General features: G+C 70.5%; 207 protein-coding genes and 7 pseudogenes (2 of these 214 running past the window's edge). 111 read left to right on the top strand and 103 right to left on the bottom strand.

Annotated features, from left to right (window positions below; translation table 11 throughout):
• A pseudogene (locus AB0E90_RS01645) lies at nt 1–892 on the bottom strand (IS701 family transposase) (its annotated part extends 14 nt beyond the left edge of the window); the annotation flags it as partial.
• Between the two features lie 19 nt (nt 893–911).
• On the opposite strand from AB0E90_RS01645, the pseudogene AB0E90_RS01640 reads away from it, so the two are divergent.
• From AB0E90_RS01640 to AB0E90_RS01630, 3 genes and pseudogenes are all read left to right on the top strand, one after another.
• A pseudogene (locus AB0E90_RS01640) lies at nt 912–1,193 on the top strand (MCP four helix bundle domain-containing protein); the annotation flags it as partial.
• Nucleotides 1,194–1,269: 76 nt separating this feature from the next.
• On the top strand, nt 1,270–1,743 hold the full coding sequence (locus AB0E90_RS01635; protein ID WP_360397832.1) for a methyl-accepting chemotaxis protein: 474 nt from the start codon (nt 1,270–1,272) through the stop codon (nt 1,741–1,743).
• A 237-nt stretch (nt 1,744–1,980) separates the two neighbouring features.
• Nucleotides 1,981–2,262 (top strand): SDR family oxidoreductase, encoded by a 282-nt coding sequence (locus AB0E90_RS01630; RefSeq protein ID WP_360397830.1) that lies wholly within the window; start codon nt 1,981–1,983, stop codon nt 2,260–2,262.
• A 51-nt stretch (nt 2,263–2,313) separates the two neighbouring features.
• Here AB0E90_RS01630 and AB0E90_RS01625 read toward each other — a convergent pair whose 3' ends face one another.
• Nucleotides 2,314–3,753 carry an MDR family MFS transporter gene (locus tag AB0E90_RS01625; RefSeq protein WP_360397828.1) on the bottom strand — a complete coding sequence of 480 codons (1,440 nt, stop codon included), beginning with the start codon at nt 3,751–3,753 and terminating at the stop codon, nt 2,314–2,316.
• A gap of 89 nt (nt 3,754–3,842) precedes the next feature.
• Between AB0E90_RS01625 and AB0E90_RS01620 the strand changes: the two genes are divergently transcribed.
• Entirely contained in the window at nt 3,843–4,451 is a 609-nt protein-coding gene (locus tag AB0E90_RS01620) for a TetR/AcrR family transcriptional regulator (RefSeq protein ID WP_360397826.1), read from the top strand.
• On the opposite strand, the gene AB0E90_RS01615 is transcribed toward AB0E90_RS01620, so the two are convergent.
• Entirely contained in the window at nt 4,448–5,227 is a 780-nt protein-coding gene (locus AB0E90_RS01615; RefSeq protein ID WP_360397824.1) for a hypothetical protein, read from the bottom strand. The genes AB0E90_RS01620 and AB0E90_RS01615 overlap by 4 nt on opposite strands.
• Nucleotides 5,228–5,539: 312 nt before the next feature.
• Between AB0E90_RS01615 and AB0E90_RS01610 the strand changes: the two genes are divergently transcribed.
• Entirely contained in the window at nt 5,540–6,787 is a 1,248-nt protein-coding gene (locus tag AB0E90_RS01610) for an MFS transporter (RefSeq protein WP_360399411.1), read from the top strand.
• Nucleotides 6,788–6,794: 7 nt separating this feature from the next.
• Nucleotides 6,795–7,565 carry an enoyl-CoA hydratase-related protein gene (locus tag AB0E90_RS01605; RefSeq protein WP_360397822.1) on the top strand — a complete coding sequence of 257 codons (771 nt, stop codon included), beginning with the start codon at nt 6,795–6,797 and terminating at the stop codon, nt 7,563–7,565.
• A 3-nt stretch (nt 7,566–7,568) separates the two neighbouring features.
• Here the strand turns inward: AB0E90_RS01605 and AB0E90_RS01600 are convergent, their stop codons facing one another.
• The gene (locus AB0E90_RS01600) at nt 7,569–7,955 is read right to left on the bottom strand and encodes an MmpS family transport accessory protein (protein ID WP_360397820.1); all 387 of its coding nucleotides are present in this window, start codon (nt 7,953–7,955) and stop codon (nt 7,569–7,571) included.
• Nucleotides 7,956–7,995: 40 nt separating this feature from the next.
• Here AB0E90_RS01600 and AB0E90_RS01595 point away from each other — a divergent pair, with 40 nt between their 5' ends.
• Nucleotides 7,996–8,439, top strand: coding sequence for a TIGR03618 family F420-dependent PPOX class oxidoreductase (locus AB0E90_RS01595; RefSeq protein WP_360397818.1), 444 nt, complete (start codon nt 7,996–7,998; stop codon nt 8,437–8,439).
• On the opposite strand, the gene AB0E90_RS01590 is transcribed toward AB0E90_RS01595, so the two are convergent.
• Nucleotides 8,436–8,834 carry a VOC family protein gene (locus AB0E90_RS01590; protein WP_360397816.1) on the bottom strand — a complete coding sequence of 133 codons (399 nt, stop codon included), beginning with the start codon at nt 8,832–8,834 and terminating at the stop codon, nt 8,436–8,438. The genes AB0E90_RS01595 and AB0E90_RS01590 overlap by 4 nt on opposite strands.
• 90 nt (nt 8,835–8,924) lie before the next feature.
• On the opposite strand from AB0E90_RS01590, the gene AB0E90_RS01585 reads away from it, so the two are divergent.
• Together AB0E90_RS01585 and AB0E90_RS01580 are read left to right on the top strand one after the other, a co-directional pair.
• Nucleotides 8,925–9,929, top strand: coding sequence for a WYL domain-containing protein (locus tag AB0E90_RS01585; RefSeq protein WP_360397814.1), 1,005 nt, complete (start codon nt 8,925–8,927; stop codon nt 9,927–9,929).
• Between the two features lie 133 nt (nt 9,930–10,062).
• Nucleotides 10,063–11,142 carry a LacI family DNA-binding transcriptional regulator gene (locus AB0E90_RS01580; protein ID WP_360397812.1) on the top strand — a complete coding sequence of 360 codons (1,080 nt, stop codon included), beginning with the start codon at nt 10,063–10,065 and terminating at the stop codon, nt 11,140–11,142.
• Here the strand turns inward: AB0E90_RS01580 and AB0E90_RS01575 are convergent.
• The 8 genes from AB0E90_RS01575 to AB0E90_RS01540 form a co-directional block, all read right to left on the bottom strand.
• On the bottom strand, nt 11,034–12,275 hold the full coding sequence (locus AB0E90_RS01575; protein WP_360397810.1) for a lactate racemase domain-containing protein: 1,242 nt from the start codon (nt 12,273–12,275) through the stop codon (nt 11,034–11,036). The genes AB0E90_RS01580 and AB0E90_RS01575 overlap by 109 nt on opposite strands.
• Entirely contained in the window at nt 12,272–13,132 is an 861-nt protein-coding gene (locus AB0E90_RS01570; RefSeq protein ID WP_360397808.1) for a sugar phosphate isomerase/epimerase, read from the bottom strand. Before AB0E90_RS01570 ends, AB0E90_RS01575 begins: the two co-directional genes overlap by 4 nt.
• Nucleotides 13,129–14,136 carry a Gfo/Idh/MocA family oxidoreductase gene (locus AB0E90_RS01565; protein ID WP_360397806.1) on the bottom strand — a complete coding sequence of 336 codons (1,008 nt, stop codon included), beginning with the start codon at nt 14,134–14,136 and terminating at the stop codon, nt 13,129–13,131. Before AB0E90_RS01565 ends, AB0E90_RS01570 begins: the two co-directional genes overlap by 4 nt.
• Nucleotides 14,133–14,960 carry a sugar phosphate isomerase/epimerase family protein gene (locus tag AB0E90_RS01560; protein ID WP_360397804.1) on the bottom strand — a complete coding sequence of 276 codons (828 nt, stop codon included), beginning with the start codon at nt 14,958–14,960 and terminating at the stop codon, nt 14,133–14,135. The genes AB0E90_RS01565 and AB0E90_RS01560 overlap by 4 nt, the downstream gene beginning before the upstream one ends.
• A gap of 5 nt (nt 14,961–14,965) precedes the next feature.
• A complete protein-coding gene (locus AB0E90_RS01555; protein WP_360397802.1) occupies nt 14,966–15,868 on the bottom strand; it encodes a Gfo/Idh/MocA family oxidoreductase in 903 nt (300 codons plus the stop codon).
• 31 nt (nt 15,869–15,899) lie between these two features.
• Complete coding sequence (locus AB0E90_RS01550) at nt 15,900–16,820, bottom strand: carbohydrate ABC transporter permease (RefSeq protein ID WP_360397800.1); 921 nt, start codon at nt 16,818–16,820, stop codon at nt 15,900–15,902.
• Between the two features lie 114 nt (nt 16,821–16,934).
• Nucleotides 16,935–17,789: a sugar ABC transporter permease gene (locus tag AB0E90_RS01545; protein ID WP_360397798.1), complete on the bottom strand. Its 855-nt coding sequence runs from the start codon at nt 17,787–17,789 to the stop codon at nt 16,935–16,937.
• The gene (locus AB0E90_RS01540; protein WP_360397796.1) at nt 17,786–19,087 is read right to left on the bottom strand and encodes an extracellular solute-binding protein; all 1,302 of its coding nucleotides are present in this window, start codon (nt 19,085–19,087) and stop codon (nt 17,786–17,788) included. The genes AB0E90_RS01545 and AB0E90_RS01540 overlap by 4 nt, the downstream gene beginning before the upstream one ends.
• A 181-nt stretch (nt 19,088–19,268) precedes the next feature.
• Here AB0E90_RS01540 and AB0E90_RS01535 point away from each other — a divergent pair, with 181 nt between their 5' ends.
• The 6 genes and pseudogenes from AB0E90_RS01535 to AB0E90_RS01510 form a co-directional block, all read left to right on the top strand.
• Entirely contained in the window at nt 19,269–22,373 is a 3,105-nt protein-coding gene (locus AB0E90_RS01535; protein ID WP_360397794.1) for a GH92 family glycosyl hydrolase, read from the top strand.
• A gap of 324 nt (nt 22,374–22,697) precedes the next feature.
• Complete coding sequence (locus AB0E90_RS01530) at nt 22,698–23,135, top strand: PqqD family protein (protein ID WP_360397792.1); 438 nt, start codon at nt 22,698–22,700, stop codon at nt 23,133–23,135.
• Nucleotides 23,128–23,907, top strand: coding sequence for a hypothetical protein (locus AB0E90_RS01525; RefSeq protein ID WP_360397790.1), 780 nt, complete (start codon nt 23,128–23,130; stop codon nt 23,905–23,907). Before AB0E90_RS01530 ends, AB0E90_RS01525 begins: the two co-directional genes overlap by 8 nt.
• A gap of 14 nt (nt 23,908–23,921) precedes the next feature.
• On the top strand, nt 23,922–24,842 hold the full coding sequence (locus tag AB0E90_RS01520) for a radical SAM protein (RefSeq protein ID WP_360397788.1): 921 nt from the start codon (nt 23,922–23,924) through the stop codon (nt 24,840–24,842).
• 6 nt (nt 24,843–24,848) lie between these two features.
• On the top strand, nt 24,849–26,576 hold the full coding sequence (locus AB0E90_RS01515) for an ABC transporter ATP-binding protein (protein WP_360397786.1): 1,728 nt from the start codon (nt 24,849–24,851) through the stop codon (nt 26,574–26,576).
• Nucleotides 26,577–26,626: 50 nt separating this feature from the next.
• Nucleotides 26,627–27,835 (top strand): annotated as a pseudogene (locus tag AB0E90_RS01510) (erythromycin esterase family protein); the annotation flags it as partial.
• Nucleotides 27,836–28,303: 468 nt separating this feature from the next.
• Here the strand turns inward: AB0E90_RS01510 and AB0E90_RS01505 are convergent.
• The 3 genes and pseudogenes from AB0E90_RS01505 to AB0E90_RS01495 form a co-directional block, all read right to left on the bottom strand.
• Nucleotides 28,304–28,681, bottom strand: a pseudogene (locus AB0E90_RS01505) (transglutaminase domain-containing protein); the annotation flags it as partial.
• Between the two features lie 48 nt (nt 28,682–28,729).
• Nucleotides 28,730–28,930, bottom strand: a pseudogene (locus tag AB0E90_RS01500) (hypothetical protein); the annotation flags it as partial.
• 924 nt (nt 28,931–29,854) lie between these two features.
• On the bottom strand, nt 29,855–31,129 hold the full coding sequence (locus AB0E90_RS01495) for a glycosyltransferase 87 family protein (protein WP_360397784.1): 1,275 nt from the start codon (nt 31,127–31,129) through the stop codon (nt 29,855–29,857).
• A gap of 335 nt (nt 31,130–31,464) precedes the next feature.
• Between AB0E90_RS01495 and AB0E90_RS01490 the strand changes: the two genes are divergently transcribed.
• Nucleotides 31,465–32,412 (top strand): helix-turn-helix domain-containing protein, encoded by a 948-nt coding sequence (locus AB0E90_RS01490; RefSeq protein ID WP_360397782.1) that lies wholly within the window; start codon nt 31,465–31,467, stop codon nt 32,410–32,412.
• Nucleotides 32,413–32,487: 75 nt separating this feature from the next.
• Nucleotides 32,488–33,480, top strand: a complete 993-nt coding sequence (gene gap, locus AB0E90_RS01485) for a type I glyceraldehyde-3-phosphate dehydrogenase (RefSeq protein ID WP_360397780.1) — start codon at nt 32,488–32,490, stop codon at nt 33,478–33,480.
• Here gap and AB0E90_RS01480 read toward each other — a convergent pair.
• The 4 genes from AB0E90_RS01480 to AB0E90_RS01465 all read right to left on the bottom strand — a co-directional run bounded on the left by AB0E90_RS01480 (nt 33,477) and on the right by AB0E90_RS01465 (nt 38,370).
• On the bottom strand, nt 33,477–35,102 hold the full coding sequence (locus AB0E90_RS01480) for a sensor domain-containing diguanylate cyclase (protein WP_360397778.1): 1,626 nt from the start codon (nt 35,100–35,102) through the stop codon (nt 33,477–33,479). The genes gap and AB0E90_RS01480 overlap by 4 nt on opposite strands.
• 39 nt (nt 35,103–35,141) lie before the next feature.
• Nucleotides 35,142–36,452, bottom strand: a complete 1,311-nt coding sequence (locus AB0E90_RS01475; protein ID WP_360397776.1) for an AI-2E family transporter — start codon at nt 36,450–36,452, stop codon at nt 35,142–35,144.
• Nucleotides 36,453–36,486: 34 nt separating this feature from the next.
• On the bottom strand, nt 36,487–37,830 hold the full coding sequence (locus AB0E90_RS01470; protein ID WP_360397774.1) for an FAD-dependent monooxygenase: 1,344 nt from the start codon (nt 37,828–37,830) through the stop codon (nt 36,487–36,489).
• Between the two features lie 129 nt (nt 37,831–37,959).
• On the bottom strand, nt 37,960–38,370 hold the full coding sequence (locus tag AB0E90_RS01465) for a hypothetical protein (protein ID WP_360397772.1): 411 nt from the start codon (nt 38,368–38,370) through the stop codon (nt 37,960–37,962).
• A gap of 134 nt (nt 38,371–38,504) precedes the next feature.
• On the opposite strand from AB0E90_RS01465, the gene AB0E90_RS01460 reads away from it, so the two are divergent.
• The gene (locus AB0E90_RS01460; RefSeq protein WP_360397770.1) at nt 38,505–38,828 is read left to right on the top strand and encodes a metalloregulator ArsR/SmtB family transcription factor; all 324 of its coding nucleotides are present in this window, start codon (nt 38,505–38,507) and stop codon (nt 38,826–38,828) included.
• Nucleotides 38,825–39,298, top strand: coding sequence for an SRPBCC family protein (locus AB0E90_RS01455; protein ID WP_360397768.1), 474 nt, complete (start codon nt 38,825–38,827; stop codon nt 39,296–39,298). The genes AB0E90_RS01460 and AB0E90_RS01455 overlap by 4 nt, the downstream gene beginning before the upstream one ends.
• On the opposite strand, the gene AB0E90_RS01450 is transcribed toward AB0E90_RS01455, so the two are convergent.
• From AB0E90_RS01450 to glgX, 4 genes are all read right to left on the bottom strand, one after another.
• Complete coding sequence (locus tag AB0E90_RS01450) at nt 39,295–40,353, bottom strand: YbhN family protein (RefSeq protein WP_360397766.1); 1,059 nt, start codon at nt 40,351–40,353, stop codon at nt 39,295–39,297. The two genes, AB0E90_RS01455 and AB0E90_RS01450, sit on opposite strands and share 4 nt — an antisense overlap.
• Nucleotides 40,354–40,395: 42 nt before the next feature.
• Nucleotides 40,396–40,695, bottom strand: coding sequence for an STAS domain-containing protein (locus AB0E90_RS01445; protein ID WP_360397764.1), 300 nt, complete (start codon nt 40,693–40,695; stop codon nt 40,396–40,398).
• Nucleotides 40,692–44,765 carry a SpoIIE family protein phosphatase gene (locus tag AB0E90_RS01440; protein ID WP_360397762.1) on the bottom strand — a complete coding sequence of 1,358 codons (4,074 nt, stop codon included), beginning with the start codon at nt 44,763–44,765 and terminating at the stop codon, nt 40,692–40,694. The genes AB0E90_RS01445 and AB0E90_RS01440 overlap by 4 nt, the downstream gene beginning before the upstream one ends.
• Nucleotides 44,766–44,876: 111 nt before the next feature.
• Nucleotides 44,877–46,988, bottom strand: coding sequence for a glycogen debranching protein GlgX (gene glgX / locus AB0E90_RS01435; protein WP_360397760.1), 2,112 nt, complete (start codon nt 46,986–46,988; stop codon nt 44,877–44,879).
• Nucleotides 46,989–47,192: 204 nt separating this feature from the next.
• Here glgX and AB0E90_RS01430 point away from each other — a divergent pair, with 204 nt between their 5' ends.
• Nucleotides 47,193–50,213, top strand: coding sequence for a TIM-barrel domain-containing protein (locus tag AB0E90_RS01430; protein WP_360397758.1), 3,021 nt, complete (start codon nt 47,193–47,195; stop codon nt 50,211–50,213).
• Here the strand turns inward: AB0E90_RS01430 and AB0E90_RS01425 are convergent.
• The gene (locus AB0E90_RS01425) at nt 50,194–51,120 is read right to left on the bottom strand and encodes an NAD(+)/NADH kinase (protein ID WP_360397756.1); all 927 of its coding nucleotides are present in this window, start codon (nt 51,118–51,120) and stop codon (nt 50,194–50,196) included. The two genes, AB0E90_RS01430 and AB0E90_RS01425, sit on opposite strands and share 20 nt — an antisense overlap.
• 324 nt (nt 51,121–51,444) lie before the next feature.
• On the opposite strand from AB0E90_RS01425, the gene AB0E90_RS01420 reads away from it, so the two are divergent.
• The 6 genes from AB0E90_RS01420 to AB0E90_RS01395 all read left to right on the top strand — a co-directional run bounded on the left by AB0E90_RS01420 (nt 51,445) and on the right by AB0E90_RS01395 (nt 60,769).
• Nucleotides 51,445–53,955 carry a tetratricopeptide repeat protein gene (locus tag AB0E90_RS01420; RefSeq protein ID WP_360397754.1) on the top strand — a complete coding sequence of 837 codons (2,511 nt, stop codon included), beginning with the start codon at nt 51,445–51,447 and terminating at the stop codon, nt 53,953–53,955.
• 27 nt (nt 53,956–53,982) lie between these two features.
• The gene (locus AB0E90_RS01415) at nt 53,983–54,279 is read left to right on the top strand and encodes a hypothetical protein (protein WP_360397752.1); all 297 of its coding nucleotides are present in this window, start codon (nt 53,983–53,985) and stop codon (nt 54,277–54,279) included.
• A 147-nt stretch (nt 54,280–54,426) separates the two neighbouring features.
• Nucleotides 54,427–55,686, top strand: a complete 1,260-nt coding sequence (locus tag AB0E90_RS01410; RefSeq protein ID WP_360397750.1) for a hypothetical protein — start codon at nt 54,427–54,429, stop codon at nt 55,684–55,686.
• Between the two features lie 120 nt (nt 55,687–55,806).
• The gene (locus tag AB0E90_RS01405; protein ID WP_360397748.1) at nt 55,807–58,650 is read left to right on the top strand and encodes a GH92 family glycosyl hydrolase; all 2,844 of its coding nucleotides are present in this window, start codon (nt 55,807–55,809) and stop codon (nt 58,648–58,650) included.
• Nucleotides 58,651–58,667: 17 nt separating this feature from the next.
• Nucleotides 58,668–59,054, top strand: coding sequence for a DUF6394 family protein (locus AB0E90_RS01400; RefSeq protein ID WP_360397746.1), 387 nt, complete (start codon nt 58,668–58,670; stop codon nt 59,052–59,054).
• Nucleotides 59,051–60,769, top strand: coding sequence for an NAD-binding protein (locus tag AB0E90_RS01395; RefSeq protein WP_360397744.1), 1,719 nt, complete (start codon nt 59,051–59,053; stop codon nt 60,767–60,769). Before AB0E90_RS01400 ends, AB0E90_RS01395 begins: the two co-directional genes overlap by 4 nt.
• Before the next feature lie 16 nt (nt 60,770–60,785).
• Here the strand turns inward: AB0E90_RS01395 and nadE are convergent, their stop codons facing one another.
• On the bottom strand, nt 60,786–61,628 hold the full coding sequence (gene nadE / locus AB0E90_RS01390; RefSeq protein ID WP_360397742.1) for an ammonia-dependent NAD(+) synthetase: 843 nt from the start codon (nt 61,626–61,628) through the stop codon (nt 60,786–60,788).
• A gap of 148 nt (nt 61,629–61,776) precedes the next feature.
• Here nadE and AB0E90_RS01385 point away from each other — a divergent pair, with 148 nt between their 5' ends.
• Complete coding sequence (locus tag AB0E90_RS01385; RefSeq protein WP_360397740.1) at nt 61,777–67,062, top strand: diguanylate cyclase; 5,286 nt, start codon at nt 61,777–61,779, stop codon at nt 67,060–67,062.
• Here AB0E90_RS01385 and AB0E90_RS01380 read toward each other — a convergent pair.
• The 6 genes from AB0E90_RS01380 to AB0E90_RS01355 form a co-directional block, all read right to left on the bottom strand.
• Entirely contained in the window at nt 67,059–67,628 is a 570-nt protein-coding gene (locus tag AB0E90_RS01380; RefSeq protein ID WP_360397738.1) for a hypothetical protein, read from the bottom strand. The two genes, AB0E90_RS01385 and AB0E90_RS01380, sit on opposite strands and share 4 nt — an antisense overlap.
• Before the next feature lie 70 nt (nt 67,629–67,698).
• Entirely contained in the window at nt 67,699–68,052 is a 354-nt protein-coding gene (locus tag AB0E90_RS01375) for a hypothetical protein (protein ID WP_360397736.1), read from the bottom strand.
• Between the two features lie 70 nt (nt 68,053–68,122).
• Entirely contained in the window at nt 68,123–69,202 is a 1,080-nt protein-coding gene (locus AB0E90_RS01370) for a hypothetical protein (protein WP_360397734.1), read from the bottom strand.
• Nucleotides 69,199–70,293, bottom strand: a complete 1,095-nt coding sequence (locus AB0E90_RS01365; RefSeq protein ID WP_360397732.1) for an SPFH domain-containing protein — start codon at nt 70,291–70,293, stop codon at nt 69,199–69,201. The genes AB0E90_RS01370 and AB0E90_RS01365 overlap by 4 nt, the downstream gene beginning before the upstream one ends.
• A 102-nt stretch (nt 70,294–70,395) precedes the next feature.
• Complete coding sequence (locus AB0E90_RS01360) at nt 70,396–70,587, bottom strand: hypothetical protein (RefSeq protein WP_360397730.1); 192 nt, start codon at nt 70,585–70,587, stop codon at nt 70,396–70,398.
• On the bottom strand, nt 70,572–70,736 hold the full coding sequence (locus AB0E90_RS01355) for a hypothetical protein (protein ID WP_360397728.1): 165 nt from the start codon (nt 70,734–70,736) through the stop codon (nt 70,572–70,574). Before AB0E90_RS01355 ends, AB0E90_RS01360 begins: the two co-directional genes overlap by 16 nt.
• Here AB0E90_RS01355 and AB0E90_RS01350 point away from each other — a divergent pair.
• A complete protein-coding gene (locus AB0E90_RS01350) occupies nt 70,735–71,109 on the top strand; it encodes a hypothetical protein (RefSeq protein ID WP_360397726.1) in 375 nt (124 codons plus the stop codon). The two genes, AB0E90_RS01355 and AB0E90_RS01350, sit on opposite strands and share 2 nt — an antisense overlap.
• Here the strand turns inward: AB0E90_RS01350 and AB0E90_RS01345 are convergent.
• A complete protein-coding gene (locus tag AB0E90_RS01345) occupies nt 71,060–71,881 on the bottom strand; it encodes an aldolase/citrate lyase family protein (RefSeq protein ID WP_360397724.1) in 822 nt (273 codons plus the stop codon). The genes AB0E90_RS01350 and AB0E90_RS01345 overlap by 50 nt on opposite strands.
• The gene (locus AB0E90_RS01340) at nt 71,878–72,759 is read right to left on the bottom strand and encodes a 2-hydroxy-3-oxopropionate reductase (RefSeq protein WP_360397722.1); all 882 of its coding nucleotides are present in this window, start codon (nt 72,757–72,759) and stop codon (nt 71,878–71,880) included. The genes AB0E90_RS01345 and AB0E90_RS01340 overlap by 4 nt, the downstream gene beginning before the upstream one ends.
• Nucleotides 72,760–72,899: 140 nt before the next feature.
• Here AB0E90_RS01340 and AB0E90_RS01335 point away from each other — a divergent pair, with 140 nt between their 5' ends.
• The gene (locus AB0E90_RS01335; protein WP_360397720.1) at nt 72,900–73,721 is read left to right on the top strand and encodes an NAD(P)-dependent oxidoreductase; all 822 of its coding nucleotides are present in this window, start codon (nt 72,900–72,902) and stop codon (nt 73,719–73,721) included.
• Here the strand turns inward: AB0E90_RS01335 and AB0E90_RS01330 are convergent.
• Nucleotides 73,718–74,515, bottom strand: a complete 798-nt coding sequence (locus tag AB0E90_RS01330; RefSeq protein WP_360397718.1) for an IclR family transcriptional regulator — start codon at nt 74,513–74,515, stop codon at nt 73,718–73,720. The genes AB0E90_RS01335 and AB0E90_RS01330 overlap by 4 nt on opposite strands.
• 126 nt (nt 74,516–74,641) lie before the next feature.
• Between AB0E90_RS01330 and AB0E90_RS01325 the strand changes: the two genes are divergently transcribed.
• The 7 genes from AB0E90_RS01325 to AB0E90_RS01295 all read left to right on the top strand — a co-directional run bounded on the left by AB0E90_RS01325 (nt 74,642) and on the right by AB0E90_RS01295 (nt 82,635).
• A complete protein-coding gene (locus AB0E90_RS01325; RefSeq protein WP_360397716.1) occupies nt 74,642–75,964 on the top strand; it encodes a sugar ABC transporter substrate-binding protein in 1,323 nt (440 codons plus the stop codon).
• Nucleotides 75,965–76,138: 174 nt separating this feature from the next.
• Nucleotides 76,139–77,062, top strand: coding sequence for a sugar ABC transporter permease (locus tag AB0E90_RS01320; protein ID WP_360397714.1), 924 nt, complete (start codon nt 76,139–76,141; stop codon nt 77,060–77,062).
• Nucleotides 77,059–77,922, top strand: a complete 864-nt coding sequence (locus tag AB0E90_RS01315; protein ID WP_360397712.1) for a carbohydrate ABC transporter permease — start codon at nt 77,059–77,061, stop codon at nt 77,920–77,922. The genes AB0E90_RS01320 and AB0E90_RS01315 overlap by 4 nt, the downstream gene beginning before the upstream one ends.
• Nucleotides 77,919–79,184, top strand: coding sequence for a glucarate dehydratase family protein (locus AB0E90_RS01310; protein ID WP_360397710.1), 1,266 nt, complete (start codon nt 77,919–77,921; stop codon nt 79,182–79,184). The genes AB0E90_RS01315 and AB0E90_RS01310 overlap by 4 nt, the downstream gene beginning before the upstream one ends.
• A gap of 29 nt (nt 79,185–79,213) precedes the next feature.
• Entirely contained in the window at nt 79,214–80,641 is a 1,428-nt protein-coding gene (locus AB0E90_RS01305; RefSeq protein WP_360397708.1) for a hypothetical protein, read from the top strand.
• A 62-nt stretch (nt 80,642–80,703) separates the two neighbouring features.
• Entirely contained in the window at nt 80,704–81,897 is a 1,194-nt protein-coding gene (locus AB0E90_RS01300; RefSeq protein WP_360397706.1) for a BNR-4 repeat-containing protein, read from the top strand.
• 93 nt (nt 81,898–81,990) lie between these two features.
• A complete protein-coding gene (locus AB0E90_RS01295; RefSeq protein ID WP_360397704.1) occupies nt 81,991–82,635 on the top strand; it encodes a response regulator transcription factor in 645 nt (214 codons plus the stop codon).
• 5 nt (nt 82,636–82,640) lie between these two features.
• Here the strand turns inward: AB0E90_RS01295 and AB0E90_RS01290 are convergent, their stop codons facing one another.
• Complete coding sequence (locus AB0E90_RS01290) at nt 82,641–83,600, bottom strand: methyl-accepting chemotaxis protein (protein ID WP_360397702.1); 960 nt, start codon at nt 83,598–83,600, stop codon at nt 82,641–82,643.
• Nucleotides 83,570–84,274 (bottom strand): MCP four helix bundle domain-containing protein, encoded by a 705-nt coding sequence (locus tag AB0E90_RS01285; RefSeq protein ID WP_360397700.1) that lies wholly within the window; start codon nt 84,272–84,274, stop codon nt 83,570–83,572. Before AB0E90_RS01285 ends, AB0E90_RS01290 begins: the two co-directional genes overlap by 31 nt.
• Before the next feature lie 89 nt (nt 84,275–84,363).
• Between AB0E90_RS01285 and AB0E90_RS01280 the strand changes: the two genes are divergently transcribed.
• From AB0E90_RS01280 to AB0E90_RS01270, 3 genes are all read left to right on the top strand, one after another.
• Nucleotides 84,364–84,897 (top strand): hypothetical protein, encoded by a 534-nt coding sequence (locus tag AB0E90_RS01280; RefSeq protein ID WP_360397698.1) that lies wholly within the window; start codon nt 84,364–84,366, stop codon nt 84,895–84,897.
• A gap of 195 nt (nt 84,898–85,092) precedes the next feature.
• Nucleotides 85,093–88,104: a S8 family serine peptidase gene (locus AB0E90_RS01275; protein WP_360397696.1), complete on the top strand. Its 3,012-nt coding sequence runs from the start codon at nt 85,093–85,095 to the stop codon at nt 88,102–88,104.
• Between the two features lie 75 nt (nt 88,105–88,179).
• On the top strand, nt 88,180–89,598 hold the full coding sequence (locus tag AB0E90_RS01270; RefSeq protein WP_360397694.1) for a pectinesterase family protein: 1,419 nt from the start codon (nt 88,180–88,182) through the stop codon (nt 89,596–89,598).
• Here the strand turns inward: AB0E90_RS01270 and AB0E90_RS01265 are convergent.
• Nucleotides 89,522–91,096 carry an MFS transporter gene (locus AB0E90_RS01265; RefSeq protein ID WP_360397692.1) on the bottom strand — a complete coding sequence of 525 codons (1,575 nt, stop codon included), beginning with the start codon at nt 91,094–91,096 and terminating at the stop codon, nt 89,522–89,524. The two genes, AB0E90_RS01270 and AB0E90_RS01265, sit on opposite strands and share 77 nt — an antisense overlap.
• A gap of 86 nt (nt 91,097–91,182) precedes the next feature.
• On the opposite strand from AB0E90_RS01265, the gene AB0E90_RS01260 reads away from it, so the two are divergent.
• Complete coding sequence (locus AB0E90_RS01260) at nt 91,183–91,779, top strand: TetR family transcriptional regulator (protein WP_360397690.1); 597 nt, start codon at nt 91,183–91,185, stop codon at nt 91,777–91,779.
• Here AB0E90_RS01260 and AB0E90_RS01255 read toward each other — a convergent pair.
• Nucleotides 91,774–92,451, bottom strand: a complete 678-nt coding sequence (locus AB0E90_RS01255) for an SDR family NAD(P)-dependent oxidoreductase (RefSeq protein ID WP_360397688.1) — start codon at nt 92,449–92,451, stop codon at nt 91,774–91,776. The two genes, AB0E90_RS01260 and AB0E90_RS01255, sit on opposite strands and share 6 nt — an antisense overlap.
• Nucleotides 92,452–92,477: 26 nt before the next feature.
• On the bottom strand, nt 92,478–92,609 hold the full coding sequence (locus AB0E90_RS01250) for a hypothetical protein (protein WP_360397686.1): 132 nt from the start codon (nt 92,607–92,609) through the stop codon (nt 92,478–92,480).
• Nucleotides 92,610–92,774: 165 nt separating this feature from the next.
• On the opposite strand from AB0E90_RS01250, the gene AB0E90_RS01245 reads away from it, so the two are divergent.
• Nucleotides 92,775–93,443: a helix-turn-helix domain-containing protein gene (locus AB0E90_RS01245; protein ID WP_360397684.1), complete on the top strand. Its 669-nt coding sequence runs from the start codon at nt 92,775–92,777 to the stop codon at nt 93,441–93,443.
• A gap of 12 nt (nt 93,444–93,455) precedes the next feature.
• Here the strand turns inward: AB0E90_RS01245 and AB0E90_RS01240 are convergent, their stop codons facing one another.
• Nucleotides 93,456–93,734: a hypothetical protein gene (locus tag AB0E90_RS01240; protein WP_360397682.1), complete on the bottom strand. Its 279-nt coding sequence runs from the start codon at nt 93,732–93,734 to the stop codon at nt 93,456–93,458.
• Nucleotides 93,735–94,056: 322 nt separating this feature from the next.
• On the opposite strand from AB0E90_RS01240, the gene AB0E90_RS01235 reads away from it, so the two are divergent.
• Nucleotides 94,057–94,815 carry a hypothetical protein gene (locus AB0E90_RS01235; RefSeq protein ID WP_360397680.1) on the top strand — a complete coding sequence of 253 codons (759 nt, stop codon included), beginning with the start codon at nt 94,057–94,059 and terminating at the stop codon, nt 94,813–94,815.
• Nucleotides 94,816–94,834: 19 nt separating this feature from the next.
• Here AB0E90_RS01235 and AB0E90_RS01230 read toward each other — a convergent pair whose 3' ends face one another.
• Nucleotides 94,835–95,896: a DUF2293 domain-containing protein gene (locus tag AB0E90_RS01230; RefSeq protein WP_360397678.1), complete on the bottom strand. Its 1,062-nt coding sequence runs from the start codon at nt 95,894–95,896 to the stop codon at nt 94,835–94,837.
• Nucleotides 95,897–95,999: 103 nt separating this feature from the next.
• Here AB0E90_RS01230 and AB0E90_RS01225 point away from each other — a divergent pair, with 103 nt between their 5' ends.
• Nucleotides 96,000–96,416, top strand: a complete 417-nt coding sequence (locus AB0E90_RS01225; RefSeq protein WP_360397676.1) for a hypothetical protein — start codon at nt 96,000–96,002, stop codon at nt 96,414–96,416.
• 154 nt (nt 96,417–96,570) lie between these two features.
• Entirely contained in the window at nt 96,571–96,951 is a 381-nt protein-coding gene (locus tag AB0E90_RS01220) for a hypothetical protein (RefSeq protein ID WP_360397674.1), read from the top strand.
• Between the two features lie 168 nt (nt 96,952–97,119).
• On the opposite strand, the gene ctaD is transcribed toward AB0E90_RS01220, so the two are convergent.
• Complete coding sequence (gene ctaD / locus AB0E90_RS01215) at nt 97,120–98,877, bottom strand: cytochrome c oxidase subunit I (RefSeq protein ID WP_360397672.1); 1,758 nt, start codon at nt 98,875–98,877, stop codon at nt 97,120–97,122.
• A 131-nt stretch (nt 98,878–99,008) separates the two neighbouring features.
• Here ctaD and AB0E90_RS01210 point away from each other — a divergent pair, with 131 nt between their 5' ends.
• Complete coding sequence (locus AB0E90_RS01210; protein ID WP_360397670.1) at nt 99,009–99,251, top strand: DUF3040 domain-containing protein; 243 nt, start codon at nt 99,009–99,011, stop codon at nt 99,249–99,251.
• Between the two features lie 28 nt (nt 99,252–99,279).
• Here AB0E90_RS01210 and AB0E90_RS01205 read toward each other — a convergent pair whose 3' ends face one another.
• Complete coding sequence (locus AB0E90_RS01205; RefSeq protein WP_360397668.1) at nt 99,280–101,235, bottom strand: LysM peptidoglycan-binding domain-containing protein; 1,956 nt, start codon at nt 101,233–101,235, stop codon at nt 99,280–99,282.
• Nucleotides 101,236–101,412: 177 nt separating this feature from the next.
• On the opposite strand from AB0E90_RS01205, the gene AB0E90_RS01200 reads away from it, so the two are divergent.
• The 3 genes from AB0E90_RS01200 to AB0E90_RS01190 are packed head-to-tail and all read left to right on the top strand — an operon-like array spanning nt 101,413 to nt 103,879.
• Entirely contained in the window at nt 101,413–102,009 is a 597-nt protein-coding gene (locus tag AB0E90_RS01200; protein WP_360397666.1) for a TetR/AcrR family transcriptional regulator, read from the top strand.
• Nucleotides 102,006–102,650: a VC0807 family protein gene (locus AB0E90_RS01195; RefSeq protein WP_360397664.1), complete on the top strand. Its 645-nt coding sequence runs from the start codon at nt 102,006–102,008 to the stop codon at nt 102,648–102,650. The genes AB0E90_RS01200 and AB0E90_RS01195 overlap by 4 nt, the downstream gene beginning before the upstream one ends.
• Nucleotides 102,647–103,879 carry an FAD-dependent monooxygenase gene (locus AB0E90_RS01190; RefSeq protein ID WP_360397662.1) on the top strand — a complete coding sequence of 411 codons (1,233 nt, stop codon included), beginning with the start codon at nt 102,647–102,649 and terminating at the stop codon, nt 103,877–103,879. The genes AB0E90_RS01195 and AB0E90_RS01190 overlap by 4 nt, the downstream gene beginning before the upstream one ends.
• On the opposite strand, the gene AB0E90_RS01185 is transcribed toward AB0E90_RS01190, so the two are convergent.
• On the bottom strand, nt 103,855–104,562 hold the full coding sequence (locus AB0E90_RS01185) for a response regulator transcription factor (RefSeq protein WP_360397660.1): 708 nt from the start codon (nt 104,560–104,562) through the stop codon (nt 103,855–103,857). The two genes, AB0E90_RS01190 and AB0E90_RS01185, sit on opposite strands and share 25 nt — an antisense overlap.
• 101 nt (nt 104,563–104,663) lie before the next feature.
• On the opposite strand from AB0E90_RS01185, the gene AB0E90_RS01180 reads away from it, so the two are divergent.
• From AB0E90_RS01180 to AB0E90_RS01170, 3 genes are read left to right on the top strand one after another with little or no spacing between them, the layout of a single operon-like run.
• Nucleotides 104,664–105,191: a hypothetical protein gene (locus tag AB0E90_RS01180; RefSeq protein ID WP_360397658.1), complete on the top strand. Its 528-nt coding sequence runs from the start codon at nt 104,664–104,666 to the stop codon at nt 105,189–105,191.
• Between the two features lie 20 nt (nt 105,192–105,211).
• The gene (locus tag AB0E90_RS01175; RefSeq protein ID WP_360397656.1) at nt 105,212–106,360 is read left to right on the top strand and encodes a hypothetical protein; all 1,149 of its coding nucleotides are present in this window, start codon (nt 105,212–105,214) and stop codon (nt 106,358–106,360) included.
• Nucleotides 106,361–106,363: 3 nt separating this feature from the next.
• Nucleotides 106,364–107,488: a histidine kinase gene (locus AB0E90_RS01170; protein WP_360397654.1), complete on the top strand. Its 1,125-nt coding sequence runs from the start codon at nt 106,364–106,366 to the stop codon at nt 107,486–107,488.
• Here the strand turns inward: AB0E90_RS01170 and AB0E90_RS01165 are convergent.
• The 4 genes from AB0E90_RS01165 to AB0E90_RS01150 all read right to left on the bottom strand — a co-directional run bounded on the left by AB0E90_RS01165 (nt 107,473) and on the right by AB0E90_RS01150 (nt 113,445).
• Nucleotides 107,473–109,731 (bottom strand): EAL domain-containing protein, encoded by a 2,259-nt coding sequence (locus tag AB0E90_RS01165; protein ID WP_360397652.1) that lies wholly within the window; start codon nt 109,729–109,731, stop codon nt 107,473–107,475. The genes AB0E90_RS01170 and AB0E90_RS01165 overlap by 16 nt on opposite strands.
• A 64-nt stretch (nt 109,732–109,795) precedes the next feature.
• The gene (locus AB0E90_RS01160; protein ID WP_360397650.1) at nt 109,796–111,385 is read right to left on the bottom strand and encodes a GGDEF domain-containing protein; all 1,590 of its coding nucleotides are present in this window, start codon (nt 111,383–111,385) and stop codon (nt 109,796–109,798) included.
• A gap of 9 nt (nt 111,386–111,394) precedes the next feature.
• On the bottom strand, nt 111,395–112,816 hold the full coding sequence (locus AB0E90_RS01155) for a glycoside hydrolase family 76 protein (RefSeq protein ID WP_360397648.1): 1,422 nt from the start codon (nt 112,814–112,816) through the stop codon (nt 111,395–111,397).
• A gap of 47 nt (nt 112,817–112,863) precedes the next feature.
• Nucleotides 112,864–113,445, bottom strand: a complete 582-nt coding sequence (locus AB0E90_RS01150; RefSeq protein WP_360397646.1) for a hypothetical protein — start codon at nt 113,443–113,445, stop codon at nt 112,864–112,866.
• 154 nt (nt 113,446–113,599) lie between these two features.
• Between AB0E90_RS01150 and AB0E90_RS01145 the strand changes: the two genes are divergently transcribed.
• Entirely contained in the window at nt 113,600–113,989 is a 390-nt protein-coding gene (locus tag AB0E90_RS01145; RefSeq protein WP_360397644.1) for a DUF6188 family protein, read from the top strand.
• A 141-nt stretch (nt 113,990–114,130) separates the two neighbouring features.
• Here the strand turns inward: AB0E90_RS01145 and AB0E90_RS01140 are convergent, their stop codons facing one another.
• Nucleotides 114,131–114,481 (bottom strand): hypothetical protein, encoded by a 351-nt coding sequence (locus tag AB0E90_RS01140; RefSeq protein ID WP_360397642.1) that lies wholly within the window; start codon nt 114,479–114,481, stop codon nt 114,131–114,133.
• A 59-nt stretch (nt 114,482–114,540) separates the two neighbouring features.
• Here AB0E90_RS01140 and AB0E90_RS01135 point away from each other — a divergent pair, with 59 nt between their 5' ends.
• Nucleotides 114,541–115,311, top strand: a complete 771-nt coding sequence (locus AB0E90_RS01135) for a hypothetical protein (protein WP_360397640.1) — start codon at nt 114,541–114,543, stop codon at nt 115,309–115,311.
• Here AB0E90_RS01135 and AB0E90_RS01130 read toward each other — a convergent pair.
• The 9 genes and pseudogenes from AB0E90_RS01130 to AB0E90_RS01090 all read right to left on the bottom strand — a co-directional run bounded on the left by AB0E90_RS01130 (nt 115,241) and on the right by AB0E90_RS01090 (nt 126,932).
• Nucleotides 115,241–116,734, bottom strand: coding sequence for an MFS transporter (locus AB0E90_RS01130; RefSeq protein ID WP_360397638.1), 1,494 nt, complete (start codon nt 116,732–116,734; stop codon nt 115,241–115,243). The two genes, AB0E90_RS01135 and AB0E90_RS01130, sit on opposite strands and share 71 nt — an antisense overlap.
• Before the next feature lie 514 nt (nt 116,735–117,248).
• Nucleotides 117,249–117,929, bottom strand: a pseudogene (locus tag AB0E90_RS01125) (AMP-binding protein); the annotation flags it as partial.
• 204 nt (nt 117,930–118,133) lie between these two features.
• On the bottom strand, nt 118,134–118,349 hold the full coding sequence (locus AB0E90_RS01120; RefSeq protein ID WP_360397636.1) for an AMP-binding protein: 216 nt from the start codon (nt 118,347–118,349) through the stop codon (nt 118,134–118,136).
• A gap of 73 nt (nt 118,350–118,422) precedes the next feature.
• A complete protein-coding gene (locus AB0E90_RS01115; protein WP_360397634.1) occupies nt 118,423–121,206 on the bottom strand; it encodes a BTAD domain-containing putative transcriptional regulator in 2,784 nt (927 codons plus the stop codon).
• Between the two features lie 86 nt (nt 121,207–121,292).
• A complete protein-coding gene (gene katG, locus AB0E90_RS01110) occupies nt 121,293–123,533 on the bottom strand; it encodes a catalase/peroxidase HPI (RefSeq protein WP_360397632.1) in 2,241 nt (746 codons plus the stop codon).
• Nucleotides 123,533–123,952 carry a Fur family transcriptional regulator gene (locus tag AB0E90_RS01105; RefSeq protein WP_360397630.1) on the bottom strand — a complete coding sequence of 140 codons (420 nt, stop codon included), beginning with the start codon at nt 123,950–123,952 and terminating at the stop codon, nt 123,533–123,535. The genes katG and AB0E90_RS01105 overlap by 1 nt, the downstream gene beginning before the upstream one ends.
• A gap of 39 nt (nt 123,953–123,991) precedes the next feature.
• The gene (locus AB0E90_RS01100; RefSeq protein ID WP_360397628.1) at nt 123,992–124,834 is read right to left on the bottom strand and encodes an FAD binding domain-containing protein; all 843 of its coding nucleotides are present in this window, start codon (nt 124,832–124,834) and stop codon (nt 123,992–123,994) included.
• A gap of 130 nt (nt 124,835–124,964) precedes the next feature.
• The gene (locus AB0E90_RS01095; protein ID WP_360397626.1) at nt 124,965–125,912 is read right to left on the bottom strand and encodes a pectate lyase; all 948 of its coding nucleotides are present in this window, start codon (nt 125,910–125,912) and stop codon (nt 124,965–124,967) included.
• Between the two features lie 198 nt (nt 125,913–126,110).
• On the bottom strand, nt 126,111–126,932 hold the full coding sequence (locus AB0E90_RS01090) for an SDR family oxidoreductase (RefSeq protein WP_360397624.1): 822 nt from the start codon (nt 126,930–126,932) through the stop codon (nt 126,111–126,113).
• Between the two features lie 105 nt (nt 126,933–127,037).
• Between AB0E90_RS01090 and AB0E90_RS01085 the strand changes: the two genes are divergently transcribed.
• Nucleotides 127,038–127,982, top strand: a complete 945-nt coding sequence (locus AB0E90_RS01085; RefSeq protein WP_360397622.1) for a DMT family transporter — start codon at nt 127,038–127,040, stop codon at nt 127,980–127,982.
• On the opposite strand, the gene AB0E90_RS01080 is transcribed toward AB0E90_RS01085, so the two are convergent.
• Nucleotides 127,972–128,136, bottom strand: coding sequence for a hypothetical protein (locus tag AB0E90_RS01080; protein WP_360397620.1), 165 nt, complete (start codon nt 128,134–128,136; stop codon nt 127,972–127,974). The genes AB0E90_RS01085 and AB0E90_RS01080 overlap by 11 nt on opposite strands.
• Nucleotides 128,137–128,386: 250 nt before the next feature.
• Here AB0E90_RS01080 and AB0E90_RS01075 point away from each other — a divergent pair, with 250 nt between their 5' ends.
• Nucleotides 128,387–131,002: an EAL domain-containing protein gene (locus tag AB0E90_RS01075; RefSeq protein ID WP_360399408.1), complete on the top strand. Its 2,616-nt coding sequence runs from the start codon at nt 128,387–128,389 to the stop codon at nt 131,000–131,002.
• Between the two features lie 45 nt (nt 131,003–131,047).
• Nucleotides 131,048–132,037 (top strand): hypothetical protein, encoded by a 990-nt coding sequence (locus tag AB0E90_RS01070; protein WP_360397618.1) that lies wholly within the window; start codon nt 131,048–131,050, stop codon nt 132,035–132,037.
• A gap of 21 nt (nt 132,038–132,058) precedes the next feature.
• Here AB0E90_RS01070 and AB0E90_RS01065 read toward each other — a convergent pair whose 3' ends face one another.
• The 4 genes from AB0E90_RS01065 to AB0E90_RS01050 all read right to left on the bottom strand — a co-directional run bounded on the left by AB0E90_RS01065 (nt 132,059) and on the right by AB0E90_RS01050 (nt 134,530).
• A complete protein-coding gene (locus AB0E90_RS01065; protein WP_360397616.1) occupies nt 132,059–132,508 on the bottom strand; it encodes a hypothetical protein in 450 nt (149 codons plus the stop codon).
• Between the two features lie 19 nt (nt 132,509–132,527).
• Complete coding sequence (locus AB0E90_RS01060; protein ID WP_360397614.1) at nt 132,528–133,364, bottom strand: aldo/keto reductase; 837 nt, start codon at nt 133,362–133,364, stop codon at nt 132,528–132,530.
• A 45-nt stretch (nt 133,365–133,409) separates the two neighbouring features.
• Complete coding sequence (locus AB0E90_RS01055; RefSeq protein ID WP_360397612.1) at nt 133,410–133,562, bottom strand: hypothetical protein; 153 nt, start codon at nt 133,560–133,562, stop codon at nt 133,410–133,412.
• 83 nt (nt 133,563–133,645) lie between these two features.
• Complete coding sequence (locus tag AB0E90_RS01050; protein WP_360399405.1) at nt 133,646–134,530, bottom strand: LysR family transcriptional regulator; 885 nt, start codon at nt 134,528–134,530, stop codon at nt 133,646–133,648.
• Between the two features lie 73 nt (nt 134,531–134,603).
• Between AB0E90_RS01050 and AB0E90_RS01045 the strand changes: the two genes are divergently transcribed.
• A complete protein-coding gene (locus tag AB0E90_RS01045) occupies nt 134,604–135,854 on the top strand; it encodes an MFS transporter (RefSeq protein WP_360397610.1) in 1,251 nt (416 codons plus the stop codon).
• Between the two features lie 72 nt (nt 135,855–135,926).
• Here AB0E90_RS01045 and AB0E90_RS01040 read toward each other — a convergent pair whose 3' ends face one another.
• Nucleotides 135,927–138,146 carry a bifunctional diguanylate cyclase/phosphodiesterase gene (locus AB0E90_RS01040; protein WP_360397608.1) on the bottom strand — a complete coding sequence of 740 codons (2,220 nt, stop codon included), beginning with the start codon at nt 138,144–138,146 and terminating at the stop codon, nt 135,927–135,929.
• Nucleotides 138,147–138,235: 89 nt separating this feature from the next.
• Between AB0E90_RS01040 and AB0E90_RS01035 the strand changes: the two genes are divergently transcribed.
• On the top strand, nt 138,236–139,153 hold the full coding sequence (locus tag AB0E90_RS01035; protein WP_360397606.1) for an aldo/keto reductase: 918 nt from the start codon (nt 138,236–138,238) through the stop codon (nt 139,151–139,153).
• A gap of 51 nt (nt 139,154–139,204) precedes the next feature.
• On the opposite strand, the gene AB0E90_RS01030 is transcribed toward AB0E90_RS01035, so the two are convergent.
• Nucleotides 139,205–140,038 (bottom strand): DeoR/GlpR family DNA-binding transcription regulator, encoded by an 834-nt coding sequence (locus AB0E90_RS01030; RefSeq protein WP_360397604.1) that lies wholly within the window; start codon nt 140,036–140,038, stop codon nt 139,205–139,207.
• A gap of 286 nt (nt 140,039–140,324) precedes the next feature.
• On the opposite strand from AB0E90_RS01030, the gene AB0E90_RS01025 reads away from it, so the two are divergent.
• The 9 genes from AB0E90_RS01025 to AB0E90_RS00985 all read left to right on the top strand — a co-directional run bounded on the left by AB0E90_RS01025 (nt 140,325) and on the right by AB0E90_RS00985 (nt 148,676).
• Nucleotides 140,325–141,614: a sugar ABC transporter substrate-binding protein gene (locus AB0E90_RS01025; RefSeq protein WP_360397602.1), complete on the top strand. Its 1,290-nt coding sequence runs from the start codon at nt 140,325–140,327 to the stop codon at nt 141,612–141,614.
• Nucleotides 141,615–141,673: 59 nt separating this feature from the next.
• Nucleotides 141,674–142,603, top strand: coding sequence for a sugar ABC transporter permease (locus AB0E90_RS01020; protein WP_360397600.1), 930 nt, complete (start codon nt 141,674–141,676; stop codon nt 142,601–142,603).
• A gap of 5 nt (nt 142,604–142,608) precedes the next feature.
• Nucleotides 142,609–143,454 (top strand): carbohydrate ABC transporter permease, encoded by an 846-nt coding sequence (locus AB0E90_RS01015; protein WP_360397598.1) that lies wholly within the window; start codon nt 142,609–142,611, stop codon nt 143,452–143,454.
• A 34-nt stretch (nt 143,455–143,488) separates the two neighbouring features.
• Nucleotides 143,489–144,355: a ketose-bisphosphate aldolase gene (locus AB0E90_RS01010; RefSeq protein ID WP_360397596.1), complete on the top strand. Its 867-nt coding sequence runs from the start codon at nt 143,489–143,491 to the stop codon at nt 144,353–144,355.
• 1 nt (nt 144,356) lies between these two features.
• On the top strand, nt 144,357–145,562 hold the full coding sequence (locus AB0E90_RS01005) for an ADP-dependent glucokinase/phosphofructokinase (protein WP_360397594.1): 1,206 nt from the start codon (nt 144,357–144,359) through the stop codon (nt 145,560–145,562).
• Nucleotides 145,559–146,509, top strand: coding sequence for a class I mannose-6-phosphate isomerase (locus tag AB0E90_RS01000; RefSeq protein WP_360397592.1), 951 nt, complete (start codon nt 145,559–145,561; stop codon nt 146,507–146,509). Before AB0E90_RS01005 ends, AB0E90_RS01000 begins: the two co-directional genes overlap by 4 nt.
• Nucleotides 146,510–146,602: 93 nt before the next feature.
• Nucleotides 146,603–147,112: an FxsA family protein gene (locus AB0E90_RS00995; protein ID WP_360397590.1), complete on the top strand. Its 510-nt coding sequence runs from the start codon at nt 146,603–146,605 to the stop codon at nt 147,110–147,112.
• A gap of 232 nt (nt 147,113–147,344) precedes the next feature.
• Nucleotides 147,345–147,908: a dihydrofolate reductase family protein gene (locus AB0E90_RS00990; protein ID WP_360397588.1), complete on the top strand. Its 564-nt coding sequence runs from the start codon at nt 147,345–147,347 to the stop codon at nt 147,906–147,908.
• A gap of 9 nt (nt 147,909–147,917) precedes the next feature.
• Nucleotides 147,918–148,676: a hypothetical protein gene (locus tag AB0E90_RS00985; RefSeq protein ID WP_360397586.1), complete on the top strand. Its 759-nt coding sequence runs from the start codon at nt 147,918–147,920 to the stop codon at nt 148,674–148,676.
• On the opposite strand, the gene AB0E90_RS00980 is transcribed toward AB0E90_RS00985, so the two are convergent.
• The 4 genes from AB0E90_RS00980 to AB0E90_RS00965 form a co-directional block, all read right to left on the bottom strand.
• The gene (locus AB0E90_RS00980; RefSeq protein WP_360397584.1) at nt 148,658–148,798 is read right to left on the bottom strand and encodes a hypothetical protein; all 141 of its coding nucleotides are present in this window, start codon (nt 148,796–148,798) and stop codon (nt 148,658–148,660) included. The genes AB0E90_RS00985 and AB0E90_RS00980 overlap by 19 nt on opposite strands.
• 267 nt (nt 148,799–149,065) lie before the next feature.
• Nucleotides 149,066–149,845, bottom strand: a complete 780-nt coding sequence (locus AB0E90_RS00975; RefSeq protein ID WP_360397582.1) for an alpha/beta hydrolase — start codon at nt 149,843–149,845, stop codon at nt 149,066–149,068.
• 4 nt (nt 149,846–149,849) lie between these two features.
• On the bottom strand, nt 149,850–150,188 hold the full coding sequence (locus AB0E90_RS00970) for a hypothetical protein (protein ID WP_360397580.1): 339 nt from the start codon (nt 150,186–150,188) through the stop codon (nt 149,850–149,852).
• A gap of 106 nt (nt 150,189–150,294) precedes the next feature.
• On the bottom strand, nt 150,295–151,014 hold the full coding sequence (locus tag AB0E90_RS00965; protein ID WP_360397578.1) for a pectate lyase: 720 nt from the start codon (nt 151,012–151,014) through the stop codon (nt 150,295–150,297).
• Between the two features lie 218 nt (nt 151,015–151,232).
• Between AB0E90_RS00965 and AB0E90_RS00960 the strand changes: the two genes are divergently transcribed.
• Nucleotides 151,233–152,306 (top strand): PIN domain-containing protein, encoded by a 1,074-nt coding sequence (locus AB0E90_RS00960; RefSeq protein ID WP_360397576.1) that lies wholly within the window; start codon nt 151,233–151,235, stop codon nt 152,304–152,306.
• On the opposite strand, the gene AB0E90_RS00955 is transcribed toward AB0E90_RS00960, so the two are convergent.
• Complete coding sequence (locus AB0E90_RS00955; RefSeq protein WP_360397574.1) at nt 152,303–152,563, bottom strand: hypothetical protein; 261 nt, start codon at nt 152,561–152,563, stop codon at nt 152,303–152,305. The genes AB0E90_RS00960 and AB0E90_RS00955 overlap by 4 nt on opposite strands.
• A 104-nt stretch (nt 152,564–152,667) precedes the next feature.
• Here AB0E90_RS00955 and AB0E90_RS00950 point away from each other — a divergent pair, with 104 nt between their 5' ends.
• On the top strand, nt 152,668–153,108 hold the full coding sequence (locus tag AB0E90_RS00950; RefSeq protein WP_360397572.1) for a hypothetical protein: 441 nt from the start codon (nt 152,668–152,670) through the stop codon (nt 153,106–153,108).
• Nucleotides 153,109–153,304: 196 nt separating this feature from the next.
• On the opposite strand, the gene AB0E90_RS00945 is transcribed toward AB0E90_RS00950, so the two are convergent.
• Nucleotides 153,305–153,541 (bottom strand): cell division protein CrgA, encoded by a 237-nt coding sequence (locus tag AB0E90_RS00945; RefSeq protein WP_360397570.1) that lies wholly within the window; start codon nt 153,539–153,541, stop codon nt 153,305–153,307.
• A 102-nt stretch (nt 153,542–153,643) separates the two neighbouring features.
• Here AB0E90_RS00945 and AB0E90_RS00940 point away from each other — a divergent pair, with 102 nt between their 5' ends.
• Together AB0E90_RS00940 and AB0E90_RS00935 are read left to right on the top strand one after the other, a co-directional pair.
• Nucleotides 153,644–154,801: an alkane 1-monooxygenase gene (locus tag AB0E90_RS00940; protein WP_360397568.1), complete on the top strand. Its 1,158-nt coding sequence runs from the start codon at nt 153,644–153,646 to the stop codon at nt 154,799–154,801.
• Nucleotides 154,798–155,394 (top strand): TetR family transcriptional regulator, encoded by a 597-nt coding sequence (locus AB0E90_RS00935; RefSeq protein ID WP_360397566.1) that lies wholly within the window; start codon nt 154,798–154,800, stop codon nt 155,392–155,394. Before AB0E90_RS00940 ends, AB0E90_RS00935 begins: the two co-directional genes overlap by 4 nt.
• A 260-nt stretch (nt 155,395–155,654) precedes the next feature.
• On the opposite strand, the gene AB0E90_RS00930 is transcribed toward AB0E90_RS00935, so the two are convergent.
• Nucleotides 155,655–156,548 carry a GyrI-like domain-containing protein gene (locus AB0E90_RS00930; RefSeq protein WP_360397564.1) on the bottom strand — a complete coding sequence of 298 codons (894 nt, stop codon included), beginning with the start codon at nt 156,546–156,548 and terminating at the stop codon, nt 155,655–155,657.
• 393 nt (nt 156,549–156,941) lie between these two features.
• On the opposite strand from AB0E90_RS00930, the gene AB0E90_RS00925 reads away from it, so the two are divergent.
• From AB0E90_RS00925 to AB0E90_RS00895, 7 genes are all read left to right on the top strand, one after another.
• Nucleotides 156,942–158,201 (top strand): CHAP domain-containing protein, encoded by a 1,260-nt coding sequence (locus AB0E90_RS00925; protein ID WP_360397562.1) that lies wholly within the window; start codon nt 156,942–156,944, stop codon nt 158,199–158,201.
• Nucleotides 158,202–158,337: 136 nt separating this feature from the next.
• Nucleotides 158,338–159,615: a PKD domain containing protein gene (locus AB0E90_RS00920; protein ID WP_360397560.1), complete on the top strand. Its 1,278-nt coding sequence runs from the start codon at nt 158,338–158,340 to the stop codon at nt 159,613–159,615.
• 52 nt (nt 159,616–159,667) lie between these two features.
• Nucleotides 159,668–161,338, top strand: coding sequence for a long-chain-fatty-acid--CoA ligase (locus AB0E90_RS00915; RefSeq protein ID WP_360397558.1), 1,671 nt, complete (start codon nt 159,668–159,670; stop codon nt 161,336–161,338).
• Nucleotides 161,339–161,862: 524 nt separating this feature from the next.
• A complete protein-coding gene (locus AB0E90_RS00910; RefSeq protein ID WP_360397556.1) occupies nt 161,863–162,129 on the top strand; it encodes a hypothetical protein in 267 nt (88 codons plus the stop codon).
• Nucleotides 162,126–162,482: a nuclear transport factor 2 family protein gene (locus AB0E90_RS00905; RefSeq protein WP_360397554.1), complete on the top strand. Its 357-nt coding sequence runs from the start codon at nt 162,126–162,128 to the stop codon at nt 162,480–162,482. Before AB0E90_RS00910 ends, AB0E90_RS00905 begins: the two co-directional genes overlap by 4 nt.
• Nucleotides 162,482–163,213 (top strand): phosphotransferase, encoded by a 732-nt coding sequence (locus tag AB0E90_RS00900; RefSeq protein WP_360397552.1) that lies wholly within the window; start codon nt 162,482–162,484, stop codon nt 163,211–163,213. Before AB0E90_RS00905 ends, AB0E90_RS00900 begins: the two co-directional genes overlap by 1 nt.
• A 23-nt stretch (nt 163,214–163,236) precedes the next feature.
• Nucleotides 163,237–163,638 carry a nuclear transport factor 2 family protein gene (locus AB0E90_RS00895; RefSeq protein ID WP_360397550.1) on the top strand — a complete coding sequence of 134 codons (402 nt, stop codon included), beginning with the start codon at nt 163,237–163,239 and terminating at the stop codon, nt 163,636–163,638.
• 537 nt (nt 163,639–164,175) lie between these two features.
• On the opposite strand, the gene AB0E90_RS00890 is transcribed toward AB0E90_RS00895, so the two are convergent.
• On the bottom strand, nt 164,176–164,748 hold the full coding sequence (locus AB0E90_RS00890) for a TetR/AcrR family transcriptional regulator (RefSeq protein WP_360397548.1): 573 nt from the start codon (nt 164,746–164,748) through the stop codon (nt 164,176–164,178).
• Nucleotides 164,749–164,834: 86 nt separating this feature from the next.
• Between AB0E90_RS00890 and AB0E90_RS00885 the strand changes: the two genes are divergently transcribed.
• Both AB0E90_RS00885 and pdxY read left to right on the top strand, forming a co-directional pair.
• Nucleotides 164,835–165,206, top strand: a complete 372-nt coding sequence (locus tag AB0E90_RS00885; protein ID WP_360397546.1) for a DUF4267 domain-containing protein — start codon at nt 164,835–164,837, stop codon at nt 165,204–165,206.
• A gap of 28 nt (nt 165,207–165,234) precedes the next feature.
• The gene (gene pdxY / locus AB0E90_RS00880; protein WP_360397544.1) at nt 165,235–166,086 is read left to right on the top strand and encodes a pyridoxal kinase PdxY; all 852 of its coding nucleotides are present in this window, start codon (nt 165,235–165,237) and stop codon (nt 166,084–166,086) included.
• 12 nt (nt 166,087–166,098) lie between these two features.
• On the opposite strand, the gene AB0E90_RS00875 is transcribed toward pdxY, so the two are convergent.
• Together AB0E90_RS00875 and AB0E90_RS00870 are read right to left on the bottom strand one after the other, a co-directional pair.
• Nucleotides 166,099–167,004 carry a hypothetical protein gene (locus AB0E90_RS00875; protein WP_360397542.1) on the bottom strand — a complete coding sequence of 302 codons (906 nt, stop codon included), beginning with the start codon at nt 167,002–167,004 and terminating at the stop codon, nt 166,099–166,101.
• Nucleotides 167,005–167,176: 172 nt separating this feature from the next.
• Nucleotides 167,177–167,686 carry a winged helix-turn-helix domain-containing protein gene (locus AB0E90_RS00870; RefSeq protein WP_360397540.1) on the bottom strand — a complete coding sequence of 170 codons (510 nt, stop codon included), beginning with the start codon at nt 167,684–167,686 and terminating at the stop codon, nt 167,177–167,179.
• 55 nt (nt 167,687–167,741) lie between these two features.
• Here AB0E90_RS00870 and AB0E90_RS00865 point away from each other — a divergent pair, with 55 nt between their 5' ends.
• On the top strand, nt 167,742–168,380 hold the full coding sequence (locus tag AB0E90_RS00865) for a class I SAM-dependent methyltransferase (protein ID WP_360397538.1): 639 nt from the start codon (nt 167,742–167,744) through the stop codon (nt 168,378–168,380).
• On the opposite strand, the gene AB0E90_RS00860 is transcribed toward AB0E90_RS00865, so the two are convergent.
• Nucleotides 168,361–169,302, bottom strand: a complete 942-nt coding sequence (locus AB0E90_RS00860; protein ID WP_360397536.1) for an aminoglycoside phosphotransferase family protein — start codon at nt 169,300–169,302, stop codon at nt 168,361–168,363. The genes AB0E90_RS00865 and AB0E90_RS00860 overlap by 20 nt on opposite strands.
• A complete protein-coding gene (locus AB0E90_RS00855; RefSeq protein WP_360397534.1) occupies nt 169,299–170,096 on the bottom strand; it encodes an AraC family transcriptional regulator in 798 nt (265 codons plus the stop codon). The genes AB0E90_RS00860 and AB0E90_RS00855 overlap by 4 nt, the downstream gene beginning before the upstream one ends.
• A gap of 150 nt (nt 170,097–170,246) precedes the next feature.
• Between AB0E90_RS00855 and AB0E90_RS00850 the strand changes: the two genes are divergently transcribed.
• Complete coding sequence (locus tag AB0E90_RS00850) at nt 170,247–171,239, top strand: aldo/keto reductase (RefSeq protein WP_360397532.1); 993 nt, start codon at nt 170,247–170,249, stop codon at nt 171,237–171,239.
• Here AB0E90_RS00850 and AB0E90_RS00845 read toward each other — a convergent pair.
• Genes AB0E90_RS00845 through AB0E90_RS00825 form a run of 5 tightly spaced genes read right to left on the bottom strand, consistent with a single transcriptional unit; the run spans nt 171,206 to nt 176,682 of the window.
• On the bottom strand, nt 171,206–172,633 hold the full coding sequence (locus tag AB0E90_RS00845) for a glycoside hydrolase family 43 protein (protein ID WP_360397530.1): 1,428 nt from the start codon (nt 172,631–172,633) through the stop codon (nt 171,206–171,208). The two genes, AB0E90_RS00850 and AB0E90_RS00845, sit on opposite strands and share 34 nt — an antisense overlap.
• Entirely contained in the window at nt 172,633–173,607 is a 975-nt protein-coding gene (locus tag AB0E90_RS00840) for an acetylxylan esterase (RefSeq protein WP_360397528.1), read from the bottom strand. Before AB0E90_RS00840 ends, AB0E90_RS00845 begins: the two co-directional genes overlap by 1 nt.
• Nucleotides 173,608–173,623: 16 nt before the next feature.
• Nucleotides 173,624–174,457, bottom strand: a complete 834-nt coding sequence (locus AB0E90_RS00835; RefSeq protein WP_360397526.1) for a carbohydrate ABC transporter permease — start codon at nt 174,455–174,457, stop codon at nt 173,624–173,626.
• Nucleotides 174,458–175,402, bottom strand: a complete 945-nt coding sequence (locus tag AB0E90_RS00830; RefSeq protein WP_360399402.1) for a sugar ABC transporter permease — start codon at nt 175,400–175,402, stop codon at nt 174,458–174,460.
• The gene (locus tag AB0E90_RS00825; RefSeq protein WP_360397524.1) at nt 175,399–176,682 is read right to left on the bottom strand and encodes an extracellular solute-binding protein; all 1,284 of its coding nucleotides are present in this window, start codon (nt 176,680–176,682) and stop codon (nt 175,399–175,401) included. The genes AB0E90_RS00830 and AB0E90_RS00825 overlap by 4 nt, the downstream gene beginning before the upstream one ends.
• Before the next feature lie 130 nt (nt 176,683–176,812).
• Here AB0E90_RS00825 and AB0E90_RS00820 point away from each other — a divergent pair, with 130 nt between their 5' ends.
• Nucleotides 176,813–177,844, top strand: coding sequence for a LacI family DNA-binding transcriptional regulator (locus AB0E90_RS00820; protein WP_360397522.1), 1,032 nt, complete (start codon nt 176,813–176,815; stop codon nt 177,842–177,844).
• Nucleotides 177,845–177,907: 63 nt separating this feature from the next.
• Entirely contained in the window at nt 177,908–179,134 is a 1,227-nt protein-coding gene (locus AB0E90_RS00815) for a GDSL-type esterase/lipase family protein (RefSeq protein WP_360397520.1), read from the top strand.
• Here AB0E90_RS00815 and AB0E90_RS00810 read toward each other — a convergent pair.
• Genes AB0E90_RS00810 through AB0E90_RS00795 form a run of 4 tightly spaced genes read right to left on the bottom strand, consistent with a single transcriptional unit; the run spans nt 179,118 to nt 183,208 of the window.
• Nucleotides 179,118–180,308 carry a Gfo/Idh/MocA family oxidoreductase gene (locus AB0E90_RS00810; RefSeq protein WP_360397518.1) on the bottom strand — a complete coding sequence of 397 codons (1,191 nt, stop codon included), beginning with the start codon at nt 180,306–180,308 and terminating at the stop codon, nt 179,118–179,120. The genes AB0E90_RS00815 and AB0E90_RS00810 overlap by 17 nt on opposite strands.
• A complete protein-coding gene (locus tag AB0E90_RS00805) occupies nt 180,305–181,066 on the bottom strand; it encodes a ThuA domain-containing protein (protein WP_360397516.1) in 762 nt (253 codons plus the stop codon). Before AB0E90_RS00805 ends, AB0E90_RS00810 begins: the two co-directional genes overlap by 4 nt.
• 45 nt (nt 181,067–181,111) lie before the next feature.
• Entirely contained in the window at nt 181,112–182,260 is a 1,149-nt protein-coding gene (locus tag AB0E90_RS00800) for a LacI family DNA-binding transcriptional regulator (RefSeq protein ID WP_360397514.1), read from the bottom strand.
• Nucleotides 182,261–182,296: 36 nt separating this feature from the next.
• Complete coding sequence (locus tag AB0E90_RS00795) at nt 182,297–183,208, bottom strand: DUF5996 family protein (protein ID WP_360397512.1); 912 nt, start codon at nt 183,206–183,208, stop codon at nt 182,297–182,299.
• Nucleotides 183,209–183,275: 67 nt separating this feature from the next.
• Between AB0E90_RS00795 and AB0E90_RS00790 the strand changes: the two genes are divergently transcribed.
• Together AB0E90_RS00790 and AB0E90_RS00785 are read left to right on the top strand one after the other, a co-directional pair.
• Nucleotides 183,276–183,605, top strand: a complete 330-nt coding sequence (locus AB0E90_RS00790) for a PadR family transcriptional regulator (RefSeq protein ID WP_360397510.1) — start codon at nt 183,276–183,278, stop codon at nt 183,603–183,605.
• On the top strand, nt 183,602–185,536 hold the full coding sequence (locus AB0E90_RS00785; protein ID WP_360397508.1) for a hypothetical protein: 1,935 nt from the start codon (nt 183,602–183,604) through the stop codon (nt 185,534–185,536). Before AB0E90_RS00790 ends, AB0E90_RS00785 begins: the two co-directional genes overlap by 4 nt.
• Before the next feature lie 139 nt (nt 185,537–185,675).
• Here the strand turns inward: AB0E90_RS00785 and AB0E90_RS00780 are convergent, their stop codons facing one another.
• The gene (locus AB0E90_RS00780; RefSeq protein ID WP_360397506.1) at nt 185,676–186,404 is read right to left on the bottom strand and encodes an SIMPL domain-containing protein; all 729 of its coding nucleotides are present in this window, start codon (nt 186,402–186,404) and stop codon (nt 185,676–185,678) included.
• Entirely contained in the window at nt 186,401–188,836 is a 2,436-nt protein-coding gene (locus AB0E90_RS00775) for a bifunctional diguanylate cyclase/phosphodiesterase (protein ID WP_360397504.1), read from the bottom strand. Before AB0E90_RS00775 ends, AB0E90_RS00780 begins: the two co-directional genes overlap by 4 nt.
• A gap of 116 nt (nt 188,837–188,952) precedes the next feature.
• On the opposite strand from AB0E90_RS00775, the gene AB0E90_RS00770 reads away from it, so the two are divergent.
• Both AB0E90_RS00770 and AB0E90_RS00765 read left to right on the top strand, forming a co-directional pair.
• The gene (locus tag AB0E90_RS00770; protein WP_360397502.1) at nt 188,953–189,168 is read left to right on the top strand and encodes a DUF2007 domain-containing protein; all 216 of its coding nucleotides are present in this window, start codon (nt 188,953–188,955) and stop codon (nt 189,166–189,168) included.
• 5 nt (nt 189,169–189,173) lie between these two features.
• Complete coding sequence (locus tag AB0E90_RS00765) at nt 189,174–189,860, top strand: uridylate kinase (protein ID WP_360397500.1); 687 nt, start codon at nt 189,174–189,176, stop codon at nt 189,858–189,860.
• Between the two features lie 16 nt (nt 189,861–189,876).
• Here AB0E90_RS00765 and AB0E90_RS00760 read toward each other — a convergent pair whose 3' ends face one another.
• Nucleotides 189,877–190,137, bottom strand: a complete 261-nt coding sequence (locus AB0E90_RS00760) for a hypothetical protein (RefSeq protein WP_360397498.1) — start codon at nt 190,135–190,137, stop codon at nt 189,877–189,879.
• An 18-nt stretch (nt 190,138–190,155) separates the two neighbouring features.
• On the opposite strand from AB0E90_RS00760, the gene AB0E90_RS00755 reads away from it, so the two are divergent.
• Nucleotides 190,156–190,701 carry a hypothetical protein gene (locus AB0E90_RS00755; RefSeq protein WP_360397496.1) on the top strand — a complete coding sequence of 182 codons (546 nt, stop codon included), beginning with the start codon at nt 190,156–190,158 and terminating at the stop codon, nt 190,699–190,701.
• Here AB0E90_RS00755 and AB0E90_RS00750 read toward each other — a convergent pair.
• Complete coding sequence (locus AB0E90_RS00750) at nt 190,686–193,358, bottom strand: TIM barrel protein (RefSeq protein ID WP_360397494.1); 2,673 nt, start codon at nt 193,356–193,358, stop codon at nt 190,686–190,688. The genes AB0E90_RS00755 and AB0E90_RS00750 overlap by 16 nt on opposite strands.
• 3 nt (nt 193,359–193,361) lie before the next feature.
• Entirely contained in the window at nt 193,362–194,111 is a 750-nt protein-coding gene (locus tag AB0E90_RS00745) for a citryl-CoA lyase (RefSeq protein WP_360397492.1), read from the bottom strand.
• 144 nt (nt 194,112–194,255) lie between these two features.
• Here AB0E90_RS00745 and AB0E90_RS00740 point away from each other — a divergent pair, with 144 nt between their 5' ends.
• The 6 genes from AB0E90_RS00740 to AB0E90_RS00715 all read left to right on the top strand — a co-directional run bounded on the left by AB0E90_RS00740 (nt 194,256) and on the right by AB0E90_RS00715 (nt 201,356).
• The gene (locus tag AB0E90_RS00740) at nt 194,256–195,305 is read left to right on the top strand and encodes a ThuA domain-containing protein (protein ID WP_360397490.1); all 1,050 of its coding nucleotides are present in this window, start codon (nt 194,256–194,258) and stop codon (nt 195,303–195,305) included.
• Between the two features lie 9 nt (nt 195,306–195,314).
• On the top strand, nt 195,315–197,420 hold the full coding sequence (locus AB0E90_RS00735; RefSeq protein ID WP_360397488.1) for a PQQ-binding-like beta-propeller repeat protein: 2,106 nt from the start codon (nt 195,315–195,317) through the stop codon (nt 197,418–197,420).
• Between the two features lie 94 nt (nt 197,421–197,514).
• Nucleotides 197,515–198,210 carry a pyrroloquinoline-quinone synthase PqqC gene (gene pqqC, locus AB0E90_RS00730; protein ID WP_360397486.1) on the top strand — a complete coding sequence of 232 codons (696 nt, stop codon included), beginning with the start codon at nt 197,515–197,517 and terminating at the stop codon, nt 198,208–198,210.
• The gene (gene pqqE / locus AB0E90_RS00725) at nt 198,207–199,589 is read left to right on the top strand and encodes a pyrroloquinoline quinone biosynthesis protein PqqE (protein ID WP_360397484.1); all 1,383 of its coding nucleotides are present in this window, start codon (nt 198,207–198,209) and stop codon (nt 199,587–199,589) included. Before pqqC ends, pqqE begins: the two co-directional genes overlap by 4 nt.
• On the top strand, nt 199,586–200,407 hold the full coding sequence (locus AB0E90_RS00720; RefSeq protein ID WP_360397482.1) for an MBL fold metallo-hydrolase: 822 nt from the start codon (nt 199,586–199,588) through the stop codon (nt 200,405–200,407). Before pqqE ends, AB0E90_RS00720 begins: the two co-directional genes overlap by 4 nt.
• Nucleotides 200,408–200,486: 79 nt before the next feature.
• Nucleotides 200,487–201,356 (top strand): shikimate dehydrogenase, encoded by an 870-nt coding sequence (locus tag AB0E90_RS00715; RefSeq protein ID WP_360397480.1) that lies wholly within the window; start codon nt 200,487–200,489, stop codon nt 201,354–201,356.
• Here the strand turns inward: AB0E90_RS00715 and AB0E90_RS00710 are convergent.
• Together AB0E90_RS00710 and AB0E90_RS00705 are read right to left on the bottom strand one after the other, a co-directional pair.
• Nucleotides 201,313–202,515 (bottom strand): CoA transferase, encoded by a 1,203-nt coding sequence (locus AB0E90_RS00710; protein WP_360397478.1) that lies wholly within the window; start codon nt 202,513–202,515, stop codon nt 201,313–201,315. The two genes, AB0E90_RS00715 and AB0E90_RS00710, sit on opposite strands and share 44 nt — an antisense overlap.
• 15 nt (nt 202,516–202,530) lie before the next feature.
• Nucleotides 202,531–203,298, bottom strand: a complete 768-nt coding sequence (locus AB0E90_RS00705; protein WP_360397476.1) for an IclR family transcriptional regulator — start codon at nt 203,296–203,298, stop codon at nt 202,531–202,533.
• Nucleotides 203,299–203,485: 187 nt separating this feature from the next.
• Between AB0E90_RS00705 and AB0E90_RS00700 the strand changes: the two genes are divergently transcribed.
• The 9 genes from AB0E90_RS00700 to AB0E90_RS00660 all read left to right on the top strand — a co-directional run bounded on the left by AB0E90_RS00700 (nt 203,486) and on the right by AB0E90_RS00660 (nt 214,736).
• A complete protein-coding gene (locus tag AB0E90_RS00700) occupies nt 203,486–204,928 on the top strand; it encodes an aldehyde dehydrogenase family protein (RefSeq protein WP_360397474.1) in 1,443 nt (480 codons plus the stop codon).
• Entirely contained in the window at nt 204,928–206,652 is a 1,725-nt protein-coding gene (locus AB0E90_RS00695) for a thiamine pyrophosphate-binding protein (protein WP_360397472.1), read from the top strand. Before AB0E90_RS00700 ends, AB0E90_RS00695 begins: the two co-directional genes overlap by 1 nt.
• A 13-nt stretch (nt 206,653–206,665) precedes the next feature.
• Nucleotides 206,666–207,805, top strand: coding sequence for an ABC transporter substrate-binding protein (locus AB0E90_RS00690; protein WP_360397470.1), 1,140 nt, complete (start codon nt 206,666–206,668; stop codon nt 207,803–207,805).
• Nucleotides 207,805–208,674, top strand: a complete 870-nt coding sequence (locus AB0E90_RS00685) for a branched-chain amino acid ABC transporter permease (protein ID WP_360397468.1) — start codon at nt 207,805–207,807, stop codon at nt 208,672–208,674. The genes AB0E90_RS00690 and AB0E90_RS00685 overlap by 1 nt, the downstream gene beginning before the upstream one ends.
• The gene (locus AB0E90_RS00680) at nt 208,671–210,464 is read left to right on the top strand and encodes a branched-chain amino acid ABC transporter ATP-binding protein/permease (RefSeq protein ID WP_360397466.1); all 1,794 of its coding nucleotides are present in this window, start codon (nt 208,671–208,673) and stop codon (nt 210,462–210,464) included. Before AB0E90_RS00685 ends, AB0E90_RS00680 begins: the two co-directional genes overlap by 4 nt.
• A 20-nt stretch (nt 210,465–210,484) precedes the next feature.
• The gene (locus tag AB0E90_RS00675; RefSeq protein WP_360397464.1) at nt 210,485–211,231 is read left to right on the top strand and encodes an ABC transporter ATP-binding protein; all 747 of its coding nucleotides are present in this window, start codon (nt 210,485–210,487) and stop codon (nt 211,229–211,231) included.
• Nucleotides 211,231–213,120, top strand: a complete 1,890-nt coding sequence (locus AB0E90_RS00670; RefSeq protein WP_360397462.1) for an FAD-dependent oxidoreductase — start codon at nt 211,231–211,233, stop codon at nt 213,118–213,120. Before AB0E90_RS00675 ends, AB0E90_RS00670 begins: the two co-directional genes overlap by 1 nt.
• A 163-nt stretch (nt 213,121–213,283) precedes the next feature.
• Nucleotides 213,284–213,913, top strand: a complete 630-nt coding sequence (locus AB0E90_RS00665; RefSeq protein ID WP_360397461.1) for a TetR/AcrR family transcriptional regulator — start codon at nt 213,284–213,286, stop codon at nt 213,911–213,913.
• Between the two features lie 10 nt (nt 213,914–213,923).
• Nucleotides 213,924–214,736 (top strand): SDR family NAD(P)-dependent oxidoreductase, encoded by an 813-nt coding sequence (locus AB0E90_RS00660; protein WP_360397459.1) that lies wholly within the window; start codon nt 213,924–213,926, stop codon nt 214,734–214,736.
• Here the strand turns inward: AB0E90_RS00660 and AB0E90_RS00655 are convergent.
• From AB0E90_RS00655 to AB0E90_RS00645, 3 genes are all read right to left on the bottom strand, one after another.
• A complete protein-coding gene (locus tag AB0E90_RS00655) occupies nt 214,720–215,694 on the bottom strand; it encodes a serine/threonine protein phosphatase (protein WP_360397457.1) in 975 nt (324 codons plus the stop codon). The genes AB0E90_RS00660 and AB0E90_RS00655 overlap by 17 nt on opposite strands.
• A 66-nt stretch (nt 215,695–215,760) precedes the next feature.
• The gene (locus AB0E90_RS00650) at nt 215,761–216,420 is read right to left on the bottom strand and encodes a hypothetical protein (RefSeq protein WP_360397455.1); all 660 of its coding nucleotides are present in this window, start codon (nt 216,418–216,420) and stop codon (nt 215,761–215,763) included.
• A 53-nt stretch (nt 216,421–216,473) separates the two neighbouring features.
• The gene (locus AB0E90_RS00645) at nt 216,474–217,058 is read right to left on the bottom strand and encodes a TetR/AcrR family transcriptional regulator (protein WP_360397453.1); all 585 of its coding nucleotides are present in this window, start codon (nt 217,056–217,058) and stop codon (nt 216,474–216,476) included.
• A 103-nt stretch (nt 217,059–217,161) separates the two neighbouring features.
• On the opposite strand from AB0E90_RS00645, the gene AB0E90_RS00640 reads away from it, so the two are divergent.
• The 4 genes from AB0E90_RS00640 (at nt 217,162) to AB0E90_RS00625 (ending at nt 219,542) form a co-directional block, all read left to right on the top strand.
• Nucleotides 217,162–217,734, top strand: a complete 573-nt coding sequence (locus tag AB0E90_RS00640; protein WP_360397451.1) for a hypothetical protein — start codon at nt 217,162–217,164, stop codon at nt 217,732–217,734.
• Nucleotide 217,735: 1 nt separating this feature from the next.
• A complete protein-coding gene (locus AB0E90_RS00635; protein WP_360397449.1) occupies nt 217,736–218,083 on the top strand; it encodes a hypothetical protein in 348 nt (115 codons plus the stop codon).
• A 463-nt stretch (nt 218,084–218,546) separates the two neighbouring features.
• Complete coding sequence (locus AB0E90_RS00630; protein WP_360397447.1) at nt 218,547–219,137, top strand: polysaccharide deacetylase family protein; 591 nt, start codon at nt 218,547–218,549, stop codon at nt 219,135–219,137.
• Between the two features lie 18 nt (nt 219,138–219,155).
• On the top strand, nt 219,156–219,542 hold the full coding sequence (locus AB0E90_RS00625) for a hypothetical protein (RefSeq protein WP_360397445.1): 387 nt from the start codon (nt 219,156–219,158) through the stop codon (nt 219,540–219,542).
• Between the two features lie 272 nt (nt 219,543–219,814).
• Here AB0E90_RS00625 and AB0E90_RS00620 read toward each other — a convergent pair whose 3' ends face one another.
• The gene (locus tag AB0E90_RS00620) at nt 219,815–220,357 is read right to left on the bottom strand and encodes a DUF4352 domain-containing protein (RefSeq protein ID WP_360397443.1); all 543 of its coding nucleotides are present in this window, start codon (nt 220,355–220,357) and stop codon (nt 219,815–219,817) included.
• Between the two features lie 142 nt (nt 220,358–220,499).
• Between AB0E90_RS00620 and AB0E90_RS00615 the strand changes: the two genes are divergently transcribed.
• Nucleotides 220,500–221,417 (top strand): glycoside hydrolase family 3 N-terminal domain-containing protein, encoded by a 918-nt coding sequence (locus AB0E90_RS00615; RefSeq protein WP_360397441.1) that lies wholly within the window; start codon nt 220,500–220,502, stop codon nt 221,415–221,417.
• Nucleotides 221,381–222,466 carry a glycoside hydrolase family 3 C-terminal domain-containing protein gene (locus AB0E90_RS00610; protein ID WP_360397439.1) on the top strand — a complete coding sequence of 362 codons (1,086 nt, stop codon included), beginning with the start codon at nt 221,381–221,383 and terminating at the stop codon, nt 222,464–222,466. The genes AB0E90_RS00615 and AB0E90_RS00610 overlap by 37 nt, the downstream gene beginning before the upstream one ends.
• 4 nt (nt 222,467–222,470) lie before the next feature.
• Here AB0E90_RS00610 and AB0E90_RS00605 read toward each other — a convergent pair whose 3' ends face one another.
• The 4 genes and pseudogenes from AB0E90_RS00605 to AB0E90_RS00590 all read right to left on the bottom strand — a co-directional run bounded on the left by AB0E90_RS00605 (nt 222,471) and on the right by AB0E90_RS00590 (nt 225,059).
• Nucleotides 222,471–223,211: an alpha/beta hydrolase-fold protein gene (locus AB0E90_RS00605; RefSeq protein ID WP_360397436.1), complete on the bottom strand. Its 741-nt coding sequence runs from the start codon at nt 223,209–223,211 to the stop codon at nt 222,471–222,473.
• An 87-nt stretch (nt 223,212–223,298) separates the two neighbouring features.
• Nucleotides 223,299–223,478 (bottom strand): annotated as a pseudogene (locus AB0E90_RS00600) (hypothetical protein); the annotation flags it as partial.
• Between the two features lie 19 nt (nt 223,479–223,497).
• Entirely contained in the window at nt 223,498–224,268 is a 771-nt protein-coding gene (locus AB0E90_RS00595) for an SDR family oxidoreductase (protein WP_360397434.1), read from the bottom strand.
• Complete coding sequence (locus tag AB0E90_RS00590) at nt 224,265–225,059, bottom strand: alpha/beta hydrolase (RefSeq protein WP_360397432.1); 795 nt, start codon at nt 225,057–225,059, stop codon at nt 224,265–224,267. Before AB0E90_RS00590 ends, AB0E90_RS00595 begins: the two co-directional genes overlap by 4 nt.
• 162 nt (nt 225,060–225,221) lie before the next feature.
• On the opposite strand from AB0E90_RS00590, the gene AB0E90_RS00585 reads away from it, so the two are divergent.
• Entirely contained in the window at nt 225,222–226,010 is a 789-nt protein-coding gene (locus AB0E90_RS00585) for an alpha/beta fold hydrolase (protein WP_360397430.1), read from the top strand.
• A gap of 34 nt (nt 226,011–226,044) precedes the next feature.
• Here AB0E90_RS00585 and AB0E90_RS00580 read toward each other — a convergent pair whose 3' ends face one another.
• On the bottom strand, nt 226,045–226,053 hold the end of the coding sequence (locus AB0E90_RS00580; RefSeq protein WP_360397428.1) for a pectate lyase. It continues 948 nt past the right edge of the window; the window shows 9 of its 957 coding nt (coding positions 949–957); its start codon lies off the right edge, out of view; its stop codon occupies nt 226,045–226,047.

Raw genomic sequence — 226,053 nt, 5'->3', positions numbered from 1 at the left:
GGCCCTGCCGGGCGTAATGGCTGGCCTTGGCCTGATCTTGGTGGTGTCGCCGGTAAATAGACCAGGCGATGACGTCGGCGACGCGCCGGACCGGGTCGTTAGACAGGCGGCGTAGTTCGTTGACGCTGATCGCGATCAGCCCGTCTGGGCGCCCGGTGCTGACTGTGGTCGCAGCGGCGAGGAACGCGTGGGCGGCGATGACCAAGGTGGTCCAGCGGTGCCATGCCCGCCACCGGCGGTGCTGGTGCTGGTCCAGGCCGAGGCCGGTCTTGGTGGCCTGAAACGATTCCTCGATGCTCCAACGGCGACCGGCAACAGCGACCAGGTGGTGCAACGCAACAAGTTCGGGGCTCCAACAGCGGTAGAACGCCAGCTCACCGGTGATGCGATGGCGGCGGATCAGCAGCCAGTGATGCCCGCCGTGCAGGTCTGCGGCCAGAGGCAAGCTGATGAATGCCCAGTCGTAGTAACGGAAACCCTTCGCGCCGGTGCCGGCCGACAGTCGTTGCCAGGCCACGCGAGGCAAACCGGCGGCGATCTGATCGGCCCGTGCGATGCCGAGCCCGGTCGGGACCCGATGTGAACAGGCGACCGCGAGGACATAGCCGAGCCCGTTCCCGCGTAGTGCGGCCGCCAGTTGCGGGTCACCGCCGTAAGCCTCATCTGCGGCGACCCATCGACATGGCAGCCCACCGGCCACCGCGGTTTCGATCAGTCGGCGTGCCAGCTGCGGTTTCGTGGCGAAGGCGATGGTGTCGGGCACGCCCGCTTCAGCACGTCGTGCCGGGTCCTCGGACCAGGATTTCGGCAGGTAGAGCGCAACGTCGAGCAGGGTATGCCCGAGCGGCGTCGCATACGAGAGATGGACCGCGAGTTGGCAGTTCTCGATCTTCAGTGTCAGCGTCAAGGTCGTGGCTGCCGTGAGCGTTGCGGCCCTCGTCGCCTCGGTGGTCGGTGCCACCGGCCTGGTTTCCTTGAGTCACGCCAGTAACTCCGCTCAGCTGATCTACCGCACGAATGTGGCCAGTATCAAGGCGGTCGGTCAGGTCAAGGCGGCCGTGGCGCAGGCCCAGGTGGATCTCGCAAATCAGGCGCTTTCCCCGGACTCCGCCTCGGTAACGAAGTTCACCAATGGAATCACCGCGGATCTGCAGGCCTTCGACGTCGCTCTGGCCGCATACCGCAGCAGCTTGCCGAGTGGAGATCCGGCGACGATCGACGGTTTGCAGGCGACCTGGCAGACCTACATCAAGATCCACGTCGGCGACTATGGCCAAGCTCGGCGAGTCTTCCGCGGAGATCGGCAACGTGATCAAGGTGATCACCCAGATCGCCGAACAGACCAACCTGCTCGCCCTCAACGCCACCATCGAGGCGGCCCGCGCCGGCGAGATGAGCAAAGGATTCGCCGTGGTCGCCTCCGAGGTCAAGGACCTGGCCCAGGAGACTGCCCGGGCGACCGAGGACATCTCCCGCCGCGTCGAGGCGATTCAGGCCGACACGTCCGGTGCGGTCACCGCGATCGAAGGAATCTCCACGGTCATCGCCCGGATCAGCGACTTCCAGACGACGATCGCGTCGGCGGTGGAGGAGCAGACCGCCACGACTGCGGAGATGAACCGCAGCGTCACCGAGGCGGCCAGACTGACCAGCCAAGGCGTCGGTGAGACTCAGCAGGCAACCGCGGAGATGGCTCGGATGTCCACCGAGCTCAGCGGGTTGGTAGCGTCCTTCCGCGTCTGACCGCATATCTCGATGAGGTGGATGCGACTGGCGGCCGATCGCCACGGTGAGCCACGGTGTGCCGTGAAGCCTGGTCGGCGGTTGGTATGACGCTGTCCGCAGGGAGCGCGCCATGGTCGCCGAGGTTGCCGGCGCGATCGCCGGCCTGGTCCTGGTGGCTGTCGCCGCCGGCCAGTTGGTGCTGGGTGCTTCCCGTCTGGCGCGGGGTTGCGGATCTCTCCGGTCGTAGTCGGTGTCGTGGTGATCGCGGTCAACAGCCTCACCGAGTCGGCCGCGATCACGTACGGGCCGCGCGGCCTCCGGGTCAACGCGATCGCGCCGGGCAATACGCGTACGGAAATGATCGATGCCTGGGAATCTGATTCGCCCGGCCTGGTGGAACGCCTGGTGGCGCAGACGCCGCTCGGCCGGCAGGCCGGGCCGGAGGAGATCGCACAGGCCGCCGCGTGGTTGCTGAGCGACCGCGCGTCGTTCGTGACCGGCGTCGTGCTGCGCGTCGACGGCGGCGCCCGGGCCTGATCTGTTCCGGACATCAGCGGCGGTACGCAGCGCTTCTACCGGAATCTCCAGTTATCCGGCGATGGCATCTGCCTTTTCCGCCCCGGCGGCGTCGGCTTCGGCTTCGGCGGAGGCCGGGCGGCGGCCGGGGACGAAGAACGCGGCGACCAGGGCCGGCATGGTGAGGATCACGGCCCAGAGGAACGCGTGGTCGAAGGCGGTGGCCGGCTCGGCGGCGTGGCTGGTCAGGCCACGCTGGAGGACCACCGCGAGGATGGCGGTGCCGAACGAGCCGCCCACCTGCTGCATGATCCGGGTGGTGGTGCTGGCGTGCGGGATCTCGGCCGGCGTCAGGCCCTCGTAGGCGCCGAGCATCACCGCCATCAGGATCATGCCGAGGCCGGCGCCCCGGATGACCAGCGCGATCGCCAGCACGGTCACGCTGGTGTGCAGACCGGCGAAGGCGAACGGCAGGGTGCCGACGATCAACAGAATGACCGAGACGAGTACGACCACGCGCCCGCCCCAGCGATCGAGGACGCCGCCGACCAGCCGGGAGAGCGCGATACCGAGGCCCTGCGGCACCATCAGCAGACCGGCCGTGACCACGCTCTCGCCGCGCAACTGCTGGTAGTAGAGCGGCAGCAGCAGCAACGCGCCGAACGACGCCAGCCCGGAGAGGAACATCAGCACGCTCGCGGCGGTGAACGACCGGCTGCGGAACAGCCGCAGGTCGACCAGCGGCTCGGCGGCACGCAGCGCCTGGAAGACGAACACGACGATCAGCGCGGCACCGCCGAGCATCGGGATCAGCACGGCCGGGTGGCCGAATCCGCCGCGGTCGCCGATCTCGCTGAGGCCGTACACCAGGGCGGCGAGTCCGGGGGAGAGCAGGAGCAGCCCGGTCCAGTCGAGCGGGTGGGTGCGGTCGCCGGTGTCGCGCGGCAGGTAGCGGATGGCCAGCAGGATGGCGGCGAGGCAGATCACCGGGTTGACGTAGAAGATCCAGCGCCAGTCCAGGTGGTTGATGATCAGGCCGCCGATGACCGGGCCGAGCACCGGGCCGAGCAGGGCGGGCAGGCTGACCAGGGCCACCGTGTTGCCGCTGGCCGCCTTGCCGCCGGCCGCGCCGAACAGCAGGGTTTGCATGATCGGGATGAGCAGGCCGGCCGCGACGCCCTGCAGCGCCCGGAAGCCGATCAGCGACCCGATGTTCCAGGCCAGGCCGGCCAGCATCGAGCCGGCCAGGAAGAGCCAAAGGGCGAAGATCCATACGGTACGGGCGCCGAAACGCTTGGTCGCCCACCCGGTCACCGGGATGGACATCGCCATGGCCAGCAAGTACGCCGTACTGACCCACTGGATCGTGGAAACCGTGGTGTGCAGGTCCTGCCGCAGCGAGGGGATCGCCACGTTGACGATCGTGGTGTCCAGCAGCGGGGCGATCAGGCCGATGACGATCACGAGCGCGAGCACCAGGAGGCTCGGCTCGCGGGTCTTGGTGGTGGTCATTGCATCCTCCCGTAAGAGACGGTGCGTCTCTAAATGAGGATGTTAGGCTCTCCGCTTAAGAGACGCAACGTCTCTCCCGGAGGTGTGATGTGCCAACCAGGCGGCGCGGCGAGGAGCTGGAGGCCACGATCCTGGAGGCGGCCTGGGCCGAGATCCTGGAGAACGGCTACAACCGGCTGACCGTCGAGGGCGTGGCGGCCCGCGCGAAGACCGGCAAGCAGGTGCTCTACCGCCGCTGGCCCAACCGGTCGGAACTGGCCGTCGCCGCGATCCGGCACGCTCTCGGCCCGCTGGTCGGGGTCGCCCCGGACACCGGCTCGCTGCGCGAGGACTACCTGGCGGTGATGCGCCAGATGACCGCCCGGGCCCAGCACTACACGCCGGAGCTGCTGCACGGGCTGCTGGCCGAGATGCCGGCCTGGGGCGGCGAGTTCTTCTCGACGACGCCCGGCTTCGTCACCGAGATCCTGCGTAACGCGGCCGCCCGCGGCGAGATCAGCCACGCCGGCCTGCCCGAGCGGGTGGCCAACCTGCCGCTCGTCCTGCTCCGTTACGAGGGCCTGCGCGGCGTCGGGCAGTGGTCGACGCTCGGCGAGGTCGACCTCGAGAAGTTCTTCGCCGAGATTCTCGACGAGGTGTTCCTGCCGCTGGTGATGGCCCTCGCCGGGCCATCACCTCGTCCGCGTCCCGGCCCCTAGACCGGGATGAGCCGGGCGGCGAACGCGACGGTGGCCACGTCGCCGCGCCGCAGCAGCGCGGCCGCCGGGTGCTCGCCCAGCGACTCGAGGCGGGTCGCAGTCGTCTCCACCAGGTGCGGCTCGGCGTTGAGCAGCCGCTTCGCCATGCGCGCCTGGGTCGGGGTGAGACCGGCGAACGCGCACTGCTTGAGCGCGGCGATGATCTCGGTGTCCAGGGTGCCGGCCAGCACCCGCTCGGTGACGATGTCGCGCAGCCAGGACGGCCACCAGCTGTACCGGCCGAGCGCGGCGCTCGACCGCACCGCCGGGCCGGGGGAGCTGCCGGCGGCGAGCAGCCGCAGGGTCAGCTCGCTGCCGTAGTTCTCCAGGTGCAGCGCCGACACGAATGCCTTGAGCAGCGGCGTCGTGCCGATCGTCGGCTCGACCGCAGCCGCGGCGACCGCCCACCTGCCCTGCAGCACGTGGCACAGCGCGTGTGCCGCGGCGGTCTCCGCGTTGTCGTCCAGCGATCGCTCGTCGAGGCGCGCGACGGTGGCGGCGAGCCGGACGGTCGCCATCGTGGCCCGCTCGGCGAGCTCCGCGCTGTCCGGCCGGTTCAGGTGGCGCAGCACGGTGTCGGCGGCGTTCTGGGCCTCGCGGCGCAGGAGCAGCGAAGGGATGCCCGGGATGATGGCGTCGCTGAGAGCCTCGGCCACCGAAGCGGCGTCGAACCGCTCGCAGTTCTGCTCGAACTCTGCCCACCACGACACCGCATGCCGCGAATCGATCGTGCTCACAGTCGCCTCCTCGTTCCGTCGGCCGCTCGTCTCGGCCACGATGAACGCATCGGCCGGGGGGACCCATCGACTGAGGTGCAACTTTTGGCGACGATCCGGCACCGGATCGGCAACCGGCCCAAGATCGCAAAATATGACGGAAAGTAGTCAGTTGAGTCCGGGCCGTAGTGATCGGGTGGGTCAAATGGCGGCTGGGTACCACCCGTTCGAGTGAAATGGGTCAACCTGTCTAACCACGGTTGAGTGACGCGGCGTTACGGCGAATCCTCGAACAACGCCCCCGTGCACGCTCGAGGAGGTTCGGTGACCGCGATGTCCCCTGCCCGGATGTTCGGGCCGCTGACCGGTCTGCTTCTCGCCCAGGGAAGCGCCCTCACCGCCAACCGCATCCTGTTGGTCACCCTGCCCTGGCTCGTCCTCACCTCGACCGGCAGCCCGACCCAGACCGGCCTGATCGCGTCCTGCCAGGTCGTGCCGTTCGTGATCGTGCAGGCGCTGAGCGGTCCGCTGCTCGATCGGGTCAGCGCCCGGCACGTCAGCGCCATCGGCGACTTCGCGTCGGCGACCGCGATCGCGGTTCTCGCCCTGTCCGGCACCCCGCCGTTATGGCTGATCGCGGTGATCGCCGTGATCGTCGGCGCCGCCGACGGGCCGGCCACCGCGGCCAAGTCCGTGCTGGTGCCGGCCGCGACCCGGGCGGCCGGCCAGCCGCTCGAACGCGGCACCGGCATCAGCACCGCCGTCGAACGCGCCTCCACCGCCGCCGGTCCGGCCCTGGCCGGCCTGATCATCGCCACCCAGGGCGTCAGCGTCGCGCTGCGGCTGGCGGCGACGCTGTTCGCCCTGGCCAGCCTCACCGGCCTGGCCATCACCGCGCACCGCCGCCGGCAGTCCGCCTCCGGCGGCTACCTCCAGCAGCTGCGCGAGGGCGCCGACTTCCTGCACGGCGACCTGTCGCTGCGCGCCATCGTCGCGATGATCGTCGCCAGCAACTTCCTCGACCAGGCGTTCCTCACCGTGCTGCTGCCGGTGTGGGCCCGCGACCACGGCCAGGGCGCCGAACTGGTCGGGCTGGCCATCAGCGCGTTCGCGACCGCGTCGGTCGGCACCGCCCTGATCGCCGCGTGGATCGGCAACCGGCTCCCGCGCCGCTACACCTACCTGCTCGGCTTCACCATCAGCGGAGTCTCCCGCCTGGTCGTCCTGGCCTGCGGCGCACCGGCGCCGGTGGTGCTGGCCGTTTTCGCCGTCGCCGGCCTCGGCTCCGGGCTGGTCAACCCGATCATCACCGCGCTGACGTACGAACGTGTCCCGGTCATGCTGCACGGCCGGGTGAACACCCTGATCACGGCGTGGGCCTGGTCCGGCATCCCGTTCGGCGGACTGGCCGGCGCCGCCCTGCTGTCGGCCGCCGGGCTCACCGCGTCCCTGTGGTGCTGCAGCGCGGCCTACCTGGTCACCGTGCTGCGCCCGGGCTGGCGCGTCCAGTGGCACCGCCAGCCCACCGAGCGCACCCGTGCCGCCCCGGCCGTGCCGTCACCCCAGACGGCTTCGGTGTAATAGGCACATGCCTGACGTCGTACTCCTCGATCATGGTTTGGTCGCCGAGATCCGGCTGAACCGGGTCGCCGCCCGCAACGCCCTCTCCAGCGCGCTCGCCGAGGAGCTGACCGCGGCGGCCGAGGCGGTGCGCGGCACCGCCGCCCGGGCGGTCGTGCTCAGCTCGGCCGACCCCGCCGCCTTCTGCGTCGGCGCCGACCTCAAGGAACGCGGCGGCCTCACCGACGCCGGCTTCATGGCTCAGCGCCTGGTCTTCCGCCGGGCCTTCGCCGCGGTCCGCGAGCTGGCCGTGCCGGCGGTCGCGGCGGTGCACGGCCACGCGCTCGGTGGCGGCTATGAGCTGGCGCTGTGCTGCGACCTCATCGTCGCCGACGAGACCGCCGTCGTCGGCCTGCCCGAGGTGCGGTTCGGCATCGTGCCGGGCGGCGGCGGAACGCAGTTGCTGCCGCGCCGGGCCGGCTACGGCGTCGCCGCCGACCTGATCCTCACCGGCCGGCATGTCCGGGCGGCCGAGGCGGCGCGACTCGGCCTGATCGACCGGCTGGTGCCGGCCCGTACCGACCACGAGGCGGCCACCGAGCTGGCCGACCAGATCGCCGCCAACTCCCCGGTGGCGGTCGCGAACGCGCGCAACGCGATCCGCCGCGGCCTTGACACCGACCTGGCGGCCGGTCTGGACATCGAGGACTCCGCGTGGCGGGCGGCGATCTTCGCCGACGACCGCCGCGAGGGCGTACGCGCGTTCATCGAGCGCCGCCGCCCGGACTGGCCGGGCTGAGGTCTACGGGATGGTCGTCTCGCACAGGGCGCCGCCGCGGCCGGCGGACTCGGCGAGCTTCTTGCCGTTGAGGAAGATGCGGCAGGTCGCGGTGCCGTTCGGGAAGTCGGCGCCGACGGCCGCCCACTGGTTGGCGCCGGTGAACTCGACCGTCTCTGACCAGGACGAGTCGGCCTGCGGGACCAGCTGCGACTGGTTGCCGTCGGCGACGTACGTGATCCGGAGGGCGGAGCTGCCGCTCGTCTCGACCTCGTAGCGCACCGACTTGCCGCCGCCGGCGACGAGGATCCCGGCCACCGTCGCCAGGAGCACGGCCGCGACCACCGCCAGGATCGCGACCAGGGTCGTCCGGCTGGGGGTCTGGATCGTCGGGAGCGCGGGTTCCGTCACGGCAGGCACGATAACAATCGTCGATGGGTAGGCTGCAGACGTGGGTGAAGCGACGCTGGACAAGTTCGCCGCGCTGGCGGCCAAGGAACAGGGCCTGATCATCGTGTCGACGCTGCGGGCGGACGGCACGATCCAGGCGTCGCTGGTGAACGCGGGCGTCCTGCCCGACCCGTTCACCGGCGTGCGTGTGCCCGCGTTCGTGACCTACGGCCCGGTCAAGCTGGCCAACCTGCGGGCCCGGCCACAGTTGACGATCGCGGCCCGCTCGGGCTGGGACTGGGCCGCCGTCGAGGGCGCCGCCCGCCTGATCGGCCCGGCCGACCCCGCCGAGGGCGTCGACGCCGAGCGCCTGCGCCTGCTGCTGCGCGAGGTGTTCACCGCGGCCGGTGGCACCCACGACGACTGGGCCGAGTACGACCGGGTGATGGCCGAGCAGCACCGCACGGTCGTCCTGCTCGACCCGGCCCGGATCTACAGCAACTAACGCTGCTGGCGGGCCGCCGCGTCGGCGGTGACCGGGGTGAAGAGGTTGACCAGTGTCCCGTCCGGGTCCCGGAACAGCAGGGACCGGTTCCCCCAGGGCATCGTGGTGGGCGCCTGGACCAGCTCGCCGATCCGGTCGCGGAGCCGGTCGAACTCGGCGTCCACGTCATCGACCCGGAACTCGATGATCGCGGTGCGGTTCGCCGCCGGCTCGGCCGATCCTTCGCCGAACAGCTTGACCGTGGCGGTGCTGCCGATAGCGAGCGTGGCCCCGGGCAGGACCAGCTCGCTGAAGTCCGGCGTGTGCCGGCGGGCCGTCTCCCCGGTCACCTGCTCGTAGAAGTCGGTGACGCGGCTGACCTGGTCGGTGATGAGACGAATCGATGCCAGATTCATGGCGTTTCCTCCGTGACGTGGTGGGCTCACGGAAAACGCTAGGCTCGATACCGGGCAGAATCCGCCCGGTATCCGAGGACAATCTGACGTATGACCGGACCGACCTCACGGGTGCTCGCCCTCCTGGAGATCCTCCAGGGCGGTGGCACCCACGCCGTTCCCGGCCTCGCCGAGCGGCTCGGCGTCGACGAGCGCACGGTGCGGCGCTATGCCGGTCATCTGCTCGATCTCGAGGTGCCGGTCGAGTCGGTGCGCGGCCGCTACGGCGGCTACCGGTTGGCCCCGGGGTTCCGGATGCCGCCGCTCATGCTGACCGGGGAGGAGGCGCTCGCCCTCGTGCTCGGCCTGGTCGCCGGCCGCCGGGCCGGTCTGGTGACCGCCTCGCCCGAGGCCGCCGAATCGGCCGCGGCGAAGGTGCGCCGGGTGCTTCCGGCGACGCTGGCCGCCCGCCTCGACGCGTTGCTCGCGACGATCGCGTTCACCGCCCCCGCGCGCGAGGCCCCGGCCGCCGACACCACCGTGCTGCTCCAACTGGCCGAGGCGGCGCGGCAGCGCCGGCCCGTGATGATCAGCTACACCGACCGCACCGGCCGCAACAGCGAACGGACCATGCATCCGTACGGGATCGTCGCGCACTCCGGGCGCTGGTACCTGGCCGGGCCGGGCGCCGCCTCCGGCGAGATGCGCACGCTGCGGCTCGACCGGATCGCCTGGGTCCGGGTCGAGCCGGGCGCCTTCGTGGTGCCGGACGGCTTCCAGCCCGCCGACGTCGTGCTGACCAGCCTGGCCGGCACGCCGTGGCAGCACGAGGTCGTCGTCGCGGTGCGCGGCCCGGCCGAGGAGGTGCGGGCGCGGCTGCCGCGGGGTGTCGCCACCGTCGAGCCGGGCGACGGCGACGGCGCGGACTGGGTCGTCGTCCGGCTGCGGGCGGAGCGGCTCGACTGGCTGCCGGGCGTCCTGGCCGGGCTCGGGCGCCCCTTCGTCATCCGCCAGCCGGCCGAGCTTCGCGACGTCGTGCGCGCCTGGACCGACCGGGTCGCGGCCAGCGCAGCCGCGACGTCACCGCAGGAGGCAGCAGCCGCCTACGGCAACTGAGCCGGCGGGGCCGGCGGCGCCGCGGCCACCGCGGTTCTGGCCGCCCGTAAGGCCGCCCCGGAGGACGTGCCGTTCATCCCCGGTTCCTGACAAGAGACTGCGGATCGACGATGGCGGATTTAACATCCTCGTCATGGGCCGCCCGACCATCTACGACGTGGCGCGCGAGGCGCGGGTGTCCGCCTCCACGGTGTCGCGGGCCTATGCGCGGCCCGGACGGGTCAACTCGGACACCGCTCAGCTGATCTTCCGGGCGGCGGAGCGGATCGGGTACCGGGTCGCGGTCAGCCGGCAGCCCGTGCCGGGGGCGGTGCGCAACGCGATCGCGCTGGTGGTGGCCGACGTGACCAACCCGTTCTACGGCGACATCATCAAGGGCGCCTACGAGGCCGCGCGGGAAGCGGGCTACCAGCTGATCCTGTCGCACACCAACGAGTCGCCGGCGGTGGAACGGGAGACCATCGAGCGGGAGCTGGGGCAGGTCGACGGGGTGGTGATCGCCAGCTCCCGGATGACCGACTCGGCACTGCGGATGGTGGCCAAGCAGAAGGCGGTCGTGCTGCTCAACCGGAGCCTGCCCGAGGTCAGCTGCGTGCTCAACGACGCCGAGCGGGGGATCCGGCGGGCGGCGGAACACCTGGCCATGCTCGGGCACGACCGGATCACGTACGTCGCCGGGCCGGAGACCAGCTGGTCGGACGGCGTGCGGTGGCGGGCGTTGCGGCACGTCGCCGCCGAGCTGCGGCTGGAGACGCGGCGGGTCGGGCCGTACGAGCCGACCGTGCTGGCCGGGCGGCACGCCGCGATCCGGGTCGCCGAGCTCGCCGCGACCGCGGTGCAGGCCTACAACGATCAGCTCGCGATCGGCATCGTGCAGGGGCTGCGGCAGCTCGGCGTGCGGGTGCCGGAGCAGGTCAGCGTGGTCGGCTTCGACAACATCCCGATCGACGAGCTGGTCGAGCCGACGCTGACCACGATCGCCTCGCCGCTGTTCCGGATGGGCTTCACCGGGGTGCGCAACTGCATCGCGGTCGCCCAGGGCGCACACCCGAGCGGACGCCCGCTGGTGCTTCCGGTCCGCCTGGTGGTGCGGCGGTCGACCGGTCAGCGCCCGGACCGCAGCCGGAAGAGCACCTCGCCGGCCCGGGGGACGACCAGCGTTTCCGGGTCGGCCTCGAAGGCGGCCACGTCGATCGTCGCCGGGTCGCGGTAACCGAGGTTGACCGCCCGGCAGACCTCCTCGGGGATGCCGGTCGCGAGGGTGACGGCGACTCGCAGCCGTTCGACCCCGGTCTCCGCGTCGTAGGTGCCGGCCCCGCGCAGGTGGGTGGAGTGGGCGAGCACACCCCAGTGCACGTGCGAGAACGTGTCCCACTGCTTCACGAAGTAGTCGCGGCAGTGGTAACCGATCTCGTGGATCTGCGGGTGGCTGGTGGCGATCTCGGTGATGTGCGGGGCGTAGAGGATCACCTCACCGCCGTCCGCGACGATCGGCTCGACCTTGTAGAAGCCTTTCGCGCCGGTCCAGATCTCGTCGTACATCGACGGGATCAGCGACAGCACCCGGCGCACCGGCGCATCGCGGTAGGTGATGTGGGTGGCGGCGCTGATCTCGGCCGCGCTCGCCCACGAGGAGATGCAGTCACCGAAGGAGATCGAGTGCAGGCCGCCCTGCTCGGCGGTGACCACGCACAGGGCGTATTTGGTCGCCGGGATCAGCGCGGCGCCGTCGTTGATCAGGGCGCGCACCGGCGTGAGCGACGTGGTGCCGATGATCTCGGCCGAGGTGATCAGGGCGCCGAGCCAGTGCGACACGTCGATGATCTTCTGGCCGGCCACGCCGGGGAAGAAGTACTTGTTGCCGCCGGACATGCCGACCACCTCGTGCGGCAGCACCGGCCCGACCACCAGGGCGATGTCGTGGTCGACCACCGCCCGGTTGAGCAGCACCTCGACGTCGCCGCTCATCCGTCCGTCGGACAACTCCTCGATCCGGGAACTGGGGATCGTGCCGAGGTCGGCGAACGTCGACGGGTCCCACCACTCGTGGTTGCGCACCTCGACGCCGGGATAGGTGCCGACGTGCGCGGCGAGGGCCTCGTCGCTCATCGCCCCGTGCGTGCCGAGCGCGATCAGCACGGTCAGCTTCGACACCCGGCCGTGCAGGGCCCGGTGCACCGCCCCGACGAGCAGCGGCAGCGGACAGGTGCGGGTCGCGTCCGGCACGAGCACGCAGACGCTGCGGCCGTCGAAGTCGATCGCCGCGAGTTGCGTCACGACGAACTCGGTGATCTCCTCCTCGGACAGGATCTGGTCGGGGCCGCCGAGGCGGACAGCGTCGCTCATGGGTCGATCCTGCCAGCGAGCGCCGCCTGCGCCCACGCGAACGACATGCGGTGCGACTCCTTCTTCGACGCCACGCTCGGCTCGTCCACCTCGATCATGAAATCGCCGTCGTAGTCCGCCGGGATCGCGGCCAGCACCGCGTCGAAGTCGACGACGCCGAGACCGGGCTCGGCCCAGAGCCGTTTGGACGCGGTGGCTTCGGCGTAGGAGAGGGACGAGCCGAGATGATCGGGGAAGACATCCTTGATGTGGATGCCGCCGAGCCGGTCGGCGTAACGCCGGATGAAGGCGGCCGGCTCGATGCCGGCCCACCGCAGATGCCCGGTGTCGGGGCCGAGGCCGATCACGTCCGGGCCGAGATCGTCGAGCAGTCTTGTTAATTCGGATTCGGTTTCGAAGATGCCGCCCACGTGCGAGTGATGCAGCGGCCGCAGGCCCTCGGCCTGCAGCGCGCGGCAGACCTCGCCGCACAGGTCGATCGCCCGGGTGAGCCGGTCTTCGGAGAAACCGGCGCCGACGGCTGGTCGGGCCAGTCGTTCCGGTCGCGCCACCGAGGAGATCATCGTCCGGTCGAGGCCGAGCTCGACCTGGGTGGCCGCGAACCGTCGGGCCTTCTCGATCTCGGCGGCCGGCTCCACGGTCTCGTCGAACGGCGAGTTGAACAGGCTCAGCGCCGGCCGCAGCTGGTAGCCGTCGAGCCAATCGCGGTACGCCGGCGCGGTCATGCCGTCGGGCACGTCCGCCTTGACCGCGGTGAAGCCGATCTCCTGGAAATCCGCGAACGCTTCGGCGAACACCGCGCGGGTCTTGCCGGCCGTGGCCCAGTAAGGGATCGGGTTGGCAGCGAGCCGGCTCACGACAGCACCACCGGGCGGCCGGTGCGCGCCGACTCGTACGCGCCGGTGATGACCGAGATCGCCAGCCGGTTCGTCGCCAGGTCGACCCGCAATTCCTCGGTGCCGGCGAGAGCGCCGAGGAAATTCAGGTATTGCCGCCGGTGCGCGTCGGACAGTTGCCCCGGGTTGCGGCCCGCGGTGTCCACGCCGCCGGCAACCACCGGCGCGTCCAGGAAGTAGGCCAGCTCGTCGTTGTCGATCACCGCCGAGCCACGGTCGCCGTGCACCTGCAGCCGGGCGCTCAGGCCCGGATAGGCCGCGGTGGTGGCGTGCAGGACGCCGAGCGCGCCGGACGCGAACCGGACCAGCCCGGTCGCGACGTCCTCCACCTCGATGCGCTCGTGGGCGAGGGTGCCGGTGTAGGCGAACACCTCGACCGGCCGGCCGAGGGCGGCGATCAGCAGGTCGACGGTGTGCACACCCTGGTTCATCAGGGCTCCGCCGCCGTCGAGCTCCCACGTGCCGCGCCAGTCGCCGGAGTCGTAGTAGCCCTGCGAGCGGTACCAGTCGATGGACGCGATGCCGGAGGTGAGCCGGCCGAAGTCGCCGCGCTCGATCGCGGCGAGGGTCTTCTCGGTGGCCGGGTCGAAGCGGTGCTGCGAGATCACCGTGACGAGCGTGCCGGCTTCCCGCTGCGCCCGGATGATCTCGTCGGTGCGCTCGACCGTGATCTCGGCCGGTTTCTCGACGATCACGTGCTTGCCGGCCCGCAGCGCCTCGATCGCCGGCGAGCCGTGCCGGCCGGTCGGGGTGCAGATCACGACCACGTCGATCTCCTCCGCGGCGAGGGCGGCGGCCATCGAGGGGTACGGTCGTCCACCGCGCTCGCCGGCCAGCCGCTCGGCCTTCTCGATCTCGACGTCGGCGACCGCGACCAGCTGCGCCCGATCGGACAGCTGCCCGAGGACCATGCCGTGGTGGGTGCCGATCACCCCCGCGCCGACGATGGCGAAGTTGATGCTCACGCGTACTCGATCCCCTCGGTTTTGAGCAGGTCGGTGAAGGCCTGCCAGGCGGTTCGCCACAACGCCGGGCCGGAGAAGCCGCCGGTGGCGTGGCCGGTCGCGAGGTGCGGTTCGAGGGAGAAGAAGCCGTCGAAGCCGTCGTGGCGCAGCGCCCGGATGGTCTCGGCCAGCTCGCCGTCGCCCTGGCCGGCCGGCACCACCGTCCCGTCGGCCAGCCGGGCGTCCTTGATCTGGACGTATTCCACGTGCGGCCGCAGCGAGGCGTAGCCATCGGTGAACGGGCGCACCCCGACCTGCACGAAGTTGGCCGGGTCCCAGGCCAGCCGGAGATAGGGCGAGCCGACCGAGCGGACCAGGTCGAGGCAGCGGGCCGGCACGTCGCCGTAGATCTCCTTCTCGTTCTCGTGCAGCAGGATCAGATCGGCCTCCTCGGCCACCCGCACCAGGGCCCGCATCCGGTCGATCACCTCGGCGCGGTGCACGGCCGGATCATCGCCGCCGGGAAGGAAGAACGAGAAGATCCGGATGTACGGGGCGTCGAGCAGGTGGGCGACCTCGGCGGCGTGGCGCATGCGCTCCAGATGCGGCGGGAACGGATCACCTATCCCGATCTTCCCGATCGGCGACCCGATCGACGACACTTTCAGCCCGTACACCGCAAGCGTGTCTTTGATCCTGGTCAGTTGATCGGATGTCAGGTCGAGGATGTTGACGTCCCAGGCGCTGCGCACCTCGACGTATTTCAGGCCGAGAGCCGTAACGGCCTCGCACTGCTCGGTGAAGTCGGGGGAGATCTCGTCGGAGAATCCGGAGAGGGTCCACATCGTCGCTACTTTCGGTAGATCTGGTCGATCAGTTGCTGTGCCTTCAGCGCTTCCCGCGGGCCGATCCAGAACGGCTCGGGATCGGCCAGCGAACGATAGAAATCGGCGATCAACAGCTCGTGCGACGCGCCCCAGTAGGACCGGCCGCCGCCGTCCGGTCGCAGCTCGGGGACGGTTTCGGTGCGGCCGTCGCGGTAGGTGATGGTCAGGTCGCCGCGGATGAGCAGGGTGCCGCGCCCGGCGGTGATCTCGATCGTGACCGGCGCGTCGGTGGCGTTGGTGACGGTCGCGAAGAACACGCTGCGTGCACCGCCGGCATGGTCGAGCACCATCGTCGCGGTGTCCTCGACGTCGCCCGGGAGCCCGCCCAACCGTCCGATTTGTCCATCGCGGAACGAGGCCTCGCCGAGCAGCCACTGCAACAGGTCGAGTGTGTGGATCGCCTGGTTGATCAGGACGCCACCACCGCTTCGCGCCTTTTGCCCGCGCCAAGGTTTGGCCTGGTAATAGGCCGCGTCGCGATGCCACATGACGGTGGCCGAAGCGCCGGTTACCGCGCCCAGGTCCCGCAGGACATTTCGGGCGGCCTGCGAGGTGGCGTTGTAGCGGTTCTGCAGGCAGACGCCGATCTTGAGATTTTGGGAAGCCGCGACCAGCTGCGAAGCCTCCTCGACCGTGTGCGCGACCGGCTTCTCGAGCAGCACGTGAATGCCCCGCGCCAGGGCGTCGAGGGCGATCGGCACGTGCTGGTCGTGCGGCGTGCAGATGTGCACGACGTCGGGTTTCGTCTCGTCGAGCAGCTCGCGGTAGTCGTGCGTGGCCACCCCGGCGAGCGTGACGCCGAGCTTCTTGATCGCCGCCAGGTGCACCACCGACACGTCGCCCCGGCCGATCACCGCGACCCTCACTTGATGCCTCCCGCGGTCAGCCCGCCGACCCTCATTTGATGCCTCCCGCGGTCAGCCCGCCGACCAGATAGCGCTGGAAGATCAGGTAGAGCAGCACGACCGGGGCCGCGCAGATCAGCGCCGCCGCCATCATCTGCGAATAGACCGGCAACGCCCCACCCTCCTGCGACGACCCGAACACCTGCAGCGCCACCGCGGCCGTGTGCGTCTCGGGCCGGGTCAGCACCGAGGCGAACAGCACGTCGTTCCAGCCGAGCAGGAACGCGAAGATCCCGGACACGACGATCGCCGGCAGGCTCAGCGGGATGACGATCCGCCACAGCACGACCAGCGTGGACGCGCCCTCGGTGCGGGCCGCCTCCTCCAGCTCGCGCGGCAGCCCACGCAGATAGGTGACCATCACCCAGGTGGAGAATGGCAGGGCGAAGGTCAGGTAGGCCAGGAACAGCCCCCAGCGGGTGCCGATCACGGTCAGCCCGAGGTAGTTGCCGGCCGAGGAAAACAACACGAAAACCGGAAGCAGCATTAACGTCCCGGGGACACTTTGCAGGCCAACCAGCCCGCGCAGGATGGTGAGCCGCCCGAAGAACGAATAACGCACGAGGACGTAGGCGGTGATCGTGCCGAGCAGGGCCGACGCCACCGCGGTGCAGGCGCAGACGATCAGGCTGTTGACGATGCCGGTGGACAGATCGGCCGTGGTCCAGATCTTGGTGTAGCTGTCCAGGCTGACGCTGCTCGGCCAGAACTCGCCGGCGGCCACGCCCACGTCGCTGTTGAGCGACGCGAGCACGATGTAGCCGACCGGCACCAGCACCACCGCCACCAGCAGGGTGGTGATCGTGATCAGCAGCGGGCGGGGGAGCAGGCGGGTGACTTCCGACGACGCGCTCAGCGCCGCCTTTCGTTCGCGCTGCGGGGCTCGCAAAACCGGCTCACTCCTCGCGCTCACAGCGCCGCCTTTCGTTCGCGCTGCGGGGCTCGCAAAACCGGCTCTCTCCTCGCGCTCACAGCGCCGCCTTTCGTTCGCGCTGCGGGGCTCGCAAAACCGGCTCTCTCCTCGCGCTCACTCGTGCACGTCCAGACGCACCGCGCGCAGGTAGACGAAGAGCGGGATCGCGATCAGCACCAGCGACAGCACCGCCATCGCCGCGCTGAGCCCGAACCGCAGGCTCTGGAAGCTGGTGACGTAGACGATCATCGGCAGCACGTTGACGTTGTCCGGCGCGGGCGCCCCGAACAGCACGAACGGCAGGGTGAAGTTGTTGATGTGGCTGAGCGTGGTGAGCAGGCAGGCCAGCAGCACCGGCCCGCGCAGGTAGGGCAGGATCACCCGGGTCAGCTTCGGCCACCAGGTCGCGCCGTCCACCGCGGACGCCTCGTGCACCTCGTGATCGACCGACTGCAGCGCGGCCAGCGCCATCAGGTAGATGAACGGCCAGGCCGCCCAGATCTCCACCCCGATCAGTGTCCAGTACGAGTTCGGGCCGCTCAGCCACAGCGTGCCGGTCCGGTGCAGCCACGCGTTGACCACGCCGTCCGGCTGCAGCATGGTGCGCCAGACGGTGGCGACCACGAACGACGGCAGCACGTACGGGATCAGGAACACCGCCCGGACCAGGCCGCGCCCGCGGTACGCGTTCTGGGTGACCAGCGCGGCAGCGATGCCGATCGGCACAGTCGCGATCGTGGCCAGCACGGCGAACGAGACGCTGATCCCGATCGCGTGCGGCAGCCCCGAGCCGAACGACTCGACGTAGTTGCCCAGGCCGACGAACGGCGCCCGCACCCACCGGCGCAGGGTGTACTGGTCGAGGTCGATCGCCGAGATCCACAGGGCGAGGATCAGCGGGATCACGACGATCAGCGCCATCAGCAGGCCATCCGGCGCCAGGAGCCAGAGCGGGCGGTTCCGTCTCACTTGGCCCGGTCCAGTGCGGACTGCGCGGACTTCTGCGCGGTGGCCAGCCGGGCGTCGATCTGGGCCGGGCTGATCGAGCCCTTGGCCAGGTCGGGCAGCGACTGCACGGCCACGTTGGTGAGGGCGAGCTGGATGTCGCCCCACGCGCCGGTGAACGGGGTCGCCACCGACTTCTTCGCCGCCTCGGTCACCGGGGCCAGCCGCTGGTCGGACGACAGGGTCTGCAGCGCCGCCGCGTTCGCCGGCAGGTTCCCGAACTTCTGGTAGTAGTCCAGCTGCACGTCGGGGTCGGTGACGAGTTTGACGTACTGGAAAGCGAGATCTTTGTTCTTGGAGTAGTCGGCGACGAGCAGGTTGTCGCCGGACAGGATGCTGGCCGCCTCGACGCCGTTCGCCGGCCGGCTGGTCGCGCCGGGCGGGACGGTCGGCAGCAGGGCGAACTTCCATTTGCCCTTGACCGCACCCTGTTCGAGCGAGTTGGTCGCGGTGCTGGTGGTCAGCAGGAAGTAGCCGGTCTTGCCCTTGGCGAAGGCGGCCAGCGCCTGCGGATTGGTCCAGCCGACGGCGGCCGGGTCGACCACCTTGTCGGTGGCCAGCCAGCCGAAGTACGTCTGGTAGGCCTTCCGCACGGCCGGATCGGTCAGCTTCGCCGTCTTACCGTCCACCAGCGGGTTGCCGGCCTGCACCGACATGCCCCAGGCGAACTTCCACGGATCGAAGTTGTCCTTGTACCCGACCGCGAGACCGTACTGATCGGCCTTGGTGAGCTGCTTGGCCTGCGCGGTGAGCTCGTCCCAGGTGGTGGCGGGCGTGGTGACCAGGTCGGTGTTGTAGGCCATCACGAACGGCCGGCTGACCCACGGGATGCCGACCTGGTTGTTGTCGTCCGGCCCGGAGATGCCCAGAGTGGCCGGGTTGAACTTGTCCTTGCCGCCGATCTTCTGCCACTCGTCGCCGCCCATTTTCACAAAAGCGCCGGTGGAGTACGCCGTGGGCGTGAACGTGGTGCCGACCGCGTAGACGTCCGGCCCGGTGCCGGAGACCACCGACGTCTGAATCTTGGTGAGCTCGTCGTTGGCGCTGGCGAACGTCTCGAACTTCACCGTCGAGCCGGTCTGCGCCTTGAACTTGTCGCTGATCGTCTTCTGCCAGGCCGCGAACTCCTCCGGATATTGAGTGTTCGCTCCGATGAGGACGTTGAGGGTCTTGCCATCGCTGCCGCCGTCGTCCCCGCCGCCGCAGCCCGCGAGCGTGACGACCAGCGTCGTTGCACCGATCAGCGCCGTTGCCCACCGCATGAGGCCTCCTCTTCAGTGATCTGAGTCACTGTCTGCTCGCCTCGCGCGGCGGTGCAACGAGTTGCCATTTGTTGCCCCAACGGGCCGACTCGCCGGTTCCGGAACCTCAATGCATTGACATGCATGGATCAGCGCCGACAACGTTGTCATCACCCCTGTGTCGGGATGAAGGGACGCTCCCATGATTCGTGCCCTGACCGCGGCGGTCCTCCTCACCACCGCTGTCCTCGCCGCTCCACAACCGGCGCTCGCTGCCGACCTCAACCTCACCCAGTACGTCAATCCGCTGGTCGGCACCGACGACTCCAACTCACCGAACCCGGTCGGCGGCGGCGCCGGCGGCAGCACCTTCCCGGGCGCGACCGTGCCGTTCGGGATGACGCAGTTCAGCCCGGACACCCCGAGCGGCTCACCGTCCGGTTACCGCGACTCGGACCGCACGATCGAGTCGTTCAGCCTCACCCACTTCAACGGCGCGGGCTGCCCGAACAACGAGGATCTGCCGATCCTGCCGATCACCGGAAACCTCGGCTCCTCGCCCGGCTCGGCCTGGACGTCGTACGCCAGCGCCTACACCAAGAGCAGCGAGAGCGCCGCGCCCGGCTATTACAAGAACACGCTCGACAAGTACGGCGTGACCGCCGAACTGGGCGCCACCAAGCGAACCGGCGCGATCCGGCTGACCTATCCCGCCTCCACCACCGCCCGGGTGCTGATCAACGACAGCCGCTCGGCCACCGGCGACCGGGCCGGCAACGTGACGGTCAGCGGCAACCGGGTCTACGGCGAGCACACCGCGGGCGGCTTCTGCGGCGGCCGCACCTACAAGGTCTATTACTCGATCCTGTTCGACCGCACGCCGACCGGGTTCGGCACGTTCAGCGGCTCGACGATCAGCGCCGGGTCGGCGACCGCGAGCGGCACGCAGACCGGCGCGTACGTCACCTTCGACACCACCTCGAACGCGGTGGTCAACGCGACCGTCGGCGTCTCGTTCGTCAGCGTCGCCAACGCGCAGAACAACGCCACCGCCGAGGCTGCGGCGTTCGACACCGTGCGCGCCAACGCGACCGCCGCCTGGAACACCGCGCTCAACCGGGTCCAGGTCACCGGCGGGGCCACCGCCGACCTGCAGAAGTTCTACACCGCGCTCTACCACGTGCTGATGAACCCGAATCTGGCCAGCGACACCAACGGCCAGTACATGGGCTTCGACCAGGCGGCGCACACCTCGACGACGCCGATCTACCAGAACTACTCGGGCTGGGACATCTACCGCTCGTGGGCGGCGCTGGTCTCGCTGATCGCGCCGGACGTGATGACCGACATCGTCAAGTCGATGGTGCTCGACGGCCAGCAGGGCGGCCTGCTGCCCAAGTGGTCGCAGCAGAGCATCGAGGACTTCGTGATGCCCGGCGACCCCGGCCCGATCATCGTCGGCAGCGCATACGCGTTCGGCGTCCGCGGCTTCGACACCGCGGCGGCCCTGGCCCTGATGAAGAAGAGCGCCACCGCCGGGGCCACCCAGGGCTACGTGCTACGCGGCAACGAGGCCACCTACGAGAGCCAGCACTACATCGGCGGCAACCCCTCGGAGACCCTGGAGTACGCGTCGAGCGACTTCGCGATCAGCCGGTTCGCGTCGGCCCTCGGCGACACCGCGGCCGCCTCCACCTACGCCACGCATTCGCAGTACTGGCGAAGCCTGTTCAACGGCGAATCGTCCTACATCCACACCCGCAACGGCGACGGCAGCTTCCCGTGGCCGCTCAACCCGGCCACCGAAAGCCCCTACACCGAGGGCAACGCGGCTCAATACACCTGGATGGTGCCGCACAACCTGGGCGCGCTGATCACCCTGATGGGCGGGAAATCCACCGCGATTCAGCGACTCGATCATCACTTCACGCAGCTGAACGGCGGGCTGTCACTGCCCTATTTCTACGTCGGAAACGAGCCTGAGCACGGGGTTCCGTGGACGTACAACTACGCCGGGAAGCCGGCCGGCACTTCCGACGCGGTGCGAAGGGTGATGAACGAATCGTTCACCACCGGCGCCGGCGGCCTGCCCGGCAACGACGACCTGGGCGCGACCTCGGCCTGGTACGTCTGGGCCGCGCTCGGCCTCTACCCGGTCACGCCCGGCGCCGACACCCTGGCGGTGCACGGCGGGATCTTCCCGAGCGTGCTGATCCAGCGCTCCACCGGCAACATCACGATCTCCGGCGGCAGCGCCACCAGCCCATACGTCCAGTCGCTGTCGGTCGGCGGCACCTCGACGAGCCACAACTACCTGCGGTACACCGACATCGCGGGCGGCGGGACCATCGCGTACACCATGGGATCGTCGCCTTCGTCGTCGTGGGGGACCGGATCCGGTGACGTTCCGCCGAGCTTCGGCGACGGCGCCACCCAGCCGCCCGCCGAGCCCGACCTCGGCGCCAACCTCGCCCTGAACAAGCCGGTGACCAGCGGCTCCGGCGAATGCTCCAGCAGTGAGAGCGCCGCCAAGGCGGTCGACGGCCAACTCAAGGGCAACAGCAAATGGTGTACGGGCGGCACGCCGCACACCCTCACGGTCGACCTGGGCTCGGCGCAGACCGTCTCGTCGTTCGTGCTCAAGCACGCCGGCCTGGGCGGCGAGCAGACCAACTGGAACACCGGCGCCTTTACGATCGCGACCAGCACCGACAACGCGAACTGGTCGACCGCGGTCACGGTGAGCGGCGCACGCAACAGCCGCACCTACGCGCCGATCCCCGCCCGCACGGCCCGTTACGTCCGGCTCGACGTCACCACCCCGGCCAACGACGCCAACAGCGCCGCCAGAATCTACGAGCTCGAGGTGTACGGATCATCCAGCGCACCCGTGGATCTCGCGCTCCGCACGGCCGTGACCGCCGACTCGGCCTGCGGCACCGGTGAATCCGCCGACAAGGCCGTCAACGGCAGCTGGCTCGGCGGCTGGTGGGACAAGTGGTGCTCGCAGGGCTCGTCGAAGTGGTTGCAGACCGACCTCGGCGCCTCGAAGCACGTCGGCTCGGTGGTGCTGCGGCACGCCGGCGCGGGCGGCGAGTACCCGGAGTGGAACACCCGCGACTTCGACATCCAGACGTCCCCCGACGGCACCACCTGGACGACGCGGGCCTCGGTGCGCGGCAACACCGCCGACAGCACCACGACCACGGTGAACGCGGATGCCCGCTACGTGCGCCTGAACGTCATCACCCCGACCTCGAGCGGCGACACCGCCGCCCGAATCTACGAAATGGACGTCCGGGGCTAGCTCCTCGCCGCCGCGTTGCCCGGCCGTTCTGATCGCGGCGCTCCCCGTCCGGGGAGCGCCGCTTTGCCATTGGCGAGAATGGCCGGCGCCGGCGAACTCGCCGGACCGCGCTCGCAAAGATATCTCGATGAATTTGGAAATAAGCTCGGCAGGGCGGAAACCGTTGGTTCGGGATGGTGAAAATATCTTGATGAATGTGTAAACAGGCTGTTCGGCGTGGCTTTCATGCGGCCCGGGCTAGAAACGGGGGCACCGGTCCAGAGTGGCGTGTGTATAGTCGGCGACGCGTCTGAAGGCGTGATTAAATGCCACTGTCCAAGGAGGATGAAGTATGCGCGCTACGTACTCCAAGCCCTGCATCAAGTGCGGTCAGGTCACGCGCCGGAGCAACACGACGGCGATGAACTGCACCCACTTCGCCTGATCGAAGTCTCCGAGGCGCGCTTTGCATCATTGGTGTCGAGCGCGCCTCGGGCCCTCACCTTGGAGCACATGATGTATACGGCGACGGCAGACTTCAAAATTCGCAAGATGGATGGTGTCGAATACCTGGTTCCCATCGGGGGAAAGTGGTCGGAGTCGGCTGACCTGATGGAACTGAATCCCGTGTCAGCTGTCATTTGGCGAAGCCTTCCCGGTGACCTGAGTGGCGTCACAAAGGCAGTGGTCGCGGCGTTCGAGGTTGACGAGGAGACCGCGCGACAGGACGTCGAAGAGTTTCTTCAAGAACTTGTCGAGCTGGGCCTGGTGGTCGATGAATAGCCTCGATCGGCGGCTTTTGCTGAAAGACCGTGAAGTGGAAGTCGGGCCGGGTTCGCCGACTCCTGGCATTTTCCACATCGCATGCAATATTCCGGTGGTCTTCCGGGCGCCGTGGGAGAAGATCCAGTTCAAGCGGTACGACACGGTGCGTCGCGGTCGCTCCGTGACAACCGTTGCGGAGGAGTTCGACTTCGCACGTCAAAAGGATTTCACGGTCACCCACACGTGGGGTGCCGACGAGGCGACCGTGCGCGTTACCGGAGTCGAATACGACGGTGTTCCGGCCCGTTTGCTCGCGGACGGGTTCACTCCGTGGGCTCTGCTCACCCAGGGCTGCCTGAGCCTGCACGCGGCAGCCGTGCTGGTCGGCGATCACTTGATCATCCTGAGTGGCTATCACGACGCCGGTAAGTCCACGGCGGCTCAGTCACTTGCCGATCGTCATGGCGGCACGCTCATCAGCGACGACTCTCTCATCGTCCAGTTCGAGAACGACGGGGTCTTCGCCTGCGCGGCTTTCTGGGAAGAGGGTTGCCCGCAGGCGCCGGTGCGGACGCCGCGAGTGACATTCGCGCTGATCGACGACGGCAGCGGCGAATTCCAGCGCTTCGGCCCGACTATGGCGTCTGCCCAGTTCGTTGGCGGCCTGTACTGCGCCGAGGAGTGCTTCGACGTGGGGACCGCGCTCATCTCGGAACTTATCTCGCGAGCCGGCTACCTGCTGCTTCCTCCTCGGCCATCGGCTCAAGTCCTCGACCGAATTCTTAGTTAGCTAGGGGAGCCAACATGCCCGGCATGCTCGAACGTATGACGATCGAGTTGACCACTCTCTGCAATTTGCGTTGTGTGCACTGTTATCAGGAGCACAACCCCGGTGACACGATGGCCGCGGACATGGCGCTGAAGCTCATCGAGATCGCGGATGATCTGGGGATTGGCGAGATTGTTCTGACCGGCGGCGAGCCGATGCTTCATCCGCAGTTCCCGGCCATCTACGAAGAGGCGCGGAAACGTGGGTTCATCGTGCGGATCTTCACGAACGGGCTGGCAATTCCGCCGCGGAACTGGCCGATTCTCGAACAGATGCCGCCGCACGAGGTCGAGATCACGATCTACGGCACGACGGCGCAGGTGCTGAAGACGGTGACTCAGCGCAACGTCGACCTCTCGGTCGTCCGGGACAATATCGGCCGGTTTCAAGGCCTCGGCACACCGGTTCACCTCAAGTACCACGCAATGACCGTCTCGAAGGACGACACGGGCCCATTCATCGAGATGGCGAAGGAACTGGGCTGTACCTGGGCGATCAACGTCTCCATCATCCCGATGCGGAACGGCGACCGGGCACCGTTGCAATACCGGCTCGACGGTGACAGCGTCAAAGAGGTCGAGCGCGCCAACAACCTTGATTTCCTCGGAAAGTCCATGGGCGAGGAAGACTTGCGGAAGTGTCATCTCGGCGAAGAGATCTACATCACTGCGCAGGGCACCCTCCAAGGCTGCGTGATCTTTATGGGCGTCACCGAGCGACTTGAGATCGGCGACGTCAAGAGGCAGATGCTGCAGATTTCCGCCGCCGGCGATCAGATCAAGCAGGTCCGTAACTTCAACAAGGGTGTTTGTCCGGCGTGGCTGCACCTCGAAGGCACCAAGAGGGTGGGCGACTACCTTCGCAGCATGGGTGCCGACGATCTCCAGAATGCGTAGCCCGCGATGACGGCAGGATCGGCGGCGACCGGGCCGGAAGCGGAATCGAGGCACGTTCCGTTCCTGGAGACCTTCTTCGCGACGCCACGGGCGGCGGGACACTCCACGAGGTCCATCAAACTCCTCCTCGCGTTCGGCGTGATGTCGTCGGTGATCTCAGTGCTCCCGCCGCTGATATTCGGCGAAGTGATCGACGCCGTGGTGCGCGGCCTCAACACCGGCGGGTGGACCGGCATCGCGCGGTCCGCGGGCGTCCCGCTTGCCCTGTTCGCGGGCGTCTCCCTGGTGGGTGACCTGCTCCGGATCGGCTACGGATTCTCCGTGACGCAGTACACGAACCGCCTGGTGGGCGACATCAAGCTGGCAGTCGGCTCGGCGGCGCTCGATGCAGATCCGCGCGTGCGGAACAGTGAGAGATCACAGCTGTCCTATCTGGTGAGCGTCGACAGCGCGCAGCTTCCGTCGCTCTATTCCGTGCCGATGACGACGGTGCTGTCGGACCTGTTCGACAGTGCGTTGATCATTCTCATCGTCCTGGCGGTCGACTGGCGGCTCGCGATCATTTTGATACTCCCGATCCCGCCGATGTACCTGATCGCCAAGCGGGCGGGAATGCGTCAGAATCTGCTGGCGCGGAACACCCGGGCGGCGGAGTCGGAGATCAATGACCATGTCGACCACATCGGCTCGGCGTGGCTCACCATCCTGGTCTTCGGTGGCCGGGATCGCGAGGTCAACACACTGAACGGCCTACGTCGTCGTGCGTTGGACCAGAGCCGTTCCGCGACCGCCAACCTCGCTGGCATGATGGCGCAGTTGAGCCTGATCCGGATCGTCGTGTCGGTACTGCTGATCGGGGTGGCCGCGTGGCTCGCGGGCTCCGGGGCGATCGCGGTCGGCAGCGTCGCTACGGTGATGCTCTACCTGAGCCGGTTCTATTCACCCGCCATCAACCTGTCGAAGTCGTATCAGGCCGTGCAGCGTGGTCTGGTCTCCGCCGACCGACTTCGTGCTTTTGTCGAGGGTCAGCAGACATGGCCTTCTACGCCCGCTGGGCGTGACTCGCAGCCGCCAGGTGACGGCGAAGAGACGCGTCTTTCCGCACGCCATGTCGTTCTGGATCTGGCCGACGGCGGCCGGATCAATATTCCCGACTTCTCGATCCATCGTGCCGGGCTGATTCTGGTGACCGGACCGAGTGGCTCCGGCAAATCGACCCTCCTGCGTTCGCTGCTCGGACTCGGCGCCCCACCGGCGAAGGGAGCCTTCGAAGTCAATGGGCAGTCGCTCGAGCTCTACGACGCCACCGAACGCTTCGCGCTTTTCTCGTACGCCGATCAGGACAACTCGCTGCTGCGCGGATCGGCGATCGATTGCGTGACATACCCGATCCGAGATGATCCGGAGGAGGCCGGCAGGGGCATGCGGGCGCTCTCGGGCGTCGGGCTGACCAGTCTCGCTTCCCGGCGGATCGGTGCGACCGAGAACGCCGTGTCCGGTGGGGAAGCGCGCCGAATCGTTCTCGCACGGGCGCTTGCGCGTCCCTCGCCCATCCTGATCGCCGACGAGGCGACATCGAATCTCGACAAGGAATCCCGTGCCCTGGTGGAGACGGCTCTGCTCGCCGAGAGCCGGCGTCGGATCGTCCTCCTCGCAGTGCACGATCCGGGCACCATGCTGACCGAAGCAGCCAGCGCCGTCGTCGAGTTCACGGATCCCAAGACCCTGGAGTGATGTGCGGATCGGGAAGCGCGGCGTAGGGCTCTCCTCAGTATGCTTCCCCGATGGATTTCTCCCGATACGTGGCCGAACACGCGATTCCGCTGGAGACGGTGGATCCGGCCGCTCCGCTCGATGACCTCGAGCCGCTCGCCGGGCGGCTCGAGGCGGCTCGGGTGATTGCCATCGGCGAGAACGCCCATCTGGTGCGGGAGTTCTACCAGCTGCGGCATCGCCTGCATCGGTTTCTGACTCAGCGGCTCGGGTTCACGGCGTACGCGATGGAGACCGGTTTCAGTGAAGGTCTTGCCGTCGGCGCGTGGGTGCGAGGAGAGCGGGCCGCCGGCGATCTGCGGAAGGTTGCCGATGACGGCATCACGTACACCATGGGGCGTTGTGTGGAAATGCGTGATCACCTGACGTGGATGCGTGCGGCCACGCCGCCCGTGCGGTTCTTCGGGCTGGACGTGCCGGGATCGACCGCGTCGCCGTTGCCGGCGATCGAGGGCCTGCGGCGCTACCTGCGGCAGGTGGACCCGGATGCCGAGCCGGTGCTGGATCGGCTGGCGGCGCTGGCCGGGAACTATGCGGGTGAGCATTCGTTGCCGGCCTACACGGCGTACGCCGGCATGGAGGTGGCCGAGCGCGATCGCCTCACCGCGACCTGGGCCGAACTGGCGGCCCGATTCGATGCGCTGGAACCGGAGTATCTGGCCGCCGCGGACGCGGAAAGCTATGCCGTCGCCCGGCACGAGTTGCGCCTCGCGGTGCTGCTCGACCAGGCGATGCGCGGCTATGCGGGCGGCGGCCTCACGGTGCATCCGAAGGTCGCCGCCCGCGACCGGGGGATGGCCGAGACGGTCTTCTGGTTGCTCGACCGCCTCGGTCCCGACGCGAAGATCATCGTGGCGGCGCACAACAGCCACATCCAGCGCACTCCGGTGCACACGCCGGCGTTCCCGCTCTCCGCGGCCGGGCATCATCTGGCGACCAGACTGGGACCGGCGTACGTGTCGGTCGGCGTGACCTGCGCCGGCGGCCGGACGGTCACGCATCGCGCCGATCCGGCCGCCCCGGGCGGTGTGGCCACCTTCGGCGCCGACCTGCCTTCGCCGGAAGAGGGGAGCATCGAGTTACCGCTGGCCGGAAAGCTGTCCGTAGTGGATCTGCGCCCGGCCCGAGCCGCGGGTGTCAGCGGAGCCCCCGACCGCATCCGGGTCGTCGACCGCTATCAGCAGGCCCCGATCGTCGACGCTTTCGACCTGGTCATCAACGTGCCGGAGGTCAGCCCCACCAGTCAGGTGCCCGAGCCCCTGACCAGGCACCTGGAGATCCTCGCCGGCGTACAGCCGGGCAACCGCGTCCGGGTCGTCGGCGGCGCAGACGGCAGCGATCCTGTCGATGAGCCGGTCGTAGTCGGCGCCGGTCTTGCCGTTGAAGGAGGCGTCCATCCGGCCCCACTCATCCCACGGCAGCATCTCGACCTTGTTCAGCGCCGCGAGGTCTTTGACGGCGTTTCCCCGGATCTCCCCGGGGCCCCAGTTCTCGGTGCCGTACACGCCGAAGCGGGCGGCATCGATCCGGCCGTCGCGGAAGGCCAGCCAAGCCTCGCCGCCGCTGAGGAACTCGCCGTCGGCCAGATCCTCCGGCCTCGCCACGACCGATCCACCCAGAGTCTCGGAGTCGATCCGCACCCAGCGGCCACCGTCGCGGTACTCGGTGATCCAGTGGTCCAGGCCCTGCCCCGCTTGGAAGTAGGTGGCGAAGCCGCACCGGACCCGCGCCGCCACCCCGCGGTAACGCAGCAGCGCACAGCTGAGCACCGCGAAATGCCGGCAGGTGCCGATCACACGTTGGCCCGGCTCGCGTGCGACCGTCAGCGGGGCCGGGTCGACAGCGAGCAGAGCAGCGACGATGTCGTCCGCCGGTCGCAGCTGATTCTCGGCGAACCGTTCCTCGCGAACCCCGAGCGCCTTGGCGTCCGTGGGCTGAATGACAAGACTGCGAACGAGGTCGCAGATCGCGACCGGCTCGGTAGGCAGGCCGTTCAGCGCCGACGCGGGAACCGTCCCGACCGTCGTCAGCGGCCCCGCCACGGCGTAATCGATCGATCCCGTCATGCCGGCCATGCTAGGCACCCCGGCCGGAGCCCGCTGCCCCGGAAGCGGTCAGCCGAGGTAGCCGACCTCGGTCGAACCGGATGCGACGGTGACCCGGTAGCCCCAATGCCGGAGAGCCTGGGCCATCTTCGCGGCGCCGGCCGGATTGGCCGAATGGATGTTGATGACGCCGACGTCGAACGGCCGGCCGTCGAAGGCAGCGCGTTCCAGCACCTCCACGACCGGCCAGATCGTGTCGTCGCCGCCCAGAGGGATGATGCTCTATCGGGGTCAGCCGGAGGTGATGGTGGTGCGGCCGGAGGTCAGGTCGACGTCCAGGATCCGTACCCATCCTGGTGCTGGCTGGTGTTCCGGTGCCGGGGTGAAGTGCAGTTGCAGTCGGGTGGCGTGTGGCGGGGTGTGCCCGCCGAGGTCCCGCTCGCCGTGGGTCGGCGCGGGCCCGCCGGCACCGGCGAAGGCGCCGCCGCCGGGGTCGCTGTAGGCGGTTCCCGCGTCGTCCTCGGTGTGTATCGACCAGGCCTGCACGCCGAAGTGTTCCAGGATCGGCCCTTGGCTGATCCCGGGGACGAAGTCGTAGTGCAGCAGGGCGCCGGTTTCGCCGAACTCCAGCCCGCGCGCCACCACATGGCGGCCGCTGACGAGCTCACCGAGGTCGACCTTGAACGCAACGGCCAACTGGGTGCCGCTGGAGGTCAGGTAGGCGTCGGTCCCACGCTCGGACGAGTCGTGCACGTGTCGATTCTGCCAGCCGGACACCGCTCGCCATGGCTCTACGCCGGCTTCCGTCGGGTCTTTTGCCGCCGAGCCGACGGGCGTTATCTCGCCGATTGTTCCGGTTGCGCCGCCAAGACCCGATAGCGTCGACGGCGCCAGATGACGATGGCGAGGCTGACACCTGCGAAGAGGACCAGCGCACCCTTCTCCGCCCGTTCCCACGGTGGCCGCCCGGCGCCCAGGGCCGCGTCACCGGAGAATATGAGCAGAGACGGGAGCACCGGCCAAGAGGTGCGCGGACTCGGGAGCCGGCCGGACTCCGTGCGGATCGCCGCGCTGAGCGCCCCGGCTCCGGCCAGCAGGATCAGGACGGGAAGTCCGTAATGCCAAATCCGGCCGAGGTCGCTCACCGCTCCAGTATCGGCATGCCCGCAACCGAGCTCCGTGGCCCGGCGCCCGTCACGTCATCGACTGTCGCGATCCGTAGATCGTGGACCACGGTCCATCAGGTGAGGCGGCCACCGTCACCGGCGCCGTCACGGGTGCTTGTTCCTGCCGCCGCACCGGCAGACCGACCAGCAGCCCCAAGCTCACCAGCACGTCCATATTGGCGGTCAGGAAACCGAGAGCTCCCGGATAGGTGCGCCAGACCAGATGGCTGCACAGCAGACCGTAGGCGACCAGCAAGCCGGCCAGCGCAACGCGGCGCTGACGTGCCGAGAGGTCTCGGGCGGCCACCCGATTTACCAGTACGACCAGCGCCGGGATCAGCCACACCAGGTGATAGACCCAGGTCATCGGGCTGACCAGGCAGGCCACGACCGCGGTCAGCGCGAACCCGGCGATCGGGTCGACGCCTTCGGGCTTCCGGCCGATCCGCCACAGCCAGACCGCCAGCACCACGATGGCGGCCACCGCCCAGAGGATCGTGGCGTCGTGCGAGTCGACCCGGTGCATGGTGCCGTTGAGGCTCTGATTGTCGGTCCACGACGGCTCGCCGATCCGCTGGATGTCGAAGACCTTGCTGGTCCAGAACTCGACCGACGAATGCGGGGCGACCGCCGCGGAGACCAGCGTGACGAGGGCAGCGGTGGCCGAGGCGGTCAGCGCGGCCCGCCATTGCCGGATGATCAGCAGGTAGGCGATGAAGATGGCGGGCGTGAGCTTGACCGCGGTCGCCACGCCGATGCCGATGCCGGTCAGGACGTGCTGGCGGGGCAGGCCGACCAGGAGGTCGATGGCGACGAGGGCGAGCAGCAGGATGTTGACCTGCCCGTAGCTCAACGTGGAATCCCACGGCTCGAACGGCAGCAAGAGCACGTCCGCTCCGGCCACGACGACCGGCAACCACCAACCCAACCGCTTGGCGGTACGCCGTAGAAGCAGAGCCAGAATCAGCGTTGTCGCGAGCGCGGAGGCGAGCGCTTGAATCACGGTGATCGCGCCCCACGGCAGCACCGCCATCGGCGCCATGATGATGGCGGCGAACGGCGGATAGGTGAAGCCCCAGTTCCGCCCGTCATCCGGCCGGCCGTAGTCGTAGAGATCGCCGCCGTGCCACCACTGACGGGTAGCGCCCGCATACACGTGCAGATCGAAGAAATCGTGCCGCTGGCCGACCCGCTGCGTGTAGAGCATGTTGAGCGCGACGACGGCGAGGATCACTGCCGCCCCGACGGTCGCGCGTTTCCGCGATGACCAGGTGGCGATGCTGTCGCGTACGAGGATGGGCATGGGGGGCGCCTTTCGAGTTCCGTTCCTCGGTGCTGCTTCGCGAAACCCGCGTTATGTCTGTTAGGTGAGCTCATATCGATAACCGCAGACGGGGAGGTTACCGATCTCGCCAGTTCGCGGTTATCGGCGCGACGGCGGACCGGCTCTAGCCGAAAGGCCAGCGACTGCGACCGATCGACAGCCCGGCATCGCCCCAACAAATCGGTCACCGAACCCAAGAATGACCAGAAAGCAATTCCCCGCCGATCACGCGCAAAAGACCGCGTCCAGGAAATATCCGGTCCGACGTAGGCAGGTCGGGGTGGGAAAGCGTTGATTGACTACGCTGGACAACCGTGCGCCTGAACCGCGTCGCCGTCCTGGTGCTGGAGGGGGCGAAACCCCTGGACGTAGGCATCCCCGCGCAGGTCTTCACGACCCGGACGAGCATGCCCTACGAGGTCCGGGTGTGCGGCCCGGCGCCCGGCCTGGTCACCGGTGGGGACGGCCTGTCGTACCACGTGGCCGACGGCCTGGACGCCCTGCGATGGGCCGACATCGTCTTCATCCCCGGATACCGGTTCCCCGACCGGGAGGACCCGCCGGCAGCGGTGTCCGCCGCGCTCCGCGAAGCCCACGACCGCGGCGCCCGGCTGGCCGCCATCTCCACCGGCGCGTTCGCGCTGGCCGCCACCGGCCTGCTGGACGGGAAGCGAGCCACCACGCACTGGCACTACACCAGGGCGCTCGCGGTCAAGCATCCGGCGATCAAGGTTGACGAGAACGTGCTGTTCGTCGACGAGGGCAGCGTGCTCACCTCGGCCGGCGCGGCCTCCGGCATCGACCTGTGCCTGCACATCCTGCGCGGCGACCTGGGCATGGCCGGCGCCAACCACGCGGCCCGGCGGCTGGTCGCGGCGCCGTACCGCAGTGGGGGCCAGGCTCAGTACGTTCCGCACAGCGTGCCCGAGCCGCTGGGTGAACGGTTCGCCGCCACCCGGGCGTGGGCCCTGCACCGGCTGGGCAAGCCGCTCACGCTCGACGGCCTGGCCCGGCACGCCCGGGTGTCGCCGCGCACGTTCTCCCGCCGGTTCGCCGCCGACACCGGCTACACGCCGATGGAGTGGGTGCTGCGCGCCCGCATCGACATGGCCCGTGAGCTGCTCGAACTCTCCGAGTTGGGGGTCGAGCGGATCGCCGCCGACGTCGGCCTGGGCACCGGCGCCAACCTGCGGCTGCACTTCCGGCGTCTGCTCGGCACGACGCCGAGCGAATATCGCCGTACCTTCGCCAGGGGTCTTTAGGGTTTGGCGAGATCCTTGCGAACCATGGCGTGTGCGTCGCTGTTTACCTTGCCGAAACTTGGCGACGCTTTGTGCATGACACGCATCGCCATCAACGGATTCGGCCGCATCGGCCGCAACGTGCTGCGCGCTCTGCTGGAGCGCGACACCAAGATCGAGGTCGTCGCGGTCAACGACCTCACCGAGCCCGCCGCCCTGGCGCGCCTGCTCGCCTTCGACTCGACCTCGGGCCGGCTCGGCCGCCCGGTCACCGTCGAGGGTGACGAACTGGTGGTCGACGGCCGCCGCATCAAGGTGCTCGCCGAGCGCGACCCGGCCGCCCTGCCCTGGGCCGCACTGGACATCGACGTCGTCCTGGAGGTGACCGGTCGATTCACTTCCGCACAGGCCGCCGGCGCCCACCTGACCGCGGGCGCGAAGAAGGTCCTGGTCGGCGCGCCGGCCGAGGGCGCGGACGTCACGCTGGCGTTCGGCGTCAACAACGATGCCTACGACCCGGCAACCCACAAAATCATTTCCAATGCCTCCTGTACGACCAACGCGCTGGCGCCGCTCGCCGCGGTTCTGGACGAGTTGGCCGGCATCGAGCACGGCTTCATGACCACGGTGCACGCCTACACCCAGGAGCAGAACCTGCAGGACGGCCCGCACCGCGACGCCCGCCGGGCCCGTGCCGCCGCCGTCAACATCGTGCCGACCACCACCGGTGCCGCCAAGGCGATCGGCAAGGTGCTGCCCCGTCTCGACGGAAAGCTGGCCGGCGACTCGATCCGGGTGCCGGTGCCGGTCGGCTCGATCGTCGAGCTCAACACCACGGTCAGCCGCGAGGTGACCCGCGACGAGATCCTGACCGCCTACCGGGTGGCCGCCGAGGGCCCGCTCGCCGGCGTCCTGGAGTATTCCGAGGACGCGCTGGTGTCGTCGGACATCGTCGGCAACCCGGCGTCGTCGATCTTCGACTCGGCGCTGACCCGGGTCGACGGCAAGCACGTCAAGGTCGTCGCCTGGTACGACAACGAGTGGGGCTTCTCCAACCGGGTGATCGACACCCTGGAGCTGATCGCCTAAGCGGCCAGGTTCAGGGCATGCGGGCCGGTCCGGGTCTTCTTCGCTTCGTACATCGCGGCGTCGGCCCGGGCCAGCAGCTCGTCGGGGCCGGTCGCGCCGCACGGTGACCAGGCGACGCCCACGCTCGCCTGCGGCATCAGCATCTGCCCGGCGGCGTCGATGGCGCTGCCGCTCAGCGCGGCGAGCAGATCGTCGCCGACCTGCCGGGCCTCGCCGGGGCCGGACACATCGCGGCAGATGACCACGAACTCATCGCCGCCGATCCGGCCCACCACGCCGGACGGCGGCGCGGCCAGGCGCAGCCGGCCCGCCACGTGGGTCAGCAACTGGTCGCCGGCGGCGTGCCCGAACCGGTCATTGACCTGCTTGAAGCCGTTCAGGTCGAGGAAGATCACGGCGGTTCCGGCATGGCCGTCCGAGCCTTCGGCTGCGTCCTCGAGCGCGGCCATCGTCGCGGCGCGGTTGTAGCAGCCGGTCAGCGGGTCGAAGGTGGCCCGGTGCCGCAGTTCCTCACGCAGGCGGACGTCCTCGGTGACGTCGGCCAGGCAGATGATCGCGCCGGTCACGGTGCCGGCGTCGCCGGTCAGCGCGCGCAGGTTCGCGCGGATGCGGCGCACGCCCAGGCCCGGCTCGCGATGGCCGTACTCCAGATCGGCGTCGCGGGCGGAGCCCAGCACGGTGGCGATGGCGTCCTCGGCGGCGATCCGGTCGGCCGGCACGATCCCGTCCAGGTGCGCGTCGCTGAGCACGTCGCCGACCTGGGCGTGCAGACTGCGGGCGGCCCGGTCGTTGAGATAGGTGATCCGGCGGTCGGTATCGATCTGCATGATGCCGAGCGGAAGCGTCTCGGTGAGCCGCCGCATCAGCTGCTCGGCCGCGCGGACCGCCTCCTGGGCCGCCATCTCGTCGGAGATGTCGAGCATCTCGGCGATCACGCCGGGGTTCTCGGGGTCGGCCATGTGGTTGTGGTTGGTGATCTCGAACCAGACCGCGTGCCCGTCGCGGTGCAGGTGCCGCAGCCGCACCCGCCGGGCCGAGCCGGGCGCGGTGCCCATCAGGTCCAGCCAGCTGGCGATGGCCCGTTCGTGATCGTCCGGGTGGACGAGTTCCAGGCTGCGCTTGCCGATGAGCTCCTCGCGGGTCCAGCCGAGCAGCAGCTCCATTTCCGGCCCGGCGTCGGCCAGGACCGCGGTCTGGTCCTTGCGCACCGTCACCAGGCGGGGCTTGACCTGGTCGTTCGCCGCGCTCAGGCCGGTCGGGTGATCCTCCAGGCCGCTGATCACACCGACGTAGACGCCCAGCCGGTGGGTGAGGTCGATGAGGTGCATCCGGACCTGCTGGTCCGGCGCGGCGACCGGGTGCACCAGGCAGTTGGCCACGCCTTCGGTGCGCGCCCGGTGCCACGCCTCGATGACGACGACCTGATCGTCCGTGACGACCAGGCCGAGCATCGACTGTGTCGCGGCGATCGGCCGCATCCCGGTGGCGGCGAGCTCGTCCGGCAGCGGCGCGAACAGGCCGGTGGGCCCGATTGCCGCGACGAACGCGCCCGGGTGAGCAGCGACGGTGGCGGCGAACACGGCGTCCCGGCCTGCGGGACCCATGATGCGATCATCGGCCATGTCGGCTCTTATCGGCCGGCCGGCCGCCGGCTGAAGGGCTCAGGCGAGCGAAGTCTCCGGCGGCGGGGTGGCCCCGGCTTCGCGCTCACGCTCAGCCGCCTCTTCGGCGTCCTCCTCGTCCTCGTCGGCCGGGCGGGTGCCGGGCGGTTCCCGGTCGCTGGTCGGCGAGCCCTCCGGATGCTGGACGAGGTAGCGGATCGCCGTGTTCAGCACCGCGAGGATCGGGACGGCGACCAGGCCGCCGACGATCCCGGCCAGCACCACGCCGGAGGCGATCGACAGGATCACCGCGAGCGGGTGCAGGGCGACCGCGCGGCCCATGATCAGCGGCTGGAGCACGTGACCCTCGAGCTGCTGGACGGCGATCACCACGCCGAGCACGATGAGCGCCTTCACCGGCCCCACCGTGACCAGGGCGACCAGCACCGCGACCGCGCCGGTCACGGTGGCGCCGACGACCGGGATGAACGCGCCCAGGAAGACCAGCGCCGCGAGCGGCAGGGCCAGCGGCACGCGCAGGATGAACAGGCCGGCGCCGATGCCGATCGCGTCGACGAACGCGACCAGCACGGTGGCGTGCACGTAGGACACCAGCGTGTGCCACGAGTAGTGCCCGGCCCGCGCGGTCGGCACCCGGGCCGGCTGGGGGAGCAGGCGGCACAGGAAGCGCCAGATCTCGCCGCCGTCGCGCAGGAAGAAGAACAGCGTGAACAGGGTCAGGAAGAAGCCGGCGCCGAGCTCGGTGACGGTGGTCGCGGTGTTTAGCGCGCCGGTGGTCAGCGCCGAACGGTTCGAGGTCACCGAATCCTGCAGCTTGGTGATCGTGTCGTTCAGCTGAGCCTGGGAGACGTGCAGCGGGCCGTTGGCGAGCCAGCTCTGCACCTCTCGGATGCCGTCACTGACCTGCGTGCCGAGCGAGGCGCTCTGCCCGACGACGGTGTTGATGATCAGGCCGAGACCGCCGAACACGACGATCAGCGCGCCCACCTCGACCAGCGCCGAGGCGGCCGACTTGTTCATGCCGCGCCTGCGCATCCACGCCGTGACCGGCTGGAACAGCGCGGCCAGCAGGATGGCCACCGCCACCGGGATCACCACGATGCGCAGCAGGGCGACGACGCGCAACAGCAGGTAGATCGCGGCGATGAACAGGATGATGCGCCACGACCAGGCGCCGGCCACCCGGACCGCCCAGGGCAGGCCGTCCTCGATCTTCGGCGAGGCGTCGACCATGACGACCGGGGTCGCGTTGTCCAGGTCGCCCTCCGCGACGAACGGTGGTGTCCGCTCGACGTCGGCCGCCTCGAGCCGGGCCCGCGCACGTTGCCGCATTTCATCTATCCAGGCCATCTCGGCTCCTCCGCGCGGCTGTGGTGCCTTGCGACTACCCCGCCGCCGCTCCGGATAACCCCGCCCCGATCGCCAGCGCGCGCATCAGGAATCGCGGCTCGGCCAGCGCGCTCGGATGCGCGAGCATCGTGGTGACCTGACCCACCCGTTGATTGACCTGCTGGTCGCGCATCGAGGCCTGGAAGATCAGGCCGCTGGCCCACTGAATGGCCCGGTAACCCTTCGGATAGGGGCCGTCCACGTGCGGCAGCGCCAGGTCGGCCATGGTCGAGATCTGCCAGGCGGCGTCGACGACGACCTTGACGTCCCGGAAGTACGACGTGGCCGGTCGGCTCAGATCGGGGTTGCCGCGCAGATACTCCGACAGGGCCGACGCGTGCAGCATCGCCGAGGTCATGCCCTGGCCGTACACCGGATTGAAGGAGGCCACCGCGTCGCCCGCCGCGACCAGCCGGGCCGGGAACCGGCGCAGCCGATGGAAGTCGCGGCGCCGGCTGTCCGCCTGGTGGTAGGTGATCACCTCGCCGACCTGCTCGGCGGTCGTGGCCACCGCGCCGAACTCGGGCGGGAAGTCCTCGACGCAGCGGCGGCGGTATTCCGCCGGATCGCGGCTGGGGCGGTCCTCGTTGTAGCCGGAGACCAGCATCGTCCACCGGTCGCCCTCGATCGGGGTGAAGCCGGCGATCCGCGCGACCTTGCCGGGGCCGGGGTTGGCGATCGAGATACACGTCCAGACGGCGGCGTCGGCCGGGCGCCGGAACAGCGCGGTGGCGTAGTTGAGCTTGATGCCCATCCGCTGCATCGGCGGCTTGGGGAAGTCGTGTGCCTCGAGCCAGTCGCCGAGCCGGCTGGAGCGCCCGGTGGCGTCGACCACGAAATCGGCCGGCTCGTCGGCCCCCTCGCAGCGCACCCCGGCGACGGCCTCGCCGTCGAACAACAGGCCTTCGGCCCGGCCCTTGACGGTACGGATATTGGCGCGCCCCAGAACCCGGCGGCGGATCAGTGCTTCCAGGAACGGGCGGCTCGAGATGAGGGCCTGCGCCGCCGGACCGCTCGGCGCGTCCTCGCGCAGCTCGCCGTCCATGTAGAAGCGGTTGGTGCCGGGCGGCGGATCGATCGCGCCGGCCGCGAGGGCCTCGGCGATGAACCCGGGGAAGAAGCGCTCCAGCTGGTTGAGCCCGGACGGAAGAAGCGCGTGCACCTGGGTGCCCTGCGGAACCCCGGGCCGGGCCGCGGCCGCGCTGAGCGGCTCGGCGGCGAGCGCGGCCAGGTCGTCCCGCTCGATGATCAGCACCTGTTCGGCGTGATCGCTGAGCACCCGGGCGGCGACCAGCCCGGCGACGCTGCCACCCAGCACGATCGCCTGCCGGAACAGCACCCGTTGCCCCCGCGGAGGCTCGGACGTCGAAAGAAGCGCGAACCGCCGAGCAGCAGACAACCGGTGCCCCCATGAATGTGAAAGTTTCTTTCCTTCACTCCAAGATATCCACCGGGATCGAGGTGTTGCTCAGGGGGTGGGGTCGTTCCCGGCCGACTGGGCATCGATGAACTGGTGCAATCTCGCCCATTCGCCGTCGAGCAGGGAGCCGTACGCGCGGGCGTCGTCGATCAGGTCACGGGCCTGGTCGTACTGTCCGGCGAGGAAGGCCGCGCTCGCCGCCGCGTTGGCCTGCCCGCCCAGGGTGCGCAGCTCCTCGGCGGTGCGGGCCGTCTTCGGCAGGCCGTTCTTCGCCACCTGCTCGCGCAGCCACTCCTGCTCGGCCTCGGTGGCCGCGGCGATTCCGAAGACGTAGCGCAGCATGTCTCCGGCCACCTCCCGGTAGGCCGGCGCCCACTGCTCGAGCGTCAGCAGCAGCTCCCGCTGTCGGACCTTCACCCGGCGCTCCTCGAGATCGTCGCTCCCGACCACCGCGGTCATCTGTTGCCCCCAGGCCCCTAGATCAACAAGGACGTGGTGATTCCCGCGCGCAGCCTCCCCTGAACCACCGCCCGCGACACGAGCCGGTAACGATCGAGGTTGACGGACGCAATCGTAAGTCGTAGCTTTCGTAAGTGGCGACTTTCAAAGCACATCAGGGCTGGGAAGCTCTCGGTGATCCCAGCCGGCTCGCCATCGTCCAGTGCCTGGCCGAGCGCCCCCGCGCGGTCGGTGAGCTAGCCGCCGAGCTACCGATCAGTCCGCAGGCGGTGTCGCAGCACCTGCAGGTGCTGAAGAGCGCCGGGCTGGTCACCAATCGGGCCGAGGGAACACGCCGGGTCTACCGGCTGAACCCGGCCGGCGTGGCGGCCCTGAAGGACCAGTTGGACACCTTCTGGCGCCGAGCGCTGGAGGGCTATCGGGACGTCATCGACGACAGCGTTGAGGAGAAACCATGACCCGGGCAGATGCGGCGGCGGTGCGACGGGAGATCGTCGTCAACGCGCCGATCGACAAGGCATTCTCGGTCTTCACCGACCGGTTCGGCGACTTCAAGCCACCCGAGCACAACCTTCTGACGGTCCCGCTTGCCGAGACCGTCTTCGAACCCAGGGTGGGCGGGCACATCTACGACCGCGGCACCGACGGCAGCGAGTGCCGCTGGGCGCGCATCCTGGCCTACGATCCGCCGCATCGGGTCGTGTTCAGCTGGGACATCGGCCCCACCTGGCAGCTCGAGTCCGATCCCGAGCGCGCGAGCGAGGTCGAGGTGACCTTCGTCGCCGAGACTCCGGACCGCACCCGTGTCGCGCTGGAGCACCGCCACTTCGACCGGCACGGCCCCGGCTGGGAATCGGTGCGGGACGGCATTGCCGACGACCAGGGCTGGCAGCTCTACCTCGACCGCTACGCCGTCCTTTTCGGTTAGGGCTGGGCGCTCACGAGCTGGCGGTGCTCATCGCGTACGTCATCGGCCTGGTCTTGATCGGTGGGTTGGGTGGTTGGGGCTTGGGGGCGGCGGCGGATGCGTAGCCAGGAGAGCCAGCCCAGGCCGAGGATGAAGCCCAGCGTGATGACGCGGTAGAGGACGACTGTCGCCAGGGCGGCGGGGGCTGCGGCGCCCCCGGCGATCAGGCCGAGGACCAGCGCGCTGTCGATGATGCCGAGGCCGCCCGGCACGATCGTGATGGTGCCGGCGGCCATCGCCGCGCAGAAGGCGAGCAGCACGGCGGTCACCCCGGCCGGTGGCTCGCCGATCGCCCGGAAGCACAGCCACAGGCAGACGGCGTCGAGGAGCCAGTTGAGCACGGCGTACGTGGCGGCGGCGACGCCGTGCCCGGGGCTGAGCCGGGCGGCGCGCAACTGCTCGAGGAAGCCGTGGATGCGGTCGTGGCCGTGGTGCGCGGGCCGGTGGCGCAGCCGGTTGAACCAGGCCAGGGGCGCGCGGGTGAGGGTCTCGACGATCGCCGGGCGCTGCGCGACGCGGCGGACGCCGAGCGTGAGCAGCACCGCGGCGACCAGCAAGCCGGCCAGGTCGCCCCAGTGGGTGGCGCCGCCCGCGGCGAGCGCGCTGCCCACGGTGACCACCGCGAGGGCCGCGCCGGAGAGGATGCCGCTGAGCGCGATGCTCCAGGATGCGACGGCGGGGCTGGCGCCGAAGCGGCGCATCTGCTGGTAGTTCAGCTTGGCCGAGAACGCCGGGCCGCCGGGCAGGGTCTCGTTGAGCGAGTGCGCGGCGTAGGCGAGGCGGACGTTGTCGGCGTACGGGGCCCGGACGCCGGCCGAGCGCAGGATCCGGCGCTGCATGCGGGCGTAGGCGCTCATCGAGGCCACCTCGGCGAGCATCGCGAGGGCGAGCCAGCCCAGATGGGGCGTGCGCAGTTGGTGCAGGGCGCCGGCCAGGGACGACCAGCCCAGCGCCAATTCGACGGCGAGCAGGGCGATCACCGCGGCGATCCCGGCGTAACGGAGCTTGTGCGACACAACCAAATTGTTGCTCGCCGTGCAAATTTTCTCAATGGGCAGTTATGTGATCTGGATCGTGGTCAGATCGGCCAGGCCGGCGATTCTGAGCAACGGTGCGAGCAGCGGCGATGCCAGCAGACTGACGTGCTCGATGTGCGGGAAGAGGGCGGCCAGGCCGGCGCTGTCCAGATATTCCACCCGGGTCAGGTCGACGACCAACGGGCCGTCGGCGCCCTCGCGGGCCTCCGTCAGCGCGGCGGCGAAGGCGTCGGCGTTGCTCATGTCGATCTCACCGCTGGCGGCGAGGACGGCCCCGCCGTCCGGGCCCGGCCCGGTGGTGAAGGTCACTGCGGTGGTCATCGGGGAATCCTTGCCTGCAGGGCGACGACGGTGCCGGCCGCGCCGGTCGTGACGGTTACCTCGGTCATCAAGGCTTTCATCAGCTTGAGGCCGCGGCCTCGGTGCGGGTTGGCGGCGGGCTGCGGTGTCTTCCAGCGGCCGCTGTCGGCGATGGTCAGGTGCAGGTCGTCCGCGGTGGCGGCGGCCCGCAGGCGGATCCGGCCGCCGGACAGGTGCCGGTTGCCGTGCTCGATCGCGTTGGCGCACGCCTCGCCCGCCGCGACCAGGACGTTCTGCGCGGTGGCCGGGTCGATGCCGCAGCGGGCGAGCCAGCCGCGCAGCGCCGAGCGGACCGGCGACAGGCGCGCGGGCTCGGCGGCGAACTCGAGCTCCAGCGGCCCGGGGTGCCGGTAGAGCAGCAGCGCCACGTCGTCGTCGTAGCCGGCCGTCGGCGCCATCGTCGTCATGACGTCGCTGGCGAGGTCCTCCAGCGCGGCCACCCGGCCCTCCCGCACCGTGTCGGTGACCCGGTCGATGCCGACGTTCAGCGGCAGGCCGCGCCGCTCGACCAGGCCGTCGGTGTAGAGCAGCAGGGTGGCGCGGGCCTGCACGGTGTAGTGCGCCTCGGGCCGCTCACCGGCCAGCGGCACGCCCAGCGGCCGGGACCGGCCCTGGTCGAGCTCGTCGCTGGTGCCGTCGGGATGGATGACCACGGCCGGCGGATGCCCGGCGCTGGAATAGATGAGATCGCCGCCGGCCGGGTCGAGGATGCCGCAGAAGACGGTGGCGCACGCCGCGCCGGGCAGCTGCGCCGCGAAGCGGTCCAGGGCGGCGAGGGTCTGTGCCGGGTCGGTGTTCTGCAGCAGCAGGGCCCGGCAGGCGCTGCGGAGCTGACCCATCACGGTCGCCGCCTGCAGACCGTGGCCGACGCAGTCGCCGACCACGATGCCGATCCGCCCGTCGGCGAGCGCGACCGTGTCGTACCAGTCGCCGCCGACCTTGAGCGGCCGGGTGGCCGGTGCGTACCGCGCGGCGAACCCCGCCGGTAGTCCGGCCGGGCCGAGGATGGCGTGTTGCAGGGCCAGCGCGGTCTCCCGTTGCTGGTCGATCTGGTGGATGCGGTGCAGTCCCTGGCCGAGGTGCCCGGCGAGCAGAGCCAGCAGCGTCCGGTCCTCCTCGGTGAACGGCCGGTTCTCGGCCAGCTCGACCCAGAGCGCCATGGTGCCGTCCGGATGTTCCAGCGCGATGCCGGCCCCGCCGGGCTGGTCCGCGACCGCGGTGAGCAGCGGGGTGTCCCGCAACCCGACGAGCTCCGCCCGGCGGGCCGGCGGGAGGTCCGCCCAGCGCACGTGCGGGTCGGTCGTGGTCAGCGACGGGGTGCCGGAACCGCCGAGGACGGCCGCGTACACCTCGGTCGCCTGCCACAGCTCCTTGAGCGCCGACAACACGCTGTGCAGCGCGCCGGTCAGGCTCTCGGCCTCGGACAGCCGCACGCTCATCGCGGCGAGGGCGCTATCCCGCTGCACGGCGTAATGCTCGGCGGTGACGTCGCGGAACGTGCCGACGACGACCCGCCGGCCGGTTTCCGGATCCTCGACCCGGCTGAACGCCGCCGCCACCCACAGCCGGTGGCCGTCGCGGTGGATCACCGGGATCGTGTACGTGCCGCGGGCCTGGTCGGTCAGCAGCGCGAAGGCCGCCGCCACCTGCTGGTATCCCTCGGGGTCGGCGGTCTGTTCCGGCCACCACGGGTGCACCGCGGGGTACGGCAGGTCTTCGGTCCCGTACCCCAGAATGTCGGTGAAGGTCGAGTTGATCTCGATGACCGTGCCCTGGTCGTCGCAGACGAAGAACGCCTCCTGCAACGAGTCGATCAGCGCCGTGCGCCACCGGGCGTGGTGGTTGCGCAGCCGGGCCAGCTCGACGTTGGCGCGGACGCGGGCCAGCAGCTCGGCCGAGGAGAACGGCTTGACCAGGTAGTCGTCGGCGCCGGCCTCGAGGCCCTCGATCGAGGCCTCCTGCCCGGCGCGGGCGGACAGCAGCAGCACCGGCGTGCCGGCCGTGCGCGGGTCGGCGCGCAGGGCCGCCACCAGCTCGAGGCCGTCCATCCGGGGCATCATGACGTCGCTGACGATCAGGTCGGGGATCTGCGCGCGGGCCTCGTCGAGGGCCGCCTGACCGTCGCCGACCGCCCGCACCCGGTGCCCGGCCGAGCGCAGCAGCCGGGTGAGGTAGTCGCGCATGTCCGCGTTGTCGTCGGCGACCAGGACCCGGGCCGACTCGTGCTCCCGGGGCGTCGCCGCCGCGAGCTCCGGCTGGTCGCCGGGCAGCCAGCGCAACGCTTCCTGGACGTACGGGTCGGCGGTGGCGGAGACGGTGGCGGTGTTGCCGGGGGACACCAGCGCCTCGGCCGGCAGGTGCCCGGACCCGAACGGCAGCCGGATGGTGAACGTGGTGCCCGCGCCGGGTGTGCTGGCCGCGTCGATGGTGCCGCCGTGCAGCTCGACGAGCTCCTTGACCAGGGCCAGGCCGATGCCGCTGCCCTCGTTGGAGCGCGACCGGGCATTTTCGATGCGGTGGAACCGCTCGAACAGCCGCGGCATCTCCGCCTCCGGCACGCCGATGCCGGTGTCGGCGATCGTGACGACCGCCCGGCCGTCGGCCGCGCGCACCGCGACCCGCAGGCCGCCGGCGAACGTGAACTTCAGCGCGTTGCTGAGCAGGTTGAGGATCACCTTCTCCCACATGCCGCGGTCGATGTAGACCGGCGCGGTAAGCGGCGGGCAGTCCACCTCGAAGGTCAGGCCGGCCCGGTCGACGGCCGAGCGGAAGACGCTGGCCAGCTCGATGGTGACGGCGGCCAGGTCGACCGGCTCGTAGCTGGCCTGCATCCGGCCGGCCTCGATGCGGGAGAAGTCGAGCAGCGCGGTGACCAGCTTGCCCAGCCGCAGCCCGTTGCGGTGGATGACGTCGAGCTCGGCCCGCACCTCGTCGTCCGCGTCCCACCGGTTCCGCAGCTCCTCGACCGGGCCCATGATGAGCGTCAGCGGCGTGCGGAACTCGTGGCTGATGTTGGAGAAGAACGTGGTCTTGGCCCGGTCGAGCTCGGCCAGCTCCTCGGCCCGGCGCTGCTGGGCCTCGTAGTTGCGGGCGCTCGCGACGCCGGCGGCCACGTGCCCGGCAGCCAGCTCGATGAAGCCGCGGTAACTGTCGTCGAGGACGCGGTACCGGTTGAGCCCGGCCACCATGAAGCCGGACGCCGCCCCGCCCTGCTGCAACAGCGGCACCAGCAGCGCCTGCGTGGGTGGCTCCGGCCAGTCGCCGCTGGGCAGCTCGGCGAAAGGCGCTCCGCTCAGCTCCACCAGGACGCTTTCACCCCGGGCCGGCGCGTCGACGGGCCATGCCGCGGCCTCGCCGGCCGGGTGGCCCGCCTCGATCCCGGTCGATCCGGCCAGCCGGGCCTCGTCGCCGCCGAACAGATAGGTCAGCGTGAAGGGCAGGTCCTTGAGGTTGCGGGCGAGCTGGGCGCCGGCGAAGGCGAGCATCTGGTGCTCGGTGCGGATGGCGCTCGGGTCCGAGCCGAGATCGCGCAGGGTGCCCATCCGCCGCTCGCCGATGACCCGTTCGGTTTCCTCGCTCACCACGCAGAGCATGCCGACCCGCACGCCCTCGTCGTCGCGCAGCGGGCTGTACGAGAACGTGTGGTAGCTCTCCTCGGAGTAACCGGAGCGCTCCAGGAACAGCAGCAGCGCCTCGTCCCAGGTCGCCTCGCCGGTGGCCAGCACGGTCTCGATGCGCGGCCCGATGTCGTCCCAGATCTCCGCCCACACCTCGCTGGCCGGCCGGCCGAGCGCCCACGGGTATTTGCGGCCGAGCGTGTCCCGCCGGTACGCGTCGTTGCAGAAGAACGTCAGCCCCGGGCCCCACGCCATCCACATCGGGAAGCGCGAGGACAGCAGAATGCTGACCGCGGTGCGGAGGCTCTGCGGCCACCCGCCCGGCGGGCCCAGCGGCGTCTCTTCCCACGCGACGGCGGCCAGATCACGACTGACGTCGCCACCGCCGGCGAATGCCTCGGCATCGGCCACCATTGCCCCGAGCTCTCCCTGTTCTTTCTGGCGCTGAGCCGCGCAGCCAGCGGCTAGAAGGATAAACGGTGCGCCCGGAAGGCGCTCGGGGCGGTGGCTCTCGTTGGAGGTAGTTCAGTAGCGCCGGCGGAGCACCAGGAGGCTGTGGCCGGTCATCGAGAGGGTCTCGGCCGCCTTGACGTGGTCGTCGGCCGACGTCGCGAGCAGCGGATCGGCGGTGTCCACCACGGTTTCCCACGATTGTCCGTAAGCCGATTCCGGCAGCGTGAACTTCACCTGTTCCGCGGAGGCGTTGAACAGCAGCAGGAACGAGTCGTCGACGATCTGCTCGCCGAGGGCGTCCGGCTCGGGGATGCCCGCGCCGTTGAGGAACACCACCATGGTCCGGGCGGCGTCCGCATCCCAGTCGTGGTCGGCCATCGGCTCGCCGTCCGGGCGAAGCCAGGCGATCTCGGGCAGCCCGGAGTCGCCGGCCGGCTCGCCGGTGAAGAACCGCCGCCGCCGGAAGATCGGATGGTCGGCACGCAGCTTCGTCAGCCGCTGGGTGAAGGTGGTCAGGATGCTGTGCTCCCGGCTCTCCTGCCAGTCGATCCAGCTCAGCTCGTTGTCCTGGCAGTAGACGTTGTTGTTGCCCTGCTGGGTGCGGCCGAGCTCGTCGCCGTGCACGATCATCGGCACGCCCTGCGACAGCAGCAGCGTGCTGAGGAAGTTGCGCTTCTGCCGCTCGCGCAGCGCGACCACGCCGGCGTCCTCGGTCGGTCCCTCGGCCCCGCAGTTCCAGGACCGGTTGTGGCTTTCGCCGTCGCGGTTGTCCTCGCCGTTCGCCTCGTTGTGCTTCTCGTTGTACGACACCAGGTCGTGCATGGTGAAGCCGTCGTGCGCGGTGACGAAGTTGATCGACGCGATCGGTCGGCGGCCGTCGATCTCGTACAGGTCGGAGCTGCCGGTGAACCGGGACGCGAACTCACCGAGGCTGGCCGGCTCGCCGCGCCAGAAATCCCGGACCGAGTCGCGGTATTTGCCGTTCCATTCGGTCCAGTTGGGCGGGAAGCCGCCGACCTGGTAGCCGCCGTCGCCGACGTCCCAGGGCTCGGCGATCAGCTTGACCTGGGAGACGATCGGGTCCTGGTTGACCAGGTCGAAGAAGGCGGCGAGCCGGTCGACGGAATGGAATTCCCGGGCCAGCGAGGCGGCCAGGTCGAAGCGGAAGCCGTCGACATGCATCTCGGTGACCCAGTAGCGCAGCGAGTCCATGAGCAGCCGCAGCGACTCGTGGTGGCGCACGTTGAGGCTGTTCCCGGTGCCGGTGGTGTCGTAGTAGTACTGCTTGTCCTCGTCGACCAGCCGGTAGTAGGCCGGGTTGTCGATGCCGCGGAACGACAGGGTCGGCCCGAGGTGGTTGCCCTCGGCGGTGTGGTTGTAGACCACGTCGAGAATGACCTCGATGCCAGCCTGGTGCAGGGCTTTCACCATCGACTTGAATTCCTGCACCTGGCCGCCGTGGCCGCCGAACGAGGCGTATTCGTTGTGCGGCGCGAAGAAACCGATGGTGTTGTAGCCCCAGTAATTCGACAGGCCACGCTCGATCAGGCCGCTGTCGTGCACGAACTGGTGCACCGGCATCAGCTCGACCGCGGTGACGCCCAGCGCTTTCAGGTGCTTGATCATTGCCGGGTGGGCCAGCCCGGAATAGGTGCCGCGCACGTCTTCCGGAACGCCCGGGTGGCGGATCGTCGTGCCCTTCACGTGCGCCTCGTAGATCACCGTCTGGTGGAACGGGATCTTCAGCGGCCGATCGTTGCCCCAGTCGAAGAACGGGTTGATCACCACCGAGCGCTGGGCGTACGGGGCGGAATCGGCCTCGTTGCGTGACTGCGGATCGCCGAAGTTGTAGGCGAACAGCGCCTCATTCCAGTCGATCTGCCCGTCGATCGCCTTCGCGTACGGGTCGAGCAGCAGCTTGTTCGGGTTGCACCGCAGACCGGCCGAGGGGTCGTACGGGCCGTGCACGCGATATCCGTACCGCTGCCCCGGCAGGATCCGCGGCAGGTAGCCGTGCCAGATGAACGCCTCGCGCTCCGGCAGGTCGACGCGGGTCTCGGTGCCGTCCTCGTCGAACAGGCACAGCTCGACCCGCTCGGCCACCTCGGAGAACAGCGCGAAATTGGTGCCGCCGCCGTCGTAGGTCGCACCCAACGGGTACTGGTTGCCCGGCCAGATCTTCATTGCTCGTTTTCCCCCTGGCTTGCCGTGAAGCATCGGGCTACCCGGTGTTTGTCCCGGTCAAGCGTGTCTATGGGTGTGATCTGTTCATCACTGGGTGCCCGATCGGGCAGACGGATATTGACGCATTGACATTGATTACGGCGCGATGACAACGTCGTCACGAACGGATGTCGTGCCCGCCGCTCTTCCCGCCAGGAGTGCGTCATGATCAAGAACGGTTCCGCCGCCGCCCTCCTCCTCGCCGGGCTGATCCTCGTGCCCACGTCGCCGGCCCACGCGCAGGCCCGCGCCCACAAGGCCGGCGACTCGGCGGTCATCTCCGGCAGCGCCCGCTTCGAGGTGCTCTCGCCGACGCTGATCCGCACCGAGTACGGCCGCTTCACCGACGCCGGCACCTTCAACGTGGTCGGCCGGGACGCGTTCCCGGCCACGTCGTTCCGCAGCAGCACCGCGAACGGCTGGCTGACCATCGACACCGGCGCGCTGACCATGCGGTACCGGGTCGGGTCGGGTTCGTTCACCGCCGACAACCTCACCGTGCAGCTGAAAGCCGGGCCGCAGACGGTGCAGGTCGCGCCGTGGGCCGGGCACACGACCCCATCCTGCGCGATCGGGGTGCTCTGCGAGGCGGAAACGCTCGCCCTGCGCGGGCCGGGGATCGCCACCGATCACACCGGCTTCACCGGGGCCGGGTTCGCGGCCGGGTTCCAGGCCACCGGCGACTCGCTCGGCCTCGCGGTCAGCCCGGCCACCGCCGGGGCCTACCAACTGGGCGTCCGCTACGCCAACAGCACCGGCGGCGACGGACAGAACGCCACCCGGACGCTCTCCGTCACGGTCGACGGCGGCGCCGCCCGCACGCTGAGCCTCCCGCCCACCGGCAGCTGGGACACCTGGGCGGTGGCCACCGTGCCGCTCGACCTCACCGCCGGCCGGCACGAGATCGCGGTCGTGCGCGCGGCCACTGACTCCGGCAACGTGAACATCGACAGCGTCGCGGTCGGGCGGCCGGGCGACGCCTTCCCGGCGCCGGCCCCGCCCGCGCCGCAACCGTGCGCGTTCGGCGCGGTGTGCCAGGCCGAGACCGGCACGCTGACCGGCGGCGCCAAGTCGGCCGGCGACCACAACGGTTTCTCCGGCGGCGGCTTCCTCGCCGGGCTCGAGAGCACCGGCGCCGGCGCCGCGTACACCGTGACCGGCGTTCCGAAGGCCGGCAGCTACCGGGTGCAGCTGCGCTACGCCAACGCCAAGGCCGGCAGCCAGGCGGTCCAGACACGGACGATCGGCGTCAACGGCACGACCGCGACGCTGCCGCCGACCAGCGGCTGGGACTACTGGCGCACGGTGTCCGTGCCGGTCGCGCTGGCCGCGGGCACCAACACCCTGACGCTCGGCTGCCCGACCGCCACCAGCTGCAACGTCAACGTCGACACGGTCGCCGTCGCGGCTGCCGACGCCCCGCTGCTCGCCCCGCACGCCGCGCTCGGCGGTTACCGCCGCGGGCTCGACGGCGTCGACGGCGGCGCGATGAAGGCTCCCGGCCTGCTCTACTCCGACGGCTGGTCGCTGCTCGACGACTCGGCGTCGGCGCTGGCCGACCTGAGCATCCGGACCGGCAGCTTCCAGGACGGCTACGTCTTCGGCTACGGCCAGAACTACGCCCGCGGGCTGCAGGACCTGTCCACGCTGACCGGCCCGACCAAACTGCTGCCCCAGTGGGCGTACGGCGTCTGGTACTCCGAGTATTACGACCGCACCGCCGCCGGCGTCCAGCAGATCATCACCCGGGCGAAGGCCGAAGGCGTGCCGCTGGACGCCTTCGTGGTCGACACCGACTTCAAGGCGCCGGACACGTGGAACGGCTGGACGATCGACCCGGCCAAGTTCCCCGACTGGCCCGGCTTCGTCGACTCGCTGCACGCGCGGGGCGTGCACACCGGCCTCAACATCCACCCGAGCATCGGCGGCGCCGACCCCAAGTTCGCCGCCGCGCAGGCCACCGCCAAGGGCAAGCTCCAGCAGTCCGGCAGCAACTACCTCTTCGACTGGGGCGACCCCGACCAGCTCAACGCCTACCTGCAGCTGCACCGCCAGATGGCGCCCAAGGGCCTGGACTTCTGGTGGCTGGACTGGTGCTGCGACGGCTCGAAGTCCTCGCAGCCCGGCGTCACCCCGGACGCCTGGATCAACCAGAAGTACGCCGCCGAAACCGGCTTCGCCTTCTCCCGGGCGTACGGGTCGCTGCAGGCCGGCGGCTACGGCGGGCCGACCGCGGTGCCGACCGGGCCGTGGGCCGACAAGCGCACCACGCTGCACTTCACCGGCGACACCATCTCCGACTGGCAGACACTGCAGTGGGAGGTCGGCTACACCGGCGGTGAATCGGTTGCCACCGGGCTCGCCGCGATCAGCCACGACATCGGCGGGCACACCCAGGGCCTGCAGGAACCCGGCAGCGAGCCGGGCAGCACCAAACTGCCCGACGACCTGTACGCCCGATGGGTGCAGCTCGGCACGTTCCAGCCGATCGACCGGCTGCACTCCAATCACAGCGACCGGCTGCCCTGGCAGTACGGCACGGCGGCGAACGCGTCGGCCAAGAAGTTCCTGAACCTGCGGGAACAGCTGCTGCCGTACACCTACAGCGCCGCCGCCGAGGCGACCCGCACCGGCATGCCGATGGTCCGACCGCTCTACCTCGCCTATCCCGGCGAGCAGGAGGCGTACGCGAGCTCCGGCGCCGAATATCTCTACGGCCCCGACATGCTGGTCGCCCCGGTGACCACGGCGGGCGCGAGCGCGACCACGAACGTCTGGTTCCCGCCCGGCAGCACCTGGACCGACTACTTCACCGGCCGCACGTACGCCGGTGGCACCTCCGCCGCGATCACCACCACCCTGGACACGATGCCGGTGTTCGTCCGCTCCGGCGGCCTGGTCGCCACCAAGGCCGGCCTGACCGTCAGCGCCGGCGCCGCCGGAACGTCCGTCCTGCACGAGAGCGGCGGCGACACCCGGCTGACCTACCGGAAGAACACGGTGCACATCCGGGCCGCCACCCGGCGCGCCTGGACGGTCACGGTCCTGGACGCGACGGCGCCGCGGAGCGTCCGGATCGACGGGCGGCCCGCGAAGAGCTGGAGCTACTCGGCCGCGACCCGGACCCTGACGGTCAGCGTGCCCGAACGGCCGGCCCGGGTCCCGGTCACGGTGACGTTCCGCTGACGCCACGCCGCAGCTCCGGCGGGATCAGTTCGAGCAGCTGATCCCGCCGGACCGGCAGGTCGAGCAGGCTGAGCTTGATCCGGCTGCGGCTGGCGTGCTGGTGCGCCGAGAGCCGCATGACCTGCGCCGCATCCGGCCGCAGGGTGGCGGTCAGCTGATCGCCGTGACCCAGCTCGCCGGCCGCCGTGCCGTCCATGTCCACCGCGATCGGCCCGCTCTCCGCCGCCACCGACAGGGTCACCTGGTCGCCCGCGCCCAGCACCACCGGACGGCCGATCCCGGCCATCGGCGCCACCGGCGTGATGACGACGGCCCGGGAGGAGGGCGACAGCACCGGCCCGCCGGCCGCGTAGTTGTAGGCGGTGGACCCGGTCGGCGTCGAGACGATAACGGCGTCCCCGCGGTAGTAGCCGTAGTGCAGGTCGTTGACGGTCAGGTCGACCGAGATCGAGCCGCTGCGCCCGGCCCGGCTCAGCACCAGGTCGTTGAAGGCGTACCGGATGGCCAACGGAGTCACGTCGAGGCAGGCGAGCGGCTCGACGGTGAAATCGCCGGTCTCGATCTGCGCCAGCGCGGCCGGCAGCTCACCCGGGGTGACCTCGACCAGGAAGCCGAGATTGCCGTGATTGACGCCGAGCACCGGCACCGGCCGCCCGACCAGCAGCCGCATCGCGCCGAGCATGGTGCCGTCCCCGCCCAGCGCGACGACGGCGTCCACCCCGGCCACGAACTGCTCCTCCGGGACGATCTCGACGCCCGGCGGCACCCGATCGCGGTCGCTCTCGCGGGCCAGCACCCGGATCGGGTGCTCGGCGGCGAAGGCGAGGATGGTGGCCACCGACTGGTCCACCAGCTTCGCCGGATGCAGGACGAGGCCGACCGCGCCGACCTTGGATTCGGACCCCATGAAGGGATGTTAGATCTTGCCGGCGGCGTGGCGGGCGGCTACGTAGCCGTACGTCATGCCCTGGCCGATCGTCGCGCCCGGGCCGGGGTAGACGCGGCCGGCGGCTGCCGCAGTGGATCGGCCCCGCGCTGGGGCGGCGCAGGGCCGATCGCTTGACTGGCCTGACCAGGGAGTAGCGGCTCCCTGACCCCCGTTTGACCAGTGACTCGTTGATTGTCGGGCGTCCGTCCCACGTCGCGGTCGAAGTCTGGACGAATTTGGACGCGGGTCGGACGCCTCTGGCGTCGGCACGGCACCATGTAGAGCCCTATCCATGAATGGGCGATGCCGATGCGGGAAAAGCCTGATCCGGCCGAGGCCGGCTCCGTCGATGACCTGGTCGAACGGCTGCGGCTGTTGAAGATCTGGGCCGGCGATCCGTCGTACGAGATGATCAAGGACCGGGTCAACGCGGCCTGGACCGCCGCCGGGCGCCCGGCCGGTGAGCTGACCCGCCGGTCCACCGTGGCCAACTGTTTCGTCCCGGGCCGGCGGCGGCTCAACAACGACCTCGTGCTCGCGGTGGTGCGGGCGATCGAGCCGGACGAGGCGTACCTGAGCCAGTGGCGCCAGGCCCTGCGGGTCGTCGGCGGCGAGATCGAGGCCGTCTCCCAGGTGCGGGTGCAGGACACGCTGCCCGACGACCTGGACGGGTTCACCGGGCGGGCCGGCGAGCTGGACCGGCTGCGCGCCGCGAACGCGATCTCGGTGATCGAGGGGATGGCCGGGGTCGGCAAGACCCGGCTCGCCGTGCACGCCGGGCACCAACTGGTGCGGGAGAAGGCGGTCGAGCGGGTGCTGTTCGTCAACCTGCGCGGCTTCCACCCCGACCCGGCGCAGCCGCCGGCCGAGCCCACCGCCGTACTCGATGGCTTTCTCCGCCTGCTCGGCATGCCCGCCCACCAGATCCCGCACGGCGCGGCGGCCCTGGCCGCCGCCTACCGCGACCGGCTCGCCGGCGTCCGCACCCTGGTGGTGCTGGACAACGCGGCCACCGCCGAACAGGTCCGGCCGTTGCTGCCGGCGACGCCGGGAAGCCGCGCGCTGATCACCAGCCGGCGCAGCCTCACCGACCTCGGCCCCGCCACCCACCTCGGCGTGGACGTCTTCACCGCGGACGAGGCGATCGGTTTCCTGACGAGCGAGGTGACCGGCGTGCTGGTCGGCGCGGACCCGGACGCGGTGGCCCGGATCGCCCGCAGCTGCGGTCATCTGCCGCTGGCGCTGAGCCTGATCGCCGGCCACATCCGCAACACGGCCGGCTGGACGCTGACCGACCACGCCGACCGGCTCGACGAGCGGCGGCGCGACCGGCGGCTGGACACCGGCGTCGCGCTCGCTCTCGACCTGTCCTATCAGCACCTGCCGGAGGGGCAGCAGCGGCTGCTGCGGCTCGCGGCGCTGCACCCCGGCCAGGACGTCGACGCCTACGCCGCGGCCGCGCTGACCGGCGCCGAGCTGGACACCGCCCGGTCCTGGCTGGCGCAGCTCGGCGGCGACCACCTGCTGCAGCCGGCCGGGCCCGGCCGTTTCACCTTCCACGACCTGGTCCGCGCCTATGCGACCACCCGCGCCCACGACGAGGACCGGCCGACCGAGCGGCGCGACGCGCTGACCCGGCTGTTCGACTACTACCTGGCCGCCGCGGCCGGCGCGATGGACACGGTGCACCCGGCCGACCAGCACGAGGCGCCCGGCGGCCTGGTGACTCCCGACCTGACCGAGCCGGCCGCGGCCGTGTCCTGGCTGACCACCGAGCGGCCCACGCTGATCGCGGTGGCCGCTTACACCGCCACGCACGGCTGGCCCACGCACACCACCCGGCTGGCCCGCACGCTCTACATGCACCTCAACGGGGGCAACCAGGCCGACGGCATCGGCGTGCACGGCCACGCCTACCACGCCGCGACCGTGATGGCCGATCCGGCGGCGCAGGCTCGCGCCCTCACCGACCAGGCCGTCCTCTACCTGCACCGGGGCGACATGGGGGTCGGCATCGAGCAGCTCCACCGGGCGCTGGAGCTGTACGGCGACGACCATCCGGAGGAGCGGGCCCGCATCCTCAACAACCTGGCCGATGTGGAGGAGCGGGCCGGCCGGCACGCGGTGGCCATCGAGCATCAGCGGAAGGCGCTCGCCCTGTGCCGGCAGGCCGGCGACCGCAACGGGGAGAGCCGCGCGCTGTGCGGCCTCGGCATCGTCGAGGAGCGGGCCGGGCGGTACGAGGCCGCCGGCGGGCACTACCGGCAGGCCCTCGAGCTGGCCCGGGAGGCGGGCAGCCGATCCGGCGAGGCCAACCTGCTGAACGGGCTGGGCGGCATCGAGATGCGACTGGGCCGCCCCGGCGAGGCGGAACGCTGTCTCGTCGAGGCGCTGGCCATCGCCCGCCGGTTCGGTCTGCGGGTCCGGGAGGCGGAGGTCCTGGACAGCATCGGCATCCTGCACACCACGCTCGGCCGGCTCGACCAGGCGGCCGAGGATTTCGATCAGGCCAAGCAGATCTACGAGGAGACCGGTGACCGGGACGGGGTGGCCTGGACGCTCAACGGGCTCGGCGAGGTCGCGATCAAGGCCGGCCGGCCCGCCGAAGCCATCCGGCACCACACCGCCGCCATTGCGGTCGCCGAGGAGGTCAACGACCGCACCCAGCAGGCGCGGGCGCTGGCCGGGCTCGGTCACGCCCACCGCGCGCTCGGCGACGCCGGACCGGCGCGGAAGAACTACGAACAAGCCCTGGAGGTGTACGCCGCGGCCGGCATGCCCGAGGCCGACGAGATCCGCGGCCTCCTTCAGTAGCGGCCTTGATTGCCGACATAGTGCGGCATGCGACGTGCCTGGCTCGCTCTTGCGGCCGTGACAGTGCTGCTCTCGGGCTGTAACGACTCCAACAAAACGGTCATCACCGACACCGTGGTCAAAGTGGGTGCGATGAGCACGCCGGTCACCCGGGACGGCATCTTCGAGTACACGGTCGGCGGGGTCGACTGCGGCGCCGCCGCGGTCGGTGACGCGGTGGCGAAGGGCCAGTTCTGCACGGTGGCCATCACGGTGCACAACCTCAGCGACGCGGCGCGCAAACCGGGCATCACCATCGATGTCGCGGGGCGGCGCAGCACGTAGCCGGCACGGTACGGTGCGTCGATGTCCGAGACCCCGCCACTCCGGAGCTTCGCACCACCCGGGGAGCCCGCCCCGCCCTCTTCGGTGGGAAAGCCCGCTCCGGTGGGAAAGCCCGCTCCGGTGGGAAATCCGCGGAAGCGTCTTCTGGTGGCCGCCGTGGTGGTGCTGCTCGTGGCCGTCGCCGGGGGTGTCACCTGGCTGGTCCGGGCGAGCGGGGAGGGCGGTCCGGTCGCCAACCCGACGACCGCCTACACCTACGCGGCCAACCCGGCCATCGCCGCGATGAACAGCGCCGCCGCCGAGCGGGACGCCGCCAAGGACAAGGTCAAGACGACGATCGGCGATGCGATGTCGGCCCAGTCGGCCGCGCTGCTGGCCGGCGACCGGGCCGCGTTCACCGGGCTCGCCGACGCGGACGCCAAGCTGGTCGCGCCGTGGCTGAGCGAGCGGTTCACCTCGCTGCGGGCGATGGGCATCGCCCAGTGGAGCACCACGGTCGCCTCGATCACCGAGTGGGGCACCCAGCGCTGGCAGGCGAACGTCGACGTCGACTACTGCTTCGTGGCCCCGTGCGGCCGGCCGTTGAGGCAGAGCCTGCACACCATGTGGTACCTGGGCGACCCGACCGGGCCGAAGCTCACCGAGATCTACCCGGGCCGGTCCGGGCGCACGTCACCGCCGTGGACCCAGTCGGTGTTGCAGGCGAGGTCCGGCTCCCGGGTGATCGTCGCGTCCACCGCCGCCAACGCCGGGCGGCTGGCCGGCGCGCTCGCCGAGGCGGAGGCCGCCGCTCAGGTCGCGGACCGGTTCGCCGGCACGGCGAGACCCGGCAAGTACGTGATCTATCTGGCCGGCAAGACCGAGTGGGGCAAATGGCCGTACGGCGACGAGGGCAACTGGGTCGCCGGTTACGCGCAGGAGGAGACCGAGTCGGTCGTCGTCAAGCTGTCCGCCCTGCACCTGATCCCGATGAAGGCGCTGCTGCGGCACGAGCTGACCCACGTGGCCAGCCTGGCCGGCCAGTCCGACGAGGTGAAACGGGCCGACAGCTGGTGGCTGACCGAGGGCCTGGCGGAATATGCGATCAGCGGCGGCTCACCGTACTCGGCGTACCCGCGCAAGGCCGAGACCAGCGCATTCGTCAAGACCAAGTGGAGTGGCGACCTGCGCGTCGGCGAGCCGGCGAGCAAGACGTCGGCCCGGGACGCCTCGGCCCGCTATGGCACCGCCTACCTCGGCGTCGGGTGTCTCTTCCAGACCTACGGCCCGGAGAAGGCGCTCGCCTTCGTCCACGAGGTGGCGGTGGAGGCCGACTCGCTGACCACGGCCGCCACCCGGGCGCTCGGCACGAGCTGGAGCGCGGTGGGCAGCACCTGCGCCGCCAGGATCCGCAGCACGGCAAAGTAGCAAGATCCGCGGCACGGCCAAATAGTTAGCCTTCTTAAACCAAGGCATTGACATATCTGACTGTCTCAATGGAGTCTGGCTGACATCGTTGTCACGACATCGTTGTCAAAGGAGTCCGCCATGCTCCGAAGGCTTGTCGCCGCGCTCATCGGCGTCGGGGTGGCCATGCCGATCAGTGCCGCCGCGCAGGCCGCCGCGCCGCCGCCACTGGTCGGCGATCCGGTCGCCTACGTGAATCCGTTCATCGGCAGCACGAACCTCGGCAACACCTATCCGGGCGCGGTGCGGCCGTTCGGCATGCTCGCCTGGAGCCCGCAGACCACCCGGGGCAACCAGGTCTCGACGCCGGCGCCGGGCGGTTACCAGTACACCGCCACGAAGATCCGCGGGCTGAGCCTCACCCATCTCAGCGGGGTGGGCTGCTCGGGCGCGAACGGCGACATCCCGATCATGCCGTACGTCGGGGAGATGGCCGGCTCGCCCACCGCCGACACTACCGACAAGACCTACGCCAGCACGTTCTCGCACGCCAACGAGGCGGCCGAGGCGGGTTATTACCGGGTCGGCCTGGACAGCGGCGCGGGCGCGGAGCTCACCGTCACCGACCGCACCGGCCGGGGCCGCTTCACCTTCCCCGCGGATCAGAAGGCCGGCCTGCTCTTCCGTACGTCGTTGTCGGAGACCGGCAGCACCGCCGCCACCGTCCACATCGACCCGGCCACCCGCACGGTCACCGGCTCGGTCAGCGCCGGCAACTTCTGCGGGCCGCAGAGCACCGACAACTCGCACGCCTACTACACGCTGCACTTCGTCGCGGTGCTCGACCAGCCGTTCGCGGCCACCGGCACCTGGCAGGACGGCACGCTCACCCCGGACGGCACCGACGCGGCCGGCGGCAGCGGCTACACCACGGCCGGGCGGCCGGTGGCCGGCAAGGGCTCGGGCGGTTACGTGACGTTCGCGCCGGGGACGACCGAGGTCGGCATGCGGGTGGCCATCTCGTACACCGATCCGGCCGGCGCCGAGCGCAACCTGGCCGCCGAGTCCGGCGATTTCGCCACCGTGAAGGCGCAGGCGCGGGCCGCCTGGAACGCCCGGCTAAGCAAGATCAAGATTGGTGGCGGCACCGAGGATCAGCGAACGAGCTTTTACACGGCGCTCTACCACTCCGCCCTGGAACCGACGCTGACCAGCGACGTCGACGGTCGCTACTACGGTGCCGACGACCAGATCCACGCGATTGCGCATTCACAGAAGGCGCAGTACGGCACGTTCTCCGGCTGGGACGTCTACCGCGCCCAGGTGCAGTTGCTCGCGATTCTGGACCGCAAGCAGGCCAGTGACTATGCGCAGTCGTTGCTCAACTACGCCACCCAGCGTGGCGGCGAGTGGGATCGCTGGCTGTTGCAGCACGGCAAGACCGCGGTGATGTCCGGCGACCCGGCCGCGGCCGCGATCGCCGCGATGTACGCGTTCGGCGCCCGCGACTTCGACGCCCGTGGCGCCCTGCGGTCCCTGGTGCACGCCGCGACCGTGCCGACCGCGAACGACGAGAGCGACGCCGGCTGCCCGGTCGAGTGCTTCGGCCAGCGGCCGTCGCTCGAGGAGTACATGTCGCTGGGCTACGTGCCGGCCGACGACTGCCACTGCTGGGGCGGCGCGGCCGAGACCCTGGAGGACGCGGCGGCCGACTACGGCATCGCGCAGCTGGCACAGGCGCTCGGCGACAGGTCGACGTACCGCACCTTCCTGGCAAGATCGAAGAACTGGCGCAACGTCTTCGACCCGGCGGCGAAGGCCGACCCCGGCCTGGAGCACAACATCCGTGAGCACCTCACCGAGATCACCGCGAGCGGCGAGAACCCGCCGAGCGAGGGCAAGGCGCAGGCGCTCGACGGCGACAAGGGCACCAAGTGGCTGACCTTCGCCACGACGGGCTGGGTCGCGGCGAAGCTGGACGCGCCGCTGACCGTCGACCACTACGCGCTGACCTCGGGGAACGATGAGCCGGGGCGGGACCCGGTCGACTGGGACCTGCAGGGCTCGGCCGATGGCACCACCTGGGTCACGCTCGACTCGCAGACGGCGCAGACGTTCGAGAAGCGCGGACAGACCACCACGTACTCAATAAAAGATCCGCAGCCCTACGCCTACTACCGGCTGAACGTCACCAAGAACGGCGGCGAGGACATCGTGCAGCTCGGCGAGCTGGAACTGGCCGACCCGAGCGTGCCGACGCCGGCGCCGATCGACAGCCCCTACGTCGGCTGGATGCGTGACCGCTACCGCGACGGCACCTGGGCCGAGGGCTTCACACCGTCCACCCAGACCGGTTTCGTCGAGGGCTCCAGCGCGCAGTACACCTGGATGGTCTACTCCGACGTGACCACGCTCGCGCAGAAGATGGGCGGCAACCCCGCGGCCGTCGAGCGCCTCGACGCGTTCTTCCGCAACCCGGACGGCACGTTCGACCTCAGCGCCAAGAAGGCCACCCGCTTCGACGCCACCAACGAGCCGGACATCCAGACGCCGTACGTCTACAACTACCTCGGCGCCGCCTACAAGACGCAGGAGACGGTCCAGGCGATCGTCGACACCAAGTGGAGCAACACCACCGGCGGCATCCCCGGCAACGACGACGCCGGCACGATGAGCGCCTGGTACGTCCTGTCCGCCCTCGGTCTTTATCCCACCGTGCCGACCCGGGCCGAGCTCGCCCTGACCACCCCGCTGTTCCCGCGGGCGGTGGTGCGGCTCGGCAGCGGCCTCCCGCTGATCATCGACGCGCCCGGCACCGAATCGGCGCACTACGTGCGGAGCCTGAAGATCAACGGCCGGGCCACGACGAAGGCCTGGCTACCGGCGCGCTTCAGCCAGATCGGCGGCCATTTGACGTACGCCGTGAGCACCACCCCCAACCTCACGTGGGGCAGTGGCCCGACCGACGTGCCCCCGCAGAACTGAGGGCTTAAGTTGATCGCATGAGTTTGGAGAAGGTCGTCTTCGGCTTCTTCGTGTTGCTGGCGGCCACCCTGAACTTCGGGTTCTTCATCGGCGACATCTCGAAGCCGGAACTGCACAACGTGTACGAGCTCTTCGCGGCCGTGGTGGTCAGCCTGATCGCCACGGTCCTGAAGTTCGGTGACCGCACCCAGATCGGCGCGGTCCACCTGGCCACCAGCCTGGTCGCCGACCTGCAGCTGATCGCGGCCGCACTGGCGTGGGCGTGGGCCACGCAGATCTCGTCGGCCGGGCTGGACGCCGAGTCGATGGCCGGCGTGGTGTCGCTGTCCGGCGGCGCGCTGCTGGCCAACCTCGTCTCGGTCGCGCTGCTGGTGATCGAGACCGTGTCGTTCCACCGCCGATGACCACCCGCCGGCACTGGCGGCGCCGGATCTCGGCGCGGTACGCCGAGACGTCGCCGACGATCTTCCTGCTCCTGCGCCGGATGCGGGCGCCGCTGATCGTGCTGATCAGCATCTTCTCGATCAGCGTGCTGGGCCTGAAGCTCATCCCGCCGCACATCAGCTTCTTCGACGCCTTCTATTTCATGAGCTACACGGCCACCACCATCGGGTACGGCGAGCTTCCGCAACCGTTCACCGGCGGCCAGCGGCTGTGGGTGATGGCGACGATCTACCTGACCGTGATCGGCTGGGCGTACGCCATCGGCTCGTTGCTCGCCCTTCTGCAGGACCGCACGTTCCGGCAGGCCATCGCGCTGCGCCGGTTCAACCGCACGGTGGCCCGGCTGCGTGAGCCGTTCCTGCTGATCGCCGGCTACGGCCAGACCGGGCAGTTGCTCGGCCGCGCGCTGGACTCGCTCGGCCGCCGCCTGGTCGTGCTGGACGCCTCGGCCGAACGGGTCGACGCGCTCGACATCGACGCGTACATCTCGGACGTGCCCGGCCTGGCCGGCGACGCCGCCAACCCGCGCACCCTCGACCTGGCCGGCCTGGAACATCCCTGCTGCGAGGGGGTCCTGGCGCTGACCGACGACGACGAGGTCAACCTGACGATCGCGATGACGGCGGCACTGATCCGGCCCGAGCTCACCGTCGTCGCCCGCACCCTGTCGCCGGCGATCGAGCACCGGATGCGGGCGTTCGGCTCGCCCACGGTGGTCAACCCGTTCGACCGGTTCGGCGATCACGTGCGTCTCGCACTGCACGCCCCGGCGGCGTACCAACTGATGTCCTGGCTGGTCAGCGGCCCCGGCGAGGAATTGCCGGAGCCCGGCCGCGCGCCGGTCGAGGGGCGCTGGGTGGTGTGCGGTTATGGCCGGTTCGGCCACAAGATCGTCGAGGACCTGCGGGCCGACGGCCTCGACGTCACCATCGTCGACCTGCGCTGCGACGAGCCCGGAGTGATCCTCGGCGACGCCTCCGACCCGGCGGTGCTGGAGCAGACCGACCTGGCCGAGGCGGTCGGGTTCGTGGCCGGCACCGACAACGACACCACCAACCTGTCGCTGATCGCGGCGGCCCGGCGGCAGAACCGCGGCCTGTTCATCGCCGCCCGGCAGAACCGGCGGGCCAGCGCGCCGCTGTTCGAGGCGATCGGCGCCGACTGGGTGCTGGTCGCCGCCGAGGTGGTGGCCCGGGAGATCTACGCCCAGCTCAGCACGCCGCTGCTGTGGCGCTTCCTGCAGGACATGCCGGCCCGCGGCGACGCATGGGCGCAGCAGTTGCTCGACCGGCTCGAGGCGCACTGCGGCAGCCGCCTGGGCAGCGTCTGGAAGACCACGCTGACCGACGCGGAGACGCCCACGCTGGTCCCGTGGCTGCGCGGCGGCGACGCCCGCCTGTGCGAGCTGCTGCGCGGCCCGCACGACCGCGACCGGCCGCTGGCCGCCGTGCCCCTGCTGGTGCTGCGCGGCGACGAGGCGATGCTGGCCCCGGACGACGACACGACCCTGCAGAGCGGCGACCAGATCATGTTCGTCGGGCACCCGGCGGCACGGCGTGCGCTGCTCGACACCACCACCAACCGGGCGACGGCGGACTACGTCCTCTACGACCGCACCGTGCCGGCCGGCTGGCTCTGGCAACGCCTGACCCGCCGGGTCCCGCACGCCGGCTAGCTCCGCGGCTGGTTGGTCAGGGCCGCCACCAGTCGTCGAGCGGGGTCACCGGCAGAGCTCGCTTGTGCCGGGTCGCCCGGTAGACCGACTCCACCCGCGCCGCCAGCTCCGGCGTGACGTCGGCGCCCTCGAGGTAGTCGTCGATCTCGGCGTAGGTCAGGCCGAGCGCCACCTCGTCGGGCAGGGCCGGCCGGTCGTCCTCGAGGTCGGCGGTCGGCACCTTCTGCCAGGTGCTCGCGGGGGCGCCCAGCTCGCGCAGCAGGGCCCCGCCCTGGCGCTTGGTCAGGCCGGTCAGCGGGGTGAGGTCGACACCGCCGTCGCCGTATTTGGTGAAGAAGCCGGTCACCGCCTCGGCGGCGTGGTCGGTCCCGACGACCAGGAGGTTGAGCTGGCCGGCGATCGAGTACTGGATCACCATGCGCTCACGGGCCTTGATGTTGCCCCGTACGAAATCCCGCAGTGTGGGCTCTTGACCGAGAAGCTCGCCGAGGCCGGTCGCCGATTCGGCGGCGACCGCGTCCGAGCTCGGCTTGACGTTCACCGCGATGGACCGGTCGGGCCGGATGAACTCCAGCGCGATCTGCGCGTCGTGCTCGTCGGCCTGCACGCCGTAGGGCAGACGCGCCGCGACGAATGTGGCCGCACGCCCCTCGGAGCGCAGCTCCGCCGCCGCGAGCTGGCACAACCGGCCGGTGAGGGTGCTGTCCTGGCCGCCGCTGATCCCGAGCAGGTAACCCTGCGCGGGGGTGGATCGCAGATAATCCTTGAGAAAATCGACCCGCCGGCGGATCTCCTTCGCCGGCTCGATGACCGGTTGGACACCGAGCTCGGTCAGAATGTGCCGCCGTAGATCAGTCACCTGTGCACTGTATCGGCATGCCAATTTCCGTCCGGACTCCCAGGAAAGTTAAATCGATCTTCCTACATCCTGCTTCGTCCCTGGCATCACCCGAACACAACGGCGTAACTTCCGATTAGCCCGCGCAGCCGCTCTCGGGAAGGACACGTTGACCGCGATCTTCGGAACCGCGCCGGGGTCACTCTCCGACTTGGAGGTGATCTCGCAGCTCGGGCACGGCGCTGAGACGGTCGTTTACCGTGTCCGCCGGCACGGCGGCGACTACACGCTGAAGGTTCTGACCGCCCCCGACGCGGTCAAGGCCTACCCGGCCGTCCGCCGGGAGGCCGCGCTGCTCGGCCACGTCGGCCACCCGCTGCTGCCGCGGATCTTCGAGGTCGGCCTGAGCACCTCGGGCCCCTACCTGATCCTGGAATACATCGACGGCTTCCCGCTGTCCGAGATGCTGCGCCGCGGCCGGCTGGAGGAATCCGAGGCGGTGCGGCTGGCCATCGACGTCGCCGGGCCGCTCGCCGCCGCCCACCGGGCCGGCCTGGTGCACCGCGACGTCAAACCGGACAACGTGATCGTGGAGCCGGCCGGCGCCTGCCGCCTGATCGACTTCGGCCTGGCCGCGCGCGGCGGAGTGCACGACGAGCGGGTCGCCGGCACCCTTCTCTACTGCGCCCCCGAGCAGACCGGCATGCTCAAGCGGCCGGTCGACGGCCGATCCGATCTCTACGCCTTGGGCATCCTGCTCTACGAGTGCGTCACCGGCGAGCTTCCTTATCGGGCCAAGGACGCCGGCGAGCTGATCCGGCTGCACGCCACCGCGCCGGTCCCCGACGTGCGCGTGCTCAGCCCCGAGCTGTCGCCCACCATGGCCGGGATCATCGCCACGCTGATGGCCAAGGACCCGGACGACCGCTACCAGAGCGGCGAGAGCCTGCTCAACGACCTGCGCCGGCTGGCCAACGACCCGGGCGCGACCCTCGTGGTCGCCACCGACCAGCGCGGCGTCCAGCCGATCGAACCGCAGCGCCTGGTCGGCCGGGACGAAGAGGTGATCACACTCGCCCACCGCTGGCTGCGGGCCCGGGACGGCAACGGCGGCGCCGCCATCGTCGAGGGCCCGGCCGGGGCCGGCAAGACCCGCCTCGTCCGGGAGCTGACCAACGCGGTCGCCTCGGACGGCGATCTCACCCTCTACGGCAAGTGCGTCCCCGACGACCCGGTGCCGCTCGCCCCGCTGCGCGGCGCGGTCGAGCGCTTCATCCGGACGGTGGACCGGCTGCCCCCCACCGAGCGGGAACGCGCCGTCGAGCAGTTGCGCCGGGCGGCCGGCCGGGGCGGCCCGCTGCTGCGCACCCTGTCGCCGCTGCTCGCCGACCTGGTGCAGGCGCCCGAGATCGGCGAACTCAACCACCACGAGCAGTTCGTCAACGCGGTCGCCGCCTTCCTGATCGGACTCGCCGACGAGTTCCAGGGCGCCGTCCTGCACATCGACGACATCCAGTGGCTCGACGACCCGACCCGGCGGGTGCTGCAGCGCATCACCAGCCGGCTCACCGGCACCCCGCTGCTGGTCATCGCGACCAGCCGGGACGACGTCGACAGCGCGGCCGCGCTCAACCGCTTCGGCGGCGACATGGACGCCACCCTCGACACCCGCATCACGCTGCCGCCGCTCGACTCCGAAGCGGTGATGGAGCTGGTCACCGAGCACCTCGGCGCGGTCCGCCTGCCCGCCGAATACCTCGAGGAGCTGGCCGTGCGGGCCGGCGGCAACCCGTTCACCGTCGGCGAGTACATCCGGGCCGTCTTCGACGCCGGCCTGGTCACCCCGTCCTGGGGCGGCTGGCAGCTCGACCAGGCCGGCCTGGACCGCCTCGAGGTGTCCGGCGACGCCGTCGACCTGGTGCTGGGCCGCATCGACGGGCTCGGCGCGGACAGCCGCCGGCTCCTCGTCGCCGGGGCCGCCGGGGGCCGGTGGTTCCCGACCGACCTGGTCGCGAAGGTCTGCGACATCGATCCGCAGTGGGCCCGCTCGATGCTCGCCGAGGCCGAGTCCCGGCGGCTGGTCGCCGCGGCCGGCCCCGACGGCTACCGCTTCCTGCACGACCGGATCCGGGAGGCGCTGCTCACCGGCCTGGACGCCGAGGCGACGCGCGGGCTGCACCAGCGCATCGCCGAGGTCCTCGAAGCGGCCGTGCCGGACGACCCCCGCTACGTCTATTCGATCGCCCGGCACTACGCGCGCGGCGAGACCGACCGCCGGCCCAAGCGGGTATACCTCTCCGGCTTCGCCGCCGGCCGGCTGGCCCTGGCCGAGCACGCGCCCGCCCAGGCCCGCGACTTCCTGGAGGCCGCGGGCCACGCCGCCGCGACCGCCGGCGTCACCCCGCAGGCGTCGTTCTTCTTCGCGCTCGGCCTGAGCTGCGCCCGCACCGGCCGGTTCAGCGAGGCGCTGCGGCATCTCGAGGAGGCGCTGCGCGGCGAACCGGACCGGTTGCGCCGGGCCGAGATCCGCGCCCAGATCGCGCTGGTCCACAACAGCTCGTGGTACCCGGACCGGGCCTTCGACGCGGTCCGCCAGGGCCTCGCCGAGCTCGGCACGCCGCTGCCCGAGGGCAAGTTCCGCATCATCCTGAGCACGCTGGTGTCGGTCGTGCTCGGCCTGTTCGTCGGCAACACCAAACTCGGGTTCGGCACCGCACGCGGGCGGGCCCGCGACCGCTACCGGCAGCAGGCCGTGCTTTGCGACATCGCCACCTTCGCGCTGTCCATGCGGATGCGCCGGGCCATGCGCGCGACGATGAGCCTGCGCGCCCTCTACCCGATCAACCGCCTCGGGCCGGGCCGGGAGTACGCCCAGCACATGGCCGGCCTCGGAGTGATCGCCGACGTCGCCGGCCGCACCAAACTCGCGACCCGCCTCTACGACAAGGCGGCCGCCGTCGCCGCCGAGATCGGCGACCCGGAACTGGTCGGCTACGTCGAATGGAAACGCGGCGCCGGCAGCCACCTGAGCGGCCACGACGACGAGGCCCAGGTGTGGAACCGGGTGCTGGTCGAGCACGAGAAGTGGCTGGAGCTGGGCGACTACCTCACCGGCGTCTCGACCGTCTGCATGCAGTACTTCAAACGCGGCTGCACCGCCGAGGCCGAGGCGTGGTACCAGCGTGGCCGGGCCCGGATCGGCCCCGGCGCCGAGGCCGAGGGCGCCGCGATCGGCGCGGTCGGGGCCGTCCTCGCCGCCCAGCGTGGCCGCATCGAGGAGGCCGACGCCCGGATCGAGGCGCTGCGCCGCTTCCTGCGCGCCAACCCCGACAATCCGATGCAACTGATCAATTTGTACGGGGCCCGGATGGTCGCCCTGGTCGAGCAGGGCCAGCTCGGCGAGCCGTTCGAACAGCTCACCACCGAGTTCGCGACACTCGGCGTGAAACCCCAGTCGATGGTGCCCGAGCAGCGCGTCTTCTACGTCTACGAGGCCCTCGGCCGGCTCGCCCAGATCCGGGCCGGCAGCCCCCGCACGGCGGCGGCGGAAAAGGTCGTCACCGCGCTGGCCAAGATGGCCGACACCAAGCCGCTGCGGGCCTTCCACCTGGTCACCCGGGCCGACCTCGAACTGCTGGCCGGCCACCCGGACACCGCGATCCGCACCCTGGCCGAAGTCGAATCCGAGATCGTGCCGCTGGACGCGCCGCTGATCTCCTACGAGGCGGCCCGGGTGCGAGCCCGCGCCCTGGAAGCCCTCGACCAGCCCGGCCCGGCCGCCCACCAGGCGAAACTCGCCCAGATGATCGCGATCGAGCAGCAGTGGCCACACCGCATCCGGTGGGTCGCCGACGAGTTCCGGATCAGCCAGCACACGTCGACCCAGCCCGCCTCGATCCTCTTCACCACCGGCGACCCGGCCCCGCCGCCCCGGCCCGAGCCGGTGCCGCCCGCCCTCAACGCCGACCGCTACCAACGCCGGATGGAAGCGCTCCAGCAGGTCAGCCTCGCGTCGGCGACCGTGCTCGACCCGCGCGGGCTGGCCCGGGTCGCCCTCGACGAGACCCTGCGCATCCTCGGCGCCGAACGGGCCTTCCTGTTCCTGATCGACCGCGAGCGCGACCAGCTCACGCCGCTCGTCGGGCGCGACGCCCAGGGTCACGACATCCACGAGCTGACCGGCTACAGCGCGACCCTGGTCGACCGGGTCCGGCACAACGGCGAGGCGCTCGTGGTGACCGGCAGCGAGGAGGGGGCGGCGCTCGGCTCGCAGAGCATGGAAGCCCACGGGCTGCGCAGCATCCTGATCGCCCCGCTGCACCTCAACGGGCGGCTACGCGGCGTCGTCTACCTCGACAGCCGGGTCGCCAAGGGCGTGTTCACCGGCGACGACGTCGACATCCTCAAGGCGATCACCAACCACATCGCGGTGTCCCTGGAGACCGCCCGCGCCGCCCAGCTCGAAGTCGCCGTGCAGACCGCCCGCCGGCAGCGGGACGTGGCCGAGACGCTGCGCGCGGCCATGGCCGACCACAGCTCCTCCCTCGACCCGGACGACGTGATGCGCCGCCTGCTGGCCACCCTCACCGCCACCCTCGGCGGCGACACGGCCGCGCTGCTGATCCGGCTCGACCACGACCGGCTCGTCGTGGCGGCCACGCACGGCGCCACCGCGGCGGCCGGCACGCAGCTGGCCTCGATACCCTCCGATCTGCGCGGGCTGACCGGGCCACGGGTGCGCAGCGTCTTCCCCGGCGACCGGCTGCCGTTCGACGGGGTGCTCGGGTTGCCGCGCTGCTGGTGGGCGTTGCAGGTCGAGGCGCGCGGCGAGCCGTACGGGATCCTGCTCGTGGGGGCCAGCGGCGAGGACGTGATGACCGAGGCGCAGGTGCAGATGGCCGCGGCCATCGCGGGGCAGGGGATGACCGCTTACGAGAACGCCCGGCTCTTCAGCCAGGTGCGTGAGATGGCCACGACCGACGGGCTCACCGGGTTGTTCAACCGCAACCACTTCTTCGCCGAGGCCGATCGGCTGCTGCTCGCGGCCCGCCGGCGCCAGGAGCCGATCGCGACAATCATGGTCGACATCGATCACTTCAAACGGATCAATGACACGTACGGACATCCGGTCGGCGATGAAGTGATCCGGACCGTTGCCAGTCGTCTTCGTGATGCCCTCGGCGAAGGGGACGTCGTGGGGCGGTACGGCGGCGAGGAGTTCGCGGTCGTGACGCCGGAGCTCGCGTCGCCTGCAGCCTCGTTGGCGGAGCGGCTCCACCTGGTCGTATCGGGTACGCCGGTGGACACCGCTGTGGGGGCTCTCACCGTCACTATCAGCGTGGGGCTGGCCAATCTTCGCGACGGGGATGTTGACCTTCGTCAACTGCTTGCTCGGGCTGATGGGGCGCTCTATCAGGCCAAACACACTGGGCGTAATCGGGTGTGTGTCGCCTAGGTTCTCCCGCTGGCGCAGGCCGTCTCGACCTGTCGCACCCATGGATTTCCGCCTATTGTTACCGCTATTTCGCGACGATCGCCCGCAAGCGTTTCCGCTGAAAGTGACACCGGCACCGCAAGCAGACGGCGACTGACCGCACAATCAATCTCCAATTCGAGCTGAGTCGCCATTGTTGCCGCCGGCTCGATCCGCCCTCCGGTGTAACCACGCAGGACCATGCCCGGCTGATCGACGGCAATTCCGAGCACGTCCACCGCCATCGGCCCGGTGTTGACGATCGTCACATGCGCGTCCAGGGGTACGGCGGTCGTTTTGCGGCCCACGCCGGCAAACGATTGCGCCAAGCCCGGGGGACCACTGAAATCTGCCAGCGCAACGATTGATACCACCGAAGCGTCGGCTTCCCGCGACTTATGCGCCTGCCACCGATGCGTCCCCAGGCCACCTACCAGGCCGCCCACGACGAGAAGAATCACGCTCGCAATCCACCGGCGTACGCGACTGTGTGCGTCACCGGAAACGGGCGGGAAACGCTCGGGAAGGTCCAGGTCGATCAGTGCCATTGCCCCCACCTCATGGCTGATCCGCGACTGTACCCCTTGCGGCGTTTCGGGCGGCTCCTTCTGAACCGATTCAGTCCTGGGTCTGCCAGCGCCGCTGGGCGGAGACGTGGTTTCCCGGGTGTCCGTTGAATAACCGGCAGTCCTCGTCGGTGCGGGGTTCGGCGTCCGGCAGGTCATGCGCCGGGCACCAGGTGTAGGGGTTGATCTCGGAGGCGCTCAGCGTCCACTGGATCCACCACATCGTTTCGGCTACCTGCTGGCCCAGGGCGGCGTGTGAGCCCTCGTGGCCCTGCTCCAGCTCGCAGCCCAGCTCGGACTGGACGCTCGGGGCCTTCGCCGGGAGGTCGTTGAAGAAAGCCAGCTGGGCCGCGTCCAGCGTGACGCGGGCGGGGCAGGTCGTCAGGTCTTCGGCATCGATCGACATGCGTCCATGCTTGCCCGTGTTTGAAGGGTTGCACACCCCTCTACTGAACCGGTTGTGTTGGTTCTTGTGCCTAATTTCGGTTGAGGGCGATCAGCAGGATGATCGCGACGATCAGCAGGACGGCGGCCGTTGCCGCGGCGGCGATCTTTGCCGCGCTGTACGGGCGTTCGCCGGCTACCTCGGCGGTGCGGCCGTTGACCAGGACGTTGTAGGTCTTGCCGGCGTGCAGGTAGCAGGCGATCCAGACCGGCAGCAGCATCAGCTTGAAGGTCACGTCGCCGTACTGCGTCTGGACGTTGTCGACCCGCTGCTCGTCGCCGCCGATGTCGTTGCGGCAGTCGGTCTCGATGATCGGGGCCATCGTCGCCTTGGCGGTGCCCAGCCCGGTCTCCGGCTCGACGTCGTAGCGCAGCGTCTCGTGGCCGGCCAGGTACTCCGGGCGGTACGGCTCGGAGTCGGGCAGCGGCCACGGCTCCAGCTTGTCCAGGTGCTTCGGGGCCACCCGGGACGTGCCGGTGATCAGGACGTCGTCGAAGTCGCGGGCCACCGTGCCGCTGGCCGAGTACCACCTGGTCTTGCGTACCTGCCGGGTCTTGGTCTCGCCGTTGTCGGTGTAGGTCTCGGTCACCCAGTAGTGCTCGCCGCGCTGGCCCTGGTAGTGCGACACGGTGCGTGCGTCGTACGTCCAGTGGGGCAGGTAGGTGCTGTGCGACGACTCGGCCTCGGTCACCTTCTTGAGGCCGTTCGGGGCGAACCAGCGGGAGGACACCCACTGCTTCAGCGCCTCGCGCAGGGCGGCGCGGTCCACCCCGAACGGGAGCACGCCCTCCGGCACCACCTGGTCGCCGGCCGAGACGTCGGCGACCAGCGGGGCGCCGCAGAACTGGCAGCGGTCGGAGATCTTGTCGCTCTCGGTCACCGCGCCGCAGCCCTGGCAGGTGAAGTTGTGCGGGGCCAGGGCGGCGATCGGCTTGCGGGGGAGGCCGGCGAACTCCGCATACGAATGCTCGCGGATCTGCCGCCCGGTCGGCGCCAGCGGGGTCTCGGCGCCGCAGTACGGGCATTTGAGCACGGTCGTGCCCGGGGCGAACTCGACGTTCGCCCCGCAGTTGGCACAGGGGTACTGGGTCTGGTTCACGGTCTGGCTCATGCTTGCGGCGGGAGTGGCGGCGGCACCGATGCGAAGACGTTCGCCAACTCCGTGACCTGCCCGGCGGCGACCCAGCCGGCCATGCCGTTCTTCCAGACCAGGGTGTCGCGGGTGAGGCCGCCGGAGGAGGCCTGGCCGGCGAGCGCGCTCACGTCGTACGGGCCCTGCTGCTGGCCGTTGACCCCGACGAACCACCCGGCTGTCGGCAACGGCGGTGGCCCGGCCGGGGCCGGGGCCGGGGCCGCCGAAGGCTGGGCCATGCGCTGCGCGGCGGCCATGCCGATGCCGAAACCGAACGCCTCGCCGGCCCCGCCGGTGTTGTTGGCGGCGTCCTCCATCGCGTTCGCGGCCTGGAACTTCGTGTAGTTGTCCAGGTTGCCGACCACGCCGATCGAAGTGCGCTTGTCCAGCGCCGCCTCCACCTCGGGCGGGACCGAGATGTTCTCGATGATGAACTTCGGGATCGCGATGCCGCTCGGCGCCAGCTCGTCGGTGAGGACCGCGGCGAGGGTGTTGCCGATCTCCAGCTGCTTGCTGGCGAGGTCGAGCATCGGCACGTTCGCGGTGGCCAGGGCGCTGCCGAGGTGGCTCACCACCAGCTGGCGCAGGTATTCCTGCACCTCCTCGGTGCGGAACTGCGGGTCGGTGCCGACCAGCTCGGTCAGCAGCCGCTTCGCGTCGGCGACGCGCATCGCGAACGCCCCGAACGCGCGCAGCCGCACCGCGCCGAACTCGGGATCGCGGACGATCACCGGGTTCTGCGTGCCCCACTTCATGTCGGTGAACTGCCGGGTGTTGACGAAATACACCTCGGCCTTCCACGGCGACTCGAAACCGTACTTCCAGCCCTTGAGGGTGGACAGGATCGGCATGTTCTGCGTGGTCAGCGTGTACGTGCCCGGCGTGAAGACGTCGGCGACCTGTCCCTCGTTGACGAAGACGGCGGTCTGCGACTCGCGCACGATGAGCTTGGCGCCCATCTTGATCTCGTTCTCGTAGCGCGGGAACCGCCAGACGATGGTGTCCCGGCTGTCGTCGAGCCACTCGATGATGTCGACCAGCTCACCCTTGAGCTTGTCCCAAAGACCCATGCCGACTCCTCGAACGTCGTGGCCGCGCGCATGATCACGTGCGGCGACGACGGTATCAATCCCCAGCCGGACACCCAATCGGATCCCCGACAACGGCCGGAATCAGTCCCAGTCGGCCCAGGCGATCCATCGCTCCGCGCGCACCACCAGCATCACCGCTGCGGCGAGATCCGCCTCCGTCCATCCGGTCGAGAAATCCCGCCGGCCGTACTTCTCGTCCAGCGCCACCAGATCGCCCATCGGCGGCGGACGGCGGGAGGTGACCGGACCGGAGACGCTCACGTAGCTGCGCACGTCGAGAAGACACCGGTCAGCGGCCGGGCCAGCAGCGCGATGCTCTCGTCCCGGGACAGGCGTCGCTTGTTCTCGTCCACCCGGACATTCTGGTGCTCGCCCTCCCGCCGGGCCAGGGCGCTGGCCCGGACCGGGTAACGTCGGTCCATGACCGGGCAGCTCTCGCTTCGCTTCGACTCGATCTATTGCGCGGTGACCGCGGTGATGCTTGCGGTCTTCGCGTCTCCCGTCTCCGACCGGCTGGGCACCCGCCCGGTGGTGGTGCTGGCGGTCGCCGCCGCGCTCGGCGGGTGGGCCTATGCGCTCAACCTCGCCTCGCAGCGGGCCACGCTGCGGTGGTGGCTGGCCGGGGTGCTGGTCGCCAACGTGGCCGCCACGGCGGTGATCTCCGGCTTCGTGACGGTGCGGCCGTGGCAGGGCGCGTTCAGCGTGCTGCTGATCGCGGTGGCCATCGAGGTGGCGATGTTCGCGGTCAGCCAGGCGGTCGCCCTGCGCCGCCGGCCCGAAGAGAGCCCGGCCTGAGGTAACCCGGACCGGCGGGCGGTAAGCGCAGCGCGCGGACCGCCTCGGTGGCGCAGCGGGCCAGCAGGGACGCGTCCGAGCCGACCCCGACGAAACGAAAACCGAGGGCGGCGTACGCGGCGGCCTGCCCGGCGTCCCCGGCCAGGATCCCGGCGGCGATCCCGGCGTCCTTCGCGGCGGCGAGCACGTCGTCGAGGGCGGCGGTGAACTCGGGCGCGTCGAACCGGCCGGCGCAGCCCAGATCGGTGGACAGGTCGCGGGGGCCGACGAAGAGCACGTCCACGCCGGGCACGGCGGCGATCCCGGCCACCGCGTGCAGGGCGCGGCGGCTCTCGATCTGGACGATGCCGACCACGCCGTCGTTCGCGGTGTCCAGGCCCTCGGGGCGCAGGCCGAAGTCGTACACCCGGTTGTAGGTGGCGACGCCGCGGTCGCCCTCGGGCGGGTAACGCAGGTGGCGGACGGCGTCCTGGACGTCGCCGGCCGTGTCGAGGCGGGGGAACATCACGCCGGCCACCCCGGCGTCGAGCAGCCGGCCGGTGCGGATGCGTTCGGCCGACTCGACCCGGGCCAGCATCGGGACCCCGCGGGCCTCGCCGGCGAGCTGCTGCTGCAGCAGGGCCCGCTCGTCGCCGCCGCCGTGCTCGAGGTCGACCAGCAGCCAGTCGAAGCCGGCCACCGCGCAGGCCTCGGTGGCGAGAGCCGACCCGAGCCCGAGGAACGTGCCGAAGACCGTGTCGCCGGCCGCGAGCCGGGCCCGCAGGCCGCTCATCGGGGCAGCCCCGACAGGTGCTCGACGCCGCGCAGCAGCACGCCGTGGTCGAGGTGGCCGTTGCCGAGCTCGCGCACCGCCTCCATCAGCTGGGCGACCAGCTCGCCGACCGGCAGGGCGACCTTGGCCGTGCGGGCCGCGTCGAGCACGATCCCGAGGTCCTTGTGGTGCAGGTCGACCCGGAAGCCGGGTTTGAAGCGGCGTTCGAGCATCGCGGTTCCTTTACGGGTGAGGACGGTGCTGCCGGCCAGGCCGCCGCCGAGCACGTCGAGGCCGAGGGCCGGGTCGACGCCGCTGGCCTCCATCAGCACGATCGCCTCGGCGACCAGCTCGATGGCGCCGGCCACGACCAGCTGGTTGGCCGCCTTGACCAGCTGGCCGGCGCCGGCCGGTCCGACGTGCACGATCGTGGTGCCGAGAGCTTCGAAAACGGGCCGGGCGCGATCGAATGCCGAGGCGCTGCCGCCGGCCATGATGGACAGCACGCCCTCGATCGCGCCCTGTTCGCCGCCGGACACCGGGGCGTCCAGCGCTTCCCGGCCGGCGGCGTCGGCCGAGGTCGCGACCAGCCGGGCGGTCTGCGGCCGGACCGTGCTCATGTCGATGATCAGCGTGCCGGGATCGCTGTGGGCGAGCACGCCGTCGGGGCCGAGGACGACCGCGGTGACGTCGGGGGAGTCGGGCAGCATGGTGATCACCGCATCGGCGCCCCGGGTCACCTCCGCGATCGATCCGGCGTGCCGGCCGCCGGCGGCGACGAGCCGGTCGGTGCCGCCCGGCCGCCGGGTGTGACCGACCACGTCGAAGCCGGCTTTCACCAGGTTGTCCGCCATCGGTGCGCCCATGACGCCGAGCCCGATGAAGCCGATCGTTCGCATGACTCACCTCGTCTACATATGTGAATGCTTATCGCATAACTGGATGTCGTTCAACCTAGGAAAATCGGACAGCGGGGTCAAGTGCCATTTACGTACGCGGATCTCTGTTAGGCTCGGCGGCCACACATAGGGAGGCTTGAATGCGCATCTTGGTCACCGGCGGGGCGGGGAAGGTCGCCACGTCCCTGCGGCCCCGGCTCGCCGCGCCAGGGCGGGTGCTGCGCCTGTTCGACCTGGTCCGGCCGCCCGAGATCGAGGGCGCCGGCGCGGAGGAAGCGGTGCTCGGGTCGCTCGCCGACCCCGACGCGGTCGCGGCCGCGTGCGACGGGGTGGACGCGATCGTGCACCTCGGCGGCCAGAGCAAGGAGGCCGACGCCGGCGAGGTGCTGCGGGCCAACGCGCTCGGCACCTACCACCTGCTGGAGACCGCCCGCCGCCAGGGCATCGGCCGGCTGATGCTGGCGTCGTCGTCGCACGCGGCCGGCTTCCACCTGCGCGACCAGACGACGTATCCCGACGGGCTGCCGGCCGACCTGCCGCCGCGCCCCGACACTCTCTACGGCTGGAGCAAGGCCGCCGTCGAGTCGCTGGCCGGCCTGTATGCCGACCGGTTCGGCCTGGACGTCATCTGCGTCCGCATCGGCCTGTGGTTCCCGACCCCACCGCAGAATCGTGGTCTGGCGACGTGGCTGTCCCCCGACGACGGCGCCCGCCTGGTCGAGGCCTGCCTGTCCGCGCCGAGCCCCGGCTTCCGGATCATCTGGGGCGTAAGCCGCAACACCCGCCGCTGGTGGTCCCTCGCCGAGGGCGAGGCAATCGGCTATTTCCCGAAGGACGACGCCGAGGTGTACGCATCGGAGCGCCTCGCCGAATTCGGCGAACCCGATTTCGACAACGACCCGGAACTCAACCGCGTCGGCGCCTGGTGGTGCGACTGGCCGTTGGCCCAGCGAATGGGCTAGCGGATGCCCTCGTGCCGCAGCTTGCGGGCCAGCGCGAGAGTGTGCCGGGTGACCGCGTCGGCTACCTGCTCGACGTGCTCCGGGGTGGCGCGGTCGGCCGGCATCGAGCAGGAGATCGCGTCGGTGGCCGGGATCCGGTAGCCCACCGCGACCGCCACGCAGGCCACGCCTTCGGTGTTCTGCTCGCGCTCGAACGCCCAGCCCCGCTTGCGCACCACGTCGAGCTCCGCGTGCAGCGCGGCCCGGTCGGTGAGGCTCTGGGGCGTCAGGCCCGCCATCGGCGCGGGCAGCAGCTCGTCGACCTCGGCCTCGGTCAGCTCGGCCAGCAGCGCCTGGCCGAGCCCGGTCACGTTGGCCGGCAGTCGGCGGCCGACCCGGGAGACCCGCCCGCCGGAGTCGCGCGCCTCGCGGCTGGCCAGGTAGAGCACGTGCGCCTCGTCGCGCCGGGCGTAGTGCATCGTGTAGCCGAGGTCGGAGCGCAGGTCCTCGAGGGTCTCCTGGGCGAACCGCAGGGCCGGATCACGGTCGAGATAGGCCGTGCCGGAGAGCAGCGCGTGCGGCCCCACCCCGAACGCTGAGCCGGTCTCGTCCGCCTCCACCCACTTGAGCTCGCGCAGCGTGCGCACCAGCGCGTGCAGGCTGGATCGCGGGTATCCCATCCGTTCCTGCAGCTCGGTCAGCGTGAGCCGGGTCGGCGAGGCGGCCAGTGTCTCGAGGATCTTGACCGTGCGCTCGGCCGATTTGACCGGCGAGACCTCATTGACCGCAGCGGATCCGTCGACTGCTGGAGGCATTGATACCCACCATCATGAAGGAATGTTTCCAGAGTGTTGACGGCCATCATACCGGCCGCTAGCTTGTCCCTACTTGCGTGACACACACGAAACACGCGTTCATATATGTAGACAGGAGGCATGCACGTGGCTGGTAGCAGAGTGCTTGCGGTGGCGGTGACCGCCGTGCTCGCGGCCGGGTGCCTCGCGGCGTGCGGCGACGACAGTCCGAAGTCCGATGCCAAGGCCGAGCTGCAGATCTGGGTGCGCAAGCCGCCCGGCTCCAGCACCGAGAAGACCGACCAGCAGCTGGCCGCCGCGTTCACCGCCAAGACCGGGGTGCCCGCCCACGTCACCGCGCTGTTCGACGACTTCGAGACGAAGCTGCAGCAGGCGGCCGCGCAGAAGAAGCTGCCGGACGTCGTCATCAACGACACCGACCGGCTCGGCGGCCTGGTCAAGCAGGGCCTGGTCCGCGAGGTCGACAAGGCGGCCCTGGCCGGATCGGCCGACCTCACTCCGGCCTCCTGGCAGGCGGCCACCGGCGCCGACGGCAAGATCTACGGGGTGCCGTTCTCGGCCCAGTCGTTCGCGCTGTTCATCCGCAAGGACTGGCGCGAGAAGCTCGGCCTCCCGATCCCGAAGAGCTGGGCCGACCTCGACGCGCTGGCCACCGCGTTCACCACCAAGGACCCCGACGGCAACGGCAAACCCGACACCTACGGGTACGTCATTCCCGGCTCCACCAAACGCGGCTACACCTCCTGGTACTTCGCGAGCTTCCTCTGGTCGGCCGGCGGCGATTTCCTCACCGGGCAGACCGGCAAGTTCACCCCGGCGATCAACAGCCCCCAGTCGCTGGCCGCGGTGCAGGAGCTGAAGAAGCAGTTCTGCACCGACAAGACGGTGGTGCCGGGCTCGGTGACCGCCGAGACCACCCAGGCCCACCCGCTGTTCGAGACCGGCAAGGGCGGGATCTACTTCACCGGCCCGTACAACATGGCCCGGTTTGATAAAAACCTCGGCAAGGACAAGTACGAGGTGGTCGCGCTGCCGGCCGGGCCGGGCGGCAAGAGCGTCTCGCTCGCCGAGGGCGAGAACGTCTACCTGATGGCCGGTTCGGCCAACCCCGAAGGACAGACCAAGTTCGCCGAGTACGCCGTGTCGGCCGACGGCCAGACCCTCGGCATGGCCGGTGACACCGACGGCAACGTGGTGCGCCTGCCGGTCAACGCGAAGGTCGACATGGCGTCGGTCCGCAAGGACACCCGCTGGCAGCTGTTCGCCGACATCTATACCGACGGCGCCCGCTACGTGCCGGTCGTGCCGGACTGGACCCCGTTCCGGCAGGCCTCGGCCGACACCCTCAACGCGCTGGTCGCCGACTGCGCCGCCGACCCGAAGGCCGCTCTCGACAAGCTGGCGCAGACGTTCGACGCCGAGCTGAGCAAGCAGGGAGCCAGGGCGTGACCGCCTGCACCGAGCGGCACTTCCGTGAGTTGCGCTCTCAGGCCGCAGGCGAGGGCCAGAAGGGCACGCCAAGAGGAGGCTCAGCGTGACCGCCTGCACCGAGCGGCACTTCCGCGAGTTGCGCTCTCAGGCCGCAGGCGAGGGCCAGAAGGGCACGCCAAGAGGAGGCTCAGCGTGACCGCGACCCTGGCCGCGCCGCCGGCGCCCACCGAAGCGCCGCCGGTGGCGCGCCGGGGGAGGCGGTTCAAGAACGCGAGCGCCTGGCTCTGGCTCGCCCCCGCGCTGATCCTGTTCACCGTCTTCAAGTTCGTGCCGATGGCCCGCGCGATCAGCATGAGCTTCAAGGAGGTGCGGCCCTACCTCGGTGATCGCTGGGTCGGCCTCGACAACTACCGGGCGGTGCTCGGCGACGAGGCGTTCCGGGCGGCGGCCGGCCACACCGTCGTGCTGGCGGCCGGCGAGACGCTCGGGTCCATCGTGGTCGGTCTCGCCCTCGCGCTGCTGCTCGAAGGCACCGCCCGGCATCTGTGGATCGTGCGCACCGCGGTCTTCCTGCCCACCGTCACCGCGATGGCCGTGGTCGCGGCGCTGTGGCGGGTCATCTACTACCCGGCTCCGGACGGGGCGCTCAACTCCGTACTCGGATGGATCGGTCTTGGTCCTGGGCAGTTTCTCGATTCGCCGCACACGTCGCTCTGGTCGGTGATGGCGGTCGGGATCTGGCGCGGCGCCCCGTACGACATGATGATCTTCATTGCCGGTCTGGCCGGCGTTGATCGCACGCTCTACGAAGCGGCCGCGGCCGACGGGGCCGGACCGCTGCGCCGGCTCTGGCACGTGGCGTTCCCGGCCATGCGCCCGGTGTTCGGCATCGTCGTGACCCTCGCCGCGATCCGTGGCCTGCGCGTCTTCACCGAGATCTTCCTGCTCACCAACGGCGGCCCGAACGGCTCGACCGAGGTCGTGATGACCCTGGTCTACAAGCTCGGCCTGGAACGCAACGAGCTCGGCATCGCGTCGGCCGGCTCGATGCTGCTGCTGGTCGCGACGATTCTGCTGACCGTGCTCGCGCAAGGCCTGCGGCGGAGAAAAGCATGAAACAACTCGACACCGCCCTCGGCCTCGGCGCGGTCCGCGGCCCGATCGGTCGCCTGGTGAAACTGGCCCTGTATGCCCTGGTCCTCTTCGTTTTCGCCGGGCCGCTGCTGGCGCTGCTGGTCAGCGCGTTCGGCCGGGTAACCGACCCGACCAGGCTGTCGCTGATCCCGCACGACCTCACCCTCGACAACTTCCGCACCGCAATCGACCAGGGCGTGCTGCGCTACCTCGCCAACTCGCTGATCGTCGTCGGCGGCGGTCTGCTGCTCCAGATGGCGGTGAGCGTCTCCGCCGCGTACGCGCTGGCTCGCAAGCAATTCCCCGGCGTACGCCTCGTGCTGCTCTTGATCTTGTCGACGATGATGCTGCCGGAGGAGATCCTGGCGATCCCGCTGTCGCTGGTCCTCGCCGACGTGCCGATCATCCACCTCAACCTGGTCGGCACGCTCGCCGGCATGATCGTGCCGGTCGGCGCGTGGGCGTTCGCGATCCTGGTGATGACCGAGTTCATGCGCGACGTGCCGATCGAGCTCGAGGAGGCCGCCCGCCTCGACGGCGCCGGTGACCTGCGCATCTTCTGGTCGGTGATCCTGCCGGTGTGCCGGCCCGCGCTCGGGGTGCTCGGCATCTTCGGCTTCACGATGATCTGGGACCAGTACATCCTGCCGCTGCTGGTCGCCCAGGACGCGAGCCAGTTCACGCTCGCCCTCGCCCTGCGCAGCCTGCGCGCGGACGAGCAGGTGGGCACCGGGGTGCTGATCGCGTCGGCGCTGCTCGCGCTGCTGCCCTCGGTCATCGTCTTCCTGGCCCTGCAGCGCCAGTTCATGCGCGGCCTCACGTCTGGAGCGATCAAAGGATGACCCATTCGCTGGTACGCGAGGTGATCGTCACGCCGGTCGCGTTCCCCGACCCGCCGCTGCTGAACTCGGCCGGCGTGCACGAACCGTGGGCGCTGCGCGCGGTGATCCAGGTGCGGTGCGACTCCGGCACGGTGGGACTTGGGGAAACGTACGGAGACGCACCGCACCTCCGCCTCCTGTCACTGGCGGCCGCCGCGCTCGACGGCCTCGACATCTTCGACCTGGCCGGTCTGTCGATACGTATCGCCGCCGCGATCGGCGCCGTCGACACACCCGACCGGCACGGCCTGACCGGCGCTTCTTCTGCCGCCAAGACCCTGGCGCGGGTGTTCGCCCCGTTCGAGGTGGCGCTGCTGGACCTGCAAGGACAGGCGATCGGGCGGCCGGTCCACGACCTGCTCGGCGGGAAGGTACGCGACCGGGTGCCGTTCTCCGCCTATCTCTTCTACAAGTGGGCCGGCCATCCCGGCGCTGTCCCGGATTCGTGGGGCCCCGCGCTCGACCCGGACGGGATCGTGGCGCAGGCCCGCCTGATGATCGACCGCTACGGCTTCGAGTCGATCAAGCTCAAGGGCGGTGTGTTCCCACCGGCGGAGGAGATCGACGCGATCCGGGCGCTGCGCGCGGCTTTCCCGACGCTGCCGTTGCGGCTCGACCCGAACGCCGCCTGGACTCCGTCGACGTCGGCCGAGGTCGCGGCATCGACCGAGGGGCTCCTGGAATACCTGGAGGACCCGACCGGCGGCCTGGCCGGCATGGCTTCGGTGGCGTCGTCCGCGCCGATGCCGCTGGCCACCAACATGTGCGTGGTCGCGTTCGCCGACCTGCCCGAGGCGGTGCGGCGCGGCTCGGTCCAGATCGTCCTGGCCGACCACCATTACTGGGGCGGCCTGCGCGCGTCGGCCGAGCTGGCCGCGATCTGCCGCACCTGGGGCCTGGGCATCTCCATGCACTCCAACAGCCACCTCGGCATCAGCCTCGCCGCCATGGTCCATCTGGCCGCCTCCACCCCCTTGCTGACGTACGCCGTGGACACGCACACCCCGTGGCAGTCCGGCGTGGACGTGGTGGCGAACCCGCTCGCGATAACCGGCGGCGCGGCGACCGTCCCGGACACACCGGGCCTGGGCGTTCAGCTCGACGAGGACGCGCTGGCCCGCCTGCACGAGAACTGGCTGCACTGCGGCATCCGCGAACGCGACGACACCTCTTACCGGCAGCGCTTCGAGCCCGGCTACGAGAAGCGGAGGCCCCGGTGGTGAGCGAACCTGCCCGATCAAAGGAGTCCACTGTGTACAGAACAACCGCGGTGCTCGTTGCCGCCGCTCTCGCCGCCCTCGGCGCAGCCGCCCCGGTCCGGGCAGCGACCACGCCCACCGCCACCGTCACGATCGATCGGGCCCACCCGGCTGGGCGGCTCGGCGGGGACGCCGTCGGGCTTTCGTTCGAGATGCGTGAGCTCGGCATCGGCAACCTCGACCCGGCCAAGGGCAACATGGCGCAACTGATGCGCACCCTCGGCGCCAGCAACCTGCGCATCGGCGGCAACACCCTCGACCGCGACACGCTGTGGGTGCCCAAAGGCCAGCCGCCGCCCGACCCCAAACCCGACTGGGTGCAGGACGTCGTGACCCCGGCCGACATCCAACGGCTGCGCGGCCTGCTCGACGCCACCGGCTGGAAGGCCGAGGTCGGCGTCAACGTAGGACGGTGGGACCCCACCCTGGCGGCCGACCAGGTGCGCACCATGGACCGCATCCTCGGCAAGCGCCTGGTAGCGGTCGAATGCGGCAACGAACCCGACCAGTGGGAGGGCAAGGCGCTGCGGCCGGCCGGCTATGCGTATCCGCAGTACCACGCCGACTGGTCCGCCTGCGCCGACGTGGTCGGCCACGACAAGATCGCCGGCCCGGACACCGCCGGCACCTCGTCGTCGTGGGCGTCGTCGCTGGCCGCCGACGAGCACGACCGGATGTCGATGCTGACCGTCCACCAGTACGCATCCGGTCCCGACATCACGATCGACAAGATGCTCTCGGCGGGCCAGATCACCTCGCAGCTCAACGCGGTCTCCACCAACCTGGCGGCGGCGACCGCGAACGGCCTGTCGATGCGCATCGACGAGGCGAACTCGGCCTACAGCGGCGGCGTCGACGGCGTCAGCAATAAATACGCCTCGGCGCTCTGGGTGATCGATTACGCGCTGTCGATGGCGCAGGCCGGGATGGCCGGCGTCAACATCCACGGCGGCCTCGGCGTCTGCAACGACCCGATCTGGAACGGCAAATTCCAGCGCTACACGCCGATCTGCGCGGCGAACAAGGCGTACGAGCTGGCCCAGCAGTACCGGGTCATGCCGATCTACTACGGCATCTGGATGGCCCGGCAGATGGGCTCGGGACGGTTCCTTCCGGTCACGGTCAATTCCCCGAACAACATTTCCGCGTACGCCGTGAAAGGCGACGACGGCCGCACCCGGGTTGCGCTCGTGCAGAAGGGCGCCACGCCGGTCGACGTGACGATCGACGTCGGCGGCGCCCGATCGGCGAGCGTGCTGCAAATGACCGGCGCCGGCCTCGACCAGGAGGCGACCGCGATCCAGGGCGCGACCGTCGGCGGCAACGGCCAGTTCCACCCGGTGCCCACCAGGACAAGGGTCGACGGCGGCAAGCTGACCCTGACGGTGGCAGCCGGTAGCGCCGTGGTGGTGACGCTGTGAAACGACGTACCCTATTGGCCGCAGGTTTTGTGCCTTTTGTTCCGGCCCCGAAAAGGGGTCTGGTGACCGTCGCGGCGGCTCAGGCGGCCCGCACCGACCGCCGCCCGGTCGCCGGCGGCGTGCACGATCCGCGCGCCGGCAAGACCTTCATCTCGTGGGGCGGCTTCCAGGAGGACAACTACGTCCAGGAGTACGACCATCGGCGGCGCACCTGGTCGGCGCCGGTGCGGGTGGCCGGCGGCGACAACGACTCGCACAACTACCCGACCCTGATCCAGGCCGACGACGGCCATCTGCTGGTCTTCCGGGGCCTGCACAACAAGGAGCTGTGGGTGGCCCGGTCACCGCGGCCGCACTCGATCGCGGGCGAGTGGTCCGACACGATCATCCCGGAGGGCCTGGGCGCGACGTATCCGATGCCGGTGAAGACGGCGTCCGGCGACATCTTCGTCTTCATCCGCGAGACGGCCGGCGACTTCGACAAGACGTATCCCACCGATACCCGCCCGATGAAGTACGTGCGGTCGACCGACCACGGCCGCACCTGGCAGAGCTTCCCGTGGTGCATCGCGCCGCTCGACCGCTCGGACAACCTGAACGAGATCTACATCGGACAGTTGCGCTACGAGCCGCACGCGAACCGCATCGCGATGGTGTGGACGCTGGCCGGGGGAGGTCCGGAGGGGCACCTGCACGACCGCTATCACCGCAACCTCTACTACGCCACGTTCTCCCCGGCCGACCTGCACTTCCGTTCGGCGGCCGGGCACGACCTCGGCACCACGGTCGACGACGGCGGCCAGGAGCGCTACTTGAAGGTGGCGCAGACCGAGCTGCAGACCGTCAATCCGCGCTCGCCCGACTACATCAGCCTGGTCGGTTCGGCCGAGGGCCGGCCGTTCGTGGTGTGGATGCAATTGGACGAGCAGGCCGCGGTGCACGGGAAGGCAGCGGTCTATCGCGGTGGCTGGCGGCATCAGGATCTGGGCACGGGTGCGCGCTTCCGTGACATGGAACCGGCCGGCGACGGTTCCTGGCTGGTCTACGCGACCCCGGACCCGGCGGCCAGCGGCGTCGATACGTATCGCCTGCGGCCCGGCGTGTCCTGGCGCCGGAAGTCGTCGCTGGTGACGCCGCAGCCGATCCAGCGGATCGAGGTGATCGCCGGGCACCGCGGCCCGGCGCGGCTGCTACTTACCGGCAACAGCAGCGCCCGGGAGGTGACGGTCGCCGACGGCGACGTCTACGTGGTCTGACGGCTCCCGGAACGGGTCGTCGACCGGCTTGCCGAAGTGGAAGCGGGTCTTTCGGCCCTTCTGAGCGGGACGTAGGGGCCGTACAAAGAAGTCATGATCCGTGTGTTCCTGCTCGACGACCACGAGGTGGTTCGGCGAGGTCTGATCGAGCTTCTCCAGGCCGATGGTGACATCGAGGTCGTGGGGGAGTCGGGCTCCGCCCAGGAGGCCTCCCGCCGAATTCCGGCTTTCCGGCCGGATGTGATGATTCTGGATGCCCGGCTGCCCGACGGCAACGGCATCGACGTGTGCCGCGACGTGCGGGCGATCGACTCGTCGATCAAGGGTTTGATTCTTACGTCGTACGAGGATGATGAAGCTCTGTTCGCCGCGATCATGGCCGGCGCCTCGGGTTATGTGCTCAAGCAGATCCGCGGCACCGACCTGCTCGACGCCGTGCGCCGGGTCGCCGACGGGCAGTCGCTGCTCGATCCGGCGGTCACCCAGCGGGTGCTGGAGCGCATCCGCAACGGGGTGGAGGCGCCGCGCGAGCTGGCCGGCCTGACCGATCAGGAGCGGCGGATCCTGGAGTTCATCGCCGAGGGCCTGACCAACCGGGAGATCGCGTCACGCATGTTCCTGGCCGAGAAGACGGTGAAGAACTACGTGTCGCACCTGCTGGCGAAACTGGGCCTGGAGCGGCGCACGCAGGCCGCCGTGCTGGCCGCGCGGCTGCTCGGTGATCACCCGCGCCGCTGAGGCCGTCACAGCCGGAAGGTGGCGACCAGGCCGTTGAGCTCGGTCGACATGCGCGCCAGTTCGCTGGTGGCCTGCTGCGTCTCGGCCACGCCCTGACTGGTCGTGCGGGCCGACTCGGCCACGCCGGTGATGGTCTGGGCGATCTCGTTGGTGCCGCCGGCCGCCTCGGAGACGCTGCGGCTCATCTCGGCGGTGGTGGCGGTCTGTTCCTCCACCGCCGAGGCGATCGTGGTCTGGAAGTCGCTGATCCGTTCGATCACGTGCGAGATCTCCTCGATCGCGGTGACCGCGCCGACCGTGTCGGCCTGGATGGCCTGCACCCGGCGGGAGATGTCCTCGGTGGCCCGCGCGGTCTCCTGGGCGAGGTCCTTGACCTCGGAGGCGACGACCGCGAAACCCTTGCCGGCCTCGCCGGCGCGGGCGGCCTCGATGGTGGCGTTCAGGGCGAGCAGGTTGGTCTGCTCGGCGATCTGGGTGATCACCTTGATCACGTTGCCGATCTCGGCGGACGACTCGCCCAGCTTGTTCATGGTGTTCGAGGTGGTGCTGGTGATGGTGACCGCCTCGGCGGCGACCCGGGCCGCCTCGCTGGCGTTCTGCGAGATCTCCCGGATCGACGCGCCCATCTGCTCGCTGCCCGCCGAGACCGTGTCGACGCTGCGGGAGACCTCCTCCGCCGCGCTCGACACCGACAGGGCCTGCAGCGACGTCTGCTCGGCGGAGGCGGCGATCTGCGCCGCCGTGGCGGTCATCTGCTCGGACGCGCCGGCCAGCGAGGCCGCCGAGCCCTCGATGGTGGCTACCGTCTGCCGCAGCCGGCCGACTGCGGTGTCCAGCGCCTGACCCATCCGGCCGGGCTCGTCCCGCGTGTTCAGGCCGGTGCTGCGGGTGAGGTCGCCGTCGGCGAGCCCGTCGCACACGTGTGTCACCTTGATCAGCGCCGACACGATCTTGCGGGCCACCATGCCCCGATCGCGAGGGCGAGCACGAGCCCGGCGACCAGGGCGACGATCGAGACGTTGCGGCTGGTCTCGTACCCCGACCTCGCCGCGGCGGCGTTCTTGGCGGCGTCCGCGTTCTCCGCCGTGTCCATCGCGGTGAGCTGGTCGTAGAGCTTGTCGAGGACCGGCAGCGTCTCGTTCGTGCGGATCCTGGCCCAGCCGTCCAGGTCGTTGCGGACGCCGGCCGGCAGCATCTTGTTGTTGACCAGATCGACGTACGCGTTCCAGTTGGTCTCCATCGCGTCGATCAGCGCCGAAGGCGCGGCGGGATTGCTGCCGCGGTAGGCCGTCAGCGTGGCGTCGAAGTCCTTGATGTCGGTCGCGACGTCGTCGGCGAAGGACTGCGTGCTGGCCGCGGTGGTGGACAGCGCCTGATTCGCCGCGTCCGACCGGGTCTGGGTCGCGTAGTACCGGATCTGGCCCACCGCTTTGACGCTCCCGACGTTGCTCGTGTAGATCAACTGTGCCGACGCGCTGGCGTCGCTCAGCGCGACAAGGCCCAGGATGCCTACGACCAGGGCGACCGCGGCCGCCGTGGCGACCGCGGCCAGCACCTTCACGTTGACGCTGAGGTCCGCGAACGAGGATCGGCGGGTCCGTGTCGGCGGGTTCAGGCCGGCAAGGGTCATCGCGCTCATAGGACCCACTATCGACGAGCGAGGCGGCCGGCAGGCGGCATTCGGCCAACCGCACACGGGTCCACGATTGCGCGGTTACGCTGGGCGACGTGCATGTGATCGTCGACGTCGGCAGCCGCCTTGACCCCGAGGTCAGCTGGCCGGAGGGTGCGGCCCTGAGCATGTTCGCCGGCGAGCCGGTGCAGCTGATGATCTTTCTCAGCCACCCGCACGAGCTCGAAGTGCAGGCCGTCACGTCCGCGCCGACCCGGTTCGCGTGGATCGACAGCGACGTCGCCGGCGTGCTGCTCTACCGGCTCGGCCCGATCCTGGCGTGGTCGCAGGTGGCCTACACGCCGCATCTCTTCGCGCCCGACGACGGGCTGCCCGGGGTCGACGCCGACCCGACCGTGCAGATCGTCCTGGTCGACCGGGACACCAACACGGTCAAGGCGCTGCACCGGGTCCGGTGGCCGGACGAGTTCGCCGCGACCGTCCGCACGTCGGTGAGCCGGATGCGCGAGCGGCCGGACAACCGCGCCGAGTTCGATCACGCCCTGGCCGGGCTGCACCGCCGTTATCCAACGGCGGAAGATCTGATCACCGATCGCGCTGATGCGGTCTGCACGGCCACGCCCTGCTGAAGGCCCTCATAACACGGAATCGATCCCGGTCGAGGGATGGTGCTCGAAACAGTTTCCGTGCAAACTCCTCCTCCAATAGATCGGCTTGATTAGTGAGCCCGATCTTTGTGCGCAAGCAGCACGGAGGAGGCGGCCCGAGTGGGGTTCAATCGTCGATTCACGGCAATTGCCGGAATCGGTATTCTATTTACGGCTATGGGCGTGGTGAGTGCCTCGTCGGGCGCGGCCGCCGCCCCCGGCATCCGGCAGAGTTTCACCCCGGTCCCGGCCGGTTCCAAGATCACAAAACTTCCGGCCGGCATGCGGAACAAGCCGGTGACGGTCATGGTGCAGCTCGCCGAGCAGCCGGTGGCAGCGGCCGACGCCGCGGCCGCCACGCCGTGGACCGATACACAGAAGACACAGCGCCGCGACAAGATCCGCAAGGACCAGGCCCCGGTCGAGCAGAAGGCCCGCCAGCTCGGCGGCACCGTGCTCGGCAGCTACCAGCACGCCTACAACGGCATCAAGGTGCGGGTCAACGCGAACGAGCTCGACGCGCTCGCCGCCGCGCCCGGCGTGGTCAGCGTGCACCCGCTGCAGACCATCAAGCCGGACAACACCAAGGGCGTGCCGATGATCGGCGCCCCGACCGTGTGGAACACCCCGGACAAGTACCGCGGCGAGGGCATCAAGGTCGCGGTCATCGACACCGGCATCGACTACACGCACGCCGACTTCGGCGGCCCGGGCACCACCGCCGCGTACGAGACGGCGCACGCCGCCGAGACCACGCCGGCCGACCCGAAGCTGTTCGGCCCCCGGGCCTCCAAGATCAAGGGCGGCATCGACCTGGTCGGCGACAGCTACAACGCCGACCCGGAGAGCGCGGCCTACCAGCCGGTGCCGCACCCGGACGCCAACCCGCTCGACTGCAACGGCCACGGCTCGCACGTCGGCGGCACGATCGGCGGCTACGGCGTTCTCGCGAACGGCAAGACCTACACCGGGTCGTACGACAAGAACACGGTCAGCGGCAACTCCTGGTCGGTCGGCCCCGGCGTCGCGCCCAAGGCCAGCCTGTACGCGGTGCGCCTGTTCGGCTGCGACGGCTCCACCGACATGGTCGTGGACGCCATCGAGTGGGCGGTTGCCAACGACATGGACGTCATCAACATGTCGCTCGGCTCGTCGTTCGGCACCGCCGACGCCCCCGAGTCGGTCGCCGCCGACAACGCGGCCAAGGACGGCGTGATCGTGGTCGCCTCGGCCGGCAACTCCGGCCCGGCGCCGTACATCGTGGGCAGCCCGTCCACCGGCACCAACACGATCAGCGTCGCCGCCAACGACCCGACCGCGTCCTTCCCGGGCGCGCACCTGTCGATCGGCCTGGACGCCATCAACGCCAACGGCGCCACCTTCGCCGACGGCACCTCGCTGCCGATCAAGGTGGTCGGCAACGGCGCCGGTGGCATCGCGCTCGGCTGCTCCACCGCGGAATTCACCGCGGCCGGCGTCGAGGGCAAGCTGGCCGTGGTGGCCCGTGGCACCTGCGGCCGGGTCGCCAAGGCGGTCTACGGCCAGGCGGCCGGCGCCGCGGCGGTGCTGATGGTCAACAACGTGGACTCGTACCCGCCGTTCGAGGGCGCGATCACCAGCAACCCGGACACCGGCGAGCCGGCGAACGTCACCATCCCGTTCCTCGGCACCCCGTCGTCGGCGGCCGCGGCCCTGATCGCCGCGGACGGCCAGACCACCACGCTGACCAACAACCAGCTGCAGAACCCGACCTACACGGCGACGGCGAGCTTCTCGTCCGGCGGCCCGCGCACCGGGGACAGCTGGCTCAAGCCGGACGTCACCGCGCCCGGCGTGAGCATCTCGTCGGTCGGCGTGGGCACCGGCACCGGCGCGGTCGTGGAATCCGGCACCTCGATGGCCGCTCCGCACACCGCCGGCGAGGCCGCCCTGGTCAAGCAGGCGCACCCGGACTGGCGCAAGGTCGCCTACTGGAAGGCGGCGATCGTCAACACCGCCAGCCCGTCCGGAGTGGCCGGTTACTCCACCCGGCTCGACGGCGCCGGCCTGATCCAGGCGCCCGGCGCGGTCGACACCCAGGTCGTCGCGCTCGGTGACCCGGGCACCGCCACGCTCAACTACGGCTTCGCCGAGCTGGACCGCAACTACGCCAAGACCAAGACCATCAAGGTCAAGAACTTTGCGCGTACGGCCCAGACGTACACCCTGTCGGTCGGTTCCGCCGCCGGCAGCCCGCACAAGACCAAGTTCTCGAAGACCCGGGTGACCGTTCCCGGCCGCAGCGAGATCTCGGTGCCGGTCACCCTCGAGGTGCCGGCCGCGACCGCGGGCGACTCGGCGCAGTTCCAGGACGTGTCCGGCCTGGTCACGTTCACCCCGGTCGGCAAGGGCGTCACGCTGCGGGTGCCGTACTACCTGGTTCCGCAGTCGGTGTCGAAGGTCAGCGCCAAGGTGGACACGCGTTCGCTGAGCCGCAAGGGCTCGGCGACCGCGACGGTGACCAACCGGCACGGCGTCGTGTCCGGCACCGCCGACTGGTACGCCTGGGGTCTTTCCGACGGCCGTGATTCCATCACCGGCGCCGCCGACCTGCGTGCCGTCGGTGCGCAGAGCCTGCCCGCCGACGGTGCGGTCGCGTTCGCGATCAGCACCTGGAACCGGTTGTCCAACGCCGCTCGCAACGAGTTCGACGTCTATGTGGACGTCAACGGCGACGGCACGGACGACTACGACGTCGTGGGCGTCGACTACGGCCTGCTCACCACCGGCGATCTGACCGGGCAGATGGCGACGGCCGTGTTCGACATGCGCACCGGTGACGGGACGATCGAGTTCTTCGCCGATGCGCCGTACGACAGCAGCACTTTGGTCTTGCCGGTGTTGATCTCTCAGCTGTGCGCGGCGGGCTCGCCCTGCCTGTCGGCGGACAGCCCGCGGCTGACCTACCACGCGGCCAGCATCGGCCTGATCGACGGCAACGACGACGACCTCACCAGCAAGGCGTCGTTCAATGCCTTCACGCCGGCGATCACCACCGGATTCGCCGACGAGGTGGCCCCGAACAAGGCGGCCACCGAGACGGTGAAGCTGGACCGGGCCGAGTTCGCCAAGACCCCGGCCAAGGGTTTCATGGTCGTGAGCCATGACAACGCGAGCCGGGACGAGGCCCAGTTGATCCCGGTCAGCTAGGTTTTTGTGATCCGAGACCCCTTCGTGCATCTACCAGAGCAACCGCTCCCGTAGATGTCACGAAGGGGTCTTCTCGTGTCCAGGATCTTCCGAAAGCTGCTCTTGGTGCTGGCCGTCCCCGGCGCCCTGATCACGTACGCCGTTCTGCCCTCGGAGGCGGCCACGCTGCCGGCCACCGGCGCCGTCTACCAGCTCAAGGTCACCAAGAGCGGGATGTGCATCGACGTCCCCGCCGCCTCGACCGCCAACAGCGCCCTGCTCCAGCAGTGGGGTTGCACCGACTCCGCCAAGTGGCAGCAGTTCACGCTGACCGCGAGCGGCTCGAACTACCTGCTGGCCAACGTCAACAGCGGCAAGTGCATCGACGTGCCGGACTTCTCGACGACCTCGGGCACCCAGCTGCAGCAGTACACCTGCGTCTCGTCGCAGACCAACCAGCAGTGGAAGCTCGTCGCCAGCGGCACGAACACCTTCCAGATCGTGAACGTCAACAGTGGCCTGTGCATCAGCGACAAGGACGCCTCCACCGCGTCCGGCGGCGCGATCATCCAGGAGACCTGCACGGCCAACTCGAACAAGCAGTGGGCGTTCACCGCCGTGGGGAGCAGCGCGGCCGCGGTCGTCGCCGCCGACGGCACCGGGCAGTACAAGACCGTGCAGGCGGCGGTCGACGCGGTGCCGGCGAACAACACCACCCGCCGGGTCATCACGATCAAGGCCGGCACCTACCGGGAGAGCGTGGTCATCCCGTCCAACAAGCCCTACATCACCTTCCAGGGCCTCGGCGCCGGCCCGGCGAACACGGTGATCGTCAACAACAAGCCCGCGTCGACGGCCGGCACCACCGGCTCGGCCACGGTCTACGTGCAGGCCAAGGAGTTCAACGCCACCAACCTGACGTTCACCAACGACTACGACGAGGCCGCGAACGGCTCGTCGCAGGCGCTGGCGCTGGCCCTCTACGGCGACAAGGCGGTCCTGAAGAACGTCCGAGTCACCGCCGACCAGGACACGCTGCTGATCTACAACAGCGCCCGGGCGTACATCGCGAACTCCTACATCGAGGGCACCGTCGACTTCATCTACGGCAACGGCCAGGCGGTCTTCAACGCCTGCCAGATCTACGAGAAGCGCAGCACCGGCGGCCCGATCACGGCGGCGAACACCCCGGCGACCCAGACGTACGGCTTCCTGATCTACCAGTCGACGATCACCGGCGCCACGAACAACACCACCCAACTGGGCCGGCCGTGGGGTCAGGGTGCGCAGGTCGTCTACCGCGAGTCGTCGCTGAGCGCGACCATCGCGACGGCCCAGCCGTGGATCAACATGTCCACGAACACCTGGCAGAACGCCCGCTTCTACGAATACAAGAACACCGGTTCGGGCGCGACCGCCAACAGCAACCGGGCGCAGCTCACCGACGCGCAGGCGGCGAACTACACCCCGCAGAAGTACCTGGCCGGCTCGGACTCCTGGAACCCGATCGGCTGACGGACCCCGGCCCTGGCTCTTTGGGGAGAGAGTCAGGGCCGGCCGGGTCGGACCTGGACGGCACCAGCCGCCAGGCGAGCGCGCCCGACACGACCGCCAGCGCCGCCGCCACGATCGACGTGATCTGCATGGCGTCGGCGAACGCGTCCCGGGCGGCGGCCACGACCGCGGGCCCGGCAGCGTGCGCGGCGGCCAGCGACTCGGTGACCGCGTCACGGGTGGCCGCGGGCAGGGCCGACAGATCGGGCAGGGCCGCCCGGTACAGCACCGTCTGCAGCGTCCCGAGCAGCGCGATCCCCAGGGCGACGCCCAACTCGTACGCCATCTCGGAGATCGCCGACGCCGCACCCGCCCGCTCAGCCGGCACCGACGCCAGCACCGCGTCGGTGGACGCGGTGACCGCGACGCCGACGCCGAGCCCGATGACCACCAGGCCCAGCGCGAGAACGCCGTACCCCTCGCGGCCCTCGCCGGCCGCCAGGATCGCCAGGCCGCCGGCCACGGTCAGCAGCGAGACGCCGAGCGCGCGCCCGACACCGAGCCGGGACATCAGCGGGACCGCCACCACGACGACCACGATGGAGGCGAGCGTCAGCGGCATCTCGCGCAGACCGGCCTGCAGCGGGGAGTAGCCGCGGACCAGCTGCAGGTACTGCGAGAAGAAGAAGATCACCCCGCTGAACGCGAAGATGGCGATCACGGTGGACAGGATCGTCCCGCTGAACGCCGGCCGGGCGAACAGCCCGATGTCGACCAGCGGCGACGGCAGGCGCCGCTGCCGGCGCACGAACCAGACCCCGGCCGCCAGCCCGAGCACCGCCGCGGCGATCGCGGCCGGCCCGATGCCGCCCTGCGCGGTGCGCTTGACCGCCCAGACCAGCGGCACGATCGCGGCCACCGAGAGCAGCGCGCTGAGCGGGTCGAAACGACCCGGCGCCGGGTCCCGCGACTCCGGCACCAGCGCCGCGACGCCGGCCAGCACGAGCAACATCACCGGCACGTTGATCACGAAGACCGAACCCCACCAGAAACGCTCCAGCAGCAGCCCACCGACCAGCGGCCCGAGAGCGGCGCCGCCGGAGGCGCCGGCCGACCAGATGGCGATGGCCCGGGTGCGCAGGCGCGGCTCCGGAAACAGATTGCGTACGAGCGAGAGCGTCGACGGCATCAACGTCGCCCCGGCCACCCCCAACAGCACGCGCGCCGCGACCAGCCAGCCGGCGGTCGGCGCGAACGCGGCCAGCAGCGACGCCCCGCCGAAGCCGGCCACGCCGAACAGCAGCAGCTTTTTTCGTCCGATCCGGTCCGCCAGCGTGCCCATGCTGATCAGCAGCCCGGCCAGGGCGAACGAATAGGCATCGCCGATCCACAGCAGCTGCGCGCTGGTCGGCCCGAGGTCGGCGGTCAGCGCCGGCACCGCCAGGGCCAGCACCGTGCCGTCCACCGCCAGCAGCGTCACCGCCAGGGTCAGCGCGGCCAGGGCTCCCCAACGTCTCATGCCCCCAAGCTAGCCGACCGTATGGTCGGCAGAACAGACCATCTGGTCGGCTACGATGGTGACGTAGCCGACCACCGGAGGTTCCGATGCCCGCGAAGCCGCCGCCGACTGATCCGCTGCTGCCTCCCAAGGAGCGCGACGCCGCGCGGACCCGGCGGCAGGTGCTGGGCGCGGCCGCGCGCACGGTCGCGGCGCACGGCGCCGGCGTGAGTCTCGACGTGATCGCCCGCGAGGCGGGCGTCTCCAAGAGCGGGCTGCTGCACCACTTCCGCAGTCGTGACCAGCTGCTCCTGGCGCTCACCGACGACCTGGTCGAGCAGTTCCGCGCCGATGTCGAGGCCGCCGCCGACCCGCGCGATCACGCCGCCGGCCGGCTGGTCCGGGCCTACGTCACCGCGACCCTCGGCGGGGTCACCGACGCTCCCGGGGTCTCCGCGCACGTCAAGCTGGTCGCCGCCCTGTCCGCCGTGCCCGGCGTCGACGAGCTGCTGCGCCGCGACACCCGCCGCTGGCAGGAGGCGTTTGCCGCCGACGGCCTGCACCCCGACCGCGCCCTGCTGATCACCCGAGCCGCCGACGGAGCGTCGCTGGCCGCGCTCTACGAGGGCGGCGTCGACCACGACCAGCTGCGGCACACCCGAGACCTGCTGCTCGCCCTCAGTCGCGGGGCCGGCCCGCTATAGACCCGCGGCGTACGGGTGCTCGTCGCCCTCGCCCTTGGTGTAAATGGTCCAGTAATGCTCGGCGATGGTGTCCGGTTGCGTCTCCGGCCCGCCGTGGCCGATCCACACCGACAGCGGCACGTGTGCGACATGGACGCCCTGCCCGGCGACGGCCGCGTGCAGGGACAGGGCGTAGGTGCGCAGCGCCCCGGCGCCGACGGCGATGTTGCCGAAGGCGGGCATCATGCCGGGATTGGCCGAGGTCCCGCCGGTGGTGAACAGGATCGTGCCGCTGCCGCGCCCGGTCATCGCCGGCAGGACCTGCTGGGCCGCGGCGAGGCCGCCGCCCAGATAGAAATCGAGCTGGGGCCGCACGGACTGCAGCGTGAGCTCGGTGACGGCAACCGGGGCCAGTGCGGCGTTGTCCGGAGCGCTGGGCGAGAAGCTGAGCACGTCGATCGCGCCGAACCGCTCGGTGATCTGCGCGATGGCGCCGGCGAGCGCGGCCGGGTCGGTGGCGTCGGCCGCATAACCGGCCGCCTCGACACCGCGTGACCCAAGCTCTTCGACCAGACGGTCAAGGTTTTTCTGGGTACGCGACACGAGCCCGACGGTGAAGCCTTCACGGCCGAATCGCTGGGCGATGGACAGGCCGAGCCCGGGGCCGGCGCCGATGATCGCGATAGTGGGCATGGATGGTTCCTTTCGGGGTCGGGTGGTCATCGCTGCGTGATGACCTTGGTGATGGCTCGCGCATAGGCCTCGGCCGGCTGCGCGCCGGTGATCGCATAACGCTGGTCGAGCAGGACGAACGGCACGCCGGTGACACCGAGGCGACGGCCCGCCAGCACGTCGCGGACGAGATCGCCCTCCAGGCCGGTCGCCAGGCGCCGCCGACCGCATCTTCTTGTGGCACGCCAACCTCCGACGAGCACAGCTCGATAAGTGGAGCCGTTCCTTCACTTAACCGTAGCAGATAAGTGGTGCCATGGCTCCACTTATGGGACTATGAGGGGGTGACCAGACCGACGCCGCCCGACCGGCCGCTGCGCGCCGACGCCGCCCGAAACCGCACCGCGATCGTGGCCGCCGCGCAACGCGTCTTCGCCGAGTCCGGGCTGCAGGTCCCGTTCGACGAGATCGCCCGGCGCGCGGGAGTCGGCGAGGCCACCCTGCACCGCCGCTTTCCCGACCGTGCCTCGCTGATCGCCGCCGCGCTCGGCGACAAGATGACCGCCTACGCCGAGGCCGCCACGCAGGCCCTCGCCGAGCCGGACCCGTGGCAGGGCTTCTGTGGTTACGTGCGCCGGGTGTGCGCCATGCAGTCCGGCGACCGCGGCTTCGCCGACCTGCTCACCGTCACGTTCGCCGCGGTCAACCCGGCCATCGAGCAACTGGAGGACCGGCGCGGCTCCGCCCTGCGCGACTGGATCACCATCGTGCACAAGGCCAAGTCGTCCGGCCGGCTCCGCCGGGACTTCCACCCCGACGACCTGATCGTGCTGCTGATGGCCAACGCCGGCGTGGTCGCCGCCACCACCGACACCGCACCGGACGCATGGCAACGCCACATCGAATACATGCTGCAGGCCTTCGCCGCCGACCACACCGAACCGCTGCCGGCCCCACCCGCCCGAGACGCACTCCTGCGCGCCATGCAACGCACCCAGGCCACCACCCGCTGAGCCCCGGCCGCGCTAGTGGGCGGCGTTACCGGCTGCACGGGCATCGGCGGCGGCCAGCCCGGCACGCATCGCCTCCTGCTCGCCGGGCCGCCACGGCCCCGAGAAGGTCATCGGGATCTCGGCGATGAACCGCCGCTCGGCCTCGGGAATCCGCGCGACGACCAACGCGGGATCGGCAGCGGCGGCCGCATACAGGTTCGGCCCGTCCGCGTAGAACAGGTCGCCGACCACGAGCCGCCCGTCGCCCGCGCGCATCACGTTGGTCGGATTCTGGTCCCGGAGAAACTCCATGATCTGCAGGTCACCCCCGCCGGCCAGCCGGCGATGCTCGTACTCCGGGGACCTGCTGCGTGTGCGCCGCCTCGCGGTAGAGCGCAGCCGTATACGGCCCGGTCGGATCGAACGGGCTGACCCGCGCGGCCCGGCCGCCATCCGGCGAGCGCAGCGCGACGGCCCAGTCCCCGGCCCCGCAAGGCGTCCACCCAGCGGCACGAAGCTCCCGTTCGATGTCCCGGTGACCGGCCTCCATGGACCTGAGCCTATGGCGATTGCCTCCCCACCGGCCGCCGCGAAAGCCGGGTAGGGTGCCGGGCGGGCCAATCGGGGAGGTGTCATGGGCGCGAAGACGGCGCTGCTGGCGTTCAGCGATGGTGATCTGCGCGAGGCGCTGCGCGGTGCGCGGCCCGCCGATGCGGCGGCGGCCGAGGGGCTGGTGCGGGAGATGTACCCGGAGTACGAGGTAACGCCGGCCGAGACCAGCAACCTGTTCGACGGGGTCAACCCACCCGACGACGTCACGTTCGCCCTCGTGCTGCCCGGCGCCGAGCTCCTGGCCGATTGGCGGCTGGTCCTCGAACCGACCGCCGACCTGCCCGAGGAGTTGCTCGCTCGCGGCGCCGGCCGGCGGGTCGTCATGCACCACATGCACTCGGTGACCGACTCGCTGTGCTTCGCGGTGTGGGAGGACGGCGTGCTGGTCCGTTCCCTCAGCCTGTCTCCGGACGACGGCATCGACGTGAACATCGGCGAGCCCTACGAGTTCGAGCGCCCGTTCTGGGCAGGCGAACACCCGGTCCTGCCAGAGCCGGGGTGGCCCGACCGGCCGCCCTACCCGCTGCCGTTCCACCCGCTCGAGCTGGGCGAGGAGGCGTTGCGCGCCCTCTTCGGCTTTGTCCTGGAGGGCCGTCCCCACCCGGACAACGTGGATCCGTTCGAGGTTCCCATGCACGCCTTCCACACGGTGGACCCGACCGGTGCGGAGCAGACGGGCCGGGACGCCTTGTACGAGATGGTCCGGACCCAGATGTTGCGCCCACGCCAGTTCAAGCTGGGGCCGGACGGAAAGATGCACGAGTTCGAACCGCCGAATTGAAATCCGGCGACGGCTTTCGTCATCCCGCCGGGTGACGCCAGCGCTCGAGGACCTTGTCGATCTCGGTGCGGATGCGTTCCCGTGCCTCTTCGCGGGGCACGCCGGCCATGAGCAGCTCGTCGTACGCGGTGTCCTCGTGCCGCACCGAGGCGACCACGGCGCGCGTCACGGCGTCCGGGTCGAGGTCGCGGCCGGCGGCGCTCCGGCCCACCCGGCCGCTGCCTCGCTCGCCGGTGTGCCGGCTGATCGCCTCGGCGCGCTGCGGCGGGCAGCCGGGGAACAATTGGCCGATCTGTTCGGCCAGCCTCTGCTGGAACGTCACATCCGCGGACTCGCGTCGCACCCGGTCCCGCTCGCGTCGGCGGGCCCGAGCCTCCTCGTCGGACAGGCACAGCTGCTCGGCCTGCTCGATCGCGGCCGCCTCGACCAGCAGGCCCTGCCGCTCGTGGCGCCGGCGGGACCGGCTGAACCGCACCACCACCGCCGAGAGCCGGCTGAACTGCTTGGCCCGCCGGGTCATCGCCGCATCACCGGCCGGCAGGAACTCCAGGTGATCGAGGTCCGCGCAGGCAAGACAGATCGGCCCGGCGTCCTCCATCAGCCGCATGCCGTCCTCGGCCTGCCCGCAACCGGCGCAGGCCAGCGCCCGAACCGGCTGCACCACCACCAGGTCCGGCGGTTTACTCTGCCGAGCCGTCAGCCGCTCCCGCTGTTTTTCGGGTAGGTCCGCCGCCATCCAGTGGGTCCGGTACGCCAACTCCACCGAGGCCTCGCCACCGGCGGTGAATCGCAGCGGCCGCCGATCACGGGTGGCCGACAGGTATTCCACCTCGCTCGGGCGCAGGCCGCGGCCGTCCACCCACCGGCGAAAGAAGTCCAGCGCGTCGGCGATCCGGTCGGCCGAGACCGCCGCGATCTGCTCCAGATGCGGCGCCCGGCCCTGCCGCCAATCCGTCACCTGACCGGGCGGCAACCAGCCCATCCCGGTCAGCACATCGAGCGCGCTCACGGAGCGCTGGCGCTGGAGTGCCTGCTCCGCGGCGTTCACCACCCGGCGCTCCAGCTTCGAGACGGGCTGCATGAACGGCAGGCTACCCGGCGTCATCAGTCAACGCAGGCACAGGTGGTGCCGGATCGGTGATCGGCTGGGGCTCTTCGGCGCATCAGGTATCCAGCTGCGGCTAATGGAACTGGAAGCGGCGTCGGCGCGGCCGAGATGGGACCAGCGAGGTGTGGCGGCACTCGCCGTCGCGTATGTCGTCATGCAGTACTTGATGACCATCGGCCACCACGACGAGGCTTACGTCGGAAAAACGGCAATCATCTATGGAGTCATACTCGCAACGCCGACTCTGACCCGCCGCAAAGACACCTTCATGGTCATTTGCGGGTTTCTCGCAGTCCTGGTGCTGATCGCCGGAGTTCTCCTGATCGAGGCCGGCTACTGGGTCTATTTACCGGCGGCTCTGCCGTTGCTGCTCGCGATGATCCGGATCCCCGAACGGTGGACACCGTTCGCCACCCCGGTCATCTTAGCCGCCACCGCCGCGCTGCTGGTCTACTTCGCATTCCTGGTAAGCATTCCTGCTCTCACCTGGTGAAGGCCCGCCAACATGCATCCGGGTTGAGTCCCGTCGCGAGCTGGAAGGTCACGAACTCCCAGAAGCGGCCGCCGGCGACACGTGATTTTCTTCGTGTCGGTGATGCGGGCGACTCTTTGCAGGGGTACCGGTTCGCGGCCACCTCCCTAGGATCATGTTTGTGGTTGAACGTATTCAGTCTGACTCGGTTGCTCATTCCACCCGGTGGTGTGCGGGGGCTGCGTCCGGCTACTGTGTGGCGATTGGGCTGCTTTTCTCCGATGCGGGCCCAGGCTGGCGAGGCTTCGGCTGGTTCCTCGCCGGAGCGTTCTTGGTGATCACGCTGATCCCGCAGCTGTTCCGCCATTCCAGGGCGTTTGTCATGGCGTGCTGGATATCAATCGCGCTTATCACGCTCGGCGGTTTTGTCGTGTTCTTCTTCGGCGGCTGCCTATTCATGCCCGCCACCCTGCCGTTGATCCTCGCCGCCCTTCGTCCCGCAGATCGCCGCTTCTGGTGGCGGGCGGACGTTCGCGACGACGGAGCGACGCCGTGATCTGTATAACCCTTCAGATGACGCAGGCTGCTGATTCTCGTCGCCGCGGCCGCAGCTCACTGCTCAAGATGGGCCGTATGCGGCTGTGGCGGGGCTGATCTCCGAGGCGGCAGCAAGCGGCGAAGCCGCCCGGCGTGTTGGCCGGGCGGCTTCGGGGTGCGTCTGGGGTCAGCGGTCGCGGTCGGAGGCGATGTCTTCGGAGTAGGTGGCGCCGCCGTCGGCCTGGCTGGTCAGTAGCTTGGCGCCGCCCTCGGGTGGGCCGGCCAGGGACTGTTCGCCGGCGGCCAGTTCCGGGAACTTCGCGTCGAAGGCGGGGCGCTCCGAACGGATCCGTGGCATGCGGTCGAAGTTGCGCAGCGGCGGCGGGGACGAGGTGGCCCACTCGAGGGAGTTGCCGTGGCCCCACGGGTCGTCGACGTTCACGATCTGGCCGGCCTTGTACGAGTGCCACACGTTGTAGACGAACGGCAGCGTGGCGATGCCGAGCACGAACGAGCCGATCGTGGAGATCGTGTTCAGGGTCGTGAAGCCGTCGCTGGGCAGGTAATCCGCGTAACGCCGGGGCATGCCCTCGGTGCCGAGCCAGTGCTGCACCAGGAAGGTGGCGTGGAAGCCGAGGAACGTCAGCCAGAAGTGAATCTTGCCGAGGCGGTCGTCGAGCATCCGGCCGAACATCTTCGGGAACCAGAAATAGATGCCGGCGAAGACGGCGAACACGATCGTGCCGAAGAGCACGTAGTGGAAGTGCGCGATCACGAAGTACGAGTCGGACACGTGGAAGTCGATGGGCGGGGCCGCCAGGAGCACCCCGGACAGGCCGCCGAACAGGAACGTGACCAGGAAGCCGATCGCGAACATCATCGGTGTCTCGAAGCTGATCTGGCCCCGCCACATGGTGCCGATCCAGACGAAGAACTTCATGCCGGTCGGTACGGCGATCAGGAAGCTCAGGAAGCTGAAGAACGGCAGCAGCACCTGGCCGGTGACGAACATGTGGTGCGCCCAGACGCTCATCGACAGTGCGCCGATCAGCAGCGTGGCCGCGACCAGGCCCTTGTAGCCGAAGAGCGGCTTGCGGCTGAAGACCGGGATAACTTCGGTGATGATGCCGAAGAAGGGCAACGCAACCACATAGACCTCGGGATGACCGAAGAACCAGAACAGATGCTGCCAGAGCATCGGCCCGCCGGTGTTCACGTCGAAGACGTGCGCGCCGAGGACGCGGTCGGCGGCGAGAGCGAACAACGAAGCCGCCAGGAACGGAAAGACCAGAATGACCAGAAGGCTGGTGACCAGCAGGTTCCAGGTCATGATCGGCAGCCGGAACATGGTCATGCCGGGGGCGCGGAGCGTGATGATCGTGGTAATGAGGTTGACCGCGCCGAGGATGGTGCCCAGGCCGGAGAGGGCCAGGCCGACCACCCACATGTTGCCGCCGATGCCGGGCGAGTGCAGCGAGTCGCTCAGCGGGGCGTAGGCGAACCAGCCGAAGTCGGCGGCGCCACCGGGCGTGAGAAATCCACTCATCGCGATCGTGCCGCCGAACAGGTAGAGCCAGTAGGCGAACGAGTTCAGGCGGGGGAACGACACATCCGGCGCGCCGATCTGGATGGGCACCACGAAGTTGGCGAAAGCGAACACGATCGGTGTCGCGAAGAACAGCAGCATGATCGTGCCGTGCATGGTGAACAGCTGGTTGTACTGCTCCGGCGACAGGTACTGCATGCCTGGCCGGGCCAGCTCCGCGCGCATGAGCAGGGCCATCACGCCGCCGAGGACGTAGAAGACCACCGAAGTGACCATGTACATGATGCCGATCTGCTTCGCGTCGGTCGTGCGCAGGATCCGGGTGAGAGCCGAACCCTTGACCTGCGGCCGGACCGGATACGGCCGAGCCTTGATCGGATGGGGGGCTACCGCGGTCATGCGTACTCCTCGGATGTCGCGTCTGGTGAAACGCTGCGCACCCTCTGTTATAGGCTTCCAACCGTCCGAACCGCTTGATTTCCGAGCATTGAGCACATCTCTGGCGTACCCGTCAAAGGGGGCGGAGCCTCGTGCTGGACCGCGACTACGAGCGTGCGCTGACCGAGATCGAACAGCAGCTGCACGCCGAGGACCCGGAGTTCGTGCGCACCTTCGCCGGCGAGCGCGCTTTCCCGACCGCCCTGGTGCTGGCGGCCGGGCTGTATATCACTATGCCGATCGTGGCGCTGCTGTTCGGCCCGAGGACCGCCCTGTTCACGCTGGCCGCCGGCGGTCTGATCGCGGTCGTCATCTGGTGCGGCCGCCGGACGTGAGAACGTCCGACGGCCGGGAGGAGCAGGGTCAGCTGTTCGGGAGGACCAGGACCTGGCCGGGGATGATGCGGTCGGGGTTGGTGATGATCGCGCGGTTGAGCGCGAAGATCTCCGGCCAGCGGCCGCCGTTGCCGAGCTTGGCCGTGGCGATGCCGCTCAGCGTGTCGCCGCGCTGCACCGTGTAGAGCCGGGGGATGTCGCCGACCGGCTGCTTCGGGGGCAGGACGAAGACCTGGCCGGGGAAGATGCGGTCGGGGTCGCGGATCAGCGCCTGGTTGAGCGAGTAGATCTGCGGCCAGCGGTTCGCGGCGCCCAGCCGGGCGGCGGCGATCGAGCTGAGCGTGTCGCCGGCCTGCACCGTGTAGGTCACCGGGGTCTGCGTCGTCGGCAGCACGCCGGCCAGGCGCAGCAGGTCGGCCAGTTCGAACGAGCCCGGCTTCGCGGCGGGCAGCGACGGGGTCCAGCCGGGCTGGGTCAGGATCGAGTCGGTGCTGCGGCGGACCAGGCCGATCAGGACCTCGGCGACCAGGGTGCTGCCGACCGGGCCCAGGTGGGCGCCGTTGTGGAAGTGCTTCGCCTCGGCGAGCACGTAGTACCAGAGCGGGGTGCGGAACTGGAAGCCGCCGGCCTCGAGGGCGAGGCGCTGGTCGGCGCTGCCCGCGGCGGCCAGGATCTCGTCCTTGGTCAGCGGCTGGATGCCGATGTGCTCGGCGACGGCCTGACCGGTCGGTAGCCGCAGGCGGTAACCGCGCAGGAGGTTGCGCACGGCCAGCCGGGCGGCCAGGTCGGGCGTCTCGGTCTCACCGGTCACCTTCTTCAGGGCGAACAGCGCCCCGAACTCGTTGTTGCGGAAAGCGGCGAGGCTCGGGTCGAGTCGCCGGGTCTTCATCACCGCCGGGTCGTCGCCGACGATGTTCTCCCACTGGATGATCCAGTTCTCCGGGAGGGTCGCGGCGCCGCCGAGCTCGCCGCTGAGCGCGGTGAACGTGAACAGCAGCTCGAGGGTGGCCGGCCGGCTGTCGAGCTGGAAGTTGCTGTTGAAGTTGTACGCCGCCCGCACCATCGTGTGGCCGATGCGGTAGCCGGCGACCGAGAACTCCAGCGGCATGAAGCTGGGCTCGGACAGCGGGTCGAACCAGCGATTGCCGTTCGCCACGATGTCGTCGACGATCGCCGGGTCGGCGATGCGCTTGAGGAAGTCGTGCACCACCACGTGCTGGTAGTGCTGGCGCAGCACCCGCTGTGCGTCGGCGAAGGACAGCCCCTGGCCGACCAGGGCGTTGTGTGCCCGCAGGAACGCGACGTGCAGCTGCGAGACGATCAGGTTCTCGTCGTTGCGCGGGTCGCCGATGACGGCCGCCCGGTCGTGCTCGATGTTGCCCGGGTCGGCCGGCTCGCGCGGCAGGTCGAGGAAATCGTCGCCCTCGGTGCCCGGCGGCCGCGCGAACGGCGCCGGCCGCGGTGGAACGAAGGGCGTGACCGTGCCGACCTGCATCTTGTTGCCGTCGGCCGGGTCGTGCGGCGCCGGCAGGCCGTAGACGCTGTCCAGGTCGAGGGTGGGCGTCCGCTCGTTCAGCAGCGCGTTGCGGATCTGCGCCACGTTCAGCGGCGTCATCGCCGGATCGAGCAGCTGGGCCATGGTGGCCGAGCCGAACCCCTTCTGGACCTCCAGGGTGATGTCGTGGTCGACGAACTGCCCGAAGTACGTGTACGCCGCCGGGATCGGGCTGTCGTCGCCGGCCACGTCGGTGTCCACCATGGCCGAACCGAGGTTCTTCAGCAGCTCCGGCGTGTTCGCCGCCTGCGGCAGCAGGTTGGCCTCGTCGTCCTGCAGGCCCGGGAACAGGAAGTCGAAGCTCTGGCTCCCGGCCGGCCTGGTCAGCGCGAACGCCGCCGCGTTCGCGACGCCGACCTCGGCGAAACTCGAGGTGGCGGCTTGGATGTCGTGTTCAGTGATGGAACGTCCGTGTCCGAGACGCGGCATGTCCAATCACTCCCCCCATGAGTGATGTGAACGGCCGGCGTCGACCCCTCGAGGCCGGCCGCTATCCAGTTGCCGGTCACGATAGGTAACCGCCGCAACTACGGCAGGCAGTAACCCGACACTCCTCGATGGACGACACGCTTGACTCTCGTTACTCAGGCGAGTAAAAAATTACCCATGCGAGTAAACGATTCGGTGGCGGCGAGCGCGCGGCGGGCTCAGATCGTCATGGCGGCGATCGACACGATCGCCGAGCTGGGTTATGGCAATGCCTCGTTCGCGCGGATCGCCAAGCGTGCCGGGATCAGCAGCACGCGGCTGATCTCCTACCACTTCGACGACAAGACCGAGCTCGTCCGCGCGGTGGTCGGCGCGGTGCTGGCCGAGGCGGCCGAGCACATGGGCAAACGGCTGCGCGCGGCGTCCACGCCGGGCGAGTCGCTCGCCGCCTACATCGAGTCGAACCTGGAATTCATCGCCGAGCACCCGACCGCGATCCGCGCGGTCATCGAGATCGGGTCGAACGCCCGCGCCGAGGACGGCACGCCGCTGGTCCGGGCGTCCGACGTGGACGATCCGATCGCCCGCCTGGCCGAGCTGTTCCGGGCCGGGCAGACCGCGGGGGAGTTCCGCGACTTCGACCCGATCGTCATGGCGGTTACGGTGCGCGCCGCCATCGACGCCGCGGCCAACCGGCCCGAGCTCGACCCGCACGCCTACGCGGCCGAGCTGGTCGCCCTGTTCGCCCACGCCACCCGGAAGGACCCCGCATGACCATGACCATGAATCCGGTAAGAAGGCGCAGCACGCTCCTCGTGCAGATGTTCGTCGACTTCGGGCTGCCACTCCTGGTGTATTACGGGCTGCGGGCCGCCGGTGTCGGCCAATGGTGGTCGCTGCTGCTGTCCGGCGTGGTGCCGGTGGTGACGATCGTCGTCCGGTTCGCTCGCACCCGGCAGGTCGACTACGTGGCGCTGTTCATCCTCTCCGTCGTGGCGCTCAGCCTGGGCATCTCGGCGATGACCGGCGACCCGCGGACGATGCTGGTCCGCGACGCCTGGGGTGGCCTGCTCGCCGGCCTGATCGCGGTGTGGCTGCTCGCCTCGGTGTGGGTCGGCCGGCCCGCCACGATCTACCTGATCCGGTCGTTCGTGCTGGCCAAGGTCGGTCCGGAGGGGCTGCGGGCGTGGGAGGCCAAGTGGGACGACGACCGGGACTTCCGGCACGGCCTGCGGGTGGTGACCTTCGTGTGGGGCTGCGCCGGCCTGCTCAACGTGGTGGTCACGCTGGTCGCCGCCTACCTGCTGCCGCTCGACCTCGCGCCGGCCGTGCTCAACGTCAGCTGGCCGGTGATCGTGGCGCCGACGTTCGTCTTCCACCTCTACTACACGAAGAAATGGGATCTGCGAGCATGAGTCCCGACGTGATCGTCGCGGGGGCCGGCCCGACCGGCTTGATGCTCGCCGGTGAGCTGGCCCTCGGCGGCGCCCGGGTGGTCGTGCTGGAGCGGCTGGCCGCCCGCAGCGGCCAGTCCAAAGCCCTCAACCTGCAGCCGTGCTCGGCCGAGGTGCTCGCCTCCCGCGGACTGCTCGACGACATCCTCGCGCTGGCCCCGGCCCGGCTGCCGCGCGGCCACTTCGCCGGCATCCCGCTGGACTATTCGCAGCTGGACACCCCGTTCCCGTACCAGATCGGCATCCCGCAGGCCCGGGTCGAGGAGCGCCTGGCCGAGTGGGCGCGCTCGCTGGGCGCCGATATCCGGTACGGCACGGCGGTCGAGTCGTTCGAGCAGGACGAGACGGGCGTGACCGTCGACGGTGTGCGCGCCGGTTACCTGGTGGGCTGCGACGGGGCGCACAGCGCCGTACGCAAGCAATCAGGGGTTGATTTTCCCGGCCGTGATGGGCGGGTCTGTGCGGTGGTCGCCGATGTGACCCTGGCCGGTGCGGGCCCGGCCGAGTGGGCGCTGCCGGCGCCGAAGGCCGGCGGCATGCTGACCGTGCTGCCGCTCGACGGTGGGGTCTTCCGGGTCCTGGCGGCCGGGCCGGTCCAGATGGCGGCGGCGCGCACCGACCCGGTGCCGGCGGCCGAGCTGGCCGATGCCCTGGCCGGCGACGGCTTGACGTTAGGCGAGGTGCGCTGGGCCAGCCGCTTCACCGACGCGACCCGGCAGGCGGCCCGCTATCGCACCGGGCGGGTGTTCCTGGCCGGGGACGCCGCGCACATCCACTCGCCGGCCGGCGGGCAGGGGCTCAACCTCGGCCTGCAGGACGCGTTCAACCTGGGCTGGAAGCTTGCCGAGGTGATCCGCGGCGAATCCGGTGACGAGCTGTTGGACAGCTATCACGCGGAGCGGCATCCGGTCGCGGCGCGGGTGCTGCAGTCGACCCGGGCGCAGGGCATCCTGCTGGTGCCGGACGACGACGTGACGGCGCTGCGCGAGGTCTTTACCGAGCTGATCGACGCGCGGGCGCTGGCCGAGCGGGTGGCCGGGCTCGATCACGGCCACCGGTTCCCGGGGCTGGATCTGACCGTGCTGCACGACGGCCGCCGGCACGTCGTCGCCACGGCGGACGGCCCGATCGAGGTGCGACCGGACGGCTTCGCCGCCGTGCCGGCTTACTGCGGGTCGCGGGTGGCGTAGCCGGTGCGGTAGGCGAGGACGACGGCCTGCACGCGGTCGCGGACGCCGAGTTTTGTCAGGATGCGGGCCACGTGGGTCTTCACCGTCGTCTCGGCCACGACCAGGGTGGCGGCGATCTCGGCATTGGACTGGCCGCGGGCGATCAGCCCCAGGACGTCGAGCTCGCGTTCGGTGAGCGCGGCCAGTTCGGCCGGCAGCCCGGTGACCGGGGCGGGCGGCGCGGCGAACTGCTCGACCATCCGCCGGGTGATCGAGGGCTCGATCAGCGAGTCGCCGGTGGCGGCCGCCCGCACCGCGGCGATCAGGCGGCTGGACGGGGCGTCCTTGAGCAGGAAACCGGCGGCGCCCGCGCGCAGCGCGCGATAGATGTACTCGTTCTGGTCGAAGGTCGTCAGCACGACGATCGTGGGCGGGTCGGGCTGGCGGAGGATCTCCTCGGTGGCGGCCAGGCCGTCCACCTCGGGCATCCGGATGTCCATCAGGATCACGTCCGGTGACACCAGGCGGGCCTGGCGGATCGCCTCGGCGCCGTCGGCCGCCTCGGCCACCACCTCGATGTCGCCCTCGGCCTCCAGGATCACCCGGAAGCCGGTGCGGACGAGGGTCTGGTCGTCGGCGACGAGGACCCGGATCTTCTCGGACACGCCGCGATTCTCCCGCCCGCCGAGAAGGACCGGGGTCATCCCTGCGGAGGATGGCGGTCGCCGAACATCGTCCTTGCGGAAGACGCAGGTTACGAACGCCTCTCCCTAGCGTCATGGGCATCCGATTGAGGGAGATTGACATGACCAAGTTCCGGCCTCTCGACTACGTGCTCGCCGCCCTGATGACCGCAGCCGGCATCTTCTTGATGTGGGAGAACATCGTGGCCGGCGACGACCCGTCGCTGATCCATCAGGTGGAGACCAGGTCGTGGCTGATCGTGCCGGTGTTCCTGCTGGTCACGGTGCCGATCTTGTGGCGGCGCAGCAACATCCTCGCCGTCGTCGGCGCGACCCTCGCCGCCACCGCGATCCACGTCCTCGCGTTCGGCTGGCTCACCCGCTGCGGAGCGGTGCTGCCGCTGTCGTTCGCCCTCGCCTACGCCATCGCCCGCTTCGCGCCCAGCCGTCGCGACCACCTGCTGAGTCTGGCCGGTGTGGTCGTGCTGCTGCTGATCACCCTGTGGCGGGACTCGTCGGCCGACATCGCCGGCGCGATGCCGATCGCTCTTCCCGGCGCCGCCCTCTTCTACGGCGCGGGGTTGCTGGTCCAGAATCGGGTCAACAAGAAGCAGCAGCCGGTCCCGGCCGTCGAGCGCGCAACTGTCTGATGCTGCGAGGGAGCGCGATCATGAGTGAGATCTTCCGCGGGCTCAAGGTTCGCGACTGGTTGCTCGCGGGAGTTCTCACCGTGCTCGCCGCCGTGCTGTCCTGGATGAACATCATGGCTTCGGACGCCGAGACGGCACGGGACGTGGCGGCCGGCGAGATGGCGCACGCCACCGACACCCACTCGTGGTGGCAGCTGCCGCTGTTCGTCGCGGCGTTCGTGCCGGTGCTGTGGTGGCGGCGCGGCGTGCTGACCGCCACCGGTGTCTCGCTCGGCGTGATGGTGCTGCACGACCTGCTGTTCGGCTGGGTCACCCGGTGCGGGGCGGCGCTGCCGCTGGCGTTCGTGTTCGCGTTTCTCGGGGCGCTGTCCTATGGCCGTACGAAAGCCTGGGTCTGCTGCATCTTGAGCGCCCTGCTGACGGTGGCCGTGCTGGTGGTGGACTCGTCGGCCGGGCCGGGCGCGATGGTGCTGGCCCTGCCGGTGGTGCTGATCGTCTTCGGCGTGGGCCGGGCCGCGCGGCACCGTTCGATGCTGAACCGGCAGCTCAAAGCGCGCGACGAGGAGTTGCGGCAGCTGCGCGACGACCGGGCCGCGCTGATCGTGGCGGACGACCGGGCGCGGCTGTCCCGGCAGCTCGACGGCCTGCTGCAGGAGCGGCTCGACGAGCTGACCCGGGCGGCCGAGACCGGCCTCGAACTTCCGCCGGAGCAGGCGCGGGCCGAGTTCGCGTCGATCGAGGCGGGCGGCCGGCAGACGATGGACGACATGCGGGAGATCGTCGGGCTGCTGCGCGGCGGCGAGGTCACCCTCGCCCCGGCGCCGACGGTGGCGCATCTCGACGCGTTGCTGGCCCGGCACCGTTCGCCGCTGTCCCGGCTGACCGTCAGCGGCGATCCGCGGTCGCTGCCGGCCACCGTCGAGCTGTCCGCCTATCGCATCGTGGAATACCTGGTCACCGCGCTCGCCGACCGCCCGGTGCAGGTTTCGATACGTTTCGACGACGAAGCCTTGGAGATCCAGGTGCAGGGTTCGGTGAGCCGCGGCGCCGACGTCCGAGCCGCGGTGGCCCGGGTGCGCGAACGCGCGAAGCTGCACGCCGGCTCGGTGGACGTGAAGCTCGGCCGCGGATCCGCCCGCGTGGTGGCGCAACTGCCCGTCCTGGGCTGACCGATGACCTGGCCGCGGATCCCGCCCGGGCGGGATCCGGTCCGGTGGCTGCCGATTCCGCTGGTGCTCCTCGTGGTCGTGCTGCCGACCGGGTGGCACGGCTGGCCGCACACCCTCGCGGGAAATGTCCTTACCGCCTGCCTCGTCCTGAGCGGACTCGCTCTCCTGTGGTGGCGCACGCACCCGCGGGCGGTCGCACTCGGCGGCGGCGTGTTGTGGCTGGTCGGCGCGGCGTGCGCCGGCACCGGATGGTTCCCCGACCTGGCGTTCGTGATCCTGGCACTGCTGTCGACGGTGGCCGCACTGGGCTTCCGGAGTTACGCGGCCGGCGCCGTCCTGATCGCCTTTCTGGCGCTGCTCTTCGTCGCCACGGACTCCACCAATCCGGTCCCGCTGATCATCTTCGGGGTGCCCGGCTTCCTGGCCGGCACCATCCTGAGGCTGCGCCGCGAGACCGCCGACCAACTGGCCGAGCGCAACCGTGAGCTGGAGGAGGAGCGCGAGCTCTTCGCCGACCTCGCGCTGCGCCACGAACGCGCCCGGATCGCCGCCGAACTGCACGACATCATCGGCCACGCGATCAGCGTGATGATCATTCAGGCGGCGGCCGGTCAGCGCCTGGTCGACCGCGATCCGCCCGCGGCCCGGCGGGCCTTCGAGGCGATCGCCGAGTCGGCCCGGCAGGGCCGCGACGACCTGCAGCGCCTGGTCGACCTGCTGGGCGGGACCGAGCTCGGCGGTCCCGATCTGGCGCTGATCGAGGAGGTGGTCAGCCGGGCGGCACGCAGCGGCCTCGACGTGTCCTGCCGGTTCGAGGGCGCCCGCGACGGGGTGGCCGCGCCGGTCGCGCACCTCGCCTTCCGGGTGGTGCAGGAAAGCCTGACCAACGCGCTGCGGCACGCCCCCGGCTCGGCGGTGCGGGTCACGGTGAGCGGCGCCGAGCGCTCCTTGCGCGTACGCGTGGAGAACGACCCCGCCGAAACCGACCGCCCCGCCCTGCCCGGCACCGGCCGTGGCCTGACCGGCCTGCGCGAACGCATCCAGCAGCAGGGCGGCCAGCTCACCGCCGGCCCGACCACGCCCGGCGGCTGGCTGGTGCAGGCCAGCCTGCCTCAGACCGCCTCGTAGGTCTCGGCCCGCAGCCGCTCGGTCATTGCCGCCACGGTCAGCGGCCGGTCGTAGTGGAAGCCCTGGCCCGAGCGGTAGCCGAGCAGCGTCAGCTCGGTCGCCTGGGCCGGCACCTCGATGCCCTCCGCCACCGTGTCCAGCTGCAGCGCCTGGGCGAGCCGGATGACCGCCTCGGCGACCGCCGAACCCTGCGGCTCGCCGTTGAGCTCGGAGACGAAGCAGCGGTCGAGCTTGAGAATGTCGATCGGCAGCCGGGTCAGGTAGCGCAGCGACGAGTAGCCGGTGCCGAAGTCGTCGACCGCGATCCGGATGTCGGCGCGGCGCAGCACCTCCAGGACCGCCGCGCCCTCGCTCTCGTGCACCAGGGCGCTCTCGGTCAGCTCGAGCACCAGGTCGTGCGGGTCGAGGCCGGTGCCGGCCAGGGTGGCCAGCAGCGCGTCGGTCACGCCCGGCTTGCGCAGCTGGTGCGGGGACAGGTTGACGCTGACGTAGAGGCGGCGGCCGAACTCCTGCTGCCACTGCCGGGTCTGGCGGGCGGCGTTCTCGAGCACCCACAGGCCGATGGCGTCGATGGCGCCGATGCGCTCGGCGGCCGGGATGAACGCGTCCGGGTAGAGCGTGCCGCGCTCCGGGTGGTCCCAGCGGACCAGGGCCTCCATGCCGGTGATCTCGCCGGTGGCCAGCGTGACGATCGGCTGGTACTCGACCCGGAGCTGGCCGGCCGCGGTGGCGGCGAGCAGCTCGGTGTCGAGCGCGTCCGCCGCGCCGGCCGCTGACTCCAGGCCGGGGTGCCAGAGCTCGGGCTTCGTCTGGCCGGCACGTTTGGCCGCGTACATCGCCATGTCGCCCCGGTGCCGCACGGTGGCGACATCGGCCTCGGGGTCGGTCAGGACCACGCCGATGCTGGCGCGGATCGGGGTCGGCTCGGCGGCGGCGCGGTCGAGGATCCGCTGCGCCACGGCGACGGCCTGCTCGGCGCTGCCGGCCCGGTCGAGCAGCACTACGAACTCGTCGCCGCCGACCCGGGCGGCCACGTCGCTGCCGCGCACGGTGGCCCGCAGCACGTCGGCGAACGAGACGAGCATGGCGTCGCCGGCCTCGTGCCCGAGGGTGTCGTTGATCTTCTTGAAGCCGTTCAGGTCGATCACCAGGAACGCCGAGGCCACGCCGGTCTCCTGGTCGCGGCGGACCGCTGCCTCCAGCGCCGGGGCGATCGACAGCCGGTTCGCCAGGCCGGTCAGGTGGTCGCGGACGACCAGGCCGTGGTTCTCGCGCATCGCCACGACCTGGCGCAGCACAACGGCGCCGGTCATCACGATGACGCCGACGGCCAGGCCGCTCCACGGGTAGAAGTTGTCCTCACGGGCGGCCGCGACCAGCAGCATCACGTAACCGGCGAGCAGCGCGGCGTACGGCAGATAGGCGACGCCGGACCGGGTGCTCTCCTTCGGCGGGGTTTCGCCGGCGGGCGTCCGGATGTGCATCGCGGCGGCGGCCGCCATGATCAGGTCGGCGCCGTTGAGCGTCACCGACATCGGCGTGCTCCACGACATCGGGCCGCGCCCGAGGATGTATGCGTAGGTCACGTCGCCGGCCAGGTAGGTGATCAGGCCGGCCAGGAACAGCGGCAGCGGGCCGCGCCACGACGGCAGGCCGTTGCGCATCAGCAGCGCGCAGACGCCGAAGATCAGGACCAGGTCGGTGACCGGGAAGCCGATCACGACCAGGGTGTCCGGTCCGATCCGGCCGTGCTGCAGGGCCGGGCCGAGCTGGAAGTACCAGGAGACGACGAACCCGCCGCCGATGATCGTGGTGAAGTCGGCGGCGAACCTGGTCCGCTGCCGCCCGGAGAGCGGGTTCATCGGCAGCAGCAGGATGCCGACCAGCATCAGCGGCGCCCAGGCCAGCCGCCCGACCAGCGCCGCCAGCACCCCGGACATGGGCAGGTGGCCCTGGTGGGTCGCGGCCATCACGACCGAGAACGGCTGGGGCAGCAGCATCGCGGTGAACGCGATCGCGAACCAGCGCCACGACCGGCGCATCCGGGCCGGCCCGCGGAACGCGGCGATCCAGCTGAACGTCGTGGTGACCACCGAGGTGATCAGGTACGACCGGTAGAACTCGGCGTCGGCCGCGGCGCCGCCGGGCTCGGCGACGATGCGCAGCCCGACGGTGGCCAGGGTGACCAGGCCGAGGATCACCAGCATTACGTGCGCACGCAGAAATCGACCGATTTTCGCCATCACACCCTTAAGATCGGCGGGTGTACGGCGGGGGAAAGGTTCGGCTGGTTGGCGTTCGGTTGCGTCACGCCATCGCGTAGGAGCCCTTGCCGTCCCGTTTCACCGCGTACATGGCGTGATCCGCCTCGCGCAGCAGCGAATCGCCGTCGCCGGTCCGCTCGCCCGCGACCGCGATGCCGATGCTCACGCCCACCCGGGCGGTGCCGAAGCCGGCCAGCTCGATCGGGGCCTCGACCGCCTGCACCATCCGGGCGGCGATGTCGCGGGGGTCGTCCTCGGCGCCGGCCAGCAGGACCGCGAACTCGTCCCCGCCGAGCCGGGCGACCGTGTCGGCCGCCCGCACGCACGTGGTCAGGCGCCGGCCGACCTCATGGAGCAGGGCGTCGCCGGCCGCGTGCCCCCAGCGGTCGTTGACCTGCTTGAAGTCGTCCAGGTCGACCAGCATCGCCACCACCGGGCCGCCGGCCTCGACCGCCGCATCCAGGCGCTCGGCGTACAGCGAACGGTTGGGCAGGCCGGTCAGGCCGTCGTGGAAGGCGTGGTGGCGCAGGCGGGCGGCCAGGGCGTCCCGCTCGGCGAGCGAGTCGCGCAGGCCGGCCTGGGTCTCGTGCAGCTCCCGCACCTTGCGGTCGAGCTCGCCGAGCAGCCGGGCGTTCTCCCGGAACGCGCTGAGCTGCCGCAGCATCACGAGCAGCGTGCTGAGGGCGGCGCCGGCCAGGGCGATCGGCACGTTCGTCGACTCGTGCTCGACCACGGCGTGCGTGAGCAGCAGATAGGTGACCGCGACCGCGCCGTACGGAAGCAGGCTGTAAGGCTTGCTCCGCGCCTGGCGCAGGCGGCCCGCGTTGCCGGTGAGCTGGATCTGGTTGACCCGCAACGCGATCACCAGCAGGGCGTGTGCGGTCACCGTGCCGGCCAGGTACCAATGCAGCTGGTGGGCGGTGAGGCCGTCCTTGGCCATGGCGTCGGCGCCGGACTTGACGGCCGCGGCGCCCGCCCCGATCAGGCCGCAGGCCAGGGTGAACGGCGCGGTGCCGGACATCACGAGCTTGGCCACGACGAACACGCACAGCAGGATGAGGACCGGGCCGATCAGCACCTTCAACAGCGCGTTCGGCAGTTCCGGGGCGACCAGGTGCCAGCCGACGACGACGGCGGCCACCATCACGGTGGCCAGGTCCATCCAGAAGCGGGTGCGCTCCCGCCGGGTGCCGAACCCCAGCGGCACCGTGAGCAACGCGTACATCAGTCCGGCGCTGCCCAGCGCCAGGATGGCCAGCGAGACCTGGCCACCGGTCGCGGCGGCGTCGGCGAGCGGATCGCGGAAGGTGGTGCCGATCTGCGCCAGATCGCCGATCAGATAGATCGCGCCGGACGCGGCGACCGACCACCAGAACCGGCGGATCGGCGCGGTCAGGCCCGACGTCCGGGCCGTGGACCGGGCCACCCAGACCAGGAAGACGTGGATGACGGCGACGAGCGGCCAGGCGGCCGCCACAGGAAGCAGCCCGGTTGCGAACAGCACGACCGCGACGGCGGTGCCGCCGAGCAGCCAGGCCAGCAACGGGTCCTTCCGCGTCAGCTCCATCACCGGCCCCATCGGCAGGGCGACGGCCGGCTGAAGGCCTTCCGCCGGCCAGCCCCCGAAAGTCACCCGCTGAGGTTACGGCGCGGCGTTGAGCAGGTCGAGCGCGCTGTGCTGACAACTGTGATTGGTGCCGCGGAACGGCCCGGCCCAATGCGAGCCGTACGCGTCGATGCTGTCCCGGTCGTTCGCGTAGGCGCTGTCCGCGTTGCGCTGCAGGTAGGTGTTGTAGGCGCCGCCGGTCGCACTGTTCAGCACCCCCAGCCCGCGGATCGCCGCGCCCTTGAACGACACCCCGTCGCCGCTGCACGCGTCCGGCTCGTTCGGCTCCCGCAGGATTCCGCCGGGGGAGAGGTAGCCGCTGGTCGTCATCGCGTCGCCGATCCGGCGGGCGGTGGTGATCAAGCCGGCATCCCCGGTCAGCCGATTGAGCTCCACCAAGGCATTGATCAAGACCCCTTGGTTGTACGTCCAGGTCACGTCACCGTTGTTCTTGCAGGTGCTCAGGTTGACCCCGTCGTTGACCAGGTTGGAGCTGTTGAGCATGCCGGTGCTCTGGAACCAGGCCCAGTCGGCCAGGGCCCGCTGCCGGTAGACCGTGTCGCCCGCGATACGCCGGCTGAGCGCGGCGTTGAGCTGGATGAAGAGACTGTTGGGGATGGCGTTCTTGGCGGTGCGGGCGGTGTTCCACCAGACGCCGCCACCGCACTTGGTGTCCCAGTAGCTGTACATCCAGTCGGCGTCGGCGCGGGCGGTGTTGAGGTAGCGGCTGTCGCCGGTCAGGTCGTAGGCAGCCACCCAGGCCAGGCCCCACCAGCCGGTGTCGTCCAGGTACTCGTTGCGGAACTGCCCCTGCGCCGCATTGACCTGCTTGTCGTAGGTGCTCGCGATCGCGTACTGGTAGCTGTTCATGCCGCTGCGCTGGATGTTGTTGATCACCGAGGTCAGCGCGTTGGCGCCGGTCCACCAGCCGTTGTGGTCGAAGAGGCCGGTGCTGCGGTCGAAGCGCATCATCAGCGCGGTGGCCGCCGACGTCCGCCGGTCCCACGCGTTCCAGTTGCTGCGCGTCCACGCGGTGCAGGCGATCTCCGGCCGGTCGCCGGCCTTGCCGCAGGCGCGCAGCGCGCCCACCCCGGTGCTGCCCCAGTCGTCGACGTTGAACTGGGCCGTGCGCCATCCGGCCGAGCCGGCCGGGATCGTGGTGTCGCCGAGCTTGGAGCCGTCCGCCCAGCTCTGGCCACCGTCGAAGGACCGGTCCAGCCACACCTCGTCGCCGGCCGCACCGCTCTCGATCGAGGCCCAGGCCATCGCGTCGGTGTCGTTGACGTGCACCTTGAAGACGCGGCCGTAGAGGCTGCCGCTGACCGGCACCCGGTCGGCGGTCGCGAGCCCCGGGTCGCGGCCGTCGCAGTAGCGGTTGCAGACGGTGGCGGCTAGCGCCGGCGCCGCCGCTGCCGTTGTCACCAGGGCCACGGCCGTGAACAAGGCGGTCAGCTTCATAAAGTTAACAAAGCTGTTAGATCGTCAGATGTCAATGATTGCTGCCCCTAAGGGCAGAACTCGCGCAGCGCGGCCGAGTCGGCCGGGTCGATCCACTCGTAGGAGCCGCGCAACTGGTCGGCGATCTGCTCGACCGGCGTGACGGCCGCGGTCATCACGCCCCAGGGCATGTCGACGTGCAGCAGGGCCCGCTTGATCCCGCCCGGCAGGTGCGGGCTGTCCGGGCCGGCGCCACGCAGCAGCAGGCCGCCGGTGGAGACGTCCTGGACGTGCCCGCTCACCGGCACCAGGCGGCGGCCCGGCCCCGACTCGACCTGGGCGGTGCCGTTCGCGGTGTAGGTCCCGGGCTTGCGCGCGGCGCCGCGGCGCTGCACCACGTCGGTGGGCAGCCCGCCGGTCACGGTCAGCCGGCCGTCGCGCAGCTCGGCCTCGACCCAGGTGACGCCGGCGCTGGTGACCAGCTCGAGGATGCCGTACCGCCGGGTGCCCTGCTCGTCGAGGCTGAGCACCAGCATCGGCGGGAGCTCGGTGACGAAGTTGGCCTGCACCTCAGCCAGATTGATCAGGGGCAGGTCCGGCTCGCCCGGGCAGCGCAGGGTCAGGGTGGTGCCGGCCGGAACCGCGATCATCTCCCGAGGCTCTCACGGCGGGCCGCCCCGCCGCCGCCGAATTGATCAGCTGAGGGGCCCTTCGGGATTTAAGGCCCCGTTAACGAAGATCCAGTTACGGTCCTGCGCATCAACGGTCCGACAAGCCGATCGAGGGTTATTCATGGGGTCAGTCATGGCTGAGCAACGTGTGCGGCAGGCACGGCAGCTGGACCTGCTGATCGGGCAGAAACTGGAGTACGTGCGGCTCGACCACACGATCGTCCTGAGCCTGTCCGGCGGCAACCAGGTCGTGATCGAAGCTCCGGCCCTGCTGTCCGGACCGAACGGCCCGTTCGCCGTCGAGCCGGGCGTGACCAGTTCGGACGTCCTCGCGATGCTGCTCGGCGACGTCGTGCACGGCGCCCGGGCGCGCGAGTCCGGCGAACTGGCGATCTGTTTCGCCGGCGGTGCCGAGCTGCTGGTCGGCCCGGACGCCGACTTCGAGTCCTGGGCGATCGTCGGCCCGGACGGCCTGCTGGTCGTCTGCCTGGCCGGCGGCGAGCTCGCCGTCTGGGGCCGGTAGGTCACGACCGGCTGTTGAGAAAGCCCAGCACGACGGCCGTCCACCAGCCCAACTGTGAGATCCCGGTGGCGGCGGCGAATCGGGCGAGCGGCGGGCGGCGGCGCGACAACTGACCGGCATGGATCCCGTTCAGGCCGACGATCAGGACCGCGACGGCCTCCAGGGGCTGGGCGGGCCGAGGAACAGGCCGGTGGTCAGCAGACCGGCGAAGCCCAGCCAGATCGGCACGTGCGCGCCGGCCGCGGTGCGCAGGACGTCGTCGAGCGAGCGGCGGCCGGTCAGCCACAGCAGGCCGAACCAGTCGACCAGCAGCACCGCCCCGAAACCGACCACCACCGATACCAGGTGGCCGAACAGCGCGACGCCGTGCACCAGGTCGGAAGGGTGCTGCCGGGGCGCGCCGGCCACCACCGCAAGCCAGCACGCGACGACCAGCCCGCCCCGCCACACCGGCGACGCGGGCCGGCGGTGCCGGCCGGCTTCAGTGACCACGACAGGGAGACGGCGGCCGGGCCGCCGAAAAACACAAATGGCCAGTACGATCCCGGCCCATGGAATCTGTGGCCGCATGGTCGAAACCGGGCCGTGCCGTCGAACGGGCGATGACCGTGGCCGCGCTGACCGTCGCGCTCCTGCTCAGCCTTACGGCCATCGACGACTTCGACTCCACCACCCAGCGGGCAACTTTCGTGTTCACGCCCCTGTTGCTCGCCCACCTCATCGGCCAGGTGATCAACCTAGGGCTGCGGCCGTCCCCGTCCATTCGCCCGCCCGCCGCCGGCGTCACCGATCAGGGCGAGCCGGGCCAGGCTTTCCGGTACGCCCGATGGCCGGCCTACTGGGGCATGGCCGGCCTGGCCCTGGGCGCTGCCTTCATGACGCTGTTCGCAGTCGATCTGGGCCAGGCGGGCGGCGCCGCCTGGGCGCTGGCCGTCGTCTTCGCCGGGTTCGGGCTGGCCGCCGCGGCGTGTGTGGTCGTCGAGCTGCGCCTGGCGCCCGGCATGGTCGTCCTGACGCCCACCGGCATCTATCACCGTGCGTCCCGTCACGAGCACTTCGTGCCGTGGCCGGCCGTTACCGATGTGCTGGCCACGGAGCGCCGCCGGATGCCGTGCATCATCGTGCGGGCCGCACCGGCCGACGGCATCCGCCTCCGACGCTACCTCGGTCCGCTGGCGATGGCCGACAAACCGACGCTCATGATCATCCCGACCTACTGGCTCGGCGCGAACGCGGTGCCGGCCTACCGCGCTATGCGGTACTACTTCGAGCATCCGGACGAGCGGCCGGCGCTCGGTGCTCCTCATGCGGCCGGTTCCTGACCAGTGTCAGCACGACGACGGCGCCGAGAAGGAAGACGATCGCGGTGACGACCAGGACGGCATTCACGCCGGAGACGAAGGCGTCACCGATGGCCATCCGTACGGCCGGGGGCAGCTGACCACCGCCGGATCGGCCGTCCGCAACCGCGGCGGTGACCTGGTCGCCCACGGCGGCGGGCACGGCGCGCCCGGCCAGTTCGCCGGGCAGCTCGGCCAGCAGACGGCGGGCGAGCAGCGCGCCGAGCAGCGCCGACCCCAGCACCGAGCCGAGCTGGCGGATCGTGTTGACGATGCCGGAGGCCGCCCCGACCTGGGCGGCCGGGACGCCGGCCAGCGCGGCCGCGGTGCTCGGCGAGACGACCAGGCCGCAGCCGGCGCCGAGCACCGCGAAGTACGCCCACGCGCTGCCGAAGCCGGTGCCGGCGTGCTGGGTCATCAGGCCGAGACAGCCGCCGGCCGCCACCACCAGGCCGGCCGCCATCGGCGCCTTGAAGCCGGCGTGCCGAACGAGGGGACCGGCGAGTCCGGCCGCCGCGATGTAGACCCCGAACAGCACCAGCAGTCGGTATCCCATGTGGAGGGCGCTCAGTCCCTGGGCCCGTTCGAAGAAGAGCGCCTCGATGATCGCCACCCCGGTGAAGCCGAACATCGCGATCGCGGCCACCACGAGCACCCCGGCGAACGACGCGGAGCGGAACAGCCGCAGATCCAGCATCGGCGCCGGGCTGCGCCGCTCGACCACGATGAAGCCGGCGACGGCCAGGATCGTGACCGGGACGGCGGCGAGGAGGTGGTCGCCCTCGATCGCGGCGTAGACCGGGGCAGCGACCGCAATCGTGCCGAGGACCACGCCGGGCAGGTCGAGCCGGGCCGCCGGGCCGCGTGACTCCGGCACCCAGAGGCGCGCACCGGCGACCGTGACCGCACCGAGCGCGGCGGTGGGCAGGAAGACCGCGTGCCACGACGTGATCTCGAGCAGCGCCCCGGCCACGACCGGCCCGATCGCCAGCCCGATCCCGGAGGACGCCGCCCAGAGCGTGATGACCTCGGTGCGGCGGTGCGGGTCGGGGAACGCGTCGCCGAGGATCGCCAGGCTGTTGGGCAGGATCAGTGCGCCGCCGACGCCGGCCACGAACTGCCCGGCGATGGCGGCGGCGAGACTGCCGCCGGCGATCAGCAGCAGCGAGCCGGCCATCATCACGACCACACCGGCCACGAACAGCCGCCGCCGGCCGAAGCGATTGCCCAGGGTGGCCGCGGTCAGCACGAACGTCGCCACCGGCAGGGTGTACGAGCTGGGGATCCAGACCAGGGTGGCCGGACCGACCAGCAGGTCGTCCTGGATCGCTGACAGCGCCGCGGCCGACGTGGTGATCTGCAGGAACGTCATCATCGCGCCGAAGCACATGACGAGCACCGTCATCGGGCCGCCACCCCGCCGGCCAGCAGCATCTCCCGGCACCGGGAGCGCTGCACCTTGCCGCTGGTCGTGACCGGGAGGGCGCCGGTGGCCAGGAGCAGCACGTCGGCGATCTCGACGTCTGCTCGGCGGCCACCGCCGCGCGCACCGCGTTCGCCTCGTCGCCGGCCGGCTGCTCGCGCACCTCGACGGCGACGGCGAGCCGGCTGTCGTCCGCGCCGTACGGGAAGACCACGCAGCGCCGGCCGCCCAGGGCGGGGTGGCTGCGCTCCACGGTGTGCTCGATGTCCGGTGGCTGGATCAGCCGGCCGTCGTCGAGCACGATCAGGTCGGCGAGCCGGCCGATGACGAACAGCTCCCCGTCCCAGAGGAAGCCGAGGTCGCCGGTGCGCAGGTAGTCGCGCTGGTCGAAGCCGGTGAGGCGGGCGGCGAAGGCTTTCGACGAAGTGCCCGGCGCATAGCCGAGGGCGACGCTCGGCCCGTGCACCCAGATCTCGCCGATCGTGCCGGGCGGCAGCTCGGCGTGGCCGGCCGGGTCGGCTATCCGCACGGTCAGCCCGTCCGGGCGCAGCCCGCAACCGACCAGGGTGCGGCTGGTCGTCGCATCGGCGCCGAGCGCTGCGACACCGTCCTGGAGCGAGCGGCGGTCGAAGCGCACGGTCCGGGGCAGGCCGCCGAAGCGCAGGCCGCTCACGAAGACGGTGCCCTCGGCCAGGCCGAAGGCGGGCGCGAACGCGCTCTGCCGGAAGCCGCTGAACGCGAAGTGCGCGGCGAACCGTTCCATCGTGTCGGCGCGCACCGGCTCGGCCCCGTTCAACATGATCGCCATCGAGCTCAGGTCGAGGCCGGCCGCCTGGTCCCGGGTCACCCGCCGGACACACAGGTCGTACGCGAAATTGGGCGCGGCCGTGAGATTGCCGTCGGCCTCGTCGATGGCCCGCAGCCACGAACCGGGGTCGCGCAGGAACGCCATCGGCGGGATCAGCGTGCTGGTGCCGGCGTGGCTGACCGTGAAGAGCAGCAGCGCCAGGCCCATGTCGTGGAAGTGCGGCAGCCAGCTGACCGTCCGGAACTGCCGGACCTCGGGCGCGATCGACCGGGTGAAGTCGGTCAGCATCGCCACGTTGTGCGAGTAGTTCTGGTGGCTGACCAGCACCCCCTTGGGCCGGCCGGTGGAGCCGGAGGTGTACTGGAGCACGGCCACCTCGTGGCGGGCCCGATCGGACTCCCAGGGCAGCCCGGCCGCCGCCGCATGGTCGACGGTCGCGTAGCGGCCGAGCACCGCGGACGCCTGCCCGCCGAGCTCGCGGATCACGTCCTCGCTGGTGAGGACCAGGGCGGCCGACGCCGGCGCGACCTGTCGCGGACCGGCCAGCGGGACCGCGATCACCCCCGCGTACCATCAGCCGAACAGCGCCGGCAGGAAGTCGGGGTCAGCTGGGAACAGCAGCGCGACGCGGTCGCCGACCGAGGTGACCGACCGCAGCAGCGCGGCCACCGCTTGCGCCCGGCGGTCGAGCTCGCCGTACGTGAGCTGATCGGATGTTCCGGCCAGCCGGATCGCCACCCGGTCCGCGTGCTGTCCGGCGTGCCGCCGGAGAAGCTGGACGAGATCCATGGTTCCCCCTCAGTTGGTTCGGACTGAGAGGGTGGACAGGCGATCTTGTCCGTCGCTTGGGCCGGCTTGCGCCCTACTGCAAGTCGAGGGCGGCGGTGAGTCGTTCGAGGTCGGGGTAGCGGGCCGACTTCATCAGGCCGACCGCCTCCGCACGGATCTGTTGCGCGGCCCGCTCGTCGCCGGCGTCGCGGTGGCAGCCGTACAGCCCGACCAGCGGCTCGATTCGCTGATAGCTGGACTCGCCGAAGATCTCGAGGGCGGTCTCGAACGCCGCCATCGCCGCGTCGATGTCGCCCGAGTGGCGTTGCAACCGGCCGATGTCGACCCAGGTCGCGGCGACGCCGGCGACGTTGCCGGTCCGCTCGTGCAGGTCAACCGAACGCCGGAAGCAGTCGATCGCCGTACTGATGCCTCCGGGTCCGTAGTAGTGGAACCACCCGATGACGATCAGGCAGTTCGACTCGCCCTCGAGGCGCTGCGACTCGGCGACCTTCCGGTAGTGCTCACCGGCCTCCACGGCGTAGGGATAGGCCGCGATCGCTCGCTCGCGGGTCGGCACGCCGGCCAGGCCGGAGACCGACAGCGCCAGGCTGAGCAGACCGTGCCCGAGCCGGATCGGGTCGTCGAGCCCCCGGGCGATCTCGACCGACCGTTCCAGCGCCGGCCGTGCTTCGGCGGGCTGATGGTGCCGCAGGTGACCGCGGCCGATCAGATAGTTGAGGTAGCTGATCCACCACCGCTCGCCGTCCCGTTCGGCGTAGGGGAGTCCGGCCCGGGCCAGCCGGATCGAGTCGTCCATCATGAAGTGGAGGTCCTGCTGGAAATCGGCGAGCGCCCAGGCGAAGCCGGCGGAGAAGGCGGGCCACGCCTCGGCCACCGCCATCAGATTGTCGTACTCGCTCTCCAGCCACGACATCGCTCCCCGCTCGTCGCCGTCGGCGAACTCGACCGGCCAGGCCGATTCCGGTACGTCGTCGAACATCCGGGCACGGAACGTGTAGCAGATCTTGGCCGCGCCGGCCGCCGAGTAGAGGTGGTGCTCGGCCAGCCGGCGCAGCACGTCGCGCCGGCACTCGGCGCTGTCGACGTTCCCGGCCAGCTCGGTGGCGTACGCCCGCAGCAGGTCGTGATAGCCGAAGCGGTCCGGCTGCCGTTCGGTGAGCAGCTGCGCGTCGCACAGCAGCCGCAGCAGCCGGCGGGTGCCGGCCCGGTCGCCGCCGGCCACCGCGGTCGCCGCGGCCAGGGTCACGTCCGGCCCCGGATGCAGCGCCAGGCGCCGGAACAGCGCCGCGGCGTCGTCCGGCAGATGGCGGTAGGACCAGGAGAAGACCGTGCGCAGGTCGTGCTTGACGCCCGGCACCGCGAACGCGTCGAGGCCGTCGTCGGCCAGCTCGGCCGCCACCGCCGCCAGCGGGAACTCGGCGGCCCGGGCGGCGACCACGGCGAGTGCGAGCGGCAGACCGCCGCACCGCGCGAGAATCACGTCCAGTGCGGGCGAGTCGGCCGCGCCGAGATAGGCCCGCGCCTCCTCGTCGGTGAACGCGTCCAGCCGCATCGGCCGGGCACCCTCGGCCAGAACCAGCCCGGTGAGCCCACCCCGGCAGGTCACCACGACCGCGCAGCCGGGCGTGCCGGGCAGCAGCGGCCGCACCTGCGCGGCGCTGCGGGCGTTGTCGAGCACCAGCAGCATCCGCCGGCCGGCCAGCACGCTGCGGTAGAGCGCCACCCGCTCGTCCAGGCCGGGTGGCACCCGCTGATCCGGGATCCCGAGCGCGCCCAGGAAGCCGGCCAGGATCTCGCCGGGCTCCGCGGGGGCGTCCTCCGGCCCGAATCCGCGCAGGTCGGCGTAGAGCTGGCCGTCGTCGTACCGGGCCGCCACCCGGTGCGCCCACCGCAGCGCGAGGGTCGTCTTGCCGACCCCGCCCGGCCCGGTGATCACGGTGAGGACGGAGCCGGCGTCGGCCTGCGCGGTCAGTCGGCGCAACTCCGCCTCGCGGCCCGCGAAGGCCGCGCTCGGCCGGGGCAGCTGCGCCGGCCGTACGCCGCCGGGCTGGTTGGTCGCGCGCATCGCCTCGACCGCGACGTCGTCGTCGAGCAGCTCCGGGCGTTGCTCGCGGATCGCCTGCGCCAGCCGCACGAGATCGCGCTCCGGGTCGAGGCCCAGCTCCTCGGCCAGGTAGCGGCGATGGCGCCGCAGCGCTTCGAGGGCGTCGGCGGACCGGTTGGCCAGCCACAGCCCGATCGCGAGCAGCCGCCAGGCCGCGCCGCGCAGTGGCTGGGCGTCGGTCAGGGCGTTCGCGGCCACCACGGCGTCGTTCGGCCGGCCGGCGCGCAGCATCGCCTCGATCATGCGTTCCTGGGCGGAGCCGCGCAGTTCGTCGAGGCGGGCGATCTCGGGCCGCGCCCAGTCCTCGTCGGTGAACTGCTCGTAGGGTGTGCCGCGCCAGCCCGCGAGGTGTTCCCGCAGCAGCGCCAGCGCGCGTTCCGGCGGCATCCGCGGCGCCGCGCCCAGCGCCCGTTCCAGGGCCCAGGAGTCCACGGCGTCGTCGCCCAGCCGCAGTGCGTACCCCGCCGGCTCGCTCACCAGGACCTTCGGCGCGGCTCGCGGCAGGCGGTCCGGTTCCAGCTGACGGCGAAGGCGGGAGATGTACGCCTGGAGCGAACCCGCCGCACTCGGTGGTGGCCCGGCCGGCCACAACTGGTCGGCCAGCCGATCCGCGGACACCGCCCGGCCGTTCGCCGCCACCAGCATCGCCAGCACGGCCAGTTGCCGATCCGCCCCCGACCGGATGGCCCCGCCGACCCGGACCTCGACCGGCCCGAGAACTCGTACCTCGATCATCGTGCTGAGGAGCATGCCAGCCGTTGCTTGCAGGCGGCTTGCATCCTCCTCAGCACGAAACGAGCCCGGCCACCGTGGCCGGGCTCGTTCAGCAGTGCGGATCAGGTCAGATCGAAGCGGTCCAGCTCCATGACCTTCGTCCAGGCGGCCACGAAGTCGGCCACGAACTTCTCGGCGGCGTCGGAGCTGGCGTAGACCTCGGCGAGGGCGCGCAGCTGCGAGTTCGAGCCGAAGATGAGGTCGACCGCGGTGGCGGTCCACTTCAGCTCGTCGGTGGCCGCGTCGCGGATCTCGTAGACGTGCTCCTCGGACTTCGACGCCTGCCAGCGGGTGCCCGGCGACAGCAGGTTGGCGAAGAACTCGCCGGTGAGCTTGCCCGGCGTGCCGGTGAGCACGCCGTGCTCGCTGCCGGCGACGTTGTTGCCGAGCGCCCGCAGGCCGCCGACCAGCACGGTCATCTCCGGCGCGGTCAGGTTGAGCATGTAGGCGCGGTCGACCAGCAGGACCTCCGGCTGGGTCTTCTCGCCCGGCCGCAGGTAGTTGCGGAACGCGTCGGCCCGCGGCTCGAGAACGGCGAACGACTCGACGTCGGTCTGCTCCTGGGTGGCGTCGGTGCGGCCCGGCCGGAACGGCACGGTCACCTTGACGCCACCGTCGGCGGCGGCCTTCTCGACGGCGGCCGAACCGGCCAGCACGATCAGGTCGGCGAGCGAGATCTGCGCGCCGCCGGCCTCGTTGAACTGCTTCTGGATCGTCTCCAGGGTGCTCAGCACCGAGGCGAGCTGCTCCGGCTGGTTCGCTTCCCAGCTGCGCTGCGGCTCGAGGCGGATGCGGGCGCCGTTGGCGCCGCCGCGCTTGTCGGTGGAGCGGTAGCTGGCGGCCGACGCCCACGCGGTGGAGACCAGCTGCGCGACGGTCAGGCCGGAGCTGAGCACGGTCGACTTGAGCGTGGCGATGTCGGCCTCGCTCACCAGGGCGCCCTCGTGCGCCGGAACCGGGTCCTGCCACAGCTGCGCCTCGGCAACCCACGGGCCGAGGAAGCGGGCGACCGGGCCCATGTCGCGGTGCAGCAACTTGTACCAGGCCTTGGCGAACGCCAGTGCGAACGCATCCGGGTCGGCCAGGAAACGACGGGAGATCTGCTCGTACGCCGGGTCGACGCGCAGCGACAGGTCGGTCGTCAGCATCGTCGGCTTGTGCTTCTTCGCCGAGTCGTACGCATCCGGGATGATCTCGTCGGTGGTCTTGGCGGTCCACTGCTTCGCGCCGCCGGGGCTCTCGGTGAGCTCCCACTCGTACCCGAAGAGGATCTCGAAGAAGCGGTTGCTCCACTGGGTCGGCTTGTCGGTCCAGGTGACCTCGAGGCCGCTGGTGATCGCGTCCGCGCCCTTGCCGCTGCCGTGCGTGCTCAGCCAGCCGAGGCCCTGCGCGTCGAGCTCGGCGCCCTCGGGCTCCGGGCCGACGTGGCCGTCGGCGACACCGGCGCCGTGGGTCTTGCCGAAGGTGTGGCCGCCGGCGATGAGGGCGACGGTCTCCTCGTCGTTCATCGCCATCCGGGCGAAGGTCTCGCGGATGAAGTGCGCCGCCGCGAGCGGGTTGGCGTTGCCGCCGGGACCCTCCGGGTTGACGTAGATGAGGCCCATCTCGGTCGCGCCGACGCCCTCGGACATCGACTTGTCGTCGACGTAGCGACCGGCGAGCCAGGTGTCCTCCGGGCCCCAGAAGATCTCCTCGGGCTCCCACACGTCCACCCGGCCGAAGCCGAAGCCGAAGGTCTGGAAGCCCATCGATTCCAGCGCCACGTTGCCGGCCAGCACGAGCAGGTCGGCCCAGGAGATCTTCTGGCCGTATTTCGCCTTGACCGGCCAGAGCAGGCGGCGGGCCTTGTCCAGGTTGGCGTTGTCCGGCCAGCTGTTGAGCGGGGCGAACCGCTGCCCGCCGTCGCCGGCGCCACCACGGCCGTCCTGGATGCGGTAGGTGCCGGCGGCGTGCCAGCTCAGCCGGATCATCAGGCCGCCGTAGTGGCCGAAGTCGGCCGGCCACCACTCCTGCGAGGTGGTCAGCACGTCGGTGATGTCGCGCTTGACCGCGTTTGCGTCGAGCTTCGCGAACTCGGCGGCGTAGCTGAAGTCGGCGCCGAGCGGGTTGCCCTTGGGCGAGTGGGCGTGCAGCACCGACAGGTCGAGCTGGTTGGGCCACCAGTCGCGGTTGGTGCGGGGCCGGCCACCGGTCTTCGGGGTGGGCGCGTCGATCGCCGGGTTCTCGCTCTCACTGCCGTGCGCGGTCACGGAGTCGTGCGCGACCGGGCAGCCACCGGCGTTGGAGTCCTGGGTGTCGCTCATCAGTTTCCTTCCGAACAGGCGGGGCAGAAGCCCCAGTAGACGACCTCCGCCTCGTCGATCACGAAGCCGTGGTCGTTCGAGGCAGTGAGACAGGGGGCATGGCCGACGACGCACTCGACGTCGGCGATCGCGCCGCAGGAGCGGCACACCACGTGGTGGTGGTTGTCCGACACCCGCGTTTCGTAGCGGGCGGTCGCACCGGCGGGCTCGATGCGCCGGACCAGACCGGCGGTCGTGAGAGCACGCAATACGTCATACACCGCCTGGTGCGAGACCGTGGGATGATCCGCTCGCACGAGTGCGATAACGGTGTCGGTGTCGACGTGCGGGTGGTCGCGCAGGGCAGCGAGCACCGCCAGCCGGGGCTTGGTCACGCGCAACGAGGCCGCCTTGAGCTGCGCCTCGAAGTCGGGTGTCACCCGAGGAACCCTAGTCCACTTTTCTGGAATGAATCAAGATTACGGGCCGGTGTTTTCCCGGGCCTGGGTCAGCGCCCGCCTCGTCAGGACCTGCAGGGCGCGTTGCCGGCGACGCCGCTCGCTCCCGTCGAGATCGCTCAGGTTGGCGTCGAGCTGGGCGGCGGCATCGGCCGCGGCGAGGACGGCGGCGTCCGAGAACGCACTTCCGACCAGCGCCCTCTCGGCCGTCCGGGCCCGGACCGGGCAGGGGCCGGCGTTGACCAGGCCGATCGCGGCGGCGCTGATCAGGCCGTCGGCCACGGTGACCGCTGCCATCGCGGCCGCCTCGGGATAGATCCCCGGTCCTCGGCGGTCCTCGGCGTAGCCCACGCCGGTGCCGTCCGGGAGAACCGGCAGTCGCGCCTCGGCCAGCAACTCCTCCGGCCGGCGCGCCGTCGTGAACGGGCCGGTGAAGAACTGCTCCGCCGGCACCGTCCGGCCGCCGCCCGGCCCGGTCAGCTCGAAGCGAGCGTCGAGGATCACCGTCAGGACCGGCCATTCCGCCGCCGGGTGGGCGTAGGCCAGGCTGCCGAGCATGGTTCCGCGGGCCCGGATCGGCGGGTGCCCGATGTTGCGGACGACCCGGCGCATCAGGCCACCGAGCGGGCCGGTCACCGCATCCGACTCGAACGTCCGGTGCCGCACGAGCGGGCCGACCCGCAGCGTGCCGTCCGCCTCGGCCAGCACCTCGAACTCGGCCACCGCGTTGATGTCGACGAGCCGGCGGCCGCTCCGGCCGCCCAGCTCGGGAAGCAGGCTCTGCCCACCGGCGAGCACCGACGTGTGTCCGTCCGCGAGGGCGCTCAGCACCTCGTCGCGACAGGTAGCGGAGATGACGTTCACCGCGTGTGCGCCCCTTCGCCGGGATCGGTCAGGGCACATATTGTCGATGATCTGTTGATGCGGGACAACAGTTCACCCCGTTGGGGTTCACCCGGCCGGGCGGCCACCCGGCCGGGTGACGGGTTCCTGGTCAGATCTGGCCCGCTCCGGCGCCGGCCTGCACCAGTGCCGGTACGGACGCCGGCGGGTCGAGCGTGTAGCTGTAGTAGGCGCTCGGCTCGGCGACCGTTCCGCCCGCCTCGCACGTGCCCGAGGCGGTGAAGACGTTGTTGCGCTGGACCAGCCGGCCCGGGGCGCTGTCGGCGTAACCGCTGGTGGAGAAGCACGGATAGGCCACGCCGGCGAAGTAGTTGCCCTCGACGAGGACGCCGCCGTTCATGGTCGAGGCCACCCCGTACAGCTCATTGCCGTCGAAGTAGTTGTTGTAGACGTGGACCGGCTCGCCGAAGCGCACCCGCGGATGCCGCTGCCGGGAGCCGTCGAACCAGTTGTGGTGGATGCTCACCCGCAGGTGGCCCACGTCGGTGGAGGCGGCGCCGTCGGAGTGGCCGATGAGCATCGACTTGTCGGTGCCGGCGAAGTGGTTCCACGAGACCGTGACGAAGTCGGCGCCGCGCACGATGTCGACCGAGCCGTCCACCGGCCGCACGAACGTGTTGTGGTCGATCCAGATGTGATGCGACTCCTGCCCGACATTGACCGCGTCGTCCTCGGCGTCGACGAATGTCAGGTTCCGCACGATGACGTTGGACGACCGGTAGAAGTCGAACCCGCCGCCGGAGATGACCGCCGTCGAGCCGAGCCCGACGATCGTTTTGTTGGGCCGGACCCCCTGCTTGCTGGTGATCGCGATGGCGCCGCTGACCTGAATGATCAACGGCCCGACGGTGTCGATCGCCTCGAGCAGCTCGTCGGTGGTGTCGACGGTGACGGTGGCCCCACCGACCCCGCCGGTGGTGCCGGTGGCGAACCCGTCGGCCACGCCCGCGGCCAGGGCGCTCGCGTGGGCGGGAGCGGTCGCCGCGGCGCTGAGCAAGGTGGCGAGGGCCGCGGCGGTGATCCATCGAATTTTGGTCATGCTGATTCCCTTTTCGGCAGGCGAGGACGGCCAAATCCACAGTGGATTGGATGTTGGCCCTGCATGTGTGCTGTTTCGCCGGCGGAACCGCTTAGCCGAAGATAGGGAGTTATTTCGATGAGAGTCAATGGATCCGATATGCAGAAATGTTGCAGCCGGCCCGGCGGGTTCGCGCGGCGAACTCGCCGGACCGGTGGTTCAGCCCTGGGCCTCGATGGATACCGGCTGCCACTCGCGCCACTCGGCGAGGCGGGACTCGTAGTCGGCCGTCGCGATGCCGATCGGGGCCGAGCCGAAGAAGATGCGCAGCGGCGGGTTCTCCGCGTCGACGATCTTGAGGATCGCGGAGCGGGTCGCGGTCGGGTCGCCCGGGTCGGAGACCCGCTTCTTGCGGCCCTCGGCGGCGATCTCCCGGACCTTCTCGTACGCCGGGAGCTGCGTCGCGTGCTTCGCCGACGAGCCGCCCCAGTCGGTGCTGAAGCCGCCCGGCTCGACCAGCGTCACCTTGACGCCGAACAGCGCGACCTCCTGCGCGAGAGCCTGGCTGAAGCCCTCGAGCGCCCACTTGGAGGCGTTGTAGATGCCGATGTTCGCGAACGCCGAGATGCCGCCGATCGAGGACACCTGGATGATGTTGCCGCCGCCGCTCTCCCGCAGGTAGGGCAGCGCCGCCTGGGTGACCCAGAGCGCCCCGAACACGTTCGTCTCGAACTGCTCCCGGGCCTCCTGCTCACTGATCTCCTCGATCATGCCGAACTGCCCGTAACCGGCGTTGTTGACAATCACATCAAGACGACCGAATTTCTCGTACGCCTGAGCCAGCGCCGCCGACACGGCCGCCTTGTCGGTCACGTCGAGGGCGAGCGCCAGCACGCGGTCGCCGTATTTCGCGGTGAGCTCGCCGAGCGATGCGACGTCCCGCGCGGTCGCCGCGACCCGATCCCCACGGTCGAGCGCGGCCTCGGCCCACTCCCGGCCGAAGCCACGGGAGGTGCCGGTGATGAACCAGGTCCTGGCCATCGGATTCCTTTCCTCGGTTGTCACTTCTAGTCATATCTCAAGATCGGATACTCGCCCGGCCGAATATGGGTGGCCCCGCCCGGGTCGCGCTCCTAGGTTCATCGGATGAGCGATCGAGAACGGGCCGGCGCCCTCGCCGCCGCAGGCGTGACCGTCCTGTTCTGGGCATCCGCGTTCGTCTCCATCCGCAGCGCCGGCGCCGCCTATTCGCCGGGCGCTCTGGCGCTCGGCCGGTTGGCCACGGCGGCGCTGCTGCTGGGCGCGTTCGCCCTGGTCCGCCGGGTCGGCTGGCCCGACCGCCGGGCGTGGCCGGGCATTCTGATCTCCGGCCTGCTCTGGTTCGGCGGCTACATGGTCTGCCTCAACTGGGGCGAGCGGCTGGTCGACGCGGGCACGGCGGCGCTGATCGTGAACGTCGGCCCGATCCTGATCGCCCTGCTCAGCGGGTGGCTGCTGCACGAGGCGGCGCCGCGGTCGCTGTGGCTGGGCATCGGGGTGTCGTTCGCCGGCACCGCGGTCGTCGGCCTGTCGATGTCCGGCGGCGGCCGGTCGTCGCTGCTCGGGGTGCTGCTGTGCGTACTGGCCGCGATCACCTACGCGATCGGGGTGGTCGCGCAGAAACCCGCCCTGAAGCACGGCAGCGCACTGCAGATCACCACCTGGTCGGCGCTGGTCGCCACCCTCGCCCTGCTGCCGTTCGCGGGCGTGCTCGTTCACGAGGTGGCGCAGGCGCCGCTGTCGGCCACGCTGAACATGCTCTACCTGGGCGTGGGCCCGACCGCGATCGCGTTCACCACCTGGGCGTACGCCCTGACCCGCACGCCGGCGGGCAAGCTCGGCGCTACGACGTACGTCGTACCGGCGCTGGTGGTTCTGCTGTCCTGGATCTTCCTGTCCGAGGTGCCGGGCTGGCTCACCCTGGCCGGCGGCGCGCTGTGCCTGGCCGGTGTGGCCGTGTCCCGCCGGCGGGCGGCCCGGCCGGTGACACCGGCCGTGGCCACACCACCCGTCCCGGCCGTCGTGCCGGCCGATGAAGAGCTCAGCGGCTGAACGAGAAGCGGCGCTTCTTCGGCTTGCGGAAGCCCTGCAGGGTGTCGGCGCCCTGCCGCAGCAGGCGGGTCGCGCGGGTGGAGCCGCGCCGGGCCTCCACGACGTCGCTGAGCTTGCGGGCGCCGGCGGCGGCGAGCGGCACGGCGACCGCCATGATGACAAAGCGTCGGATCAGATTCGGGATCATGCCGGACTGATTACCCCCGATCGCCTCGGCCCATGCCCGACCGGCCGGCTCGCGCAGATGGCGGAATCGCGAACGGGGCCGTAACCTCCGCCGGGTTCGCTCGTTGGGCGGAGCATCGGACGTGAAAATGCTCCCTTCCCCCCTCGCATTTACGGGACGACATATGGCAGGCGGACCCCCCTCCGGTCCGGCCGGTAGGTCACACCGCCGGCCGGTGATGCTCGCCGTCCCGGTGCTTCTCTTCGTGGTCGCGCTGGTCGTCGCGTTCGGACTGCTCCGCGCGGATGCGGTGGCCGGGCTGCTCGTCTCCTGCTCGGCGGCGACCGCGGTGGTGATGGCCCGGGCCGCGATCTCCGGGCGCTCCGCCGGGCCACGCCTGCGCGCCCTGGCCCTGGCCGGCGGGGTCGGGCTCACCGCTCTCGCCGGCGCGGGCAGCGCCGCCGCCGTCCTGGTCGCGCGGGATGCGCGGGTCGCCGGCGGGGTGCCGCTGCCGGCCGAGATCCCGCTGGTCAGCCTGTTCTTCGTGGCCGGCCTCTATCTTCCGGCGATCCTGCGCCCGCTCCAGCGCCGGGACATGCTGGCCCGGCTGCGGTTCGGGCTGGACGCGCTGGGCGTGACCGCCTGCCTGATGTTCTCGTCGTGGCTGCTGCTGTTCAGCAGCGGCGAGCGGCTCGGCGCCTCGATCACCGCGCTGATCTTCGGTTCCGGCGCGGTCGCCACGGTCGCGGTCACCGGCGTGCACGCCATCCGGCACCGGGCCGCGCTGCAGTGGTGCGGCCCCGGCGCGGCGCTGTCGCTGATCGGGCTGACCGCGCTGGTCGTCGCCCTGGACCATCCGTGGGTGCCGAACGCGGCGATCGCGGCCGTTGCCGCCGCGGCCGCGATCAACGTGGCGGCGGGCGTGCTCTGGTACGGCTCGGTGCGGATCCAGCCGGACGCGGGCCCGATGCCGCCGCCCGGCAGCGAGCCGCCGGCCAGCTTCCCGCTGCTCGCCATCCTGATCCTGTCCTCGGCGCTGATCACCGTCTACCACCTGGTCAACGGCCGCGAGGTGGACGCCGCGTCGATCATGCTCGGCACCGTCGCGGTGGCGGCGGTGGCGACCCGCGAGTGGGTGAGCGCGGTCGCCCTGCGCCGGCAGGCCGGCCACCTCACCGACCAGGGCAACCGGTTGCGCAGCCTGATGTTCGGCGCCGCCGACGTGGCCCTCGTCCTCGACTCCAACCTGGCGGTGCGCTGGCAGTCGGCGGCCGCGGCCCGCCAGTTCGGCGCGGTTCTCGGCCACTCGGTGTCCTACCTGGTCCATCCCGGCCAGGTCGACGAGGTGCACACCTTTCTGACCGCGCGGATGACCGGCCGCGCCGACGGCGAGGACGTCGCGGTCCGGCTGCGGGGCGGCGCCGGGGACAGCATCGCCGTCCGCCTGCGCGGCGGCGTAGGCCAGTGGCGGGAGACCGAGTGGACCACCAACGGCGCCGACCCGGCCGAGCCCGGGCACACGCTGGTCGTGCACATCCGTGACGTCACCAACGTGCACGACCTGGAGTACGCGCTGCGCCAGGCCACCCACCTCGACCGGCAGACTGGGCTGGTCAACTCGGACGGCCTGCTGCGGGCGGCCGAGCTGATCCCGGACGCCGGCGCGATGATCGTGATCGAGCTGGGCGGGCTCACCGCGATCGGTGACGTGCACGGGCGCGACCTGGCCGATCTGGTGCTCGTCGAGGCGGCCCGGCGGCTGCGCGGCCGGGTGGCCGACGCCGACATCACGGCCCGGGTGGGCGAGACCCGGCTCGCCGTGCTCACCCACAGCGGCGCGGTCCGCGCCCACCTGCTCGCCGGCCAGCTGGTCAACGTGCTGTCCGCGCCCTACCCGGCGGCCGGCACCGTGTCCTACCTGTCCGCCTGGGCCGGCCTCGCCGACGTCACCGGCGAGCACGACACCGCGGAGGTGGTGCGGCGGGCCGCTCTCGCGCTGCGATCGGTGCGCTCCGGTCCGCCGGGCGCGGTCGAGTGGTACGACGCCGAGATGGAGACCCGGCTGCTGCGCCGCTCCACCCTGGAGCAGGACCTGCCCGGCGCGCTGACCCGCGGCGAGATCGACCTCAGCTTCCAGCCGATCGTCGAGCTGGCCGGCGGCCGCCCGGTCGGCGTCGAGTCGCTGCCCGCCTGGCGGCATCCCACGCTCGGCACGGTGCCGGCCGGCGAGCTGCTCCCGCTCGCCGAGGAACTCGGCATCCTGGCCCAGATCGAGCACTGGGTGCTGCATCGCTCCTGCCGGCTGCTCGCCGAGTGGCGGCGGTGGGACGAGTCGCTCTGGCTGGCCGTCAACGTGCGGCCGGGCGAGCTGGTCGACCCGGCCTTCCAGGCGAGCCTGCACACCGCCCTGGAAAATCACGACCTGCCGCACTCCGCGCTGGTCATCGAGATCGCCGAACAGCACCTGCAGCAACCGGCAGTGGCCGACGTGGCCGCTCAGCTCGGCCGGCTGCGCGCCCAGGGCGTGCGGACCGCCGTCGACAACTTCGGCACCGGCCCCACCTCACTGAGCCGGCTGCGGATCCTCCCGATCGACCTGCTGAAGATCGACCGGGAGGTGTTCGGCCCGCCGGCCGAGACGGTCCGGGCGGCCGGCGCGGTCATGGACGTGGCGGTGACGCTGGGCCGGCGGCTCGGCATGGAAGTCATCGCGCACGGCCTGCAGACCCCGGCCGACCTGGACGCGGTCGAGGCCGCCGGCTGCCGCCTCGGCCAGGGCGACCTGCTCGGCCGCCCGATGCCGGCCGAACACTTCGAGGCGCTGCTCGAGCAGCACCGCGACGCCCGGCGCTGAACCTTCGTGGCCGGTTCGTGCGACACGGTTGGCTACGCTGCGGCCATGTTGCCGCTGCGGAAGCGCATCTGGCCCGTGCTCGGGCTGGCGTTCGGTGCCCCGATCTGTGCGGAATTCCTCCAGGCCTACCTTCCGTCGACCGGCGACGCGCCGATGTTGCTGCTGTCGCTGTTCATCCTCGCGCCCCTCTACGGCGGCGCCGCCCTGCTCATCCGGGAGGTGTCGGTTCGGCGCGGACTGGGCTGGACCGGCACTCTTCTGCTCGGCGCGGCGTTCGGCCTGGCCATGCCCGGCCTGGTCGACCTGTCGCTGTTCACCGAGGATCGCGCGGACATCGCGTATTGGGCGGAGCAACGCCGGGCCACCCTCGTTCCCGGGCTGGGCGTGGCGGCGTTCCCGGCGATCTCGTGGGTGGCCGGTCACATCCTGATGAGCGTCGGCGCGCCGCTCGCGGTCCTCGACTGCCTGGCGCCCGCGCATCGGGACCGCCGGCTGCTCGGGCGCGTCGGCATCGTCGTGACCGCCGTGCCGGCCATCGGCGTGGCCCTGCTGATCCGTTCCGACGCCGTCCACCTGACCGGCGAGCCCGGCGCGGCCCGCACCTCGATCGTCGCGGTGGCGGTGCTGGCGCTGGTGGCCCTGGCGCTGACGCCGGTCGGCCGCCGGGTCGTCCCCGGCCGTGCGCGGCCCGCGCCGGCCTGGACGATTGCTCTCGCCGGCCTGGTCATCATGATGAGCATCGACCTGCTGCCGGCCACCTGGATCGGCGTCGTCATGCTGAGCGGCCTCCTGATCGCGGCGGCCGCGGGCCTGCGCTGGTACAGCGCGGCGACCGCCTGGTCACCGCGACAGGTCGCGGCGCTGGCGGCGGGCGCGCTGACCGGCCGCACCCTGATCGGTCTACTCGCGCCGGTGCCCGACGGGGTGAGTGCCGGGGCGAAACTCGGCCAGAACCTGGTGCTGCTCGCTGCCGTGCTGGGCGTGGCCTGGCTGCTGGTCAGAGACCGTTGGTCCGAGTCAACTTCGGCCGGGTGATCGGCTGACCCCGCCTCTCGGTCAGAGGCAGGCGCCGGCCGAATTCTGACCGAGAACCATCGACGACTGCTCGTCGGCGGCCTGGATGGCCACCACACAGGCGGCGCCGATCGGCACCGCCGCGATGATCGAGCCGGTCGGCCCGATGTCGTCGTCGCCGGCCGTCCGCACGGTCGGATCCGGATATCCGGCGGCGATCAGCGTCGTACGCAATTCGCCTGGTGCCTTCGCCCCGGAAAGCAATCCGGTGATCCGGGAGCTCTCGTCGTTTCCCCGGCTGGTTTCGGCCGCACTGAGGCGCTTGCGATGCGCAACGTCCGAGATCAGCCGCCGGCAGGACGCCTCGCCGGCGTCGCAGGAGACGCTGACCGAGAGATGAGTGCCGGTCCCCTGCGCGATGGTCGCCCCGAGCGCGACGAGCGCGATGGCCGCCGCGGCCACGAACATCCAACGTCGCTTCTTCGTGACCACGGCGCCAAAGCTAGCAGGATCAGTCGAGGCCGCTGATCGCCGCGACCTCGGCCGGGGTGAGTTCGAGGCCGGCGGCAGCGACGTTCTCCTCCAGGTGCCCGGTCGACCCGGTGCCCGGGATCGGCAGGATCGCGGGGGAGCGGGCCAGAAGCCAGGCCAGGACGATTTGGTACGCCGTGACGCCGTACTTCGTCGCCGCCTCGTGCACCGCCGGCCTGCTGTCCAGGTTGGAGATCGGCGCCCACGGCAGGAAGACCAACTGCTCCTGCTCGCACAGGTCGACCAGCGACTCGGACTTACGGTCGTCGACGTTGTAGCGGTTCTGGATCGAGACGATCGGGGTCAGCCGCTGGGCCGCCCGCAACTGCTCCTCGGTGAAGTTGGAGACCCCGATGTGCCGGATCTTGCCCTGCGCCTTGAGCTCGACCAGCGTGCCGATCGAGTCCTCCAACGGCACCTTCGGGTCGGGCCGGTGGAACTGGTAGAGCGGAATCTGCTCCAGCTTGAGCTTGCGCAGGCTGCCCTCGAGAGCCGCACGCAGGTGTTCGGGCCGCCCGTCCGCCACCCAGTTCCCCGGGCCCGGCCGGACAAGGCCACCTTTGGTGGCGACAACCAGATCCTCCGGGTACGGATACAGCGCCTCGGCAATGAGATTCTCGCTGACATCCGGCCCGTACGAGTCCGCGGTGTCGATGAAGTTGACCCCGAGCTCAACCGCCCGCCGGAGCACCGCCTTGGCCTCGTCACGGCTCTTGGGCTCACCCCAGATGCCGTCCCCGGTGATCCGCATGGCCCCGAACCCGAGCCGATTGACCGTCAGGTCCCCACCAAGATCGATAGTCCGTGAAGCACTCATTTCCCGAACCTACGCCGCCCCGCGCGCGATCCGCCGTCCGAACGCTCACCGACGGCCCCGGTTCTGCAGCCGGGTGAACAGCCCGCGCAGCCGGCGCTGGTTCTCCGGCTTGGCCAGCTGCCGGCGACCCTGGTCGACCAGCCGCCGGCCCTGCGGACTTTGCAGGAACGTGCGCACACGTTGGGCGAGAGTCGCCATGGTGGTGCCTCCTCGAGTCGGGTGTCCCCTCGGTTACCCCCGCGAGTCCCACCGGAACCGCATGGCGCGGCCGCTCGCCATGCTCAGTCGTAGGGGCCGGCTTCCTGGACCCACTGGCGGAAGCGCTCCGCCGGTGGGGCGAGGCGGCGGTCGGTGCGCCAGGTCAGGCCGGCGATGCGTTCGGCGCCGGGGGCCGACAGCGGGATGCCGATCGTGCCGGTGGCGCCGGCGAACTGCTCGGGGACGATCGCCACGCCCAGGCCCGCGCCGACCAGGCCCTCGACCGTGCCGAGGTCGCGGATCTCGAACGCCACCCGCAGCGTCGCCCCGGCCGCCGCGAACAACTCTTCCACCTGGGCGCGGAACCCGAACCCGGCCGGCACCGTTACGAAATCCTCGCCGGCCACGTCGGCCGGCCGCGCCGTCTTCCGGCCGGCCAGTCGATGCCCGGCCGGGACGATCAGCGCGAGGCGCTGCCGCTGCATCTCCAGCCAGCCGTACGGGCCGTCGGGTCGCGGCGAGGTCAGGGCCAGTTCGGCCGCGCCGGTGGTCAGGTCGTGCAGGATCACGTGGCTGGGCTCCTGCCGTAGCTCGACCCGCAGCCGCGGACCGCGGAGCCGGACGTCGTGCAGCATCCGTGGCACCAGTGACGTGGACATCGAGTCGAGGAAGGCGAGCCGGACCGTGCCCGCGTCCGGGTCGAGGATGCTGGCCAGGTCGCGGCGCAGCCGGTCGTGCCGTTCGACGAGGTCGCGGGCGGCCTCGAGGGCCAGATCGCCGAGCGGATTCGGGTGCACGCCCTTGGCGTCCCGTTCGAACAGGCGGGCGCCGAGCTCCTCCTCGATCCGGGCGAGCAGCCGGGACAGGGTGGGCTGGCTGGTGTGCAGGGCGGCGGCCGCCTCGGTGACGTGGCGGTGCTCACCCAGAACCAGCAGTGCGCGGAGGTCCTCGATCTGCACAGCAGGCATCATACGTGTGGCGCATGACTCCGTACGAATCAATGCATTGGCCGTATGAAGCCTCGAAGCGCAAGGTCGCTGGGTGAGTTCCATCGGATACCGGGCCGGCGAAGCCGGATATCGCCGCGTCTGCCTCGCCCTGTTCGCCGCCGGCGTGGCTACGTTCGCGCTGCTCTACAGCACCCAGGCGCTGCTGCCCGAACTGGCGGTCACCTTCGGCGTCACGCCCGCGCAGAGCGCCTGGTCGCTGTCGCTCGCGACGATCGGCCTCGGCGTCGCGCTGCTGATCACCGGCCCTCTGTCGGAGAAGATCGGCCGCACGAAGTTAATCCATCTTTCCCTGACGCTGTCCGGTGTCGTCGCTCTGGCCTGCGCGTTTGCCCCGACTTGGGAATCCCTCCTCGCGCTGCGCCTGCTCCAGGGCATCGCCCTGGCCGGCCTTCCTGCGGTAGCCACCGCCTACCTGCGCGAGGAGTTGCACGCCGACACCCACGCCCGGGCGGCCGGGCTGTACATCGGCGGCACCGCGCTCGGCGGCATGTCCGGCCGCCTCGTCACCGGCGGCGTCGCCGACTTCCTCGGCTGGCGGTGGGGTCTCGCCGCGGTCGCCCTGGTCGGGCTGGCCTGCGCCGGAGCGGTGGCGGTGCTGCTGCCGGCATCGCGCAACTTCGCTCCCCGCGAGTCCCGGGCGGTGACGAAGCGGGCATTCACCGACCCGGCGCTGCTCTCCCTCTACGCCATCGGCGCGTGCTCGATGGGCGCGTTCGTGGCCGTCTACAACGCGATGAGCTTCCGGCTCACCTCGGCGCCGTTCCTGCTCGGCGCGGGCGCGGCCGGCGCGGTCTTCCTGGTCTACCCGGTCGGCTCGCTCAGCTCGACGCTGGCCGGCCGGCTGGCCGACCGGTTCGGCCGGCGCGCGGTGATGCCGTTCGGCTGCCTGGTCACCGTGGCCGGACTGCTGCTCACCCTGCCCGACCGGCTCCCGATCATCGTGGTCGGCCTCGCGGTGATGACCGCCGGCTTCTTCTGCGTGCACGGCGTCGCCAGCGGCTGGGTCCCGGTCCGCGCGCACGCCGCCGGCCTGCCGGCCGGACAGGCAGCGTCGCTCTACCTCTTCTGCTATTACGCCGGTTCGTCGGTCTTCGGCAGCCTTTCCGGTACGGCGTGGACGCTCGGCGCCTGGCCCGCAGTCGTCACGTTGTCACTGGCCTTCGTGCTGGTCAGCGGCGTCCTGGCGGTCGGCCTGCGGCGTGTGCCGGCCTTGATCCCGGACGGCCTGCGCGCCCGCGAAGCAGCCGCAGCCGTGCCGGCCGGACGCCCCGCGCGCGCCTGAGGCGACGGCGACGCCTGCGGGCTCGCGAGGCAGCGGCGACAGCGGCCGCTACCCGGACAGACAGCGCACTCGTCAGGCGGCGACGGCCGTTGCCACGTACTCGGCCAGGGCGGCTGGTGGCAGGGGCTTTGCGAACAGGTAGCCCTGGCCGGCGCGGCAGCCCAGGGCCTCCACCTCGGCAGCCTGTTCGCGGGTTTCGATGCCCTCGGCGATCAGGCGCAGGTTCAGCACGGTCGCCAGGTAGACGATCGCGGTGGTGACGGCGGCGCCCTCGGGGGTGCCGTCGAGCTCGGCCACGAAGCTGCGGTCGATCTTGAGGACGTCGCAGGGCAGGCGGGTCAGGTACTGCAGCGACGAGTAGCCGGTGCCGAAGTCGTCGACCGCGATGCGGATGCCGTGGCCGCGCAGCTCGTGCAGGGCCGCGATGCAGTTGCCGTCGGCGACCAGGGCCGACTCGGTGATCTCCAGGACCAGGCGATCGGCCGGTACGCCGGAGCGGTTCAGCACGGCGAGCACGTCGTGCACGATGGTGGGCTCGCGGAGCTGGCGCGGCGACAGGTTCACGCTGATGTACCGGTCCTCGCCGAGGATCGCGAACTGGGCGAGGGCCTGCTCCAGCACCCACAGGCCGATCGGGATGATCGCGCCGCTGCGCTCGGCGATCGGGATGAACGCGTCCGGTCCGATCGGGCCGCGGGTGCCGTGCTCCCAGCGCAGCAGCGCCTCGGCCGCCAGGACCCGGCCGGTGCCGACGTCGACGATCGGCTGGTAGACGACGTGCAGCTCGCCCCGCTCGAGCGCCTGGTCGAGGTCGTCGGCCAGGGCGGCGTCGGCGGCGCGCCGGTCGACCATCCCGGGCTGGTAGATCGTGAAGCCGTGGCTGCCGGCCCGCTTGCTCTGGTACATCGCCACGTCGGCGCGGCGCAGCAGAGTCTTGTCGTCGACCCCGGGTTCGAAGCGGGCGGCGCCGATGCTGGCGCGCACCGGGATCGCGTCGTCGTCGAGGTCGATCGGGTTCGCGGCCATGTTCGCGAGGAGCCGCTTGCACACCGCGGCCGCCTGCTCGTCGTCGGCGATCTCGGTGAGCATCACTGCGAACTCGTCGCCGCCGATGCGCGCGATGGTGTTCTTGCCGCGCACGCCGCCGCGCAGCTGGTGCGCGACGTGGACCAGGAAGGTGTCCCCGGCGGCGTGCCCGTAGGCGTCGTTGACCAGCTTGAACCCGTCGAGATCGATGAGCAGGACGGCCGGGTTCTCGCCGCGCTTGAACGCCCGGTCGAGCGCGTCGTCGAGCCCGGCCCGGTTGGCCAGCCCGGTGAGCGCGTCGGTGATCAGCAGCTCCCGGCTGGTGCGCAGCGCCATCATCTGGCGGGCGGCGACGGCGCAGGTCATCATGATGAGCCCGAGCACCAGGCCGCCCCACGGCAGGAACTGGCGCTCGGCCAGGGTGACCGCGAGCATGAGCAGGCCGCCGCACACCATGGCGGACATCGGCAGGTGGGTGGCCCAGGCCGGCGCCTTGGCACGAGGGCGGTCGGCCAGACTGCCGGTCGAGCTGAGCGCGAGGATCGGCGCCGCGTCGAGCACCAGGCTGGCGAAGATGATGATCCAGGCGGACACCATATTGCCGTCCTGGGCGCCGGTGGCCGCGGTGCGGGTGAGGTAGAGGTCGGCGATCGCGTAGACGCCCATGCCGAGGGTGAAGACGGTCATCGGCAGGGCGAACCGGGCCACCGCGCCGCGCAGGACGATCGACGCCACGGCGGCGAACATCAGCAGGTCACCCAGCGGCCAGCCGATCGTGCCGAGCCACAGCAGCGAGGGCTGCGTGTCGGCCAGCACCGGTTCCAGCGCCACGTACCAGACGACCATGAATCCGGCCGCGAGCACGGTGCAGATCTCGGCGATCAGCGCCGCCCGGACCCGGCCGCGCAGGCCGCCGATGCCGCCACTGAGCGCGCCGAGGGTGAAGCAGGCGTACATCGCCGTGCGGGTGAGCATCATCGCGCCGCTGAGAGCCTGGCTGCCGGTCACCGAGACGGCGAGGAAGAGCCCGAACGTGACGAACGAGCCGAGCCGGCCGGCCGCGATGAGCCGCCACGCGCGCCGGCTCATGCCGGGCCGGGACGCCGCCTTCCAGCTGCACACGGCCCCGATCAGGTCGAGCGACATGATCGTGAGCGCGGTGATCCAGGGTCGGGCGGCCAGGTTGGTGTAGCCCACCACCTGACCGGCGACGCTGCTCAGCGCGAGTAGCGCGATGGCGGCCGGGGCGAAACGCTTCTGCAGCACTCCGTCAGGTTCGGCGGCCCGCCGCGACTGCTGAGACTCCACGCTGTCCCGCCACCGGCCCGCACCCGCCCGGGGTGTTTGATGGGTGCGTGACGATCTTCGAGCGGCTGGCCGGCGCCTCCCGGATCGGGTTGGGGCTCGCGGCGGTTGGCCGGCCGGGCTACATCAACCTCGGGCGCGAGGCCGATCTGCCGGCCGGGCGGACGGTCGGGACGATGCGGGCCCGGGCCCACGAGCTGCTTGATCAGGCGTACGCGGCCGGGGTCCGGTATTTCGATGTGGCCCGTTCCTATGGTCGTGCCGAGGAGTTCCTGGCCTCCTGGGTCAGGAGCCGGCCGGATGCGGTGGTCGGCAGCAAGTGGGGTTACACCTACACGGCCGGGTGGCGGATCGATGCCGAGGTGCACGAGGTCAAGGACCACAGCGTGGCCACCTTCGAGCGGCAGCTCGGCGAGACCCGGGCGCTGCTCGGCGACCGCCTCGACGTCTACCAGATCCACTCGGTCACGCCGGACAGCCCGGCGCTGACCGACCCGGAGCTGCACGCGCGGCTCGCCGATCTGGCAGCGCAGGGGGTGGTGATCGGCTTCTCGACCAGCGGTCCGGCGCAGGCCGAGGCGATCCGGGCCGCGCTGCGGATTCAGGCCGAGGGCGCGCCGCTGTTCCGCAGCGTGCAGGCCACCTGGAACCTGCTGGAGCCGAGCGCCGGGCCGGCGCTGGCCGAGGCGCACGCCGCCGGATGCCTGGTCATCGTGAAGGAAGCGCTGGCCAACGGCCGTCTGGCGGTGGGGGAGCAGGCGCCGGGCGATGTCGCCGCGCTGGCGGCCGCGCTGCGCCAGCCGTGGGCCGGCATCGTGCTGTCGGGCGCCGCGACGACCGCGCAGCTGACCTCGAACCTACGAGCCGCCGCCGTCGAACCGCCCGCCGATGCGCCTGCTGCCGGGGAAGGCTTGGCAATGCCGCCCGCCGAGTATTGGCGGGAGCGATCAGCCCTGCCGTGGCGGTAGCGATCAGCCCTGCCGTGGCGGTAGCGATCAGCCCTGCCGTGGCGGTAGCGATCAGCCTTGCCGTGGCGGTAGCGCCTTGGCCGGGGTGATCAGCTCGACGCCGTTCGCCTCGAGGGCGTCGCGCAGGTCGGGCGGGGGAGCGGTGTCGGTGATCAGGTAGTCGGCCGCGGCCAGCTCCGAGACCTGGGCGAACAGGCGCCGGCCGAACTTGGAGGAGTCGGCGAGGATCGCCACCCGGGCGGCCCGCGAGATCATCTCCTGCATCATCGCGGCCTCGGCGAGATTGCTGGTGGTGTAGCCGGCCTCGGCCGAGACCGCGCCCACGCCGATCAACGCCAGATCGCAGCTGATGTCCAGCTCGGCGCCGGTGTTGGAGCGGAAGCTGACCGGGCCGATCGTGGCCAGGGTGAGCGCGCGCACGGCGCCGCCGAAGATGTAGATGTCGCGGACCGTCTCGGTGGGCAGCGCGCCCGGCACCAGCAGGTTGTTGGTCGCCACCGTGAGGTCGCGGTGCTGGCCCAGCGAGCGGGCGAGGGCGAGGATGGTCGTCCCGCCGTTGATCATGATGGTGGAGCCGTCCTGGATCAGGGCCGCGGCCATCGCCGCGATCTTCTCCTTCTCCTGTTCCTGCACGCTGAGCCGCTGGTCGACGGCGCGGTCGGTGCGGGAGACGGTGGACAGACTGACGGCGCCGCCGTAGGTGCGCACGAGGCTGCCCTCGGCGGCCAGCTGATCGAGGTCGCGCCGGACAGTGTCGATCGAGACGCCGAAGCGCTCGGCCAGCTCACCCACCGTCACCTGGCCGGTCTCCGCGACATATGCGGCCAGCTGCGCCTTGCGTCCGGCCGGCAGGTGGCGCTGCCTCTCGTTGCTGTCGACGCTCACTGTCTCCCCCTTGTCAGTGCGGCAGTATGCCACAAACGCATGTCCATTGAGCACACCGCTGCGTAGAGCCGCGAAGAGCCGCAAGTATGGGTGCGACCAGCTGAAAGTCCGATGCCGCACCAGTAAAAGCAGGCCAGGCATCCATCGATGGAAGCCTCATGGCGCAACAGTATGCCGTACTCCGCAGTTTTTTGCTGTTCTTCTCTTGTCCTCTTCTGTAACACGCTGCTAACGTCGTGCCAACACAGCAGAGAACAGAAAGATCTCGATATAAGAGGAGCCCGCCATGGCGGTTCGTTCATCCCGGCTGAAGCGAGTAATAGGGGCAGTAACCGCGGCCACGCTGGTCGCGTTCGTGGCGGCGTGCGGCGGGGGCGACTCCGACGACTCGAGCTCGGGCGGCGATGTGACGCTGGAGTTCGCCCAGTGGTGGGGCGCCGAGCTCCCGGCCGGGGATTTCGACAAGATCATCGCTGATTTCACGGCGGCGAACCCGAACATCAAGATCAAGCCCATCAGCGCGCCGTACGCTTCGACCAAGCAGCAGCTCGTCACCGGCGCCGCCTCGAAGACCCTGCCCGACGTGGTCGGCCTCGACGGCGCCTGGGTGAACGACTTCGCCAAGCAGGGCGCGATCGCCGACATGTCCAAGCTGATGACCGACGCGAACTACGACTCCAGCCAGCTCGCGAGCCAGATCCAGCTGGACGGCAAGACGTACATGATCCCGGTCGTCAACTTCGTCTACCCGCTGTTCGTCAACAAGGACCTGCTGACCAAGGCCGGCGTCGCCAAGGTGCCGAGCACGCGCACCGAGTTCCTCGACGCGGCCAAGAAGATCAGCGCCACCGGCGGCGACGTGAAGGGCTGGGCGCTCCCGCTCGACACCGCCGTCCCCAACGGCATCCAGAACGACGTGATGTCCTGGCTGTGGGCCTCCGGCGGCAGCATGCTGGCCGATGGCAAGCCGGCCCTGCAGACCGACGCGGTCAAGAGCACGGTCGAGTACGTCAAGAGCCTCAACGACGCGAACGTCATCGCCCCCGGTTCCCTCACCATGAAGGAGCAGGACAAGGTCGAGAAGTTCACGCAGGGCCAGGTCGGCATGATGATCGACTCGCTCGCGCACGTCAGCCTGATCAAGAAGAACAAGCCCGACCTGAAGTTCGAGATCGCGGCCATCCCGGCCGAGGACAGCTACACCGGCAAGCGCGGCATCCCGTACGCGTCCTGGGGCATCGGCATCTCCAACTCGACCAAGCACAAGGCCGAGGCGTTCAAGTTCGTCAGCTACCTGATGAGCAAGGAGACCAACGCGAAGCTCAGCACGATCGCGAACGGCTTCCCCGGCAACAAGACCGCCGAGCCCGACTTCAGCAACAGTGACCCGCTGTTCAAGCAGGCGTTCGACATCTACCAGCAGGGCACCGTGGCCAACGAGTTCGTCGGCCTGCCCAAGTCTGAGGACCTGATGCGCAGCTTCGACGAGCAGCTCCAGCTCGTGCTGACCAACAAGACGAGCGTCGACGACGCGCTGGCCAAGGCGCAGGAGTCCTGGTCCTCGGTGATCGGTTAGCCCGCCCGGGCGCCGTGCCGGCCTTGAAGCAGGCGCGGCGCCCGACCTAGGAGACAGCCATGACAATGCTCGCAACGAAGACCGCCGCGCCGGTCGAACCGGTGGCGCCCAAGCGAAAGTCTCTGGCCCGGCGCCTGGTCCCGTACGGCTATCTGTCCCCCACGATGATCCTGATCGTGGTCCTGATGGTGGTCCCCATCGTCATGGTGATCAGCTATTCGTTCCGGGACAACGTGATCGTCCAGGACAACTCGGTGTTCGCCGGGTTCGCCAACTACACCAAGGTGCTCACCGACCCGGACTTCCTGGCCGCGATCAAGAACACCGCCATCTTCATCACCGTCAGCATGGTGGCCCACCTGGTGCTGGGCTTGGCCTTCGCGATGATGCTCAACACCGAGCTGCTCGGCGGGGTCACCAAGGCCATCTTCCGGATCGTCTACATCCTGCCGTGGCTGTTCACCATCGCGGTCATCGCGGTCATCTGGCGGCTGCTGCTCGACCCGTCCGGCGTCATCAACTACGTGCTGCACTCGATCGGCCTGATCAACGAGGGCGTGAACTGGCTCGGCGATCCGGGCAAGGCGCTGTGGGCGGTCACCTTCATCAACATCTGGTCGGGCTACCCGTTCTTCATGATCAGCCTGCTCGCCGGCCTCCAGGGCATCCCCAAGGACCTCTACGAGGCGGCCGCGGTCGACGGCACCAACTGGTTCCAGCGCTTCCGCCACGTGACACTGCCCCAGCTCCGGCCAGTGATCATCAGCATGGCGGTGCTCGACCTGATCTGGACGTCCCAGCAATTCGCGCTGATCTGGATGACGACCGGCGGCGGGCCACTCAATACCACCGAAATGCTCAGCACCTACACCTACAAACAGGCCTTCAGCGAGTACGAGTTCTCGACCGCGTCCGCCGCAGCCGTGATCGTCCTGCTGCTGACGATGATCCTGTCCTTCTTCTACGTGCGTTCGCAAAGGGAGCGGTGATCGGAATGGCCGTCGCCATCAAGACGAAGCGCACCCTCGCGAAGACCGGCGTGATCACCGGGCTGATCATCGGCGGCCTGTTCGCCGGCCTGCCCGTTCTGTGGATGCTCTCCACCTCGTTCAAGGGCAACGGGGACGTCTTCCAGAACCCGCCGAAGCTGATCACGTCGACCTTCTCGTTCGACGCGTACAAGGAAATCCTCGGCAACGGCACGCAGCTGCGCTACTTCCTCAACAGCTACATCGTCGCGATCGCGGTGACCGTGTTGACGCTGCTGGTGGCCCTGCTGGCCGGCTACGCGTTCAGCCGCTTCAACTTCCCGTTCCAGAAGACCATCAACGCGGTGATCGTCAGTGTGCAGGCCGTGCCGCCGATCACCCTCGTCATTCCGTACTTCGGGCTCGTCGTCGCGCTCGGCCTGTACAACACCTATCCCGGCCTGATTCTCACGCACATGGTGTTCACGCTCCCGTACGCGATCATCATGATCACCGCGTACCTGAACACGCTCCCGAAAGAGCTCGACGAGTCCGTCAAGGTCGACGGTGGCACCGGCTGGACCGCACTGTGGCGGATCCTCGTGCCGATCTCGGTGCCCGGTCTGATCGCGGTCGGGGTCTACACGTTCATGATCTCGTGGAACGAGTACCTCTTCGCGCTCACGCTGACCCGCACCGATGACATGCGCACGGTGCCGATCGGCATCCAGATGCTCATGGGCCAGCACTCGTACGAGTGGAACCAGATGATGGCGATGAGCATCCTCGGCTCCATTCCGGTCCTCATCCTCTTCCTGCTCTTCCAGAAGCGGTTCATCGGCGGACTGACCGCCGGCGCTGTCAAGGCCTGAGCTTTTCAGGCAAAGCAAAAGGAGAAACACAGTAATGCTGACGACCGGCAAAGCGATCCTCGACGTCGCCAACGAGCACGGCTTCGCGGTACCCGCCTTCAACATCAGCGACTGGGCGATGTTCAAGGGAATCGTGGAGATCAGCGAGGAGACGAACGCACCGCTGATGGTCGCGATCCACCCGGACGAGGTGAAGCACATCGGCCCCGAGATGATCAAGGGAATCGTTGAGCGGGCGCACAAGTCGAGCATCCCGATCGCGATCCACTGGGACCACGGCGCCACCTACGCGCAGATGCTCGAGGCCTTCCAGTACGGCTTCACCTCGGTGATGCTCGACGCCTCGACCAAGCCGTTCGACGAGAACGTCGCGATCTCGAAGAGGGTCGTCGACTCCGCGCACGTGCTCGGCATCTCGGTCGAGGCCGAGCTCGGCACGATCGGCGCGAACGACAGCTACGGCGAGTCCGAGGGCACCACGACAATCATCTACACCGACCCGGACGACGCGGTCACCTTCGTCGAGCAGACCGGGGTGGACTCGCTCGCCGTGGCGATCGGCACCTACCACGGCTTCTTCCCGAAGAACCTGAAGCCGGAGCTGAAGCTCGACCTGCTCAAGGAGATCAAGAGCCGGGTCCAGATCCCACTGGTGCTGCACGGTGGCTCGAACAACCCGGACGACGAGATCCGCGAGGCCGCGCGCATCGGCATCAACAAGATCAACATTTCGACCGACATCAAGGTCGCGTACCACAACAAGATGCGCGAGGTGCTGGGCACCGACGAGAAGGTCCGCGAGCCCAACGCCATCCAGCCCGCGTGCATCGACGCCATGAAGATCGTCGCCGCCCAGAAGATCGAGCTCTTCGGCGCCGACGGCAAGGGATCCCTGTTCTGACATGGCCGATGCGTCTCGCGTAGTCCTGGGCCTCGGCGGCTGTGTCGACTACGAACTGAAGCTGACCGCGGTTCCTTTGCAGCAGCTGATCGTCGACTACGGCATCGTCGCCGCGGACCTGACGTCGCCGGCCCCGGTGGTGGCCGGCGAGCGGGACCTCGTGGTGTCGATCCTCGGCTACGTGGCCCGGGGCGGAGGGGGCGAACACTTCGTCGCCTCCGCCCCGGCGCTGGCGACCTTCGCCAACCGCTTCCCGAACCGGGAAACCCTCGGCGGCACCTCGGTGCGGGCCGGCATTCTGATGAGCAAACTGGGGGTTTCGTCGACACTGCACCTGGTCAGCGTCAACGACACGTTCCGGCGGCTCCTGCCGGCCGACTCCGATTACATCAACAGCGGCAGCGCGGACACCTTCTATCCGCACCTGATCGTCCAGTACGACCAGGGCCTGTGGATCCGGGCGAACGACATCGACATCCACGCCCCGTTCCCGAACCGGCTGATCTACGTCAACGACCCGGCCAACGCCGACATGCTGCTCACCGCCGACCTCGGCGACCGGCTGCGGTCCGCCGAGGTCTTCCTGATCTCCGGGTTCAACGCGATGCGCTCGGCGGACGAGCTCGACGCGCGCCTCGCCCTGCTGCGTGACCACATGCGGCAACTGCCGCCGGAGGCGACAACCTACTTCGAGGACGCTGCCTACCACGAGCCGGCCTTCAGCCGCCGGGTCCGCGAGGCCTTGCTCTCCACCATCGATGTGTACGGCATGAACGAGGACGAATTACAGTCCTACCTCGGTCGTGCCGTCGACCTGCTCGACCCGGCCGACGTCGCCGACGCGCTCACCGCCGTGCACGCGCTCATCCCGGTGCCGACGCTGGTGCTGCACACCAAGTACTGGGCGCTCGCCCTCGGCGCGGGCGACTACACCGACGCGCTCGACACCGGCACCGTCATGGCCGCCACCCGCTACGTCCACGGCGACGACTTCACCTCCGCCGATGTCGAGCGGCTGCGCTCCGGGCCGCGCCGGCCCGAGTCGGTCGCCTTCGCGGCGGCGCTGCGCTCCTACCTGGGCGACGTCGTCCGGTGCGTTCCCGGGTTCGCGCTCGACGTCGAGAACCCCACTACGGTCGGACTCGGCGACACGTTCGTCGGCGGCTTCCTCGCCGCACTCGCCGCTCGCACCAAGGAGAAACAATGACCGTCGAGGCGCTGCCCGCCAACCAACCCGAGACGTTCTACCGCGGCGCCGGCCGGATCGCCGAGTTCCGCAACGTGCCGGCGTTGGCCGACCGCCCGGAAGACTGGGTGGGCTCGGTGACCAGCCGGTTCGACCTGGCGCCGTCGGGGCTGTCCACGCTGGCCGACGGGCGCACGCTGGCCGAGGCGATCGCCGCCGACCCGGCCTGGTGGCTGGGGCCGGGTCGCACCGACACCGGGGTGCTGGTCAAACTGCTCGACGCCGGTCAGCGGCTGCCTCTCCACGTGCACCCGGACCGGCGCTTCGCCAACGCGCACCTGGCCTCGCCGTACGGGAAGACCGAAGCGTGGGTGATCGTCTCGGCACGGCCCGACGCGTACGTCCATCTCGGTTTTGCCCGTGATGTTTCTTCCGAGGAGCTGGCCGGCTGGGTCGAGGGGCAGAAGACCGGCGAGATGCTCGAGGCGACCAACCGGATCCCGGTCGCGGCCGGCGACGCGATCCTCTGCCCGGCCGGGCTGCCGCACGCGATCGGCGACGGCATCCTGCTGGTCGAGATCCAGGAGCCGACCGACTTCTCGGTGTTGCTCGAATACGAAGGGTTCGGCCTGGCCGACGGCCACCTCGGTCTGGGGTACGACCTGGCCCTGGGTTGTGTCGACCGCGGGGCCTGGAATCCGGCGCTTCTCGACGGCCTCCGCGGTACGGCCGCCCGGCTGCTCCCACCGGCGGCCGACGAGTTCTTCGACGCCCGCCGGCTCTACGGCGGCGATCGCGTCGAACGGGGCTTCAGCATCCTGGTCGTGGTCGGTGGCTCCGGGCGGTTGAGCGGCGCAAGCGACGACCTTCCGGTCCGAAGCGGGGACACCCTGCTGATCCCGTACGCCGCCGGAGCTCTTGTCCTTGATGGACAGGTCGAGGCCGTCCGCCTGGCCGCGTCGCGCTGAGCGCTTGCCCGGGGGCTCCCGGTGCCGGGCCGCCGTTGCCGATCGGCAGCCGCTGCTAGCGTGTGCGAAAGCAGCGAGCCGCCGGAGGCCGAGATGCAAGGTCGTAGCCTCGAGCTGCGTCCCGCGGTTGCGAACATGTGGGTGCTCCCGGCGGCGGTGACGCTGGTCGTGGTGACCGTCCTCGAGATCGCGACGTTTGTGGAAGTCACCCGCACCATCGGTGCCGTCTGGGCGACCGTCCTTCTCGTCACCGGCAGCCTGGCCGGTGCCCTCGTGCTGCGTCACGAACGCGCTCGTGCGCGAAGCCGGGTCCGGGCGTACACCGACGACGGCCATCCCGCGGGCCCGGCGGTCACCGACTCGATGGTCGGCATCTTCGGTGCGGTGCTGCTGACATTCCCCGGCTTCTTCACCGCGATGCTGGGGCTGGTGCTGCTGCTCCCGCCGAGCCGCCTGCTGATCCGCCGCTCCGTGGAACGGTCCCTCCCCGGCGAAGACGATCTGTTCGGCCCGCGGCGGGTCCGCGTGCATACCGGCGATGCCGCCGCTGACCGATCGGCATCACGTGCGCCGGCCGGAGCGATCGAGGGCGAGGCCGGCTGACCGCCGTCGACATCCGCGACGACGGCCGCCCGGGCTCATCGCCCGTGAATACAACGATCGTGATGCCGCCGAAGGCTGACACCGCGAGGTAAGCCACCTGGCCAGGGCCGGCGGTGAGGTGTCGTCGCTCAGCCGGGCTGTCACTAGTGGGGACTTTTCTGGCGGGGTGTCGGATCTGACACCGGTCGTTCGTAGGACAGGTAGCTTCGACCGACCGACGAGAGGTAACGGCATGGCCAAGCTCATCTACGTGACGAACGTGTCGCTTGACGGGTTCATCGAGGACGAAGGCGGCGGGATCAACTGGTTCCCGACCGGCGACGAGGTGTTCGCGTTCCACACCGAGCTCCTGCGGTCGGTAGGCATGTTTCTTTACGGGCGCCGGCTGTACGAGGCGATGGCGGTCTGGGAGACCGACGCCGCTCTGGCCGCGCGGTCCGACCTCACGGCTGACTTCGCGAGCGCCTGGCAGGCGGCTGGCAAGGTCGTCTATTCCACGACGCTCGCCGCGGTGTCGACCGCCGGCACCCGGCTCGAACGCCGTTTCGATCCCGCCGCGGTGCGCGAATTGAAGGCCACGTCCGGCCGCGATCTCATGGTGGGCGGGGCCAACCTCGCGGCGCAGGCTTTCCAGGCCGGGCTGGTCGACGAGTGCCTGTTGGTCGTCCTGCCCGTTGTCCTCGGCGGAGGCAAACCGGGGCTCCCGACCGGCGTGCGCGCCGACCTCGAGCTCCTCGATGAGCGCCGATTCCGCAACGGCGTCGTGCAACTCCGCTACCGCCTTCTCGGACAGTGAACGACAGCCATGTTCACGGTCGAGCAGCGCGACGCCGTACGCGATCGGCTGCTGAGCCTGGCCGGCGGTGATGCCGCGATCGTCGGTGCCGCGGTGACGGGATCTCATGCTGTCGACGGCGGTGATCGGTGGTCGGACATCGACCTGGTGTTCGGGGTCGAGGGCTCGCTCGAGACGAGCATGCGCCGGTGGACCGAACTGATCTACCGTGATTTCGATGCGGTGCACCATTGGGACCTGCCGGCCGGTCCCGCGGTGTACCGGGTATTCCTCATGTCGGATCGGCTCGAGCTCGACGTGGGGTTCGTGCCCGCTGCGGAATTCGGTCCGCAAGGTCCGAGCTGGCGGACCGTCTTCGGGCACCCGGCTCCGGAGAAGGATGTGCTGGCGCCGAGTCGCCGGAATCTGACCGGGCTGGCCTGGCACCATGCCCTCCACGCGGGCGTTTGCATCCGGCGGCGCCGGTGGTGGCAGGCCGAGCAGTGGATCAGTGCCTTGCGCGGCCAGATCCTCGCTCTGGCGTGTCTGCGCCTGGGCCATCCCACCAGTTACGCGAAGGGCGCCCACCTGCTGCCCGCCGAGGTGACGGCCTCGCTGGCCGGCACTCTGGTCCGCGTTCTCGATGAAGCTGAACTGGTCCGTGCTCTCGACGCGGCCACGAGCGCACTGACGACAGAGATCTCACTGGTGGATCCCGCTCTTTCGGCTCGGCTTGCTCCCGTCCTCGCTGCACCGCCGGCGGGCAACGATCACGCGGGCTCGACCTGAGCGTGGCCGGGCACCGGGAAGTGCAGGGCGGCTAAAGCCGCGCCGAGTGCGCAGCCGGTCAGCAGGCCGATGCCGTGGTTGTTGGTCAGGGCGCAGAGGAATGCGGTTGCCGCGGGGATCATCAGCAGTTGGAGGCGCAACGTCGGGTTCGGGCCTCGGAAGATGTAGAGGGCCGCGCAGGCGGCCAGCTGGCCGCGGTGGGTGGGCGGTTCTCGGTGCCGAGTCGTTCCTGGATGAGGCGGACTCCGGACCAGATGACCATGGCGGCGCAGAGGTAGGGGACGACCACGCGGGCGGTGTGCATGGTTCGACCTTCGTGGACCGCGAGCGCCGGTGGCGGGGCCGAAATCTACGTCTGCGCCCATGACATTCGTACCGGTGGGGTGTCTTCAGGTGGTGAGGTGCGTGGTGAACCAGGCGGTGATCGCCGCGTCGACCGTTGCGGCCTCTGGGGTCTGGGGCGCGGGTTGGTCGCCGGGGCGTTCGGCCAGCGGGTGCGCCAGGCCGGGCACCGTCGTCAGCTGCGCGTTCGGCACGGCTGCGGCCAGGGCTGCGGCGTCGGCTCGGAAGGCCGGGTAGTCCTCGTCGCCGCTGACGACCAGCAGTGCTGTGCTGTGCAGGTCGGTGGCGCGGGCGACGAAGTCGAGCCGGTCGGCGGCGGCGCGGGCGGAGTCGTTCCACGGGTAGGGCTGCTCGGAGAGTCCCGAGACGAGCTCGACGACCGATGAGGCGCGGATGGCGGCGTTGACCACGGCCAGCGCGGCCACCGGCACCACTTTGCTCGCGGTCACCGTGAGGGCGACCGCGCCGCCCAGCGAGCCGCCGACGACTCCGATCGGGGCGTCGGTGATCGGGAAGCGTTTCCGCAGGTCGGCCAGGGCGGCGGGGAACTCGTCGGCGGCCTGGCGCACCACCGGGTCCACGTAGAGCATCATCGGGTCGCGGCGGGACAGCTCGTAGCCTTCGGGGTACGACCGGGGGCCGCACCAGGGCATGCCCAGATGGATGCGCCATGCCTCGACGCCGGACAGCGGCAACGCGGCGGCGAACGCCTCGTCGGTGCACGGTGCGTCCATCATGTGCCAGGTGACGACGAGCGGGGCGGGCCCGCCGGCGGCGGGTGGCAGCGCGGTGAAGGGGACGCCGGCGGCGGTACCGATGATGGCCATACGCCTACGCTAGGCGACCCACCATGGCGGCGTCGGGAACGCGGCCGGTGGTCAGCAGGGCTTCCAGCTCGTCGAGCAGCGCCTCCAGGCCGGCCGGGGCGGTCGGGTCGTAGTGCTTGCTGATCGCCTGGTCGTCGGCGAGGCGGACGGCGTCGAGCTCGGCTTCTCCGCTGATCCAGACCAGCACGCTGCCCAGCCAGGTCGCCGACTCGAACTCGCTGGCCACCACCGGCTTGTCGTGGTTCGGGTCGACCGGGCGGATTCGCCATTCGAGACCCAGGCGCTCCCAGGTCGCGGCTCGTGCCAGCACCGCCGGTTCCAGCGCGTCCAGAGGGAAGTTCACGATCGGCACTATCGCACGGGAGTCATCCGGCCGTGGGTTGACGCGAAACGCTCGGCTGGACACGCCAGCCGAGCGTTTCGCCGTACACCTGGGGGGTGGTCTGCCGTCAGGAGACGATGCAGTTCTTGCCGTTCGCGCCGGAGCCGGTCTTCACCGGCTCGGCGCCGGTGCTGTTGCCGGTGTAGAGCCAGCACGTGGGGATGCTGCCGATGCTGTTGCTCTTCAGCGTCGCGACGTCGCCGTAGTTGGTGTTGACGCCGGCGATCACCTTGCCGCCGGTCGCGGTGACGCCGGTGATGGTGACCTTGCGGGCGGCCTGGGTGGAGCAGTTGCCGCAGGAGCGGTAGAGCTTGCCGAAGTTGCTGACCTTGAAGTTCTTGATGGTCACCGAACCGCCGGCGCCGCGGTTGTCCTGGAACACCTTGTCCGACGCGCTCGCCGCGCTGCCGCCGCTGACCACGACGGTCGCGTTGGTGCCGCGGAAGGTGGCGGCGTCCTCGCCGACGTCCTGCCAGACGACGTTGGTCAGGTTGCAGCTGCCCGCGCAGTGCACGCCGTCGGCGGCCGGGGAACCCAGGATGACGTTCTTCAGGGTCGCGCCGGCGGCCAGGTCGAAGATCGGGTCCTGGCCCTCGGCCTGACCGCCGCTGCCGAGGTCGCCGGAGCCGATGTAGCGGTTACCGTCACCGTCGAACGTGCCGGTCACCTTGATCGAGGCGGTGACCTTCACGTCGGTCGCGGCGGATGCCGCACCGACCACCGCGATCGAGCCGGCCAGGGCCGTGGCCAGCACCGCCGCCCCGATGAGCAAGCGTGATCTTTTCATCAATTGCCTTCTTCCGGTCAAGGTGGGACGTACCGGAGGAACATATGCCGCCGCAACAGGTCCGAAAACAGATCGATACCAGGGAATGTCTTAACAGATATTTAATCGGTGCTTTGTTCAAGGCTAGGAATACTGCAACAGCCTATTGACAAGCGTAAACGCGTTAGTTATGCAAACCTATGCAAACCCGCCCGGGCGGTGGGGCGTAGGGTGACCTCGTGGATCATGAGGAACGCATCGCGCTGTTCATCGACTACGAGAACCTGGCGATCAGCGCCCGTGAACACCTCGGCGGCATGTCATTTCAGCTGCGGCCGGTTGCCGACGCGCTCGCCGAGCGGGGCCGGGTGGTGGTTCGCCGGGCGTACGCGGACTGGTCGTACTTCGACGAGGACCGCCGGATGCTCACCCGGTCGCACGTCGAGCTGATCGACATGCCGCAGCGGCTGGGGGCGTCGCGGAAGAACGCCGCCGACATCAAGATGGTGGTGGACGCCCTCGAGGTCGCGTTCGAACGGTCCTACATCTCGACCTTCGTACTGTGCACCGGCGACAGCGACTTCACCCCGCTGGTCCACAAGCTTCGCGAGCTGAACAAGCGGGTCATCGGGGTCGGCGTGGAGAAGTCGACGTCCGCGCTGCTGCCGCCGGCCTGCGACGAGTTCCTCTATTACGACCGGCTGGAGGGCGTCGAGATCCAGCCGGCCCGGCCCCGGCGCGGCCGCCCGGCCGAACCTCCGGTCGCCGAGCAGCCGACGCAGCGGGAGCCGGAGCCGGTCGCGGAGGAGGCGCCGGTCCGCGACGTCGACACGCTCGCCGCCCTGGTCGCGCAGACCGTGGCCGGCCTGCAGAGCAGCTCCAGCGGGGCGGTCACCGCGTCGACGCTCAAGCGCACGCTGCTGCGGAAGGACCCCACCTTCAACGAGGCGGACTACGGCTTCCGTGCCTTCGGGGAGCTGCTCCGCTTCCTCGCCGGGCGCAACGTCGTCGAGCTGATCGCCGGCTCGGTGAAGGGCGACCCCGAGGTCGGGCTGCCGGAGCACGGCGATCGGGAACGCGCGTTCAGCCTGCTCCGCAGCGTGGTCTTCGACCTGGCCGGGCACGACGGGGCGGTGGCGCTGTCCGGTCTGAAAAACAAGGTGCGCAAGATCGTTCCGGACTTCAGTGAGAAGAAGCTCGGCTACCGCAGCTTCCTCCAGTTCTGCAAGGCGGCGGCCACCAGCGGCGCGGTCGGCCTGGAATGGAGCGCCGACAACGACGACTACCTGCTGACCGCGGAGACGCGCGCCTAGACGTCCACCGCGTGGGAGAGCGCCCGGAGCAGATCCTGCGTCGCGACGATCGCGGCTCCGGCCTGCCCGGGTCGGCCGGGTCCCATTTGGTGGCCCGCAGCACGGCTGGTGTCGCGGAGCTTGTCGATGCGCTGCCGCTGCCACTGCCGGTCCTCGCGGGCGTTCGTCCGGGCCTGCGTCAGCCAGGTCCCGCCGAGGGCGCCTGCGACGCCGAGCGCGCTCGACGCGAGCGGAATCCACCACGACCCGTCTGCCATCGGCGCATCCTCTCGCATCGAAGGAGAAATTGTTGTAACCGTGCGGGCCGGTATCACCGTCATCAATACGCACGCACATCGTTGAACACAGAGGAGACGCGTAGATGACGACGAACCGCGCAGGTGGCGCCGGCCGGGCGATCCTGGCCGCCGTGGTCGTGACCATCGGCCTGCTGGCCGCCACCGGATCCGGCGCGTACGCCGCGGTGACCGAGCGCCGGCACCACGACACGTTGCTGGGCAGCCGGCAAGCCGATTACAAGATCACCTTCTATGCGGACCCGTACGGCAACGGTCAGAAGCACCTGATCGTGGCGGACAAGAAGGCCGACGGGGTCAGCGCCAAGATTCGCATCTGGCCGTCGCCGATCGCGTCGCCGTGCTCCTACATCGACTACCCCGACAAGGGCGGCGCCGAGGACGGCGCGTACCACTACGACATCTACTACCCGGTCGGCATGATCGCCTACGTCTACGGCGACAACGCCACCGTCTGGGGCGGCACCTACAGCTACGACAATCCCGCCATCCTCGACATCTGCTGACCGGGCGGTCGCCGTCAGCTGATGCGGTGGAGCGGCCCGAGCTGCTGGGAAGCGGACGTCTGAGCGTGGAAAGCTGAGTGCGTCGCCAGAGTGTTCGCGACATACCTGCACTCGGATCAGGATCACGATGGACATCACGCAGGACGGGCCGTTCCTCGTTGTCGCGCGGGAGCGGTTTGTTGCCGGGGCGCTGAGTTCAGAGGCGGGACGTGCTGGTCGGGCGTACGTAATTGTCGCCGTGCCAGACGCGGCCGAGGAGGCCGACCGCGATGATCAGGGCCAGCGGGCCGGCGTAGTTCCAGCCGCCGAGCGGCTCGAGGAACGGCAGCCGCAGCAGTGTGTAGGCGAGCAGCCAGGCCGCGGCCAGCAGTGGGCAAGCGGTGATCAACGCGCCGAGCCAGGGGCCGGACGGCTGTGCGGACGAGTGCGCCATGTTCGCACGCTAGCCCTGCTTGACAGAAATGGGAACCGTGACAGCAAGGCTTACAAAATCTGCTCTCTTGTAAATCATGGTGAGCGGTGTCACAGTCGGGCCATGCCTGAGAATCGATCCGTCTGGCGAGACGCGCGGCGCTATCTCTGGCCGTCCGCGATCGTCGTGCCGCTGCTTCCGTTCGTCAGTTACGGCATCGTCGACCGGACCGGCCTGCAGGGCTGGTGGTGGCTCACCCCCGGGGTGGTCTTCGTGCTCATCCCGGTCATCGACATCTTCGGCGGCGACGATGTCGGCAATCCGCCGGAGGACGTCGCCAAGGCACTGCAGTCCGACCGCTACTACCGCTGGCTCACCTACCTCTACCTGCCGCTGCAGCTGGCCGGCCTGGTGCTCGGCGCCTGGCAGTGGGCCGGCGGCGGGCTCGGCTGGGCCGGCCGGCTCGGTGTGCTGGTGACGGTCGGGGCGGTCAACGGGATCGCCATCAACGCGGCCCACGAGCTGGGCCACAAACGGGAGGACGCCGAGCGGTGGCTCTCCAAGATCGCGCTGGCCCCGACCGGGTACGGCCACTTCTATGTGGAGCACAACCGGGGTCACCACAGCCGGGTCGCCACGCCTGAAGATCCGGCGAGCTCGCGGCTGGGGGAGAGCTTCTGGCGGTTCTGGCCACGCACGGTGCTCGGCAGTCTGCGCTCGGCGTGGCATCTCGAGACGTCCCGCTTCCGGTTGCGTCACCGCAACCCGTGGACGGTGCGTAACGACGTGCTCAACGCGTGGGCCATGACGGTCGTGCTGTTCGCGGTGCTGACCAGCGCGTACGGGATGATCGTGCTGCCGTTCTTGATTGTTCAGGCGGTGATCGGGTTCTCGTTCCTTGAGGTCGTCAACTACCTGGAGCATTACGGCCTGCGCCGGCAGCGGTCCGGCGGCGACACCGGCCGTTACGAGCGCGTCGACGAGCAGCACAGCTGGAACAGCAATCGCCTGATCACCAACATCTTCCTGTACCAGTTGCAGCGGCACAGCGACCATCACGCCAATCCGATCCGGCGTTACCAGATCCTGCGGACGTTCGACACCTCGCCGCAGCTTCCGGCCGGCTACGCCACGATGATCGTCCTGGCGCTGTTCCCGCCGATCTGGCGGCGCATCATGGACCCCATGGTGATCGCGCACTACGACGGCGACGTCGATCTGGCCAACGTGCACGAGCCGGCCCGCGCGCGGCTGACCGCACGGGTGAAAATGGCACGGTGAAGCAGAGCTATGCGGAGCGGGCGCGGGCCGGCATGCGCGACGCGATCCTCGACGCCGTCGAGCGCCTCGTGATCGATCGGGGCTGGCGCCGCACCCGGATGGCCGACGTGGCCGACGCCGCCGGGGTGAGTCGCCAGACCGTCTATCAGCAGTTCGGAAACCGCGAAGAGCTGGGCCAGCAGTACGTCTTACGCGAGGCCGACCGCCTGCTCGCAGCGGTCGACTCCGCCCTGGCCGCCAACCGCGCCGACCCGCTGGCCGCCGCGACCGCTGCCTTCGAAGCCTTCCTCACCGTCGCCACCGACAACCTCATGGTCAAGGGCATCCTCGCCGGTGACGACGGCCTGCTCCCGCTGGTCACCACGGCCGGGTTGCCGGTGCGCCAGGTCGCCGTCGAGCGGGTGGTCAGCGCGATCGGCGAGCACTGGCCCGACCTCGACTCCGCCGACGTGCTGCTCTTCGCGGAAACGGTCGTCCGCCTGGCGATCAGCCACGCCACCGCCCCGGCCGCCGACCCGCAGACCACCACCGGCGACGTGATGCGGGTGCTCGGCCCGTTCATCCGGCAGCTGGTCGAGAAGGGCCGGCCGTGATCGGCGGTGACTGCAGCCTCCTCCTCGGTGTCTTCGCCCATCTGCGGCCGGCCGTTCGCGAGGTCGCCCTGTGGCTCGTCGACGGCCACCCGGACTGCCTCGACGCCCGGGAATCGGACACCGGCGAGACCGCCGACTCGGAACTGGCCGTGCTCACCGGGCCCGGCCCGGCCGCCCTGGTCGGCCTCGGGCAGGCGACGCCAGCATCGCCGACTTCCGCCCGGACCTCGACCCCGACGGCCGGTACGCAACCGTCCTGGTCACCCTGTTGGACCGGGCGCTGTAGAAGCCGGCTCGACCGGCAGCCACAGCTCACAGGTGGCGGTGCTGAAGTCGGCCGCCCGCTCGAGCACCGCGACGATCTCCGGACCGGGCCGCAGCCGCCAGGGGTTGGCCGGGAACCACTCGGTCGCGGTGGCCGCCCAGGTCTGCTGCAGGGCCTGCGGATAGGGCCCGCTGCTGCGGAAGACCGCCCACCGGCCGGCCGGCACCTCGATGACGTCGAGGTCGCCGGGCACGGGCACGGCGCCGGAGAGGGCGACGCCGTGCAGGTAGGTCAGCTCGCTGCCCTCGGCCCGGTCGGGATCGAGGTCATCGCTGACGGCGAGCAGCCCGGCCGGCTCGGTGTCGCTCAGCTCTTTCAGCCGCAGTGACTCCTCCACCGGCAACGCGGCGACGTGCTGCTGGATGTGTGGATTGATGCCCTGGTGGATCAGCGGCACGCGAGCGGCGTGCCCGATGAGCCGGAACGCGGGACGGTCGGCGATGCGGGTGTCCATGGGGATGCTCCCTTCGACGGTCAGGCGGAACCTGAGCTGCGGTTGTGTGCGAAGGGGGCCGCCGTCGCGGCGTACCTCACCGGCGCCGGCGCCGTGGACCGCCCGGAACGCCCGCCCGAACGCCTCGGTCGAGCCGTATCCGTAGCGGACCGCGATGGCCAGCAGATCGTCCGTGCTCCGGATGACGTCGGCGGCGGCCACGGTCATCCGGCGGCGGCGAACGTACTCCGACAGCGGCATGCCGGCCAGCGACGAGAACATCCGGCGCAGGTGGTACTCGGTGGTGCCGAGCTTCGCGGCCAGGCCGCTGACGTCCAGCTCCGCCGTGAGCTGCTCCTCGACCAGGTCGACGAGCCCGTTGAGTGCCGAGATCACGAGGCCTCCCTTCGACATCAACCCTGGCCGGGAACACCCCGCCGGCGCCCGACGATTGCCGTCCGATCCGATCACCCAGCCCATGCGTCCAGACCTGACGGCCATTCTGTCGGCGGCCCTGCCGTGGCGGTGGTCATTCGAACGAGTGGCTCGATTCCTCGGTCGTAGCCGAATTCTATTCACCAATGCCGGATGACTTGCGACTCGACGCCGAATGCATCGACGCGGGTGTCGCGCTGCCGAACGGTTGATTTGATTCAGCACTCGCGGCCGGTCCTGCAATCTGCCGCTGCGGACCAGCCTTTGGACACGAAACCTCGACCATTGGGAGTCCCCTTGTTTCGCAGAACACGAGCGTGGTGCTGGGCAGCACTCTTCATTACCGGCGCCCTGATGCTCATCGGCGCACCGGCGCAGGCCGCGACCCGAACATTCGCCGGCATGGACGTCACCGGGGACGGCCAGGGTTATCTGCTGATTTCCGCGACGGGCGAGTTCTACGCCTACGGAACGGCCCACCCCTGGCCGAATCCGAGCGGATTCTCCGGCCAATTCACCGGGCTTGCGATGACCGCCGACGGGCAGGGCGCGCTGGCCATGACGTCGGCCGGTCAGTTCTATGCCTACGGAACCGCGCGCCCGCAGCCGAACGTGGTCGGCTTTTCCGGCCGGATGGTCAGTGTGGCTGTCACCGCTGACGGGCACGGCGTCCTGGCCATGTCGTCGGCCGGGCAGTTCTACGCCTACGGAACCGCACACCCGCAGCCGAATGTCGTCGGTTTCGGCGGCAGCATGGTCAGCGTTTCCCTCACCGCGGACGGGCAGGGCGCGCTGGCCATGTCGTCGGCCGGCCAGTTCTACGCCTATGGCACCGCCCGGGCCCAGCGCAATCCGGCCGGGTTCACCGGCACGATGACGAGCGCGACCCTTACCGGCGACGGTCAGGGCCTGGTTGCCGTGTCGTCGGCCGGGCAGTTCTACGCCTACGGCACCGCGCCCGCCCGCACGAACCCGACCGGGTTCTCCGGTGGCATGGCAACCGTGGCGATCACCCCCGACGGGCGGGGCATGGCCGCCATGTCGGGCGCCGGTCAGATGTACGCCTTCGGCAGTGTCCTCTTCCGCGGAAACGGTGACCCGGGCACGTCGTCGCCGAGCGATCTGCGTTCCCGGATCGCCACGACCGCCACCGCGGAATTGAACAACAGCGGCCGCAACAACGTCGCGAAGCCCAGTCTCTGCAACTTCTACTCCGGCGCCGGCCAGACCGGCACCCCGTGCTCCGGCGGGCCCGGATGGCGCAGCGAGGACTGGTGCGCCGACTTCGCCCGCTGGGTCTGGGGACAGTCCGGAGCGAACACCTCCGGCCTCACGCCGGGCGCGATCTCCTTCAAGAAGTACGGGGACAGCCACCGCACGTGGGTGCCCGGCAGCGGCCTGGCCGGTGTCCAGCCCGGCGACGCGATCGTCTACGACGTGAACAGCGGAAGCACCTACGCCAGCCATGTGGACCTCGTCGTGGCGGTCGGCACCAGCTCGGTGACCACGATCGACGGCAACTTCACCGGCGGAAAGATCGTCCGGAGCACCGTCACCCGGAGCGCCAAGTTCGGCCCGAAGGTGATCTCGGGTTACGCCCGCCCGGTCGCCTGACCTTCGACGCCCCTGCTCGGCTCGACGCGCCGTCATCCATGCGTCGGGCCGAGCAGGTTGGTCACTTCCCGTTACGCGATGCCATTAAGATAGTTTTGACGATGGTTCATCCCATTTTCTCCTATCGGGAGCTGTGATGCGACGCCGTCTACTCGCCGGTGCCCTCGTGGTTCTCGCGGTCATCGCCTGCGGGGCGTCGTCGGCCGCCGCTGATCTCGCGCAACCCTCCGTGGTGTCCGAGAACCCGGTCGACTACACCCCGCATGTTCTGGACGGCACGGTCTGGGCGCTGGCCGTCGTCGGGGACACCGTGGTCGTCGGGGGAGCGTTCACCGCCGTTGCCGACAGTTCCCGGCGGTACACGTACGCCCGCCGGAATCTTTTCGCCTTTGATCTGCGCAGCGGGGCGATCCGGGCGTTCGCGCCGGTGGTGGACGGGCCGGTCTACGCCTTGGCGGCCGGGGACGACGGCACCGTCTACGCGGGTGGGGCGTTCGGGCGGGTGAACGGCAGCGCGCAGCGCGGGGTGGCCCGGGTCGGACTGGACGGTGGGCGGCTGAGCTCGTTCCGCGCCTCGATCGATCGCGGCTTCGTGCAGACGCTGGCCCGGCGGGGGCGGCAGCTCTACGTGGGTGGCACGTTCGGCTCGGTCAACGGTGTGCGACGGGTCGGCCTGGCCCGGGTGGATGCGGTCGGCGGGCGGGTCGACCCCGACTTCGACGCCGGGCTGACCTCGGCGAACCCGCACCGGACCCACGTGGAGAACCTCGACGTCTCGCCGGACGGGCGGTCGCTCGTGGTGATCGGCGGATTTCTCGGTGTCCGGTCGCTGCAACGCAACCAGATCGCCCTGCTCGACATCTCCGGTCCGGCGGCAGCCGTGACCGGGTGGTACACCGACGCCTTCCAGAAGCCGTGCCAGAAGGGCTACGACGCGTACCTGCGGCAGGTCAAGTTCGCGCCGGACGGGTCCTGGTTCGTGGTCGTCACCACCGGCGGCACGTCGCAGAATCTGTGCGATTCCGCCGTCCGCTTCCAGGCCGCCGGGACGGGGCAGCACGACCCGTTCTGGGTGCAGCACACCGGCGGCAACTCGCTGTTCGCCGTCGCCGTCACCGGGGCCGCCGTCTATCTCGGCGGTCACCAGGAATACCTCGACAACCCGGACGGACACAAGACCAAGAACGTCGGCGAGCCGCCCGACTTCCGGCCCGGGCCCGGTGCCGTCTCCCGGCCCGGCATCGGCGCCGTCGACTCCGCCACCGGACGTGCGCTCACCTGGAATCCGACCCGCAGCCGCGGCACCGGCGTGCGCGTCCTCCTGCCGGTTCCGCAGGGGTTGCTGGTCGGTTCGGACACCGACGAGCTGGGTCACGAGTATCACGGCCGGATCGGCATGTTCCCGCTCGGATGAGTCGGTAGGCTTCGCGGCAAGTTACGCAACCGTAGGTTTCTCCGGAGGCATCATGGTGGACGACCGGCCCTGGCTGGCGGCCTATCCGGAGGGCGTCCCGGCCGACATCGCCGAGCCCACCCGGGCGCTGACCGCGAACCTGGACGCTGCCGTCGCCCGCTTCCCCGGCCGGGTCGCGCTCGACTTCCTCGGGGCCACCACCACCTACGCGCAGCTCGGTGACCAGGTCGCGCGGGCCGCGGAAGCATTGCGGGGGATCGGGGTCAAGCCGGGGGACCGGGTGGCGCTGATCCTGCCGAACTGCCCGCAGCACGTGGTCGCCTTCTACGCGGTGCTGCGCCTGGGTGCGATCGTGGTCGAGCACAATCCGCTCTACACCGCGGACGAGCTGGCCCATCAGCTCGCCGATCACGGCGCGGCCGTCGCGATCTGCTGGGACAAGGTGGCCGCGACCATCGCCGGCTCCTCGGTCCGCACCGTCGTCGGGGTCGACCTGACCGCCGCGCTGCCGCTGGTGAAGCGGCTCGCGCTGCGGCTGCCGCTGCCGGCCGCGCGCAAGACGCGGGCCGAGATGCACGGGGCGCTGCCAGCCGGCGCGCTGCGCTGGGAGACGATCGTCGCCGCGGCGTCACCGATCGCCGAGTCCGTGGCCGGGCCGGGCGTCGGCGACACCGCCCTGCTGCAATACACCGGTGGCACCAGCGGCACGCCCAAGGGCGCCATTCTCACCCATAAGAACCTGGCGGCTAACGCCGAACAGAGCCGTGTCTGGGTGCCCGGCCTACGCGATGGGGGCGAGACCTTCTACGCGGTGCTTCCGCTGTTCCATGCGTACGGGCTGACGTTGTGCCTGACCACGGCGGTGCAGATCGCGGCGACCATCGTCCTGCTGCCGCGCTTCGACGTGGGCATGGTGCTCGACGCGGCCAAGCGGCGGCCGCCGACGTTCTTTCCGGGCGTGCCACCGATGTACGACCGGCTGGCCGCGGCCGCCCGGTCCCGAGGCGCCGACCTGAGCTCGATCCGGTATGCGATCAGCGGTGCGATGCCGCTGCCGCCGAAGACCGTCGAGACCTGGGAGGCGCTGACCGGAGGGCTGCTCATCGAGGGGTACGGCATGACCGAGACCTCGCCGATCACGGTTGGCAACCCGATGTCGGAACGGCGCCGGGCCGGCTCGATCGGTGTGCCCTACCCGTCCACCCGGGTCCGCATCGCCGATCGGGACGACGTGGCCCGCGACGTGCCGGCCGGGGAGCCGGGGGAGCTGCTGTTGCAGGGGCCGCAGGTGTTCGCGGGCTACTGGAATCTGCCGGCCGAGACCGAGGCGGTGCTGCTGCCGGGCGGCTGGATCCGGACCGGTGACATCGCGGTGATGAGCGACGACGGTTTCCTGTCCATCGTCGACCGGGTCAAGGAGCTGATCATCACCGGCGGCTTCAACGTCTATCCGTCCGAGGTCGAGGACGTCCTGCGGGGTCACCCCGACGTCGAGGACGCCGCCGTGGTCGGGCTGCCTTCCGAGCGTACGGGCGAAGAGGTTGTCGCCGTTGTCGTTGCGGCCGAGGGGGCGTCGGTGGACCCGGAGGCGTTGCTGCGATGGGCGCGGGAGCGGCTGTCCGGCTACAAGGCGCCGCGCCGGATCGAGATCGCCACGGAACTGCCGCGCAGCCAGATCGGCAAGGTGCTGCGTCGTCAGGTGCGCGACGAGCTGCTCACCTGACGACGTTGCCCCGTCAGCCGCCGTGGGTGTGTGGCGCGCCGATGGTGTAGAGCAGCAGGCCCAGGGTGGCCAGGGTGAGGAGCGCTCGGGCGATGCGGCGCCGGGCGAGTGTCATGGGGATCAGCCTCCGTGTTCGTAGGGTGCGCCGACGGTGTAGAGCAGCAGGGCCAGGCTGGCCAGCGTCATAAGCGCCAGCGTCATGCGGCGCCAGGTCACGGTTGCGGTCATCGGGTCTCCTCTCGGAATGGTGGCAGGGTGCTGGTCCAGCCGCACCGGTGAATGGCGCGGCCAGATCATTGAGAAGAGGCCTAGCGGGTCGGTCCGGCCCAGGTGCGCATGCTTTGCTTGATCATTTTGTTCCCCCGGTTTCGATCGATTCGGAATGGCGATTGGGTCGACGATAGACCGACCTTGTCGTCGGCCGAAATAGCTGTTCGCTGTAGTGAACCGGACACCGAATAGCAGGCAATCGCGGGGGACGATGGCATTGCATAAATGTGCAAAGCCGCGGGGGCTATTCATAAATGCGGCATTTCATCGGTACTGGACGGCACGGCTCCGCCGGCGCCGTGCTGACCGGCCTGAGCTGGGCGGTCGTGGTCGCAGTGGCCGGTCAGGCCCTCGCCCGTCTCGCCGGCGCCGCGCTGCTGGGCGCGGTCGGTGGCCGCTGGCTGTTCGTCATCTCCGGCCTGGGCGCGGCGGCGACGCTGGCGCTGATCTTCCCGCTGCTGTCCGGTGCGCTGGCCCCGAAGCGAGGCGCCGCGGTGGTGGCGGGCAGGATCGGCTCATGAACTCCGACATCCGCCGGCTTCAGCGAGCCTTCGAGGAGGCCGAGCTGCACGCCGACACCGACGCGCTGGACACGTTGCTGGCGGACGACTTCCGGTCGATCGGCGAGCAGGGCTACGTGCTGGACAAGGCGCAGTGGCTCGGCAAGTTCGCCGACTTCGCCTACACCAGCATGGAGAGCAGCGACGTCGAGGTGTGCCACTACGGTCACGCGGCCATCGTCCGCTGTGTCCAGCGGAGTGAGTCCGTGTGGCGCGGCCAGCAGATGGCGCTGACCACCCGGGTCAGCCAGACCTGGGTCGAGCTGCCCGGCGGCTGGCGGCTGGCGGGCATCCAGTTCAGCTCCCTCAACTGATGGGGTGGGAGGCGCTCCGCCAGTGGGGTGACGACGTCGCCCGCATCGAACCGCTCACCGGCGGAGTCGCCAACGACGTGTGGAGTGTGCGCGTCGGCGGGCGTCTCGCGGTCGCTCGTCTCGGCGCCCGGAGCGACGCCGATCTCGCCTGGGAGACCGGGCTGATGCAACACCTCGACCGGGAAGGCCTGACCGTGCCGCTGCCGATCCCGGCCACCGGCGGCCGGTTGTTCGCGGGCGGTCTGGTGGTGATGACCTACCTGGAGGGCGGGCCGCCCGAGTCGCCGGCCGACTGGCGCCGGGTGGCCGGCACGCTCCGCGAGGTGCATCGGCTGACCCAGGGCCGGCCGCAGCGCCCGGGCTGGCGTTCGTCGACCGACCTGCTGCACACCGAGACCGGGACGAAGGTCGACCTCGGCGCGATGCCCGCGGAAGGGGTGGCGCGATGCCGGGCGGCGTGGGCGCGGCTCGCCGGCCGCCCGACCTGCGTCGTGCACGGCGACCCCAACCCGCGCAACGTCCGGATGACCGCGGACCGGGTCGCCCTGATCGACTGGGACGAGTCGCACGTCGACGTCCCCGACCTCGACCTCGTGCTGCCCGGCAACGCGGCCGCCCTCGACGACGCCGCACACGACATCGCCGCGCAGGCGTCCGCCGCCTGGGAGGCCGCCGTCTGCTGGGACGACGACTACTCGGTCAAGCGCCTCGCCGAGGTCCGACCGGTCTGAGCGAGTTAGACAGGAGATTCACCGTGGCACTGACTATTGATGACCGGATCGCGATCACCGACCTGATCAACCTGCACGGGCACCTGACCGACCGCGGTGACTTCGACGGCCTGGCGGCTCTGTTCGCGGCGGACGTCACCTACGACGTCTCCGCCCTCGGCGGTGGTGTGCTGGCCGGTCTCGCGGCGATCCGCGAAGCCGCGCTCACCCTCGCCGACCGCAACCCGGTCGCCCATCACGTGACCAACATCGTCCTGCGCGAGACGGCGGACGGGCAGGTCCACGCGCTGTCCAAAGGACTCGGAATCATGGCGGACGGATCGGTCGGCAGCGTCACCTACGAGGACACCGTCGAACGGACGGCGGCCGGCTGGCGCGTCACCCACCGCATCGTCCGCCCCCGGCGCACGCCCCTGCGGGAATGACCCACCCGCGCGCTGATCGCGGCTAGCGCGGAGTTGCGCCAGTGACCACCGCGCCCTCCGGCAGGCCGAGGGCCTTGCGCACGTCGCCGGTCAGGCTGGTGTTCGCCCGGGTCAGGGCCGTTGATCCCGGGGCCTGTCGGCGGTCGGGAGGGCGTCGGGGTCGGGCCCGGCCGTAGCGGGCGCGCGGAGGGTGAGTTGCGCCTGCCGGGACCGGCTGGCACGGGAGTGGGGCAGCGCGTACGCAAAAGGGAGCGTGAGCGACACGCGCGGCGGTAGGTGAGGCCGTTTTTCCTGCATGTAGGGCCTTCGTTGTGCGGGAGAGGACGCTTTTCTTGAAATCGGGCCTTCGCGCGCCTCCGGGCGGAGCGCGGCCAGCGCGCGGCGCGCAAGGGAGAAGGGAACCTGACCTTGACCGCGAAGCGCGCAAGTTGAGCCAGCTGGCCGGTGTTTCCCGGGTGGAGCCGGCGCGGCTGCACGGCATGGGTCCGAAGGCGTCGGGGCTCGTCGCGGCGGCCTTGGAAGAGTCCTGGGACAGCCCTAGCCGTTGAAGCTGTGCAGCAGCAGGGCCAGCCGCCGTTCGTGGTCCTCGGGGCGTAGCCGGCCGCTGCGGGTCAGCGTCATCAGGCCGTGCAGGCCGGCCCAGAAGACCTCGGTGCGGGCTTCGAGGTCGTCGTTGCCGGCCAGCGGGCGCAGTGCCTCGCGGAGCTCGCCGAACCCCTCCTGCAGCGCGGCCGGCGTCTCCGGGCTCGCAAAGGTCAGCGCGACGGTGTTGGTGAACATCGCCTCGTACAGAACCGGGCGGGTCTCGGCGAACAGCGCGTACGCCGCGGCGACCGCGGCCAGCGACGCCTGCGGGGTGGGTGCGCCGGTCCGGGCCGCCCGCAGCTCGGTGGCCAGCTCGGCGAAGCCCTCCACCGCCACCGCGGCCATGATGGCGTCCTTGCCCTTGAAGTGGCTGTAGAGCACCGGCTGGCTGTACTCGATCTGCTCGGCGAGCCGGCGGGTGGTGACCGCGTCCCAGCCCTCGGCCTCGGCGAGCTCGCGGGCGGTGCCGATGATCAGCCGCTCGCGCTCCGCGCGTTCGCGCTCACGGCGCTCTCGAATCGACATGACAGGGATCCTAGCGGCACTAGAAGTGCTATCGGTTGAGTGTTAGTGTCGCTCTATATTCTAGCGGCGCTAGCAAAGGAGTCGTCATGCTCACCACGGTCGCCTACGGGCTCGCCATCGTGCTCAACCTCTTCATCGCCTTCATCGGGGCCCGGTTCCTCCTGGCGCCCGAGGCCGCCGCGGCCGGTTACGGCGTGCCGGCCCGGTTCGACCAGGCCGGCGCCTATCTGACGGTCAAGGGCCTTCGCGACCTCGGGTACGGCCTGGTCGGCCTGGCCCTCCTCGCGTTCTCCGGTGCGCAGGCGGAGGCGTGGTTCATGCTTGTCGCCGGCCTGCTGCCGCTGGGCGACACGCTGAACGTCCTGCGCCACGGCGGCAGCAAGGCCACCGCCTTCGGCATCCATTTCGCTACCGCTGTGGTCGTCCTGATCAGCGCTGCCCTGTTGTTCGCGGTCTGACCGGGGCCCGAACGGGAATGATGAGCGCGTGAAGATCCTTTCCATCCAGTCCTCGGTGGCCTACGGCTACGTCGGCAACTCCGCCGCGGCCTTCGCCCTGCAGCGCCTCGGGCACGAGGTGTGGCCGGTGCTCACCGTCCACTTCTCCAACCACACGGGGTACGGCGCCTGGCGCGGCCCGCTGCTGGCGCCTGCCGACGTGGCCGAGGTGATCGCCGGCATCGCGGATCGCGGCGTTCTCGGCACCGCCGACGCGGTGCTGTCCGGATACCAGGGCGACCCGGCGGTGGGCGCGGTGATCCTCGACGCCGTGGAGCAGGTCAAGGCGGCCAACCCGGCCGCGGTCTACTGCTGCGATCCGGTGATGGGCGACGTCGGCCGTGGACTGTTCGTCCGCGCGGGCATCCCGCAGTACATGCGGGACGTCGTCGTCCCGCGCGCGGACATCATCACCCCCAACCACTTCGAGCTGGACTTCCTCGCCGGCCGGGTGACGACGACGCTCGCCGAGGTGCTGGCCGCGGTCGACGTGGTCCGCGCGACGGGGCCGCGGCACGTGCTGGTCACCAGCGTGGTGCACGGTGACGCGCCGACCGGGACGGTGGATGTGGTGGCCGTCTCCGACGAGGGGGCCTGGGCGGTGACCACGCCGCTGCTGCCGATCACCCCCAACGGCGGCGGCGACGTGACCGCGGCCCTCTACCTGGCGCATCTCCTGACGACCAGATCGCCGGCGACGGCGTTGGAACGTACCGTCGCATCGGTCTTTGCAATCTTGGAGGCGACGCTCGCGGCGGGCTCCCGGGAACTCGCGTTGATCGCGGCGCAGGACATGATCGCCGACCCGCCGGCCGGGCTGGTCAGCCGCCGGCTGCGCTGACCGGCAACCGGCTCAGGCGGCCCGGGCGATGCAGATGCGGGCGCCCAGCCGCGGGCCGGCCTCGTAGAACATGTACTGCACGCCGCCGTCGGTGCCGAACGACGGCGCCGCCGCGCGGCCGTTGTCCGAGGCCACGGGGGAGTAGAAGACCCCGAGGTGGTTCTCCCGGTCGAAGCTCGGGCCCACCTCGGTGAGCCGCATCTTGCCGTCGTTGCCGTGGTAGGCCACGTAGACCGTGCTGTTGCGGACCACCAGCGACGGCCCCGAGATGTCGGTCAGCCCGTCCGGCTCCGGGTTGACCAGCGGCGTCTGGGCGAACTGCCACTGATCCCAGCCGTTCGGCGACCAGCCGTGGTAGATGCGCCGTTTGCCGGCTAGCACTCCCATGTAGACCATCGTGTATTTGTTGCCCCGCCCCGGGATCGCCTGTTCGAACACCCGCGCGTACGAGGTCTCGGTGAGGCCGGGCACCAGACGCGTACTCAGGATGGGGGTCTCGTCGCGGAAGGTGAGTCCGTCGGAAGATCGCGCCACCCGGGTCGTGGTGTTCTCGCCGTGGAAATAGAGGAAGAACTGTTTCGTCGCCGCGTCCCAGGTCACGTGCGGTGACGACACGTGCGAGACGGTGGTGCTGGGCAGCACGTTGTCGATGATCGGGTTGTTCGAGTACTCGGAGAACGGCCCGTCGAGCGAGTCGGCGCCGGCGACGCAGATGCCGCCGGGCTTCTCGTGCGGCGCGTAATAGAGGTAATAGCGGCTGCGCGCGCCGCTGACCTTGTCGTAGACGCCGCGGATGCACGGGAAGATGAACTCCCCGGTCGGGTTGTAGCGCAGCGGCAGCTTGAGCGCGTCACGCAGATAGGTGTAGGTGGGCATGCCGGCCGGTCCGGCGGCCTGCGCGGCGGCGGGCACACCCACACCGGCCAAACCCGCAAAGCCGGCAAATCCAGCAATTAGCGTACGTCGTTCCATGGGAGCGGCCTCCGGGACTGAGGCGGTCCCGGCGCCGAAGTGGACGGCCGGCGCCGGCGGGGACGCATCGAAGTCTCGTCGGCGCCGATGATGCTGGTCAAGACGATAATACCTATTATCAAAGGGGAAGCGTGGGAATGTCCGCGCGATAGAGGCTGAGCAGTACGCCGTAGGCCACGCCGGTTTCCTGGCCGGTCGGGACCTGGTCGCTGAACTCGGCGAGGCTCGCCGCGAGGGCGCGGGCCTGCTCGGTGCTGAGACGGACGTGCCGCAGGTGGGTGATGTCCGGCGCCGACTCGTCGGGCGGGAGCATCTCGTTCAGCGCGGCCCGCACCAGGAAATCACCGCCGACCGGGGCGTCCGCGGCGATGCGCAGCCGTTCACTGGTGGGCTCGTAGTACTGCTCGGTGCCGCCGCGCACCCGGCGGGTGCTTGCCACCCGCACCAAACCGGCCCGTTCCAAGGTTTTGATGTGGTAGCCGATGGTGCCCTTGGTGGCGTCGAGCGCCGCCGCGAGCTGCCCCAGGGTCGCCGGCCGTTGCCGCAGCGCGACGAGCAGCCGATGCCGCAGCGGGTGGCCGAGCGCCTTGAACTGGCCGGGATCGCGGATTACCAGATCTTCCTGCACCGGGGAACTGTCTCACGGGGTTGCTCAAGCGTCGAGGATGGTAGACGCTTGGGCCATGACCGATATTGACATCAGCAACTACGTGCAGGCGCACTGCACCCCCGCCGACGACGTTCTCAGTGACCTCGCGGCCGAGACGACCGCCCTGTTCCCGGATGCGGCCGGTATGCAGGTGTCCGCCGACGAGGGGCGGCTGCTGACGATGCTGGTGCAGCTCACCGGGGCGGCGTTCGCGGTCGAGGTCGGGGTCTTCACCGGTTATTCGGCCCTCTGCATCGCCCGCGGGCTGCCCGCCGGCGGCCGGCTGCTCGCGTGCGACGTGTCCGAGGAGTGGACCGGGCTCGCCCGCAAGTATTGGGCGCGGGCCGGCGTCGAGGACCGCATCGACCTGCGGATCGCCCCGGCCATCGAGACCCTGCGGGCGCTGCCCGCCGATCCGGTCGTCGACTTCGCGTTCGTCGACGCCGACAAGACCGGTTACCCGGATTACTACGAGGAGCTCGTGCCCCGGCTGCGCCCCGGCGGCCTCCTGGTTCTCGACAACGTCCTGCAAGGGGGCCGGGTGCTCGACCCGGAGCGGCCCGCGCATCTGACGATCAAGCAGCTCAACGAGGCCGTGCTGGGCGATGACCGGGTTGAGTCGGTGATGCTCGCCGTGCGCGACGGCGTGACGCTCATCCGCAAGAAAGGCTGAGCCAGCCGGTCCACTCGGGGATGAGGCGCATGGATTTGGCGGCGCCGCGCAGGCGGGCCACGCACTCGGTGGCCGACTGCGCCCGGGTGGCCGCGTCGTCGCCGCGGTGGCCGAGGGCGCGCCACAGGAGCCACTGGGCGCCGCCCAACTGCGCTTCGACTATGCCGTGGAAGAGAGCCGGGTCCGCGACCAGCGGGCGGCCGCCGGCCCGGTGGTAGGCGGTGACGGTGCGGACGAACGGGCGCTGCTGCTCGAAGCCCATGGCCAGGGCCGAGCGCAGCACCTCGTACTCGGCGATGTCGGGGCCGGCGCTGTCCCAGTCGAGCAGCACCGGCCCGGCCGGGGTGAGCAGGACGTTGTCGGGCTTGATGTCGCCGTGGGTGACCACCGGTGTCAGCGGCGGGCTCGGCCGGCGGAGGTGCTCCAGCACGGCCGCGACCGTCGGCAGATGCTCGCGGACCTCGCGGGTGAAGCCGGTGTCCTGCTCCGCCAGCCATCCGGGCCAGGAGTCGAGCGGGTGCAGCGGGTAGCGCGCGGTCGGGTCCTCGCCGGTGCGCAGGCTGTGCAACCGGGCCAGGGTGACGCCGGTCCAGTCGGCGAGGTCGTCCGCGGGCTCGGTCGGGTTGCGGCCGTCGCACCAGCGGTGCAGCTGCCAGTAACGCCCGTCGAGGGCCGCGACCACCGGCGGCATCCGCTCGGGCATGCGCACCCCGGCCGCCGCCGCGGCCCGCTCGATCCGGGCCGAGGCGTGGTAGGCGTCCCACCACCAGGGTTCGTCGACGAGGTTGAGGCGTTTGGCGGCGTACCGGCCGGTGGTGGTCTCCAGGCGGAACAGGGCGTGCGAGAGGCCCCCGTCGACCCGCGTGAGCGGCGCGGTCGGCGGGCCGACGCCGAACGCCTCGGCGATCAGCTCGGCGGTCATCGGGCCGCTCCCATCGAAACCCGGAGGCGGACCGCGTCCTGGGCGGGTGGCAGGCCGTAGACGCGGCGGTACTCCCGGTTGAACTGGGTGGCGCTGGCGTAACCGACGGCCAGCGCCACCTGGGCGGCCGTCGTGTCCCCGGCGACCAGCAGCCGGCGGGCCTGCTGGAGCCGCAGGTGCTTCTGGAACTGCAGGGGGCTCATGCCGGTCGCCGCCCGGAAGTGCCGGTGCAGCGTGGCCGGGCTCATGTGGGCGACGGCGGCCAGCCCGGCCACCGTGATCGAGGTGGCGTAGTGCTCCAGGAGCCAGGCCGCGGCGTGCCGGATGCGGGTGGCCGCGGTGCCGGCCACCGACCAGCGGCGCAGGACCGGGCCGAGCGGGGTCTGCAGCAGGCGGTAGAGGATCTCCGACTCGATGCGGGCGGCCAGCGGGCGGATGTCGGACGGGGTGTCGAGCAGGCCGACCCAGCGGGTGACCGCGTCGACCAGAGCGGCGGGCATCGGCGCCGTGCCCTGGCCGGGGGCCGACTCGTCGGACGGCGGGGCGTCCAGCTCGAGCAGCAGGCCGGTCAGGACCTGGGTGTCCAGGCGCATGATCGCGGCGCGGTAGGGCAGGGCCTCGAAGACGGCGGTGACCGGGACGTGCAGGCTGTTCAGGTACATGTCGCCGGCGCCGGCCAGCCACGAGCGGTCGCCCGAGACGGTGCGCTTGGCGCCCGCCGCGACGAAGCAGATCATCGGCTCGTAGAGCATGTCGGCCGGGGTGAAGAGCTGGTCGACGGCGGTCAGCATCAAGCGCGGGACGGCGGTCTCGGTGGAGACGCCGTTCCGGTGCCGATCGATGGCGTCGGCCAGTGGCCCGACGCGAGCAGGTGAGAGGATCGGGCAATCATACGCGAGCCCGGGCCCATGCCGTCGGGGCCGGCGATTCCTAGCGTTGGGGTCATGACAATGACGCAGCGAACGCTCGGCCGCCAAGGGCTCACGGTCGGCGGCATCGGCCTCGGCACGATGGGCATGACGATGGCGTACGGGGCGCCGGACGAGGAAGGTGGCGTCGCGGCGATCCGCCGGGCACACGAGCTCGGGGTCACCATGTTCGACACCGCCGAGCTCTACGGTCTCGGCACCGGCAGCAATGAGCAGCTCGTCGGGCGGGCCGTCAAAGGTTTCCGGGACGAGATCGTGATCGCCACCAAGTTCGGGTTCGACCTGAGCGATCCGGGCAAGCTCGGGCCGCTCGACAGCCGCCCCTCACACATCCGGGAGGTGGCCGAGAACAGCCTGCGGCACCTCGGCACCGACCGGCTCGACGTGTTCTACCAGCACCGGGTCGACCCCGCGGTGCCGATCGAGGACGTGGCCGGAACCGTCGGCGAGCTGATCGCCGAGGGCAAGGTCCGCTTCTTCGGGCTCAGCGAGGCCGGCCCGCAGATCATCCGCCGGGCGCACGCCGTGCAGCCGGTCTCGGTGCTGCAGACCGAGTACTCGGTGTTCGAGCGGGCGGTCGAGGCGCAGGTGCTGCCGGTGGTGCGCGAGCTGGGCATCGGGTTCGTGGCGTACTCGCCGCTCGGGCGCGGCTTCCTCACCTCCGAGGTGCGGCCCGCGGCCGACTACCCGGCCGGCGACATGCGCAGCTGGGACGAGCGGTGGCAGCCCGGAAACTTCGAGAAGAACCTGGCCGCCGTACGAGAACTGACCGCGCTCGCCGAGAGCAAGGAGGTGGCCGTGACCCAGCTCGCCCTGGCCTGGCTCCTCGCTCAGGGCGACGACATCGTCGCCATCCCGGGGACGCGGAGCCCGCGGCGCGTCGAGCAGAACGTGGCCGCCGCCGATCTCGTGCTGACCGCCGATGAACTGGCCCGGGTGCGGGAGATTCTGCCCGAGGGCGCCGCGGGCGCGCGCTACACCGAGAGCTCGATGCCGGTCTGGTCGTAGGAGTCGAACGCCGCTGAGCCCCGGGTGACGTACATCCCGATCACCCGGCCGGTGAAGCCGGTCGCTACCTCGGTGGAGAGGTAGCGACCGTCCAGCTCGGCCAGGACCGGTCCGTCGCCGGCCGAGAACGAGAGGGTGTCGGGGCCGGTGGATTCGCTGGGACGGCTCGCGACGACCAGATCGACCGGGCCGGGTGGGACCGGCCGGCTCGCGACGACCTGGCGCAGCGGGCCGATCCGGGCGATCACCCGGGCCTGGCCGCCGTCGACCTCCAGGTCGTAGTGGTGCGCCTCGTCCAGGCGCACGGTGAGCCCGGCGCACCCGTCACCGGGGTCGAGGCGGGCGGTCACCCGCATGGTGTGCTGCTCCTGGCGGCGGCCGATGAAGGTGCAGCCCGGCTCGTCCAGCGTCGATCCGGTGGCGTGCAGGGTCAGCCAACCGGGCCGGGCGGTCAGCGACCAGGAGTCGTCCGGCCGCCACCGCGGAGAGATCCACTGCGGGGCGAGGGTGGTGGCGTCGAAGTCGTCCCTCGTTTCGCCTTCAAAAAAGCCGGATTCGACGACGGGATCCACCGAAGGCCAGCCGTCGAGCCAATGGACCCGGGTCAGGAACGTCTCGCGGCCGAGCACGTGAAAGCCCGGCGTGTTGCCCTTCGGCCGGGTCGCCAGCAGGACCATCCACCAGTCGCCGCCGGGCGTGCTGACCAGGTCGGCGTGGCCGGTGCTCTGGACCGGCCGGTTCGTGCTGCGGTGGGTCAGGACGGGATTGCCCGGCGCCGGCTCGTACGGGCCGAGCGGGGTGCGGGCCCGGGCGATCGCCACGGTGTGGCCGCGCTCGGTGCCGCCCTCGGCGATCATCAGGTACCACCAGTCGCCGATGCGGTAGAGGTGCGGCGCCTCCGGGTACTGCAGGCCGGTGCCCGCCCACGCCGGGAACGGTCCGTCGAGGATCTTCCCGGCGACCGGGTCGATCCGGGCGACCTGCGTGCCGGACACCGTGCACCAGCAGGTGCCGTCGTCGTCCCAGGCCAGGTCGGGGTCGATGCCGGGCAGGTCGATCCAGACCGGCTCGCTCCATGGCCCGGCCGGGTTCGTCGCCGAGACGATGAAGTTGCCGCCACCGGACGTGTTGGTCGTGATGATCCAGAAGCGCCCGCCGTGGTGCCGGATGGTCGGGGCGTAGATGCCGCCCGACGCCGGCGTCTCCGGCGGCAACGGCAGCTGCGACGGGCGGTCGAGGGCGTTGCCGATCTGCCGCCAGCTCTCCAGGTCACGGCTGTGGAACACCGGGACGCCGGGGAAGTACTCGAAGCTGGAGCAGACCAGGTAATAGTCCTCGCCGACCCGGCAGACGCTCGGGTCCGGATGGAAGCCGGGCAGGATCGGGTTGCGCATCAAACCTCAGCCTCACCGAATCGCTTACGGAAGTGATGGAGCGCGCCCGCCTCGTCGAGGATCCCGCCGCCCTCGTGCGCGTTGTACTCCCAGACCGCGATCTCCTTGGGGCCGCCGTAGACGTGATAGGCGCCGTAAACCGTGGACGGCGGGCAGACCGGGTCACGCAGGGCGGCGGACAGGTAGATGGGCGCGGTGGCGCGCGAAGCGAAATTAACCCCGTCGAAGTAGGCGAGGGTGCGGTGCACCTGTTCCTGCTCGCCGCGGTGCACCTTCAGATAATCGAGGATCTCGCGGTACGGATACGAATCGGTGACCCGGACGGCGCGCGGGAAATCGCACAGGAACGGCACGAACGCCGCCGACGCCGCCAGGTCGGAGCGCAGGCCGGAGACGGCGAGCGCCATGCCGCCGCCCTGGCTGCCGCCGACGACCGCGACTCGATGCGCATCGACGGCCTCGAGGGAGCGGGCGGCGTCGACGGCCCGGACCGCGTCGGTGAACAGGCGCCGGTAGTAATAGGTGGCCGGATCGAGGATGCCGCGGGTCATCACGCCCGGCACCTGCGACGAGGCGGGCGCGTCGTCGGGGGTGGCGCCGAGACTCCACGATGCGCCCTGGCCGCGCGTGTCCATCTGCAGGTGGGCGTAGCCGGCCGAGGCCCAGAACAGGTTTTCCAGGGCGTGGCCGCGGCCGCCGCCGTACCCGACGTACTGCACGACCGCCGGCAGCGGTTGCTCGATCCCGGCCGGGAGGCGCAGCCAGGCGCGTACGTCCTGGCCGGCGAAGCCCTTGAAGGTGACGTCGTAGACCTTGATGGTGGCCAGGCCGGTCGCCACCTCCGCCAGCCGCACGTCGATGTCGTGCCCGGCCGCCTCGGCCAGGGTCTGCGCCCAGAACGAGTCGAAGTCGGCGGGGTCGACCTGGGCGCTGCGGTAGGTCGCCAGGTCGTCGGGGGAGAGGTCGGTCAGCATCGGAGTCCTTCGGTCGTCATCCCTTGAATGCGCCGTCCATGATCCCAGCCACCATCCGCCGTCCAACGAAGACGAACAGAATCAGCATCGGGATGGTGGCCAGGAACGAGCCGGACATGGCGAGCCCGAGGTCGACGTCGTAGTTGTTCTGCAACGCCTTGATGGCGATCTGCGCGGTGTACATCTCCGGCGATTTCAGCACCACGAACGGCCAGAGGAAGTCGTTCCAGGCGGTCACGAAACCGAGCAGACCAAGAACAAAGGCCGCCGGCCGTACGAGTGGGAACGCGATCCGCCAGAAGACCTGCCAGGTGGTCGCGCCGTCGATCCGGGCCGCCTGGAGCAGTTCGTCGCTGATCGTGGTGGCCAGGTGCTGGCGCATCCAGAAGATGCCGAACGCGCTCGCCAGGCCCGGCACGATCAGCGCCTGCAGGGTGTCGACCCAGCTCAGCTTCGAGATGATCATGTATTGCGGGATGATCGACAGCTGGGTCGGCACGGTCATCGTCAGGACCACGAGGAGGAACAGCACGTTGCGGCCGCGGAAGCGCAGCTTCGCGAACGCGAAACCGGCCAGCGAGCACAGCAGGGCCTGACCGGCGCCGATCGAGAGGGCCACGATCAGGCTGTTCATCAGGGCCCGCAGGAACGGGACGGTCTCGAACACCGTCGCCGCGAGGTGGAAGAAGTTGCCGCCCGGGACGACCGCCGGGGGCTGCTTGCGCGCCGTGGCGGTGTCCGACGTGGAGACCACGAACATCCAGTAGAGCGGGAAGAGGCTGATCAGCGCGGCAAGGCCGAGACCAGCGTAGGTCCACCAGCGGACCCGCTCGATTTTGCGAACCTTCATTCACTTCTCCGTCCGGCGACGAGTGGATAGGAAGAAGTTGAGGCCGGCGAACGCCACGACCAGGACGAACAGCGCCACGCCGATCGCCGCGCCGTAGCCGAACTGGAACTGCCCGAAGCCCTGCTCGTAGAGGAACAGCGTGAGCGTCTGGCACTGCCGCACCGGGCCGCAGGTCAGCGGGGCGGACTGGCTGAGCAGCAGCGGCTCGGTGAAGATCTGCAGGCCGCCGATCGTCGAGGTGACGACGGTGAAGACGATGACCGGGCGCAGCGACGGGATGGTGATCCGGCGGAACTGCGCCCACGCGCCGGCCCCGTCGACCGAGGCCGCCTCGTAGATCTCCCGCGGCACCGCCTGCAGCGACGCGAGATAGAGCAGCGTGTTGTAGCCGGTCCAGCGCCACGCGACCATCGCCGCGATCAGGATGTGGCTGCCCCAGGTCGACTGCACGAAGTCGATCGGCCCGATGCCGACCCGCCCGAGCAGCCAGTTCAACAGGCCGTAGTCGCGGTCGAACAGCTGCAGAAAGACGATCGTGGTGGCGGCGACCGAGGTGATGTAGGGGATCAGCATCGACATCCGGAAGAACACCGCCCACCGCAGGCGGAGATGGTTGAGCAGGTGCGCCAGGCCGAGCGCGATGAGCAGTTCCGGGACGGTCGACAGCAGCCAGATGCTGAAGGTGTTGCGCACCGCGTTGTAGAAGCGCGGGTCGTCGAGCAGTCGCCGGAAGTTGTCCAGCCCGATGAACACGTGCTCGCCGATCGGATTCCAGTCGAACAGCGAGACGTAGAACGTGAACAGCAGCGGGACCAGCCCGAACACCCCGAAGATCAGAAAGAACGGGGCGATGTAGGCGTACGGCGCCAGTCGTTCTCTGATCGGCTCTTTGGTTCCCGGCGCCGCCTTGGTCGGCGCCGGGATCGACGTCACGGTCACGGCTATTTACCGATGGCCGTCTTGATGTTCTTCAGCGCCGCGTCCCACGCCTGGTCGGCTTGGCCCTTGCCCTGCTCGACGTTGGTGATCGCGTTCTGGAACTCCTGGCCGATCTCGCTGCTCTGCGGGCCGATCACGAACGGCTGCAGCCCCTGCACCGACTTCGTGTAAATCTCGCCGGTGGGCGCGCCGGAGAAGAACGAGTCCTTCAGGCCGGTCAGCTTCGCGTCGGTGTAGACGCCCGGGGTGGTCGGCAGCGCGCCGGACGACACGAAGTGGTCGAGCTGCCCCGCCGGCGACTGCGTCGCGGTGATGTAGTCCCACGCCGCCTTGGCGTTCTTCGCGCCCTTGGGGATCGCCAGGTAGCTGCCACCCCAGTTGCCGGAGTTGCCGGGGATCGTGGCGAGGTCCCACTTGCCCTCGGTCTTCGGCGCGTTCGAGCGAATCGTGTTCAACATCCAGGACGGCGCGGCGATCGTGGCGAACCCGCCGTCGGCCATCGCGGCGCTCCATCCGTTGGAGAAGGAGCTCTGCTTCGCGGTGATGCCGGCCTGCGCGGCCTGGATCGCGTAGTCGAACGCCGACTTCACCTGCGCGCTGGTCGCGTAGACCGGGTTGCCGTCGTTGTCGTAGTACTTCTGCGGGCCCTGGTTGACGGCCTGGTAGAAGACGCTGGTGGCGGCGTTGTCGACGAACGGCTTGCCGGTCTTCGCGGTGTACTGCTTGCCGGTCGAGATGAACGCGTCCCAGGTCGGCCAGAGCTTGGCGGCCTCGGCCCGGTCGGTGGGCAGGCCGGCGGCCTTGAAGAGATCCGTCCGGTACGCCACGGCCATGCCACCGACGTCGGTCGGGATGCCGACGATCGAGCCGTTCCTGGCGGTGCTCTGCGCGATGACCCAGTCCAGGTAGTTGCCCTTGATCTGGTCGGCGCCCAGCTTCGTCAGGTCGTAGAAGTTCTGCGACTGCTGGACGAACTTGGGCAGGTCGTCACCCTGGATCAGCACCAGGTCGGGCACCTTGCCGCCGGCCAGCGCGGTGGTCAGCGCCTGGGCGGTCTCGACCGACGTGCCGACCTCGGTGAGCTTGATGTCGACGTCGGCGTGGGTCTTCTTGTAGTCGTCGACGGACGCCTTCTGGTTGATGCCGGTGAACGACCAGAACTCGAACGACTTGCCGTCGCCGGTGGCGGTGTCGTTGCTGCTGCTCGTGCCATCGCTGCCGGAGCATCCGGCCGCCAGGGCGAGGGTGAGGGCGGCGACGGCCGCTATTGCTGTCCGGGATCTCATGGCTGGCTCCTCCTGAAAATTTCGAAGAAGTTTCCGATCGTTACCGGCGAAGGTTAGGAGTGTGTGCTTCGTCGCGTCAAGGATTGTTTCGGCCCTAGCGCCGAAAAGATCGGGCGCTACACTGCGCGACATGACCACGAAGGAGAAGCCGGCCGCCGGCCCGCTGACCATCGCCGAGATCGCGCAGCAGGCCGGCGTGTCGATCGCGACCGTCTCGAAGGTGGTCAACGGCAAGTCCGAGGTGTCGCCGGACACCCGTGCGCTGGTCGAGGGCGTCATCTCGCAGCACGGCTACCGCCGGCAGAAGAAGCGGACCCAGACCACGTCGCTGATCGAGCTCGTCTTCCACGAGCTCGAGGGGGCGTACGCCATGGAGATCATCAAGGGCGTCGAGCAGATCGCGTCCCAGCACGACCTGGCCGTCGTGCTGTCACAGGCGCAGAGCCGGCAGTCACCCGGCCGCGGCTGGATCGAGGGCGTCCTCGCGCGCCGCCCGGTGGGCGTGATCGGGGTCTTCGAGGGCCTGGACGAGTCGCAGCAGCGGCAGCTCCACCATCGGGGGATCCCGCTGGTCCTGATGGACCCGACCGGCGAACCCGGGCACGACCTGCCGTCGGTCGGGGCCAGCAACTGGAGCGGCGGGCTGTCGGCGACCCGGCACCTGATCGATCTCGGCCACCGGCGCATCGCCGCGATCACCGGACCGGCCCGCATACTGTCCAGCCGGGCGCGCCTCGACGGTTACCGGGCCGCGCTCGACGGGGCCGGCCTCAAGATTGACCCGGCACTGATCCGGGAGGGCGACTTCAACGTCACCGACGGGCTGGTGCATGCGAAGAAGCTGTTCGCGCTGCCGGACCCGCCGACCGCGATCTTCGCGTTCAACGACGCCCAGGCGCTCGGCGTCTATCAGGCCGCGGTCGCCTCCGGTCGGCGCATCCCCGACGACCTCAGCGTCGTCGGCTTCGACGACCTGCCGTCGATCCAGTGGGCGATTCCGGGCCTGACCACGGTGCGGCAGCCGCTCGGCGAGATGGCGGCGGCGGCCGCGACGATGGTGATCGCGGCCGCGAACGGCGAACCGTCGGCGAGCAACCGCCTTATCCTGGCGACTGAGCTCGTCGTACGGGAAAGCACCGCTAGTTTTCGGGTTTCTAGCTGAAATTATCGGGTTTTGGCCCCCGTGAGAGGATCTTGTAGAGCTTCGAATCGGGCGGGGGACCAGATGCGTTGGACCAGGGCTGCCCTGGTGATGGTGGTGGGTCTGTCCGCGTGCGGGACGGCGGAGCGACCCGCCGCTCCGCCCGCCAGCCGGTCGGTCTCGCCCACGCCGAGCCACTCACCCTCGGCCGAGCCCGGCTGGGTGGGCACGTGGGCCGTCGGCGTGCAGTCCGGCAGCACCGGCTTCGAGCAGCAGACCCTGCGCCAGGTCGTGCACACCAGCATCGGCGGCGACCAGGTCCGGGTGCGGCTGTCGAACCAGTTCGGCGCCGCCCCGCTGACCGTCACCGGCATCGGCGTCGCCCGGCCCACCGGCGGCGCCGGCATCCAGGTGGCCACCGCCCGCGCGGTGACGTTCAGCGGCAACAACTCGGTCACCGTCCCGGCCGGCGAGGAAGCCGTCTCCGACGCGCTGACCTTCACGGTTGCGGCCGACAGCGACCTGACGATCAGCATGTACCTGCCGGACGCCACCGGCGCGCCGACCGATCACGTGCTCGCGAACCGGACCAACTACGCCGCCACCGGCGAGCAGATCGCCGACGCCGGCCTGCGCGACTCGAAGACCACCAGCGCCTACCACTTCCTCTCCGGGTTGGATGTGCACAACACTGCGGCGACCGGCGCGGTCGTCGCCTTCGGCGCATCGGTCACCGACGGGCTCGGGTCGAAGTCCGGCACCAACCAGCGCTGGCCCGACCTGCTCGCCGACCGCCTGCGCGCGGCCGGCCGCACGATCGGCGTGCTCAACACCGGGATCAGCAGCAACCGGCTGCTGACCGACGGCCCCGGCGGCGAGAGCGCCCTCAAACGCTTCGACCGCGACGTGCTCGACCGGCCCGGCGTGCGCTGGGTGATCATCTCCGACGAACCGGCCAACGACCTGGGCAACGACAGCTCGACCCGGGCCGACGCGCTCACCGGCGGCCTGGCGGAACTCGTCGAGCGCGCCCACGACGCCGACGTCAAGGTGATCTGCTCGACGCTGACCCAGGCCTCGGGCGCTTCGTATTGGAGCTCGGCGGCCGAGACCGGGCGGGCCGCCTACAACACGTTCGTCCGCGGCGGCACGAGCGGCTGCGACGCCGTGCTCGACCTGGCCACCGCGACCCAGGACCCGGCCTCGCCGACGAGGTTGCGGCCGTCCTTCGACTCAGGGGACCACCTGCACCCCAACAACGCCGGCATGAGGGCGATCGCCGACGCGGTCGACCTCAGCTGGTTCGGCTGAGCCGGTCCCGGACCGGTTTCGGCCAGTCGGCCAGCACCTCCCGGACGCCGGGGTGACTCTCCTGCTCGACCGCCCGGTCGAGCGCCTGGTCCAGCACGTCGTCCAGCCGCACCTGGTCGCCGGTCTCCGCGGATCGGACGGCCGCCTCGACCATGGCCAGGCTCATCAGGTTCTCGTGCACCTCGCCCGACGGTGTCACGCCGGTGCGCAGCGCCTCGACGAACGCGTGCAGCGAGGCCTCGACGTCCGCGTAGGTGTCGTCCGTTTTCAGGTCCGGCGCGGGATCGTGGTCGCCGTCCCACAGCGCGGTGCCGTGCTCACCGCTCACCCGCCACTCGCCGTTCCACGACGTGGTCGCGCCGGGGCTGCACCAGGTGCCGTTGTAGACGTAGCGGGCGCCGCCGGCCATCTCGAACACCGCGATCGCGTTGGCGTCGCCGGCGAACCAGCTCCACGACGGGTTGTAGGACTGGCAGTGGACCGAGACCGGCTCGGCGCGCAGCAGGTAGCGGGCCGCGTCGAACGGGTGGATCGCCATGTCGACCAGCAGCGGCTGCGCCATCACGTCGCGGAATCCACCGAAGTGCTCGCTGCGGGCGAACGTCGTGGTCACCGACCCGATCCGGCCCAGCGCGTCGGTCATCGTGCGCAGCTTGGCCAGCTGCGGGTTGCGGCGACGCGACTGGCTCACCATGAACAGCTGCCCGGTCAGCTCGGCGGTGGCGGCCAGCGAGAGCGCCTGGCTGACGTTCTCGGCCAGCGGCTTCTCGCCCAGCACCGGCAGGCCGGCCAGAAGCGCAGCGGCGGTCACCGAGTGGTGCGCCGCCGGAACGGTCACGTTGATCACCGCCTGCGCGCCGGTCCGGCGGGCGAGCTCCACCGCGTCGGTGCCGACCGGCAGTTCCGCCCGGCCGCCGCCCCCGCTCTCCTCGCGGGCATTGTTGCCGCCGGCAGCGGCCTCGGCTTCATCTGCGCCTCCGCGGGTGGCTGCCTCGCGGGCGGCTTCGCGCGCGGCGGGCTCGCTGGCGGTGGCTATGCGGGCGGCTTCGCGGGCGGTGGTCTCGTTCAGGTCGGCGATGCCGACGAGTTCGACCTCGGGGGAGGCGGTGATGGCGGTCAGCCAGCGGCGGCCGAAGCCGCCGGCGCCGACCAGCACGACCTTGAGCGGGGTCACTTCAGCGCGCCCTGGTAGCCGCGGCCGTCGAAGAACTCGCCGGTCTCGTAGCGCAGCAGTTCCGGCAGACGGCGCTCCGGCCGATCACTGCGAGCCCAGGCGACCCCGTTCGCGATCACCCGGCGTACGTCCTTGTGGTGGTAGGTCGGATAGGCCTGGTCGCCGGGGCGGAAGTAGAAGATCTTGCCGTGGCCACGGCGGAACGTGCAGCCGCTGCGGAAGACCTCGCCGCCGCTGAACGAGCTGACGAAGACGAGCTCGTCCGGGGCCGGGATGTCGAAGAACTCGCCGTACATCTCGTCCTCGTCGATGACGATCGGGTGCGGCACGCCCTGCGCGATCGGGTGGGTCGGGTCGACCGTCCAGATCAGCTCACGGTCGTGCTCGTCGCGCCAGCGCAGCGTGCAGCTCGTACCCATCAGCTTCATGAAGATCTTCGACCAGTGCCCGGAATGCAGCACGACCAGGCCCATCCCGGCCAGCACGTGCCGGTGCACCCGGTCGACCACCTCGTCGGCCACCTCGCCGTGGGCCGCGTGCCCCCACCACGTCAGCACGTCGGTGCCGGCCAGGACCTCCTCGGTGAGGCCGTGTTCCGGCTCGTCGAGCGTCGCGGTGCGCACCACGCAGCTGTCGCCGAGGTTCTCGGTGATGCCGTCGGCGATGGCGCCGTGCATGCCGTTCGGGTAGCGCCGGGCGACGTCCTCCTCGATCTGCTCATGGCGGTTCTCGCCCCAGACGGTCACTCGCAGTGTCATGGCGATCCTTTCGATGCGTATCGACGACCCAGACAAAAAAGACAGCTAGGGCATGACGGTGTTACGTCGCGTGAGCCGCGGCGCGACCAGCTGGATCGCCCGGATCGCCGGCCCGGGCGCGGGATCGAGCAGTTGGAAGAGGGTGTCCATCGCGCGCCGGGAGACGTCGCGGGGTTCCTCGGAGACGTTCGTGAAGGACCCTTCCGCCTCCTGGTCCGGGCTGACCCCGATGAGCGAGAGATCGCGCCCGGGCACGACCCCGCGAAGCCGCAGCGCATGAATCAGCGGCGCCACCACCGTCCCCTGCGCCACCACCACGCCGATCCGGCCACCGGTGCCCCGCCCGGAGGCCCGACCGCTCTGCTCGCCGAGCGCCGCGTGGGCGGGGACGGGCTGTTCGCCGAGCGGCGCCAGCCGGCCGCCGCCTTCGGGGAGGGCGGGCGGGGCTATCGGGTGGCCGGGGCGGCTGGTGAAGTCGTGGGTCAGGATGCGGTCGGCGGCCTGGCGGGCTGCTTCGCGGCCGCGTTCGACCGGTTCGAGCACGGTCAGCGGGATGCCGTGGAGGCCGGCCTGACGCTGGGCCGAGCGGAGGAAGCGGACCGCGTAGTTCGTGCGGCGGGACGTCACCGCGGCGCCCCAGCCGACCAGCACGATCTCGTCGTGGCCGGTGGCGGCCAGCTCGTCGACGGCGAGGCGGGCCGCCTCCTCGAAATCGAGGTCGACGCAGTGCAGGCCGGCCGGGTCGTCGGGCACGCCGACCAGCACGACCGGCACGCCCAGCTCGGCGGCCACCGGCACCCGCTCGTCGTGTTCGAGGATGTCCATCAGCACGATCGCGTCGCACAGCGCCCGGCCTGCGAGGCGGCGCAGCCCGGCCGACCCCTGGTCCGCGGTGACCAGCAGGACCTCGTGGTCGCGCTCGCGGGCGCAGTGCGCGATCGTCTCGATGAACGGCAGCAGCGCGGCGGCCTTGCCGTCGGTGTCGAACGGCACGACCAGGCCGATCACCTGGGTGCGGCGGCCGGCGAGGGCCCGGGCGCCGGCGTGCGGCTGGTAGGTCAGCTGCTCCATCGCGGCGAGGACCTTCTGCCTCGTCTTCTCCGAGATCGACCGCTTGCCGGTCATCACATACGACACCGTGCTCTGTGAGACGCCGGCGATGCGAGCGACGTCTTTGCTGGTGAACGACGTCATGACACCTCCCCGGCGAATCGTCGATGCGTATCGACGCTACCCTCCGGACGGGCCTCGCTCAATGGACTGCCGGTCCCAGTGCGCCAGGTCGGCGGCGGCGACGTAGGCGGACTCGAGGAAGGCGAGCAGGGCCTGGTCGGGGTCGGGGGCGCCGGCCACCGCCTCGTAGGGGAGCAGGAACTCGCGGAGATCGTCGTCGTAATAGGCGGCGTCGGGACGGATCGGCGCTTCGGCGTATCCGGTCGGCTCGGGATAGGCGTACGAGTAAAAGGCTCCTTCATCGCCGCCGCCGGGCCAGAAACCGAAGCTCGCCAACTCGTGCGAATAGCCCTCGTGCATTACCGACGGCGGGCAATTGGGGGCGCCACCCGGATGCGCCGGCGCGTTGCGGCCGGAGAAGCGGGTGTGCGCGAGATCCATCGCGCCCCAGAAGAAGTGCACCGGGCTCGCCTTGCCGACGAACGAGTCACGGAATTGTCCGAACACCCGCTCGACCTGCAACAACTGCTGCCAGAACAGGCGCGCGGCTTCCCCGTCGTACACCTGATGGGTCTTGTCCTCGGCGAAAGGAATGGCATTTTCGACCTCGTTCGGCACGGCGTGAATCTGCACCGGCACTTCGAGGGCCGCCATCGCGTCCATCGTTTCCTGGTAGAACGTCGCGACCGTTTTCGGCTCCAGGGCCACGGTGCGCGACCGGCCGTCGCTCCGGCGCAGCCGCAACACCTGATCGACGAAATCAAATTCGATATCGAGGCCGTACGGCATGGCCGACGTGCTCAGTCCGCGAGCGGTCGGGTAGAGCGCGACGTGCCACCAGTGGTTGATCGCCGGGGTCAGCGCCATCCGGATCTTGCCGACGATCTGCGTCCACATGTGCAGCGTGTCCCGGGTCTCGGTCCAGTCCGCCACGCGGAGCCGGGGCCAAACGATCTCGTCAGCGCTCATCGCTAAAGCGTGCCACGGCTCTGACCCTATGTAGAAAACCGAGCAAGGGTCGGCTACGGTGTCCGCCATGACGAGCCCAGTGCGGGTGACCGCGGCCGTGTCCAAGGTCCTGGCCGCCTTCCTCGAGGACCCGGAGGCCGACCGGTACGGCCTCGATCTGATGCGCGCCAGCGGCCACCCCAGCGGCACGCTCTACCCGATCCTGCTGCGCCTGCAGCGCGCCGGCTGGGTCGACGCGGTCTGGGAGGAGATCGACCCGGTCGCCGCCGGCCGGCCCGCCCGCCGCTACTACCGGCTCACCCCGGACGGCCTGGTCGCGGCCCGCACCGAGATCGCCGCCCTGCGCCGGCAGCTCGACCGGGCGACCGGCGCCGTCACGAAGCCGAGGCCCGCATGAGCCGCTTCGCCCACCGGTGCATCGATGCGGCCGCGCGTCGCTGGCCGGCCGAGATCCGCGACGAGATGGCCCGCGAGTGGCATGCCGAGCTGGCCGCGATTCCGTCCGGACCTCAGCGCCTGCGGTACGCGTTGAGCCTGCTCACGTCGCCCCCGCTGCGCGACTCCACCGGGGCGCCGCGCGGCTGGGCCGAGACCACCGGCGCGCTCGCCCCGGCCGGTGCGCTGATCCTCGCCGGGCTGCTCACGCTCGGGGTGTCCCAGCTCGCCGACTCGATGATCTCGTTGGTCCAGGTCGACCTCTACGGCCATCCGTGGATCTCGGCGGCGGCCAATGGCGTACTGACCGCGGTGTGGTGTCTGCTGGCCGGCCGGTGGCTCGGCCGCCGGATGCCGCTGCCGGCTTCCGCCCGCTTCGGCCCGGCCACCTCGGCCGCGTTCGCGCCGCTGCTGATGGCGCCCGCGCTGCTGCTGCCGGCGCTGACCGATCAGGATCCGGGGTACGCCTTGGCGCTGCTGACCGGAGTGCTGGTGTGGGTTCCCGGCATGGCCGTGCTCGGCGTCACCGGGCGTTTCTGGTTGCTCGGCACCCCGCTGGTCAGCGCGCTCGCGGCGGCGGCCGCCACCCTGCCGATGGTGGTGACCAGCCGGGACGGTTGGGCCGCGGCCGCCGCGTCGCTGACCAACGGCTCACCGCCGTACGAATTCACGGTGATCGAGGACGGCGCCCTCAGCAGCCGCGCCTTCTACTACCTCGGCCCGTGGGCGGTCACGCTGACCGTGTTCGCCGTCCTCGCCCTGGTCTACGGGCTCGCCGCGCGGCGGCCGCTGCCGGCGTGGTCACCCGTGGTGGAGACGGCCGACGAGGAACCGCGGTCGCTGTCGCCGGTGGTCGTCGCGACCGGCGCGGCGTGCGTCGCGCTGGCCGTGATCGCCTGGGCGTACACGCTGACGATCCTCAGCCCTGCGATGTCGGAGGTGTCGGCCGCAGCGCCCATGCCCGGCGGCGACGGCGAGATCTACCTGTGGGTGGCGGAGCTGCGCTGGGGCGCGATCCTGCTCGCCACGCTCGCCCTGCTGATCGCCACCGCCGACCGGCGCCGTGCCGTGCCCGCCGCGCTGGTGCTCGCGGCCGCGCTGGTCGTCGCGGACGGCGTGCTCGTGCGCACCGGGGTGACCGGCGCCGGCGGCCTGCGGCTCACCCTGCTCATCGGCGGTGGCGCGGTCGCGGCCGGGTGGTTCGCCGCCCGCGGGCCGCTCGACGCCGCCCGGCTCACCACGTCGGTGCGACGGCGGGTGGCCGCGGGCGCGGTGATCGCGGCGGTCTGCGTGCCGCTGCTGCTGGCCCAGGGGACACCCGGCGTCAACCACCCGTACCTGCCGGTCGGTCTGCTCGTGACCACGACCGGGCTGTCCGTCCTCGGCGTGCTGCTCGCCGCGATCCCGGCCGTCGCGGTCAGCCGCCACCACCTCGCCCGGTGGGTGGCCGTCCTGCTGATCGCGCTGCCGGCGGCGGTGGTCGCGGTGGCCGGCTCGCTGCCGGTCCCGACCGGCACCGAGGACACCGGTTACGCCATCTTCGGCGCCTTCGTCGGCCTGCCGCTGGCCGTCGTCGTGATCGCGTTGCTGCGCCGGCACCGCCCCCGGCGCCGCGGGCGCACGGCCGCGCTGTGGGCCCTGCTCGCCCTGGCCGCGCTGCCCGGCACCATCGTGCTCTGGATAACCAGCGTCTTCCCCGCCCACATCGCCCCCGACCTGCTGTTCGCGATCGAGGGTCTCGGCTACCCGGCCGACGGCATCTCGGCCCTGCCCGGCGCCGCCCTGCTGATGACCCCGATCGCCGCGATCGTCGCCACCCGCCTCGACGGCGCCGGCGCGAGGCGGCAGCCGGCCCTGCGGTCGGCTATTTCGCCGGCGCCGGGGCGCATCTGACGGATCACCCAAGTGCGAGGCGAGGTCCAGAGTGTGGCTGGCGTCGCCCGCGACGCGCCCTCATACCGGGGTTGTATGTGGGCGCGTCGCGGGTGCCGTCAGGCGCGCTCTGGACCACGCCGCAGCCCTGGGTGATCCGTCAGATGCGCCCCAGGGCCCACTCCACCGTGACGGTCACCGACAGCCGCTGCCGGCCCGGCTCGATCGAGAAGCGGGCGTCCGCCGCCCCGGCCATGCTGTACTGCGGGCCCGGCACCGCGAAGCCGGGCGCCACCTCGCTCACCGAGATGACCCGGCCGAGCGGGCGGCCGGCCTCGCGGGCATACAGCTCGGCCTTTGCTCGGGCGTCGGCGAACGCCTTCTTGCGCGCCTCCGCGAGCAGCGGGGCCTCGTTCTCGATCGCGAAGGACACGCCGTTCAGCCGGGCCGCGTCACCGCCCGCGGCGACGGCCGTGGACATCAGCGCCCCGGCCCGCGGCAGGTCCCGGATCTTCGCGGTGAGGCCCTGGTTGACGGTGTAGCCGGTGATCTGCTGATCGTCGTCGGTGCGCGAGTTGACGCTGACGTTCGACGTCTGCAGGTCGGCCCGGGCGATCCCGGCGCGTACGAGCGCGTTGCGCATCCGGGTGGCCGCCGTGCCGGCGCGGTCCAGGGCTTCGCCGACGGTGGCCGCAACGGTCTCCACCGCAAGGTCGGCGGTGAGCGTGTCCGGCTCGGCGGACATCTCACCCTTGCCGGTGACCAGCACCTTGTCGTCCGCGCCGGGATCCATCGTGGAGGCGGCCGCCGGACGCGCGCCGAGCAGCGGGAACACCAGAAGTGTGGCCAGCGCGACGAGTGCCGGCGCGGTATGACGTGACCGATTCATTTCCCACCTTCGAGGCCGAATTTCCCTCCATTCAAGGCGGCGGGGCCACGGGCCGGGGCGGTATTGCGCACATGTAGACCGTCCGGGCGAACCCGGACGCCGACCTCTTCCGGGACCCGTTCGATCGCCGGTCGCTGACGTCTCAGCAGACGTGCAACGCCGTCCGCGGTCATCGGCTCGGCCAGGTGGAAGCCCTGCCCGACGGTGTAACCGAGCTCGCGGAGCACGGCCACCTGCTCGGCGTTCTCCACCCCCTCGGCGACGGTGTCCAGGCCGAGTGCGCGGGCGAGCTGGATGACCGCGCGCGCCACCGCCTGCCGGGCGTCGGCCGCAGCCGGCCGGCCGTCGTCGATCTCGATGCCGTCCACGAACGACTTGTCCAGCTTGATGATCGCGGCGGGGAACGCCCGCAGCAGGCTCAGCGACGATTCGCCGGTGCCGAAGTCGTCCAGGGCGAGCCGGATGCCCATCCGGTCGAGTGCGTACAGCGCCCGGGACACCTGCTGGCCGCGCAGCACCGCCGACTCGGTCACCTCGAGCACCAGCCGCTCACACGGCAGCCCGGAGTCGGCGAGCGCGCTGGTCACGTCGGCCACGAAGTCGGGGTCGTGCAGCTGCCGGGCGGACACGTTCAGGCCGGCCTCGCGCAACGCGTCCGGCCCGAACTCGGCCAGCCACGCCGCCGCCTGCCGGCAGGTCTCGCGCAGCACGAACCGGCCCAGCGGCACGATCAGCCCGGTCCGCTCGGCGGCCGGGATGAACTCGGCCGGGCTGACCACGCCGCGGACCGGGTGGTGCCACCTGATCAGCGCCTCCACGCCGATCAGGCGGTTGTCCGTCAGCCCGATGATCGGCTGGTAGACCACGCGGAACTCGTCGTTCTCCAGCGCCCGCCGCAACTCGCCGCCGAGCTGCATGTGCGCCAGAACCGGCTCCCGCAGGCCGTCCTCGTACCGCACGAAGCCGGCCTTGCCGCCCTGCTTCGCCGTGTACATCGCGACGTCGGCGTTGCGCAGCACCGAGTCGACGGTGGCGCCCGGCGTCGCGGTGGCGATCCCGATGCTGGCCTGCACGAGCAGGCGGTGCTCACTGATCGGGTGGGTGAACGCCGCCAGCAGGCGCCCGGCCAGCTCCTCCGGGTCCGGGCCGGGGCCGGTGAGCAGAACCGCGAACTCGTCACCGCCGACGCGTACCGGCAAGCCGTTCTCCCCGGCCTCGGCTTGCAGAAGCCCGGCGACCGAGACCAGCAGCCGGTCGCCGACGCCGTGGCCGAGCAGGTCGTTGACGGCCTTGAAGTCGTCCAGGTCGACGAGCAGCACCGTGGCCGTGCCGGTGGTGGCCAGGGCGGTCGCGAGCCGGTCCCGGAACAGCGCCCGGTTGCCCAGGCCGGTCAGGCTGTCGTGACTCACCTCGTACTGCAGCCGCATCTCCTGGACCCGGGTGTTCCGCAGCAGGTGGGCGTTCTCCCGGTACGCGATGTACTGCCGGACCGTGACCAGCGCGGTCACCGCGACCGCCGCGACCAGGACCACCCGGACCGGCCAGTGCAGGGGCGCACCGAACGCGACCGCGATCAGCGGCACGTCCACCGCCAGCATGGCCAGGTAGGGCAGCAGCACCCCGACGCGGGGCGACTCGCGGCGCAGCCCACGGGCGGCGCGGGCCTGCACCGCGACACCGAGCGTGATCAGCACCGGGCCCAGCGGCATCACGATCGCCTGGGCCGGCACCACCGCGATGTACCCGAACTGGACCGCGAGCACGGCGACGACCCCGGCCGGGAAACCGCCGCTGGCCGCGACGAGCCGCACCGCCGCGCGGTCGACCGGACCGCCCACCACGTACGACACCTTCGTCGCGGCCCCGACCGCGACCAGCAGACCGAGGCCGACCAGCGCCATCGCCTGTCGGCTCCACGGTTCGCGGGCGGACAGCATCGGGGCGAGCCCGACGTACCACAACGCGGCCGCACAGCCGAGGAAGGCGATCATCCGGTCCAGCGCCATGCGCCACCGCTCGCCACTGCCGGTCACCGCCACCGGCACCCGGGCCAGCGCCCACGCCGCGATCAGGAAGCCGGCGGCCACCCAGGCCGCCGCCGGCACCGGCATGGTGCGGGTGCGGGACTGGGCGGCGTGGGCGAGCATGTCCACCGCCAGCCAGGTGTAACCGATGGTGACGACGCCGACGGCGAGCCGGACCGTGCGCCAGAACCGCCGGGCGGCCGGGTCGAGGTCGAGTCCACTTCGGAGCAGGTGATGGACGGACGCGGTCGCGAGCAGCCCGCCGACCGGAAGGAAGAAGTACGCGAACACCTCGCTCCCGGCGCCGACGGTCAGGTACGCCGCGCACCAGATGGTGCCGAGCGCGGCGACCGCGACGGTGGCCCGCACGAAGGGCCCAGCTCGCCACCGATCTACCGTCCGCGTCACGGGCCCGACACTATCGGCCTTGATCTGCGCCTGATCTCCCCCGAACGTTCCACATTCACCGGTCCGCTTCACCGGCCCGCGACGCGGTTGCCCGGCGGGGCCGGTACGGTTGGCCGGTGACCAATCAGACGGTGCCCGTGGCCAGTGTGTCGAGCCGGGCCGAGGGCGACATCGTGGCCGGCCTGCTGCAGAGCGCCGGCATCGACGCGTGGGTCACCGCCGACGACGCCGGCGGCGTGATCGGCTCCCTCCAGCTGGAGGGCGTGAGCGTGCTGGTCGCACCGGCCGACGAGGCCCAGGCGCGGCAGATTCTGGCCGACGCCCAGTCCTGAGCTCGATGACCGCGACGCGGCATCAGCTGCTCGATCTGCTGGCCGACCGGATCCTCGGGCAGCGAGTGGGCCACCCGATCCGGGTGGGGATCGACGGGCATTCCGCGGCCGGCAAGACGACTCTGGCCGACGACCTCGCCGGGGTACTGCGCGCCCGGACCGAACGCCCGGTCATCCGAGTCATGATCGACCAATTCAAACGGCATGTCGATCTGCGTACGCGATATCCGACCGGCTCGCCGGAAAGCTATTACTTCGAGATGTTCGACGTCGACGCGATCCGCGACGAATTGTTGATACCGCTCGGCCCGGGCGGCAATCGCCGGTACCGCATGGAGATCATGGACTTCAGCGGCCGTACGCCGATGGATTCCGCCGTTCAAGAGGCACCGGACGACGCGATCCTGGTGGCCGACGGCGGATTCCTCCAGAAGCCGGCCCTGTCGCCGCACTGGGATCTGTGCGTCTATCTGCACATCGACGTGGCGGAGGTGCTGCGGCGCGGCACGATCCGGGACCAGGCGTGGATGGACTCGGCGGAGGCGGCAGCCGAGCGCTACCGCACGTATTACATCCCGGGCGAGCAGCTCTACCTGGCCGAGATCAAGCCGGCCGAGCGAGCCGACATCGTCATCGACAACCGCAACTTCGAAGCCCCTCAGATCCTGCGTGACCTGCCCGGTGACCACTGAGTCCGCCTGTTGCCGGTCAGGGGAGCGGGGGATTCGGCAGGCCGGCGTGGAAGCGCAGATGCCGGGCCGCGCGCTCACCCAGGATCGGGCGGGCGTGCTCGATCAGCTGGTCCAGGTCGGCGGCGCGCTCGCCGGACGGCTGGCTGTAGGTCGTTGCCGCCGGCCCGCCGAGCCACGTGTTGATGTCCGCTCGCGCGGTACTGCGCAACCGGTCGTCGGAGTCGTCGACGAGCCGCAGGTTGACCCCAATACGAGGGACGGCGACGCCTGAGCGCATGGATTACAGTCGCGGATCGTGAAGCGTGCATTGATCGTTCTCGCTGTCGGTGTTCTTGCGCTGGTGGCGGTGGGTGTCTTCGGTCAAGTGCGCCGGGCGCAGCGGATTGCCGCCCACCGGGCGGACCGGGAACGGGTCATGGCCGCGCACCCGCTCGAGGTGGCGGCGGCGTCGATCGATTCGACCCGGCGGGACGGGTTCGTGGTGCACTTCTCCCTCGTGCCGCCGAGCATGCCGCCGGGCATCGTCCGGATGTGGCCGTCCGGCGCTCTGGCCGACGACGGCGTGACGGACATCTATGAATACGGCGCCTTCAAGGTCGCGGTGAACTTCACCGGCATCCCCGGTGCGGATCCGTGCGGAGGCCAGCCGTGCGTCCGCGATGCCGACCTCACCGTCGGCACCGACGATGCGCCCAGCCTCCACCACGTGGCGGTGTGGATGATCGGCGCCGCCACCCCCGAGGTCCAGCAGTTCTGGGCGAAGACCGGCTGGGTGCCGACGGCCAAGGCCGGGTGGTTCGCGGATCTGGCGGCGCAGGGCAGGCTCTACGCTCGCCACTGACTGGAGGGCGGCGGATCCGTGGTGCGACGGTCCAGGTGGGCGCGGGCGGCGGCCAGGGCCAGGCGGGCGTGCTCCTTTCCGCCGACCTGGGCTACCAGCGTGGCCTTGGGGATCTCCAGGGCGTACGGCAGGCCCGGCGGCAGGGCGGCCAGGATGCCGTGGATGTCGATGCCGCCCTCGCCCGGGAACAGGCGCTCGAACCGGGCGGTGTGGATCAGGCCCTCGTTGGTCGGCGGGACCGCCGGTGGGGCGTCGCAGACGTGCGCGAAGTGGAACCAGGATGCCGGCAGCTGCCGCAGGTCGGCGACGCTCGAGCCGGAGCGGGCGAAATGCAGCAGGTCGATCAGGATGCCGGCGTTGGGCTGGTCGGCGCCGCGGAGCACGCGGACCGCCGCGTTCAGGTCGGGGGTCTCGGTCCAGGAGGGGAACTCCAGGTCGACCGTCAGCCCGAGTGGGTGGGCCATCTCGCACAGCTGTGCGAAGCGGGCGGTCTTGCGGGCCCGGTCGGGGTCGGGCAGCTGGGTGATGACGTGGCGTGCGCCCAGTTCGGCGCCGGCCTCCAGGAAACGCTGGAAGTCGCGGGGGTCCTCGTCGGGGCCGATCCGGGCCAGTTCGATGTCCAGGACCTCGATGCCGGTGGCGGCCAGGCGGACCTTGGTGGTCCGCATCAGGGCCGGGTCGGTGGCCAGCGGATAGTGCGGCTCCTGCGGGGTCACCCGGGTCAGCCGCAGGCCCACGTAGCGATAGCCGGCCTCGGCGGCCGCGTCCACCAGTTCCGGTGGGGAGAGGCTCAGCGCGGTCAGGTGCGCCAGCGAGAAGTCGTGGCGCTGGTCGGGCGCCGGTGGGCGGCGCAGCGTGAGCAGGCGGTGTTCGCGGTGGGCGGCCATCCGGACGGGGGCGCTCACCGGGCCGCCGTAGCCACGGTAGTCGCCGATGCGCTGCACGACCGCGAAGAAGATCCGGGAGCCGAGCATCTCGGTGTAGAAGTGCAGGTACGCGCCGTGTTCGTCGCGGTCGTACAGGATCGAGTGCTCGCGCAGCGCGGCGAGCAGGTCCGGGGGCAGCGCGAGCCGGGCGTCCAGGTCGGCGTAGTAGTTCTCCGGGATCGTCAGCAGCGGCGCGCCGAGCGAGCGCATCGCGGTGGCGGCCGCGATCGCGTCGCCGGTGCGGAACGCGACCTGTTGCGGGTTCGGGATGGCCGGCGCCCAGTCGCCGCGGCGCATCGGCGCGGTGTTCAGGGTGATCCGGACCTGGCCGGTGGGGTCGGCGGCGGCCCGGCTGCGGATCAGCCCGAACGGTGCGGCTATCTCCGTGGTGTCGCCGGAACGCAGGCCGAGCACCGAGCGATAGAAGAGGGCGGCCTCGTCGAAGTCGTCGACCGGATCGGTGAGCGAGACGTGGTCGACGACGTCGAGCAGGCCGGCCTCGGCAGGCGACGTGCCGGGCCGGAAGTCCTGGAGCCAGGCGTCGTTGCCGACCAGGAAGATCGAGGTGCCGTCGGGGGCGGCGAACGAAGCCAGGTCGGCTTCGCCGGGCTGGCGCAGGCGGGGGAGGACCGGCGAGAGCAGGCTCTCGGCCCGGCCGGTCGAACGGGCCGGGTCGGCGGTCTCGACGGCCAGGGCGCAGATGGTGGCGGTGCCGGGGGTGACGGTCCGCTGGGCGGCGAAGTTCAGCAGGATGCGTGCCCGGCCCTGCTGCCACAGCTGCACCTGTTTGGAACGATGCTGGGCGGCGTGGGCGAAGCCGAGCGTGGTCAGCGCGCGGGCCACCGCCGGGCCGGAGACGGTGTCCACGGCCAGCTCGATGAAGGCGATGCCGCTCAGGTCCGGGGCCGCCGGCAGACCGGGGAAGCCGGCCTGTTCCTCCAAGGCCAGCATCGCGCGCATGCCGTTGATGGCGGCGTGCCGCGGGTCGGCCTGCCGGTAGACGTCGTCGGAGACGTCCAGCGTCAGCGGGCCGTCGTAGCCGGTGCTCAGCACGTGCCGGACGAAGGTGGGCAGGTCGAAGGAGCCGAGGCCGGGGAACAGCCGGTGGTGCCGGCTGCGTTCGACGACGTCCATGCTCAGTCGTGGGGCGTCGGCCAGCTGCAGGTGGAACACCTTGTCGCCGGGGATGACGCGGATGCCCGCCGGGTCTTCCCCACGGGACAGGACATGAAAGCTGTCCAGGCACAGACCCAGCGCGGGGTGCGCGGCGCGGCGGACGATCCGCCAGGCATGCGCGTACGTGTTGACGAAACGCCCCCAGGCCAGTGCCTCATAGGCGATGCGCAGCCCGCGATCGGCAGCCCGGTCCGCCAGGACCCGTAGGTGCTCGGCGGCCAGGTCGTCGTCGTCCACCGCATCAGCCGACATCGAGGAGCAGACCACGACCGTCGTCGCGCCGAGCCGGGACACGATGTCGAAGGTGCGCTCGGCGCGGCGGAGGCCGGTGGCGAAAATGGCCGGCGGCACCGCCTCGATGCCGGCAACGGCGGCATAGGCGTCGACCGTCAGGCCCCGGCGGGCGCATTCGTCGCGGATCCGGCCGGGCGACCACGACGACACGACCAGGTCGCTCTCGGCCAGTTCGACGCCCCGGAACCGGGCCGCGGCCGCGGCCGCCAGCTTGTCCTCCAGGGTTCCGGAGAGGCTCGAGGTGGCAATCGTCTCGTGCATGGATCAGCCCAGGTAGGACGGGCGGATGGACGGCGGGATCGGACCCTTGTTGCGCCGCCCCTGGCCGGTCTCCTCCCAGGCGTGCGCGAGGATCCCGACGCTGCGGCTGAGCACGAACAGACCCCGGGCTAGCGGCGCCGGGAAACCGAGCTCGGCGTAGATCACCGCGGTGGCGCCGTCGATGTTCATCGGCACCGGGGCGAGCGCCGCCTCGACCGCCAGCGCCGCCCGCAGGTGGGCGCCCGGCACCACCCCTTCGGACACGGCTTTCCCGACCAGGCCCAGCAGCGGATCGCGGCGCGGATCCCGGGTGTGGAAGCGGTGCCCGAACCCGGGCAGGTAGCGGATTCCGCGGGCCCGCCAGGCGGCGACGGTCGCGGCGGCCGACCCGGAGGCCACCACCTCGTCGAGCAGCTGGACGCACTCCTGGCCGGCCCCGCCGTGCGAGTCGCCGAGCGTGTTGATCGCGCTGGCCATGGCGTTGTTGAGCCCGACGCCGCAGGTCGCGGTCATCCGGGCGACTGCGATCGACGGCGCGTGCGGCCCGTGGTCGACACCGGCGACGAGCGCCGCCTCGAGCAGCGCCGCCTGCGCGTCGGTGGGGCGGGAGCCGCGGAGCATGAACCAGATCATCGGGCCGAATCCGAGGGCGCCGATGAGCTCCTGCACGGGGGTGCCGCGCAGCTCGATGCGATTGGGTTCGACGCGGGACACGGCCGTGCCCCACCAGTCCGCGACCGCCGAGTCAGTCATGGCGAGACCATAACCCCGGTCCGCACTGTGGTCCATAGGTGCCACACAGCGGATGGTTGCGCATCGATGAGCGTGGTCCTTATATTGAGCCGGACCTTACAGCGGACCGCTCGGTCCGCCTGGTGGACCTGAAGGGCGGCCTTCATGGCGAAACTTCCCCGGCGCGCCATTCTCGGCGCGGCCGCCACGGCGGCGGCCACCGCCGCGACCGCGGGCATCGGCGGTGAGGCGGCCGAGGCGGCGCAAAAAGGCACGGCACATCAAGGCACCGAGCCGACCACGAAACAGCCGGTCACCACGAACATCCCGCGGGGTCTGGAGGACTACTTCGACCCGTACTACAACGTCATCCGCGGTCCGGTGCCCGCGTCGTACCACCCGTGGGTCAGCAACCGGCAGGACCGGATCCTGCTCTACACGCGCACCGCCGGCCCGCGGCACGCGCACCTCGGCCCCGCCCTGCCGGCCGGGCTGAACCCGGTGCTGACCGCCGCGCACGTCCTGCAGAACGCGATCATCACGTGGATGGCCGAGGTCGGCGTGGGCGTGGACTGGACCGAGGACGTCACCCAGATGCCCGGCATCGGCAGCACCTACAAGGCGGTCGTCTTCGGCAGCACCAGCCGGGACTCGCTGTGGAAACACGGCACGGCGGTCCAGCCGGCGTCCGCGGTCAACACCACCACCGGCGCGCACCTCGACGCGGCCAAGACGGCGCTGCGGCAGTACATGCGGGCGGGCGGCGGCTTCGCCGGCATCCACAACGCCATCGGCGGCACCGAATACAACTGGCCCTACTACGAAGGGCTCTGCGGCGGTACGCAGTACTACGACCACGGCGCGCTGCAGAACGGCACCGTCGTCACCTACACCAAGGACCAGGGACTTCCGCCACGCTGGGAGTTCAAGGACGAGTGGTACAACTGGATGCCCTTCCCGGGCCGGGTGAAGTGGCTGCTGGGCGTCGACGAGTCGACCCTCGCCACCAAGTCGGCCACGCACCCCGGCCACGGCAAGTTCCACCCGCTGTCCTGGTGCCAGTACTACGACGGCGGCCGGTCCTGGGTCACCGCGCTCGGCCATGACTCGGCCGCCTGGACCGACGGCTCCGGCTACGTCGGGCAGGCCTTCTTCAAGAAGCACATCGTCAACGGGATCCTGTCCGCCATGGGCAAGCTCCCGTTCCCCAGCTGAGGCGGCAATGTGGAACGACGGAAATTCCTGGCCGGCGCGGCCGGAGTAGTCGGGGCGACAGCGGTCGGGGCGCCCGCGAACGCAACAACGAAGCAACCGTTCGGCAAGCCCGGTAAGGACTTTCCCAAGGTCTGTGGCGATCTCGGCAACACCAACCACTCCGACCTGAGCCGGATCAACAAGCGGACGGTGCAGAAGCTCGGCGGGGCGTGGCACGTCAACCTCGAGGGCGGCAGCACCAGCCAGCCGCAGCAGAGCACCGCCGTGGTCCAGGACGGCGTCCTCTACGTGCAGACCACGCAGCAGAACGTGTTCGCGGTCGACGGCCGCACCGGCGCGATCAAGTGGAAGACCAACCTCGGCAGCAAGACCACCAACATGCGCGGCGTCGCCCTGGGTGAGGGCAAGGTCTTTTCCACCTCAGGATCAAATATTGTGTACGGGCTGGATCAGCGCACCGGCGCGGTCGTCTGGCAGAAAGCCCTGATCACCGCGGACGAGGGTGGCTCGGACAGCGGTTGCGACCCGGGCAACGGCCAGTGCGGCGGCCTGACCGGAACCCTGGCCGGCGCCGTCGTCTACCACGACGGCCTCGTCTACGTCGGCATGCAGGGCAGCACCGGCGGCGCCCGCGGCCGGGCGTACGCGCTGACCGCCGCCACCGGCGAGATCGCCTGGACGTTCTGGTCGGCGCCCGGCCCGGGCGAGTTCGGCCACGACACCTGGGCCGGCGACTCGTGGAAGACCGGCGGCGCGGTGCCGTGGATCCACCCGGCGATCGACCCGGAGCTCGGCCTCGTCTACTGGACGTTCAGCGGCCCCTACCCGCGCACCGACGGCTCGTCGCGGGCCGGCGACAACCTGTTCGCGAACTCGATCGTCGCGCTGGACGCGAAGACCGGCCGGCGGCGCTGGCACTTCCAGTCCGTGCACCACGACATCTGGGACATGGACAACGTGATGGCCCCGGTCCTGATCGACCTGGTCGTCGACCGCAGGCACCGCAAGGCGGTCGTCTACGGCAGCAAGGTCGGCATGTACTACATCCTCGACCGGCGCACCGGCGAGGCGATCCACGGCATGCAGGAACGGGAAGTTCCCCAGGACGTACGCCAGAAGACCGCGCCCACCCAGCCGTTCCCCGGCGGCGAGCCGTTCGTGCCGCAGGAACCGCGGATCGACAAGGCGACCCGGCCGGTGCCGTTCTACGAGACCGGCGGCCTCTACACCCCGCACTGGGACCGGCCGGTGATCATCTTCCCGGGCGCGGGCGGCGGCGCGGACTGGGCGCACCTCTCCTTCAACCCGTACACCGGCTGGATCTATGTTGGTTATGGGTTGATCAACTCGGGTTATTCGAACGCCCGGGACGGCCGGGTCAACACGTCCCGGCCGCTGGGCGAGTATTTCGCCGGTGGCATCGCGGCGGTCGATCCGGTCACCAACAAGCCGGTCTGGACCAGGGACGGGGAATGGTCGCTCGCCCACGGCAACGGCATTCTCACCACGGCCGGGCGGGTCATGTTCCAGGGCGGCCCGGATGGCCTGCTGCACGCGATGGACGACACCGACGGCGACGTGCTCTGGAGTTTCCAGACCGGCGCCGGGGTGCATACCAGCCCGATTTCGTACGAGGTAGCGGGCGAGCAGTACATCGCGGTTCTCGCCGGCGGAAACGGGCTGCCCTACCCGGACATCCCGCGCGGCGACCATCTGTGGGCGTTCAAGCTCGGCGGCACTGTCGCGCCGGCCGCCACGCCGGTGCCGCCGTCGAAACGCAACGACGTCCGGGCCGCACCGGTCACCGGCACCACCGTGACCATCGGCCGGGTCTGGAATGCCACCACCGGCTCGCCCGGCGCCACCGAGAACCTGGTCGCGCAGAACGCGATGTCGCCGCAGCACCTCGCGATCCCGGTGGGCGCGACCGTGACCTTCGTGAACCCGGCCGGCAACGCCTCCGCGCACGCCGCCGTGTCGTTTTTCGACGACGAGTTCGACACCGGCGTGCTCATGCCGGGCACGTCGTACACGCACACCTTCAGCACGCCCGGCACGTACTTCTACAACGACGCCATCTACCCCCAGAACACCGGCAAGATCGTCGTTTCATGAGAGGGAGATCGATGAAGAAGACCTGGACCAAGCCGAAGACCGAATGCCTCGAATCAAGAGCAGAGGTCTCCGCGTACGCCGGGGTCGGCCAGCCATGGCGCAAGCCTCGCTGAGCCGGGCCGAGTTCGAGGCCGCGCTGCGCGCACTGGCGCCGCGCTACTGGGACCGCCACCCGTTCCACCGGCGACTGCACGCCGGCGATTGCACGCCCGGAGAGGTGCGGTCGTGGGTCGCGAACCGGTGGTACTACCAGCAGATCCTGGCGCGCAAGAACGCGGCGGTCATCGCGAACTGCCCGCTGCCGGATGTCCGGCGACGGTGGCTGGAGCGGGTCACCTTCCACGACGGCGCCCGCGACGGCGAGGGCGGCCGGGCCGACTGGCTCGTCCTCGCCGACGCGGTCGGCCTGGCCCGCGAGGAGTTGCTGGACGAACGGCACGTCGCCCGCGGCACCCGCTTCGCCGTCGACGGCTACCTGCACTTCTGCCTGCACCGGCCGTGGCTCGAGGCGGTCGCGGCCGCGCTGACCGAACTGTTCTCGCCGGAGTTGATGGCAGCCCGGGTCCTCGCGTGGCGCCGCCACTACGACTGGATCAAGCCCGAGGGGTACGCGTACTTCGAGAACCGGATCCCGGTGGTGCGCGGCGACGCGGCGTACACCCTCGATCTGGTTTTGACCCTGTGCCGGACCGCCGATGAGCAGCAGGCGGCGGTCCGGGCCCTCGCGTTCAAATGTGACGTGCTGGGCGCAATGCTTGATGCGATCGACTATCAGGGTGGTGTCGCGTGAGGCCGGGCCTGGCCAAGGGGGTGCGGCTGGTGCACGACCCGGTCCGCGCGGCCGACGCCCTGCTCTACCCGGAGGGCACGCTGATCCTCACCGGCCCGGCGCCGGACGTGGTGCGCGCCTGCGACGGCCGTCTCGACGTCGCGGGCATCGTCGCCGCGCTCGAGCAGAGTTACGACGACGTGCCCGCCGGCGACGTCGTGGATCTTCTCGAGGAGTTGACCGCTCAGCGCCTGCTGACCGACGGCGGCCGGCCCGCGACCGGTCACACCTGCGCCGGATCGCTCGCCGAGACCGAGACCGGGACCGAGACCGAGACCGGGACCGGGCTGCCGATCGGCATGGTTGCCGAGCTGACCTATCGCTGCCCGCTGCGCTGTGGTTACTGCTCCAACCCGGTGCAGATCGACCCGGTTCGCGACGAGCTGGCCACGGGGGAGTGGACGGACGTCCTCGACCAGGCGCGGGCGCTCGGCGTGCTGCAGGTGCACTTCAGCGGCGGCGAGCCGGTCCTGCGCCCGGACCTGGCCGATCTGGTCGGGCACGCCCGCGAGCTGGGCATGTACACGAACCTGATCACCAGCGGGGTCGGGCTCTCGGCCGGCCGCCTGAACCGGCTCGGCACGGCCGGCATCGACCACGTGCAGCTGTCGGTGCAGCACGCCGACACCCCGGCCGCGGACGCAATCGCCGGGCTGCGCGCCCACGAGCGGAAGATCGCGGCGGCCGGCCTGATCCGCCGGGCGGACCTGCCACTGACCATCAACGTGGTGCTGCACGCGGCCAACGTCGACCGGCTCGCCGACATCGCCGCATTCGCGGCCGATCTCGGCGCCGACCGCCTGGAGCTGGCACACACCCAGTACTACGGCTGGGGGCTGCGCAACCGCGCCGCCCTGATGCCCACCACCGGCCAGGTGCTACGGGCGGCGACGGCCGCGGCCGAGGTGTACGACCGCTACGGCGACGTCATGGAGATCGTCTACGTGGAACCGGACCATCACACCGGCCGCCCGAAGCCGTGCATGAACGGCTGGGGCAGCCGCCAGCTCGCGGTGTCGCCGACCGGCGTGGTCCTGCCCTGCCTGGCCGCCCAGCAGCTGCCCGGCCCACCGCCGCCGAACGTCCGGCAGCAGGATCTGGCCGAGATCTGGCACCGATCCGAACTGTTCAACCGCTTCCGTGGCACCGCCTGGATGCCGTCGCCGTGCCGAACCTGTGACCTGCGTGAGGTGGATTTCGGCGGCTGCCGCTGCCAGGCCTTCCAGCTCACCGGCGACGCTGCCGCCACCGACCCGGCCTGCGCCCTGTCCCCGCACCACGGCATGCTCGCCGGCGCGGGCGCCGCGCGGCCGGCGATCGTCCCGCGGCGCTACCGGTGAGGGTCCGGGTTCTCGGCAGCGCGGCCGGCGGCGGCGCTCCCCAGTGGAACTGCGCCTGTGCCGTCTGCGCGAGCGCGACCAGCGATCGCACCCAGGACACCGTGGCGGTCAGCGGGGACGGCATCGCCTGGTATCTGATCAACGCGGGGCCGGACATCCGTACGCAGATCCTGCGGACGCCGGAGCTGAGAGCCGGACCCGGGTTGAGGCAGACGCCGCTTCGCGGCGTTCTGCTGACCACCGCCGAGCTCGACCACACGCTCGGCCTGCTCTGCCTGCGCGAGGCCGTCCGGCTCAGCGTCTATGCCACGCCCGCGGTCGGCGCGGCGCTGGCGGCCGCCTTCCCGTTGCGCCCGATGCTCGCGCAGTACACCGACCTGGAGTGGCTCGAGCTGCCTGCCGAACTCGAGCTGGACGGCGGCCTGCGGGTCCGCCGGCTCACGGTGGGCTCGAAGCGGCCCCGGTATGCCGGGACCGCTCGGCTGCCTGCCGATTCCGGGCAGGAGTGGGTGTCGGCGCTGCGTCTGACGGACGCGCGCAGCGGTTCGTCGTTCGTTCATGCCACCTGTCTGCCGGCCTGGACCGACGCGTTCGACGCCTTCGTCGACGGAGCGGACGAGGTGCTGCTCGACGGCACGTTCGCGACCGGGGACGAATTCCCCGGCGCGCGCCGGATGGGGCACCTGCCGATGACCGAGTCCCGGCCGCACCTGGCCCGCCACCCCCACACCCGGTTTCGGTTCGGCCATCTCAACAACACCAATCCGTCCACCGGGGACGACATCGTGGCGGACGGCCAGGAGATCTTGCACGGCTGAGAAAACGACCCTCTTGACTTTCCCTGTTTCTGACTCAATAACTAACGTACTGGTTCGTACAAAGAATCGGGAGGCAGCCGTGACCGGCGAGCGCTGTCTGGTGGGCCTGATCGGGGCCGGCATCGGGACGTCGATGAGCCCGGCCCTGCACGAGCGCGAGGCCGACCGGCAGCAGGTCCGCTACCTCTACCAGATCATCGACCTGGACACCCGGGGCCTGGCCGCCGGCGACGTCGGCGAGCTGCTGGCCGCCGCCCGCCGGCTGGGATTCCGTGGGCTGAACATCACCCATCCCTGCAAACAGGAGGTGGTCGAATACCTCGACGAGCTCGCACCCGAGGCCGCCGAGCTGGGCGCGGTCAACACGGTCGTCTTCGACGGTGGCCGGGCGATCGGGCACAACACCGACCGGTACGGGTTCTTCGCCGGGCTGGCCCGCGCGCTTCCCGGCCTGGTCCCGCGTCACGTCGTGCAGCTCGGGGCCGGCGGCGCCGGTCTGGCCGTGGCCTCCGCTCTGGTCGCGGCGGGCACGAGACGGCTGACCGTGGCCGACCTCGACGCCGGGCGGGCGCGGCGGCTGGCCGAGGCGATGGCCGGGCACCAGGGCGTGATCGTCGAGACCGTTCCGCCGGAGGAGGCGCGCGAGCGGCTGGCCGAGGCCGACGGCCTGGTCAATGCCACCCCGATCGGGATGGAGGGTCATCCGGGCTCGCCGATCCCGGCCGGATATCTGCGGCCCGACCTGTGGGTGGCCGACGTCATCTACCGCCCGCTGGAGACCGAGCTGCTGCGGGCGGCGCGGCAGAAAGGCTGCCGGGTGGCCGACGGCGGCGGGATGGTGGTCTATCAGGCGGCCGCGTCGTTCCGGCTGTTCACCGGGCGGCAGGCCGACGAGGACCGGATGTTCAGCGACTTCCGGGAACTGGCCGGGGACGGCCGGCATGGCTAGCCCGCCAGCGGTCGATCAGCTCGGGCAGCTCGGCGTTGTGCTCGCCGAGGCCGGGCGGCGGGGTGGGCGGCGGCAGCGGCTCCCCGTCGAAGAGCACGCCGGCGCCGGTGACCTGCAGCGTGCCGTCGCCGGCCGGGAAGGGCAGCTCGGTGACGAAACCACGCCCGGTCACCTGTTCGGCGGCAACGGCCTGGGCGACGGTGAGGATGCGTGCCGCCGGAACGCCGGCCGCCGACAGGATGTGCTCCCACTCCGCGGCCGTGCGCCGGCGCAGGGCATCGTTGAGCTCCTTGTTGATCTCGCGGCGGTGCAGCTTCCGCGCCTCCCGGTCGGCGAAGTCCGGGTGGGTGATGAGATCGGGGCGCTCGACGAGCCGGCACAGCGTCTCGAACTGTTCCTGACGGTTGGCCGCGATGTTCAGCGGCCCGTCCGCGGTCTCGAACGTGCCGGACGGGGCGGCGGTCGCGTTCTGGTCCCCCATCGGTTCCGGCTCGACCCCGCTGACCAGGTAGTTGGAGACGGTCCAGCCCATCGCCGACAGCGACGCCTCCAGCATGGACACGTCGAGGAACCGGCCGCGGCCGTCGTGCCGGCGGCCGGCCAGGGCGGCGGTGACGGCCAGGGCGGCGCTGAGGCCGCCCACCGTGTCGGCGACCGGGAAACCGACCCGCTGCGGGGCGGTGTCCGGTGTGCCGGTGACGCTCATCATCCCGGAGAGACCCTGGATGATCTGGTCGTAGGCAGGTGCCTGACTCATCGGGCCACGCTGGCCGAACCCGCTGATCGCGCAGTAGATGAGCCCGGGGTTGAGCGTGCGCAGCCGCTCCCAGCCGAAGCCGATCCGCTCCAGCACGCCCGCCCGGTAGTTCTCGACCAGCACGTCGGCGTGCGTGACGAGCTCGGCGAACGTGCCCGGATCCGCCTTCAGGTCCAGCTCGATGCTCTTCTTGCCGGAGTTCTGCGCCAGGAAGGAGGCGCCGAGCCGGGCCCGGTTCAGCGCGACGTCCGGGCCGAGCTGCCGGGCCAGGTCGCCCCGGCCGGGCACCTCGATCTTGACGACCTCGGCGCCGAGCAGCATCAGGTGATAGGTGCAGTAGGGCCCGGCGAGAACGTTGGTCAGGTCGAGGACGCGGACGCCGTCGAGCGGGCGGTCGGGCATGCGATCTCCTTCTGCTCAGAACCCCAGCGGATGGTCGAACCCCCGCTCGTTCATCTGCTTGGCGGCGCTGAGCAGAGCATCGGCGAAGGACGCGACCCGGTCGTCGGTGAAGCGGACGGTGGGGCCGCTCAGGGTCAGCGCCGCCACCACGGTGCCGGAGCGGCCCAGCAGCGGGACGGCCACCGCGGACAGACCCGTCTCGCGTTCGCCGTGGCTCACCGCGTACCCCTGCTGGGTTGCCTCTTCGATCCATTCCTGCATGCGCTCGAGGTGCTCGTCGCCGAAGGGCGACGAGCGCGCGATGCGCTCCAGCAGAGGCGGCGGCGCGTTGCGCAGCAGCACCTTCGCCGAGGCGCCGGCCCACAGCGGCAACTCGTCGCCGACCTGGACGACGTGCCGCAGCGGCTGCGGGCTCTCCTGCTGAGCGATGCAGACCCGGACGATGTCGCGGGCCACGTAGACGTTGACCGTCTCCCGCTCCCGCGACGCGAGCTCGCGCATCAGCCGCTGGGTCTCGGGCGGCAGTTCCCAGCTGCGCCGGGCCAGGTGGGCCCAGCGCCACAGACCGGGCCCGGCCATGTAACCGGAGGGGGTCGCCCACAGCAGGCCGCTCTGTTCGAGGGTCTGCACGATGCGGATGACGGTGGTCTTGGCCAGCCCGGTCGCGTTGACGATGTCGCGCACCGCGATCAGCGGCTGCTCCTCGCTCAGCAGCGACAGGATGTCCAGGGCGCGCTGGATGCTGCGCACGCCTTGGGTGTCGGGCGTCTCCGTCGATGGCACGGCGGCTCACTCTCCTCGGTGTCTGGGACACCCAGATTCTGCCGCCCCGGCGGCGGCTTCATCGGCTCGTAACTTTTCGACCTTCGCCTATTGCCTTCGCCCGGCGGCCAACCGTACGTTACACCCGAGTCCACACAGTGGTCCAGAAGACGAAATTCAGTCCATCTAGCGGACCTTGGAGGTGAAGATGCTCGACACGATCCCCGCCCTGCTCGGTGGCAAATGGATCAGCGATGGACCGGCGGAAGACCGAATCGGACCATTTACCCGTACGGTCGTCAGCCGCGCCCGTGTCGCCGGGCCGGACGACGCACGTCTTGCCGCCGAGCACGCCAAAGCGTTCGCCCGCACGATCGCCCGCCTCGCCCCGGCCACCCGGGCCGCGATTCTCGACCGCGCCGCCGTCCTGGCCGCCGAGCGCCGCGACGACATCGCCCGGCTGATCGCCCTCGAGCTCGGCAAGCCGGTCAAGGACGGCCGCGGTGAGCTCGACCGGGTGGCCGACACGTTCGCGGTGTGCGCGGCCGAGGCGCGGCGGATCGGCGGCGACGTGCTCCCGGTCGCCGGCTGGGAGCGCGGCATCGGCAACACCGCGCTCACCTACCGCGCGCCGGCCGGCGTCGCCCTCGCGATCACCCCGTTCAACGCCCCGGCCAACCTGCTCGCCCACAAGCTCGGCGCGTCGTTCGCGGCCGGCAACACCACCATCGTCAAGGCGCCGCCGCAGGCGCCCGCCGTCTCGGCCGCCGTCGTCGCGTTGCTGCTCGACGCGGGCGCGCCGGTCGAAGCGGTGCAGCTGCTGCACGGCGGCGGAGAGGTCGGCGCCGCGCTGTGTGCCGCGCCCGAGGTCGCGGTGATCAGCTTCACCGGCAGCGCGTCAACCGGCGAAGCGGTCGCGCGGGCGGCCGGGGCCAAGCGGCTCGTGCTCGAGCTGGGCGGCAACGCGGCGACGATCGTCTGCTCCGATGCGGACATCGCACTCGCGGCGAGGGTCTGTGCCCGCACCGGCTACACGAACTCGGGGCAGAGTTGCATCTCGGTCCAGCGCATCTACGTCGCGCGGGATCGCTTCGCGGACTTCGTCGACCTGCTCACGGCCGAGGTCGGTGCGTTGAAGGTCGGTGATCCGCTCGATCCGGCCACCGACGTCGGCTCGATGGTCGACGAGCAGGCCGCCGCACGCGTGCTGGACTGGGCCGTCGCGGCGGTCGGCGGGGGCGCCCGGATCACCGTCGGTGGCACCCGGGACGGCGCCACCCTGGCCCCGACCGTGGTCGCCGATCCGCCGGCCGACGCCGACGTGGTCACCCGGGAGGTCTTCGGCGCGCTGGTCACGGTGCTGCCGTTCGACGACTTCGACGCGGTCCTGGAGACCTGCAACGGCAGCCGGTTCGGGCTGCAGGCCGGGCTGTTCACCCGCGACGCCGGCCGCATCTTCCAGGCCTGGCGGGAGCTGGAGGTGGGCGGCCTGATCGTCAACGGCTCGTCGAACTTCCGGCTCGACCACGTTCCGTTCGGCGGGGTGAAGGACTCCGGCTTCGGCCGCGAGTCGCCCGGCCCGATGGTCGAGGACTACACGGTCGTCAAGACGCTGATCCTGCGAGGCATGTCGATCTGGGGAGAGAACTGATGGCCACCGCCGCCGACGCGCTCGTCGCGCAGCTCGTTTCCTACGGCGTCGAACACATCTTCGGGACCTGCGGGCACACCAACATCGCGCTGCTCGACGCGATCGGCCGCAGCCCCATCGAGTTCGTGATCGCCCGGCACGAGCAGACCGCCGCGCACGCCGCCGACGGCTATGCCCGGGCGACCGGCAAACCCGGCGTCGTCCTGCTGCATGTCGGGCCGGGAATGATGAACGCGGTGACCGGCGTGGCCACGGCCGCGCTCGACTCGGTGCCGCTGATCGCGATCTCCGGCGACATTCCGTCCTACATGTACGGGCGGCACCCGCACCAGGAAGTCAATCTGCACGCCGACGCCGATCAGACGGCGATCTACCGCCCGTTCGTCAAGCGCGCGTGGCACGTGCACCGGGCGGAGGACCTGGCCCGGTTCACCGAGCGCGCGTTCTGGACCGCGACGTCGGGGCGCCCGGGTGCGGTGCTGCTCAACGTGCCGATGGACCTGTTCTCCCGGCCCGCGGCCGACGCAGCGGCATATCCGCTTCCGGAATCCGCCACCGCACCGGATCTGTCCGACGTGGACGCCGGGCGGATCGCCGCGGCGCTGCTGGCCGCGGAGCGGCCGCTGATCTACCTGGGCGGCGGCCTCGGCGACCGGGCCGCTCTGCGGGCGCTGGCCGAGCACCTCGACATCCCGGTGGCCCACTCCCTCATGGCCAAGGGCGCGCTTCCCGACGACCACCCCCTCGTGCTGGGCATGACCGGCTTCTGGGGACTGGAGTTCACCAACGCCTACGCCCGCGACGCCGACCTCGTGCTGGCGATCGGCACCCGCTTCGCGGAGACCGACGCGAGCTCGTGGAACCCGGACTACACCTGGCGCTTCCCGCCCAGCCGGCTGATCCAGATCGACATCGACCCGGCCGAGATCGGCCGCAACTATCCGGTGGAGATCGGGGTGGTCGCCGACGCCGGCCTGGCGGTCCGGAAGATCCTGGCGGCGGTGCAGGAGCGCCGGCCGGACGGCATCGGCCGCCCGCAACTCCGGGAACAGATCGGCAAGGTCCGGCGGAAGCTGTTCGCGGACAGCGCCGAACGCGGGCGCAGCGACAACTTCCCGCTGCGCCCCGAGCGGATCCTCGCCGACGTCCGGGCCGCGCTGCCGCCGGACGCCGTGCTGGTCACCGACGTGGGCTGGAACAAGAACGGCGTGGCCCAGTGCTATCCGCTGCCGGCCGAGGGCCGCTTCATCACCCCGGGCGGCGCGTCCACGATGGGCTTCGGCCCGGCCGCCGCACTCGGCGTGCAGATCGCCCAGCCCGGCCGGGTGGTGGTCGCACTGATCGGCGACGGCGGGATGAGCGCGCAGCTGCCGGCGTTGCCGATGGCGGTCGAGCAGGGCCTGCCGGTGATCTTCCTGGTGATGAACAACCGGGCCCACGGCACCATCTCCGACCTGCAGTCGAGTTTCTTCGGCCGCAGTTACGGCTGCGACTTCACCGATCCGGACGGGCAGCCGTACAGCCCGGACTTCGCCGCCCTGGGCCGAGCCTGTGGCGCCGACGGATATCTGATCGCCGAACCGGGCGAGCTCACCACCGCCCTCAAGACGGCCGTCGACCGCCGCCGACCCGCGGTGATCGACGTTCCGATGGTCAACGAACCGGTCCCGACCCCCGGCCATTGGAACATCAAGGACATTTACCAAGGCATATTCCTGGATTAGAGGTGACCCGCTCATGCTCCGACGCGCCACCGTCATCGTCCTCGCCGCCGCACTTGCCGCAGCCGGGTGCAGTGCCCCGGGCTCCGGCGACGACAAAAAGGAGACCGACTCCGGACCCATCAAGATCGCCCTGGTCGACGCCCAGAGCGGGCAGCTCAGCTCGCTCGGCGCGTGGGAGCTCAAGGGCGCCAAGCTCGCTGTCGACGAGTGGAACGCGGCCGGCGGCATCAACGGCCGGCAGGTCCAGCTCGACGTGTTCGACGACCAGGGCGACCCGACCACCGGCACCAACCTGGCCCGCAAGATCGACAGTGCGGGCTACCTCGCGATGCTCGGCACCGCCGAGAGCGCGGTGACCATCGCGATGGCGCCCACCCTGAAGACCGCGGAGATCCCGAACATCACGTCCGGCCAGTCACCGGGCCTGGTCGCGGCGGGCAGCGAGTTCCTGTTCCTCAACGGGCCGACCAGCACCACCTACGACGAGACGCTGGCCAAATACATCGTCGACCAGCAGGGCATCAAGAACATCGCGACGATCACCAACAACGGCTCGTACGGCAAGGGTGAGCACGACGCGTTCACCAAGGCCCTCAAGAGCCGCAGCGTCACCCCGGTCGCCGACCAGGTCGTCACCACCGACCAGAAGGACTTCAGCGCGGCGCTCACCACGATCCGGCAGAAGAACCCGCAACTGATCTTCCTGGGCGCGGAGGAGGTCGAGTCCGGCCTGATCGTCAAGCAGGCACGTGACCTCGGCATCACGGTCCCGTTCGCCGGCGCCGCCCCGCAGGGCACGCCGGTCTTCCTGAACACGGCCGGCGCGACGAACGCCGAGGGCACCATCGTCAGCTCGCCCTACCTGAGCAACGACGTCAGCGAGGCCTCGAAGAAGTTCGCGGCGGCCTACAAGGCGAAATACAACGAGGACGCCGAACTGCACGGCGCCAAGGCGTACGACGGGGCGCAGATCCTGCTCACCGCGCTCAAGAGCAGCAACGTCGCCACCGGCAAGGCCCTCGCCGACGCCATCCGCGGCACCAAGTACGAGGGACTGCTCGGCAGCTTCGCCTTCGACCAGACCGGCGTCGGGATCTTCGCCACCTCGATCGGCACGATCAAGGACGGCAAGCTCGTGGCGGCAGCAGGCTGATGCAGGTCTTCTTCCAGACCGTCATCGGCGGGATCAGCCTCGGCGCCATCTATGCCCTGGTGGCGCTGGGGTTCTCGCTGGTCTACCGCACCATGGGCCTGGTCAACTTCGCGCACGGCAACGTGGTCACCGTCGGCGCCTACCTGGCGTCGACCTTCTACCTGAGCTCCAAGCTGCCGTTCGCCCTGGCCATGCTGGTGGCGATCGGGGTGACCGCGGCGATCGGCCTGGTCATCGAGCGGGTCCTGCGGCCGCTCGAGAACCGCGACTTCGACCTCATGCTGATCGGCACGATCGGGTTCGGCATCGTCCTGGACGCCCTCGTCATCATGATCTGGGGCGCCACCGGCCGGGCGGTTCCCTCACCCGTGCCGTCCGCGCCGATCGATCTGTTCGGCGTGCGCATCCGGACGTACGACCTGGTCGTGCTGGCCATCGCGGCGGTCGCGACGGTCCTGCTGGTGCTGTTCCTGTCGCGCACCAAGCGGGGCGCCGCGATGCAGGCGGTGGCGATGGACCACGAGGCAGCCACCGCCGTCGGCATCCACGTCGGGCGCAGCAACGCGATCGCTTTCATGATCGGCGCCGGCCTGGCCGCCCTCGCGGGTGGCCTGGTCGGGCCGCTGCTCTACGTCAATCCCGCGCTGGGCGGGGCGCTCGGCATCAAGGGGTTCGCGGCGGCGATCCTCGGCGGCTTCGGCAGCATCCCCGGCGCGATCGTCGGCGGCCTCGCCATCGGCGTGCTCGACTCGTTCACCGCCGGGCATTTCCAGGGCTACTCGGAGCTGGTCACGTTCCTGGTGTTCACGGTGATCATCATGATCCGGCCGACCGGAGTCTTCGGCGAGAGGACGGTGAACCGCGCATGAGGCTCAAGGTTGTGATGATCGGTTTGCTTGCGGTCGCGGCCTGGCTTCTGCCGTACGGCCTGGATTCGTACGCCATCCATGTGGTGAATGTGATTCTGATCTTCGCTGTTCTCGCCATCGGACTCGGCCTGTGCATGGGGGTGGGCGGTCAGGTCAACCTGGCGCAGGTGGCGTTCTTCGGGGTCGGCGCCTACGCGACCGCGATCCTCACCACCAAGGCGGGCTGGGGTTTCTGGATCTCGGCCCTGCTGGCAATCGGCGCCACCGCCGCGATCGGCCTGCTCGTCGGCACTCCGGCGCTGCGGGTGCAGTCGCACTACCTCGGCATCGTCACCCTCGGCCTGGCCCTGGCCTTCACCAACTGGGTCACCAACGCCCAGGTCGCCGGCGGCGCTGAGGGCATCTCCGCCATCCCGGTCCCGTCGTTCCCCGGCGTCGACCTGTCCAACGAGTACCTCTTCTACTACCTCGAACTGATCGTCGTCGCGGCCGGCCTCGCATTCGGACTGTTCGTGGTGCGCACCGCCCTCGGCCGCCGGATGCGGGCCATGCGCGACGATGCACTCGCCGCCGGGGCGCTCGGCGTCGAGGTGCCGATGCTGCGGATGACGGCGTTCCTGCTGGCCAGCGTGTACGGCGGGGTCGCCGGCGTGCTCTACGCCGGCCTGATCCGCTACGTGGCGCCGGAGTCGTTCTCGATCGCCAACATGTTCCTGCTGCTGGCCATGGTGATCATCGGTGGCCGGCAGAGCCTGATCGGCTGCGTCGCCGGCGCGATCGGCCTCTATCTCGTCCGCGAACTGCTGTCCGATCACCCGACGGTGGCCCAGATCGCGTACGGCGCCGTGGTCGTTCTTGTCGTGGTCTTCGCCCCGACCGGCCTGGCCGGTCTGCCCCAGCGGGTGCGCCGGCTCGTCCGGCGCGGACCGGGAAGTGCCGGGCAACTGCAACCCTTCCGGCCGTACGAGCCGGGCAGCGCCCCCACCCCCGGCGCCCTCCTCGAGATCAGCGGCATCACCATGCAGTTCCGCGGGCTGCGGGCCCTCGACGATGTCTCCCTCGGCGTCGACGCGGGCGAGATCCGGGGCATCGTCGGCCCCAACGGATCGGGCAAGACGACGCTGTTCAACGTGATCAGCGGCCTCTACCGGCCGACCGCCGGCCGGGTCCGGTTCGCCGGCGCGGACGTCACGAACCGGCGGCCGTACCGGTTGTCCGCGGCCGGCATGTCCCGCACCTTCCAGAACCTGCGGCTCTTCGGCGACCTGACCGTCCGGGAGAACGTGCTGGTCGCGCTCGACCGCTCGCGGACCCGCTCGATCTGGCGCTACCTCGCCGCCCCGCTGTCGGTGCTGCACCGCGACCGCGACCTGCGCCGCCGCGCCGACGAGGTGCTCGATCGTTACGGCCTGACCGGCTTCGCCGGGGTGGCGCCGCGCTCGTTGCCCTACGGCATCCAGCGGCGGGTCGAGATCGCGCGCGCGGTCGCGGCCGGCCCGTCCCTGCTGCTGCTCGACGAACCGGCCGCCGGCCTCAACGGCGAGGAGGTCCGGCAGCTCAGCCAGATCGTCCGGTCCATTCGCGACAGCGGCATCACGGTTGTCGTCATCGAGCACAACATGGGCCTGGTCATGTCGTTGTGCGAACGCATCACGGTGCTGGCCGGCGGCAAGGTCATCGCCGAGGGCCGGCCGGCCGAGGTGGCCCGGAACCCGGCCGTCATCGAGGCCTACCTCGGCGACTCGATGAACACCGACGACATGCCACCGATCAAGGAGGCCCTGAGGTGACCGTTCAAGGAGGCCCCGAGGTGACCGCTCAAGGAGGCGCCGGCGGCTCCGCGGTGGCTGCGGAGCTCGTGGTCGAAGGGCTGACCGTCCACTACGGAGGCGTCTGCGCCGTCCGGGATCTCAGCTTCGTCGTGCCGGCCGGTGAGGCGATCGGCGTGATCGGGGCCAACGGCGCCGGCAAGACATCGACCCTCAAGGCGGTGATGGGGCTGATCCCGCGCCGGATCACGACGCTGCGTTTCGGCGACATCGACCTGAGCCGGGTCGGCGCGCGGGACATGGTGCGGCACGGCATCGGCTACGTGCCCGAGGGCCGGCATGTCTTCGCCGGGCTCCCGGTGGAGAAGAACCTGCTGCTCGGCGCCTACGCGCGGAAGTGGAACGCGGAAACCAGGGCGACGCTCGCCGAGGTCTACGAGCTGTTCCCGGTGCTCGGCGAGATGCGGCAACGGCTGGCCGGGGCGCTCTCCGGCGGGCAGCAGCAGATGCTCGCCATCGGTCGCGCGCTGATGTCCAAGCCCCGCCTGTTGCTGCTCGACGAGCCGTCGATGGGCCTGTCGCCGAAGCTGGTCGAGGACATCCTCGCGGTGCTGCTGCGGCTCCGCGGCGAGGGGCTCAGCCTGCTGCTGGTCGAGCAGAACGCGAAGCTGACGTTCGAGGCGACCAGCAGCTGCCTGGTCGTCGAGAACGGCTCGGTGGCGATGCGCGACACGTCGGCGAAGCTGCGGCACGACCCGCAGGTCCGGCGCATCTACCTCGGCCTGTGATGCTGCCCCGACCCGTTACGCAGCTCGGCACCCCGCTGCGGGTCGGGCGGCACGAACTGCGCAACCGGGTGGTCAGCCCGCCGATGGAGCGCAACTACGGCACGCCCGACGGGCGGGTCACCGAGCGGTACGTCGCCTACCTGCGGGCCCGCGCCGCCGGCGGGGCCGCGCTCGTCTTCACCGAGGCGACCTATGTGCGCGCCGACGGGCGCGGGCGGGCGCGGCAGCTCGGCGCGCACGCCGACCACGTGGTGCCCGGCCTGCGCCGCCTCGCCGGCGAGGTGCATCGGGCCGGCGCGCTGCTCGGCGTCGAGCTCAACCACGCCGGCCGGGTCGCCGACCCGGCCGTCTCCGGCTTCCAGCCGGTGGCGCCCTCGCCGGTGCCGTTCCGCGGCCACCGGCCGATTCCCTTGGAGACGGCCGAGGTGGCGTCGCTCGCCCGGGCGTTCGGGGCGGCGGCCGGGCGGTGCGCGGCGTCCGGCGTCGACGTGCTGGAACTGCACGCTGCCCACGGCTACCTGATCCATCAGTTCCTGTCGCCGCGCACCAACCACCGCCGGGACCGCTACGCCGACCCGGTGGCGTTCCTGGGCGAGGTCCTTCGCGAGATCCGCCGGGCCGCTCCGTCCACGACGCTGTTCCTGCGGCTGTCCGCGTTCGAGGCAGTGGCCGGCGGCCTCGGCGCCGGCGAGACACTCGACCTGACCAAACGCATGCCGCTCGACCTCGTCGACGCGCTGGACATCTCGGCCGGCTGCTACGAGGCCGGGGAGTGGATCGTCCAGCCGGGCGAGATGGAGCGCGGCGTGCTCGCGCCGTACGCGGCCCGCTATCGCGAGTTCGGCAAGCCGGTCTGCGTGGCCGGGCGGATCTCGACCGCCTCGGTCGCGGAGGAGATTCTGCGGTCCGGCGCCGCTGATCTCGTGGCCGTCGGCCGGGCCCAGCACGCCGACCCGGCCTGGACGAACACCGTCCTGGCCGGAGGCGCGCCGCGCCCGTGCATCGCCTGCAACCAGGGCTGCATCGACGTGCTGCACACCCAGCTCCCGATCTGGTGCGTGACCAACCCGGGCACCGGTCACGAAGACTCGGGCGACGAACGGTCGGTGCCCCGGCGGGTGCTTGTCGTGGGCGCCGGGGTGGCCGGGCTGGAGGCGGCCCGCACTGCCGCTCTCGCCGGCCATGCGGTGACCGTGCTGGAGGGATCCGCCGCGATCGGCGGTCAGTTCCGGCTGGCCGCGGGGCTGGCGAGCAAGCCGGAGTTCGGCCGCCTCCTCGACTGGTACGGCCTCGAGATGTCCCGCCTCGGCGTCGACCTGCGCCTGTCCACCCCGGCGGACGCCGGAATGGTGGCGCGGCACGATCCGGATCTGCTCGTCGTGGCCGTCGGCGGTTCGGGGCGGCGCCCGCCGGTTCCGGGCATCGACCGGCCGCGTGTCGTGGATCTGCGTGCCTGGCTGGGCCGGCCGGCGAGGTCCGGTGACGCGGACACGATCATCGTCTGGGGCGCCGACCGGGCCGGGCTGGCGGTGGCCGACGCGGCCGCCTCGGCCGGGCGGCGGGTGCTGCTCCTCGGCGCGGAGCGGTCGCCGGCGCCCGAGGCCGGACCACGGGAGAAGGGTCTGATGCTGCGGCGGCTGACCGAGAATCCGGCGGTCGAGATCCGGCTCGGCGTCACGCTCGAGGCCATCGAGGACGACCGGCTGCTGATCGGCCATGTGGGTCTGCGGGAGTGGACCCCGGTGACCGGGCCGGTGATCGTCTCGCAGGGCACCGAGCCGCGGCCGTTCGATCCGGGCGGCGATCGGCCGGCGATCGTGGTGGGGGAGGCCGGATTCGCCACGTCGGCCGCCGAGGCGATCCGGCAGGGCGCGGCGGTCAGTCCTTGAGGCGCTGCGCGCGGTGGGCGGCCATCCGGACCGGGTCGTCGGCGAAGCCGTTACCGCGGCTGCCTCGAGCTTGTCCGCCGGCGAGCCGGAGAGACGGACGGTCGCAATGGCATGTCGCCACCCCTTTTGTACGAACTGGTTCGTTCACTTTAAGGTGCTGCACATGGATACACCACGGGTACGGGACCCCGAGCGGACCCGGGCGGAGATCATGGCGGTCGCCACCCACGAATTCGCCGATCAGGGGTACGCCGGCGCCCGGGTCGACGACATCGCGGCCAAGACCCGCACCACCAAGCGGATGATCTACTACTACTTCGGCGGCAAGGAGGGCCTTTACCTGGCCGTGCTGGAGCAGGCGTACCGGCACATCCGCTCGCTGGAGCAGCAGCTCGACGTCGACCACCTGGAACCGGTCGACGCGCTCCGCAAACTGGCCGAGCTGACGTTCGACCACCACGAGTCCCACCAGGACTTCGTCCGGCTGGTCTCGATCGAGAACATCCACTACGCCGAGCACCTGCAACGCTCGGCGTCGCGCGAGGCCTTCGCGGCCCCCGCGCTGGAGGTGCTCACCTGCATCATGGAGCGAGGCCGGGCGGCGGGTGTCTTCCGTGATGACCTGGACGCTCTCGACGTACACATGGTCATTTCGGCTTTTTGTGTCTTCCGCGGCGCCAACCGCTACACGTTCCGCGCCATCTTCGACCGCGACCTGCTCGACCCGCGGCTGCGCGACCACCTGCGCCGGATGATCGGCGACCTGGTCGTCGCCCACCTCACCGCGCGCTAGGAATGAAGGTATGCCGACTGTCTTCCTCACCGGCGCGACCGACGGCCTCGGCCGCGCGCTGGCGCACCGCCTCGCCGCGGACGGCGCCGATCTGATCCTGCACGGCCGCTCCCAGCAGCGCCTCGACGAGCTCGCGGCCGAGCTGGGCGGAACGGGCGGGCTGGGTGGCAAGCCGGCCACCGTGCTGGCCGATCTGGCCGACCTCGCCCAGGTGCGCAAGCTCGCCGCCGACGTGCGCGCGGCCACCGGCCGCCTGGACGTGTTCGTGAGCAACGCCGGGGTCGGTTCCGGCGAGCCGGACGGGCGCGAGCGCCGCACCAGCGCCGACGGTTACGAGCTGCGCTTCGCGGTGAACTACCTGGCCGGCTTCCTGCTCACCGAGGAACTGCTGCCACTGCTGCGCGGCTCGGCGCCGGCCCGGATCGTCTACGTGGCGTCGCTCGGCCAGGCCCCGCTCGACTTCGACGACCTGCAACTGACGAAAAACTACAACGGCACGAGGGCGTACGGGCAGAGCAAGCTCGCCCAGATCATGTCGGGATTCGAGCTGGCCGCCCGCCTGCCCGCCGCCGAGGTGACGGTGAACAGCCTGCACCCGGCCACCTACATGCCGACCAAAATGGTGCTCCAGGAGATCGGCCACCAGGTCGACGACCTGTCCACCGGCGTGGAGGCGGTCCGCCGGCTGGCGCTCGACCCGGCCCTGACCGGCGTGACCGGCCGCTTCTTCGACCGTCAGCGCGAGACCCGGCCGAACCCGCAGGCCGCCGACCCGTCCGCCCAGGCCCGCCTGCGAGCGGCCAGCCTCACACTCGTCGGGTGACCCGGAGCGCCCGGTCGAGGTCGTCGGCGGGGAACGGCGTGCGTTTGCTGCCGGTCAACAGCTCGCGGTAGAAGCCGCCGATGACGGTGGCGACGGGCCGGTGCCGGGCGACGATGCGCGCCGCCGACCGCGGGAGCCCGCGGTCCCGGATGTGCCCGAGGCTGTCCGCCCACGGGATGTCGAGCAGGTTGCTCAGCAGCCATTGGGTCAGGTGGGTGGCCGTGTAACCGCGGTCGTAGTCGCGATGCCGGCGCACGAAGGCGGACTCGGCCGCGGTGAGGTCGAAGCCGGTGTGGACGGCCAGGCCGAAGTCCGCGAAGTAGAGGCGGCGCCCATCGGTCAGCAGGTTGAGGAAGTGCGCGTCGAAATGCAGCAGACCCTGCGTGCGCATGAACTCGACCCCCTCCTGCAGGGCGCGATCCACGATTTCGTACGCCTCCCCGTCGGGTTGCGCCCGCAGCCAGGCGTCCACCGTCTGCGGAATGTGCTCCATGAACAGCACCACGGCGGCCGACGCGCTGCTGATCGCCTCCAGCCGGGCCCGGACCGCGTCGTTCCCCTCCCAGTGCGCCACCCAGCGTTCCCGCTCGTCCGGGTCCGCCGGTTGCGGTGCCTGCGGCAGCACGCGCCGGTGGTAGAGCAGGGGGAAGCCGTCGAAGCGCTGCTCCAGCACCCATCGGGTGGTCATGGTGTGCACGGCGACCTCGCGCCAGGCGCCGAACCCGGCCGACCCGATGCCGTACTGATAGAACAGCGGAAGTCCGAACAGGTTCGCGGTGGATCCGACGTTGTCCGGCTGCCGTTCCCGGTCGGTCAGCGGCACCCGCTTCACGAAGACCGGCACGCCCCCGACGTCGATGCTCGACGTGGTCCCGCCGAAGCCGACGGTGGGCGACGCGGTCTCATCGAGCAGCGCGATGACGGCGGAGTCGTCGAGTGCCGCCAGCCTCTCCGACACGGCTGAATGGCGGGCCACCCGGTCGGCCCAGTCTTGTCGTTCCGCGGTGGACGGCATCGCGGTCGTCTACGCCTCGCGCCAGGCTGCGGCGCAGACCTCTATCCACGTTATGAGGTCGGGGACGGCGTCGATGGTGAGAAGCGAGTACGGCGGGCAGCCGGGCAGCGGCGTCACGCCGTCGAACGCGTGGTCCGGCGCGAACAGCAGGAGCCGGCCGTCCTTGCGGTGGGCCAGGGTCAGGTTGCCGTTGGCCTCCACGGCCGCGGCGTAGTAGTCGCCGGCGTCGATCGGGACCTCCAGGCCGTCGTTGGCCCAGATCCACCCGTAGTCGATGAGGAAATTCGCGACTTCCAGCCGTACGGCATCGATCGTCAGCACTTGATCCTGATTTTCCCACCAGGTCGTCGGCGCGCCGAACGTCTCGATGAGGCCACCGCAGACCTGCCAGAAGGCCTGGTGGGCGTCGGTGACCGCGTCGTCGCCGGCCTCCCGGGGCGGGCGGCAGAGCCAGCCGCGCCGGTCGTCCGCCGGGCCCCAGGCCAGCAGCTCGTAATCCTCGCCGGCGACCGAGACCGGGGTCAGCGTGGCCGACCGGAGCAGCTCGGACAGCTCGGGAAGGGCCGCGATCGGCGCCCGCGTCCAGGGCGCCGGCGCACCCGTCACGGCGGTCTGCCCGTCCTCGAGGAACCACGTGACCTCGGCGCAGAACTGCTCCCAGTCGCTCATCGCCGCGATGATGCCACAACGCATCGACCCTCAGCGGCACGCCGGCGCCTGAATCAGGGCAGCGGACGGGCGGCGAGATTGTCGACGAGGCCGTCGACGCCGCGCAGGAAGGTCTCGCAGATCAGTGCCGGGTCGAAGAGGCAGCCGGCCGCCATGGCGCCGTCGCGGAGCATGACGAAGTGCCGTGCGGCGGGCTCGGCCGCGGACTCCTGAATGCCGGCCAGCAACGTGTTGACCGTCTCGAGAAACCACTGCCGATGCGCAAGAACAGCCTGGTGTACGGGGTGGGCCGGATCCGGGTATTCCGCCACGGCGTTCAGGAAGGCGCATCCACGGAAACCGGGGGACTGGATGCCCTGGGCGATCGACGCCGCCACGGCTCGCAGGGCGTCGGGGGCCGGCATGCCGGTCCCGAGCGCCGCGTCGACCTGGCCGCGAATCGCCTGGTCGGCAGCCTGCAGATAGGCGAGGACGAGATCCTCTTTGCCGGGGAAGTGCCGGTAGAAGGTGGCTCGGGTCACCTTCGCCTCGGCGATGATGCGGTCGACGCCGACGGCATGGATGCCCTCCGCGTAGAAGATCTGGGCTGCCGTGGTGAGCAGCCGGATTCGCGCCTCGGACGTTTCGCCGCGTGCCATGAGCCCAATATAGCAGATAGAACGTTCTGTCTTGACAGGCGGCGGCCGGACCGTCATCGTTGGCCGAGACAGAACGTTCGTTCTTCCTGAAGTGAGGGCCACCATGACCACCGTTGCCGCACCCGGCATCTCGACGACGGCCTCCGCCCTGCGCCGGCTGTATTTCGTCCGCTTCGCGTTCGCCATCGTCTGGGCCCTCGTGATGTTCACGACCGCGGACCACCTCGGCCCGCTCGCCGCCGTCCTGCTCGTGGTCTACCCGCTGTTCGACGTGGCCGCCGCCGTCGTCGACGCCCGCGCCTCGCGCCGCACCGGCACGCCCGCCCTGCTCTACGCGAACATCGCGGTCAGCCTGATCGCCGCGGCCGGCCTGGCCGTCGCCGACGCGTCCGGCATCCCGGCGGTCCTGCGCGTCTGGGGCGCCTGGGCGGTCGTCGCCGGCCTGATCCAGCTGATCGTGGCAGTCACCCGCCGCAAGATGGGCGGGCAGTGGCCGATGATCATCAGTGGCGGCATCTCGGTGCTCGCCGGCGGCTCGTTCATCGCCGCCGCCTCCGCGGACGACCCGATGCTGACCAGCGCGATCGGTTACGCCATCCCCGGCGCCATCTTCTTCCTCATCTCGGCGATCCGGCTCGGCCGCGCGGCCCGTCTCTCCTCGGCCGAGGGCAACTGACATGCGGAACGTCACGTACGACGTGGTCGTCATCGGTGCCGGGCCGGTCGGGGCCACCGCCGACGAGCGGGCCGTGCCGCAGGTCGTCTTCACCGACCCGGAGATCGCCTCGGTCGGGCTGACCGCGGCCGCCGCGGCCGCCGCCGGACTGCGGACCCGGGTCGTCGACTACGACCTGGCCGCCGTCGCCGGCGTCACGTTCGCCGGCCCGGATGTCGCGGAGCTGCTGCACGCGGCCACGATCGCGGTTGCCGGCGAGGTTCCGCTGGACCGGCTGTGGCACGCCGTTCCCGCGTACCCGACCGTCAGCGAGGTCTGGCTGCGCCTGCTGGAGGCCTACGGCCACTGACCGTGCAGCAGTTGCCGGAGAGCCTCGCCGGCGGCGTGGAGTGCACGGGCGATGGCGTCACCGACGCGTCCCGAGGTGCCGGTCACCGCAGCCACCCAGACCACCGCAAAACTCCTGATCGCCGGCCGATGCCGCGGCGAATTGTAGGGTTCCTGTCAGGTTCTTGTGCAAGCGCAACTATCCGTTCCGCCTCAACCGTCTGAAGCAACAAGATCCACCGACGGCGAGGACGTACGCGATGAGAGCAAGCCGGACAGCAGCGGTCATGGTGGCGGTGCTGGCAGTGGTTGCCGGATGCGCCGGGAGCCACCGCGTGCCGGGAGGTGGCCAGGGCGCTGCCGCCGGCCGCGGGGAGTCCGCTCCGGCGCAGTCGCCCTCTACCGGGCCGGATGCGCGCGATGATTTGCCGGCGGCGCTCCGGCCGCGCGTTCCGCGGTTTCCGCCGCCGCCCGCGCCGGAGCCGGTGACACTGCCGGCGGACGGGACGGCCGGGTGGTTCAGCCGGATTCCCACCACCCAGAAGATCGCGTTCATCACGATCGACGACGGGTGGTCGAAGGACCCGCTCGCGCTGAAGCTCTTCCAGGCCGCGCACGTGCCGATCACCCTGTTCCTGGAGATCAACGCGATCAAGTCGGACCCGGGCTACTTCACGCCGCTGCAGCAGGCCGGCGCCGTGATCGAGGACCACACGATCAGCCACCCCAACCTCAAGGGCCGGTCGTACGCCTTCCAGCGGCACGAGATCTGCGGCGGCGCCGACCAGCTCGCCGCGTACTACGGCCGTCGCCCGGTGCTCTTCCGCCCGCCGGGCGGCACGCATGACGCCACCACGCTGCGGGTGGTGCACGACTGCGGCATGAAGGCGGCGTTCTTCTGGAAGGAGACGACCGACCACGGCAAGGTCTTCTTCCAGGAAGGGCACACGGTGCAGCCGGGCGACCTCATCCTGATGCACTTCCGCCCGCGCTTCGTCGACGACTTCCTGGCCGTGCTCAAGGCCGTCCACGACGCCGGCCTGACGCCCGCCCGGCTGCAGGACTACCTCCCCTGAGCGGTCTACCATCCAACGATGACGACGATCACGCGCAGCAGTGCCCCTGCTCAGACGCGCACACCGGGGTGGACGGTGGTGGTCGTCCAGGGCGGCTACGCGGCGCTCTATCTCGTGTGCGGCTTCGTCGCCCTCGCGCACGCCGGCTGGCAAGTGCCGGTCGTCGACGACTCGACTGCCGCGGCTCCGGCCTGGTTCCTGCCGGTCGGCGGCATCCTGATGCTCGGCCCGGTCCTGGCCGGCCTGGGCCTGTTCCTCTCGGCGATGCTCTTCCTGCTCGGCTACACGCAGGGCAACCGCCGCCTGACGGTCGCCCTGCTCACCAGCACGGCCGTGACCGCCCTCCTGCTGGGCGTGTCCCTGACGCCGGCGGCCCAGTCGGTGGCGGGCTGGCTCCTCGACTAGAGGGCACGCGCCGCGACTCTCGCGCAACCCCCACGTGTCTCCTTTGCTCTGCGTACGTATACGTGCGGATCTGCGCGTATACGTACGCAGAGCAAACTGTGGAACTGACTGGTGTTCGCCGAGGTCAGCGTGGATGATCCCGAGCCTGTCGGCGGCCGGGAGGGCAATGGGGTCGGGCCCGCCCGTAGCGGGCGCGCCAGCCTCCGAGCGGAGGACGGCCTACGCGCGGTGCGCGGGGGAGAAGGGAACCTGACCTTGACGGTGGAACGTGTTTAGAGGGTGACGTCGACGCCGCCGGACAGCAGGGAGTCGTGCAGTTTCAGGCGGACCAGCTTGACCTGCGCCGGGACGTCGAAGACGAGCTTGCCGCTGGTTCGTTCGCCGCGGGTCAGCTTCTGCAGGAACGTCTGGGTGTCGCGGTTGGCGTAGACGCCGGCCAGCTCGTCGTTGCCGTAAGCGGTGCCGGCTGCGTCGTAGGCCTTCTGGGCGTGGCCCAGGAAGTACTGCGAGCCGTCGGCGATGTTGCGAACCGACAGGCTGACGATGCAGTACTTGCCTTTGGCGGTGCGCTTCAGGTGTTCCAGGCCGACTGTGGTGCGAGAGCAGTCCACGCCGGAGACGACGAACTCGAACTTGCCGTCGCGCACCGCGTCGCCGATGCCGGGGCTGCGCGAATGGGTCGGGCTGGCCTTGACGGGAGCGGTCACCGCGGCGGCGGCCGGCTCGCGGTTGCCGAAGCGCTGGGCCGCGATGCCGGTCACGAACAGCACGGCGATCGCGACGCACGCCAGTAGGGCCGCGAGCAGCGGCTTCAACGGCGCTCTTCCCCGGTCGTCGGACATCGCCTTTCAACTGTCGGTCAGCGGGCGACCGGGGGCCACCGATTTCAGCTGATCCGACAAAACCGGGTGCCGGCGTGTAACGTGAGCTTACACGTTTAAGTGGAGGAGGCGTCGGATGGACGCGCGGGTCGAGGAACTGCTCAAGGGCATGTCGCCGGCGGAAAAGGCCGGCCAACTGACGCAGTACTTCTACTTTCGGCTGCCGGCCGGGGCGGAAGCCGAGCCGGCCCTCGGGCTCGACGTGGCGCAGCAGCCCCGGGCGGTGGAGGCGGCGCTGGCCGCCGGGGAAGCCGGGTCGCTGCTGTTCGTGACCGATCCGGCCGAGATCAACCGGCTGCAGCGGCTGGCGCTCGAGGGTGGTGACATCCCGCTGCTGTTCGGGTTCGACGTCATCCACGGGCTGCGCACGATCTTCCCGGTGCCGATCGCGATGGCCGCGTCGTGGGACCCGGCGACGATCGAGCGGGGCCAGGCCGTCGCCGCCCGTGAGGCCCGCGCGGTCGGCATCCACTGGGCGTTCGCGCCGATGGTCGACATCGCCCGCGACCCGCGGTGGGGCCGCATCGTCGAGGGGGCGGGGGAGGACCCGTTCCTGGGCGCCGCCGTCGCGGCCGCGCAGGTGCGCGGATTCCAGGGTGAGGGCGGCGTCATCGCCGGGCCCAAGCACTTCGGGGGGTACGGCGCGGCCCTCGGCGGCCGTGACTACGACGAGGCCAACCTCTCCGACTACGAGTTGCGGAACGTCTACTTCCCACCGTTCAAGGCGGCCGTCGAGGCCGGCGCCGGCAACATCATGACCGCCTACATGGACCTCAACGGCACCCCCGCCTCGGCCAGCCACTGGCTGTTCACCGAGGTGCTGCGGGACACGTGGGGCTTCGACGGCTTCGTGGTGAGCGACGCCAACGCCGTACGCAATCTGGTGACCCATGGTTTTGCTCGTGATCTGCCGGAAGCCGGCGCACGGGCCGTGACCGCCGGGGTCGGCGCTCGGCCGTGCTGCTGCGCAACGAGGGCGACCTGCTTCCGCTGAGCCCGCACAGCTCGATCGCGGTGATCGGACCGCTCGCCGATTCACCGCGCGACACCCTCGGACCCTGGGTGTTCGACTTCGACCTGGCCGAGACCGTGACGGTGCTCGACGGCATCCGCGCGGTGGCCGGCGACCGGGTCAGCTACGCCCCGGGCATCCCGGTCGGGCAGCGGGCCTTCCCGTCGATGTTCGACATGTTCGGCGGCAACGCGCCGGCCGACCCCGAGGGCTTCGACGCCGACGCCTCGTTCGCCGACGCCATCCACAAAGCAGAGACAGCCGACGTTGCGGTGGTCGTCGTCGGTGAGTGGCAGAACATGATCGGCGAGGCCGCGTCCCGGTCGTCGCTGGAACTGCCCGGCCGCCAACTCGAGCTGATCAAGGCCGTGGTGGCGACCGGCACCCCGACCGTCCTGCTCGTGATGAACGGGCGGCCGCTCGACCTGCGCTGGGCCGCCGAGCACGTGCCGGCGATCCTGGACATCTGGTACCCGGGCACCCAGGGCGGCCACGCCGTCGCCGACCTGCTCTTCGGGGTCGTCTCACCGGGCGGCAAACTGCCCTTCACCTGGCCCCGCACCGTCGGGCAGGTCCCGATGATCTATTCGCACACCATCTCGCACGAGCCGGACAACCAGGGCCGCCGTTACTGGGACGAGGAGAGCACGCCGCTGTTCCCCTTCGGACACGGGCTGAGCTACGGCCGGTTCGTCTACCGCGACCTGATCATCGCCGAGCAGGGTGGCGGCGTGACCGTGAGTGTGGAGGTCACCAACGACTCCGACCGCGAGGCCGACGAGGTCGTGCAGCTCTACCTGCACCAGCGCCACGGCACCGCGTCCCGGCCCGTACGGGAGCTGAAGGGTTTTGAACGGGTGACCGTGCCGCCGCGCGCAACCCAGAAGGTCACGTTCACTGTCGGTCCGGAGCACCGCACCTACTGGAACGCGGGCGTGCGCGACTGGGTGCTCGACGCCTCGACCTTCGACGTCTGGGTGGGCGGCAGCTCGGCGGCTTCACTCGGCGGCACGTTCGAAGTGCGTGAGTAATCAGCTAGCTGAACCGGTGGAGGTGGTGGGCGAGTTGGGCGCGCCAGGACGGCCAGTCGTGTGGCACGTCGTGGCCCCACAGGTCCAGCTCGTGGCGGATGTCCTTGGCGGCCAGGACCTCCGCCATCCGCTTCGTCCCCTCCAGGGCGCCGGTGGTGTCCTCCCACTGGCCCTGGCCGCAGACCAGCAGCAGGCTCAGCTGTTTGCGCAGCCACTCGAGGTGGTCGCCGTGCAGGTTGGCGACGTAGTCCACCGGGCTGTTGAAATAGACCGCGTCGCCGCGCTCACCCCAGGCCCGCCAGGTGCCCGGGTCGTAGTTGCCGGAGAAGCACAGCGCGAGCGGGAACAGGTCGGCCCGCCGGAACGCGAAGTTCAGCGCGTGGAACGCCCCCAGCGAGCACCCGGCGGTCACGATCTCGGTGTCGCCGCCGCTGTCCGCGCGGATGTGCGGCACCACCGCGTCGAGCACCCACCGCTCGTAATCGCCGTGCCGCCGGGCCCGTTCCTCGAGTGGCAGGCCCTGGTCGGACCAGGTGCCCGCGTCGAACGAGTCGACGCAGTAGAGCTTGACCCGGCCGGCGTCGATCAGCGGCGCCGCCTCGGTGATCATGCCGTTGTCGGCCCACTCCCACGCCCCGCCCTTCTCGGTCGGGAAGACCAGGACCGGGCGACCCCAGTGCCCGAAGGCGGTGAGGTTCGCTTCCGCGCCGTTCGGCGCCTTCAGTTGTACGGAGTAATGGCGCACCGCTCAGTCGCACCGGTCGACGTTGGCGCCGGCGGCGAGGATGCCGCGGCGGGAACGCCAGGCCATGACCGAGAGGATGGAGACGCCCGACAGGATCGAGCCGATGCTCAGGAACGAGCCGATCGAGGCGATCGACCCGTAGGAGCCGACCGACCCGATCGACAGGGCCGACCCGGTGGAGCCGATCGACAGCACCGACCCCTTCGAATAGATGCTGAGCACCGAGTCCTCGGACTTGTACGACAGGATCGACCGGCCTTTGCGCATACGCCCGAGTCTAGGGGCCTCACAGGGTCGTGGTCATGCCTCCGTCGATCGTGTAGTCGGCGCCGGTGACGTTGCCGATGCGGTCGCTGGCCAGCAGCAGGATCAGGTCGGCGACCTCGTCGGGCCGGGTGAACCGGCCGGTCACCATGGCCGCCTTCGCGCCCGCCTCGACGTCGGCGGCGGCGAGGCCGGTGGCCGCGCTCACCGTGGCGGCGACGCCCTTGTCACCGAGCCAGAGGTCGGTCGCGACCGGGCCGGGGGCGACCGAGTTGACCCGGATGCCGCGCGGGCCGAACTCTTTCGACAGTGACTTGGCCAGGCTGGCCAGGGCCGCCTTCGCCGCCGAGTAGTCGACGACCAGCGGGTCGGGCAGGTGGGAGTTGACCGAACCGGTGTTGACGATCGCGCCACCGCCGGCGGCCAGCATGACCGGCAGCACGGCCCGGGTGGTGCGGACCGCGGACATCAGGTTGAGGTTCCAGGTGGTGGCCCACATCTCGTCGGTGACCTCGAGGAAACCCTGCGGCCGGGGCGGCGCGATGCCGACGTTGTTGACCAGCACGTCGATGCGGTCGCCGGCCGCGGCCACCAGTTGGGCCGGGCCCTCCGGGTCGGACAGGTCGACCGCGACGGCGGTCACCCCGTCCAGCTTCTCCAGCTCGGGGGTGATGGTGCGGGAGCCGGCCACCACCGACGCGCCCTCGGCCACGAAGCCTTGCACGATCGCCATGCCGATGCCGCGGCCCGCGCCGGTCACCAGGACCCGTTTGCCCGCCAGTCCGAGATTCACTTGGTCGTTCCCTTCGCCGCGGACTCGATGGTCGCGGTCACGTCGGCCGGGTGCGACACCATCGGCAGGTGACCGGTTGCCGCCGAGCGTACGTGCGCGCCGATCGCGGTGGCCATCTGCTTCTGCACCGCCGCCGGGATGACCTTGTCCTTGGTGCCGACCTCGTACCAGGACGGGATGCTCTGCCAGGCGGGCGGGCCGGAGGGCTCGGTCAGCGCGCCGTAGGTGACCGGCCGCTGGGTGACGGCCAGGATGCGGCCTTTCGAAGCCGGCAGGTCGTTGGCGAACACGGCCGGGAACAGGGCCTTGTCGATGTAGAGGTCGGTCGTCGGGGTCGGCGCGCCGGCCGGCACGAACTGGAGGATGGCCGGGTCGGTGAGCGCCGAGTCGGGGCCGGGCAGCGCGATGACCGGCACGCCGGCGGCCGGGGCGAACGCGTCGACGTAGACGAGCGCCTGGACCGCGGTGTTGCCGGTGGCCGCGTTGGTGATGACCGCACCGCCGTACGAGTGGCCGACCAGCACGATCGGCCCGCTGACCGCGGCGAGGTAGTCGCGCAGGGCGGCGCTGTCTCCGCTGAGGCTGCGCAGCGGGGTGGCGAAGACGCCGACCGGGTAGCCGTCGTGCAGCAGCCGCTCGACGACACCGTCCCAGCTGGAGCTGTCCGCCCAGGCGCCGTGCACCAGGACGACGGTGGGCTTGGCGACGCCGTGCGTGGCGGCGTGCGCGGCGGTGCCTCCGGCCAGAGTCAGGGCGGCCACCGACAGGGCGGCCAGGATTCTTCTGCGCATGGGTCTCATGACACCGAACGCTAGGAGCGGGGACGATGTGATGGCTTCAGTCAGACGACTGCGCGTGGTGCGCCCGGGCCGGGTTAAGTCATCTGACCGTAGAACGGCGGCGGCCGCCGCGCGGAGGATCGGTACGACGAAACACAGAGACGGAGCACCGACATGCCGACCATCGTCTTCATCCATGGCCTCTGGCTGCACTCGACCTCATGGCAGCCGTGGCAGGAGTTCTTCGCCGAGGCCGGCTACGCCACGATCGCGCCGGAATGGCCCGGCACGCCCGGCACCGTCGCGGAGGCCCGGGCCACCCCGGAATCGGCCGCCAACCACGGCATCGACGACGTGACCAACCACCTCCTCGCCAACCTCGAGGACCTCGACGAGCCGCCGATCCTGATCGGGCACTCGTTCGGCGGCATGTTCGCCGAGAAGATCCTCGGGCTCGGGAAGGCCGCGGCGGCGGTCGCGATCGACGCCGCGCAGATCAAGGGCGTGCTGCCGCTGCCACTGTCGGCGCTGCACTCGACGCTGCCGGTCTTCAAGAACCCGGCCAACATCCACCGGGCGGTGTCGCTGACCGCCGAGGAGTTCCGCTACAGCTTCGGCAACACCCTCGCCCCCGAGGAGTCGGACGCGCTCTGGGAGCAGTGGACGATCCCGTCGCCGGGCAAGCCGCTGTTCGAGGCGGCGGCGGCCAACTTCGCGCTGCACTCGCCGGCCAAGGTCGCGACGGACAACGAGGATCGCGGCCCGCTGCTGCTGATCGCCGGCGGCAAGGACCACACCGTCCCCGAGGTGATCACCAAGGCCACCCAGAAGCAGTACCGGCACTCGAGCGCGGTCACCGACCTGATCGAGTTCCCGGACCGTGGCCACTCGCTGACCATCGACGGCGGCTGGCGCGAGGTCGCCGAGACCTCCCTGGAGTGGCTGCGCAAGCAGGGGCTGTGACGGTGGGCCGGCGGCGAACCGCCGGCCCCACGGGTCAGATCTT

Origin of the sequence: Actinoplanes sp. NPDC026619 (assembly GCF_040638295.1) — a bacterium.
Taxonomy (GTDB): Bacteria; Actinomycetota; Actinomycetes; order Mycobacteriales; family Micromonosporaceae; genus Actinoplanes.
The sequence above is the reverse complement of the archived record's forward strand: the minus strand, read 5'-3'. Positions and strand labels throughout refer to the sequence as shown.

Bases quoted from the DNA above. Each gene is read 5' to 3' on its own strand.
- AB0E90_RS01000 (WP_360397592.1), top strand. From the start codon at position 145,559: ATGACCGTCGAGGCGCTGCCCGCCAACCAACCCGAGACGTTCTACCGC.
- AB0E90_RS01515 (WP_360397786.1), top strand. From the start codon at position 24,849: ATGACGGCAGGATCGGCGGCGACCGGGCCGGAAGCGGAATCGAGGCAC.
- AB0E90_RS00925 (WP_360397562.1), top strand. From the start codon at position 156,942: ATGCTCATCGGCGCACCGGCGCAGGCCGCGACCCGAACATTCGCCGGC.
- AB0E90_RS01310 (WP_360397710.1), top strand. From the start codon at position 77,919: ATGACCCATTCGCTGGTACGCGAGGTGATCGTCACGCCGGTCGCGTTC.
- AB0E90_RS00700 (WP_360397474.1), top strand. From the start codon at position 203,486: ATGCTCGACACGATCCCCGCCCTGCTCGGTGGCAAATGGATCAGCGAT.
- AB0E90_RS01055 (WP_360397612.1), bottom strand. From the start codon at position 133,562: ATGGCGACTCTCGCCCAACGTGTGCGCACGTTCCTGCAAAGTCCGCAG.
- katG (WP_360397632.1), bottom strand. From the start codon at position 123,533: ATGAGCGACACCCAGGACTCCAACGCCGGTGGCTGCCCGGTCGCGCAC.
- AB0E90_RS01540 (WP_360397796.1), bottom strand. From the start codon at position 19,087: ATGCGGTGGGCAACGGCGCTGATCGGTGCAACGACGCTGGTCGTCACG.
- AB0E90_RS00910 (WP_360397556.1), top strand. From the start codon at position 161,863: ATGCGGCATTTCATCGGTACTGGACGGCACGGCTCCGCCGGCGCCGTG.
- AB0E90_RS00820 (WP_360397522.1), top strand. From the start codon at position 176,813: ATGACCACGAAGGAGAAGCCGGCCGCCGGCCCGCTGACCATCGCCGAG.
- AB0E90_RS00950 (WP_360397572.1), top strand. From the start codon at position 152,668: ATGACGACGAACCGCGCAGGTGGCGCCGGCCGGGCGATCCTGGCCGCC.
- AB0E90_RS00815 (WP_360397520.1), top strand. From the start codon at position 177,908: ATGCGTTGGACCAGGGCTGCCCTGGTGATGGTGGTGGGTCTGTCCGCG.
- AB0E90_RS01220 (WP_360397674.1), top strand. From the start codon at position 96,571: ATGTTTGTGGTTGAACGTATTCAGTCTGACTCGGTTGCTCATTCCACC.
- AB0E90_RS01180 (WP_360397658.1), top strand. From the start codon at position 104,664: ATGACCAAGTTCCGGCCTCTCGACTACGTGCTCGCCGCCCTGATGACC.
- AB0E90_RS00665 (WP_360397461.1), top strand. From the start codon at position 213,284: ATGGATACACCACGGGTACGGGACCCCGAGCGGACCCGGGCGGAGATC.
- AB0E90_RS01480 (WP_360397778.1), bottom strand. From the start codon at position 35,102: ATGGCCGATGATCGCATCATGGGTCCCGCAGGCCGGGACGCCGTGTTC.
- AB0E90_RS01580 (WP_360397812.1), top strand. From the start codon at position 10,063: ATGGGCCGCCCGACCATCTACGACGTGGCGCGCGAGGCGCGGGTGTCC.
- AB0E90_RS00625 (WP_360397445.1), top strand. From the start codon at position 219,156: ATGACGACGATCACGCGCAGCAGTGCCCCTGCTCAGACGCGCACACCG.
- AB0E90_RS01275 (WP_360397696.1), top strand. From the start codon at position 85,093: ATGGGCGTGGTGAGTGCCTCGTCGGGCGCGGCCGCCGCCCCCGGCATC.
- AB0E90_RS01340 (WP_360397722.1), bottom strand. From the start codon at position 72,759: ATGCGAACGATCGGCTTCATCGGGCTCGGCGTCATGGGCGCACCGATG.
- AB0E90_RS01475 (WP_360397776.1), bottom strand. From the start codon at position 36,452: ATGGCCTGGATAGATGAAATGCGGCAACGTGCGCGGGCCCGGCTCGAG.
- AB0E90_RS00955 (WP_360397574.1), bottom strand. From the start codon at position 152,563: ATGGCAGACGGGTCGTGGTGGATTCCGCTCGCGTCGAGCGCGCTCGGC.
- AB0E90_RS01225 (WP_360397676.1), top strand. From the start codon at position 96,000: ATGGAACTGGAAGCGGCGTCGGCGCGGCCGAGATGGGACCAGCGAGGT.
- AB0E90_RS00590 (WP_360397432.1), bottom strand. From the start codon at position 225,059: ATGCGCAGAAGAATCCTGGCCGCCCTGTCGGTGGCCGCCCTGACTCTG.
- AB0E90_RS00710 (WP_360397478.1), bottom strand. From the start codon at position 202,515: ATGCCCGACCGCCCGCTCGACGGCGTCCGCGTCCTCGACCTGACCAAC.
- AB0E90_RS00995 (WP_360397590.1), top strand. From the start codon at position 146,603: ATGCAAGGTCGTAGCCTCGAGCTGCGTCCCGCGGTTGCGAACATGTGG.
- AB0E90_RS01375 (WP_360397736.1), bottom strand. From the start codon at position 68,052: ATGTCGATCGATGCCGAAGACCTGACGACCTGCCCCGCCCGCGTCACG.
- AB0E90_RS01200 (WP_360397666.1), top strand. From the start codon at position 101,413: ATGCGAGTAAACGATTCGGTGGCGGCGAGCGCGCGGCGGGCTCAGATC.
- AB0E90_RS00840 (WP_360397528.1), bottom strand. From the start codon at position 173,607: ATGCTGACCGACCTCTCCCCCGACGACCTGGCGACCTACCGCAGCGCC.
- glgX (WP_360397760.1), bottom strand. From the start codon at position 46,988: ATGAAGATCTGGCCGGGCAACCAGTACCCGTTGGGTGCGACCTACGAC.
- AB0E90_RS00900 (WP_360397552.1), top strand. From the start codon at position 162,482: ATGGGGTGGGAGGCGCTCCGCCAGTGGGGTGACGACGTCGCCCGCATC.
- AB0E90_RS00685 (WP_360397468.1), top strand. From the start codon at position 207,805: ATGCAGGTCTTCTTCCAGACCGTCATCGGCGGGATCAGCCTCGGCGCC.
- AB0E90_RS01525 (WP_360397790.1), top strand. From the start codon at position 23,128: ATGAATAGCCTCGATCGGCGGCTTTTGCTGAAAGACCGTGAAGTGGAA.
- AB0E90_RS01495 (WP_360397784.1), bottom strand. From the start codon at position 31,129: ATGCCCATCCTCGTACGCGACAGCATCGCCACCTGGTCATCGCGGAAA.
- AB0E90_RS01395 (WP_360397744.1), top strand. From the start codon at position 59,051: ATGACCACCCGCCGGCACTGGCGGCGCCGGATCTCGGCGCGGTACGCC.
- AB0E90_RS00740 (WP_360397490.1), top strand. From the start codon at position 194,256: ATGGCGAAACTTCCCCGGCGCGCCATTCTCGGCGCGGCCGCCACGGCG.
- AB0E90_RS01290 (WP_360397702.1), bottom strand. From the start codon at position 83,600: ATGGTGGCCCGCAAGATCGTGTCGGCGCTGATCAAGGTGACACACGTG.
- AB0E90_RS01155 (WP_360397648.1), bottom strand. From the start codon at position 112,816: ATGAAGCTGACCGCCTTGTTCACGGCCGTGGCCCTGGTGACAACGGCA.
- AB0E90_RS00680 (WP_360397466.1), top strand. From the start codon at position 208,671: ATGAGGCTCAAGGTTGTGATGATCGGTTTGCTTGCGGTCGCGGCCTGG.
- AB0E90_RS00965 (WP_360397578.1), bottom strand. From the start codon at position 151,014: ATGAAAAGATCACGCTTGCTCATCGGGGCGGCGGTGCTGGCCACGGCC.
- AB0E90_RS01070 (WP_360397618.1), top strand. From the start codon at position 131,048: ATGTTGCCGCTGCGGAAGCGCATCTGGCCCGTGCTCGGGCTGGCGTTC.
- AB0E90_RS01115 (WP_360397634.1), bottom strand. From the start codon at position 121,206: ATGCTCCTCAGCACGATGATCGAGGTACGAGTTCTCGGGCCGGTCGAG.
- AB0E90_RS01605 (WP_360397822.1), top strand. From the start codon at position 6,795: ATGCCTGACGTCGTACTCCTCGATCATGGTTTGGTCGCCGAGATCCGG.
- AB0E90_RS01345 (WP_360397724.1), bottom strand. From the start codon at position 71,881: ATGAGCGGCCTGCGGGCCCGGCTCGCGGCCGGCGACACGGTCTTCGGC.
- AB0E90_RS01195 (WP_360397664.1), top strand. From the start codon at position 102,006: ATGACCATGACCATGAATCCGGTAAGAAGGCGCAGCACGCTCCTCGTG.
- AB0E90_RS01415 (WP_360397752.1), top strand. From the start codon at position 53,983: ATGCGACGTGCCTGGCTCGCTCTTGCGGCCGTGACAGTGCTGCTCTCG.
- pqqC (WP_360397486.1), top strand. From the start codon at position 197,515: ATGGCGCAAGCCTCGCTGAGCCGGGCCGAGTTCGAGGCCGCGCTGCGC.
- AB0E90_RS00760 (WP_360397498.1), bottom strand. From the start codon at position 190,137: ATGCGCTCAGGCGTCGCCGTCCCTCGTATTGGGGTCAACCTGCGGCTC.
- AB0E90_RS01380 (WP_360397738.1), bottom strand. From the start codon at position 67,628: ATGGCACTGATCGACCTGGACCTTCCCGAGCGTTTCCCGCCCGTTTCC.
- AB0E90_RS01365 (WP_360397732.1), bottom strand. From the start codon at position 70,293: ATGGGTCTTTGGGACAAGCTCAAGGGTGAGCTGGTCGACATCATCGAG.
- AB0E90_RS00985 (WP_360397586.1), top strand. From the start codon at position 147,918: ATGTTCACGGTCGAGCAGCGCGACGCCGTACGCGATCGGCTGCTGAGC.
- AB0E90_RS01150 (WP_360397646.1), bottom strand. From the start codon at position 113,445: ATGATCGCGGTTCCGGCCGGCACCACCCTGACCCTGCGCTGCCCGGGC.
- AB0E90_RS00640 (WP_360397451.1), top strand. From the start codon at position 217,162: ATGACCACCGTTGCCGCACCCGGCATCTCGACGACGGCCTCCGCCCTG.
- AB0E90_RS00660 (WP_360397459.1), top strand. From the start codon at position 213,924: ATGCCGACTGTCTTCCTCACCGGCGCGACCGACGGCCTCGGCCGCGCG.
- AB0E90_RS01420 (WP_360397754.1), top strand. From the start codon at position 51,445: ATGCCGATGCGGGAAAAGCCTGATCCGGCCGAGGCCGGCTCCGTCGAT.
- AB0E90_RS01170 (WP_360397654.1), top strand. From the start codon at position 106,364: ATGACCTGGCCGCGGATCCCGCCCGGGCGGGATCCGGTCCGGTGGCTG.
- AB0E90_RS00635 (WP_360397449.1), top strand. From the start codon at position 217,736: ATGCGGAACGTCACGTACGACGTGGTCGTCATCGGTGCCGGGCCGGTC.
- AB0E90_RS01080 (WP_360397620.1), bottom strand. From the start codon at position 128,136: ATGGCGGTCGCCGTGCCGCTCGCCGCCGCCGGCGCCCGCAAGCTCAGC.
- AB0E90_RS00650 (WP_360397455.1), bottom strand. From the start codon at position 216,420: ATGAGCGACTGGGAGCAGTTCTGCGCCGAGGTCACGTGGTTCCTCGAG.
- AB0E90_RS01405 (WP_360397748.1), top strand. From the start codon at position 55,807: ATGCTCCGAAGGCTTGTCGCCGCGCTCATCGGCGTCGGGGTGGCCATG.
- AB0E90_RS01230 (WP_360397678.1), bottom strand. From the start codon at position 95,896: ATGCAGCCCGTCTCGAAGCTGGAGCGCCGGGTGGTGAACGCCGCGGAG.
- AB0E90_RS00975 (WP_360397582.1), bottom strand. From the start codon at position 149,845: ATGGCCATCATCGGTACCGCCGCCGGCGTCCCCTTCACCGCGCTGCCA.
- AB0E90_RS01350 (WP_360397726.1), top strand. From the start codon at position 70,735: ATGACCGGGCAGCTCTCGCTTCGCTTCGACTCGATCTATTGCGCGGTG.
- AB0E90_RS00945 (WP_360397570.1), bottom strand. From the start codon at position 153,541: ATGGCGCACTCGTCCGCACAGCCGTCCGGCCCCTGGCTCGGCGCGTTG.
- AB0E90_RS01315 (WP_360397712.1), top strand. From the start codon at position 77,059: ATGAAACAACTCGACACCGCCCTCGGCCTCGGCGCGGTCCGCGGCCCG.
- AB0E90_RS01060 (WP_360397614.1), bottom strand. From the start codon at position 133,364: ATGAGTGCTTCACGGACTATCGATCTTGGTGGGGACCTGACGGTCAAT.
- AB0E90_RS01370 (WP_360397734.1), bottom strand. From the start codon at position 69,202: ATGAGCCAGACCGTGAACCAGACCCAGTACCCCTGTGCCAACTGCGGG.
- AB0E90_RS00750 (WP_360397494.1), bottom strand. From the start codon at position 193,358: ATGCACGAGACGATTGCCACCTCGAGCCTCTCCGGAACCCTGGAGGAC.
- AB0E90_RS01120 (WP_360397636.1), bottom strand. From the start codon at position 118,349: ATGGATCTCGTCCAGCTTCTCCGGCGGCACGCCGGACAGCACGCGGAC.
- AB0E90_RS01265 (WP_360397692.1), bottom strand. From the start codon at position 91,096: ATGAGACGTTGGGGAGCCCTGGCCGCGCTGACCCTGGCGGTGACGCTG.
- AB0E90_RS01585 (WP_360397814.1), top strand. From the start codon at position 8,925: ATGACCGGACCGACCTCACGGGTGCTCGCCCTCCTGGAGATCCTCCAG.
- ctaD (WP_360397672.1), bottom strand. From the start codon at position 98,877: ATGACCGCGGTAGCCCCCCATCCGATCAAGGCTCGGCCGTATCCGGTC.
- AB0E90_RS00920 (WP_360397560.1), top strand. From the start codon at position 158,338: ATGCGACGCCGTCTACTCGCCGGTGCCCTCGTGGTTCTCGCGGTCATC.
- AB0E90_RS01560 (WP_360397804.1), bottom strand. From the start codon at position 14,960: ATGTGGACCCTCTCCGGATTCTCCGACGAGATCTCCCCCGACTTCACC.
- AB0E90_RS01355 (WP_360397728.1), bottom strand. From the start codon at position 70,736: ATGGACCGACGTTACCCGGTCCGGGCCAGCGCCCTGGCCCGGCGGGAG.
- AB0E90_RS01020 (WP_360397600.1), top strand. From the start codon at position 141,674: ATGACAATGCTCGCAACGAAGACCGCCGCGCCGGTCGAACCGGTGGCG.
- AB0E90_RS01095 (WP_360397626.1), bottom strand. From the start codon at position 125,912: ATGACCAAAATTCGATGGATCACCGCCGCGGCCCTCGCCACCTTGCTC.
- AB0E90_RS00690 (WP_360397470.1), top strand. From the start codon at position 206,666: ATGCTCCGACGCGCCACCGTCATCGTCCTCGCCGCCGCACTTGCCGCA.
- AB0E90_RS00890 (WP_360397548.1), bottom strand. From the start codon at position 164,748: ATGTCGATTCGAGAGCGCCGTGAGCGCGAACGCGCGGAGCGCGAGCGG.
- AB0E90_RS01625 (WP_360397828.1), bottom strand. From the start codon at position 3,753: ATGACCACCACCAAGACCCGCGAGCCGAGCCTCCTGGTGCTCGCGCTC.
- AB0E90_RS01285 (WP_360397700.1), bottom strand. From the start codon at position 84,274: ATGAGCGCGATGACCCTTGCCGGCCTGAACCCGCCGACACGGACCCGC.
- AB0E90_RS00695 (WP_360397472.1), top strand. From the start codon at position 204,928: ATGGCCACCGCCGCCGACGCGCTCGTCGCGCAGCTCGTTTCCTACGGC.
- AB0E90_RS01440 (WP_360397762.1), bottom strand. From the start codon at position 44,765: ATGGTGGCCGATGCCGAGGCATTCGCCGGCGGTGGCGACGTCAGTCGT.
- AB0E90_RS01240 (WP_360397682.1), bottom strand. From the start codon at position 93,734: ATGGAGTTTCTCCGGGACCAGAATCCGACCAACGTGATGCGCGCGGGC.
- AB0E90_RS01090 (WP_360397624.1), bottom strand. From the start codon at position 126,932: ATGGCCAGGACCTGGTTCATCACCGGCACCTCCCGTGGCTTCGGCCGG.
- AB0E90_RS00615 (WP_360397441.1), top strand. From the start codon at position 220,500: ATGGACGCGCGGGTCGAGGAACTGCTCAAGGGCATGTCGCCGGCGGAA.
- AB0E90_RS01430 (WP_360397758.1), top strand. From the start codon at position 47,193: ATGATCAAGAACGGTTCCGCCGCCGCCCTCCTCCTCGCCGGGCTGATC.
- AB0E90_RS00645 (WP_360397453.1), bottom strand. From the start codon at position 217,058: ATGGCACGCGGCGAAACGTCCGAGGCGCGAATCCGGCTGCTCACCACG.
- AB0E90_RS00790 (WP_360397510.1), top strand. From the start codon at position 183,276: ATGACGAGCCCAGTGCGGGTGACCGCGGCCGTGTCCAAGGTCCTGGCC.
- AB0E90_RS01610 (WP_360399411.1), top strand. From the start codon at position 5,540: ATGTCCCCTGCCCGGATGTTCGGGCCGCTGACCGGTCTGCTTCTCGCC.
- AB0E90_RS00785 (WP_360397508.1), top strand. From the start codon at position 183,602: ATGAGCCGCTTCGCCCACCGGTGCATCGATGCGGCCGCGCGTCGCTGG.
- AB0E90_RS00980 (WP_360397584.1), bottom strand. From the start codon at position 148,798: ATGATCCCCGCGGCAACCGCATTCCTCTGCGCCCTGACCAACAACCAC.
- AB0E90_RS01530 (WP_360397792.1), top strand. From the start codon at position 22,698: ATGAAGTATGCGCGCTACGTACTCCAAGCCCTGCATCAAGTGCGGTCA.
- AB0E90_RS01005 (WP_360397594.1), top strand. From the start codon at position 144,357: ATGGCCGATGCGTCTCGCGTAGTCCTGGGCCTCGGCGGCTGTGTCGAC.
- AB0E90_RS01135 (WP_360397640.1), top strand. From the start codon at position 114,541: ATGGAATCTGTGGCCGCATGGTCGAAACCGGGCCGTGCCGTCGAACGG.
- AB0E90_RS01400 (WP_360397746.1), top strand. From the start codon at position 58,668: ATGAGTTTGGAGAAGGTCGTCTTCGGCTTCTTCGTGTTGCTGGCGGCC.
- AB0E90_RS01575 (WP_360397810.1), bottom strand. From the start codon at position 12,275: ATGAGCGACGCTGTCCGCCTCGGCGGCCCCGACCAGATCCTGTCCGAG.
- AB0E90_RS01145 (WP_360397644.1), top strand. From the start codon at position 113,600: ATGGCTGAGCAACGTGTGCGGCAGGCACGGCAGCTGGACCTGCTGATC.
- AB0E90_RS00850 (WP_360397532.1), top strand. From the start codon at position 170,247: ATGACAATGACGCAGCGAACGCTCGGCCGCCAAGGGCTCACGGTCGGC.
- AB0E90_RS00860 (WP_360397536.1), bottom strand. From the start codon at position 169,302: ATGACCGCCGAGCTGATCGCCGAGGCGTTCGGCGTCGGCCCGCCGACC.
- AB0E90_RS00845 (WP_360397530.1), bottom strand. From the start codon at position 172,633: ATGCGCAACCCGATCCTGCCCGGCTTCCATCCGGACCCGAGCGTCTGC.
- AB0E90_RS01175 (WP_360397656.1), top strand. From the start codon at position 105,212: ATGAGTGAGATCTTCCGCGGGCTCAAGGTTCGCGACTGGTTGCTCGCG.
- AB0E90_RS01085 (WP_360397622.1), top strand. From the start codon at position 127,038: ATGAGCGATCGAGAACGGGCCGGCGCCCTCGCCGCCGCAGGCGTGACC.
- AB0E90_RS00825 (WP_360397524.1), bottom strand. From the start codon at position 176,682: ATGAGATCCCGGACAGCAATAGCGGCCGTCGCCGCCCTCACCCTCGCC.
- gap (WP_360397780.1), top strand. From the start codon at position 32,488: ATGACACGCATCGCCATCAACGGATTCGGCCGCATCGGCCGCAACGTG.
- AB0E90_RS00805 (WP_360397516.1), bottom strand. From the start codon at position 181,066: ATGACACTGCGAGTGACCGTCTGGGGCGAGAACCGCCATGAGCAGATC.
- AB0E90_RS01465 (WP_360397772.1), bottom strand. From the start codon at position 38,370: ATGACCGCGGTGGTCGGGAGCGACGATCTCGAGGAGCGCCGGGTGAAG.
- AB0E90_RS01535 (WP_360397794.1), top strand. From the start codon at position 19,269: ATGATTCGTGCCCTGACCGCGGCGGTCCTCCTCACCACCGCTGTCCTC.
- AB0E90_RS00865 (WP_360397538.1), top strand. From the start codon at position 167,742: ATGACCGATATTGACATCAGCAACTACGTGCAGGCGCACTGCACCCCC.
- AB0E90_RS01050 (WP_360399405.1), bottom strand. From the start codon at position 134,530: ATGCCTGCTGTGCAGATCGAGGACCTCCGCGCACTGCTGGTTCTGGGT.
- AB0E90_RS01520 (WP_360397788.1), top strand. From the start codon at position 23,922: ATGCCCGGCATGCTCGAACGTATGACGATCGAGTTGACCACTCTCTGC.
- AB0E90_RS01425 (WP_360397756.1), bottom strand. From the start codon at position 51,120: ATGGGGTCCGAATCCAAGGTCGGCGCGGTCGGCCTCGTCCTGCATCCG.
- AB0E90_RS00780 (WP_360397506.1), bottom strand. From the start codon at position 186,404: ATGAATCGGTCACGTCATACCGCGCCGGCACTCGTCGCGCTGGCCACA.
- AB0E90_RS00885 (WP_360397546.1), top strand. From the start codon at position 164,835: ATGCTCACCACGGTCGCCTACGGGCTCGCCATCGTGCTCAACCTCTTC.
- AB0E90_RS01590 (WP_360397816.1), bottom strand. From the start codon at position 8,834: ATGAATCTGGCATCGATTCGTCTCATCACCGACCAGGTCAGCCGCGTC.
- AB0E90_RS01445 (WP_360397764.1), bottom strand. From the start codon at position 40,695: ATGACCACCGCAGTGACCTTCACCACCGGGCCGGGCCCGGACGGCGGG.
- AB0E90_RS01010 (WP_360397596.1), top strand. From the start codon at position 143,489: ATGCTGACGACCGGCAAAGCGATCCTCGACGTCGCCAACGAGCACGGC.
- AB0E90_RS01255 (WP_360397688.1), bottom strand. From the start codon at position 92,451: ATGCCCACTATCGCGATCATCGGCGCCGGCCCCGGGCTCGGCCTGTCC.
- AB0E90_RS01190 (WP_360397662.1), top strand. From the start codon at position 102,647: ATGAGTCCCGACGTGATCGTCGCGGGGGCCGGCCCGACCGGCTTGATG.
- AB0E90_RS00835 (WP_360397526.1), bottom strand. From the start codon at position 174,457: ATGAAGGTTCGCAAAATCGAGCGGGTCCGCTGGTGGACCTACGCTGGT.
- AB0E90_RS01025 (WP_360397602.1), top strand. From the start codon at position 140,325: ATGGCGGTTCGTTCATCCCGGCTGAAGCGAGTAATAGGGGCAGTAACC.
- AB0E90_RS00800 (WP_360397514.1), bottom strand. From the start codon at position 182,260: ATGACGTCGTTCACCAGCAAAGACGTCGCTCGCATCGCCGGCGTCTCA.
- AB0E90_RS00745 (WP_360397492.1), bottom strand. From the start codon at position 194,111: ATGACTGACTCGGCGGTCGCGGACTGGTGGGGCACGGCCGTGTCCCGC.
- AB0E90_RS00915 (WP_360397558.1), top strand. From the start codon at position 159,668: ATGGTGGACGACCGGCCCTGGCTGGCGGCCTATCCGGAGGGCGTCCCG.
- AB0E90_RS01235 (WP_360397680.1), top strand. From the start codon at position 94,057: ATGGGCGCGAAGACGGCGCTGCTGGCGTTCAGCGATGGTGATCTGCGC.
- AB0E90_RS01295 (WP_360397704.1), top strand. From the start codon at position 81,991: ATGATCCGTGTGTTCCTGCTCGACGACCACGAGGTGGTTCGGCGAGGT.
- AB0E90_RS01185 (WP_360397660.1), bottom strand. From the start codon at position 104,562: ATGACCCCGGTCCTTCTCGGCGGGCGGGAGAATCGCGGCGTGTCCGAG.
- AB0E90_RS01335 (WP_360397720.1), top strand. From the start codon at position 72,900: ATGCGCATCTTGGTCACCGGCGGGGCGGGGAAGGTCGCCACGTCCCTG.
- AB0E90_RS01330 (WP_360397718.1), bottom strand. From the start codon at position 74,515: ATGCCTCCAGCAGTCGACGGATCCGCTGCGGTCAATGAGGTCTCGCCG.
- AB0E90_RS00670 (WP_360397462.1), top strand. From the start codon at position 211,231: ATGCTGCCCCGACCCGTTACGCAGCTCGGCACCCCGCTGCGGGTCGGG.
- AB0E90_RS01165 (WP_360397652.1), bottom strand. From the start codon at position 109,731: ATGGCGAAAATCGGTCGATTTCTGCGTGCGCACGTAATGCTGGTGATC.
- AB0E90_RS00585 (WP_360397430.1), top strand. From the start codon at position 225,222: ATGCCGACCATCGTCTTCATCCATGGCCTCTGGCTGCACTCGACCTCA.
- AB0E90_RS01455 (WP_360397768.1), top strand. From the start codon at position 38,825: ATGACCCGGGCAGATGCGGCGGCGGTGCGACGGGAGATCGTCGTCAAC.
- AB0E90_RS01260 (WP_360397690.1), top strand. From the start codon at position 91,183: ATGCCCGCGAAGCCGCCGCCGACTGATCCGCTGCTGCCTCCCAAGGAG.
- AB0E90_RS01015 (WP_360397598.1), top strand. From the start codon at position 142,609: ATGGCCGTCGCCATCAAGACGAAGCGCACCCTCGCGAAGACCGGCGTG.
- AB0E90_RS00765 (WP_360397500.1), top strand. From the start codon at position 189,174: ATGACCGCGACGCGGCATCAGCTGCTCGATCTGCTGGCCGACCGGATC.
- AB0E90_RS01075 (WP_360399408.1), top strand. From the start codon at position 128,387: ATGCTCGCCGTCCCGGTGCTTCTCTTCGTGGTCGCGCTGGTCGTCGCG.
- AB0E90_RS01205 (WP_360397668.1), bottom strand. From the start codon at position 101,235: ATGCCGCGTCTCGGACACGGACGTTCCATCACTGAACACGACATCCAA.
- AB0E90_RS01635 (WP_360397832.1), top strand. From the start codon at position 1,270: ATGGCCAAGCTCGGCGAGTCTTCCGCGGAGATCGGCAACGTGATCAAG.
- AB0E90_RS00905 (WP_360397554.1), top strand. From the start codon at position 162,126: ATGAACTCCGACATCCGCCGGCTTCAGCGAGCCTTCGAGGAGGCCGAG.
- AB0E90_RS00795 (WP_360397512.1), bottom strand. From the start codon at position 183,208: ATGAGCGCTGACGAGATCGTTTGGCCCCGGCTCCGCGTGGCGGACTGG.
- AB0E90_RS00940 (WP_360397568.1), top strand. From the start codon at position 153,644: ATGCCTGAGAATCGATCCGTCTGGCGAGACGCGCGGCGCTATCTCTGG.
- AB0E90_RS00990 (WP_360397588.1), top strand. From the start codon at position 147,345: ATGGCCAAGCTCATCTACGTGACGAACGTGTCGCTTGACGGGTTCATC.
- AB0E90_RS01130 (WP_360397638.1), bottom strand. From the start codon at position 116,734: ATGACGGTGCTCGTCATGTGCTTCGGCGCGATGATGACGTTCCTGCAG.